Annotated in this window: 221 protein-coding genes and 4 pseudogenes (1 of these 225 cut by a window edge); 72 read left to right on the forward strand and 153 right to left on the reverse strand. The window is 71.1% G+C overall.

Features of this window, described 5'->3' with window-relative positions:
- Positions 1–53: 53 nt before the first annotated feature.
- From glmM to rplM, 3 genes are all read right to left on the reverse strand, one after another.
- Positions 54–1,388, reverse strand: coding sequence for a phosphoglucosamine mutase (gene glmM / locus Q5425_RS00005; RefSeq protein ID WP_308669946.1), 1,335 nt, complete (start codon positions 1,386–1,388; stop codon positions 54–56).
- A 189-nt stretch (positions 1,389–1,577) separates the two neighbouring features.
- The gene (rpsI, locus tag Q5425_RS00010) at positions 1,578–2,183 is read right to left on the reverse strand and encodes a 30S ribosomal protein S9 (protein WP_308669947.1); all 606 of its coding nucleotides are present in this window, start codon (positions 2,181–2,183) and stop codon (positions 1,578–1,580) included.
- 14 nt (positions 2,184–2,197) lie between these two features.
- Entirely contained in the window at positions 2,198–2,650 is a 453-nt protein-coding gene (gene rplM, locus Q5425_RS00015; protein WP_308669948.1) for a 50S ribosomal protein L13, read from the reverse strand.
- Between the two features lie 262 nt (positions 2,651–2,912).
- Here rplM and Q5425_RS00020 point away from each other — a divergent pair, with 262 nt between their 5' ends.
- Together Q5425_RS00020 and Q5425_RS00025 are read left to right on the forward strand one after the other, a co-directional pair.
- Entirely contained in the window at positions 2,913–3,806 is an 894-nt protein-coding gene (locus Q5425_RS00020; RefSeq protein WP_308669949.1) for a hypothetical protein, read from the forward strand.
- Positions 3,807–3,835: 29 nt separating this feature from the next.
- Positions 3,836–4,543, forward strand: coding sequence for a DUF4333 domain-containing protein (locus Q5425_RS00025; RefSeq protein WP_308669950.1), 708 nt, complete (start codon positions 3,836–3,838; stop codon positions 4,541–4,543).
- Between the two features lie 109 nt (positions 4,544–4,652).
- On the opposite strand, the gene Q5425_RS00030 is transcribed toward Q5425_RS00025, so the two are convergent.
- The 4 genes from Q5425_RS00030 to eccCa all read right to left on the reverse strand — a co-directional run bounded on the left by Q5425_RS00030 (position 4,653) and on the right by eccCa (position 12,077).
- Positions 4,653–4,946: a WXG100 family type VII secretion target gene (locus tag Q5425_RS00030; RefSeq protein WP_308669951.1), complete on the reverse strand. Its 294-nt coding sequence runs from the start codon at positions 4,944–4,946 to the stop codon at positions 4,653–4,655.
- Between the two features lie 60 nt (positions 4,947–5,006).
- Positions 5,007–5,333: a WXG100 family type VII secretion target gene (locus tag Q5425_RS00035; protein WP_308669952.1), complete on the reverse strand. Its 327-nt coding sequence runs from the start codon at positions 5,331–5,333 to the stop codon at positions 5,007–5,009.
- Positions 5,334–5,953: 620 nt separating this feature from the next.
- Positions 5,954–7,954: a type VII secretion-associated protein gene (locus Q5425_RS00045; RefSeq protein ID WP_308669954.1), complete on the reverse strand. Its 2,001-nt coding sequence runs from the start codon at positions 7,952–7,954 to the stop codon at positions 5,954–5,956.
- A gap of 109 nt (positions 7,955–8,063) precedes the next feature.
- Positions 8,064–12,077, reverse strand: a complete 4,014-nt coding sequence (eccCa, locus tag Q5425_RS00050) for a type VII secretion protein EccCa (protein WP_308669955.1) — start codon at positions 12,075–12,077, stop codon at positions 8,064–8,066.
- A 316-nt stretch (positions 12,078–12,393) separates the two neighbouring features.
- Between eccCa and eccD the strand changes: the two genes are divergently transcribed.
- Both eccD and Q5425_RS00060 read left to right on the forward strand, forming a co-directional pair.
- Positions 12,394–13,758: a type VII secretion integral membrane protein EccD gene (gene eccD, locus Q5425_RS00055; RefSeq protein ID WP_308669956.1), complete on the forward strand. Its 1,365-nt coding sequence runs from the start codon at positions 12,394–12,396 to the stop codon at positions 13,756–13,758.
- A gap of 20 nt (positions 13,759–13,778) precedes the next feature.
- Entirely contained in the window at positions 13,779–15,398 is a 1,620-nt protein-coding gene (locus tag Q5425_RS00060) for a S8 family serine peptidase (protein ID WP_308669957.1), read from the forward strand.
- 138 nt (positions 15,399–15,536) lie between these two features.
- Here the strand turns inward: Q5425_RS00060 and Q5425_RS00065 are convergent, their stop codons facing one another.
- From Q5425_RS00065 to eccB, 3 genes are all read right to left on the reverse strand, one after another.
- Positions 15,537–16,568 carry a WXG100 family type VII secretion target gene (locus tag Q5425_RS00065; RefSeq protein ID WP_308669958.1) on the reverse strand — a complete coding sequence of 344 codons (1,032 nt, stop codon included), beginning with the start codon at positions 16,566–16,568 and terminating at the stop codon, positions 15,537–15,539.
- Complete coding sequence (locus tag Q5425_RS00070) at positions 16,568–16,900, reverse strand: hypothetical protein (protein WP_308669959.1); 333 nt, start codon at positions 16,898–16,900, stop codon at positions 16,568–16,570. Before Q5425_RS00070 ends, Q5425_RS00065 begins: the two co-directional genes overlap by 1 nt.
- A gap of 173 nt (positions 16,901–17,073) precedes the next feature.
- Positions 17,074–18,705, reverse strand: a complete 1,632-nt coding sequence (gene eccB / locus Q5425_RS00075; protein ID WP_308669960.1) for a type VII secretion protein EccB — start codon at positions 18,703–18,705, stop codon at positions 17,074–17,076.
- 600 nt (positions 18,706–19,305) lie between these two features.
- Here eccB and eccE point away from each other — a divergent pair.
- Both eccE and Q5425_RS00085 read left to right on the forward strand, forming a co-directional pair.
- The gene (gene eccE, locus Q5425_RS00080) at positions 19,306–20,541 is read left to right on the forward strand and encodes a type VII secretion protein EccE (protein ID WP_396135111.1); all 1,236 of its coding nucleotides are present in this window, start codon (positions 19,306–19,308) and stop codon (positions 20,539–20,541) included.
- Entirely contained in the window at positions 20,538–21,257 is a 720-nt protein-coding gene (locus tag Q5425_RS00085; protein ID WP_308669961.1) for a hypothetical protein, read from the forward strand. The genes eccE and Q5425_RS00085 overlap by 4 nt, the downstream gene beginning before the upstream one ends.
- A gap of 53 nt (positions 21,258–21,310) precedes the next feature.
- Here the strand turns inward: Q5425_RS00085 and truA are convergent, their stop codons facing one another.
- The 14 genes from truA to Q5425_RS00155 all read right to left on the reverse strand — a co-directional run bounded on the left by truA (position 21,311) and on the right by Q5425_RS00155 (position 30,577).
- On the reverse strand, positions 21,311–22,141 hold the full coding sequence (gene truA / locus Q5425_RS00090; RefSeq protein ID WP_308670277.1) for a tRNA pseudouridine(38-40) synthase TruA: 831 nt from the start codon (positions 22,139–22,141) through the stop codon (positions 21,311–21,313).
- A gap of 73 nt (positions 22,142–22,214) precedes the next feature.
- A complete protein-coding gene (rplQ, locus tag Q5425_RS00095) occupies positions 22,215–22,769 on the reverse strand; it encodes a 50S ribosomal protein L17 (protein WP_308669962.1) in 555 nt (184 codons plus the stop codon).
- Positions 22,770–22,813: 44 nt separating this feature from the next.
- Positions 22,814–23,887 (reverse strand): DNA-directed RNA polymerase subunit alpha, encoded by a 1,074-nt coding sequence (locus Q5425_RS00100; protein WP_308669963.1) that lies wholly within the window; start codon positions 23,885–23,887, stop codon positions 22,814–22,816.
- Between the two features lie 106 nt (positions 23,888–23,993).
- Complete coding sequence (gene rpsD, locus Q5425_RS00105) at positions 23,994–24,599, reverse strand: 30S ribosomal protein S4 (RefSeq protein ID WP_308669964.1); 606 nt, start codon at positions 24,597–24,599, stop codon at positions 23,994–23,996.
- A 23-nt stretch (positions 24,600–24,622) separates the two neighbouring features.
- Entirely contained in the window at positions 24,623–25,030 is a 408-nt protein-coding gene (gene rpsK / locus Q5425_RS00110) for a 30S ribosomal protein S11 (RefSeq protein WP_004558885.1), read from the reverse strand.
- An 18-nt stretch (positions 25,031–25,048) separates the two neighbouring features.
- Positions 25,049–25,234, reverse strand: a complete 186-nt coding sequence (locus Q5425_RS00115) for a hypothetical protein (RefSeq protein WP_004558884.1) — start codon at positions 25,232–25,234, stop codon at positions 25,049–25,051.
- Positions 25,231–25,611 carry a 30S ribosomal protein S13 gene (rpsM, locus tag Q5425_RS00120; RefSeq protein WP_034285908.1) on the reverse strand — a complete coding sequence of 127 codons (381 nt, stop codon included), beginning with the start codon at positions 25,609–25,611 and terminating at the stop codon, positions 25,231–25,233. Before rpsM ends, Q5425_RS00115 begins: the two co-directional genes overlap by 4 nt.
- A 205-nt stretch (positions 25,612–25,816) precedes the next feature.
- Entirely contained in the window at positions 25,817–25,930 is a 114-nt protein-coding gene (gene rpmJ / locus Q5425_RS00125; RefSeq protein WP_004558882.1) for a 50S ribosomal protein L36, read from the reverse strand.
- A gap of 37 nt (positions 25,931–25,967) precedes the next feature.
- Complete coding sequence (gene infA, locus Q5425_RS00130; protein ID WP_004558881.1) at positions 25,968–26,189, reverse strand: translation initiation factor IF-1; 222 nt, start codon at positions 26,187–26,189, stop codon at positions 25,968–25,970.
- 267 nt (positions 26,190–26,456) lie between these two features.
- The gene (gene map, locus Q5425_RS00135; protein WP_308669965.1) at positions 26,457–27,233 is read right to left on the reverse strand and encodes a type I methionyl aminopeptidase; all 777 of its coding nucleotides are present in this window, start codon (positions 27,231–27,233) and stop codon (positions 26,457–26,459) included.
- A gap of 44 nt (positions 27,234–27,277) precedes the next feature.
- Positions 27,278–27,832, reverse strand: coding sequence for an adenylate kinase (locus Q5425_RS00140; RefSeq protein WP_308669966.1), 555 nt, complete (start codon positions 27,830–27,832; stop codon positions 27,278–27,280).
- On the reverse strand, positions 27,829–29,133 hold the full coding sequence (secY, locus tag Q5425_RS00145; protein ID WP_308670278.1) for a preprotein translocase subunit SecY: 1,305 nt from the start codon (positions 29,131–29,133) through the stop codon (positions 27,829–27,831). Before secY ends, Q5425_RS00140 begins: the two co-directional genes overlap by 4 nt.
- 252 nt (positions 29,134–29,385) lie before the next feature.
- Complete coding sequence (locus tag Q5425_RS00150; RefSeq protein ID WP_308669967.1) at positions 29,386–30,009, reverse strand: LysE family translocator; 624 nt, start codon at positions 30,007–30,009, stop codon at positions 29,386–29,388.
- Between the two features lie 4 nt (positions 30,010–30,013).
- Positions 30,014–30,577 carry a hypothetical protein gene (locus tag Q5425_RS00155; protein ID WP_308669968.1) on the reverse strand — a complete coding sequence of 188 codons (564 nt, stop codon included), beginning with the start codon at positions 30,575–30,577 and terminating at the stop codon, positions 30,014–30,016.
- Between the two features lie 39 nt (positions 30,578–30,616).
- Here Q5425_RS00155 and Q5425_RS00160 point away from each other — a divergent pair, with 39 nt between their 5' ends.
- Entirely contained in the window at positions 30,617–30,784 is a 168-nt protein-coding gene (locus Q5425_RS00160) for a hypothetical protein (RefSeq protein WP_308669969.1), read from the forward strand.
- Between the two features lie 512 nt (positions 30,785–31,296).
- On the opposite strand, the gene rplO is transcribed toward Q5425_RS00160, so the two are convergent.
- The 26 genes from rplO to Q5425_RS00290 form a co-directional block, all read right to left on the reverse strand.
- A complete protein-coding gene (gene rplO, locus Q5425_RS00165; protein ID WP_308669970.1) occupies positions 31,297–31,743 on the reverse strand; it encodes a 50S ribosomal protein L15 in 447 nt (148 codons plus the stop codon).
- Complete coding sequence (rpmD, locus tag Q5425_RS00170) at positions 31,740–31,925, reverse strand: 50S ribosomal protein L30 (protein WP_020662785.1); 186 nt, start codon at positions 31,923–31,925, stop codon at positions 31,740–31,742. Before rpmD ends, rplO begins: the two co-directional genes overlap by 4 nt.
- Position 31,926: 1 nt before the next feature.
- Positions 31,927–32,574, reverse strand: coding sequence for a 30S ribosomal protein S5 (gene rpsE / locus Q5425_RS00175; protein WP_093949028.1), 648 nt, complete (start codon positions 32,572–32,574; stop codon positions 31,927–31,929).
- A 37-nt stretch (positions 32,575–32,611) separates the two neighbouring features.
- The gene (gene rplR / locus Q5425_RS00180; RefSeq protein WP_308669971.1) at positions 32,612–33,010 is read right to left on the reverse strand and encodes a 50S ribosomal protein L18; all 399 of its coding nucleotides are present in this window, start codon (positions 33,008–33,010) and stop codon (positions 32,612–32,614) included.
- 2 nt (positions 33,011–33,012) lie between these two features.
- A complete protein-coding gene (gene rplF / locus Q5425_RS00185) occupies positions 33,013–33,552 on the reverse strand; it encodes a 50S ribosomal protein L6 (RefSeq protein WP_013222612.1) in 540 nt (179 codons plus the stop codon).
- A 16-nt stretch (positions 33,553–33,568) separates the two neighbouring features.
- Positions 33,569–33,967, reverse strand: a complete 399-nt coding sequence (rpsH, locus tag Q5425_RS00190) for a 30S ribosomal protein S8 (protein WP_004558871.1) — start codon at positions 33,965–33,967, stop codon at positions 33,569–33,571.
- Positions 33,968–34,161: 194 nt separating this feature from the next.
- Positions 34,162–34,347 (reverse strand): type Z 30S ribosomal protein S14, encoded by a 186-nt coding sequence (locus tag Q5425_RS00195; protein WP_285988108.1) that lies wholly within the window; start codon positions 34,345–34,347, stop codon positions 34,162–34,164.
- A 4-nt stretch (positions 34,348–34,351) separates the two neighbouring features.
- Positions 34,352–34,915, reverse strand: coding sequence for a 50S ribosomal protein L5 (rplE, locus tag Q5425_RS00200; protein ID WP_308669972.1), 564 nt, complete (start codon positions 34,913–34,915; stop codon positions 34,352–34,354).
- Positions 34,915–35,229: a 50S ribosomal protein L24 gene (gene rplX / locus Q5425_RS00205; RefSeq protein WP_013222610.1), complete on the reverse strand. Its 315-nt coding sequence runs from the start codon at positions 35,227–35,229 to the stop codon at positions 34,915–34,917. Before rplX ends, rplE begins: the two co-directional genes overlap by 1 nt.
- Complete coding sequence (rplN, locus tag Q5425_RS00210) at positions 35,229–35,597, reverse strand: 50S ribosomal protein L14 (protein ID WP_004558867.1); 369 nt, start codon at positions 35,595–35,597, stop codon at positions 35,229–35,231. Before rplN ends, rplX begins: the two co-directional genes overlap by 1 nt.
- 90 nt (positions 35,598–35,687) lie before the next feature.
- The gene (rpsQ, locus tag Q5425_RS00215; RefSeq protein ID WP_043781942.1) at positions 35,688–35,966 is read right to left on the reverse strand and encodes a 30S ribosomal protein S17; all 279 of its coding nucleotides are present in this window, start codon (positions 35,964–35,966) and stop codon (positions 35,688–35,690) included.
- A complete protein-coding gene (rpmC, locus tag Q5425_RS00220) occupies positions 35,963–36,211 on the reverse strand; it encodes a 50S ribosomal protein L29 (RefSeq protein WP_013222608.1) in 249 nt (82 codons plus the stop codon). The genes rpsQ and rpmC overlap by 4 nt, the downstream gene beginning before the upstream one ends.
- Entirely contained in the window at positions 36,211–36,630 is a 420-nt protein-coding gene (gene rplP, locus Q5425_RS00225; protein ID WP_004558864.1) for a 50S ribosomal protein L16, read from the reverse strand. The genes rpmC and rplP overlap by 1 nt, the downstream gene beginning before the upstream one ends.
- A 3-nt stretch (positions 36,631–36,633) precedes the next feature.
- Positions 36,634–37,467 carry a 30S ribosomal protein S3 gene (gene rpsC / locus Q5425_RS00230; RefSeq protein ID WP_308669973.1) on the reverse strand — a complete coding sequence of 278 codons (834 nt, stop codon included), beginning with the start codon at positions 37,465–37,467 and terminating at the stop codon, positions 36,634–36,636.
- Positions 37,467–37,886, reverse strand: a complete 420-nt coding sequence (gene rplV, locus Q5425_RS00235; RefSeq protein WP_308669974.1) for a 50S ribosomal protein L22 — start codon at positions 37,884–37,886, stop codon at positions 37,467–37,469. The genes rpsC and rplV overlap by 1 nt, the downstream gene beginning before the upstream one ends.
- A 31-nt stretch (positions 37,887–37,917) precedes the next feature.
- On the reverse strand, positions 37,918–38,199 hold the full coding sequence (gene rpsS, locus Q5425_RS00240) for a 30S ribosomal protein S19 (RefSeq protein WP_003102083.1): 282 nt from the start codon (positions 38,197–38,199) through the stop codon (positions 37,918–37,920).
- Positions 38,200–38,217: 18 nt separating this feature from the next.
- Complete coding sequence (rplB, locus tag Q5425_RS00245) at positions 38,218–39,054, reverse strand: 50S ribosomal protein L2 (protein WP_308669975.1); 837 nt, start codon at positions 39,052–39,054, stop codon at positions 38,218–38,220.
- A 15-nt stretch (positions 39,055–39,069) separates the two neighbouring features.
- Positions 39,070–39,381, reverse strand: coding sequence for a 50S ribosomal protein L23 (gene rplW / locus Q5425_RS00250; protein WP_003102087.1), 312 nt, complete (start codon positions 39,379–39,381; stop codon positions 39,070–39,072).
- Entirely contained in the window at positions 39,378–40,067 is a 690-nt protein-coding gene (rplD, locus tag Q5425_RS00255; protein WP_308669976.1) for a 50S ribosomal protein L4, read from the reverse strand. The genes rplW and rplD overlap by 4 nt, the downstream gene beginning before the upstream one ends.
- Positions 40,064–40,720 carry a 50S ribosomal protein L3 gene (rplC, locus tag Q5425_RS00260; protein WP_013222604.1) on the reverse strand — a complete coding sequence of 219 codons (657 nt, stop codon included), beginning with the start codon at positions 40,718–40,720 and terminating at the stop codon, positions 40,064–40,066. Before rplC ends, rplD begins: the two co-directional genes overlap by 4 nt.
- 34 nt (positions 40,721–40,754) lie before the next feature.
- On the reverse strand, positions 40,755–41,060 hold the full coding sequence (rpsJ, locus tag Q5425_RS00265; protein WP_003102098.1) for a 30S ribosomal protein S10: 306 nt from the start codon (positions 41,058–41,060) through the stop codon (positions 40,755–40,757).
- A 401-nt stretch (positions 41,061–41,461) separates the two neighbouring features.
- Entirely contained in the window at positions 41,462–42,655 is a 1,194-nt protein-coding gene (gene tuf, locus Q5425_RS00270) for an elongation factor Tu (RefSeq protein ID WP_093949034.1), read from the reverse strand.
- A 130-nt stretch (positions 42,656–42,785) separates the two neighbouring features.
- Complete coding sequence (gene fusA, locus Q5425_RS00275; RefSeq protein ID WP_308669977.1) at positions 42,786–44,885, reverse strand: elongation factor G; 2,100 nt, start codon at positions 44,883–44,885, stop codon at positions 42,786–42,788.
- 63 nt (positions 44,886–44,948) lie between these two features.
- Positions 44,949–45,419, reverse strand: coding sequence for a 30S ribosomal protein S7 (gene rpsG / locus Q5425_RS00280; RefSeq protein WP_003102106.1), 471 nt, complete (start codon positions 45,417–45,419; stop codon positions 44,949–44,951).
- Positions 45,419–45,793, reverse strand: coding sequence for a 30S ribosomal protein S12 (gene rpsL / locus Q5425_RS00285; protein WP_003102113.1), 375 nt, complete (start codon positions 45,791–45,793; stop codon positions 45,419–45,421). The genes rpsG and rpsL overlap by 1 nt, the downstream gene beginning before the upstream one ends.
- Before the next feature lie 462 nt (positions 45,794–46,255).
- Positions 46,256–46,411, reverse strand: coding sequence for a hypothetical protein (locus Q5425_RS00290; protein WP_308669978.1), 156 nt, complete (start codon positions 46,409–46,411; stop codon positions 46,256–46,258).
- A 154-nt stretch (positions 46,412–46,565) separates the two neighbouring features.
- Here Q5425_RS00290 and Q5425_RS00295 point away from each other — a divergent pair, with 154 nt between their 5' ends.
- Genes Q5425_RS00295 through Q5425_RS00310 form a run of 4 tightly spaced genes read left to right on the forward strand, consistent with a single transcriptional unit; the run spans position 46,566 to position 49,291 of the window.
- Positions 46,566–47,105, forward strand: a complete 540-nt coding sequence (locus tag Q5425_RS00295) for a YbaB/EbfC family nucleoid-associated protein (RefSeq protein WP_308669979.1) — start codon at positions 46,566–46,568, stop codon at positions 47,103–47,105.
- Entirely contained in the window at positions 47,105–47,452 is a 348-nt protein-coding gene (locus tag Q5425_RS00300) for a hypothetical protein (protein ID WP_308669980.1), read from the forward strand. The genes Q5425_RS00295 and Q5425_RS00300 overlap by 1 nt, the downstream gene beginning before the upstream one ends.
- Before the next feature lie 10 nt (positions 47,453–47,462).
- Complete coding sequence (locus Q5425_RS00305; RefSeq protein WP_308669981.1) at positions 47,463–48,689, forward strand: hypothetical protein; 1,227 nt, start codon at positions 47,463–47,465, stop codon at positions 48,687–48,689.
- Positions 48,690–48,691: 2 nt separating this feature from the next.
- A complete protein-coding gene (locus Q5425_RS00310; RefSeq protein ID WP_308669982.1) occupies positions 48,692–49,291 on the forward strand; it encodes a hypothetical protein in 600 nt (199 codons plus the stop codon).
- A 26-nt stretch (positions 49,292–49,317) separates the two neighbouring features.
- Here the strand turns inward: Q5425_RS00310 and Q5425_RS00315 are convergent, their stop codons facing one another.
- Together Q5425_RS00315 and Q5425_RS00320 are read right to left on the reverse strand one after the other, a co-directional pair.
- Complete coding sequence (locus Q5425_RS00315) at positions 49,318–49,542, reverse strand: hypothetical protein (RefSeq protein WP_308669983.1); 225 nt, start codon at positions 49,540–49,542, stop codon at positions 49,318–49,320.
- A gap of 132 nt (positions 49,543–49,674) precedes the next feature.
- Positions 49,675–50,856, reverse strand: coding sequence for an MFS transporter (locus tag Q5425_RS00320; RefSeq protein ID WP_308669984.1), 1,182 nt, complete (start codon positions 50,854–50,856; stop codon positions 49,675–49,677).
- Between the two features lie 95 nt (positions 50,857–50,951).
- On the opposite strand from Q5425_RS00320, the gene Q5425_RS00325 reads away from it, so the two are divergent.
- A complete protein-coding gene (locus Q5425_RS00325; RefSeq protein ID WP_308669985.1) occupies positions 50,952–51,452 on the forward strand; it encodes an Lrp/AsnC family transcriptional regulator in 501 nt (166 codons plus the stop codon).
- A gap of 47 nt (positions 51,453–51,499) precedes the next feature.
- Positions 51,500–52,285, forward strand: a complete 786-nt coding sequence (locus Q5425_RS00330; protein ID WP_308669986.1) for a M15 family metallopeptidase — start codon at positions 51,500–51,502, stop codon at positions 52,283–52,285.
- 51 nt (positions 52,286–52,336) lie between these two features.
- On the opposite strand, the gene Q5425_RS00335 is transcribed toward Q5425_RS00330, so the two are convergent.
- From Q5425_RS00335 to Q5425_RS00355, 5 genes are all read right to left on the reverse strand, one after another.
- Positions 52,337–54,079 carry a hypothetical protein gene (locus Q5425_RS00335; RefSeq protein ID WP_308669988.1) on the reverse strand — a complete coding sequence of 581 codons (1,743 nt, stop codon included), beginning with the start codon at positions 54,077–54,079 and terminating at the stop codon, positions 52,337–52,339.
- A 171-nt stretch (positions 54,080–54,250) separates the two neighbouring features.
- The gene (locus Q5425_RS00340; RefSeq protein ID WP_308669989.1) at positions 54,251–58,162 is read right to left on the reverse strand and encodes a DNA-directed RNA polymerase subunit beta'; all 3,912 of its coding nucleotides are present in this window, start codon (positions 58,160–58,162) and stop codon (positions 54,251–54,253) included.
- Between the two features lie 88 nt (positions 58,163–58,250).
- Entirely contained in the window at positions 58,251–61,754 is a 3,504-nt protein-coding gene (locus Q5425_RS00345) for a DNA-directed RNA polymerase subunit beta (RefSeq protein ID WP_308669990.1), read from the reverse strand.
- 1,241 nt (positions 61,755–62,995) lie between these two features.
- Positions 62,996–64,249, reverse strand: coding sequence for a helix-turn-helix transcriptional regulator (locus Q5425_RS00350; RefSeq protein WP_308669991.1), 1,254 nt, complete (start codon positions 64,247–64,249; stop codon positions 62,996–62,998).
- Positions 64,250–64,831: 582 nt separating this feature from the next.
- Positions 64,832–65,287, reverse strand: a complete 456-nt coding sequence (locus Q5425_RS00355) for a type II 3-dehydroquinate dehydratase (protein WP_308669992.1) — start codon at positions 65,285–65,287, stop codon at positions 64,832–64,834.
- A 188-nt stretch (positions 65,288–65,475) separates the two neighbouring features.
- Here Q5425_RS00355 and Q5425_RS00360 point away from each other — a divergent pair, with 188 nt between their 5' ends.
- Positions 65,476–66,738 (forward strand): cytochrome P450, encoded by a 1,263-nt coding sequence (locus Q5425_RS00360; RefSeq protein WP_308669993.1) that lies wholly within the window; start codon positions 65,476–65,478, stop codon positions 66,736–66,738.
- A gap of 264 nt (positions 66,739–67,002) precedes the next feature.
- Here the strand turns inward: Q5425_RS00360 and Q5425_RS00365 are convergent, their stop codons facing one another.
- The 3 genes from Q5425_RS00365 to Q5425_RS00375 are packed head-to-tail and all read right to left on the reverse strand — an operon-like array spanning position 67,003 to position 69,436.
- Positions 67,003–67,914 carry a transketolase gene (locus tag Q5425_RS00365; RefSeq protein WP_308669994.1) on the reverse strand — a complete coding sequence of 304 codons (912 nt, stop codon included), beginning with the start codon at positions 67,912–67,914 and terminating at the stop codon, positions 67,003–67,005.
- The gene (locus Q5425_RS00370) at positions 67,911–68,603 is read right to left on the reverse strand and encodes a thiamine pyrophosphate-dependent enzyme (protein ID WP_308669995.1); all 693 of its coding nucleotides are present in this window, start codon (positions 68,601–68,603) and stop codon (positions 67,911–67,913) included. The genes Q5425_RS00365 and Q5425_RS00370 overlap by 4 nt, the downstream gene beginning before the upstream one ends.
- A gap of 14 nt (positions 68,604–68,617) precedes the next feature.
- Positions 68,618–69,436, reverse strand: coding sequence for a 27-O-demethylrifamycin SV methyltransferase (locus Q5425_RS00375; protein WP_308669996.1), 819 nt, complete (start codon positions 69,434–69,436; stop codon positions 68,618–68,620).
- 257 nt (positions 69,437–69,693) lie between these two features.
- On the opposite strand from Q5425_RS00375, the gene Q5425_RS00380 reads away from it, so the two are divergent.
- From Q5425_RS00380 to Q5425_RS00395, 4 genes are all read left to right on the forward strand, one after another.
- On the forward strand, positions 69,694–70,968 hold the full coding sequence (locus tag Q5425_RS00380; RefSeq protein WP_308669997.1) for a cytochrome P450: 1,275 nt from the start codon (positions 69,694–69,696) through the stop codon (positions 70,966–70,968).
- A 121-nt stretch (positions 70,969–71,089) separates the two neighbouring features.
- Entirely contained in the window at positions 71,090–71,836 is a 747-nt protein-coding gene (locus Q5425_RS00385; protein ID WP_308670279.1) for an alpha/beta fold hydrolase, read from the forward strand.
- Positions 71,833–73,029: a phthiocerol/phthiodiolone dimycocerosyl transferase family protein gene (locus Q5425_RS00390; protein WP_308669998.1), complete on the forward strand. Its 1,197-nt coding sequence runs from the start codon at positions 71,833–71,835 to the stop codon at positions 73,027–73,029. The genes Q5425_RS00385 and Q5425_RS00390 overlap by 4 nt, the downstream gene beginning before the upstream one ends.
- Positions 73,030–73,036: 7 nt before the next feature.
- Positions 73,037–74,542: a bifunctional 3-(3-hydroxy-phenyl)propionate/3-hydroxycinnamic acid hydroxylase gene (locus tag Q5425_RS00395; RefSeq protein WP_308669999.1), complete on the forward strand. Its 1,506-nt coding sequence runs from the start codon at positions 73,037–73,039 to the stop codon at positions 74,540–74,542.
- 77 nt (positions 74,543–74,619) lie between these two features.
- Here Q5425_RS00395 and Q5425_RS00400 read toward each other — a convergent pair whose 3' ends face one another.
- From Q5425_RS00400 to Q5425_RS00425, 6 genes are all read right to left on the reverse strand, one after another.
- A complete protein-coding gene (locus Q5425_RS00400; RefSeq protein ID WP_308670000.1) occupies positions 74,620–75,801 on the reverse strand; it encodes a sn-glycerol-3-phosphate ABC transporter ATP-binding protein UgpC in 1,182 nt (393 codons plus the stop codon).
- Between the two features lie 4 nt (positions 75,802–75,805).
- Positions 75,806–76,645, reverse strand: a complete 840-nt coding sequence (locus Q5425_RS00405; protein WP_308670001.1) for a carbohydrate ABC transporter permease — start codon at positions 76,643–76,645, stop codon at positions 75,806–75,808.
- On the reverse strand, positions 76,645–77,616 hold the full coding sequence (locus Q5425_RS00410; RefSeq protein WP_308670002.1) for a sugar ABC transporter permease: 972 nt from the start codon (positions 77,614–77,616) through the stop codon (positions 76,645–76,647). Before Q5425_RS00410 ends, Q5425_RS00405 begins: the two co-directional genes overlap by 1 nt.
- A complete protein-coding gene (locus Q5425_RS00415) occupies positions 77,613–78,935 on the reverse strand; it encodes an ABC transporter substrate-binding protein (RefSeq protein ID WP_308670003.1) in 1,323 nt (440 codons plus the stop codon). The genes Q5425_RS00410 and Q5425_RS00415 overlap by 4 nt, the downstream gene beginning before the upstream one ends.
- Before the next feature lie 242 nt (positions 78,936–79,177).
- Positions 79,178–79,732, reverse strand: coding sequence for a general stress protein (locus tag Q5425_RS00420; protein ID WP_396135112.1), 555 nt, complete (start codon positions 79,730–79,732; stop codon positions 79,178–79,180).
- Positions 79,733–79,876: 144 nt separating this feature from the next.
- Positions 79,877–81,079, reverse strand: coding sequence for an acyl-CoA dehydrogenase family protein (locus Q5425_RS00425; RefSeq protein WP_308670005.1), 1,203 nt, complete (start codon positions 81,077–81,079; stop codon positions 79,877–79,879).
- A gap of 141 nt (positions 81,080–81,220) precedes the next feature.
- Here Q5425_RS00425 and Q5425_RS00430 point away from each other — a divergent pair, with 141 nt between their 5' ends.
- Both Q5425_RS00430 and Q5425_RS00435 read left to right on the forward strand, forming a co-directional pair.
- Entirely contained in the window at positions 81,221–81,622 is a 402-nt protein-coding gene (locus Q5425_RS00430; RefSeq protein ID WP_308670006.1) for a DUF4190 domain-containing protein, read from the forward strand.
- A 47-nt stretch (positions 81,623–81,669) separates the two neighbouring features.
- Positions 81,670–82,458, forward strand: coding sequence for a DUF4190 domain-containing protein (locus tag Q5425_RS00435; RefSeq protein WP_308670007.1), 789 nt, complete (start codon positions 81,670–81,672; stop codon positions 82,456–82,458).
- Here Q5425_RS00435 and Q5425_RS00440 read toward each other — a convergent pair.
- The gene (locus Q5425_RS00440) at positions 82,455–83,351 is read right to left on the reverse strand and encodes an SPFH domain-containing protein (protein ID WP_308670008.1); all 897 of its coding nucleotides are present in this window, start codon (positions 83,349–83,351) and stop codon (positions 82,455–82,457) included. The two genes, Q5425_RS00435 and Q5425_RS00440, sit on opposite strands and share 4 nt — an antisense overlap.
- 96 nt (positions 83,352–83,447) lie before the next feature.
- On the opposite strand from Q5425_RS00440, the gene Q5425_RS00445 reads away from it, so the two are divergent.
- The 4 genes from Q5425_RS00445 to Q5425_RS00460 are packed head-to-tail and all read left to right on the forward strand — an operon-like array spanning position 83,448 to position 87,293.
- Positions 83,448–84,356, forward strand: coding sequence for an aminoglycoside phosphotransferase family protein (locus Q5425_RS00445; RefSeq protein WP_308670009.1), 909 nt, complete (start codon positions 83,448–83,450; stop codon positions 84,354–84,356).
- Between the two features lie 10 nt (positions 84,357–84,366).
- Positions 84,367–85,644, forward strand: coding sequence for a magnesium transporter MgtE N-terminal domain-containing protein (locus tag Q5425_RS00450; RefSeq protein ID WP_308670010.1), 1,278 nt, complete (start codon positions 84,367–84,369; stop codon positions 85,642–85,644).
- Entirely contained in the window at positions 85,637–86,137 is a 501-nt protein-coding gene (locus Q5425_RS00455) for a DUF1003 domain-containing protein (RefSeq protein ID WP_308670011.1), read from the forward strand. The genes Q5425_RS00450 and Q5425_RS00455 overlap by 8 nt, the downstream gene beginning before the upstream one ends.
- Before the next feature lie 10 nt (positions 86,138–86,147).
- Positions 86,148–87,293 carry an Mrp/NBP35 family ATP-binding protein gene (locus Q5425_RS00460; protein WP_308670012.1) on the forward strand — a complete coding sequence of 382 codons (1,146 nt, stop codon included), beginning with the start codon at positions 86,148–86,150 and terminating at the stop codon, positions 87,291–87,293.
- 495 nt (positions 87,294–87,788) lie between these two features.
- On the opposite strand, the gene tatB is transcribed toward Q5425_RS00460, so the two are convergent.
- The 4 genes from tatB to sigE all read right to left on the reverse strand — a co-directional run bounded on the left by tatB (position 87,789) and on the right by sigE (position 91,485).
- Complete coding sequence (tatB, locus tag Q5425_RS00465; protein ID WP_308670013.1) at positions 87,789–88,202, reverse strand: Sec-independent protein translocase protein TatB; 414 nt, start codon at positions 88,200–88,202, stop codon at positions 87,789–87,791.
- Positions 88,203–88,279: 77 nt separating this feature from the next.
- Positions 88,280–89,797 carry a trypsin-like peptidase domain-containing protein gene (locus tag Q5425_RS00470; protein ID WP_308670014.1) on the reverse strand — a complete coding sequence of 506 codons (1,518 nt, stop codon included), beginning with the start codon at positions 89,795–89,797 and terminating at the stop codon, positions 88,280–88,282.
- A gap of 429 nt (positions 89,798–90,226) precedes the next feature.
- Positions 90,227–90,877 carry a zf-HC2 domain-containing protein gene (locus tag Q5425_RS00475; RefSeq protein ID WP_308670015.1) on the reverse strand — a complete coding sequence of 217 codons (651 nt, stop codon included), beginning with the start codon at positions 90,875–90,877 and terminating at the stop codon, positions 90,227–90,229.
- The gene (gene sigE, locus Q5425_RS00480) at positions 90,874–91,485 is read right to left on the reverse strand and encodes an RNA polymerase sigma factor SigE (RefSeq protein WP_396135113.1); all 612 of its coding nucleotides are present in this window, start codon (positions 91,483–91,485) and stop codon (positions 90,874–90,876) included. Before sigE ends, Q5425_RS00475 begins: the two co-directional genes overlap by 4 nt.
- A gap of 190 nt (positions 91,486–91,675) precedes the next feature.
- Here sigE and Q5425_RS00485 point away from each other — a divergent pair, with 190 nt between their 5' ends.
- Positions 91,676–92,320, forward strand: coding sequence for an O-methyltransferase (locus tag Q5425_RS00485; RefSeq protein WP_308670016.1), 645 nt, complete (start codon positions 91,676–91,678; stop codon positions 92,318–92,320).
- A 169-nt stretch (positions 92,321–92,489) separates the two neighbouring features.
- On the opposite strand, the gene Q5425_RS00490 is transcribed toward Q5425_RS00485, so the two are convergent.
- Positions 92,490–93,434, reverse strand: coding sequence for a LysR family transcriptional regulator (locus Q5425_RS00490; protein ID WP_308670017.1), 945 nt, complete (start codon positions 93,432–93,434; stop codon positions 92,490–92,492).
- A 50-nt stretch (positions 93,435–93,484) separates the two neighbouring features.
- Here Q5425_RS00490 and Q5425_RS00495 point away from each other — a divergent pair, with 50 nt between their 5' ends.
- On the forward strand, positions 93,485–94,738 hold the full coding sequence (locus Q5425_RS00495; protein WP_308670018.1) for an MFS transporter: 1,254 nt from the start codon (positions 93,485–93,487) through the stop codon (positions 94,736–94,738).
- On the opposite strand, the gene Q5425_RS00500 is transcribed toward Q5425_RS00495, so the two are convergent.
- Positions 94,663–96,114 carry a leucyl aminopeptidase family protein gene (locus Q5425_RS00500; protein WP_308670019.1) on the reverse strand — a complete coding sequence of 484 codons (1,452 nt, stop codon included), beginning with the start codon at positions 96,112–96,114 and terminating at the stop codon, positions 94,663–94,665. The two genes, Q5425_RS00495 and Q5425_RS00500, sit on opposite strands and share 76 nt — an antisense overlap.
- A 90-nt stretch (positions 96,115–96,204) precedes the next feature.
- Positions 96,205–96,372, reverse strand: a complete 168-nt coding sequence (locus Q5425_RS00505) for a DUF3117 domain-containing protein (RefSeq protein WP_013222969.1) — start codon at positions 96,370–96,372, stop codon at positions 96,205–96,207.
- A 199-nt stretch (positions 96,373–96,571) separates the two neighbouring features.
- Here Q5425_RS00505 and Q5425_RS00510 point away from each other — a divergent pair, with 199 nt between their 5' ends.
- The 4 genes from Q5425_RS00510 to Q5425_RS00525 all read left to right on the forward strand — a co-directional run bounded on the left by Q5425_RS00510 (position 96,572) and on the right by Q5425_RS00525 (position 99,889).
- Positions 96,572–97,366, forward strand: coding sequence for an enoyl-CoA hydratase-related protein (locus Q5425_RS00510; protein WP_308670020.1), 795 nt, complete (start codon positions 96,572–96,574; stop codon positions 97,364–97,366).
- 184 nt (positions 97,367–97,550) lie between these two features.
- Complete coding sequence (locus tag Q5425_RS00515) at positions 97,551–98,567, forward strand: acyl-CoA desaturase (protein ID WP_308670021.1); 1,017 nt, start codon at positions 97,551–97,553, stop codon at positions 98,565–98,567.
- A gap of 9 nt (positions 98,568–98,576) precedes the next feature.
- Positions 98,577–99,638 (forward strand): MBL fold metallo-hydrolase, encoded by a 1,062-nt coding sequence (locus tag Q5425_RS00520; RefSeq protein WP_308670022.1) that lies wholly within the window; start codon positions 98,577–98,579, stop codon positions 99,636–99,638.
- Positions 99,635–99,889, forward strand: a complete 255-nt coding sequence (locus Q5425_RS00525) for a Smr/MutS family protein (RefSeq protein WP_308670023.1) — start codon at positions 99,635–99,637, stop codon at positions 99,887–99,889. Before Q5425_RS00520 ends, Q5425_RS00525 begins: the two co-directional genes overlap by 4 nt.
- Before the next feature lies 1 nt (position 99,890).
- On the opposite strand, the gene Q5425_RS00530 is transcribed toward Q5425_RS00525, so the two are convergent.
- From Q5425_RS00530 to Q5425_RS00555, 6 genes are all read right to left on the reverse strand, one after another.
- A complete protein-coding gene (locus Q5425_RS00530) occupies positions 99,891–100,490 on the reverse strand; it encodes a hypothetical protein (protein ID WP_308670024.1) in 600 nt (199 codons plus the stop codon).
- A 141-nt stretch (positions 100,491–100,631) separates the two neighbouring features.
- Positions 100,632–101,171, reverse strand: coding sequence for a 3-hydroxy-9,10-secoandrosta-1,3,5(10)-triene-9,17-dione monooxygenase reductase subunit (gene hsaB / locus Q5425_RS00535; protein ID WP_308670025.1), 540 nt, complete (start codon positions 101,169–101,171; stop codon positions 100,632–100,634).
- The gene (hsaC, locus tag Q5425_RS00540; protein ID WP_308670026.1) at positions 101,168–102,082 is read right to left on the reverse strand and encodes an iron-dependent extradiol dioxygenase HsaC; all 915 of its coding nucleotides are present in this window, start codon (positions 102,080–102,082) and stop codon (positions 101,168–101,170) included. Before hsaC ends, hsaB begins: the two co-directional genes overlap by 4 nt.
- Positions 102,082–102,927 (reverse strand): 4,5:9,10-diseco-3-hydroxy-5,9,17-trioxoandrosta-1(10),2-diene-4-oate hydrolase, encoded by an 846-nt coding sequence (gene hsaD / locus Q5425_RS00545; RefSeq protein WP_308670027.1) that lies wholly within the window; start codon positions 102,925–102,927, stop codon positions 102,082–102,084. Before hsaD ends, hsaC begins: the two co-directional genes overlap by 1 nt.
- Positions 102,927–104,090, reverse strand: coding sequence for a 3-hydroxy-9,10-secoandrosta-1,3,5(10)-triene-9,17-dione monooxygenase oxygenase subunit (hsaA, locus tag Q5425_RS00550; protein ID WP_308670028.1), 1,164 nt, complete (start codon positions 104,088–104,090; stop codon positions 102,927–102,929). The genes hsaD and hsaA overlap by 1 nt, the downstream gene beginning before the upstream one ends.
- 36 nt (positions 104,091–104,126) lie before the next feature.
- Positions 104,127–105,728 carry an FAD-binding protein gene (locus tag Q5425_RS00555; protein ID WP_308670029.1) on the reverse strand — a complete coding sequence of 534 codons (1,602 nt, stop codon included), beginning with the start codon at positions 105,726–105,728 and terminating at the stop codon, positions 104,127–104,129.
- Between the two features lie 100 nt (positions 105,729–105,828).
- On the opposite strand from Q5425_RS00555, the gene kstD reads away from it, so the two are divergent.
- The 6 genes from kstD to Q5425_RS00585 are packed head-to-tail and all read left to right on the forward strand — an operon-like array spanning position 105,829 to position 111,263.
- Positions 105,829–107,493: a 3-oxosteroid 1-dehydrogenase gene (gene kstD, locus Q5425_RS00560; protein WP_308670030.1), complete on the forward strand. Its 1,665-nt coding sequence runs from the start codon at positions 105,829–105,831 to the stop codon at positions 107,491–107,493.
- Positions 107,490–108,626 carry a Rieske 2Fe-2S domain-containing protein gene (locus tag Q5425_RS00565; protein WP_308670031.1) on the forward strand — a complete coding sequence of 379 codons (1,137 nt, stop codon included), beginning with the start codon at positions 107,490–107,492 and terminating at the stop codon, positions 108,624–108,626. The genes kstD and Q5425_RS00565 overlap by 4 nt, the downstream gene beginning before the upstream one ends.
- Positions 108,623–108,880 (forward strand): hypothetical protein, encoded by a 258-nt coding sequence (locus Q5425_RS00570; protein ID WP_308670032.1) that lies wholly within the window; start codon positions 108,623–108,625, stop codon positions 108,878–108,880. Before Q5425_RS00565 ends, Q5425_RS00570 begins: the two co-directional genes overlap by 4 nt.
- Positions 108,873–109,904 carry a ferredoxin--NADP reductase gene (locus Q5425_RS00575; RefSeq protein ID WP_308670033.1) on the forward strand — a complete coding sequence of 344 codons (1,032 nt, stop codon included), beginning with the start codon at positions 108,873–108,875 and terminating at the stop codon, positions 109,902–109,904. Before Q5425_RS00570 ends, Q5425_RS00575 begins: the two co-directional genes overlap by 8 nt.
- Positions 109,905–109,912: 8 nt before the next feature.
- On the forward strand, positions 109,913–110,761 hold the full coding sequence (locus tag Q5425_RS00580; protein ID WP_308670034.1) for a MaoC/PaaZ C-terminal domain-containing protein: 849 nt from the start codon (positions 109,913–109,915) through the stop codon (positions 110,759–110,761).
- A 49-nt stretch (positions 110,762–110,810) separates the two neighbouring features.
- The gene (locus tag Q5425_RS00585) at positions 110,811–111,263 is read left to right on the forward strand and encodes a riboflavin kinase (protein WP_308670035.1); all 453 of its coding nucleotides are present in this window, start codon (positions 110,811–110,813) and stop codon (positions 111,261–111,263) included.
- 199 nt (positions 111,264–111,462) lie between these two features.
- On the opposite strand, the gene Q5425_RS00590 is transcribed toward Q5425_RS00585, so the two are convergent.
- From Q5425_RS00590 to Q5425_RS00615, 6 genes are all read right to left on the reverse strand, one after another.
- The gene (locus Q5425_RS00590) at positions 111,463–112,023 is read right to left on the reverse strand and encodes a DUF5134 domain-containing protein (RefSeq protein ID WP_308670036.1); all 561 of its coding nucleotides are present in this window, start codon (positions 112,021–112,023) and stop codon (positions 111,463–111,465) included.
- Between the two features lie 80 nt (positions 112,024–112,103).
- Positions 112,104–113,273 (reverse strand): lipid-transfer protein, encoded by a 1,170-nt coding sequence (locus Q5425_RS00595; RefSeq protein ID WP_308670037.1) that lies wholly within the window; start codon positions 113,271–113,273, stop codon positions 112,104–112,106.
- Complete coding sequence (locus tag Q5425_RS00600) at positions 113,270–113,656, reverse strand: MaoC family dehydratase (RefSeq protein ID WP_308670038.1); 387 nt, start codon at positions 113,654–113,656, stop codon at positions 113,270–113,272. The genes Q5425_RS00595 and Q5425_RS00600 overlap by 4 nt, the downstream gene beginning before the upstream one ends.
- Complete coding sequence (locus tag Q5425_RS00605) at positions 113,653–114,570, reverse strand: OB-fold domain-containing protein (protein WP_308670039.1); 918 nt, start codon at positions 114,568–114,570, stop codon at positions 113,653–113,655. The genes Q5425_RS00600 and Q5425_RS00605 overlap by 4 nt, the downstream gene beginning before the upstream one ends.
- The gene (locus tag Q5425_RS00610) at positions 114,567–115,721 is read right to left on the reverse strand and encodes an acyl-CoA dehydrogenase family protein (RefSeq protein WP_308670040.1); all 1,155 of its coding nucleotides are present in this window, start codon (positions 115,719–115,721) and stop codon (positions 114,567–114,569) included. Before Q5425_RS00610 ends, Q5425_RS00605 begins: the two co-directional genes overlap by 4 nt.
- A 4-nt stretch (positions 115,722–115,725) precedes the next feature.
- A complete protein-coding gene (locus tag Q5425_RS00615) occupies positions 115,726–116,775 on the reverse strand; it encodes an acyl-CoA dehydrogenase family protein (protein ID WP_308670041.1) in 1,050 nt (349 codons plus the stop codon).
- Between the two features lie 169 nt (positions 116,776–116,944).
- Here Q5425_RS00615 and Q5425_RS00620 point away from each other — a divergent pair, with 169 nt between their 5' ends.
- Positions 116,945–117,439 (forward strand): nitroreductase family deazaflavin-dependent oxidoreductase, encoded by a 495-nt coding sequence (locus tag Q5425_RS00620; RefSeq protein WP_308670042.1) that lies wholly within the window; start codon positions 116,945–116,947, stop codon positions 117,437–117,439.
- On the opposite strand, the pseudogene Q5425_RS00625 reads toward Q5425_RS00620, so the two are convergent.
- A pseudogene (locus Q5425_RS00625) lies at positions 117,426–118,819 on the reverse strand (wax ester/triacylglycerol synthase family O-acyltransferase). The gene Q5425_RS00620 and the pseudogene Q5425_RS00625 sit on opposite strands and share 14 nt — an antisense overlap.
- Positions 118,820–118,883: 64 nt before the next feature.
- On the opposite strand from Q5425_RS00625, the gene Q5425_RS00630 reads away from it, so the two are divergent.
- Entirely contained in the window at positions 118,884–120,119 is a 1,236-nt protein-coding gene (locus Q5425_RS00630) for an alpha/beta hydrolase (protein ID WP_308670043.1), read from the forward strand.
- A gap of 116 nt (positions 120,120–120,235) precedes the next feature.
- Here the strand turns inward: Q5425_RS00630 and Q5425_RS00635 are convergent, their stop codons facing one another.
- The 3 genes from Q5425_RS00635 to Q5425_RS00645 form a co-directional block, all read right to left on the reverse strand.
- Positions 120,236–121,396, reverse strand: coding sequence for an SWIM zinc finger family protein (locus tag Q5425_RS00635; RefSeq protein ID WP_308670044.1), 1,161 nt, complete (start codon positions 121,394–121,396; stop codon positions 120,236–120,238).
- On the reverse strand, positions 121,396–124,347 hold the full coding sequence (locus tag Q5425_RS00640) for a DEAD/DEAH box helicase (RefSeq protein WP_308670045.1): 2,952 nt from the start codon (positions 124,345–124,347) through the stop codon (positions 121,396–121,398). Before Q5425_RS00640 ends, Q5425_RS00635 begins: the two co-directional genes overlap by 1 nt.
- A 165-nt stretch (positions 124,348–124,512) precedes the next feature.
- Complete coding sequence (locus Q5425_RS00645; protein ID WP_308670046.1) at positions 124,513–126,567, reverse strand: acyl-CoA dehydrogenase family protein; 2,055 nt, start codon at positions 126,565–126,567, stop codon at positions 124,513–124,515.
- A gap of 140 nt (positions 126,568–126,707) precedes the next feature.
- Between Q5425_RS00645 and kstR the strand changes: the two genes are divergently transcribed.
- On the forward strand, positions 126,708–127,334 hold the full coding sequence (gene kstR / locus Q5425_RS00650) for a cholesterol catabolism transcriptional regulator KstR (protein WP_308670047.1): 627 nt from the start codon (positions 126,708–126,710) through the stop codon (positions 127,332–127,334).
- Positions 127,331–128,026, forward strand: a complete 696-nt coding sequence (locus tag Q5425_RS00655; RefSeq protein ID WP_308670048.1) for a maleylpyruvate isomerase family mycothiol-dependent enzyme — start codon at positions 127,331–127,333, stop codon at positions 128,024–128,026. The genes kstR and Q5425_RS00655 overlap by 4 nt, the downstream gene beginning before the upstream one ends.
- Here Q5425_RS00655 and Q5425_RS00660 read toward each other — a convergent pair.
- Positions 127,980–128,810 (reverse strand): LLM class F420-dependent oxidoreductase, encoded by an 831-nt coding sequence (locus Q5425_RS00660; RefSeq protein ID WP_308670049.1) that lies wholly within the window; start codon positions 128,808–128,810, stop codon positions 127,980–127,982. The genes Q5425_RS00655 and Q5425_RS00660 overlap by 47 nt on opposite strands.
- Positions 128,811–128,872: 62 nt before the next feature.
- On the opposite strand from Q5425_RS00660, the gene Q5425_RS00665 reads away from it, so the two are divergent.
- The gene (locus Q5425_RS00665) at positions 128,873–129,118 is read left to right on the forward strand and encodes a class I SAM-dependent methyltransferase (protein WP_308670281.1); all 246 of its coding nucleotides are present in this window, start codon (positions 128,873–128,875) and stop codon (positions 129,116–129,118) included.
- On the opposite strand, the gene icmF is transcribed toward Q5425_RS00665, so the two are convergent.
- A complete protein-coding gene (icmF, locus tag Q5425_RS00670; RefSeq protein ID WP_308670050.1) occupies positions 129,115–132,348 on the reverse strand; it encodes a fused isobutyryl-CoA mutase/GTPase IcmF in 3,234 nt (1,077 codons plus the stop codon). The genes Q5425_RS00665 and icmF overlap by 4 nt on opposite strands.
- A gap of 137 nt (positions 132,349–132,485) precedes the next feature.
- Between icmF and Q5425_RS00675 the strand changes: the two genes are divergently transcribed.
- From Q5425_RS00675 to Q5425_RS00685, 3 genes and pseudogenes are all read left to right on the forward strand, one after another.
- Entirely contained in the window at positions 132,486–132,821 is a 336-nt protein-coding gene (locus tag Q5425_RS00675; protein WP_308670052.1) for a metalloregulator ArsR/SmtB family transcription factor, read from the forward strand.
- Positions 132,814–133,215: pseudogene (locus Q5425_RS00680) on the forward strand (SRPBCC domain-containing protein); the annotation flags it as partial. The gene Q5425_RS00675 and the pseudogene Q5425_RS00680, both read left to right, overlap by 8 nt.
- A 42-nt stretch (positions 133,216–133,257) precedes the next feature.
- Positions 133,258–133,917, forward strand: a complete 660-nt coding sequence (locus Q5425_RS00685; RefSeq protein WP_308670282.1) for a DUF899 domain-containing protein — start codon at positions 133,258–133,260, stop codon at positions 133,915–133,917.
- 325 nt (positions 133,918–134,242) lie between these two features.
- Here the strand turns inward: Q5425_RS00685 and Q5425_RS00690 are convergent, their stop codons facing one another.
- Genes Q5425_RS00690 through Q5425_RS00705 form a run of 4 tightly spaced genes read right to left on the reverse strand, consistent with a single transcriptional unit; the run spans position 134,243 to position 139,868 of the window.
- Positions 134,243–134,806 (reverse strand): ATP/GTP-binding protein, encoded by a 564-nt coding sequence (locus Q5425_RS00690; protein WP_013224365.1) that lies wholly within the window; start codon positions 134,804–134,806, stop codon positions 134,243–134,245.
- Positions 134,807–134,834: 28 nt separating this feature from the next.
- On the reverse strand, positions 134,835–135,551 hold the full coding sequence (locus Q5425_RS00695; protein ID WP_308670053.1) for a DUF742 domain-containing protein: 717 nt from the start codon (positions 135,549–135,551) through the stop codon (positions 134,835–134,837).
- A 7-nt stretch (positions 135,552–135,558) separates the two neighbouring features.
- Positions 135,559–136,011, reverse strand: a complete 453-nt coding sequence (locus Q5425_RS00700; protein ID WP_004561253.1) for a roadblock/LC7 domain-containing protein — start codon at positions 136,009–136,011, stop codon at positions 135,559–135,561.
- A complete protein-coding gene (locus Q5425_RS00705; protein ID WP_308670283.1) occupies positions 136,008–139,868 on the reverse strand; it encodes a nitrate- and nitrite sensing domain-containing protein in 3,861 nt (1,286 codons plus the stop codon). The genes Q5425_RS00700 and Q5425_RS00705 overlap by 4 nt, the downstream gene beginning before the upstream one ends.
- Positions 139,869–140,875: 1,007 nt before the next feature.
- On the opposite strand from Q5425_RS00705, the gene Q5425_RS00710 reads away from it, so the two are divergent.
- Together Q5425_RS00710 and Q5425_RS00715 are read left to right on the forward strand one after the other, a co-directional pair.
- Positions 140,876–141,313, forward strand: coding sequence for a DUF485 domain-containing protein (locus Q5425_RS00710; RefSeq protein WP_308670054.1), 438 nt, complete (start codon positions 140,876–140,878; stop codon positions 141,311–141,313).
- Positions 141,310–142,902, forward strand: coding sequence for a cation acetate symporter (locus tag Q5425_RS00715; protein ID WP_308670055.1), 1,593 nt, complete (start codon positions 141,310–141,312; stop codon positions 142,900–142,902). Before Q5425_RS00710 ends, Q5425_RS00715 begins: the two co-directional genes overlap by 4 nt.
- An 18-nt stretch (positions 142,903–142,920) precedes the next feature.
- Here Q5425_RS00715 and Q5425_RS00720 read toward each other — a convergent pair whose 3' ends face one another.
- A complete protein-coding gene (locus tag Q5425_RS00720; RefSeq protein WP_308670056.1) occupies positions 142,921–143,487 on the reverse strand; it encodes a TetR/AcrR family transcriptional regulator in 567 nt (188 codons plus the stop codon).
- 134 nt (positions 143,488–143,621) lie between these two features.
- On the opposite strand from Q5425_RS00720, the gene Q5425_RS00725 reads away from it, so the two are divergent.
- A complete protein-coding gene (locus Q5425_RS00725) occupies positions 143,622–145,064 on the forward strand; it encodes an MFS transporter (protein ID WP_308670057.1) in 1,443 nt (480 codons plus the stop codon).
- On the opposite strand, the gene Q5425_RS00730 is transcribed toward Q5425_RS00725, so the two are convergent.
- The 5 genes from Q5425_RS00730 to Q5425_RS00750 all read right to left on the reverse strand — a co-directional run bounded on the left by Q5425_RS00730 (position 145,042) and on the right by Q5425_RS00750 (position 147,912).
- Complete coding sequence (locus Q5425_RS00730) at positions 145,042–145,383, reverse strand: DUF3817 domain-containing protein (protein ID WP_308670058.1); 342 nt, start codon at positions 145,381–145,383, stop codon at positions 145,042–145,044. The two genes, Q5425_RS00725 and Q5425_RS00730, sit on opposite strands and share 23 nt — an antisense overlap.
- Positions 145,384–145,396: 13 nt before the next feature.
- Positions 145,397–145,798: a hypothetical protein gene (locus Q5425_RS00735; RefSeq protein WP_396135114.1), complete on the reverse strand. Its 402-nt coding sequence runs from the start codon at positions 145,796–145,798 to the stop codon at positions 145,397–145,399.
- A gap of 65 nt (positions 145,799–145,863) precedes the next feature.
- Positions 145,864–146,778: a lytic murein transglycosylase gene (locus tag Q5425_RS00740; protein ID WP_308670059.1), complete on the reverse strand. Its 915-nt coding sequence runs from the start codon at positions 146,776–146,778 to the stop codon at positions 145,864–145,866.
- Between the two features lie 124 nt (positions 146,779–146,902).
- Positions 146,903–147,385, reverse strand: a complete 483-nt coding sequence (locus Q5425_RS00745; RefSeq protein ID WP_308670060.1) for a helix-turn-helix transcriptional regulator — start codon at positions 147,383–147,385, stop codon at positions 146,903–146,905.
- 359 nt (positions 147,386–147,744) lie between these two features.
- Positions 147,745–147,912, reverse strand: a complete 168-nt coding sequence (locus tag Q5425_RS00750) for a hypothetical protein (protein WP_014466828.1) — start codon at positions 147,910–147,912, stop codon at positions 147,745–147,747.
- A 116-nt stretch (positions 147,913–148,028) separates the two neighbouring features.
- On the opposite strand from Q5425_RS00750, the gene Q5425_RS00755 reads away from it, so the two are divergent.
- Together Q5425_RS00755 and Q5425_RS00760 are read left to right on the forward strand one after the other, a co-directional pair.
- Positions 148,029–148,802 carry a crotonase/enoyl-CoA hydratase family protein gene (locus tag Q5425_RS00755; RefSeq protein ID WP_308670061.1) on the forward strand — a complete coding sequence of 258 codons (774 nt, stop codon included), beginning with the start codon at positions 148,029–148,031 and terminating at the stop codon, positions 148,800–148,802.
- 232 nt (positions 148,803–149,034) lie between these two features.
- Positions 149,035–149,565 (forward strand): GNAT family protein, encoded by a 531-nt coding sequence (locus Q5425_RS00760; RefSeq protein ID WP_308670062.1) that lies wholly within the window; start codon positions 149,035–149,037, stop codon positions 149,563–149,565.
- On the opposite strand, the gene Q5425_RS00765 is transcribed toward Q5425_RS00760, so the two are convergent.
- Positions 149,562–150,698 (reverse strand): CaiB/BaiF CoA-transferase family protein, encoded by a 1,137-nt coding sequence (locus Q5425_RS00765; protein WP_308670063.1) that lies wholly within the window; start codon positions 150,696–150,698, stop codon positions 149,562–149,564. The two genes, Q5425_RS00760 and Q5425_RS00765, sit on opposite strands and share 4 nt — an antisense overlap.
- A gap of 13 nt (positions 150,699–150,711) precedes the next feature.
- Complete coding sequence (locus Q5425_RS00770; RefSeq protein WP_308670064.1) at positions 150,712–151,863, reverse strand: acyl-CoA dehydrogenase family protein; 1,152 nt, start codon at positions 151,861–151,863, stop codon at positions 150,712–150,714.
- A gap of 93 nt (positions 151,864–151,956) precedes the next feature.
- On the opposite strand from Q5425_RS00770, the gene Q5425_RS00775 reads away from it, so the two are divergent.
- From Q5425_RS00775 to Q5425_RS00785, 3 genes are all read left to right on the forward strand, one after another.
- Entirely contained in the window at positions 151,957–152,574 is a 618-nt protein-coding gene (locus Q5425_RS00775; RefSeq protein WP_308670065.1) for a TetR/AcrR family transcriptional regulator, read from the forward strand.
- 85 nt (positions 152,575–152,659) lie between these two features.
- Complete coding sequence (locus Q5425_RS00780; protein WP_308670066.1) at positions 152,660–153,556, forward strand: hypothetical protein; 897 nt, start codon at positions 152,660–152,662, stop codon at positions 153,554–153,556.
- A 103-nt stretch (positions 153,557–153,659) separates the two neighbouring features.
- Complete coding sequence (locus Q5425_RS00785) at positions 153,660–155,270, forward strand: succinic semialdehyde dehydrogenase (protein WP_308670067.1); 1,611 nt, start codon at positions 153,660–153,662, stop codon at positions 155,268–155,270.
- A gap of 126 nt (positions 155,271–155,396) precedes the next feature.
- Here the strand turns inward: Q5425_RS00785 and Q5425_RS00790 are convergent, their stop codons facing one another.
- The 8 genes from Q5425_RS00790 to Q5425_RS00825 form a co-directional block, all read right to left on the reverse strand.
- A complete protein-coding gene (locus tag Q5425_RS00790; protein WP_308670068.1) occupies positions 155,397–158,420 on the reverse strand; it encodes an AAA family ATPase in 3,024 nt (1,007 codons plus the stop codon).
- Positions 158,421–158,481: 61 nt separating this feature from the next.
- A complete protein-coding gene (locus Q5425_RS00795; protein ID WP_308670069.1) occupies positions 158,482–158,691 on the reverse strand; it encodes a hypothetical protein in 210 nt (69 codons plus the stop codon).
- Between the two features lie 157 nt (positions 158,692–158,848).
- Complete coding sequence (locus Q5425_RS00800) at positions 158,849–159,052, reverse strand: DUF397 domain-containing protein (RefSeq protein ID WP_308670070.1); 204 nt, start codon at positions 159,050–159,052, stop codon at positions 158,849–158,851.
- Between the two features lie 13 nt (positions 159,053–159,065).
- The gene (locus Q5425_RS00805; RefSeq protein WP_308670071.1) at positions 159,066–159,968 is read right to left on the reverse strand and encodes a helix-turn-helix transcriptional regulator; all 903 of its coding nucleotides are present in this window, start codon (positions 159,966–159,968) and stop codon (positions 159,066–159,068) included.
- Positions 159,969–160,319: 351 nt separating this feature from the next.
- A complete protein-coding gene (locus Q5425_RS00810; RefSeq protein WP_308670072.1) occupies positions 160,320–161,216 on the reverse strand; it encodes an acyl-CoA thioesterase II in 897 nt (298 codons plus the stop codon).
- A gap of 36 nt (positions 161,217–161,252) precedes the next feature.
- Entirely contained in the window at positions 161,253–162,677 is a 1,425-nt protein-coding gene (gene pyk, locus Q5425_RS00815; protein ID WP_308670073.1) for a pyruvate kinase, read from the reverse strand.
- Positions 162,678–162,768: 91 nt separating this feature from the next.
- Positions 162,769–163,434, reverse strand: a complete 666-nt coding sequence (locus Q5425_RS00820; RefSeq protein WP_308670074.1) for a DUF2461 domain-containing protein — start codon at positions 163,432–163,434, stop codon at positions 162,769–162,771.
- A 54-nt stretch (positions 163,435–163,488) separates the two neighbouring features.
- On the reverse strand, positions 163,489–164,712 hold the full coding sequence (locus Q5425_RS00825) for a glycoside hydrolase family 18 protein (RefSeq protein ID WP_308670075.1): 1,224 nt from the start codon (positions 164,710–164,712) through the stop codon (positions 163,489–163,491).
- Between the two features lie 158 nt (positions 164,713–164,870).
- Between Q5425_RS00825 and Q5425_RS00830 the strand changes: the two genes are divergently transcribed.
- Entirely contained in the window at positions 164,871–165,179 is a 309-nt protein-coding gene (locus Q5425_RS00830) for a metalloregulator ArsR/SmtB family transcription factor (protein WP_308670285.1), read from the forward strand.
- Between the two features lie 126 nt (positions 165,180–165,305).
- Here the strand turns inward: Q5425_RS00830 and Q5425_RS00835 are convergent, their stop codons facing one another.
- The gene (locus tag Q5425_RS00835; protein ID WP_308670076.1) at positions 165,306–165,638 is read right to left on the reverse strand and encodes a helix-turn-helix domain-containing protein; all 333 of its coding nucleotides are present in this window, start codon (positions 165,636–165,638) and stop codon (positions 165,306–165,308) included.
- Between the two features lie 68 nt (positions 165,639–165,706).
- Between Q5425_RS00835 and Q5425_RS00840 the strand changes: the two genes are divergently transcribed.
- The 4 genes and pseudogenes from Q5425_RS00840 to Q5425_RS00855 all read left to right on the forward strand — a co-directional run bounded on the left by Q5425_RS00840 (position 165,707) and on the right by Q5425_RS00855 (position 169,176).
- On the forward strand, positions 165,707–166,189 hold the full coding sequence (locus Q5425_RS00840) for a group II truncated hemoglobin (RefSeq protein WP_308670077.1): 483 nt from the start codon (positions 165,707–165,709) through the stop codon (positions 166,187–166,189).
- Positions 166,190–166,224: 35 nt separating this feature from the next.
- Entirely contained in the window at positions 166,225–167,661 is a 1,437-nt protein-coding gene (locus Q5425_RS00845; protein WP_308670078.1) for an aromatic amino acid ammonia-lyase, read from the forward strand.
- Between the two features lie 64 nt (positions 167,662–167,725).
- Positions 167,726–168,302, forward strand: a pseudogene (locus tag Q5425_RS00850) (RNA polymerase sigma factor).
- Positions 168,295–169,176: a CU044_5270 family protein gene (locus Q5425_RS00855; protein ID WP_308670079.1), complete on the forward strand. Its 882-nt coding sequence runs from the start codon at positions 168,295–168,297 to the stop codon at positions 169,174–169,176. The pseudogene Q5425_RS00850 and the gene Q5425_RS00855 overlap by 8 nt, the downstream one beginning before the upstream one ends.
- 51 nt (positions 169,177–169,227) lie before the next feature.
- On the opposite strand, the gene Q5425_RS00860 is transcribed toward Q5425_RS00855, so the two are convergent.
- Positions 169,228–170,253 carry a 6-phosphofructokinase gene (locus Q5425_RS00860; protein WP_308670080.1) on the reverse strand — a complete coding sequence of 342 codons (1,026 nt, stop codon included), beginning with the start codon at positions 170,251–170,253 and terminating at the stop codon, positions 169,228–169,230.
- 283 nt (positions 170,254–170,536) lie between these two features.
- On the opposite strand from Q5425_RS00860, the gene Q5425_RS00865 reads away from it, so the two are divergent.
- The gene (locus Q5425_RS00865; protein ID WP_308670081.1) at positions 170,537–171,619 is read left to right on the forward strand and encodes a 3-deoxy-7-phosphoheptulonate synthase; all 1,083 of its coding nucleotides are present in this window, start codon (positions 170,537–170,539) and stop codon (positions 171,617–171,619) included.
- Between the two features lie 838 nt (positions 171,620–172,457).
- Here the strand turns inward: Q5425_RS00865 and Q5425_RS00870 are convergent.
- The gene (locus Q5425_RS00870; protein ID WP_308670083.1) at positions 172,458–172,946 is read right to left on the reverse strand and encodes a polyadenylate-specific 3'-exoribonuclease AS; all 489 of its coding nucleotides are present in this window, start codon (positions 172,944–172,946) and stop codon (positions 172,458–172,460) included.
- 17 nt (positions 172,947–172,963) lie between these two features.
- A complete protein-coding gene (locus Q5425_RS00875) occupies positions 172,964–173,725 on the reverse strand; it encodes a lysophospholipid acyltransferase family protein (RefSeq protein WP_308670084.1) in 762 nt (253 codons plus the stop codon).
- A gap of 213 nt (positions 173,726–173,938) precedes the next feature.
- On the opposite strand from Q5425_RS00875, the gene Q5425_RS00880 reads away from it, so the two are divergent.
- From Q5425_RS00880 to Q5425_RS00890, 3 genes are read left to right on the forward strand one after another with little or no spacing between them, the layout of a single operon-like run.
- Positions 173,939–174,706, forward strand: a complete 768-nt coding sequence (locus tag Q5425_RS00880) for an alpha/beta fold hydrolase (protein WP_308670085.1) — start codon at positions 173,939–173,941, stop codon at positions 174,704–174,706.
- Positions 174,703–175,239: a hypothetical protein gene (locus Q5425_RS00885; protein WP_308670086.1), complete on the forward strand. Its 537-nt coding sequence runs from the start codon at positions 174,703–174,705 to the stop codon at positions 175,237–175,239. The genes Q5425_RS00880 and Q5425_RS00885 overlap by 4 nt, the downstream gene beginning before the upstream one ends.
- Before the next feature lie 11 nt (positions 175,240–175,250).
- The gene (locus tag Q5425_RS00890; protein WP_308670087.1) at positions 175,251–176,390 is read left to right on the forward strand and encodes a glutamate--cysteine ligase; all 1,140 of its coding nucleotides are present in this window, start codon (positions 175,251–175,253) and stop codon (positions 176,388–176,390) included.
- Here Q5425_RS00890 and Q5425_RS00895 read toward each other — a convergent pair.
- The 8 genes from Q5425_RS00895 to Q5425_RS00930 form a co-directional block, all read right to left on the reverse strand.
- Positions 176,387–177,229 carry an NUDIX domain-containing protein gene (locus Q5425_RS00895; protein ID WP_308670088.1) on the reverse strand — a complete coding sequence of 281 codons (843 nt, stop codon included), beginning with the start codon at positions 177,227–177,229 and terminating at the stop codon, positions 176,387–176,389. The two genes, Q5425_RS00890 and Q5425_RS00895, sit on opposite strands and share 4 nt — an antisense overlap.
- A complete protein-coding gene (locus Q5425_RS00900) occupies positions 177,226–177,522 on the reverse strand; it encodes a hypothetical protein (RefSeq protein WP_308670089.1) in 297 nt (98 codons plus the stop codon). Before Q5425_RS00900 ends, Q5425_RS00895 begins: the two co-directional genes overlap by 4 nt.
- Before the next feature lie 362 nt (positions 177,523–177,884).
- A complete protein-coding gene (locus Q5425_RS00905; RefSeq protein WP_308670286.1) occupies positions 177,885–178,823 on the reverse strand; it encodes an ROK family protein in 939 nt (312 codons plus the stop codon).
- 15 nt (positions 178,824–178,838) lie between these two features.
- Positions 178,839–179,363 (reverse strand): hypothetical protein, encoded by a 525-nt coding sequence (locus tag Q5425_RS00910; RefSeq protein ID WP_308670090.1) that lies wholly within the window; start codon positions 179,361–179,363, stop codon positions 178,839–178,841.
- A complete protein-coding gene (locus Q5425_RS00915) occupies positions 179,360–180,493 on the reverse strand; it encodes an ArsA family ATPase (RefSeq protein ID WP_308670091.1) in 1,134 nt (377 codons plus the stop codon). The genes Q5425_RS00910 and Q5425_RS00915 overlap by 4 nt, the downstream gene beginning before the upstream one ends.
- A 4-nt stretch (positions 180,494–180,497) precedes the next feature.
- Positions 180,498–180,932: an SRPBCC family protein gene (locus Q5425_RS00920; protein ID WP_308670092.1), complete on the reverse strand. Its 435-nt coding sequence runs from the start codon at positions 180,930–180,932 to the stop codon at positions 180,498–180,500.
- Positions 180,933–180,958: 26 nt separating this feature from the next.
- Entirely contained in the window at positions 180,959–181,753 is a 795-nt protein-coding gene (locus Q5425_RS00925) for a metallophosphoesterase (protein ID WP_308670093.1), read from the reverse strand.
- Positions 181,754–181,778: 25 nt separating this feature from the next.
- A complete protein-coding gene (locus Q5425_RS00930; protein WP_308670094.1) occupies positions 181,779–182,189 on the reverse strand; it encodes a polyketide cyclase / dehydrase and lipid transport in 411 nt (136 codons plus the stop codon).
- 127 nt (positions 182,190–182,316) lie between these two features.
- On the opposite strand from Q5425_RS00930, the gene Q5425_RS00935 reads away from it, so the two are divergent.
- Positions 182,317–184,113: a long-chain fatty acid--CoA ligase gene (locus Q5425_RS00935; protein WP_308670095.1), complete on the forward strand. Its 1,797-nt coding sequence runs from the start codon at positions 182,317–182,319 to the stop codon at positions 184,111–184,113.
- Between the two features lie 56 nt (positions 184,114–184,169).
- On the opposite strand, the gene Q5425_RS00940 is transcribed toward Q5425_RS00935, so the two are convergent.
- From Q5425_RS00940 to Q5425_RS00960, 5 genes are read right to left on the reverse strand one after another with little or no spacing between them, the layout of a single operon-like run.
- Entirely contained in the window at positions 184,170–184,514 is a 345-nt protein-coding gene (locus Q5425_RS00940; RefSeq protein ID WP_308670096.1) for an antibiotic biosynthesis monooxygenase, read from the reverse strand.
- Between the two features lie 44 nt (positions 184,515–184,558).
- On the reverse strand, positions 184,559–185,923 hold the full coding sequence (locus Q5425_RS00945; RefSeq protein WP_308670097.1) for a GH1 family beta-glucosidase: 1,365 nt from the start codon (positions 185,921–185,923) through the stop codon (positions 184,559–184,561).
- A gap of 18 nt (positions 185,924–185,941) precedes the next feature.
- Complete coding sequence (locus tag Q5425_RS00950; RefSeq protein WP_308670098.1) at positions 185,942–186,829, reverse strand: carbohydrate ABC transporter permease; 888 nt, start codon at positions 186,827–186,829, stop codon at positions 185,942–185,944.
- 9 nt (positions 186,830–186,838) lie between these two features.
- Positions 186,839–187,759, reverse strand: a complete 921-nt coding sequence (locus Q5425_RS00955; RefSeq protein WP_308670099.1) for a sugar ABC transporter permease — start codon at positions 187,757–187,759, stop codon at positions 186,839–186,841.
- Positions 187,759–189,039 carry an extracellular solute-binding protein gene (locus tag Q5425_RS00960; RefSeq protein ID WP_308670100.1) on the reverse strand — a complete coding sequence of 427 codons (1,281 nt, stop codon included), beginning with the start codon at positions 189,037–189,039 and terminating at the stop codon, positions 187,759–187,761. The genes Q5425_RS00955 and Q5425_RS00960 overlap by 1 nt, the downstream gene beginning before the upstream one ends.
- Positions 189,040–189,200: 161 nt before the next feature.
- On the opposite strand from Q5425_RS00960, the gene Q5425_RS00965 reads away from it, so the two are divergent.
- Complete coding sequence (locus tag Q5425_RS00965; RefSeq protein WP_308670101.1) at positions 189,201–190,244, forward strand: LacI family DNA-binding transcriptional regulator; 1,044 nt, start codon at positions 189,201–189,203, stop codon at positions 190,242–190,244.
- Between the two features lie 67 nt (positions 190,245–190,311).
- On the opposite strand, the gene Q5425_RS00970 is transcribed toward Q5425_RS00965, so the two are convergent.
- The 3 genes from Q5425_RS00970 to Q5425_RS00980 all read right to left on the reverse strand — a co-directional run bounded on the left by Q5425_RS00970 (position 190,312) and on the right by Q5425_RS00980 (position 193,826).
- A complete protein-coding gene (locus Q5425_RS00970) occupies positions 190,312–191,418 on the reverse strand; it encodes an FAD-dependent monooxygenase (RefSeq protein ID WP_308670102.1) in 1,107 nt (368 codons plus the stop codon).
- Between the two features lie 75 nt (positions 191,419–191,493).
- A complete protein-coding gene (locus tag Q5425_RS00975) occupies positions 191,494–192,468 on the reverse strand; it encodes a ferritin-like domain-containing protein (RefSeq protein ID WP_308670103.1) in 975 nt (324 codons plus the stop codon).
- A gap of 116 nt (positions 192,469–192,584) precedes the next feature.
- Positions 192,585–193,826: an aminotransferase class I/II-fold pyridoxal phosphate-dependent enzyme gene (locus Q5425_RS00980; protein WP_308670104.1), complete on the reverse strand. Its 1,242-nt coding sequence runs from the start codon at positions 193,824–193,826 to the stop codon at positions 192,585–192,587.
- Between the two features lie 63 nt (positions 193,827–193,889).
- On the opposite strand from Q5425_RS00980, the gene Q5425_RS00985 reads away from it, so the two are divergent.
- On the forward strand, positions 193,890–194,369 hold the full coding sequence (locus tag Q5425_RS00985) for a hypothetical protein (protein WP_308670105.1): 480 nt from the start codon (positions 193,890–193,892) through the stop codon (positions 194,367–194,369).
- On the opposite strand, the gene Q5425_RS00990 is transcribed toward Q5425_RS00985, so the two are convergent.
- The 13 genes from Q5425_RS00990 to Q5425_RS01050 all read right to left on the reverse strand — a co-directional run bounded on the left by Q5425_RS00990 (position 194,366) and on the right by Q5425_RS01050 (position 205,915).
- A complete protein-coding gene (locus tag Q5425_RS00990; RefSeq protein ID WP_308670106.1) occupies positions 194,366–194,848 on the reverse strand; it encodes a hypothetical protein in 483 nt (160 codons plus the stop codon). The genes Q5425_RS00985 and Q5425_RS00990 overlap by 4 nt on opposite strands.
- Positions 194,845–195,327, reverse strand: a complete 483-nt coding sequence (locus Q5425_RS00995) for a hypothetical protein (RefSeq protein WP_308670107.1) — start codon at positions 195,325–195,327, stop codon at positions 194,845–194,847. Before Q5425_RS00995 ends, Q5425_RS00990 begins: the two co-directional genes overlap by 4 nt.
- Positions 195,324–196,556, reverse strand: a complete 1,233-nt coding sequence (locus tag Q5425_RS01000; RefSeq protein WP_308670108.1) for an MCE family protein — start codon at positions 196,554–196,556, stop codon at positions 195,324–195,326. The genes Q5425_RS00995 and Q5425_RS01000 overlap by 4 nt, the downstream gene beginning before the upstream one ends.
- Positions 196,553–197,707 carry an MCE family protein gene (locus Q5425_RS01005; RefSeq protein WP_308670109.1) on the reverse strand — a complete coding sequence of 385 codons (1,155 nt, stop codon included), beginning with the start codon at positions 197,705–197,707 and terminating at the stop codon, positions 196,553–196,555. Before Q5425_RS01005 ends, Q5425_RS01000 begins: the two co-directional genes overlap by 4 nt.
- A complete protein-coding gene (locus Q5425_RS01010; protein ID WP_308670110.1) occupies positions 197,704–198,897 on the reverse strand; it encodes an MCE family protein in 1,194 nt (397 codons plus the stop codon). Before Q5425_RS01010 ends, Q5425_RS01005 begins: the two co-directional genes overlap by 4 nt.
- The gene (locus tag Q5425_RS01015; protein WP_308670111.1) at positions 198,894–199,925 is read right to left on the reverse strand and encodes an MCE family protein; all 1,032 of its coding nucleotides are present in this window, start codon (positions 199,923–199,925) and stop codon (positions 198,894–198,896) included. Before Q5425_RS01015 ends, Q5425_RS01010 begins: the two co-directional genes overlap by 4 nt.
- Positions 199,922–200,971: an MlaD family protein gene (locus Q5425_RS01020; RefSeq protein WP_308670112.1), complete on the reverse strand. Its 1,050-nt coding sequence runs from the start codon at positions 200,969–200,971 to the stop codon at positions 199,922–199,924. The genes Q5425_RS01015 and Q5425_RS01020 overlap by 4 nt, the downstream gene beginning before the upstream one ends.
- Positions 200,968–202,290: an MCE family protein gene (locus tag Q5425_RS01025; RefSeq protein WP_308670113.1), complete on the reverse strand. Its 1,323-nt coding sequence runs from the start codon at positions 202,288–202,290 to the stop codon at positions 200,968–200,970. The genes Q5425_RS01020 and Q5425_RS01025 overlap by 4 nt, the downstream gene beginning before the upstream one ends.
- Positions 202,287–203,135: an ABC transporter permease gene (locus Q5425_RS01030; RefSeq protein WP_308670114.1), complete on the reverse strand. Its 849-nt coding sequence runs from the start codon at positions 203,133–203,135 to the stop codon at positions 202,287–202,289. The genes Q5425_RS01025 and Q5425_RS01030 overlap by 4 nt, the downstream gene beginning before the upstream one ends.
- Positions 203,135–203,923, reverse strand: coding sequence for an ABC transporter permease (locus tag Q5425_RS01035; RefSeq protein ID WP_308670115.1), 789 nt, complete (start codon positions 203,921–203,923; stop codon positions 203,135–203,137). Before Q5425_RS01035 ends, Q5425_RS01030 begins: the two co-directional genes overlap by 1 nt.
- A gap of 96 nt (positions 203,924–204,019) precedes the next feature.
- The gene (locus tag Q5425_RS01040) at positions 204,020–204,778 is read right to left on the reverse strand and encodes a glucose 1-dehydrogenase (RefSeq protein WP_308670116.1); all 759 of its coding nucleotides are present in this window, start codon (positions 204,776–204,778) and stop codon (positions 204,020–204,022) included.
- Positions 204,775–205,641: a 3-oxoacyl-ACP reductase gene (locus Q5425_RS01045; RefSeq protein ID WP_308670117.1), complete on the reverse strand. Its 867-nt coding sequence runs from the start codon at positions 205,639–205,641 to the stop codon at positions 204,775–204,777. Before Q5425_RS01045 ends, Q5425_RS01040 begins: the two co-directional genes overlap by 4 nt.
- An 82-nt stretch (positions 205,642–205,723) precedes the next feature.
- Complete coding sequence (locus Q5425_RS01050; protein ID WP_308670118.1) at positions 205,724–205,915, reverse strand: ferredoxin; 192 nt, start codon at positions 205,913–205,915, stop codon at positions 205,724–205,726.
- A 70-nt stretch (positions 205,916–205,985) separates the two neighbouring features.
- Here Q5425_RS01050 and Q5425_RS01055 point away from each other — a divergent pair, with 70 nt between their 5' ends.
- Both Q5425_RS01055 and Q5425_RS01060 read left to right on the forward strand, forming a co-directional pair.
- A complete protein-coding gene (locus Q5425_RS01055) occupies positions 205,986–207,146 on the forward strand; it encodes an acyl-CoA dehydrogenase family protein (protein ID WP_308670119.1) in 1,161 nt (386 codons plus the stop codon).
- A gap of 22 nt (positions 207,147–207,168) precedes the next feature.
- Positions 207,169–208,212, forward strand: coding sequence for an acyl-CoA dehydrogenase family protein (locus Q5425_RS01060; protein WP_308670120.1), 1,044 nt, complete (start codon positions 207,169–207,171; stop codon positions 208,210–208,212).
- On the opposite strand, the gene Q5425_RS01065 is transcribed toward Q5425_RS01060, so the two are convergent.
- From Q5425_RS01065 to Q5425_RS01075, 3 genes are read right to left on the reverse strand one after another with little or no spacing between them, the layout of a single operon-like run.
- Positions 208,188–209,330 carry a serine hydrolase domain-containing protein gene (locus Q5425_RS01065; RefSeq protein WP_308670121.1) on the reverse strand — a complete coding sequence of 381 codons (1,143 nt, stop codon included), beginning with the start codon at positions 209,328–209,330 and terminating at the stop codon, positions 208,188–208,190. The two genes, Q5425_RS01060 and Q5425_RS01065, sit on opposite strands and share 25 nt — an antisense overlap.
- 2 nt (positions 209,331–209,332) lie before the next feature.
- On the reverse strand, positions 209,333–212,014 hold the full coding sequence (locus tag Q5425_RS01070; RefSeq protein WP_308670122.1) for a GNAT family N-acetyltransferase: 2,682 nt from the start codon (positions 212,012–212,014) through the stop codon (positions 209,333–209,335).
- A 2-nt stretch (positions 212,015–212,016) separates the two neighbouring features.
- Positions 212,017–213,186, reverse strand: coding sequence for an acetoin utilization protein AcuC (locus Q5425_RS01075; protein ID WP_308670123.1), 1,170 nt, complete (start codon positions 213,184–213,186; stop codon positions 212,017–212,019).
- Positions 213,187–213,219: 33 nt separating this feature from the next.
- Here Q5425_RS01075 and Q5425_RS01080 point away from each other — a divergent pair, with 33 nt between their 5' ends.
- On the forward strand, positions 213,220–213,960 hold the full coding sequence (locus Q5425_RS01080) for an alpha/beta hydrolase (protein ID WP_308670124.1): 741 nt from the start codon (positions 213,220–213,222) through the stop codon (positions 213,958–213,960).
- A gap of 142 nt (positions 213,961–214,102) precedes the next feature.
- Here the strand turns inward: Q5425_RS01080 and Q5425_RS01085 are convergent, their stop codons facing one another.
- Complete coding sequence (locus Q5425_RS01085) at positions 214,103–214,948, reverse strand: sulfurtransferase (protein ID WP_308670125.1); 846 nt, start codon at positions 214,946–214,948, stop codon at positions 214,103–214,105.
- A gap of 213 nt (positions 214,949–215,161) precedes the next feature.
- Between Q5425_RS01085 and Q5425_RS01090 the strand changes: the two genes are divergently transcribed.
- The 3 genes from Q5425_RS01090 to galE all read left to right on the forward strand — a co-directional run bounded on the left by Q5425_RS01090 (position 215,162) and on the right by galE (position 218,139).
- On the forward strand, positions 215,162–215,878 hold the full coding sequence (locus Q5425_RS01090; protein WP_084093602.1) for a metal-dependent transcriptional regulator: 717 nt from the start codon (positions 215,162–215,164) through the stop codon (positions 215,876–215,878).
- On the forward strand, positions 215,875–217,059 hold the full coding sequence (gene galK, locus Q5425_RS01095) for a galactokinase (protein WP_308670126.1): 1,185 nt from the start codon (positions 215,875–215,877) through the stop codon (positions 217,057–217,059). The genes Q5425_RS01090 and galK overlap by 4 nt, the downstream gene beginning before the upstream one ends.
- A 99-nt stretch (positions 217,060–217,158) precedes the next feature.
- Complete coding sequence (gene galE, locus Q5425_RS01100) at positions 217,159–218,139, forward strand: UDP-glucose 4-epimerase GalE (RefSeq protein ID WP_308670128.1); 981 nt, start codon at positions 217,159–217,161, stop codon at positions 218,137–218,139.
- 94 nt (positions 218,140–218,233) lie between these two features.
- On the opposite strand, the gene Q5425_RS01105 is transcribed toward galE, so the two are convergent.
- Positions 218,234–219,298 carry a DUF4192 domain-containing protein gene (locus Q5425_RS01105; protein ID WP_308670129.1) on the reverse strand — a complete coding sequence of 355 codons (1,065 nt, stop codon included), beginning with the start codon at positions 219,296–219,298 and terminating at the stop codon, positions 218,234–218,236.
- 158 nt (positions 219,299–219,456) lie between these two features.
- Positions 219,457–220,311 (reverse strand): M23 family metallopeptidase, encoded by an 855-nt coding sequence (locus Q5425_RS01110; RefSeq protein ID WP_308670130.1) that lies wholly within the window; start codon positions 220,309–220,311, stop codon positions 219,457–219,459.
- Between the two features lie 128 nt (positions 220,312–220,439).
- Between Q5425_RS01110 and Q5425_RS01115 the strand changes: the two are divergent.
- Positions 220,440–220,737 (forward strand): annotated as a pseudogene (locus Q5425_RS01115) (response regulator transcription factor); the annotation flags it as partial.
- Here Q5425_RS01115 and Q5425_RS01120 read toward each other — a convergent pair.
- Positions 220,697–222,496 (reverse strand): Xaa-Pro dipeptidyl-peptidase, encoded by a 1,800-nt coding sequence (locus tag Q5425_RS01120; RefSeq protein WP_308670131.1) that lies wholly within the window; start codon positions 222,494–222,496, stop codon positions 220,697–220,699. The pseudogene Q5425_RS01115 and the gene Q5425_RS01120 overlap by 41 nt on opposite strands.
- An 84-nt stretch (positions 222,497–222,580) precedes the next feature.
- Here Q5425_RS01120 and Q5425_RS01125 point away from each other — a divergent pair, with 84 nt between their 5' ends.
- Positions 222,581–224,137 (forward strand): DUF4139 domain-containing protein, encoded by a 1,557-nt coding sequence (locus Q5425_RS01125; RefSeq protein WP_308670132.1) that lies wholly within the window; start codon positions 222,581–222,583, stop codon positions 224,135–224,137.
- A gap of 67 nt (positions 224,138–224,204) precedes the next feature.
- On the opposite strand, the gene Q5425_RS01130 is transcribed toward Q5425_RS01125, so the two are convergent.
- A protein-coding gene (locus Q5425_RS01130; protein ID WP_308670133.1) for a CBS domain-containing protein crosses the window boundary here: on the reverse strand, positions 224,205–224,521 show its 3' portion. The gene runs 115 nt beyond the window's last position; only the last 317 of its 432 coding nucleotides appear in the window; its start codon lies off the right edge, out of view; it ends in the stop codon at positions 224,205–224,207.

Raw genomic sequence — 224,521 nt, forward strand, 5'->3', positions numbered from 1 at the left:
GTGGTAACGCGGGTTAGAACCCGCGTTACCACTCACGACGGGCTGCGGGAGGATCAGGAAGCCGCGGAAACGACTCCGGCCAGCCGGTCGGCCGCGGCCTGGGCCGTCGACTGGGCCGGCGCCTCGACCATCACCCGGACCAGCTGCTCGGTGCCGGACGGGCGCAGCAGCACCCGGCCCTCTTCACCCAGCTCGGCCTCGACCTGGCCGACGGCGTCGCGGACCTCGGCGGAGCCGGCGACCGCCGCCTTGTCCGCGACCGGGACGTTGACCAGCACCTGCGGCAGCCGGTTCATCACGGCGGCCAGGTCGGCCAGGGACTTGCCCGTCTCGGCCATGCGGCTCATCAGGCGCAGCGCGGTCAGCAGGCCGTCGCCGGTGGTGGCGTGGGCCGGCAGCACGACGTGGCCGGACTGCTCGCCGCCCAGCGCGAACCCGCCGGCGCGCAGCTCCTCCAGGACGTACCGGTCGCCCACCGCGGTCGTGACGACGGTGATGCCGTGCGCCTTCATCGCCAGGTGCAGGCCGAGGTTGCTCATCACGGTCGCGACCAGCGTGTCCTTGGCCAGCTCGCCGGACTCGGCCAGCGCGAGCGCCAGCACCGCCATGATCTGGTCGCCGTCCACCAGCTCGCCGGCGGAGTCGACGGCCACGCAGCGGTCGGCGTCGCCGTCGTGCGCGATGCCGAGGTCGGCGCCGTGGGCGACGACCGCCTCGCGCAGCTTCGCCGGGTGGTTGGAGCCGCAGTGGTCGTTGATGTTGATGCCGTCCGGGTCGGCGTGCAGCGCCACGACCTCGGCGCCGGCCCGGCGGTAGACCTCGGGCGCGGCGGCCGCCGAGGCGCCGTTCGCGCAGTCGACGACCACCTTGAGCCCGGCGAGCGGGTGCGGCGTGGCGTCGAGCAGGTGGGCGGCGTAGCGGTCGAGGGCGTCTTCGACGTCCGTGACGCGGCCCACACCGGCGCCCGTCGGGCGGACGGCGTCGGCGGACAGGCCGGCTTCGATCTCGTCCTCGATGCCGTCGGGGAGCTTGTGCCCGCCCGCGGCGAAGAGCTTGATGCCGTTGTCGGGCATCGGGTTGTGCGACGCGGAGATCATCACGCCGAGGTCGGCCTCGAGCGCACCGACCAGGTAGGCGACGGCCGGCGTGGGCAGGACCCCGACGCGGCGCACGTCGGCCCCGGCGGACGTGAGGCCCGCCACGACCGCGGCTTCCAGCATCTCGCCGCTGGCGCGCGGGTCACGGCCGACGACCGCGACCGGCCGGTGCGAGCGGTCGTGCGCGGCGAGCACCCGGGCGGCGCTGGCCGCCAGCGCCATCGCCAGCTCCGGCGTCAGCTCGGCGTTGGCCAGGCCACGAACCCCGTCGGTCCCGAACAGGCGTGCCATCGATCGACCTCCTCTGCGCGGTCACACCGGTGCGACCACCACGACAACCTAGCGACCCTGACGGACCGCATTCCCCCACCCCGGTGAAGTCGCTCCACACTTTGGAGACAACACAAGTCCCGGGAAAACGCCGGAGCGCCCATCCGATGGACGGATGGGCGCTCCGGTGGTTCGCGCCTCGGGGCGCGATCAGCGCTTGCTGTACTGCGGGGCCTTGCGGGCCTTCTTGAGGCCGTACTTCTTCCGCTCCGTGGCGCGCGCGTCACGGGTCAGGAAGCCGGCCTTCTTGAGGGCCGGGCGGTCGTCGGCGTCGACCTCGATGAGCGCACGGGCGATCGCCAGGCGCAGCGCGCCCGCCTGACCCGAGACGCCGCCACCGTGGAGGTTGGCGAAGATGTCGAACGAGTCCGGCTTCTCGACCAGGACCAGCGGGTCCTTGATGAGCTGCTGGTGCACCTTGTTCGGGAAGTACTCCTCGAGGGTGCGGCCGTTGAGCTTGAACTCACCGGTGCCCGGCACGACTCGCACGCGGACGACGGCTTCCTTGCGGCGGCCGACGGTCTGCGCGTTGCCACCGGCGGCCCGCGACGGGCGCGGCGCGGCGGCGGTCTCGCTGGTCGCAACCGGCGTCTCGCTGGTCGCAGCAGGCGTCTCGCTGGTCGCAGCGGGGGTTTCGCTGGTCGCAGCCGGGGTTTCGCTGGTCTCAGCCGGAGTCTCGCTGGTCGCGACGGCGCCGGTCTCGGTCGCCTCGGGGGCCTCGACGACCTCGGGGGTCTCGTTCTCGGTGCTGGTCACAGACTGTTCCTCACTCACTGCGCGACCTGCGCGATCTTGGTGATCTCGCGCGCCTGCGGCTGCTGCGCGGCGTGCGGGTGCTGCGGGCCGGCGTACACCTTCAGCTTCTTCGCCTGGGCGCGGCCGAGCTTGTTCTTCGGCAGCATGCCCTTGACGACCTTCTCGAGCAGGTGCTCGGGCTTGGTGTCCAGCAGCTCGCCGAACGAGCGCTTCCGCAGACCGCCCGGGTAACCGCTGTGCCGGTACGCGAACTTCTGCTCGCGCTTGTTACCGGTGAGCGCGACCTTCTCGGCGTTGACGATGATGACGAAGTCACCGGTGTCCACGTGCGGGGCGTAGGTCGGCTTGTGCTTGCCGCGCAGCAGCGTGGCGACCTCGGTCGCCAGCCGTCCGAGCACGACATCCTCGGCGTCGATCACGTGCCAGGCACGAGTGACGTCGCCGGGCTTGGGGCTGTACGTGGGCAAGGGTCTACCTCGTCGTCAACATTGCGTGTGGGTTCTGTGCGGGCCTAGCGCTTACGCGCCGCAGCGCACAACGACATATGAAGATACCCCCACGGTCACCGCACCCGCGCATGGGGGGTGGTGGAAGCGCCCATACTAGGCTCCGGGCGGCCCGGGCGCAGCCGGGACCCTACCGGAGTTTTCCCGCCGAAGCGCCTACGCGCGCCGCCGCGACACGCGAGGATGGGGCCATCCGGAGGGCAGCAGGCGAGCAGGGGACGGCATGAGGAAACGACCGACGGCGATCTTCGTCCTGGGCGCCCTGCTGGCCCTGGTCAGCGCCTGCGGCCAGGCGAAGGCGGGCACCGCGCTGCCGAAGGGCGACGACGCGGCGGACTACGTCGGGGCCAAGTTCGAACAGGTGATCGGCAAGCTCGGCGACGCCATCACCGACACGCGCGACGTCACCAACTCGCTGGACGCCTACTTCAAGTTCGACGACAAGTGGATCCACAGCACGGTGACGTCGGCGCGCACCGGCAGCCCGGAGAGCCGCGCGGTGCGGCACCGCTCGCAGAAGAACCCGGACGAGATCATCGACACGTACACGCCGGCGGACGGCGCGGTCGAGTACACCTACCTCGGGCCGGTCTACGTGCAGAAGGGCGTCTCGCCGACGGCGTGGGTGTCGATGCCGAAGCCGGAGGGCGGCCTGGTCCTGCCGTGCGCCTGGGGCGGGGTGCTGACCCCGTGCCGGATGGCGGACTCGGCCGTGCAGGCGTACGAGGCCGACAAGCGCGCGGTCCGCGGCGCGAAGAGCCTCGGCGACGGCAAGACCGCGCTGACCGTGAACGTGCCGTTCGAGATCTTCGTCAAGAACAAGGTCGAGATCCTGCCGCCGAGCATCACCGGCCAGGTCGGGCCGGAGCTGAAGAAGGCCGCGGTCCCGGCCACGATCACGCTGAACCCGGACGGCAGCCTCGTCTCCTTCGCGATGGAGGCCAAGTTCGCCGGCGACGGCCACCAGGTCGAGCTCAAGTACGAATTCCGGTTCACCGGCAAGGCGAGCCTGCAGGACATGCCCAAGCTGCCGGACGCGGGCCAGATCACGGTCCTGCCGGACCGGGCGGCGATGGACGAGTTCTACCGGCGGCTCGGCGAAGCGCAGGGCAGCTGAGACGTGACCATGACCCGAGGTGATCTCCGATGAAGCCACCGTCACCACCGTCCCAGCCACCCGACCCGCAGCAGCCGCAGCAGTGGTGGCAGCCGCCGTCGAACCCGCCCGGCGCCCCGGCGGGGTGGCAGCCCGAGCAGCAGGCGACCGGCCCGCACGCCGGGCAGTGGCAGCAGCACGCGGACCCGGCCACCGGGTCCTACACCGGCCCGTGGAACCCGGGGCAGCCGTCGGGCTCGTTCTCCGGGCCGTGGCAGCCGGGACAGCCGGGCAGCGGGCCCTGGCAGCCGCCGTCCGGGCCGGCACCGCAGCAGCAGCCGCCGGTGACGCCCGGCCACGGGCAGCAGCAACCGCAGCAGTACGGCGGCGGGTTCCAGCCGGCGCAGTACGGGGGTCTCGGTGCGTTCGCCGCGGAGCCGGGGAAGAAGCCGAAGAAGCCGTTGCTGATCGCCGTCGCCGCGGTCCTGGTGCTCGCCGTCGGCGGCGGGGCCGCGTGGCTGCTGGGCGCGTTCCGCGGGGACGTCCTGGAGCGACAGTCCCTTCAGGACGGTGTGGTGAAGGTCCTGAACGAGCACTACGGCGAGCCCGACGTGAAGAACGCGCAGTGCCCGGCGAACGAAGCCGCGCAGAACGGGACGACGTTCGACTGCACGGTGACCATCGGCGGGCAGCCGAAGAAGGTGACGGTGCGGGTGCTCAACGACCGGCCCGAGTACGAGGTCGGCGCCCCGCACTGAGCTTTTCCTTGCCGGGTTTTTCCTTGCCGGGTAACAGCCGAGCCGTCAACAGAAAACGGCGGGCCCCGCACCGGAGTGCGGGCCCGCCGTGGTTTCCGGGGCTACCGGCTCAGAACAGGCCTTCGACGGCGCTGTCGGTCTGCTGGTAACCGTCGGCGATCTGCGGCAGGGCGGCGGCGATCTGCGCCAGAACCTGCTTCAGGTCCTCGAACTTCTCGTTCCACTTCCGCTGGGCCTGGTCGTACTGCTCCTTCGCGGAACCGGTCCAGGTGGTGACCAGCGGACGGAGGTCGTCCTGCAGGCGGTCGAACGCCTGCTGCAGCTCGTTACCGGTCGACGTGCAGTCGTCCGCTGCCGCGCGGATGGTGGCGTAATTGACGACAATGCCGGCGCCATCAGGCATGACGTGCTCCTTTTGTGCTGAGGAAGATTTGGTGGGTGAAGAGAAAGTTCAGGGTGGAGATCAGCCGAGGGCGTCGAAGCCGCGGTTCACGGCCCCGAGGATCTCCTGCTGCTGCTGCTCGGAGCGCTCGTACTTGGAGCCGGCCTCGCGCAGCAGTTCACCGATGCGCTGAAGCGCCTGGTTCATACCACGGGCGTCTTCGTCGAAGCGCAGCATCACGTGGTCGAACGCCTTCTGCGCGTCACCCTGCCAGCCGGCACGGGTGGCCTCGATGCGGTCGCGCAGCGTCGAGAGGTTCTGGTCCATCTGCGCCCGAACCTCGGTCACCTTGCCTTCGGCATCGGTGAACTGGGCAACTGTCCCTTGAAAACCAGGCCCGCCGCTCATGCCGGGACCCCCTTCTGTGAAGTGATGATTGGCCGTAACCAAGCTCGTTCGTTCGTACGGCCCTACGACGCAGACATTGCCACGTCCGGTTCCCCCTTGTCGTGGTTTGCCCGGAAGTAGTTGCTTGCGTTAACGCCCGCACCGGGAACCGGTCGCCGCAGGTGTCCCGCGGCCGCACCGAACTGACGGCGCAGCACCCGGAAAAACGTTCTCCACCAGCAGGATTAGCACGCGCACACAGCCATCGGCCGCGCGAACTCACCGATCGCGGTTCATGATTCGCATCTGGGAAAAGTCTTCGTCGTCGTCACCCGATCGAGGGGCCCGGGCCGGAGGTTGCGAACGCGAAGGAACCGGATCGTGAACAACCGGAACCGAGAGCCCCCGAGCCCGGCGGAACCGTTCGGCGGCCGCGCGCAGGGTGCCCGGTGTCGGATCACCGGACTTCGCGCCGCGCCCGCTTCGCTTCAGGAGATCGGCGTTTTCGCTGTGGTGCCGCTGGTTGCGCGCCTTCGCGGTGCCGGCGACGCGACGCGCGTGCGTCACCGCGTCCTGCCCGATCCGCCTGAAGGACGCCGCGGCGCTTTCGAATTCTTCGGACGGCACCGCGTGCCCTCCTCTCAGTTGAGGATTTCGACCGTGCGCACGGCCTGCACGCAGGCGGCACCGACCCGGTCGCGCAGCGGGGCCGTGGCGTACTGGCAGCCGATGTGGACGCGGACCCGGCCCTTCGCCACGACGTACCAGTCGACCTGGAGATCGGCCCGGCCCGGCTTGACTTCGTGGTACCCGATCACGGTCTTGCCGGCGTAGGACAGGTTCGGGGTGAACGCGCTCCAGCGGTCCGGCTTCTCTTCCGCGATGCGCTTGAGCTCGTCGACCAGCTTCTGCGGCTCCGCGGTCGCGTCGTAGTCCATCACGATCTCCTGCGCGACCAGGAGGTCGTTGCCGTCGCGGGATTCCTGCGGGTGGATGACGACCTGCCGGTCGGCCACCCGGTCGTCGGTCTGGACCCAGTCCTCCGGCGCGATGAACTTGAAGTCGTACTGCGAAAGTGTCCGGCCGGTCTCCCCCGACTGGAACACGAAGATCCCGGTGACGACGAGCGCGGCCACCAGGGCCACCCCCCCGCCGGCGATCCACCAGCGCTTTCCGCGGCTCTTCCGTTCCGGCTGCGCGGCGGGGCGGTTGCCGGCCGGGCCGCCCTGCGCCGGACGGCCGGCGGGCGGGGTCCACGGCCGGGCCGCCGGCTGCCCGTGGGGCGGCGACGGCGGCGGGGCCGCGCGGTTCGGGAACCCGGCAGGACCGGACGGGGCCGGCGTCCGCGGCGGTGCCGGGCGACGGCCCGCGTCACCGGGACGCGGGGCGATGTCGCCGGGCCGGACGACCTCGGTGCGCTGCGCCGCCGGACCGACGGCACCGCCCGGTGACGCCCCCAGCCGCGCCATCGCTTCGCCGGGCAGCGCGCCGGTGCGGTCCGGGTCCACCAGCACCGCCCGCAGCGCCCCGCGCGCGACGACCGTCTCGGGCTGGTCGAGGCTCGTCGGCACCACACCGGTGCGTTCGTGCACCAGCCGCGAAATCATCGGGATCCGGCTCGACCCGCCGACCAGGAAGATGGCCGTGAGCTGCTTCGGCCGCAGACCGGCGTCGCCGATCGCCGCGACCGTCAGCTCGACGGCGCGGCCCAGCGGGGCCGCGATCAGCCGCTCGAGGTCCTCGCGCGTGACGTGCGCGTCGGCGAACGGCGGCGGCATCGGCACATCGGTGTAGGCGTGCCGCGACAACGTTTCCTTCGCGCCCCGCACGTCCTGGCGCAGCACGCGGCGGCGGCGGCGGTCGGCCAGCTCGCGGCCTTCGACGAGCTCGCGCCAGGCGTCCGGATCGGCCGCGGACACCAGGGAACCGACGTGCTCCAGCAGCGCCTGGTCGATGTCCGCGCCGCCGAAGCCCGGATCGCCCCGGGCGGCGAGCACCTGGAAACCACCGCGCTGCGGACGGCCGGCCCGGTCCCGCGCGGTGTCCGGCGGCAGCCGCCGGACCACGCTGACGTCGACCGTGCCGCCGCCGAGGTCCAGCACCGCGAGCGCGTCGCCGGGGCGGCCGCTGAACTCGACGGTGCGGTCGTTCGTCACGTCCTGCGGCGCGAACGTCGCCGCGTGGTACACCGCCGCCGCAACCGGCTCGGGCACCAGCGCAACCTCGCGCGCCAGCCCGCCGGCGGCCTGCCGCAGCAGCCGGGTGCGGATCGCGCCCCAGTCCGCCGGGTGGGTCAGGACCAGCAGGTCGACCTCGGCGTCACCGGCCAGGCGGCGCGCCTCGGACACCGCGCGGTCCAGCACGGCGTGCACGACGTCGGTCACCCGCAGGACGTTCTCGCCGAGCAGCAGTTCGCCCTCGTCGATCCGCCGCTTCGGGTGCGGCTCGTACCGCGACGGGTCGACCGCCGCCTGCCGCTCGGCCTCCTGGCCGACGAACAGCGTGCCGTCCGCCGCCGCGTACACCGCCGAGGACATCAGCGGCTGGCCGTCGATCACCACGACCTGCGGTTCGCGCCCGTTCACCGAGGCGACGACACAGGTGCTCGATGTCCCGAAGTCCACCGCAACCCGGACCGTCACCAGCAGCTCCCAAGAACGACGCAGTGTGCGTTTCCCGCGCCCGGCCGACGGGACGCGCCCTCGGGGAGGAACCTACCCACCCCGCCGGGAGCACGCCCCGCCGCCGTCGTCAGTCGGGCTGGATCCACGACACCTGGATGAGCTGCTTGCCGTTCTTCCGGGTCAGCATGTTGCCCCGGCCCGGCGGCATCGCGCTCGCCTTGATGTTGCCGACCAGCGCACCCTCGTCGCGGGAACCGTTCATCACCAGGCCCGGGGCCGCGATCTCCTTGAGCTTGCCGATGATCGGGTCGTACATCGCCTTGCTCGCGCCACCGGTGCGCCGCACGACGATCAGGTGCAGGCCGACGTCCTTGGCTTGGGGCAGGAAGTCGGAGATCTTCCGCAGCGGGTTGTTCGTCGACGTGGCCACCAGGTCGTAGTCGTCGACGAGGATGAACAGCTCCGGGCCCTTCCACCAGGACCGCGTCTTCAGCTGCTCCTGGGTGACGTCGGGGCCCGGCAGGCGCCGCGTCATCGAGTTGAAGACGTCGCCGACCATGCTCTCCAGCTGCGCGGCCGAGACCGCGTACCCCAGCAGCGAGTCGCCCTGGACGAAGCCGAGCATCGTGCGCCGGTAGTCGACCAGCAGGATGAGCGCTTCCTTGGCGGTGTAGCGCTCCGAGATGCCCCGGGCGATCTGCCGCAGCAGGTTCGTTTTGCCCGACTCGCCGTCGGCGAAGGCGTAGAAGTGCGGTTCGGCGTTGAAGTCGAGGTAGATCGGCTGCAGGTCCTCTTCGTTGACGCCGATCGGGATGAGCTTGGAATTCCGCGCGGTGTCGAGGGCGAGCACGTCCTCGTAGGTGATCATCTCCGGCAGCAGGCGGACCTGCGGCGCGACCCGGCCGCGCCACGCGCCCTTGATCTTCGCCACCGCGTCGGCCACGCCGGCCGCGATCGTCTCCGGGTCGCTGGAGCCGTCGATCCGCGGGAGGCCGCCCAGCATGTGCAGCTTCTCCCGGGTCAGGCCCCGGCCCGGCCGCCCGGCGGGGACGTTCACCGCGACGCGCCGGTCGATGTCGGACTCGGTCGGGTCACCGAGGCGCAGCTCGAACCGGGTGCCCAGCATGTCCTTGATTGCCGGGCGGATGTCGGCCCACCGGTTGGCGGCGATGATCACGTGCACGCCGTAGGACAGACCCTGCGTGGCGAGCCGGGTGATCGTGGTCTCGAGCTCTTCGAAGTCGTCGCGCAGGGCGCGCCAGTTGTCGACGACCAGGAACGCGTCGCCGAACGCGTCCTGCTCCGGCCGGATCTCCCCGCGGCGCCTGCGGTTGCGGAACTCGGTCATCGAGTCGATGCCCATCGCCCCGAACCGGCCTTCCCGCTCGGTGAGCAGGGTGGTCAGCTCGGCCACGATCCGCCGCGCCTTGTCCGGCTCGCGCCGCGCGACCGCGACGCCACCCACGTGCGGCAGGTCGGCAAGCCCCGCCAGGGTGCCACCACCGAGGTCGAGGCAGTAGAACTGCGCCTCTTCCGGCGTGTGCGTCAGCGCCATCGACATGATCAGCGTCCGCAGCATCGTCGACTTGCCGGTCTGCGGGCCGCCGACGATCACGCCGTGGCCCGCCGCACCGGAGAAGTCGGCCCAGAGCGGGTCGCGGCGCTGCTCGTACGGCCGGTCGATGATGCCCAGCGGCACCTGCAGCCGCCCGTTGCCGAAGAAGCCCACCGGGGACAGGCCGCGGTCGTCGGTCGGGTTCAGGTTGGGCAGCAGGGTGTCGAGCGAGTTCGGGTCCTTCAGCGGCGGCAGCCACACCTCGTGCGCCGGCGGGCCCTGGCCGACCAGGCGCGACACGATGACGTCGAGCTCGCTGGGTTCGACCGCCTCTTCGGGCTGGCGCTGCTCTTCCTTCGGTGCCGCCTCGACGAACTGCGGCTCCGGTTCCTTCGGCAGCTCGACGAAGTCCGGGACGAACAGCTGCGGCCGCTTGTCCGCGCGGACCACGGTCGCCGCCGGGCCCGCCGCCTTGAGCCCGGCCGGCCGGTACGGGCCCGAGACGTAGGACGCCTTGAACCGCACCAGGGTCGACGTGTCGTACTTGAGGTAGCCGCCACCGGGGACCGACGGCAGCTCGAACGCGTCCGGCACGCCGATCGCGGCGCGGGACTCCGCCGCCGAGAACGTCTTCAGGCCGATCCGGTACGACAGGTGCGAGTCCAGGCCGCGCAGCTTGCCTTCCTCCAGGCGCTGCGAAGCCAGCAGCATGTGCATCTGCAGCGACCGGCCCAGCCGGCCGATGGCGACGAACAGGTCGATGAAGTCCGGCTTCGCCGACAACAGCTCGGAAAACTCGTCGCAGACGATGAACAGCGCGGGCAGCGGGTCGAGGTCGGCGCCGTTTTCGCGCGCTTTCTCGTACTCCCAGACGTTCTTGAAGTTGCCGCCGTTCTTCAGCGCTTCCTGGCGGCGGTTCATCTCGCCGGCCAGCGCGTCCTTCATGCGGTCGACCAGCGTGACCTCGTCCGCGAGGTTGGTGATCACCGCGGAGACGTGCGGGGCCTTGTCCAGGCCCATGAACGTCGCGCCACCCTTGAAGTCGACGAGGACGAAGTTCAGCGTGCTCGACGAGTGCGTGGACAGCAGGCCCAGCACCAGGGTGCGGAGGAACTCCGACTTACCGGAACCGGTCGCGCCGATGCAGAGGCCGTGCGGGCCCATGCCTTCGGCGGCGGCTTCCTTGATGTCCAGCTCGACCGGCTGGCCGTATTCGCCGACGCCGAACGGGACGCGGTAGCGGTCGCGGATCGGCCGCGGCCGCCACGCCTGCTGGACGTCGAAGGTCATCGGGTCGCCCGGGATGCCGAGCAGCTCCAGCAGCGACGGGTTCGACAGCAGCGGCTCTTCGTCGCCGACGTCCTGGCCCGCGGCACCGCCGACGCGGTACGGCGCGATGAGCCGGGCCAGCGACTCGGTCTCGACCAGGCTGAGCGTGTCCGGGCGGCCGAACCACTCGACGCCGCCGGCGCTGCGGGCACCCAGCCGGTCGGCCTCGACGACCAGCCGGAGGCCGCGGCGGGCGGCGAGGTTGCCGAGGGAGTCGGACAGGTCGATCAGCGTGACGCCGACCAAGCCTTCCTCGAGCACGATCTGCTCTTCCCGGGTGACCTCGGCGTCGTCGATGATGATCACGACGTGCGGCTGGTCGGGGGCCGGGGTGGCGTTGCGGGAGAAGCGCTGGCGGTCACGCAGCTCTTCGTCGAGCCAGTCTTCGATCTGGGCCAGCGAACCGGCCATCATGCGGAGCTGGCCGATGCCGTCGGACAGCGTGGGGTGCTGGGCGTGCGGCAGCCACTTCGCCCACTCCCACTCCTCCTTCGCCCGGCCCGCGGTGGCCACCGCGATCAGCACGTCGTCGGGGCTGTGGAAGGAAACCAGCTGCGCGAGCATCGCGCGGGTGAGGCCGCGGGTCAGCGCGCGGTCGCCCTGCATGCTGACCGCGGCGAACCCGCGGAGGGTGATCTGGGTCGGCAGGTCCGGCACGATCGAGTGCGCGCGCACGAACCGGCGCAGCGCGAGGGTGGCGATCGGCTCGAGCTCGTCGACCGGCCCGGTCTGCGGCGGGACCAGCCGCGTCGCGAGGCGGTGCGAGCTGCGCCCGACGCGCAGGTGCAGGAAGTCCTGGTCGTTCTGGCGGCGTTCCCACATGCGGCGGCTGGCGGCCAGCGACCAGAGGGACTGGGGGTCGGGGTGCACCCATTCCAGAGCGGCGCGCTGGTCGACCATCGCCTCGCGGGCGCGGTCGCGCATCTGGCCCAGGTAACGCAGGTAGTCCTTGCGGTCCTCGTCCATCTCGGCGCGCTTGGCGCCGCCGCCCTTGCCGCCACCGCCCGCCATCATCCCGAGCGTCCCGACGACCATCATGCCGCCCATGGCCATCATCATCGGGTTCCGCCCGCTGGCGGTGAACATGAAGACCATCATCCCGATCGACGCGAAGATCATGACGATCGGCAGCGCCTTCATGACGATGTTGCCGGGGATGACCCGGGGCACCTCGGGCGGCGGCTCGAGGTGCACCTCGCCGCCCGGCGGGCGCGGTGCCGCCAGCCGCGGCGACTTCTTGAACTGCAGCGTGCTCATCGAAGGACCCCTCTTCAAACTCGACGATGGCGGCCACCGCTTTGGTGCGCAAGGTGCGCGGAACAACCTATCGAACGCCGCGGTGGAATTCCGGCGGATGCCGTAACGCCCTCGTGAACCCGGTCCTGACCTCGCCTGGCGAGTGTACGGCGGTCCACCGACAGTAATCGCGGCGTGTGGTCCGCGAGCGGCGATTGGCGGTGATTTTCGGACGTTCGATGATGCCCGCGCCGGGGTTCGGTATAAGTTCCCCCGGGAGCAGTATCAACCGAGCGGGGGCAGTGCAGTGGCTACGGGCACGACAGTATTCAGCAGGGTGACGGTCGTCGCGCCGTCCACCCGGATCGACGTGGCGCTGCCCGCCGACGTCGCGGTGGCCGACCTGCTGCCGATGCTGCTGGACATGGCCAAGGAGACCTCGCCGGACGGCGGGGCCCGCCACGGCGGCTGGGCGCTGGCGAAGCTCGGGGACGCCCCGCTCGACCCGAGCCGCACGCTGGCTTCGCTCGGTGTGGTCGACGGCGAGCTGCTCCAGCTGCGCAAGCGCAACGAAAATCCGCCGCCGCCGCTGTACGACGACGTCGTCGACGCGATCGCGGAGTCGTCCCCGGACAGCTTCCGCCCGTGGACCAAGGAGACGGCGAACCGCTTCGGGCACGTCGCGGGCGGGCTGGCGCTGTTCGCCGCCGCCGTCGCGCTGTTCATGAGCGGCTCGTTCTACGGCGGGAGCGCGCTGGGCGCGGCCATCGCCGGCGGCATCGGCGCGATCGCCTGCGTCGCGATCGGCGCGACGCTCGCCAAGGGCTACCAGGCCGAGCCGACCGGCGTGCTGATCGCCGCGGCCGGCGGCCTGCCGCTCGCCTTCGTCAGCGGCTTCTACATCGTGCCCGGCCTGTCCCTGCGGGCGAACCTGCTCCTCGGCGCGGTCCTGGTGATCATCGTCGCCTCGGTCTGCATCATGGTCATCGGCGCCGGCATCACGACGTTCATCGCGGCGGCCACCGCGGGCACCTTCGGCGCGCTGGCCTTCCTGTTCGGCACGCTCGTCGCGCACCCGGCGGCCGGGATCGCGGCCGGCACGGTCGCGGTCGCCCTCGCCTGCATCTCGATCCTGCCGCGCGCCACGATCTGGCTCGCGAAGCTGCCGCTGCCGCACGTCCCGAGCAACGCCGAAGAGCTGAAGGAAGACTCCGGCTTCCCCGACTACCGCGCGATCGAGCGCCGCACGGCGGTCGCGCACAACTACATGACCGGCCTGATGGTCGGCTGCGGTGCCACGGTGGCGATCTCCGCGATCATCGCCGCCACCGCGCCCGGGTCGTTCGGGATCATCCTCGGCGTCGTCGCGACGCTCGTCCTGCTGCTGCGCGCCCGCGCGTACGCCAACGGCAGCCAGGCGATCGCGCTGCTCACCACCGGCCTGGTCTCGGCCACCGGGATCGCCGTCGGCTGGCTGGTCTCGGCGAGCGCCCAGAACCGCCTGCTCTACGTCTTCGGCCTGCTGCTCCTGCTCGCCGCGGGCGCGCTCGTCGTCGGCGTGATCTTCCCGAACCAGCGGTTCTCGCCGCCGCTGCGGCGGACCGTGGAGATCATCGAAGCGATCTGCATCGCCTCCGTGCTCCCCCTCGCCCTCGGTGTGATGGACCTCTACACCACCCTGCGGCACCTGAACTTCAAGTGACCGGATCGGGTGGATCTCCGATGGCAGCAGCACGGCGTTCCGGCGCCCCGCGACGCACCACCACGGCCCTGCTGGCCGGCACGATCGGCCTCCTGTCGCCGCTGACGCTCGCGGTGCCGGCGTGGGCGCAGGCCACCCCGGCCGACGGTTACTTCGCGACCCCGCCGCCGGTCGACGACAGCAAGCTGATCCCGGACTCGCGCCAGCCCGACAAGAGGTACAAGCAGACGAAGGGCTGCGTGCAGCGCAGCACCCTCGGCCAGAACATCGAGATCAAGAACCGGCCGTGGGGCCAGGAGTACCTGCAGATCTCCAAGGCCCAGGACATCGTCAAGGCGGCAACGGGCAGCGCCGGCGGCGGCGTCCGGGTCGCGGTGATCGACACCGGCGTCACGCGGCACCCGTGGTTCCAGGACCGGATCAAGTCCGGCGGCGACTACGTGGCCACGCCGACCAAGGGCCAGCCCCCGGGGCTCGAGGACTGCGACGGCCACGGCACCGAGGTCGCCGGGATCATCGGGGCGAAGCCGGACAACCCGGAAGTCGGGTTCGTCGGCGTCGCGCCCGACGCGACGATCGTGTCCTACCGCCAGCTCAGCGAGAACTACGAGCCCGACACGTCGACCGCGACCCCGCCGGCGAGCAGCACCGGCGGAGGCGCGCCGTCGTCGAGCACGAACCCGCCGAGCGGGTCCAGCACGGAGCTGCCGCCGGGCGGTGGCGGCAGCGGTGAAGGCGACCGGACCTCGCCCGGGCAGTCCAACGGCGGCCGTCAGCTGGAGAAGGCGGGCACCGCGGGCACGCTGAAGACGCTGGCCGAGATCATCCGCGGCATCGCCGACCGGCACGAGGCCGACGTCATCAACATGTCGGTGGACAACTGCCGCCCGGCCACCGGGTCGATCACCGAAGGCGAGCAGCAGGTCCAGGCGGCGGTGCACTTCGCGGCGAAGGCCGGCATCGTGATCGTCGCCGCCGCCGGCAACGCGACGGACACGTGCCCGCAGAACGACCAGCCGGACGCGCGGAAGCCCAAGACGATCGTCACGCCCCCGTGGTTCGCCGACGACGTGCTGTCGGTCGGGGCGATCGACGAGTTCGGCAGCGTGGCGCCGTTCAGCGTGCACGGCCCGTGGGTCGGCGTCGCCGCGCCCGGCACGAGGATCATCTCGCTCGACCCCGCCGAGGGCTCCAGCAGCCTGGCGAACCTGACGTTCGAGAACGGCGACAAGGCCAGCGAAATCCAGGGCACGAGCTTCGCGGCACCGTACGTGGCGGGCCTGGCGGCGCTGGTCAAGGCGAAGTACCCGCAGCTCGACGCCAAGGGCATCATCAACCGGATCAAGGAGACGGCCCAGCACCCGGCGGCCCCGGGCGGGCGCGACAACTTCGTCGGCTACGGCGTCATCGACCCGGTGGCGGCGCTGACCCAGGTCCTGCCGTCGGAGGTGGGCAACCAGGCCCCGATCCCGGCCCCGCAGATGGCCCAGCTCCCCCCGGCCAACAACCACAGCTCGACCCCGATGATCGTGGCACTGGCCGGCACGGCGGGCGGCGTGCTGGCGCTGCTGATCACGTTGTTCGTCGTGCACACGATCCGCCGCAACCGCCCCGCCGAAACCGACACTTCGCGCCGCTGACACGGGCATCACCCGTGTCTGGAGGGGCATCACGCGTGTCTGGACGGGCATCACCCGTGATTGGAGGGGCATCGGCGTAATGCCCCTTCAATCACGCGTGATTCCTCTCTGATCACGGGTGATGCCCCTTGGGACACGTCACTTCGCGGGTGGTTTTTTCTGCTGCGGGTCCTCGTCCTCGCCGATCACCGGCGGGGCCACCAGGCCGGGCTCGCCGAGCAGGTCCGACGACTTCGTCATCGGGCGCGTTTTCGACGGGCGGCGGGCCTGGCCGCCCGTGCCGAAGGCGCCGAAACCCATCATCGGCATCATCGGGACGCCGCCCGATGAGCTGTGGTCCTGCTCCGCGGGCGGCTCTGGGTCGACGGTGCCGGCGCCGGTGTGCTTGCCCTCCGCCGGGCCGTCGGCCGACGACGGTGTCATGACCTCGTCGGCCGGAGCCGAAGACGGAGCCGTGGCGTCGGTGGCGGTCTGCTCGCCCGCTTCGTTGAGGGCGTCGTCGTGCAGCTTGAAGCCGTCCTGCGGGTACCGGTGCCGGATCTCGATGGTGCGGGCGGCCGCGTCGGGCTCGTCGACGCCGGCGCACAGCCGGTCGAACGCCTCCATGACGTCGCGCGCGGTCTCGTACAGCGCCTTCGCCGAGTCCTGCGTCTCCTGCAGCTGCGCCCGCGCGCGTTTGGTGCCGCCGCTCGGGAGCAGCATCGTCTCCGACGTCAGCTCCGCCGCGTCCACCAGCACCTCGACGAGGTCGACGACCACGTGGCGGAGCGTCGTCACCATCTCGTCCAGCGCGCCGGCGAGGGTGTCGAGCGCTTCACGGAGGTCGCCGCCCGCCGCGCCGATCTCGCGGATGTAGACGACGAACGAGTCCGCGTCCTTGCCCTCCCAGCCCGCGTCGAGCCGGCCGAGCTGGTCGTCCAGGCGCGCCGAAACCCCGGCCGCGACCGAGGCGGCCTGGCGCAGGCGGTCCGCTTCGGCACCGAGGTCGGCCCAGCGGCCGATCAGCGGGCGGAAGTACGTCTCGACGGGGTCGATCACGCCGAGCTGCCGCGCGAGGTCCGTGAGGTACGCCAGGTACGGCTCGGCCGCCGCGGTGATGTCCTCGCCCGCGGGCACGGGCACCGCGGCCGCGAGCGGGTGCGGAATCGACTCGGTCGAGCTCTCGGCCATCACCGGTCGAGCCTCCCGGCCCGCTTGATCAGCTCCGCGGCTTCCGCGTCCTGCCCGCCGTGGCGGACCGTCACCTGCCGCAGCGCCTCCGCGGCCGAGCGCAGCGCCTCGGCGCCGTCGGCCAGCTGCCGCCGCAACGCCCCGGCCGCGCGGCCGTACGACTCCCCGAGGCCGATCTGCGCCCCCAACGCCCCGTAGGACTCCGCGGTGACGTCGCCACCGACCTCGGCCGCCGCCGCGTCCAGGTCGTCCGCGGCGGCGTCGGCCGTCTCGGCGTACCGGGCGACGACGACGCCGTCCATCCTCAAGCCGGCCACGGCACCTCCGCTCACGAGAAAGACCTTCGAGCGTGGGACGCCCGCCGCGCGCCGGCGGTTCCGCTCAGTGTTCAACCGAGGCTTCGCCTCGGGCCGGGGGCTGCGCCACCCGGACCCCCGGAAGCGTCAGTGTTCAACCGAGGCTTCGCCTCGGGCCGGGGGCTGCGCCACCCGGACCCCCGGAAGCGTCAGTTCCCCGGCGGCGGGGTCGGGTACGTGCCGGCGTTCGGGTCGATCGGCACCGCGTCGAACTGCCGCAGCACGTCCTGGGTGTTCAGCGACGCCCCGGTCGGCAGCAACCCGATGATCGACTCGGGCGCGGGCTGGCGGTTGTTCAGGCCGATCGCGTCCGCGGTCTGCGCGTCCGGGACGCTGTAGCGGACACCCCGGTCGGAGATCAGCTGGATCTGGCCCTTGCCGAAGCTGGCCTTGCCGGTGGCGGACTGGACCACCGCGGCGAACCCGGGCTTGAGGTAAAAACCGTTGAGCGGCACCCGGTTCGGGCCCGGCGTGGTCACCGTCATCGGGGTGAACTTGTCGCCGGTGCTCTTCTGGCCGGGCAGCTGCGTGTCGACGTACACCGACGTGTGCGCGTCCTGGTCCGGGCCGGACCCGACCAGCGACCAGCCCAGGCACGCGACCGACGAGTTCTTCGTCGCGTCGAGGACCGTCGGGACCGAGCGCGGGAAGTCGTCGACCGGGATGTAGTCGGGGTCGGTGGGCTGCAGCGTGTGCACGCCGGCGAGCTTGTCGAGGCCCAGCGTCTGGATCTTGCCGGAGCTGCCGTTCTTCGCGACGCGGATGATGTCGGCGACGGCGTTGGACACCCGCTGGATGCCGCCCGTGGTGATCGCCCAGTAGTTCAGCGTCGTCTCGCCGGCCTGCTGCGTGGCGAAGACGTCGCCCGCGGTGAGGCCGTCGAAGTCCGCCGGGGCCGGGCCGTTCGCGATCTTCGGCGGGCTCAGCTTGGCGACCTCGGGGATCGCGTTCAGCAGCCCCTGCGTGATCTTCCGCGGCGCCGGCGGCAGCTGCAGCGCCGTCCGGACGGCGTCGTTCGGGTTGTCGACGTCGATCTCGGCGCGCACGGTGTTCGCGTTCGGCCGGTTCCGGGAACTCGGGAGCCGGTAGACCAGGTAGGTCTTCCCGTTGTCGGCCTTCGCCAGCAGCGCCTCGTTCTCGCCCAGCTCGGTACCGAGGCCACCGGGCGCGATCCCGCCGAAAACGTAGGTGTTCGTCCGGCCCGTGTCGGGGTTCGGCAACGACGGTTCGAGCTGAACCTGGTCGCAGACCGCCCAATTGGGGGAAATGCGCTGCGAATCCGACGGGATCAGCTGCGGGCCGTCCGGAATTCCGGTGAGTTTGTCGCGCGGAATGTCCTTCAGCTGCTCATCGGAAACGACCGTGGGATTCTTCACACTCGCCGGGCTCGCCGGGGCGGCGGCGGGCGCCGCGGTCGCGCCGCCGGCGCCCGCGCTCGGCTGCTTCTGCTGCGCCAGCAGCAAAAGGCGCGCGGAGGCGAGGTTGAAGGTCGGGATCAGCTTCTTCGGGTTGCCCGTCACGACGTAGACGGTGCCGGACTGCTCGCCGATCACGATGTTCCCGGCCTCGGGCACGGACGGCGCCGGGCTGAGCAGCCCCCAGACGACGAAGACGATCATGCCGAGCGCGCCCAGCACGACCCCCACGATGGTGGCCCTCGTGTGGGTGCGCATCGGGTCGTGCAGCATCACGGCGTCCCGCCGGACCAGCGCCGACTGCATCCGCCGTAGGACGAACTGATACGCCTGGACCTGAGACTTAGTCGTGGGTGTTGATGGCATTCTCGACCTACAGCTCTCCCCGTCGCGGTACGGTTCCGCAGGATAGCCGTACGGGGACCGTCTGGTGTGGGGTTTCTACCAACTCAAGCTAGTCTCGGGCACCCCGGGACCCGGCTTCCGGGTACGCAGCAAGCACGAGGGGAAGAGAAAGCGCGGATGTCCGTCACCACTCCTCCACGTCCGCCTGGCCCGCCCGGGCCCCCGCCCCCCGGTGGCCGTCCGCCGGGCCCGCCGCCGCGGCCGGGCAGACCCGGTGGTCCCGGTGGCCCTGGTGGCGTTCCCGGCGGCCCTGGCGGGCCCGGTGGCGTTCCCGGCGGCCCGGGTGGTCCCGGCGGACCCGGTGGCGGTCCCGGTGGACCCGGCGGCCCTGGGATGCCTCCGCGCGGTCCTGGCGGTCCGGGTCCCGGTGGACCCGGCGGGCGGCCTGGTGGTCCCAGCGGCCCGGGTGGTCCTGGCGGACCCGGTGGTCCCGGCGGCGGTGGTCCTGGTGGTCCTGGTGGACCCGGTGGCGGTGGCCCGGGTGGTCCCGGTAGTGGCCCCGGCGGTCCCCAGGGGCCGGACGACAGCGGTTCCGCCACTCCCCCGCCCGGCCCGGCCCGGGTGGCTCCGCCCGCGCGCCGGCGCTCCTCCGGCGTCACCCTCGGCCCGCTGCCCGTGGCCAACCTCGTCGTGCTCGAAGTCGGCCTCGCGATCGGCCTGGTGCTGCTCGCGATCGACATGTCGCTGAAGTACGTCGCGATCGGCATCGTCGGCTTCGCCCTCATCGTCGCGCTGCTGCGCTGGCGCGGCCGCTGGTTCACCCAGTGGGTCGGCCTGACGCTGCGCTACACCTTCCGCTCGCACGACCGGGTCGCGACCCCGCTACCGCCGAGCACCGTCGAAGCCATGGCCGCCGAAGAAACCACGGTCACCGGCCCCGACGACGCCCGCGTCAACCTGCTGCGCATCGCCGTGCCGGACCTCGTCGTGGCGCACGGCGTCGACCACGAGCGCCAGCAGGTCGGGCTCGCGTGGAACGACGGCACGTGGACGGCGGTGCTGCTCGTCGAGCCGGCCCCGGCGCTGATCACCCAGGCCGACGGGGCGCCGAGCCTGCCGCTGTCGGCGCTCGCGCCCTGCCTCGAGGACCGCGGGGTGGTCCTCGACTCGATCCAGATGATCTGGCATTGCTACCCGGGCAGCGCGGCGCTGCCGTCGGACTCGCCGGCGCTCAGCTCCTACATGGAGGTGCTCGGACCGCTGCCGGCGGCGGCGCGGCGGACGACGTGGGTGGCGATCCGGCTCGACCCGAAGCGGTGCCCGGCGGCGATCCGGGAGCGCGGCGGCGGCGTTGTCGGCGCCCACCGCGCGTTGATCGGCGCGCTGTCGCGGGTGCGCAACGCGCTGGAGTCCCAGGGCGTGCCGACCCGGCCGCTCGACCCGGACGAGCTGCTGCGCGCGAGCATTTCGGCCGCGGAGCTGACCTCCGTCGCCGGCTCGCCGAGCAAGGTGACGCTGCAGGAACGCTGGTCCGGCGTGACCGCGGCCGGGATCGGGCACGCGAGCTACGCGATCACCGGCTGGCCGAAGGGCAAGGTCACCAGCAGCTTGAACGCGCTGACGAGCGTCCGCGCGCTGTCGGCGACGCTCGCGATGTCGATTTCCCCGGCGTCCGACGAAGGCAAGATCGGGCTGCGCGGCGTGGTCCGGGTGAGCGCGCGGAACCCGCGTGAGCTCGACGCCGCCGACCAGCGGCTGCACGGGCTGTCCGAGCGGCTGGGCGTCGACCTGACGCCGCTGCGCGGCCTGCAGGTTTCCGCGTTCGCCGCGACGCTGCCGATCGGAGGAACAGCATGAGTTCGCGCGTCCGCGACGCCGGGCAGAACAGCGGTGTCGCACCGGAGTTCACGGTGGATCCGGCGATGCTCGACGCGATCAGCCCCTCGGGTGACCGCGGCGGCATCGTGCTCGGCTCGGGCCTGAAGGGCGAGCCGCTGACGATCTCGGCGCTGCGCTCGACCCCCACCCGCATCGTGCTGGTGGGCGGACTCTACCTGGCCCGCCAGGTGGCCATGCGCGCGATGGCGGTCGGCGCGTGGGTTGTGGTCGCAACCGGGCGCCCGACGGAGTGGCAGGTGCTTGCCCGGGCGGCCGGCAGCCGCGACGGGCGGCCGTCACCGCTGGTGCAGATCCGCCGCCTGTCCCCGGTCGAGCTGCCCCGGCCGTCGGAGGACGCGCCGCTGCTGGTGGTCACCGACGGCGGCCCGACCCCGCAGGACCTGTTCCCGCCCCGATCGCCCTGGCAGACGACGGTGTACGTGCTCCCGTACCTGCACCCGCAGGCGGGCGCGACGGCCAACGCGGCGGACCTGGTGCTGATGCAGCGCCTCCCGGCCGGCCAGGCCGAACTGGCGGCCCGCATCTGGCGCCTGCCGCCCCAGATGATGCGCCAGCTGACGACGTTGAAGGACGACCAGGTGGTGGCCTTGGGCCGGAACCTGTGGCGGCCGCTTCGCTTGGTCACGACGGGCAAGGAGCAGCAGCTCCTCGGCCCGGTCCGCCGCGGCGACTGAGTCTGCCGCGGCTTGTCGTGAGTGGTAAGGCGGGTTCTAACCCGCTTTACCACTCACGACGGTGAGGTGCGGACGTTGCGGGTTTGCTCCGCACGGGCGGCCAGGTCCGCGTCCGGCGGGTAGTCCACGCCGAGCAGGGTAAGGCCGTGGGCCGGGGCGACCGCGCTGTCGCGGATGCCGCTCTCCAGCACCTTCGACGGCCACCCGTCGGTGCGGCGGCCGTCGCCCACCAGGAGCAGGACGCCGACCAGGCTGCGGACCATCGAGTGGCAGAACGCGTCGGCCGAGACCCGGACCTCCAGCAGGTGATCGTCCACCCGCTCCCACTCCAGGCGCTGCAGCTCGCGGATCGTCGTGCCCGTCTCGCGCTGCTTGCAGTACGCCGCGAAGTCGTGCAGGCCGAGCAGCTCGGCCGCCGCCGCGTTCATCGCGTCCGTCGACAGTGGACGGTTCCACGCCAGCGTGTCGTGGCGGCGCAGCGGGTCCACGCCCCACGGGGCGTCCGAGACCCGGTAGCGGTAGTGACGGCGGATCGCCGAGAACCGCGCGTCGAACCCCTCCGGGGCGACCCGCGCACCCAGCACGCGCACATCGCCCGGCAGGAGACGGTTCCAGCGGCCCGCCATCCGGCCCAGGTCCGGGATGCCCTCCGGAGAGACCGGGATCCGGCCCGAAGGTGCCGAAAGGGGCACGACGTCGACGTGGACGACCTGGCCAGTCGCGTGCACCCCGGCGTCCGTGCGGCCCGCCACGACCACGGACTTCGGCACCGAAGCTCCCGGTGGCTGCCGCTGCAGGGCCTCCTCCAGGACGCCCTGGACCGTCCGGCGGCCCGGCTGCCGGGCCCAGCCCGAGAAGTCCGTGCCGTCGTAGGAGACGTCCAGGCGCAGACGGACGAGCCCGCCCTCCCCGAGGGGAGTGGCGGGCTCGTCCGGTGTCGAATCGGCCGTCAGGACGTCAGTCCTTCTTGGCGTCGGCGTCGGTCTCCTCCGAAGCCGGAGCCTCGGTGGTCTCCTCGGCCTTGGCCTCCTCGGCAGCGGGAGCCTCCTCCTCGGCCGGAGCCTCGGTGGTGGTCTCCTCGGCAACCGGAGCGGCGGCCTTCTCGTCCTTGGCGAACTTCGTCTTGCGAGCCCGCTCGGCCTCGGACGTCACGGTCTTCTCGGCCACCAGCTCGATGACGGCCATGGCGGCGTTGTCGCCCTTGCGCGCCATCGTCTTGGTGATCCGGGTGTAGCCACCAGCGCGCTCCGCGAAGTGCGGACCGATCTCGGCGAACAGCTTGTGCACGACGTCCTTGTCACGGACGACCTTCTGCACCTGACGGCGGTTGTGCAGGTCGCCCCGCTTCGCCTTCGTGATCAGCTTCTCGGCCAGCGGGCGGACCCGGCGGGCCTTCGCCTCGGTGGTCGTGATCTTGCCGTGCTCGAACAGCTGCGTGGCCAAGTTGGCCAGGATCAGCCGCTCGTGCGCGGACGACCCGCCGAGCCGGGCTCCCTTGGTAGGGGTGGGCATTGGTTCTCCTACTAGTTCAGCTCGCAGCGTCCAGGCACAGAGCCCTAGAGCTGCTCGGTCTCTGCGTAGTCCTGGCCATCGTCGTGGTGGCCGTCCGAAATCCCGTCGGCGATGCCACCGACACCCTCCGACCAGCCTTCACCGTCGTAGCTGGCGGCCGCCGCGGTCGGGTCGAACCCGGGCGGGCTGTCCTTCAGCGCGAGACCGAGGCCGACGAGCTTGAGCTTGACCTCGTCGATCGACTTGGCGCCGAAGTTGCGGATGTCGAGCAGGTCCGCCTCGCTGCGCGAGACGAGCTCGCCCACCGTGTGGATGCCTTCGCGCTTGAGGCAGTTGTACGACCGGACGGTGAGGTCCAGGTCCTCGATCGGCATCGCGTAGGCGGCGATGGTGTCCGCCTCCTGCGGCGACGGGCCGATCTCGATGCCCTCGGCGTCGACGTTCAGCTCGCGAGCGAGACCGAACAGCTCCACCAGCGTCTTACCGGCCGACGCGACCGCGTCGCGCGGCGTGATCGACGGCTTGGTCTCGACGTCCAGGATCAGCTTGTCGAAGTCGGTGCGCTGCTCGACACGGGTGGCCTCGACCTTGTAGGTCACCTTGAGCACCGGCGAGTAGATCGAGTCGACCGGGATCCGGCCGATCTCCGCGCCCGCCTGCTTGTTCTGCAGGGCCGGAACGTAACCGCGGCCGCGCTCGACGACGAGCTCGATCTCGAGCTTGCCCTTGCCGTTCAGCGACGCGATGTGCAGGTCCGGGTTGTGCACGGTGACACCCGCCGGCGGCACGATGTCGGCCGCCGTGACCTCACCGGGGCCCTGCTTGCGCAGGTACATGGTGACCGGCTCGTCCTCTTCCGAGGACACCACGAGCTCCTTGAGGTTCAGGATGACGTCGGTGACGTCTTCCTTCACCCCGGGAACGGTGGTGAATTCGTGCAGCACGCCGTCGATGCGGATGCTCGTCACGGCCGCGCCCGGGATGGACGACAGCAGCGTACGACGCAGCGAGTTGCCGAGCGTGTAGCCGAAGCCGGGCTCCAGCGGTTCGATGGTGAACCGGGAGCGGGTCTCGTTGACCGTCTCTTCGCCGAGAGCCGGCCGCTGGGAAATCAGCATTTCTTCCTAATTCCTTTCCAGACGACGCCCGCCATATGACGTCGAAGGGATGGCGCGGCGGCGGCGCACCTGTTGCGCCGCCGCCCGTATTCCGACCGGGGCCGGACTACTTCGAGTAGAGCTCGACGATCAGCTGTTCCTGAACCGGAACGTCGATCTGCGCACGCTCCGGGAGCTGGTGGACCAGCACGCGGAGGTTGGACTGGACGACCTGCAGCCACGCCGGGATCGGGCGGTCGCCGAAGGACTCCTTGGCCACGACGAAGGGCAGCATCGAGAACGACTTCGGCCGCACGTCGATGATGTCCCACTTGGTGACCTGGAACGACGGGACGTTCACCTTCTGGCCGTTGACCAGGAAGTGGCCGTGGCTCACCAGCTGACGCGCCTGACGGCGGGTGCGGGCGATGCCGGCGCGGTAGATCACGTTGTCCAGGCGGGACTCGAGGATCTGCAGCAGGTTCTCACCGGTCTTGCCGGGACGCCGGACGGCTTCCTTGTAGTACCGGACGAACTGACGCTCGAGAACGCCGTAGGTGTAGCGAGCCTTCTGCTTCTCCTGCGACTGCAGGAGGTACTCGGACTCCTTGATGCGCCCGCGGCCGTGCTGGCCCGGCGGGTAGGGGCGACGCTCGAAAGCCTGGTCGCCGCCGATGAGGTCAACCTTGAGGCGACGCGAAATACGCGTCGCGGGGCCGGTGTAACGAGCCATTTCTTCTTACTCCTCCCCGTTCCTCAGACCCGGCGCCGCTTGGGCGGGCGGCAGCCGTTGTGAGGCTGCGGGGTCACGTCCTGGATGGTGCCGACCTCGAGGCCGGCCGCCTGCAGCGAGCGGATCGCCGTCTCGCGGCCCGAACCCGGGCCCTTCACGAAGACGTCGACCTTCTTCATGCCGTGTTCGGCGGCCTTGCGAGCAGCGTTCTCGGCGGCCATCTGCGCGGCGAACGGGGTGGACTTGCGCGAGCCCTTGAAGCCCACGTGCCCACTCGACGCCCACGCGATCACGGCACCGGTCGGGTCCGTGATCGAGACGATGGTGTTGTTGAAGGTGCTCTTGATGTGCGCGTGACCGTGCGCAACATTCTTCTTTTCCTTGCGGCGGACCTTCTTGGCCCCGGCCGCAGTACGAGACTTCGGTGGCATGTTGTGAGGGATCTCCTGTTAGCGCGCGTTCTCTTGGTGAGCGGCGACCGCTTCGGCCTGTCCGCGCCGGATGATCGAACCGGCGTCGGTGTACAGGTTGCGGAGCGCCATCGGGCGGGCGTAGAGCGCCTTGGGCGAGACACAAGCCGAGCCGCGGCGGTGAACGCCACCCATCTGCACGACCTTCTTGCCCTGGACGCTCACTTCTTGCCAGCCTTCTTCTTGCCGGCGACCGTCTTCTTCGGACCCTTGCGGGTACGGGCGTTGGTCTTCGTGCGCTGACCACGGACGGGAAGTCCGCGGCGCCAGCGAAGGCCCTCGTAGCACCCGATCTCGATCTTCCGACGGATGTCGGCGTTCACCTCACGGCGAAGGTCACCCTCGACCTTGAAGTTCTCTTCGATGTACACACGCAGCTTCGCGAGGTCGTCATCGCTGAGGTCCTTGACGCGGGTGTCCGCGTTGAGCTCGGCAGCCTTGATGAGCTGCTTCGAGCGGGTACGGCCGATGCCGTAGATGTAGGTAAGCGCGATCTCCAGCCGCTTTTCGCGGGGGAGGTCTACGCCAGCGAGTCGTGCCATTGGCGTTGATGCTCCTTCTTCGGTTTCATCTTCAGGTCTGCTCCCCGTCCGGTTCCGGGACCGACTCGCCTGTCGTGCCCTCGGCTTGCGCTTCGGGTGTCCCGGCCCCGGCCTGAAGCCCGGGGGTGAACCGGCTCACTCGCGTGACCCGGCAGGTGCGGGGAGGTTGTGTAGCCGTCAATCCGCTCTGCTCGAGTGCGGGTGATCAGCCCTGCCGCTGCTTGTGCCGCAGGTTCTCGCAGATCACCATGATCCGGCCGTGACGGCGGATCACCTTGCACTTGTCGCAGATCTTCTTGACGCTCGGCTGGACCTTCACGTCTTCTGCTCTCCTGCTGTTGAGCCGCTCTTCGTGATCACTTGTAGCGGTAGACGATGCGACCACGAGAGAGGTCGTAGGGCGAAAGCTCCACGACAACCCTGTCCTCCGGCAGGATGCGGATGTAGTGCTGCCGCATCTTGCCGCTGATGTGAGCCAGGACCTTGTGGCCGTTCTCCAACTCGACGCGGAACATCGCGTTGGGGAGCGGCTCGACTACGCGGCCTTCGACCTCGATGGCCCCGTCTTTCTTCGCCATGTCCTCCGCATTTCCTTGTCAGCAAGCGTCTGTCGCCACACCATGATCAATCCGAGCACTAGTGCCGGGGTTGGGGTGTTGCGTGGCACACCGGTGCCCGGCTCCCAAGACCGTGAATTCACGAGCGCGCAGGATCCGGGCGCGATAAGTGCGCCGACTTGACAGTGTACGCAGGTCGTGTCGCGACCCCCAAACCGGGGGTGACCATGCTAAAGGAACGTGCAGGTGGACGTGATGGCGATCACCGCTTGTGGGTGAATGCGCAGGTCAGGCGTCTTCGGCCGCGGTGAGCACCCAGGGACCGTCTTCGGTGATCGCCACCGTGTGCTCCCAGTGGGCCGCGCGGGAACCGTCGGCCGTGACGACCGTCCAGCCGTCGTCCAGCTCGCGGGTCTCGCCGCCGCCGCCGGTCAGCATCGGCTCGATCGCCAGCGCCATGCCGGGCTTCAGCCGCGGGCCCTTGCCCGGCTTGCCGACGTTCGGCAGGAAGGGGTCCATGTGCATCTGGCGGCCGATGCCGTGGCCGCCGTACTCGACGATCATCCCGTACTCGACGCCGTCGTCGCGGCCCGCGCGTTCGGCGGCGGACTGGACGGCGTAGGAGATGTCGGTGAGCCGGCCGCCGGCGCTGACCGCCTCGATGCCGGCCCACATCGCCGCCTCGGTCGCCGCGGACAGCGCGAGGTCGGCGTCGGAGACCTTGCCGATGGCCAGCGTCACGGCGGAGTCGCCGTGCCAGCCGTCGAGGATGGCGCCGCAGTCGACGGAGATGATGTCGCCGTCGGCCAGCACCTGGGTCGTCGCCGGGATGCCGTGCACGATCTGCTCGTTGACCGACGCGCAGATCGAGGCCGGGAAACCGTGGTAGCCCTTGAACGACGGCACCGCGCCGGCGTCCCGGATCGTCTGCTCCGCCAGCTCGTCGAGCTCGGCGGTGCTGACGCCCGGCTTCGCCGCGGCGCGGACCGCGGCGAGCGTGCGGGCGACGACGAGGCCCGCGGCCCGCATCGCCTGCAGCTCGTCAGGGGTCTTGACTTCGATCATGCGCCCACGGCGGAGCACTTGCAGAACACGCAATCCTCCGAGGTTCACGTGCGGTCGCGCAGCGCTTTCAGCACCCGGCCGGAGATCTCCTCGACACTGCCGACGCCGTCGACGGTCACCAGGATGTCGGCGTAGTACTCCAGCAGCGGCGCGGTGTCCGACACGTAGATCTGCTGACGGCGGCGGATGACGTCTTCGGTGTCGTCCGCGCGGCCGCGCGACATGAGCCGCCCGACGACGATGTCCTCCGGGACCTGCAGCTGGATCACGGCGTCGAGCGTGACGTCCGCGTCGCCCAGGATCTCGCCGAGGACCTCGGCCTGCTTGGTGTTGCGGGGAAAGCCGTCGAGCAGGAAACCGACCTTCGCGTCCGGCTCGGCGAGCCGCTCGCGGACCATTTCGTTGGTCACCGAGTCGGGCACGAGCTCGCCCGAGTCCAGGTAGCGCTTCGCCTCCTGGCCCAGCGGGGTCTCCTGGCCGACGTGCGCGCGGAACAGGTCACCGGTGGAGATGTGCGGGACGCGCAGCTGCTCGGACAGGGCCACCGCCTGGGTGCCCTTGCCCGCACCTGGCGGGCCCACCAGAACCAGGCGCGTCACTTCAAGAACCCTTCGTAGTTGCGCTGCATCAGCTGGCTTTCGATCTGCTTCACGGTGTCGAGGCCGACACCGACCATGATCAGCACAGACGTACCGCCGAACGGGAAGTTCTGGTTGTTCCCGCTACCGGTGAGCGACAGGAAGAAGTTCGGGAGGATGGCCACGATGCCCAGGTACAGCGAGCCCGGCAGGGTGATGCGGCCGAGCACGAAGCTCAGGTATTCGGCGGTCGGGCGGCCGGGGCGGATGCCCGGGATGAAGCCGCCGAACTTCTTCATCTCTTCCGCACGCTCGTCCACGTTGAACGTGATCGTGATGTAGAAGTACGTGAAGAAGATGATCAGGCCGAAGTACAGCGCGATGTGGACCCAGTTGCCCTGGTTCACCACGTAGTTCTGGATGAAGGACTTCCACCAGGAGTTTTCGTTCTGGTTGCCGATCAGCCGGCTGATCAGGTCCGGCAGGTAGAGCAGGGACGACGCGAAGATGACCGGGATGACACCGGCCTGGTTGACCTTGATCGGCAGGTAGGTCGACGTGCCGCCGTACATCCGGCGGCCGATCATGCGCTTGGCGTACTGCACCGGGATCCGGCGCTGGCCCTGCTCGACGAAGATGACGCTCGCGATGATCACGAGGCCGAACACGCAGATCATCGTCAGCGCGAGGCCACCGCCGTTGCTGAGGATGTTGCCGCCCTCGGCCGGGATGCGCGCCGCGATGTTCAGGAAGATCAGGACGGACATGCCGTTGCCGATACCGCGCTCGGTGATCAGCTCGCCCAGCCACATCATGACGGCGGTACCCGCGGTCATCGTGATCACGATGAGCGACAGCGAGTAGATGCTGTTGTCCGGGATGATCGCCGAGTCGCAGTCGGGGAAGAGCTGCTTGCGGTCCGCGAGCGCGACGACCCCGGTGGCCTGCAGGATCGCCAGCGCGATCGTCAGGTACCGGGTGTACTGCGTCAGCTTGCTCTGACCGGACTGCCCTTCCTTCTTCAGCTCCTCGAACCGTGGGATGACCACGGTGAGCAGCTGGACGATGATGCTCGCCGTGATGTACGGCATGATGCCGGTCGAGAAGAGCGACAGCTGCAGGAACGCGCCACCGCTCAACAGGCTCAGCAGCGCGTAGACGCCTTCCGGAGACTGGGTGCTGCACGCCTGGACGGCAGAATACGAGATCCCGGGGGCCGGGATCGTCGCACCGATTCGGTACACCGCGACGATGGCTAGCGTGAACAGGATCTTCTTGCGTAGATCCGGCGTCGCGAGAGCCGAGCGGAAGGCGCTGAACACGCGGGGAACCTCCTCGGCGTCGTCGGCTGTCCTACCGACGATCGGCTTGGCCGGCACGAAGCCGGCGGGAACACACATCACCACTGGCACGCAAGCCAGGAACGCTTCGGGGCACACTCGTCCCGAAGCGTGTCGCCGACTCTAACAGCTTCACAGGGCGTGTCCGCAGTCCGTGTGCGTTTTCCGTACCAAGGTTGCTCCGGCGGGTTGATCGACATCGCCGTCTTGGCCGAATTCCTTGACAGATGTGGATCAAGCGTTCGACGCGGCGAGCACTCCGGCCAAGCCGACGAGGACCGCGCCGGTGCCGCGGTCGACGTTGCGCCGGGTCCGCCGGGACAGCTTGACCGACTGCACCGCGGCGCCGAGACCGACGTAGACCGAACCGGCCAGGAACTCGGCCAGCAGGTAGACCGCGCCCAGCAGCGCGATCTGCGCCGGAAAGGGCCCGTGAGCTGCGTCGATGAACTGCGGGACGAAGGCGGTGAAGATCAGGATCGCCTTCGGGTTGGTGATCGCGACACCGAACTCCTTGCGCGTCACACGCCAAGCGGAGGCCGGTTCGGTGGGCAGTTCGACGGCGTCCGCGTTACCCCGGAAGGTGGACCGGAGCAGGCGTAGCCCGAGGTAGAGCAGGTAGCCGGCACCGGCCCACTTGATGATCGTGAGCGCGGTCTCGGACGCGGCCAGCAGCTGCCCCAGCCCGGCCGCGACGGCGGCGATCAACAGGGTGAAAGCGGCCAGCCTGCCGCCCAGCCCGGCGAGGCCGCGGCGAACACCGTGCGTCATCCCGTGGTGGAGGCCGAGCAGGTTGTTCGCCCCTGGCGTAAGCGCGATCAACACGGACGCCCCGAAGAAGACCAGCAGCCACGACACACGTCTACGGTAGCGGCGGCCGCGGGGTTTCGTCGTCCGGCGGCAGGACGGTGATGGCGACCCCGGAGGGCGGCGTCGGGGTGTCGGCGTAGGCGAGGGCCGGATCGGCCCAGGGTTTCCGGAACGGCAGGTGCGCCACGACGGCCGCGGCCGCGGCCAGCAGCGCGCCGGCGATCAGGAGCCACATGCCCGGCGCGATGGTGACCTCCAGGTCGAGGCCGTCACCCACGGCGGAAAGCCCGATGCCGCTCATGCCCACGGTGGCGACGACCCCGGCGGTGAAGACGGCCCCACCGGCGATCAGCCACCGGCCGGCCCCGCGCCCCGCCCGGGAGAAGCCGGCCAGGGCGGCAACGACCAGCACGACGACGGCGATGAGCACCGGCACCCCCACGGGCGAGCCCGCCTGGTCGACGGGCGCCTGCCCGGGCAGCTCCATGGTGCTGCCCCAAGCCGTTTCGGTGAGGGACAGGCTCGACTCGAAGGGGTAGCCCCGCGCGACGCCGAGGTGCTGCTGGAGCCGGAACAGGGGGAGGAAAGAGCCGGTGAGAGCCATCAGAGCGGCCACGGCGGTGAGGCTGGGCGGGAGGAAGCGCAGGAGGGCGGGATGGGCTGCAGGGGGTGGCTCGGGAGCCGGGTTCTGGGGCGGGCCGGGCTGGTGGGGTTGGCCGGGCTGGTGTGGCGGCCCGGCGGTTATGCCCGGCAGTTCGGCGACGGGGTACGGCAGCGGCGCTGCGTCCTCGGACCGGCGCGCTTCGGCGGGGAAGGGCTCTGAGGTGGGAGGCGTCCCGGCGCCGGCCGGTCGGAAGCCCTCCGACGAGAAGGGCTCCGCAGTCGGAGGCGTCCCCGCGCCGGCCGGTCGGAAGCCCTCCGACGAGAAGGGCTCCACGGTGGGCGGTGTCCCCAAGCCGATGGGCCGGAAATCTTCCGCCGTGAAGGATTCCGCGACGGAAGGCGGCCCGATGTCCGGGTGCCGCGGAGCTTCGACCGGGAAGTCGAGGGGCGACTCCCCCGAGCCGGCGTCCGCCGCCCGAGGCGCCTCCACCGGGAAGCTGAACGGCGACGCCACCCGATCTTCCGCGGGCCGGGGGGCCTCCACCGGGAAGTTCAGCGGTGACTCCGCACCGCCGGGTGGGGGTGCTGGCTCCTGCGACGGTCTGTCCACCCTGTGATCCTCCGTCCGGATTCGCGTCCCGGCAAGGAACCATCCGGTCAGTCCGGCGGCAGCCCCGCAACGCCGAAGGCCCGCCTGGCGGAGCCAGACGGGCCTTCGAACGTAGAACGAGCTCAGTTGGTGGTGGCGGAGCCACCGGCCGCTTCGAGCTTCTCCTTGGCCGAACCGGAGAACGCGTCGGCGGTGACGTTCAGCTTGACGCCGTTCACGTCGCCGTTGCCGAGGACCTTCACCAGCTTGCCCTTGCGGACCAGACCGCCCTTGACGAGTTCCTCGGCGCCGATCGTGCCGCCGTCCGGGAAGACGCGGGCGATGTCGCCCACGTTCACCGGCTGGTACTCGGTGCGGAAGCGGTTCTTGAAGCCGCGCAGCTTCGGGAGCCGCATCTGGATGGGCATCTGCCCACCCTCGAACCGGGCCGGCACGTTCTTCCGGGCCTTGGTGCCCTTCGTACCGCGACCGGCCGTCTTGCCCTTCGAACCTTCACCACGGCCCACGCGCATCTTGTCGCGCTTGGCGCCCGGAGCCGGGCGCAGGTGGTGGATCTTGATGGCCGTCATGCCTTGACCTCCTCGACCTCCACCAGGTGGCGGACGGTGTGGATCAGGCCGCGCACCTGGGGGCTGTCTTCACGCACGACGCTCTGGCGGATCTTGCGCAGCCCGAGGGTGCGCAGCGACTCGCGGTGAGCGTGCTTCGTGCCGATCTTGCTCTTGACCTGGGTGACCTTGAGCTGTGCCATGTCAGACCACCTGGCCCGCGCGCTGGCGCATCATCCGAGCCGGCGCGACGTCCTCGAGCGGCAGGCCACGGCGGGCCGCCACCTCTTCGGGACGCTGCAGGCCCTTCAGGGCCGCCACGGTCGCGTGCACGATGTTGATCGCGTTGTCGGAGCCGAGCGACTTCGACAGCACGTCGTGGACACCCGCGCACTCCAGCACCGCGCGCACCGGGCCACCGGCGATGACGCCGGTACCGGCGGACGCCGGGCGGAGCAGCACGACACCGGCGGACGCCTCACCCGTGATCGGGTGGGGGATGGTGCCACCGATGCGCGGGACGCGGAAGAAGTTCTTCTTCGCTTCCTCGACGCCCTTGGCGATCGCCGCGGGAACTTCCTTGGCCTTGCCGTAGCCGACGCCGACCTGACCGTCGCCGTCGCCGACGACCACCAGGGCGGTGAAGCTGAAGCGACGACCACCCTTGACGACCTTGGCGACGCGGTTGATCGTCACGACCTTCTCGAGGTGCGGGGTCTTGTCCTGGCCGGCCCCGCCACGGCCGCTGTCGCGCCGGTCCCGGCCGCCACCGCGACGTTCATTGCGGTCGTTGCCGCCCTGCCCGCCGGGTCCGCCCTGTCCGCCGCCGAATTGCCGTGTACGTCCCGGCATCAGGCTTCCTCTCCGTGCTTCTGCAACTCCGTCATACTCAGAACTCCAACCCCGCCTCACGGGCGGCGTCGGCGAGCGCGGCGATGCGGCCGTGGTAGGCGTTGCCCCCACGGTCGAACACCACAGCCGAGATCCCGGCACTCTTGGCCCGCGCGGCGACGAGTTCCCCGACCTTGGCGGCCTTGGCCTTCTTGTCGCCGTCGACCGACCGGACGTCCGCCTCGAGGGTGGACGCCGACGCCAGCGTGTGGCCGGCGAGGTCGTCGATCACCTGCACGGCGATGTGCCGCGAGGACCGCTTGACAACCAGGCGCGGACGCTGTTCGGTGCCCGAGACCTTCTTGCGGAGCCGGAAGTGCCGACGGGCCTTCGCGACGCGGCGGCGGGTCGAGATGTCCGTGCCCACCGGCTTGCGCTTCGTAGTCGTGTCGCTCATGATCACTTACCCGTCTTTCCGACCTTGCGGCGGATCTTCTCACCCTCGTAGCGCAGGCCCTTGCCCTTGTACGGGTCCGGACGACGCAGCTTGCGGATGACGGCCGAGATCTGGCCGACCTTCTGCTTGTCGATGCCCGAGACCGAGAACCGGGTCGGGGTCTCCACCTTGAAGGTGATGCCCTCCGGGGCCTCGATCTTGACCGGGTGCGAGTAGCCGAGAGCGAACTCGAGGTCCGACCCCTTGGCCTGCACGCGGTAACCCACGCCGTGGATTTCCATCTTCTTCTCGTAGCCGGCGGTGACGCCGACGACGAGGTTGTTCACCAGCGTGCGGGTGAGCCCGTGCAGCGCCTTGCTGGTGCGCTCGTCGTCCGGGCGCTTGACCAGCAGCGTGCCGTCCTCGTCGCGCTCGACGGTGATCGGCTCGGCGACGGTGTGCTCCAGGGTGCCCTTGGGGCCCTTGACCTTGATCTGCTGACCGTCGATGGTCACCTCGACCCCGGAAGGGACGGCGACCGGCAGCTTTCCGATGCGTGACATGCCTGTTCCCCTTCCCTTACCAGACGTAGGCGAGGACTTCGCCGCCCACGCTGTTGCGCTTGGCCTGCCGGTCGGTCTGCAGACCACCGGAGGTCGAAATGATCGCGATGCCCAGACCGCCGAGCACGGACGGCAGTTCGGTCGATTTTGCGTAGACCCGCAGACCGGGCTTGGAGACGCGCCGCAGGCCGGCGATGCTCCGCTCACGGTTGGGGCCGTACTTGAGCTCGACGACGAGGTTCTTGTGCTTCTCGCCCGGCTCGTCGTGGTAACCCGCGATGTAACCCTCGCGCTTGAGGATCTCGGCGATGTTCGCCTTGAGCTTCGAGTGCGGGAGCTTGACCTCGTCGTGGTACGCCGAGTTCGCGTTACGCAGACGCGTCAAGAAGTCTGCGATGGGGTCGGTCATCGTCATGGTGACCTGTCAACCTTTCTCGCCCTGGTTCCCCGCCGTCCGGAACACGGACGGCGGGGCCTGTGGCGAAGTGGGAGTTCTGCATCTAATGTTTGCCAATCCGGCCGGCAGTCACGGCGGAAGCTGCCGGTGAGCTCGCTGGCTTCCGGAAACGTTCCGCCTTCTTCCGCGGCCGAATTGGCAACTGGAAGCTCTTACCAGCTGGACTTGCGGACGCCGGGCAGCTCGCCCGCGTGCGCCATCTCGCGAAGGCAGATCCGGCAGAGCCCGAACTTGCGGAACACGGCGTGCGGACGGCCGCACCGCTGGCAGCGGGTGTAGGCGCGCACGGCGAACTTCGGCTTCTTCGAGGCCTTGTGGACCAGGGCTTTCTTGGCCATGGGCTCAGTTCTCCTTGAACGGGAAGCCGAGCTTGCGCAGCAGCGCCCGGCCCTCGTCGTCGTTCGTGGCGGTGGTGACGACGGTGACGTCCATGCCGCGCGGGCGGTCGATGGAGTCGGGGTCGATCTCGTGGAACATCGACTGCTCGTTGAGACCGAAGGTGTAGTTGCCGTGGCCGTCGAACTGCTTCGGCGAAAGCCCGCGGAAGTCGCGGATACGCGGCAGCGCGATGGTCAGCAGCCGGTCGAGGAACTCCCACATCCGGTCGCCGCGCAGCGTGACGCGCGCGCCGATCGGCTGCCCCTCGCGCAGCTTGAACTGCGCGATGGACTTGCGGGCCTTCCGGACCTCCGGCTTCTGGCCGGTGATCAGGGCGAGGTCCTTGACCGCGCCGTCGATCAGCTTGCTGTCGCGGGCGGCGTCGCCGACGCCCATGTTCACGACGACCTTCGTCACGCCCGGGATCTGGTGGACGTTGGCGAAGGAGAACTCAGCCTGCAGCTGGCCCTTGATTTCCTCGCGGTACCGCACCTTGAGGCGCGGAGAGGTCTTCTCTGCGGTGGTCATCAGATGTCCTTACCGTTCCGGCGCGAGATCCGGACCTTCTTGCCGTCCTCGCCGATGCGGTAACCCACCCGGGCCGGCTTGCCGTCCGAGTCGACGACCATCACGTTCGAGACGTGGATGGGCGCCTCCTGCGTGACGATGCCGCCGGACTGCGCACCGCGCTGGGTCTGGCTGATCCGCGTGTGCTTCTTGATCCGGTTCACGCCTTCGACCAGCACGCGCTCGCGCTCGGGGTAAGCCTGGATGACCTTGCCCTTGGCGCCCTTGTCCTTGCCGGCGATGACGACGACCGTGTCGCCCTTCTTCACCTTCATCACAGCACCTCCGGCGCGAGCGAAATGATCTTCATGAACTTTCGGTCGCGCAGCTCGCGGCCCACCGGACCGAAGATGCGGGTGCCGCGGGGCTCGTTGTCGTTCTTGATGAGCACGGCGGCGTTCTCGTCGAACCGGATGTAGGAACCGTCCGGACGACGGCGCTCCTTGACCGTGCGGACGATGACAGCCTTGACGACGTCGCCCTTCTTCACCCCGGCAGCCGGGATGGCGTCCTTCACGGTGGCGACGATGATGTCGCCGATGCCGGCGTAGCGCCGCCCGGAGCCACCGAGAACGCGGATGCAGAGGATTTCCTTCGCACCCGTGTTGTCGGCTACCCGAAGCCGCGACTCCTGCTGGATCACGTCAACTCCTGTATGTCGCGCCGGTTCTCGCCCGCTTGTGAGGTCCACATTGGCGAGCCTTGCGGAACTAAAGACTCCGAAGAGCCCTGCTTACTTGGCCTTCTCCACGATCTGCACCAGGCGCCACCGCTTCGTCGCCGACAGCGGGCGGGTCTCCATCAGGGTGACCCGGTCGCCCACGCCCGCCTCGTTGTTCTCGTCGTGCACCTTCACCTTGGAGGTGCTGCGGACGACCTTCGAGTAGCGGGGGTGCTTCTTGCGGTCCTCGAGCTCGACCACGATCGTCTTGTTCATCTTGTCCGAGACGACGTAGCCCTCGCGGACCTTGCGGTCGTTCCGGGCCGGCGTCTCGGTGGTGGGCTCGCTCATGCGGCACCTTCACTCTCGGCGTCGGGGGCAACGGACAGGCCGAGTTCGCGCTCGCGCATGACCGTGTAGATCCGCGCGATGTCCGTGCGGACGGTGCGCAGACGGCGGTTGTTGTCGAGCTGCCCGGTCGCCATCTGGAAGCGGAGGTTGAACAGCTCCTCCTTGTATTCCTTCAGACGCAGGACGAGCTCTTCCGCGGTGAGCTCACGCAGCTCCGATGCCTGTGCGGCACCTGCGTTAGCCATCAGAACTCACCACCTTCACGGGTCACGATGCGGCACTTCATGGGCAGCTTGTGGATCGCGCGGCGCAGCGCCTCGCGAGCCGTCTCCTCGTTCGGGAACGAGATCTCGAACATCACGCGGCCCGGCTTCACGTTGGCGATCCACCACTCGGGCGAACCCTTACCGGAACCCATGCGGGTCTCGGCCGGCTTCTTGGTCAGCGGGCGGTCCGGGTAGATGGTCGTCCACACCTTGCCACCACGCTTGATGTGACGGGTCATGGCGATACGAGCGGACTCGATCTGCCGGTTCGTCACGTAGCTGTGCTCAAGCGCCTGGATGCCGTACTCGCCGAAGCTGACCTTCGTGCCACCCTTGGCGGCGCCGTGGCGCTTCGGGGAGTGCTGCTTCCGGTGCTTGACCCTGCGCGGGATGAGCACGTCTCAGCCCTCCGTCTTTTCTGCGGTCTCGGTGGCCGGGGCCGCCTCGGTCGTGGCGGCAGCGGCGGCGCGACCGGCTTCGGTCGAGGTGGCGGTCGTGCCCGAGGCGCCCGAACGACGCGGACGGGACGGCCGGTCGCTGCGGTCACGGTCGCGACCGCCGCGCGGCGCGCGCTCGGCGGCGTCGCGAGCCTCGCGAGCCTTCAGGCCACCGACGAGCTCACCCTTGTAGATCCACACCTTGACGCCGATGCGCCCGAACGTCGTCTTGGCCTCGAAGAAGCCGTAGTCGATGTCGGCGCGCAGCGTGTGCAGCGGGACCCGGCCATCGCGGTAGTGCTCGGAGCGGGACATCTCGGCACCGCCGAGACGACCGCCGCACTGCACGCGGATGCCCTTGACCTGCGGCGAGCGCATGGAGGTCTGGATCGCCTTCCGCATCGCGCGGCGGAACGCCACGCGGTTGGAGAGCTGCTCCGCGACCGCCTGGGCGACGAGCTGGGCGTCGGCCTCGGGGTTCTTGACCTCGAGGATGTTCAGCTGGACCTGCTTCTTGGTCAGCTTCTCCAGCGCGCCGCGGATCCGGTCGGCCTCCGCGCCGCGGCGGCCGATGACGATGCCCGGCCGGGCGGTGTGGATGTCCACGCGGACGCGGTCACGGGTGCGCTCGATCTCGACCTTGGAGATGCCGGCGCGCTCCATGCCCGTCGCCAGCAGCTTGCGGATCTTGACGTCCTCGGCCACGTACTCGGCGTACTGCTTGTCGGCGTACCAGCGCGACTTCCAGTCCGTGGTGATACCCAGGCGGAAACCGTGCGGGTTGATTTTCTGGCCCACTACCGGCCACCTGCCTTCTTCTTGCTCTGAGCCTTCTGCGCGACGGCCGGACGCGACTCCACCTCGACGGTGATGTGGCTGGTCCGCTTGCGGATCCGGTACGCGCGGCCCTGGGCCCGCGGGCGGATGCGCTTGAGGGTGGGGCCCTCGTCGGCGTACGCGTTCTTGACCCAGAGGGTGTCCGGGTCCAGCTGAAGGTTGTTCTCGGCGTTGGCCACAGCGCTGGCGAGCACCTTCGCGACCGGCTCACTGGCCGCCTGCGGGGCGAACCGGAGCACGGCCAAAGCGTCGGCGGCGCTACGTCCCTTGATGAGCTCGATCACCCGGCGCACCTTGGTCGGCGAGTCCCGGACGAAGCGAGCCCGCGCGTACGCCGTAGGCAGTTCAGCCTCGGTCGTCGCGTCGTTCTGGGCGTTCATCGCTACTTCCTCTGTCTGGTTTCGTGCCCGCTCAGCGGCGGCGCGACTTGCGGTCGTCCTTGATGTGGCCCTTGAAGGTCCGCGTCGGGGCGAACTCGCCCAGCTTGTGACCCACCATCGCCTCGGTGACGAACACCGGGACGTGCTTGCGGCCGTCGTGCACCGCGATCGTGTGACCCAGGAAATCCGGGATGATCGTGGACCGCCGCGACCAAGTCTTGATCACGGTCTTCTTGCCCGATTCGTTCAGCGCGTCCACCTTCTTGAGCAGGTGGTCGTCCACGAACGGGCCCTTTTTGAGGCTACGTGGCATTTGGTTCTACCTCCCTGCTCAGCGCTTGTTCTTGCCGGTACGCCGGCGGCGGACGATGAGGGCGTCGGACGCCTTGCGGCGACGCGTGCGGCCCTCGGGCTTACCGTTCGGGTTGACCGGGTGGCGACCACCGGAGGTCTTACCCTCACCACCACCGTGCGGGTGGTCGACCGGGTTCATGACGACACCACGGACCGTGGGGCGCTTGCCGCGCCAGCGGTTGCGGCCGGCCTTGCCCCAGTTGATGTTGGCGTGCTCGGAGTTGCCGACCTCGCCGACCGTGGCGCGGTTGCGCACGTCCACGTTGCGGATCTCGCCCGAGGGGAGACGCAGCTGGGCGTACGGACCGTCCTTGGCGACGAGCTGCACCTTCGCGCCCGCGGACCGCGCCATCTTCGCGCCGCCGCCGGGGCGGAGCTCGATCGCGTGGATCACGGTGCCGACCGGGATGTTGCGCAGCGGCAGGTTGTTGCCCGGCTTGATGTCGGCCCGGGGGCCGTTCTCGATGGTGTCGCCCTGCTTCAGCTTCTCCGGCGCGATGATGTAGCGCTTCTCGCCGTCGGCGTAGTGCAGCAGCGCGATGCGAGCGGACCGGTTGGGGTCGTACTCGATGTGCGCGACCTTGGCGGGGATGCCGTCCTTGTCGTTGCGACGGAAGTCGATGACGCGGTAAGCGCGCTTGTGGCCGCCACCCTTGTGCCGGGTGGTGATCTTGCCGGACGAGTTGCGACCGCCCGAACCGCTCAGCGGACGAAGCAGCGACTTCTCCGGAGTGGAGCGGGTGATCTCGGCGAAGTCCGAGACGCTCGAACCGCGACGACCCGGGGTCGTCGGCTTGTACTTGCGGATGCCCATTGTCAGCTCAGTCCTTTACGCGGTGGGTCCGCCGAAGATCTCAATCGCCTTGCTCTCGGGCGAAAGAGTCACGATGGCGCGCTTGGTGTCCTTGCGCTTGCCGAAGCCGGCGCGAGTCCGCTTCCGCTTGCCCTGGCGGTTGGCCGTGTTGACGCTGACCACCTTGACGCCGAACACCTTTTCGACCGCGATCTTGATCTGGGTCTTGTTGGCGTCCGGGCGGACGATGAACGTGTACTTGTGGTCCTCGAGCAGCCCGTAGGACTTCTCGGAGATGACCGGCGCGAGCAGGATGTCGCGGGGGTCCGGAATGGCGACCGAACTCACTTCTCGTCACTCCCTTCCGTGACCTCGCCCGACCGCGCGGAAGCCTTGACGGACTTGCCACGGACGGGGCCGGCGACGAACGCGTCGTACGCGGCCTTGGTGAACACGACGTCGTCGTTGACCAGCACGTCGTAGGTATTGAGCTGGTCGGCCCAGAGGATGTGCACCTCGGGCAGGTTCCGCAGGGAAACCCAGCTCAGCTCGTCGGCCCGGTGCAGCACCACGAGCACGCGCTTCGCGGCCGTCACGGCGGCGAGGGCGGTCTTGGCGGCCTTGGTCGACGGCTTCTCGCCGGTCACCAGTTCGGTGACGACGTGCAGCTGGCCGGCGCGGGCCCGGTCGGAGAGGGCGCCACGCAGAGCGGCGGCCTTCATCTTCTTCGGGGTCCGCTGCGAGTAGTCACGCGGCGTGGGGCCGTGGACGACGCCACCACCGACGAACTGCGGCGCGCGGGTCGAACCCTGGCGGGCACGGCCGGTGCCCTTCTGCCGGTACGGCTTCTTGCCGCCACCGCGAACTTCGCCACGGGTCTTCGTGTCGTGCGTGCCCTGGCGCGCGGCGGCCTGCTGGGCCACCACGACCTGGTGCATCAGCGCGACATTGGCCTGCACGTCGAAGATCTCCTCGGGGAGGTCCACGGTGCCGTCGGCTTTACCGGCCGGGGTCTTCAGCTCGACGCTTGTCATTCGGAGTTACCACCCTTCGCGGCGCTGCGAACGAACAGCACGCCGCCCTTGGGACCGGGCACGGCGCCCTTGATCAGCAGCAGGCCGTCGTCGGCACGCACGGCGTGCACGGTCAGGTTCTGCGTGGTGACCCGGTCGTTGCCCATCCGGCCCGCCATGCGCAGGCCCTTGAAGACGCGGCCGGGGGTGGCGCAGCCACCGATGGAACCCGGCTTGCGGTGCACGGCCTGGGCACCGTGGCTCGCGCCCTGGCCCTTGAAGCCGTGGCGCTTCATGACGCCCGCGTAGCCCTTGCCCTTGCTGGTACCGGTCACGTCGACCTCGACGCCGGCGGCGAACACCTCGGCGGTGATCTCCTGGCCGACCTCGTAGGTCTCGGCGTCGGTGGTGCGCAGCTCGGCGAGGAACCGGCGCGGGGTCACGCCCGCCTTGTCGAAGTGGCCGGTGCGCGGCTTGTTCACCTTGCGCGGGTCGACCGCGCCGAACGCCAGCTGCACGGCCGTGTAGCCGTCCTTGTCCTGGGTCCGAACCTGGGTGACCACGTTCGGACCGGCCTTGACGACGGTGACCGGGACAACCCGGTTCTGTTCGTCGAAGACCTGGGTCATGCCGAGCTTGGTGCCCAGGATGCCCTTCATCTGCCTGTCAGACATGAGTCTCTTACTCTCCGCCGCTCGCCCGCCGCTACTACTGGATGTTGACGTCGACGCTCGCCGGGAGGTCGATGCGCATGAGCGCGTCGACCGTCTTCGGCGTCGGGTCGAGGATGTCGATCAGACGCTTGTGCGTGCGCATCTCGAAGTGCTCGCGCGAGTCCTTGTACTTGTGCGGCGAGCGGATGACGCAGTAAACGTTCTTCTCGGTGGGCAGCGGCACCGGCCCGACAACACGGGCGCCGGTGCGCGTGACCGTCTCCACGATCTTGCGCGCCGAGGTGTCGATCGCCTCGTGGTCGTAGGCCTTGAGCCGGATGCGGATCTTCTGTCCCGCCATGGTGGCTGCTCGTTCCTTGTCGTCTCGTGCCGCTATCTCACAAAACCCCGGCCGGTGTCCCCACCAGACCTTGAGTTTCCGCAGTTCAACGGCCCTGTCCCCGGTCCACGCGGTCGGGCGTGTCGCGCCCGACGCACAGACGGATCCCGCGGGATCGTCGTCTTGCCTGGTCTTCCTCAACGTGAGGAGGCCATGAGCCGGCTGACCGTCTCGCCGTCTCACTGCCCTTGCCCGCTCGCCTCACCCGAAGGAAAGAGCTCCGCGGACCGTGGCCACTCGCACCGGAGCGGCCGGACCCCAAAGGGATCGGCCGCCCCAGGACGAGCAACCTGAATAGTGTTGCACACGTGATTTGACGCCCCTGAGCCGGGGGTGTATTACCCCCGGCCGGGGCGCCTAAATCACTTGATGATCTTGGTGACCTGGCCGGCGCCGACGGTCCGGCCACCCTCGCGGATGGCGAAGCGCAGACCCTCGTCCATCGCGACCGGCTGGATCAGCTGGACCGAGATGTCGGTGTTGTCGCCCGGCATGACCATCTCGGTGCCCTCGGGGAGGGTCACGACGCCGGTCACGTCGGTGGTGCGGAAGTAGAACTGCGGGCGGTAGTTGTTGAAGAACGGGGTGTGACGGCCACCCTCGTCCTTCGACAGGATGTAGACCCGGCCCTCGAAGTCGGTGTGCGGGGTGGTGGTACCCGGCTTCACGACGACCTGGCCGCGCTCGACGTCCTCGCGCTTGATACCGCGGACCAGCAGGCCCACGTTGTCGCCCGCCTGGCCCGAGTCGAGCAGCTTGCGGAACATCTCGACACCGGTGACGGTGGTCTTGGTCGACTTCTCGCGGATACCCACGATCTCGACCTCTTCGTTGACGTTGATCTGGCCGCGCTCGACGCGACCGGTCACCACGGTGCCACGACCGGTGATGGTGAAGACGTCTTCGATCGGCATCAGGAACGGCTTGTCGAGCTCGCGCACCGGGTCCGGCACGCTGTCGTCGACGGCCGCCATGAGCTCGAGAACGGCCTCGGCCCACTTCTCGTCGCCCTCGAGGGCCTTGAGACCGGACACGCGCACGACCGGCGCGTCGTCGCCCGGGAACTCCTGCGAGGACAGCAGCTCGCGGACCTCCAGCTCGACGAGCTCGAGGATCTCCTCGTCGTCGACCATGTCGGCCTTGTTCAGCGCGACCACGATGTAGGGCACGCCGACCTGGCGGGCGAGCAGCACGTGCTCACGGGTCTGCGGCATCGGGCCGTCGGTGGCGGCCACGACCAGGATCGCGCCGTCCATCTGGGCGGCACCGGTGATCATGTTCTTGATGTAGTCCGCGTGACCGGGGGCGTCGACGTGGGCGTAGTGACGCTTCTCGGTCTGGTACTCGACGTGCGAGATGTTGATCGTGATGCCGCGCTGCTTCTCTTCCGGCGCGTTGTCGATCTGGTCGAACGCCCGCGACTCGTTCAGCTCCGGGTACTTGTCGTGCAGCACCTTGGTGATAGCCGCGGTCAGAGTCGTCTTGCCGTGGTCAACGTGACCGATGGTGCCGATGTTGACGTGCGGCTTGGTCCGCTCGAATTTCGCCTTCGCCACTGGAATGTCCTCCTGGACTGATTTCGCTTTGTGCTCGTGGGGCGGCGTGGCTGCCGCCCCACGATTGTTCCTTCGTCGGTGCTGCGGACGTTCAGGAGAGTCCCTTAATGCCCGCGAGCGCTGGGGGGAGTTACTCCCCCGTCGCCTTCGCGATGATTTCCTTCGCGACGTTCGCGGGAACCTCGGCGTAGGAGTCGAACAACATGGAGTAGTTCGCCCGGCCCTGGGTGCGGGACCGCAGGTCGCCGACGTAGCCGAACATCTCCGACAGCGGGACCAGCGCCTTCACGACGCGGATGCCCGCCCGCTCCTCCATGGCCTGGATCTGACCACGGCGGGAGTTGAGGTCACCGATGACGTCACCCATGTAGTCCTCGGGCGTGGTCACCTCGACCGCCATCATCGGCTCCAGGATCACCGGGCCGGCCTTCTTCGCGGCTTCCTTCATCGCCATGGAACCGGCGATCTTGAACGCCATCTCCGAAGAGTCGACCTCGTGGTACGCACCATCCAACAGGGTGAACTTCAACCCGACGAGCGGGTAGCCGGCCAGCACGCCGTACTGCATCGCGTCCTGCGCGCCCGCGTCCACCGACGGGATGTACTCCCGCGGCACGCGACCACCGGTCACCTTGTTGTCGAACTCGTAGAGCGCGCCGTCGGTGCGCTCGAGCGGCTCCAGCTTCACGATGACCTTCGCGAACTGGCCGGAACCACCGGTCTGCTTCTTGTGGACGTAGTCGAGCTTGTCGACCGTCTTCTTGATCGTCTCGCGGTAAGCGACCTGCGGCTTGCCGATGTTCGCCTCGACCTTGTAGTCGGACTTCATCCGGTTCACCAGCACCTCGAGGTGCAGCTCGCCCATGCCCGCGATGATCGTCTGGCCGGTGTCCTCGTCCAGCTTGACCTGGAACGTCGGGTCCTCTTCGGCCAGCTTCTGGATCGCCAGGGACAGCTTCTCCTGGTCGGCCTTCGTCTTCGGTTCGATCGCGACCCGGATGACCGGCTCGGGGAACGTCATCGACTCCAGCACGATCGGGTTCTGCGGGTCCGCCAGGGTGTCACCCGTGGTGGTGTCCTTCAGGCCGATGACCGCGTAGATGTGGCCGACCTGGGCGTCGTCGACCGGGTTCTCCTTGTTGGAGTGCATCTGGAAGATCTTCCCGATGCGCTCCTTGCGCTCCTTGGTCGCGTTGATGACCTGTGCGCCGGCGGCGACCTTGCCCGAGTACACCCGGATGTAGGTCAGCTTGCCGAAGAACGGGTGCGCGGCGATCTTGAACGCGAGCGCGGCGAACGGCTCGTCGACCGACGCCTTGCGGGAAGCCACGGTCTCGCCGTCGGGCAGCAGGCCCTCGACGGCCGGGACGTCCAGCGGGGTCGGCAGGTAGTCGATGACCGCGTCGAGCATGGGCTGCACGCCCTTGTTCTTGAACGCGGAACCGGCGAGCACCGGGAAGACCTGGCTGGTGATGGTGAGCTTCCGGATGCCGGCCTTGATCTCGGCCTCCGTCAGCTCCTCACCCTCGAGGAACTTCTCCATCAGCGCGTCGTCCGCCTCGGCGACGGTCTCGACGAGCTTCTCGCGGTACTCGGCGGCCTTCTCGGCCAGGTCGGCCGGGATTTCCTCGATCGAGTAGTCCTCGCCCTTCTGGACCTCGCCGCGCCAGGTCAGCGCCTTCATGCGGACCAGGTCGACGACGCCTTCGAAGTCGTTCTCGGCGCCGATCGGCAGCTGGATGACCAGCGGGCGGACGCCGAGGCGGTCCACGATGGTCTTCACGGTGTAGTAGAAGTCCGCGCCCAGCTTGTCCATCTTGTTGACGAAGCAGATGCGCGGGACGTCGTACTTGTCCGCCTGCCGCCAGACCTGCTCGGACTGCGGCTCGACGCCTTCCTTGCCGTCGAAGACGGCGACCGCACCGTCGAGCACCCGGAGGTTGCGCTCCACCTCGACGGTGAAGTCGACGTGCCCGGGGGTGTCGATGATGTTGATCTGGTGGTCGTCCCAGAAGGTGGTGGTGGCAGCCGAGGTGATGGTGATACCCCGCTTCTGCTCCTCCTCCATCCAGTCCATGGTGGCGGCGCCGTCGTGGACTTCACCGATCTTGTAGTTGACCCCGGTGTAGAACAGGATCCGCTCGGTGGTGGTCGTCTTGCCGGCGTCGATGTGGGCCATGATGCCGATGTTGCGGACCTTGTTCAGGTCGGTCAGCACTTCACGTGCCACGAGAGTGTTCCCCTGTTCTCAAGCTTGGGGCCCGGCATGGCTTGGTCGACAGCCGGGCGGTCATCACCAGCGGTAGTGCGCGAAGGCCCGGTTGGACTCGGCCATCTTGTGCGTGTCCTCGCGACGCTTCACCGAGGCACCGAGGCCGTTCGAAGCGTCCAGGAGCTCGTTCTGCAGGCGCTCGATCATCGTCTTCTCGCGGCGAGCCTGCGAGAAGGAGACCAGCCAGCGCAGCGCCAGCGTCGTGGAGCGGCCCGGCTTGACCTCGATCGGCACCTGGTAGGTGGCGCCACCGACGCGGCGGCTCTTCACCTCGATGGTGGGCTTCACGTTGTCGAGGGCGCGCTTCAGCGTGACGACCGGGTCGGTGCCCGTCTTCTCGCGAGCGCCTTCGAGCGCGCCGTACACGATGCGCTCGGCCAGGGACCGCTTCCCGTCCTTCAGCACCTTGTTCACCAGCTGGGTGACCAGCGGGGAGGCGTAGACGGGGTCGGAGATCAGCGGCCGCTTCGGGGCCGGACCCTTGCGGGGCATTAGCTCTTCTCCTTCTTCGCGCCGTACCGGCTGCGCGCCTGCTTGCGGTTCTTGACACCCTGGGTGTCGAGCGAACCGCGGATGATCTTGTAACGGACACCCGGAAGGTCCTTCACACGACCACCACGCACGAGCACCATCGAGTGCTCCTGCAGGTTGTGGCCCTCACCGGGGATGTAAGCGGTGACCTCGATGCCGCTGGTCAGCTTCACACGCGCGACCTTGCGAAGCGCCGAGTTCGGCTTCTTGGGGGTCGTGGTGTACACGCGAGTGCACACGCCACGCCGCTGCGGGCTCCCCTTGAGGGCCGCGGTCTTCTGCTTGGCAGCCTTGTCCTGGCGGCCCTTGCGGACCAGCTGCTGGATCGTGGGCAATGGACCAGCTTCCTGTCGTGATCTGCTTCTTCGTGTCTTCACCGGCCCCCGCGGTCGGGCGTGTCGGCCCGCGTCACGGTCTCGCGACCGGTAACTTCCCGGAGGGATTTCCGTCGGAACCCCGACCTGCCGAAGCCGGTGACCGGGTGCCTGAGCACCCCGCCCATGCGCACGGCACGCGGAGCGGCCCGACGCATGCCGGGCACGGTCTCCAAAGATACCCGCCCGGGTCCGGGAGGAACGCGGCGGGGGGTCTGTAGGTCGGCGAACCTCCAGCGTACCTCTCAACGCCCGCCGACCGCGGCACATTCCACGCCTCGGGTCGCGGGGCCGATCACCCGGCGCCGGCGCGACCGGCGCGGCGCGGTTTCACCGTCGCGAACGGCTCGTCCGGGACGCCAGAGGCCCCCGATGACTCGTTCGCGGCACCGGAACCTGCCGCCGGTAGCCGGCGAACCGGGCTCAGTCCTCGTCCGGCTTCGCGTGGTCCGGCTTGCCCGGGTTGGGGTCGCGGGACAGGTCGATCAGCGGGTGCACGCCGGCGCCCTCCGGGGCGGCGTGGCTGCCCGTCGGCTTCGGTTCGTCGACGGGCCGTCCGGCCCCTTCGGTGCTGGTCATCACACACTCCTCGCGCGTTGTCCCCGGCTTCCCTCTCCGCCGAAACCTACCCATTACCCGGTCAGGTGACGCAGTGGGATCGGATCGGCCGTTCCGTGCGTCACAGTGCGGTCGAAGCGTCACGATGGGTGGACGAGCACAGGGAGGGGCAGGCATGTCGGCCGAGTTCGAGCACCTGGTGGCCGAGTTCGAGCGGTTCCAGGCGGGCGTCCGCAGCGCCGACGACCGGTTCGCCGGGCTGGGCGCGATGCAGCAGCAGCTGACCGAGCTGCGCGCGAGCGCGGCGTCGCCGGACGGGGGCGTCACCGTGGTCACCGGGCCGGGCGGGGCCGTCCTGGACGTCAAGTTCACCGAGGCCGCGCTGGCCAAGGGCCCGCACGCCCTCTCGGCCACGCTGCTGGCGACGCTGCGGGAGGCCGTCGGCGAGGCGGCGCGGCGGCAGGCCGTCATCGTCGAGGAGAACATGGGCGACGACCTCGGCCTGGTCGACCAGGTCCTCGAGACGCAGGCCGTGGCGTTCGGAACCACCGTCGAAGAACTGCGGTCGAAGCTGGCGGAAGAGCGGCCGCGCGCGGCCGAGGACTTCTCGGAGCAGCGGGTGCTGCGCCCGGCCGACCCGCCGGCGGCACCACCCGCGCCGAGCCCCTCGGCGGGCGACCGCTTCCTGCGGAACCTGTTCGACGAGGAGGACTGATGCCCGACGGAGCCGGCGGTTACCGGGTTCGGGTGGATGCGCTGCACGAGTACGCCGGCGACCTGGGCAAGTACCGGGAGCAGGGCGCGAAGATCACGGAAAAGGTGGCCCAGGCCGACGTCGGCGACAAGTCGTGGGGCGTGGTCGGCGTCTTCACCAAGGGCGGCTACGACGACACCCTGCGCGAGCTGCACTCCCTGCTGGCGTCGATCGCGGACGGGCTGGCTTCGGCGCAGGCCAAGCTGACCGACGCGGCGAACGTCTACCAAGGCGTCGAGGACGACCACAAGACCTTCTTCGGCCAGGTCGAGCTTCTGCTCGACGGCCCGGGCGAGCAGAAGCACTGAGGGGGCCGCCATGGCAGAGGTCGAAGACGTCGCGAGCGGGATCACCGTCAAGCCGGACGACCCGGAGACGGTGCTCGGGGTCAACGTCGGCAACGCGGTCAAGGCGACGCCGTTCGCCGGAGGCGCCGTCACCGCCGGCAAGGACGCGGTCTCGGTGACGAAGGCGGTGTTCGCGCCGCAGCCCGACGGCGCGGACATCACGCTCGCGCTCGGTTCGCTCGCGACCGACACGGCGAGCTTCATCCAGTCGAGCGCGAGCACCTTGACCGACATCGCCACCGACCCGCTCGGCTGGCTGGTCGGGCAGGGGCTGAACTTCCTGGTCAACGCCGTCCAGCCGATCCAGGACGCGATCCACTTCGTCAGCGGCGACGGACCGGCGCTGGGCATCGCCGCGGAAAACTTCGGGGCGATCGCCACCGGGCTGGACCAGCTGGCGAAGAACTTCGCCGAGGTCGCCGACGAGTCGTTGAAGGACTGGGAGGGCGACGCGAGCAACGCGGCGAAAACCGCGCTGGGCGAGTTCGCGCACGGCATCGAGGGCGTCGCCGGCCGGTCCGGCGACCTGGCGCGGATGCTGCAGCTCAACAGCATGCTGATGAGCTTCGCCGAGGACCTGATCAAGGCCATCCTGACCGAGTTCGTGACCTGGCTGATCCTGCTGTGGGTGCCGGCCCTGGCCGCCGCGGTGCCGACGTGCGGCGCTTCGCTCTCGGCCGCCGCCCCGGTGACCGAGGTCAAGGCGGCCCAGACGACCGCGAAGACCACGCAGAAGGTGAACAAGCTGCGCGAGCTCCTGCAGAAGGTCCTCGACTGGCTCCGGAAGCTGCAGCAGAAGTTCGCCTCGACGACGCTCGGCAAGTCGCTCACGAAGATCGCGAAGGAGAACGAGGGCAAGGACCTCCTCCAGAAAGCCGTCGGCGACAAGGGCATGATCGGCAAGCGCTGGGCGAAGGCCTTCGAGAACCCGGTGCTCGACGCCGCGGGCAAGATCGACTACCGGAAGACGATGCTGAAGGCCGGCGCCGTCGAAGCCCTGAAGAAGGGCGGCGAAGCGGCGGTCAAGGGCGTGCTGGGCTACCACCCGGCCAACCCCGGCGACAACCCGGCCAAGACGGTGAACGACCACCTCGGCAAGCTCAACAGCCACGTCAAGAACGCGAAGAAGGCGAGCGGCTACGACGGGACGGGCCGCGACCAGTCCGTCGAAGAGACCCGCGAAGACCTGGACTTCTGACGATGCAGACGCTCTTCACGATCGGCCTGCTCGTGGTCGTCGCCGCGGTGGCCGGCGCGATCTGGTGGCGGTCGCAGCGGAAGTCCGCGGCGAGCCGCGCAGGGCACTGGTTCAAGGCGTTCGCGGCGGAGCGGGGCGGCACGTTCGGCAGCGGCGACGGCGGCCCGGCTCCTTCCTTCGGCGTGTTTCACCCGACCGGGCGGCCGCTGGCGGGCGCGCCGGACGACCCGTGGGTCGAGTTCCGCCTCGGCGACCGGCCGGTGCTCGGGATCGACACGCGGGAGTCCTACCGGCACTTCGACGACCACACGTACTTCCGCGACCTCCACGTCACCCAGGTGCGCGTGCCGCCGGGCCCGGAGCTGCGGATCGTCCCGGGCCGTCCGGTGATGATGCCGACGCTCCCGCCGGACGCCACGCTCGACGCCGAGCTGGCCCGCTGGCTGGCGGCGAACCCGCGGTTCGGGCAGCGGGAAGTCGTGGTCGAGAACGGCGCCGCCCGCACGTGGGGCCCGGGCTGCGCGACGCGGCAGAACCTCACGGCCGAAGCGCGGTACCTGGCCGACCTGGCCGACCACCTCCCCGCGGCGCTGTGGGATTGACGCTGTGGAATTGACGCTGTGGAACCTCAGCGGCGGCGCGTCGTGAGGTGGGTCAAGCCCGCCGAAAGCGCGAAGACGAGCCCGAGACCGACGACGTAGGGCCCGGCGAGCAGGGCGAACCCCGCGCCGATGTTGGCGTCGGGCTGATCGGAGGTGGCCCGGAAGCCGATCGCACCCACCGACAGCAGGACGGCCCCCGCCGTGATCAGCACGACGGCGACCACGGTGAGGCGCTTGGTGACGGGCGTCATACCTTCATGGTGCCCGGGGCGGCGGGGATCCGCTGAACGGCCGCCCGCGGTCGGAACGAGGGCAGGAGCTTGCCCGGCGCCCATCAGCAACGCGCGGCCGCGGCGCCGGGAGATTTGCCGGCAACGACCCGGCTACCTGCCGTTACGGGGCACCAGCAGCGCCAGCGGGAGCAGGGCCAGCACCCCGCCGACCACCGCGACCAGCGCGTACCCGCCGCCCGCGAACAGGGCCCCCGAGCCCAGCCCGGCCAGTGCGGACGCCGACCAGACGACCGCGTCGACGGTGCCCTGCACCCGGCTGCGCGTCTCCGGGGCGAGGTCCCGGCTGAGCTGCGCGCTGCCGCCGACGAACACCAGGTTCCAGCCGTACCCCAGCAGGAACAACGCCACCGGCAGGCCGGACGTGTGCGCCGTCGGGGCCGCGAGCGCGGTCGCCGTCGCCAGTGCCAGTACCCCGAGCCCCGCGTTGACCGTCACGGCCGGGCCCCAGCGGTCGGCGATCCGGCCGGACAGCGGCGCCAGCGCGAACATGCCGATCATGTGCGCGCTCAGCACCCACCCGACCGCATCGAGGCCGTGCCCGTGGCTCTGCAGCTGCAACGGCGTCATGGTCATCACCGCGACCATCGCCAGCTGCGCGGCGACCATCGTGGCCAGCGGCCGCACGACGGCGGGCGAGCGGACCGGGCCGCGCACCGCCGCGGTCACCGGCGGCCGCGGCGGCGGGATGTCCCGCGGCAGGACGGCCGCCGCCGCCACCGCCCCCGCCGTGGCCAGCACCGCGATCGCGATCGGCCCCGACAGCGGCGGCCAGCCGAAGCCGGTCACGACGTGCGCCGCCGGTGCCATGAGCGCCGGGCCGGCGAGCGCGCCGACCGTCCCGGCCCAGACGACGGTGGCCAGCGCGCGGCCCCGGCGTTCCTGCGGGTACAGGTCCGCGGCGAGGTAGCGGGACAGCTGGGCACCGCCGTTGCCGACGCCGACCAGCAGGATGCCCAGCAGCAGCGGCACGATCGACGTCGCCAGCGCGCCCGCGAACGCGACCAGCGCGCCGGCCGCCGCGACGCCGTACCCGGTCACCAGGACGCGGCGGCTGCCGTGGACCGGCAGCAGCAGTCCCGCGGCGAGCGCGCCGCCCGCGGTGCCGAGCACGCTCGCGACGCTCGGCAGCCCGCTCCAGGCCGCCCCGCTGCCCGCGGCGACGATCAGCGTGGCCGCGGTGGTCAACCCGACCATGGCCGTGTTGAGCAGTGCGACGCCGGCGAACAACGCCCCCATGGACCGGGTCCGGCCGGTCACCGTCGAAGTCCCCATGACCAGCAACTTTAGGGAGCTCCGGGCCCGATCCGAAGGGACGATGAACGGGATTTCGCTCGCCCGGCCTGCGCTTCGGAAGGAAGATGGGGCCCATGACCTTCCGTTCGGAAAAGGCGCTGGACGACGTCGACTGGCGGCTGCTGGAGCTGCTGCAGGCCGACGGGCGGCTCTCGTTCAAAGAGCTCGGCCGCCGCATCAACCTGTCGGCGCCCGCGGTGGCCGAGCGGGTGCGGCGGCTCGAAGAGACCGGCGTGATCACCGGGTACCGCGCCCAGGTCGACGCGCGGCGCGCGGGCCAGCCGCTGCAGGCGTTCGTCGAGATGCGGTGCGCGCTCAGCAGCTGCCTGCTGAAGACGTCGAAGTCCGAGGACTACCCGGAGGTCGTGGAGATCCACCGGCTGAGCGGCGACCACTGCACGATGCTGAAGATCCGGGCAGCCTCGCTCGAGCACTTCGAAGGCCTGCTGGAGCGGCTGGGCAAGCACGGCGAGCTGCGGTCGTCGGTGGTGCTTTCGACGCAGTTCGAAGGGCGGCCGGTGCAGCCGCCGTCCGACGACTTCCTGCGCGCGACGACCCCGGAAGGCTGGTCGTGACCCGAAGGGCGGCTGAGTTCCGGGCGCCCGGCTGCTAGACGAGAGGGATGCCGATCTTCCCTCGCCGGGTGCGCGCGCTCGCCGTCACCCTCACCGCCATGGCCGGCCTCGCCGTCCCCGCCACGGCGGAGGCCGGCACCCCCGCCGGCTTCGTCGCGCTCTCCGATGTCGCACCGTCGATCCTGCAGGACATCCGCTACGACACGCGGCACAACTTCGTCGGCCGCCGCATCGACGGGTACCGCCGTCCCCTGTGCCTCCTGACCCGGCCGGCCGCCGAAGGCCTGCGGAAGGCGCAGGGGCAGCTGGTCAAGCTCGGGTACACGCTCAAGGTCTACGACTGCTACCGGCCGCAGCGCGCCGTCGACCACTTCGTGCGGTGGGCGAAGGACCTCGCGGACGAGAAGATGAAGGCGGAGTTCTACCCGAACGTCGCCAAGGACCGGCTCTTCGCCGACGGGTACATCGCCGAGAAGTCCGGGCACAGCCGCGGCAGCACCATGGACCTCACCCTCGTCCGCATCCCGCCGCCGTTCCAGCGGTCCTACGTCCCGGGCGAGCCGCTCGAGCCGTGCTTCGCGCCGCGGGACCAGCGCTTCCCCGACAACACCGTCGACATGGGCACCGGCTACGACTGCTTCGACCCGCTCGCCCACACCGACAACCCGGCGATCACCGGCGTCGCCCGGCAGAACCGCGACCTGCTGCGCTCGACGATGAGCGCGGCGGGCTTCCGCAACCTGCCCGAGGAGTGGTGGCACTTCACGCTGAACGGCGAACCCTTCCCGGACACCTACTTCGACTTCCCGGTGTCGCGCCGCAGCGTCCGCTGAAACCGGAAAGCGCCCCGGTCCACTGTGGACCGGGGCGCTTCGCTGCGAGCGTCAGGCGGAGCGACGGCGACGGCGGGCGCCGAACACCAGGCCACCGCCGAGGGCCAGTGCGGTCAGCGCGAGCGCGCCCAGCCCGAGCGCCTCGACGCCGGTGCTGGCCAGCCCGGAGCCGCTGCTCTGGCCGCCGCCGGTGCCACCGGCCGCGCCGGTCGTCGACGTCGGAGCGCCCGCGGTGCAGTCCGCGGGGTTGACCGGCACGACCGGGAGCGGTGCTTCGCCCTCTTCGGCGTCGATCCGCCACACGCGGTGGTTCTCCGGCGGGCCCCAGACGTCGATCCGCACCGGGTTCTCGTACTTGATCTTCCAGCCCGTGGCCGGCAGCAGGACCAGCCGGTAGTCCGGTCCCGGCGCGACGTCGCGGAACTCGAAGTGGCCCTGGGCGTCGGTGGTCCGCTCCCCGGCGACCGGGCAGTGCCGATCGGACACCAGCACGACCTTGACCCCGGCGAGGCCCTGCTTCACCTGGCCCTGGTCGTCGAAGACGCCGATGTTGCCCTCGACGACGGCCTTGGCGCCCGGGACCGACGCCTGGGCGCGGGCCTGCGCGTGGTTGTCGATGTCGACCTCGGGGTAGCCGAAGTCGCAGGAGGCCACCACGATCCCGCGGTTGAACGCGGCCTGCGGGACAGCCTCCGACACGTCGAACACGCGGGTCTCCCCCGGGGCGATCGTCACGCCGTTGCCGGCGAGGTCACCCCAGCCCGGGGTCCGGCCGCTCAGGATGTACGCGTCGCCGATGCGGTTGCACTCGGCCACGATGCCGGTGAGCGGGAGCTTGCCGGAGTTGGTCAGCGTCACGGTGACGTGCGCGAGTTCGCCGACCTGGTAGCTGTCCTTCGCGAACACCATCGACGCCTTGAGCGCGCCGTTCAGCGGTGCCGCGCCGCGCAGGTCCAGCGGCGTGTTCTCCCCGATCCGGACGGTTCGCCACGGGAACAGCCAGCCGTCGACCACTTCGCCGCCGAGGTAGTACTCCGCGGCCGGGACCTTGAAGGTCAGGTTGCCCTTGTCGTCGCTCGTCGCGGTGTACGTGACGTCGCCGTGGACGTACCGGAGAGTGAGTTTGATCCCGGCCAGCTCTTCGCCGCGGTCGCGAACGCCGTTGCCGTTCTTGTCGCCGTAGACGATGCCCGACGCCTCGCCGGAGGCCGGCGTGACCTTCGCCGGCTCGTCGAACTGGCCGATGCCGAAGTGGGAATCGTCGAACACGACACCCCGGACGTGCACGGTGTCCTTGCTGATGTCCCGGATGTGCCCGGTCATCGCCAGCTCGAACGTCTGCCCCGGCTCGAGTTCGATCCCCCGCCCGTAGGTCAGGTCACCCCAGCCCGGCTCGTACGCGACCTGCAGGTCGGTCGGCTGGTCGATGTGCTGGGAGACCCAGACCCCGGTCGCGGTGACGTCGCCGGTGTTCTTCAGCTGGAACGTGAAGCGGACGTCCTCGTTGGACGCGTACTCGCCCTTCAGACCAACGATCGAGACGGTGACCTGCGCGCGTTGCGCGGAATCGGTCTGCGGCTGCGCCGCGGGCTTGCTTTCGGGCGCGCTCGAAACCGGCGCGGACGATGTCGGCGCAGCGGAACTGGCCGGCGCCTCCGATGTGGACGGCGCGGCTGAGGCCGGCGTCGGCTCTTCCGCTCCAGCCGGGACGGTGAACGCGCTGGTCAGCGCGGCCGCGGCCGCGAGCACGGCGAAACACCGCGCGATGGGTCTCGCGCTTCTGGATTTGTTCACGAACAGTCACCCCTGAATACCCGTTGGAAACGCGCAAAGCCCCCGAACCGCGTGAACCGGGATGCTCTAGCGAGATTCAGGAGGGGTGAATACCCGATTGAGTGAAATTTGGGAAACGGGAAAGGCCCCCGCCGGACACCCGGCGAGGGCCTTTCCCGTAGTTCGGCTTCGTCAGCGGAAGTCGCGGCCGAAGTCGTAGTCGTCCAGCGGAACCGCGGCACCGGTACCCGTACCGAACACGTCCGGGGTGTAGTAACCGTCGTCGTAGGACGGGATCGCGTACGCCGCGACCCGGGCCTCCTCGGTCGGCTGCACCTGGATGTTGCGGTACTTGTTGATGCCCGTACCGGCCGGGATCAGCTTACCGATGATCACGTTCTCCTTGAGGCCCACGAGCTTGTCCGAGCGGCCGTTGATCGCCGCGTCGGTCAGGACTCGCGTGGTCTCCTGGAACGACGCCGCCGACAGCCACGAGTCCGTGGTGAGCGACGCCTTCGTGATCCCCATCAGCACCGGACGGCCCGAAGCCGGCTCGCCGCCCTCGGCGACCGAGGCCCGGTTCGTCGCCTCGAACTTCGTCCGCTCGGGCAGCTCGCCCGGCAGGAAGTCCGTGCCACCGGAGTCGATGACCGTCACCCGGCGCAGCATCTGCCGGACGATGACCTCGATGTGCTTGTCGTGGATCGACACACCCTGCGCCCGGTACACCTTCTGGACCTCGTCCACCAGGTGGATCTGCGCCTCGCGCGGCCCCATGACCCGCAGGACCTCGTGCGGGTCCGGCGTGCCCTCGAGCAGCTGCTGACCGACGTGGACGTGGTCACCGTCGCCCAGCGGGCCGTTCGGGGTGTTCGCGAGCCGCTGCCGCTTGGACAGCTTGTCGAAGACGATCTCCTCGCCCCCGTCGTCCGGGATGAGGGTGATCTTCCAGAACCGCTCGCTCTCCTCGATCCGCACGCGGCCGTCGACGTCGGCGATGGGCGCCTTGCCCTTCGGGACGCGGGCCTCGAACAGCTCCTGGACACGCGGCAGACCGGTCGTGATGTCGTCACCGGCCACACCACCCTGGTGGAACGTACGCATCGTCAGCTGCGTACCCGGCTCACCGATCGACTGGGCCGCGACGATACCCACGGCCTCGCCGACGTCGACGAGCAGACCGGTCGCCATCGAGCGGCCGTAGCAGGTCGCGCAGATACCGACGACCGACTCGCAGGTCAGCACCGAGCGGACCTTGACCTTCGCGATGCCGCTGGAGATCAGCTTGTCGATGGCCGGGTCGCCGATGTCGTCACCGGCGTTCAGCACGACGTTGCCCTTGGCGTCCACCGCGTCCGTCGCGAGGTTCCGCGCGTACACGGAGGTCTCGACGTGCTGGTCGCGCAGGACCTTGCCGTCGCCGATGTCCTCGCCGATCGGCATCATGATGCCGCGGGTGGTGCCGCAGTCGGTCTCGCGGACGATGACGTCCTGCGAGACGTCCACCAGACGCCGGGTCAGGTAACCCGAGTCGGCGGTACGGAGCGCCGTGTCCGCCAGGCCCTTCCGGGCACCGTGCGTCGCGATGAAGTACTCCGCCACCGACAGGCCCTCACGGAAGTTGGCCTTGATCGGACGCGGGATGTACTCACCCTTCGGGTTCGACACCAGGCCACGCATCCCGGCCAGCGACCGGACCTGCGTCATGTTGCCCGCCGCACCCGACTTCACGATCACCGCGATCGGGTTGTCGTCCGGCAGCGCCGTCTCCATGATCTTGTGGACCTCTTCGGTGGCCTGCGTCCACACCTTGACGAGCTCGTTGTTCCGCTCGGCGTGCGACAGCTGACCACGCTGGTAGCGCTTCTCCACCTGGGAGGCCTTGCCCTCGTACTCGTCGAGGATGGCCTTCTTGCCCACCGGGGTGAGCACGTCCGAGATGGCGATGGTGACACCCGACCGGGTCGCCCAGTAGAAGCCGGCGTCCTTGAGCCGGTCCAGGGTCTGCGCGACCTGGGTCATCGAGTACCGCTCGGCGAGGTCGTTCACGATCGCGGCCTGCCGCTTCTTCGGCATCGGCTCGTTGATGAACGGGTAGTCCGCCGGCAGCAGCTCGTTGAACAGCACGCGGCCCAGGGTGGTCTCGGCCAGCCACGCCTTGCCCGGCTCCCAGCCCTTCTCCGCGAGCCGCGCCTCGTCGGCCTTCGCCGGCTGACGGTCGGTGATGCGGATCTTGACCGGCGCGTGCAGGCTCAGCGCCTTGCGGTCGTACGCCATGATGGCCTCGGCCGGCGACGAGTACGCGTTGCCCGCGCCCTCGGCCGTCTCGGTGAGGCGGGTCAGGTGGAACAGACCCGTCACCATGTCCAGCCGCGGCATGGCGAGCGGACGGCCCGACGCCGGCGACAGGATGTTGTTCGCCGACAGCATCAGGATCCGGGCCTCGGCCTGCGCCTCGGCCGACAGCGGCAGGTGCACCGCCATCTGGTCACCGTCGAAGTCCGCGTTGAACGCTTCGCAGACCAGCGGGTGCAGCTGGATGGCCTTGCCCTCGACCAGCTGCGGCTCGAAGGCCTGGATGCCGAGGCGGTGCAGGGTCGGCGCGCGGTTCAGCATCACCGGGTGACCGGTGATGACCTCTTCCAGCACGTCCCACACCTGCGGCCGCGAGCGCTCCACCATCCGCTTGGCGGACTTGATGTTCTGCGCGTGGTTCAGGTCGACCAGCCGCTTCATGACGAACGGCTTGAACAGCTCGAGCGCCATGTCCTTCGGCAGACCGCACTGGTGCAGCTTCAGCTGCGGGCCGACGATGATGACCGAACGGCCCGAGTAGTCGACGCGCTTGCCGAGCAGGTTCTGGCGGAACCGGCCCTGCTTGCCCTTGAGCAGGTCGGACAGCGACTTCAGCGGCCGGTTGCCCGGGCCGGTGACCGGACGCCCGCGGCGGCCGTTGTCGAACAGCGCGTCGACGGCCTCCTGCAGCATCCGCTTCTCGTTGTTGACGATGATCTCGGGCGCGCCGAGGTCGATCAGCCGCTTGAGGCGGTTGTTCCGGTTGATGACCCGGCGGTACAGGTCGTTCAGGTCCGACGTCGCGAACCGGCCACCGTCGAGCTGCACCATCGGGCGCAGGTCCGGCGGGATCACCGGGACGGCGTCGAGCACCATGCCGCGCGGGTCGTTGCCGGTGGCCTGGAAGGCCGCGACGACCTTGAGCCGCTTCAGCGCGCGGAGCTTCTTCTGCCCCTTGCCGTTGCGGATGGTGTCGCGCAGGTTGTCGGCCTCCGCGGCGACGTCGAACTCGGCGGCCAGCTTCTGGATGGCCTCCGCGCCCATGCCGCCGGTGAAGTACTCGCCGTAGCGGTCGACGAGCTCGCGGTAGAGCAGCTCGTCGGCGATCAGCTGGCGGGTGTCGAGCTTCGTGAAGGTCGTCCAGACCTCCTCGAGGCGGTCCAGCTCGCGGCCGGCGCGGTCGCGCAGCTGGCGCATCTCGCGCTCGCCGCCCTCCTTGACCTTGCGGCGGACGTCGGACTTGGCGCCCTCCGCCTCCAGCGCGGCCAGGTCGGCTTCGAGCTTCTGCGCGCGGGCTTCGATGTCCGCGTCCCGCTTGGTCTCGAGGTTCTTGCGCTCGACGCCGATCTCGTTCTCGAGGGTCGGCAGGTCGTTGTGGCGCAGCTCCGTGTTCACGCCCGTGATGACGTAAGCAGCGAAGTAGATGATCTTCTCGAGGTCCTTCGGCGCCAGGTCCAGCAGGTAGCCCAGGCGGGACGGAACACCCTTGAAGTACCAGATGTGGGTGACCGGGGCGGCCAGCTCGATGTGGCCCATCCGCTCGCGGCGCACCTTGGCGCGGGTCACCTCGACGCCGCAGCGCTCACAGATGATGCCCTTGAAGCGGACGCGCTTGTACTTGCCGCAGTAGCACTCCCAGTCCCGGGTCGGACCGAAGATCTTCTCGCAGAAGAGGCCGTCCTTCTCGGGCTTGAGCGTCCGGTAGTTGATGGTCTCCGGCTTCTTGACCTCGCCGTACGACCACTGACGGATGTCGTCGGCCGTGGCGAGACCAATGCGGAGCTCATCGAAGAAGTTGACGTCCAGCACGTCTAGATCCCCTTGGGGTTGTTTCGGCTAGAGGGGGTTGGCGGGCGAGCCGGGACCCACGGGAGGCAGGTCCCGGCTCAGCTCGCGATCAGTGCACGACGTCGTCCACCGAGGGCGACTCGTTGCGGGACAGGTTGATGCCGAGGTTGGCCGCGGCGCGCTCGAGGTCCTCGTCGTCGGAGTCGCGCATCTCGATCGAGGAGCCGTCGCTCGAAAGCACCTCGACGTTGAGGCACAGCGACTGAAGCTCCTTGAGGAGCACCTTGAACGACTCCGGGATGCCCGGCTCGGGGATGTTCTCGCCCTTGACGATGGCCTCGTACACCTTGACGCGGCCGACCACGTCGTCCGACTTGATCGTCAGCAGCTCCTGCAGCGTGTAGGCGGCGCCGTACGCCTGCATCGCCCAGCACTCCATCTCACCGAAGCGCTGGCCACCGAACTGCGCCTTACCACCCAGCGGCTGCTGCGTGATCATCGAGTACGGACCGGTGGAGCGGGCGTGGATCTTGTCGTCGACCAGGTGGTGCAGCTTCAGGATGTACATGTAGCCGACCGCGACCGGGTACGGGTACGGCTCGCCGGAGCGGCCGTCGAACAGGTTGGCCTTGCCGTTCTCCTTGACCATCCGCTCGCCGTCGCGGTTCGGCTTGGTCGCGCTGAGCAGCCCGGTGAGCTCCTCCTCCTTCGCGCCGTCGAACACCGGGGTGGCGGTGTTCGTGCCCGGCGCGACGTCGCGGAGCTCGGGCGAAAGGTTCTTCGCCCAGTCCGGGTCGCCCTCGATCGTCCAGCCCTGCGACGCCAGCCAGCCCAGGTGCAGCTCGAGGATCTGGCCGATGTTCATCCGTCGCGGCACACCGTGGGTGTTCAGGATGATGTCGACGGGCGTGCCGTCCTCCATGAACGGCATGTCCTCGACCGGCAGGATCTTGCCGATGACACCCTTGTTCCCGTGCCGGCCGGCGAGCTTGTCGCCCGGCTGGATCTTGCGCTTCTGGGCCACGTAGACGCGGACCAGCTCGTTGACGCCCGGGGGCAGCTCGTCGTCGTCCTCGCGCGAGAACACGCGGATGCCGATGACCTTGCCGGTCTCGCCGTGCGGCACCTTCAGGGAGGTGTCGCGGACCTCGCGGGCCTTCTCGCCGAAGATCGCGCGGAGCAGGCGCTCCTCCGGGGTCAGCTCGGTCTCGCCCTTCGGCGTGACCTTGCCGACCAGGATGTCGCCGTCGCGGACCTCGGCACCGATCCGGATGATGCCGCGCTCGTCGAGGTCGGCCAGCACCTCCTCGGAGACGTTCGGGATGTCCCGGGTGATCTCCTCGGCGCCCAGCTTCGTGTCGCGGGCGTCGATCTCGTGCTCCTCGATGTGGATCGACGTCAGCACGTCGTCCTGCACCAGGCGCTCCGAGAGGATGATCGCGTCCTCGTAGTTGTGGCCCTCCCACGGCATGACCGCGACCAGCAGGTTCTTGCCGAGCGCCACCTCACCGTTTTCGGTGGACGGGCCGTCGGCGATGACCTGGCCGGCTTCGATCCGGTCGCCCTCGTTGACGATCGGGCGGTGGTTGAAGCACGTGCCGTGGTTCGAGCGGCGGAACTTGTAGAGGCTGTAGCTCTTCCGCGTCCCGTCGTCGTGCATGACCGTGATCAGGTCGGCGGAGAGCTCCTCCACCACGCCCGACTGCTCGGCCACCAGCATGTCGCCGGAGTCGATCGCGGCCCGCAGCTCCACACCGGTGCCGACGTACGGCGCCTGGCTGCGCAGCAGCGGCACGGCCTGACGCTGCATGTTCGCGCCCATCAGCGCGCGGTTCGCGTCGTCGTGCTCGAGGAACGGGATCATCGCCGTCGCGATCGAGACCATCTGCCGCGGCGAGACGTCCATGTAGTCGACGTCGAGCGGGTCGATCAGCTCGACCTCGCCGCCCTTCCGGCGGACCAGGACACGGTCCTCGACGAAGGTGCCGTCGTCGGAGATCGGCGCGTTGGCCTGGGCCTTGACGAACCGGTCTTCCTCGTCCGCGGTCAGGTAGTCGACCTGGTCGGTGACCCGGCCCTCGACGACCTTGCGGTACGGCGTCTCGATGAAGCCGAACGGGTTGACCCGCGCGTACGAGCACAGCGAGCCGATCAGGCCGATGTTCGGGCCTTCCGGCGTCTCGATCGGGCACATCCGGCCGTAGTGCGACGGGTGGACGTCGCGGACCTCCATGCCGGCGCGCTCACGCGACAGACCACCCGGGCCCAGCGCGTTGAGGCGGCGCTTGTGGGTCAGGCCGTCGATCGGGTTCGTCTGCTGCATGAACTGCGACAGCTGCGAGGTGCCGAAGAACTCCTTGATCGCCGCGCCGATCGGGCGGATGTTGATCAGGGTCTGCGGGGTGATCGCCTCGACGTCCTGCGTGGTCATGCGCTCGCGGACGACGCGCTCGGTGCGGGACAGGCCGACCCGGATCTGGTTCTGGATCAGCTCGCCGACGGTGCGGATGCGACGGTTGCCGAAGTGGTCGATGTCGTCGGTCTCGACCGGGATCTCGGTGCCGTTCGCCGCGGTCATCTTGTCCTCGCCGGCGTGCAGCCGGACCAGGTACTCGATGATCGTGACGATGTCCTCTTCGGTCAGCGTCCCGTTCGGGACCGGCGTCGACAGGCCGAGCTTCTTGTTGACCTTGTACCGGCCGACCTTCGCCAGGTCGTAGCGCTTCGCCTTGAAGAACAGGTTCTCCAGCAGGGTCTGCGCGCTCTCCTTCGTGGGCGGTTCGCCCGGGCGGAGCTTGCGGTAGATGTCGAGCAGCGCCTCGTCGGTGCCGGCGGTGTGGTCCTTCTCGAGGGTGGCGAGCAGCGTCTCCGAGAAGGAGAAGCGCTCGCGGATCGCCTCGGTGGTCCAGCCGAGCGCCTTCAGCAGCACGGTGACGGGCTGGCGGCGCTTGCGGTCGATGCGGACGCCGACGGTGTCGCGCTTGTCGACGTCGAACTCCAGCCAGGCACCCCGGCTCGGGATGACCCGGACGCTGAAGACGTCCTTGTCGCTGGTCTTGTCGATGTCCTTGGAGTAGTAGACGCCCGGCGAGCGGACCAGCTGGGACACCACGACACGCTCGGTGCCGTTGATGACGAAGGTGCCCTTGTCGGTCATCACCGGGAAGTCGCCCAGGAAGACCGTCTGGCTCTTGATCTCGCCCGTGTTGTTGTTGACGAACTCCGCCGTGACGAACAGCGGGGCCGCGTACGTCATGTCCTTGTCCTTGCACTCCTCGATCGAGGCCTTGACCTCGTCGAAGCGCGGAGCGGAGAAGGACAGGGACATCGAACCGGAGAAGTCTTCGATCGGGGAGATCTCGTTGAGGACCTCTTCGAGGCCGCCGACCGGGTTCTCTTCACCTTCCTCGACACGGCGCTGGAACCACGCTTCGTCCCCGGTGAACCACTGGAACGACTGGATCTGGACGTCGAGCAGGTTGGGGGTGTTCAGGGGTTCGCGAATCTTTGCGAAGGAAACCCGCTTGGGCGCGCCGGGGATTCCCGTGGCCTCCGAGCGAGATTCAGCCGAGGTGGTCGCAGCAGTGGCCTGGTTCGCGGGAGAGACTGCCAAGATGCGTCCTTCCGGGGACAATGAGCGGTGACGGCCGCCATAGCAACAGCTATGAGCGACTGTCAAGGGTGCCGTGTGCCCACTATCCTAACTACCGGCTCCGGGCAGCCTGAAAGAGGGCAGCGCAAAGAGACAGTCTAGCCCGAACGTCGCGGCTTGTCCAGGGGGCGCTCCCGATGGGGCCCAGCCTGCCTCGCAACGTCTTCAGGTATGCCTCCAGGCGACCCGGTGGGTCCCTCCCGCAAGGGCCCCGGTTTCGCCGTCGGGAGTAAGCGTGACCCCACCGGCGCTTCCAGTCAAGATGCCACACGGGGGTCCCGCCGGTTGGCGCAGCGTGGAAGAGGTTCAGCGGAGCGTGAGCGGCCGGATATCATTCCAGCTACCAGCCGGTAACGCCACTCTCAGGGGTTCTACCTGGGGTTTCTCGGCCGCGGTGGGGTATGGCGAGGGCCACGGCGGGCGGGTGGTTTTTTCCGGAACCGGGGTCGTTGGGGGGTGGGTCGGAGAGCGCTTACGGAGCCGGGGACGGGCCTGGCGGTGAGGATGGTGGCCGGCCTGGCGGAGCCGCGCCAGGCGGCACGAGAGCGCCGATGGGGGCCGCACTGGGAGACACCGCCGCCGCGGCACCAGGGTGGCACGAAGCCGGCGGCGGTGGCCGCACGCGCTCGCTCACTGCATCCCGCGAGGCACCCGGCCGCCGGCCAGCAGGAGGCCGGCGGCAGTAGCCGCACCCGCTCGCTCGCCACATCCCGCGACGCACCCGGCCGCCAGCCGGCACGAGACCGGCAGCAGTAACCGCACGCGCTCGCTTGCCGCATCCCGGCGAGGCACCCGGCCGCCAGCCGGCAGGAGGCCGGCGGCAGTAGCCGCACGCGCTCGCTTGCCGCATCCCGGCGAGGCACCCGGCCGCCAGCCAGCAGGAGGCCGGCGGCAGTAACCGCACCCGCTCGCTCCCCGGCGTCCCGCGAGGCACCCGGCCGCCACGGCACAGCGCGGCGGAAGCAGCGAGGCGGACGGCACCCCCGCCCGGCAACTCCGCTCACCCGCCAGTCACCCAGCCGGGCACGTCCAACACCGGGGCGCCACCCAACGACGCCACGGCGGTCCGGGCCCGTCGTGCCGCGCCGCCCTCCACTGCGGCGGGACCACGCTTCGTGCCCGCTTCGTCACACGAGACCCGTCATCGATCGGCCACGGCACCCAACCGCCCGGCGATCACCGGTCCCACGCACTGCACCGTCCTACGAGAACACCTTCCACGCCGCCGCCAGCTCGACCCGGGAGGTGATGTTCATCTTCTGGAACACCTTCTTCAGGTGGAACGCCACCGTGTGCCGGGAGATGAACAGCTGCCTGCCCACCTCGTTGTTGGTGTGACCTTGACTCACCAGCTCCGCGACCGCGAACTCCGTGTTCGTCAGCCCGTGCGGCACGGTGCCTTCGCACTCGACCGTCCGGGTCGTGCCGCGGCGGACGCCGTACTCGCGGAGCTTGTTCACCACCCGGGCGGAGTCGCGCGTGGCGCCCACCGCCGCGTACGTGTCCAAGACCGACTCGAGGATGCGGATCGTCCGGTCGCGCTCGGAGCACCGGACGGCCAGCAGGCTCGCCAGGTCCTCGCGCGCCGAGGCCGCGCACCACCGGTCGGGGTGGATGTCGGCCGCCTCGTGCAGCTTGGCGGCGTCCTGCTCCAGCAGGCCCGCCGCGTGCAGGGCCGATCCGCGGATCACGCTGAACTCCGGCTGCTCGGCCGCCATGGCCGCCGACTCCTCCGCCGAAACCTTCGCCAGGTCGTGCGCGCCCAGTTTGACGCAGGCGCGGACCAGCCAGGAGGCCGCTGCCGGTTCCGAAACCAGCAGCTGGCGCAGGACCACCGGGTTCGTGACGATGCCGGCGATGAGGCTCGCCGCGCTGTCCACCCCGCTGCGGGCCTCCACCGCCTGCGCGGCCACCCACGCTCCCGGGGCCTGCCCGAAATACCCCAGCAGCGCCTCGTCCGACAGTTTGTCGACGAAATGGCGGCACGCCCGCATATCCGCCCGGCGCAGCGCACCGAGGGCCAGCACGACGTAACTGGGCGGCCGGAGGCTCCGGTCACCACACCGCTCGGCGATGCGGAGCCCCGTGCTGATTTCGTCCATCGCGTCGTCGACGCTGCCCATGGCGAACAGCAGGCTGCCCCGCACGTTGTGCTTCACGGCGGTCATGCGGTCGGAGGCTGCCCCGCCCCGGCCCGCTTCGACCGCGTCGAGCACCCGGCGGCCCGCATCGAGGTCCCGGGCCTTGATGAGCAGCCCGACGTACCAGAATTGGGCCAGCTGGCCGAGTTCGTCGGGCTGCTGCCGGTTACTCGCGGCCGCCGCCCTGGCGCAGTGCAACCCCGCGTCGAGCCGCCCGTTGAACCACGACGAGGCGGAGCGGCGGAGAAAACCAGCGGTATCGCACGACCGCTGCATCAAATCGTCACCGAATCCGGCGAACGGATTCTGGGGCATTTGCAAGTTTGGTACGTCCAACATCGATCGACTATCCCCCAGGCATAGACGAAGCGGAATCGATTTCTCGGCGCGCCGAAACCCAGCGGATTTCTCCAACACTGGACGTGAACGGCGCATCCCCGCAGGGGACTTTTCCCTAAGGTAGTGCGCGCCGCGTTAAATAAGTGTTCGCGCGGAGCGCGGAATAATCGGTCAACGCGTGGCGACACCCCAGCAGGCGCGAAAGGAGCGCGCCACCACAACCTCCCCAGGTTGACATGTGAAAGATTCACAGCTTGCTCCCCCACAGTAGCTCCGACCCCACCCTTCGTCATCGGTCATGTGATGCCGATCACACCCGGCAAAGTGCGCAAAACGCGGCGATAACCTTGTCTGACAAGGGAATTCGATGCTACGCCCAGGTTCGAATCATCCGGCTGGCCTAGCGGGGCAAACGGTTAGTAGTCAACAAACCATACGGTCGGTGGATGTTCACGGTAACGGCGGCCGGAAAATTTCGCAGACCAGCAGGTCCACCGGTGATTACCCGGAAACCGCCGCTGCCGATCCCGCCGGCCGCAAAGGAGAACGGTCGCGCATTCAGCCCAGCCCGTTCGGCGCTTCGGCGGACAAGTGCAGCAACGCCCGCGCGGCCAGGCGGTAACCGAAGGCGCCGAGGCCGATCACCAGCCCGCTCGCCAGCGGGGCGATGACCGACTCGTGCCGGAACTGCTCGCGCGCCCACACGTTGCTGAGGTGCACCTCGATCCACGGCGGTTCGTAGCTGGCGAGCGCGTCGCGCAGGCTCCAGCCGGCGATCATCAGCGCGCCGGGGTTGACGATGGCGCCGACCGTGCTGTCTCGGTGCTCGTGGATCGCGCCGACCAGCTCACCTTCGCCGTCGCGCTGGATCGACACGACCTCCCACCCGCGGGGACGCACCTCATCGGCGACCGCCTTCTCGATGTCGGCGAGCGTGTCGGTGCCGTAGATCTCCGGCTCGCGCCGGCCCAGCACACCCAGGTTGGGACCGTTCAGGAGAAGGACGTCGGGCACGGGGAACACCTCAATCAGCAGGGGGGCCGGACCACCTCATGCTGTCGACGCCGTCCGCGGCGCACCACCCCAACGTTGATAGTTGCGCCCGCCAGACCTATCAGACCGAGGGATGCCTGCCCGGCCGCGCGGAACCTAGGCTCCGCGCTGAGGCTTATCCGGCGACTCGGGAATGGAGTTCCTCCGCAGTGACGACCAACGTGACCGAGAACGCACCCAGCAACGAATCGCTGCGCTCGCCGCTCCCCCCGGAGTTCGTCCGGCGCGAAGACCCCTTCCACGTGCCGCCCGCACTGGTGGCCGTGGCGCAGCGGGGCCCCGTCGCCCGGGCGACGCTGGCCGCCGGCGACCCGTTCTGGCTCGTGTCCGGGTACGAGGAGGCGCGCGCGGTGCTGTCGGACCCGCGGTTCTCCTCCGACCGGTTCCAGTACCACCCCCGGTTCAAGGAGCTGTCGCCCGAGTTCCGGGAGCGCCTGCGCGACGACAAGGCGCGCGCCGGCTCGTTCATCAACATGGACCCGCCGGAGCACACGCGGTACCGCAAGCTGCTCACCGGGCAGTTCACCGTCCGCCGGATCCGCGAGCTCGGCGCCCGGATCGACAAGATCGTCGCCGGGCGGGTGGACGCCATGCTGGCCGGCGGGACCACCGCCGACCTGATGACCGAGTTCGCGTTTCCCGCGCCCTCGCTGATGATCTGCGAGCTGCTCGGGGTGCGCTACGAGGACCGGGCGGAGTTCCAGCAACGCGCGTCGGCCCTGCTGCAGATGAACGCACCGGTCGCGGAGGCGGTGAAGAACGCCGACGCCCTGCGCGCGTTCATGCAGGAGCTGGTCACGGACAAGCGAAAGCACCCGGCAGGCGACATCATCTCCGGCCTGATCCACCACGCCGACGCCGATCCGGCGCTCACCGACGACGAGCTGATCAACATCGCCAACCTGCTGCTCATCGCCGGCTACGACACCACCGCGAGCATGCTGGGGCTGGGCATCTTCGTGCTGCTGCAGCGCCCGGAGCAGCTCGCCATCCTGCGCGACAACCCGGACCGCATCGCCGACGCCGTCGAGGAGATGCTGCGCTACCTGTCGGTCGTGAACCCGGGGATCTTCCGGTTCGCCAAAGAAGATCTGGAGTTCGGCGGCGAGCACATCCCGGCCGGCTCGACGGTGGTGGTCTCCGTGGTGGCCACCAACCGCGACGAGCGGCAATGGCCCGACCCCGACCTGGACCTGACCCGCCCCCGCGGTCCCCACCTGGCCTTCGGCCACGGCGTGCACCAGTGCCTCGGCCAGCAGCTGGCCCGGATGGAGATGCAGGCGGGCTACGCGGAGCTGCTGCGCCGCCTGCCCGGCCTCCGGCTCGCCGTACCGCCGGAGGAGGTGCCCCTGCGCAACGACATGCTGACCTACGGGGTGCACTCGCTGCCGGTGGCCTGGGACGCCCCCTAGAGGTATTTCGCCAGACGCAGGAGGCCCGGACTGTCCCGAGACGGTCCGGGCCTTTCGCGTGTCCGGAGGGTGCGGCCTCGGGAGCGGCGGCGCCAAGCGCCCCAATGTGGCGTTGGGTGCGTTGAACGCACCGAACGCCACATTGGGTGCGTTGGACGCACCGAACGCCACATCGGGTGCATCACGGGCACGACAAAAACCGGCTCCACGCACACCGCCTGGGGGCAAACGGTGCAGCGTGGAGCCGGTGGGTTCTGCCCGGGGTCAGCCGACGAAGCGGGCGATCGAGTCCGCCAGCGTCTCGGCGTCCACCCCGAACAGGCGGTCGTGTTCCTCCGCCGTCCCGTACACCCGGGCCTCGCGGTCGCGCCACGTTCCGAACGACCGCAAGCGGTGCGGTACGTCGGCCAGTGCCTCGGTCACCTCGAACGCCGAGGTACCCCGCAGGTACGGCTCCACCAGCACGACGTTCGGCCGCGCGGCACTCACCGCGGCGCGCAGGCCAGCGTGGTCGAACGGGCGGATCGTCGAGGCGTACAGCACCGTCACGTCCGCCGTGGCCGTGGCCGCCAGCACCTGGTCCAGGACCGGACCGACCGCGATCACCACGCCGGCGGTGCCCTGGCGCAGCACGGTGAACTTGTCGGACACCGGCACCGGCTCGCTGTTGGCGCGCTCGGACAGCCGGACGTAGACCCGGTTGTCGCCCGCGATCGCCTGGCTCAGCAGCGGGGCCACCTCGTCCTCGTGGCCCGGGACGTGCACCGTCCAGCCCGGCAGCGTGTCCAGCAGCGCCACGTCACCCGGGGCCTGGTGCGTCCGGCCCCACGACGGGTCGTCGTAGGACGCGCCCACGCTGACCAGCACCGCGCCGACGTCCTGGTGGCCGAGGCCGATCTTGATCTGCTCGAACGGGCGCTCGATCAGGAACGGCGCGTAGGTGTGCACCACCGGCCGCTGGCCGGCCAGCGCGAAGCCGCCGGCGATGTCGATCATCGCCTGCTCGCGGATGCCGAAGTTGTGCACGCGCTCCGGGAACTCCTTCTTCACGTCCCAGAAGAACCACGACGAGATGTCGGCGGTCAGCATGACCACCCGCGGATCCGTGGCCAGCGACTCGACCACCGTCTCGGCGAAGACGGTCCGCATCTGCTTCCTGGTCACCTGGGCGGTCATCGGGTGCTCCCTTCCTCGAGCGGGAGGATCTCCGCGATGACGGCCCGCGGCCGCCCGTCGGTCTCCCCGGTCAGCGCCTTCTCCAGCGCGTCGTGGTCGCGGCCGTCGACCGTGGTCGCGTCCCAGCCCTCCATTTCGAAGCGCCCGGCGATGCCGCCCGGCCAGCCGAGGCTCGCCGTCTTGTTGTCGATGACGATCGCGGTGAGGCGGTCGAGCCCGAGCCGTCCGGCGATCGCCATCGTCTCGTGGTTGCTGCCCTCGTCGAACTCGCCGTCGCCCATCAGGACGAACACGCGGGCGTCCCGGCCCTGGGCGCGCAGCCCGAGCGCGGTGCCCACGCCGAGCGGGAGCCCGTGGCCAAGCGAGCCGCTGCTGATCTCCACGCCGGGCGCCAGGTTGCGGTCCGGGTGCATGCCCAGCGGCGAACCCCACTGCCGCCACGTGTCCAGCGTCTCCGGCTCCATGAAGCCCTTCGCGGCGAGCACCGCGTAGTAGGCCATCGGGCCGTGACCCTTGGACAGGTAGAACCGGTCCCGGTCGGGGTCGTCGATGTTCGACGGCGACACGTTGAGCACGCGTTCGTAGAGCACCCAGATCGCGTGCAGCGTCGAAGCCGCGGCCCAGCCGTGCTTCTCGTCCCCCGTCATCCGGCCGAACAGGCCGCGGAGGTTCTCTTCGGTCATCTGCATGGTTTCGGGTTTCCTCACTCGGGCTTGCGCGCGGTCAGGAGGACGTACCCCAGCGACGGTTCCTCGCTGAACGCGCGGAACCGGCCGAGCGTGACGTCGAACTGCGCGGCCTCGATGTGCTGCAGCGCCTGCTCCCGCAGGGCCTCGAACCGCTCCGCCGCCTTGGTCCACGACGGCTGGGTGTACCGGCTGACGTCCTCCGCGTTCTCGGGCTCCAGCCCGGCCTCGCGCAGCTGGGCCTGATACTCCTCGAGCGAGACCACCGCCACCACGCCCTTGCCGACTTCGCGGACGCGCTCGGCGTCGGCCTCCAGCCCGGCGGGGCTGGGGCTGAGCAGGAAGTCGCCGAGCGCCAGGCGGCCACCCGGCCGCAGCACGCGGGCCGCCTGCCGGATCACGTGCCAGCGGTCCGGCATGTGGTGCAGGGACTCCAGCGCCCAGACGACGTCGAACGACTCGTCCGGGTACGGCAGTTCCATCGCGTCGGCGTACTCGAAGACCACCCGGTCGTCGACGTCGGCCTTGTACGCGCGGTCGTTCGCGCGCTCCACCTGCTTCTCGCTGATCGAGATGCCGGTGACCATGACGTCGTTCGCGGTGGCCATCCGGATCGCCGGCTCGCCGTTTCCGCAGCCGATGTCGAGCAATCGATCGCCCGCCCGCAGCGGCAGCATCCCGGCCAGCCGGTCGGTCAGCCGCGTGGTGGCCTCTTCGAGCGTCACGGACGGGTCGTCCCAGTACCCGTGGTGCAGGTTTTCACCCCAGAGCTGGTCGAGCAGGTCCGCGAAAGCGTCGTAGCCCTTACCAATCTCGTTCGGAGTCGGCTTCGTCACCAGTACCCCTAAGCATCGTTTCGCGTGACCGCGTGTCGATCAACGCCTGGCCTGCAAGGTCTTTCGGAGACTAGGTCAGGCCCGCCCGGCCGGGCATCCCTCGTTCTGATAGCGCCGGGCCGGCCGCAACCGTCCACAAAGGACGTGAAGGCGAGCACTGCCAGGTTGGGGGATGCCCGGCCGGGCGCCCCTTCCCTACCGTCCGAAGCCGGGCCCGCTTCACGCGAGCGGACTGCCCGCGTCGGCACCAGGAAGGGATGGCCATGACCGCCACCGCCAAGCCTTCGGCCAAGCCGGTCGACCTGTTCTCACCGGAAGTGGTCGCCGACCCGTTCGGCTGGTATGCGCGGCTGCGCGAAGAGCCTTCACCGGGCACCGGGACGCTGAACATCGGCACCATGATGGGCGGCCCCGACATGTGGCTGGCCACCCGCTACGAAGACGTGCTCACGGTCCTCACCGACCCGCGGTTCCTCACCAACCCGCCGTCGGACTCGCCGCTGGCGGACATCCGCGACGGCGTCTTCAAGGCGATGGACTTCCCCGAGGACCTGATCCCGTGGATGGCCAACAAGCTCAACACCGCCGACGGCGAGGACCACACGCGGCTGCGCAAGCTGGTCTCCTACGCGCTGACCGCGCGCCGCGTCAACGCGCTGCGGCCCCGCGTCGAGAAGATCACCGAAGACCTGCTCGACCGGATGGCGGAGCTGGGCGCGGACGGGTCGCCGGTCGACATCGTCGAGGAGTTCTGCTTCCCGCTGCCGGTCACGGTCATCTGCGAACTGGTCGGCATCGACGAGCCCGACCGCGCGGCCTGGCACGCCTGGGGCAACGCGATGGCGACGATGGACGGGCCGAAGATCCCGCCCGCCCTGCGCGAGTGCATCGCCCTTTCCCGCGAGCTCATGGCCCGGCGGCGCGTCGAGCCGAAGGACGACCTGGTCACCGCCCTGGTGCAAGCCCAGGCGGAGGACCCGAGCCGGGTGTCCGACGACGAAATCGTCGGCATCCTGTTCAGCCTCGTCACGGCCGGCCACCAGACGACGACGTACCTGATCGGGAACTCGGTGCTCTTCCTGCTCGAGCAGCCGGAGCAGCTCGCGCGGCTGAAGGCCGAGCCGGCGCTGTGGACGCAGGCTGTGCGCGAGCTGCAGCGCCTGGGCCCGCTCCAGTTCACGCAGGCGCGGTTTCCGTCGGAGGACGTCGAACTGGGCGGCGTCACGATCCCGCGGGGGACGCCGGTCGCGCCGCTGCTGCTGGCCGCCAACACCGACCCGCGCAAGTTCGACGAGCCGGACAAGCTGATCGTCGACCGGCTGTCCGTGGCCAACGAGATGCACCTGTCCTTCGGCAAGGGCATCCACCGCTGCCTGGGCCAGCACCTCGCCTACCAGGAGGCCGAGGTGGCGCTGCACGGGCTGTTCACCCGGTTCCCGGATCTCGCCCTCGCCGTGCCGCGCGAGGAGATCCCGTGGATTCTGCGGCCGGCGTTCACCCGGACCAAGACGCTCCCCCTGAAGCTCGCCTGAGCGCAGGGCCCTCTCGAAAGGCAGTCCGCACGTGCACCGACCTGTGTCATCCGGGGCTTCGCCCCGAGCCGGGGGCTCCGCCACCCGGACCCCCGGAACGATGGCGGATGCCGAGAAGTGGTTGCGCCGTTTCGAAAGGGCGCCGGACGCGCGCGCCCGCCTGGTGTGCCTGCCGCACGCCGGCGGCTCGGCCAGCTTCTTCTTCCCGCTGGCCAAGGCCCTCGCGCCCGCGGTGGAGGTCTTGGCGGTCCAGTACCCGGGCCGTCAGGACCGGCGCCACGAGCCGCCCGTCGACAGCATCCGCGGGCTGGCGAACCGGCTCGTGGAGGTGCTGCGCCCCTTTGACGACCGGCCGCTGGCCCTGTTCGGGCACAGCATGGGCGCGATCATCGGCTACGAAATGGCGTTGCGGATGCCCGAAGCCGGGCTGCCGGCCCCCGTGCACCTGTTCGCGTCCGGGCGGCGGGCGCCGTCGCGCTACCGCGACGACGACGTGCACGGCGTGTCGGACGAGCGGCTCGTCTCCGAACTGCGCAAGCTCGGCGGTTCCGACGCGGCCATGCTCGCCGACCCCGAACTGCTGGCGATGATCCTGCCCGCCATCCGCAGCGACTACCGCGCGGTCGAGACCTACCGGCACGAACCCGGACGGCAGCTGGACTGCCCGGTCACGGTGTTCACCGGCGACCGCGATCCGCGCGTGTCGGTCGAGGAGGCCCGCGCCTGGGCCGAGCACACCACCGGGCCGTCCGACCTGCGGGTGCTGCCCGGCGGCCACTTCTTCCTGGCCGAGCAGGCCGCCCCGATGATCGCGGCCATGACGGAGAAACTGGCCGGCGCCGCGCTGGCCACGGGAGGGAACTCGTGACGCGAGCCGCGGTCCGGCGGGCGCTGGCGCCCAGCGAGAGCATCCACGCCGCCAAAGAGGCCTACATCGGGTACACCGTGCGTGCCGAGGGCCGGCTCGCCCCGGACGCGCTGGCCACGGCGTTCGAGGCGGTCTGCCGGGCCTACCCCCAGCTCTCGGCCCGGGTCGAGTTCACCGGCGAAGGCGCCGTGCTCACCGAGTCCGATGCGACGCCGGGAATTCGGTTCGCCGACGGCGATCCTTCCCGGCCCCTGGCCGGGCTGGACCTCGACCAGAGCCGGTCGTTGAGCGCGCTCAACGTCGTCCGCGACGGCGACGAAGCCGCCGTCTGTCTGGCGATCCAGCACAGCGTCGCCGACGCCCACCACGCCATGGCGATCCTCTCGGCGCTGTGGTCCTGCTACACCGACGTCGTCGAGGGGGTGCCGCTCGACCTGGGCCGGCACCCGTACCCGCGATCGCTGGAAGACCTGCTGGCCGAGCGCGGCATTCACGCGAGCGGCCCGGCGACGGCGCCACCGGCACCGGCCGAACGGCCGGATCCGGTCGTCCGCCACGTCGTCCAGCTCCGGCTGACCGAGGCCGAGACGACGGCGCTGGCGGAACTCGGGCACCGCGAGAAGGTGACGATCAACGGCCTGGTGTCGGGCGCGGTCCTGCTCGCCGAGGCCGAGATCCGCGACATGCCGCTGACCGACCTGATCTACCGGTACTCGGTGAACCTGCGCGGCCGGCTGACGCCGCCGGTCGAGGCGACCGAGGGCACGAACGTGCTCGGCGGCGTGGGGTTCAAGGTGACGGACGGGATCGCGCCCGACGCCGTCGCGATCGGCCGGGCGATCGGCGAACAGCTGCGCGCCGGCCTGGCCGACGGCTCGGTGCAGCGCAGCATCCTCGACATGTTCTCGAGGCCCGCGGCCGCGAAGCCGTGGGACCCGAAGCTCGCGCTCGCCGTGGTCAGCATCATGAACTGGGGCGTGGCCCCGCCGATGCGCACCCCGGACGGCCTGCGGCTGACCAACCTGCACTCGGCGTCCCGGATGCGGGAGACCATCGCGCTCGGCGGCTACGTGATGAGCAGCTTCGGCGGCCGGGTCGGCATCGACCTTGGCTGGCCCGAAGGCGATCCGTCGCTGCCGGACCGCATCGGCAGCGTGGGCGAACGGCTGACCCGCCTGACTCGTGAGCTGTGAGGTTCTCTTGACGGACGCAGACGTCGTCATCGTCGGCAACGGCCCCATCGGCGCCACCCTGTCGGTGCTGCTGGCCCAGCGCGGCCGGCGGGTGACCGTGCTCGAACGCCGGCCCCGGCCGTACAAGCTGCCGCGGGCGACGAGCTTCGACGGCGAGACCGCCCGGCTGCTGGCCGCCACCGGCGTCGGCCCGGACCTCGGGCGGATCACCGCGCCCGCCAACGGCTACCAGTGGCAGACCGCCGACGGGCAGCCGCTGCTGGACATCGCCTTCACCACGCAGGGCCCGTACGGCTGGCCGGACGCGAACACCATGCACCAGCCGGCGCTGGAGGAGCTCATCGCGGCCCGGGTGCGGGAACTGCCCGGGATCACCGTGCTGCGCGGGCACGAGGTCGTGGCCATCGAGGACGGCGACGAGCACGTCCAGGTGACCGCGACCGACGAAGACGACGTTTCGCGGACCATCTCGGCGCGGTGGGTCGTGGGCTGCGACGGCGCCAACAGCTTCGTGCGCGAGCACCTCGACGTGCCGGTGACCGACCTCGGCTTCTCCTACGAATGGCTGCTCTGCGACGTCCAGCTGAACGAGCCGCGCGAATTCGTGCCGACGAACGTGCAGATCTGCGACCCCGCCCGGCCCACGACGCTCGTGGGCAGCGGCCCCGGGCGCCGTCGCTGGGAGTTCATGCGGCTGCCGGGCGAGAACGCCGCCGAGCTGAACAAGGACGAGACGGCGTGGCGGCTGATGGCGCCGTTCGGCGTCACCCCGGAAACCGCCACCCTGCTGCGCAGCACCACCTACATCTTCCAGGCCCGGTGGGCCGACCGGTGGCGGGTGGGGCACGTCCTGCTCGCCGGCGACGCGGCGCACCTCATGCCGCCCTTCGCCGGCCAGGGCATGTGCTCCGGCATCCGCGACGTCACCAACCTGGCGTGGAAGCTGGACCTCACGCTCCGCGGCTTGGCCCCGGAGTCTCTTTTGGACAGTTACGGCGAAGAACGCCGGGCGCAGGCGAAGGAAGCGATCCTCGCGTCGGTCCAGCTGGGCCGGGTGATCTGCGTGACGGACCCGGCGGCCGCCGCCGAGCGGGACGCCACCGTGCTCGCCAACCGGCGCGGCAAGCCGGCGGGCCGGCCCGAACCGGCGAAACCGCTGACGACGGGGCTGCTCCACGAAAGCCCGGGAGCGGGCGTGGTCGTGCCGCAGGGACGCGTGCGCGTGGCCGGCACCACCGGGCTGTTCGACGACGTCGTCGGCCGGGGTTTCGTCCTGCTGACCACCGAAGAAGCCCGCTCGGAGTTCCTCGCCGAGCTCGGGACGCACGTCGTCCGGCTGGACGACGACGTGGACGTCGACAACGTCTACCGGCCGTTCCTGGCGCGGTACGGGGCGGCTTCGCTGCTGGTCCGCCCGGACTACCACGTCTTCGGCACCGCCGGCCCGGGCGGCCTCGACGCCCTCGCGGACGACCTGCGCGACCGCCTGCGCACCCCGGTCTCCACCGCCTGAACCCCCGGTCACCAAACGGTCGTGAGTGGTAAGGCGGGTTCTAACCCGCCTTACCACTCACGACCGCTGCGGCAGACCTAGTCCTCGTAGGTCAGGTTCTTGCCGTTCGACGGGTCGAACAGCTTGACCTTGTCGGCGTCGTACCAGACCTCGAGGTCGGCGTTTTCCGCCGCCGACGACTCCGCCGACAACCGCGCCACGATCTGGGACTCCGCGCCCGGCACGTCCGCGGACCCGCTGTCCGCGGCGAGCTCGGCCAGCTCGGCGGCGGTGGCGGCCTCGCCCTCCACCGTGAAGTGGGCGAACTTCTCCGAGCCCATCGACTCGAGCACGTCGATGTGCGCGGTGAAGGTGGCGCCGCCGGTCTTCTGGCCGGCTTCCACCACCGCCGCGTCCTCGAAGTGCTCCGGCCGGATGCCGACGATGACGTCGCGGGGCGCGTTCGCCCGCTCCACCAGCTGCCGGACGCGGTCGGTCAGCGGCGTCGTGCCCAGCGCGCTGTGCAGCTCGTTGTTCTCCAGCGTCGCCGGGACGAAGTTCATCGACGGCGAGCCGATGAACCCGGCCACGAACAGGTTCGCCGGGTTGTCGTAGAGGAACTGCGGCGCCCCGATCTGCTGCACGTACCCGCCGCGCAGCACCACGACCCGGTCGCCCAGGGTCATGGCCTCGGTCTGGTCGTGCGTCACGTACAGCGTCGTCGTGCCGAGCTGCTTCTGGATCTTCGACACCGACGTCCGCATCTGGCCGCGCAGCTTGGCGTCCAGGTTGGACAGCGGCTCGTCCATCAGGAACGCCTTCGGGCTCCGGACGATCGCCCGGCCCATCGCGACGCGCTGGCGCTGGCCACCGGAGAGGTTGGCCGGCTTGCGGTCCAGGTGCGCGGTCAGGTCGAGGATCTTCGCCGCTTCCTCGACCTTCGCCCGCACCGTCTTGTCGTCGACCTTGGCCAGCCGCAGCGGGAAGGCCATGTTCTCCCGGACGCTCATGTGCGGGTAGAGCGCGTAGGACTGGAACACCATCGCGATGTCCCGGTCCTTCGGGGCCTTCTCGTTGACGCGCTGCCCGTCGATCCGCAGTTCGCCGGAGGAGATGTCCTCCAGGCCCGCCACCATGTTCAGCGTCGTCGACTTCCCGCAGCCGGACGGGCCGACCAGGATGATGAACTCGCCGTCGCCGATGGTGATGTCCACTTCGGACACGGCGAGGGCGCCGTCGGGGTACTTCTTCGACACCTTGTCGAGCACGATCTCTGCCATAGCGCTACCCCTTCACCGCACCGGAGGTCAGCCCCGCCACGATGCGACGCTGGAAGAACAACACGAACACAATGATCGGGACGGTGATCACGACCGCGGCCGCGCACACCTGCCCCGTCGGGTCCTCGAACTGCGAGGACCCGGTGAAGAACGACAGCGCCGCCGGCACCGTGCGCGACGCCGTGGTCGACGTCAGCGAGATGGCGAACAGGAAGTCGTTCCAGCAGAAGATGAACACCAGGATCGCCGTGGTGAACACGCCCGGCGCGGCCAGCGGCGCGATCACCCTGCGGAACGCCTGGGCCGGCGTCGCGCCGTCCATCTTCGCCGCCTTTTCCAGCTCCCACGGGATTTCCCGGAAGAACGCCGACAGCGTGTAGATCGACAGCGGCAGCGCGAACGTGATGTAGGGCAGGATCAGCCCCGGCCACGTGTCGAACAGCGCCAGGTTCCGCTCGATGTTGAACAGCGGCGTCACCAGCGACACCTGCGGGAACATCGCGATCAGCAGCGACAGCCCGACGAGCAGCTGCTTGCCGGGGAAGTCCAGCCGCGCGATCGCGTACGCGGCCATCGTGCCCAGCACCACCGCGATCACCGTCGAGATGATCGCGATGCCGATCGAGTTCACCAGCGCCAGCAGGAATTCCGACGTCTGGAAGATGTCCGCGTAGTTCTGCCACGTCCACGAGACCGGGATGAAGTTCCCGTCGGTCAGCGTGTCCTTGGTCTTGAACGACAGCGACACCACCCAGAGCACCGGCACCAGCGCGAACACGAGCACGAGGATGTCGACCAGGCCCCACCTGACTTTGCGGCCCGTCGTGACGGTTCCCATCACCATCAGCGCTTACCCCCGTTGTCCGAACCCGGTGCGGCCGTGCCGAACACCTTGATGAAGAGGAACGCGATGATCGCCACCGTGATGAAGATCAGCACGGCCATCGTCGAGCCGATCCCCAGGTTGAGGCCCTTGACCAGGTTGTTGTAGGTCTGCATGGACACCGACCCGGTGTCCTGCGCGCCGCTGGTGAGCACGTAGATGTTGTCGAAGATCCGGAACGCGTCGAGCGTGCGGAACAGCAGGGCCACCAGGATCGCCGGCTTCATCACCGGCAGCATCACCTTCGTGAACCGCTGCCACGCGCTCGCGCCGTCCATCGCCGCGGCCTTGAGCAGGTCGTCCGGCACCAGCGCCAGCCCCGCCATCAGCAGCAGCGCCATGAACGGCGTGGTCTTCCACACCTCCGCGCCGATGATGATGAACAGCGACGGCCACTGTTCGGTCAGCGGCGCCGCGTCGGCGGTGAGCATGTTCGCCAGGTACCCGGTCTTCGGCGTCCACGCGTAGTACCACGAGAACGCCGCCACGACCGTGACGATGCCGTACGGGATCAGCGCGACGGTGCGGACCAGGCCGCGCCCGACCAGCGTCCGGTGCATCACCAGCGCCAGCGCCATGCCGAGGACGAACTCGATCGCCACCGACACCACGGTGAGGAACATCGTGGTGCCGAACGCCGTCCACCAGTACGAATTGGACAGCACGGCCGCGTAATTGTCGAAGCCGACGAACTCCTGCTGCGCCGGGAACCGCAGGTCGTACCGCTGCAGCGACAGCCAGATCGAGTAGAGGATCGGGTAGCCGGTGACGGCGATCATCACGATGAACGCCGGCGCGCACAGCCAGAGCCCGAGCCGTCTTTCCGCCTTCTTGCCTTCGGAGAGAACGGGTTTGGCCTTCTTGCGCGGTGTCGCCTCCCCGGCGACGGTGGCCCCGGTGGTGTCGGCCGGGGTCGAGTCCTGGACGGTCACGGGATCACTCCCTTCGACTGGAGCGCGTCGCCGAGCTGCTCGCGCAGCTTGGCCGCGGTCGCCTGCGGATCGATTTCGGCCGGTGGCGAGAGGATCTTCGACATCACCGTCGACATGTTCTGGTACGCCGGGGTCAGCGGCCGCACGGCGGCGTCCTTCAGCGCGTCCAGGATGGCGTCGCGCATCGGGTACTTGATCGCCATGTTCGGGTTGTCGTCACCCGCCGGCTTCGCCGGGTCGAGCGGCGAGTCGTTGTGGTACACCGACTCGATGGTCGGCGGCACGCCGTCGTTGATCGCCGAGAACTTCTGGTTCTCCGCGCTCCGCAGGCACAGTGCCGCCTCGTACGCCTCGGGCTTGTGCGCCGACAACGAGCTGACCGCGAGGTCGTAGCCGCCGATCGTGGTCTTGGCCGGCGTGCCCGGCTTCGCCTCGGGGTAGACCGCCCACTTCATGTGCGAGACGTCCTGCGGCTTGTCCTTCGCGTAGGAGGCGTAGACGAACGGCCAGTTCAGTTCGAACGCGGCGTCACCGCGCTGGAACGTCTGCCGGACGTCGTCCTCCTTCGAGTTGGTCAGCGACGGGTCGGTGATCCCCGACGAAGCGATCTGCTTCAGCAGGGCCAATGCCTTGACGGCGCCGTCGTCCATCACCACGGACTTGCCGTCGTCGGACAGGATGTGCCCGCCCATCGACTCGACCAGCGTGTTGTAGAAGACGACCAGGCCTTCGTACTGCGCGCCGGTGAAGACGACGCTGTACGGCTTGTTCTGCTGCTTGAGGTCCTTGGCTTCGGTGATCAGCTCGTCCCACGTCTTCGGGGGCGTGGGCGTGATCCGGTCGTCGTACCAGAGCAGCTGGACGTTCGTGTTCTTCGGTGCCGCGTAGAGCTTCCCGTTGTAGGTCGCGGTTTCCAGCGGGCCCTGCAGGACTCCGGCGGAGGCCGCGGCCTTGTTCTGGTCTTTCCATTCGTCGATCCACCCGGCTTCGGCGAACTCCGAAACCCAGGTGACGTCGAGCCCCAGGACGTCCATCGCGGTGTCTCCCGCCGCCAGCCGCCGCGCCATCTGGAGCCGCTGGTCGTCGGAGCCGCGCTGCAGCTTGTTGTAGACGATTTCGTAGCGCCCGCCCGCCGCCTTGTTGCAGTTGTCGACGACTTTCTGGAAGCTGTCCTCGGGCGCGTAGTAGACGTTGATCTTCAGTCCGCCGCCCGAACCGCAACCGGCCAGCATGCCGGTCACCAATGCCCCTGCCCCCAGCAGGACGGCGGTGCGGCCGGGCGAACGTCCCCGTTTGCCCGCGCCGATCCTCTTCCCCATAAGGCCTCCTCACCCGCGTGCACGCCGGTTACCGCGGTACCCGGTGGCACCGCGACGCGATGAGGCGAAACCGCGCCAGCACCCCGACGTGCTAGTGCTCGGGCCGCCGCGCTGGTGGGGCGAGGCCGCCCGACTGGTGTCGGCCAACTTATGCCGGGCGATCACACCCCGCAAGCAGTATCGGTAACGATTCAGCCCACCGCGCGTCGAATCGTGATTTTTCCCTGCTAGGGGTGGGGTTCTTAGGGGTTGGCCGATGGCGGCTTGAGGGCCAGCTTCGCGAGCAGTTCGCGACCCTGTTCGGCCGAGCGCGGCTGGCACAGGACGTCGTACCGGCCGGCGACGAGCTGGCTCGCCGAGGAGAAGTCCCGGCGGCCCCGCGACATGCTGTACCCGATCGCGGCGAACATCAGGCCGGACAGGACTCCGAGCACGAGCCCGGTGAGCACCTGCAACGCGAACCCCTGGTTGACGAACAACCCGAGCAGCAGCCCCGCGAACAGGCCGAACCAGGCGCCGGACACCGCGCCGGTGCCGAGCACGCGGCCCCAGCTGAGCTTGCCGATCACGCGCTCGACGAGCATCAGGTCGACCCCGACGATCGTGACGTCGCCGACGGCGAACTCGCTGTCCGCGAGGAAGTCGACCGCCTTCTGCGCCTCGCCGTAGGTCGCGTACGACCCGATCGGCCAGCCGGTCGGCGGGGTCGGCAGCCGCGGGAGGCCACCGGGCGCCCGCCCCCCGCCAAAGGGACTACTCACATCATCACCTGCGCACTCGTGGGTCCGGGTGTCCATCTTGTCAAGAACACCCGGGTGGTGCGAGCCGCTTACCCCGAAAGGCCCGAGCGCTTGTCGCCCTGTCGACAAGTCGCTTCCCACTTTCCCTACGAAAGCTCAACCCCGGGTCCCCGGGGCGGAGCTTTCACGTGAAAGCTCCGGTCAGGAGCGGGACTTGTACTCGCGCAGGAGGCCGCGGCTGATGATGGTCTTCTGGATCTCGCTGGTGCCCTCGCCGATCAGCAGGAACGGCGCCTCGCGCATGAGCCGCTCGATCTCGTACTCCTTCGAGTACCCGTAACCGCCGTGGATGCGGAACGCGTCCTGCGTGACTTCCGCGCAGTACTCGGAGGCGATCAGCTTGGCCATCCCGGCCTCGACGTCGTTGCGGGCACCGGAGTCCTTGAGGCGGGCCGCGTTCACCATCATCAGGTGCGCGGCCTCGACCTTGGTCGCCATCTCGGCCAGCTTGAACGCCACGGCCTGGTGCTCGGCGATCGCCTTGCCGAACGTCTTGCGCTGCTGCGCGTACTCCACCGCCAGCTCGAACGCCCGGATCGCGATGCCGCACGCGCGCGCCGCGACGTTCACGCGGCCGACCTCGACACCGTCCATCATGTACGCGAAGCCCTTGCCCGGCGCTTCGCCGAGGACCATGTCGGCGCCGATCTCGTAGCCGTCGAAGACCGCTTCGGTCGTGTCGACGCCCTTGTAGCCCATCTTGTCGATCTTGCCGGGGATGGTCAGCCCGGGCGCGACCTCGCCGAAGCCCTCCGGCTTCTCGACGAGGAACGTCGTCAGGTTCTGGTGGGGCTTCTCGGCGCCCTCGTCGGTCTTCACCAGCAGTGCGATCAGGTTGGACGATCCGCCGTTCGTCAGCCACATCTTCGAGCCGTCGATGACGTAGTGAGCACCATCGTCGCTACGCCTCGCCTTGGTCTTGATCGCGGCGACGTCGGACCCGAGGTCGGGCTCCGACATCGAGAAGGAGCCGCGGACCTCGCCGGTGGCCATCCGCGGCAGGAAGTGCTGCTTCTGCGCTTCCGTGCCGTGGCGGGAGATCATGTGCGCCACGATGAAGTGGGTGTTGATGACGCCGGAGACGCTCATCCAGCCCCGCGCGATCTCCTCGACGACCAGCGCGTAGGTGAGCAGCGACTCGCCGAGCCCGCCGTACTCCTCCGGGATGGTGATCCCGAACAGGCCCATCTCCTTCATGCCCGCGACGATGTCGGCGGGGTAGGCGTCGGCGTGCTCGAGCTCCTGCGCGTGCGGGATGACCTCCTTGTCCACGAACTGGCGGACGGTCGCGAGGATCTCCGACTGCACGTCGGTCAGGCCGGCGGTCTGGGCGAGACGGGCCATCACGGCTCCCTTTCCGGAATACGACGCCGCTCCCGGCGCTGGGTTACCGGTGAGTATGACCCGAAAGCCGCAACCCTGCTATGAGGGCGCTCACGCTCGGCGTGATCGGCCCCGTAAAGTGCGGCGGGGAGGGGAGAGATCGTGACTTATCCGCAGGACCCGAACAACCCGTACGGCCAGCAGCCGCCCTCGGGTGGCTACCAGCAGCCCGGATACGGCCAGCAGTACCCGAGCGGTGGTTACCAGCAGCCGGGCTACCCGCAGTACCCCGGCTACCCGGGGATGCAGGGGCCGCCGCGGGAAGGTTCCGGGCTCGCGGTCGGCGCACTGGTCTGCTCGATCGCCGGCATCTTCCTGTGCGTGCTCGTGACCATCGCCGGCATCGTGATGGGCCACATCGCCTACGGCAAGGCCAAACGCGGCGAAGCCGAGGGCCAGGGCGTCGCGCTCGCGGCGATCATCGTGGGGTACGCGGGGATCGTGCTCGGCATCGCGCTCGTCGCCCTCGCGATCGCCTTCGGCTTCTTCAGCTCCGTGCACTGACCCGGGGCACCGACGTTGGCTTCCCACCCGCACCGAGGGGATCCGTCATGACCGACCCGTCCGGGGACAAGGACCGTCCGGCCGCCGACCCGACCGTGGCGTACGACCCGCCGCCGCCGGCGGGCCCCGCGTCGTACGAGCCGGAGAACTACGACCCGCCGTCGCCCGACGCCACGATCAGCGCGACGACGCCGGCCGGCGACGCCTCGACCCCAGCGGACACCACCGCGGCGGCGCCGACGCAGGCGGCCGAGTCCCCGGCCACCGGCGCCTCGACCCCAGCGGCCGGGTCCCCGGCCACCGAGGCCCCGGCTCAAGCTGCCGAGTTCCCGTCCCCGGCCCCTGAGGCCCAAACCGCCGGCGACCGGACCCCCGCCACCGGGTTCCCGGCCCAAGCCGCCGCGGACCAGCCCGGCCACCTGCCGCCCGGCGCCTACGAAACCCCCGCGGCGTACATCCCCGGCACGCCCTACGCACCTCCGGGGCAGCCGATCCCCCAGGCCTACCCGCAGCAGCCGTACCCGCCGGCGTACGGCCGTGCGTACACCGGGCCGGCGCCGTACAGCCAGCCCTACGGGACGCCCCCGCGCGGGCAGGACAACGCCCTCGCCATCGGCGCGCTGGTGTGCTCGATCCTCGGCTTTTGCTCCGGGATCACCGCCATTGCCGGGCTGGTCATGGGCCACATCGCGCTCAGCAAGACCAACCGCGGCGAAGCGGGCGGCCGCGGGCTGGCCACGGCCGCCGTGATCGTCGGCTACGTCGTGCTCGCGCTCTGGGCCGGCTTCTTGACCACCTTGATCATCCTGGGCTCGAACGGCTACCTCAGCAGCTAGTCCGCGGCCGGCAGCACCGCGTCGCCGGGGCTGCGCGGCGACGGCGTCGCGTGGCCGTTCACCTCCGGTTTCGCCTCGACCGCGGCGGGCTCCGGTGCGGGCTCCGGGGCCGGGGCGGCCTGCGCGGCCGGGGCCGCCGGCCTCGGCGTCTGCGCGTCGAGGAACCGCAGCAGCTCCACCGGGAACGGCAGCACCAGCGTCGAATTCTTCTCCGACGACACCTGCACGACCGTCTCCAGCAGCCGCAGCTGCAGCGCCGCCGGGGTGTCGGCCATCTGCGCGGCGGCCTGCGACAGCTTGTACGACGCCTGCAGCTCACCGTCGGCGGAGATGACGCGCGCGCGTCGTTCCCGCTCCGCCTCGGCCTGCCGCGACATCGAACGCTTCATCGCCTCCGGCAGCGCGACGTCCTTGATCTCCACGCGGTCGATGTGGATGCCCCAGTCCAGTGCCGGGCTGTCGATCATCAGCTCCAGGCCCTCGTTGAGGCGCTCGCGGTTGGACAGCAGGTCGTCGAGTTCGCTCTTGCCGATGATCGAGCGCAGCGACGTCTGCGCGACCTGGCCGACCGCCGAGCGGTAGTCCTGCACGTTGACCGCCGCCACGACCGGGTCGATGACCTTGAAGTAGACGACCGCGTCGACGCGGACCGTGACGTTGTCGCGGGTGATGCCGTCCTGGGCGGGCACCGGCATGGTCACGATCTGCATGTTGACCTTCTGGAGCCGGTCCGCGAACGGCACCAGCACCATCAGGCCGGGTTCCGCGACCCGCGATCGCACCCGGCCGAACCGGTAGACCAGACCGCGTTCGTACTGCTTCACGACCCGCACGCTCGACGCGAGCCAGGCGCCGCCCGCGAGGACGACGGCGCTGAGGATCTCCACCACCATGACTGCTCCCGGGGTTGCGTTTTCCCCTTGAAAGCCCAGCGTACGCCCGCTGGAGAGCCGACGAAATGCATTGGACGCGGCTGCCAGGCTGGGGCGGTGACCGATCTTCGGATTCCCCCGCTGTTCGCCGCCCGCGCGCCGCGGGTGCTCGGCGACGGCGCCGTCCCCTGGCTGGCGGCCCTGCCCGGGCTCGCCGCGGAGTACGCGCGGAAGTGGGGGTGTGCGTTCGAGGGCGAGGCGATGCACGGCTACGTCGGTGTGGTGCAGCCCGCGCGGCTCGCCGACGGCACGCCGGTGGTGCTGAAACTGGGCTGGCGGGACGCCGAGTCCGCCGACGAGCCGCTCGCACTGTCCACATGGGCCGGTCGCGGTGCGGTGCTGCTGCTGGATTCCGCGCCCGACGACGGCGTGCTGCTGCTCGAACGGCTCGACGCCGGGCGCACCCTCGACGACCTCCCGCTGCGTTCGGCGATCCCGCTCATCGGCGGCCTGGCGCGGCGGCTGGCCGTCCCGGCGCCGGCGTCGATGGGGCGACGGCTGCGGGCCGAAGCCGGGTCCCTCGTCGAGGAACTCCCCCGCCGCTGGGCCGAACTCGGCGAGCCGTTCGAGAAGCGGCTGGTCGACGCCGCCGTCGCGATCTGCCGCGAGCTCGGGCCGTCGGCGGGTGAAGAGCTGGTGAACGAGGACCTGCACTTCCAGAACGTCCTGGCCGGCACGCGGGAGCCGTGGCTGGTCATCGACCCGAAGCCGCTGGCCGGCGACCTCGAGTGGGGCGTCATCCCGCTGTTCTGGAACCGCTTCACCGAGTCCACACTGGACGAACGGTTCGCGCTGATCGTCGCGTCGCAGGAGCTGGACGCCGCGAAGGCGCGGGCTTGGACGCTGGTGCGGGCCGTGCAGAACTGGATCTGGATGATCGAGGAGTACGAGGAGACCGGCGAGGACAGCGACGACCCGGCGTTCATCACAGTGCCGGAAATCGCTACCTGGGCAGCCAGCCGATAGTGTCAGCGGCATGGCCGCGGTCAACAGGGTTTTCGCAGCTCAGCTGTCCGGGTTGCCGGTATTCGGCCCGGATGGGGAGTCGATCGGCCGCGTCCGCGACCTGGTCGCCGGGCTGCGTCTCGACGCGCAGCCGCCGCGGATCCTCGGCCTGGTCGTCGAACTGACCACCCGGCGGCGCGTCTTCGTCCCGATGCTGCGGGTCACCTCGATCGAGCCGACCGCCGTGACGCTGGCCACCGGCTCGGTCAACATGCGCCAGTTCAACCAGCGGCCCAACGAGGTCCTGGTGCTCGGCCAGCTGCTCGACGCGCACGCCACGCTGGCCGGGCCGGGCACCCGGATCACCGTCGTCGACGCCGGGATGGAGCCGACCCGCACCCGTGACTGGGTGCTGGCCAAGCTGGCCATCCGGGAGCGGCGGGTCGGGCTGGGCCGGCGCCGCGCGCCCATGCAGGTGCTGCCGTGGCCGGAGGTGGCCGGGCTCGGCCTGACCGACCTCACCGGCCAGCCCCAGGGCGCGGGCCAGCTGCTGATGCTGTTCGACACCATGCGGGCGGCCGACATCGCCGCGACCGTGCGCGACCTGCCGCTCAAGCGGCGCCACGAGGTCGCCGACGCGATGGACGACGAGCGCCTCGCCGACGTCATCGAGGAACTGCCGGACGACGACCAGAAGGAACTGCTGGCCTACCTGGCCGAGGAGCGCGCCGCCGACGTCCTGGAGGCGATGAACCCCGACGACGCGGCCGACCTGCTGGCCGAGCTGGCGCCGGCCGACCAGAGCCGGTTGCTGGAGCTGATGGAGCCGGAGGAGTCCGCGCCGGTCCGGCGGCTGCTGGAGTACTCGTCGGACACCGCGGGCGGCCTGATGACGCCGGAGCCGGTGGTGCTGACCCCGGACACGACGATCGCGGAGGCGCTGGCGCACATCCGCAACGCCGATCTGCCGCCGGCGCTGGCCAGCATGGTGTTCGTCTGCCGCCCGCCGACCGCGACGCCGACCGGGCGCTACGTCGGCGTCGTCCACTTCCAGCGGCTGCTGCGGGAGCCGCCGGCGGAGCTGGTCGCGAGCGCCGTCGACACCGGGCTGCCGCCGCTGAAGCCGGGGGCGTCGCTCGCCGAGGTCACGCGGTACTTCGCGGCCTACAACCTGACCTGCGGACCGGTCATCGACGCCGAAGACCACCTGATCGGCGCGGTGACCGTCGACGACGTCCTCGACCACCTGCTGCCCGAGGACTGGCGCGAGACCGGGCTGCACGACACCTTGGAGGAAGACCGTGCCTGAGCTGACTCCGGGACGGCGGCTCGACCAGCCCCGCGGCCAGAACCGGTTCAGGTTGAACATCGACCCGGACACCTTCGGGCGGCTGTCGGAGCGGCTGGCGCGGTTCCTCGGCACCGGGAAGTACCTGTTCTGGCAGACGCTGCTCGTGATCGTCTGGGTGGTGCTGAACATCACGGCGGTGTCGCTGCAGTGGGACCCGTACCCGTTCATCCTGCTCAACCTGGCGTTTTCGACGCAGGCGGCGTACGCGGCACCGCTGATCCTGCTCGCGCAGAACCGGCAGGACGACCGCGACCGCGTCTCCCTGGATGAGGACCGGAACCGGGCCCTGCAGACGAAGGCCGACACGGAGTACCTGGCGCGGGAGCTGGCGGCGCTGCGGCTGGCGGTCGGCGAAGTGGCGACGCGCGACTACCTCCGCAGCGAGCTCGACCGGCTCCGGGAGGACCTGTCCGTCCAGCCCAGGAAGTCCCGCACCCCTACCGGCTCGTAACATGGGTGGGGTGACCAGCACCCAGCAGCTCCCCAGCGTCGACGACGTCCGCAGCGCGCTGAAGAGCGTGCAAGACCCCGAGATCCGCAAACCCATCACGGACCTGGGGATGGTCAAGGACGTGGCGGTGGCGTCCGACGGTGTTGTCACCGTCGGGATCTACCTGACGGTGGCGGGCTGCCCCCTGAAGGCGACGCTGACCAACGACACCAAGGCCGCGGTTTCGAAGCTGCCCGGCGTGGTGGACGTGCGCGTCGAACTGGACGTGATGAGCGACGAGCAGCGCTCCGAGCTGCGGAAGTCCCTGCGCGGTGACGCGGCGGAGCCGGTGATCCCGTTCGCGCAGCCGGGCTCGATGACGCGGGTGTACTGCGTGGCCTCGGGCAAGGGCGGCGTGGGCAAGTCGTCGGTGACGGTGAACCTGGCGGCGGCGATGGCCGCGCGCGGGCTGTCGGTGGGGGTGGTGGACGCGGACATCTACGGCCACTCGATCCCCCGCATGCTGGGCGCGCGCGAGAAGCCGACAAAGGTCGACACGATGATCATGCCGCCGCAGTCCCACGGCGTGAAGGTGATCTCGATCGGCATGTTCACCCCGGGCAACACCCCGGTGGTCTGGCGCGGCCCGATGCTCCACCGCGCGCTCCAGCAGTTCCTGGCGGACGTGTTCTGGGGCGACCTGGACATCCTGCTGCTGGACCTCCCGCCGGGCACGGGCGACATCGCGATTTCGGTGGCCCAGCTGATCCCGAACGCGGAGATCCTGGTGGTGACCACACCCCAGCAGGCAGCGGCCGAGGTGGCCGAGCGAGCGGGCGCGATCGCCCTGCAGACGCGCCAGCGCGTGGCGGGGGTCATCGAGAACATGTCGTGGCTGGAGACGCCGTCCGGCGAGCGCATGGAGCTGTTCGGCTCGGGCGGCGGCGCGACGGTGGCTTCGTCGTTGTCGAAGTCGATCGGCTCCGAGGTCCCCCTGCTCGGCCAGGTCCCGATGGACCCGCGGGTCGTCGCCCAGGGTGATGCGGGCACGCCGATCGTGCTGTCCGAGCCGGAGGCACCGGCCTCACTGGTGCTGAGCGACGTGGCGAAGAAGCTCTCGGTCCGGGCGCGGGGCTTGGCGGGGATGATGCTGAACGTGACGCCGGCGGGTCGCTGAGGGTCGCCGGTCACGGCTGGCGGATCGCGGTCGCGGCTGGCGGATCGCGGTCACGGCTGGCGGATCGGGGCCGCCGCTGCCGGCTCTGGCTCCCTGCCGCTTCAGCGGCAAGGGCCCAATGCGCCCCCATCCGGCCACCAAGCGCAGCCCCCGCCCTCTCCGGGGGGTCGGTCCCACGTCCAGTTTATCGGGCCTGTCCGACACAAGGCCGAAAAACGGCCCGCACGCCCCCCGTTGTCCACATCACGGCCGGGCTGTGGAGGGCCGGTCGCGTCGCGCCGGTAGGCGTAGTGGATCAGTCCCGGTAGTGCGCGGCGCCCACCATCTCGCCGTCCAGCCAGGCGGCGATCCCGCGGATGCGGTCGTCGTCGAGCAGGCGGCGCCAGGTTCGCTCGTAGGCGTCGTCGCTGCGTTCGACCTCGAAGTACGTGTCCTTGCCGCGGGCCAGGACTTCCCAGCGGGCGCGGTCGGACTCGGTGAGGAAACCGATGTCCGTTATGTCGCGTCCGGGTCGATCGGCGGGCGCTCGCCCGGCTTGAGCGGCTCGGGCGCCGACTGGGTCTGGCCGGCCAGGTAGCCGTTGCTCCCGTTCGCCGGCGTGCTGCTGCCGTTCGTGATGCCCTTCAAGCCCAGCGGATCCGCGTCGCCGTCGAAGAGGTGCTGCGTCACGACCCGTTTCGGGTCGAAGTTGCGCAGTCCGCGAAGGTCTTCCAGCGGCTTGCGCAGCTGGTCGAACTCCGGGCCCATCTCCTCGCGCAGCTGCTCCTTCGCGCCGGTCGCGAAGTCGCGGACCTTGCGCACGCTCTTCGCGAGCCAGGACGCCGCCTCCGGCAGCCGTTCCGGGCCGAGGATGAAGAGACCGGCGATGATGAGGACGAGGATTTCCCCCCATCCGACACTGTCGAACACCCGTCTACCTCCGCTCGGAACCTACCCGCCCAGGGTACCCGCAGCCCGCCGCGCTCCGGCAGGCCGAACACGGGAACTCAGTCGGAAGCCAGGGTTACGTCGACGACGAAGCTGGCGCCGTCGCGGGCCAGCGACACCGGGACCACTTCGCCGACGTCGTGCGCACGGACCGCGACCGTCAGTTCCGAGGAGTCGCGGACGAGCCGGTTGCCGATCTTCGTGATCACGTCGCCCTCCTTGATGCCGGCGTTCGCGGCCGGGCCACCGGGCGCGACGTTCTTCACCTGGGCGCCCATCGTGGACGAGCCCGCGACCGTCGACGACGCGTTGATGCCGATGTCGGCGTGCTTCACCTTGCCGTCCTTGATCAGCGCCTTCGCGATCTTGATCGCGTAGTCGCTCGGGATGGCGAAGCCGATGCCGATGCTGCCGCCGTCCGCGCCGGCGGAGCGGATCGAGGAGTTGATCCCGACCAGCGCGCCGGTGGAGTCGACGAGCGCGCCGCCCGAGTTGCCGTGGTTGATCGCGGCGTCGGTCTGGATGGCCTCGTAGGTGACCGGCGGGGCGCCGTTGTCACCGCCCGCGGTGATCGGCCGGTTCAGCGCGCTGACGATGCCGGCGGTCACCGAGTTCTGCAGCGCCAGCGGCGAGCCGATCGCCATCACGGTGTCGCCGACCTGCAGGTCGGCGGACTTGCCGACCTGCAGCACGGTCGGGTTGGTGACGTTGACCTTCACGACGGCGAGGTCGGTCTTCTGGTCGGCGCCGACGAGCTTGGCTTCGGTGCGGGTGCCGTCGATGAAGACGGCCGTGACCTTGACACCGGGGTCCGCGGCGGCGGAGGCGATGACGTGTTCGTTGGTGAGGATGTAGCCCTGGGGGTCGATCATGACGCCGGAGCCCTGCTCACCGGATTCGGCGCCGGGCTTGAAGACCTCGAGCGAGACGACGGCGGGCGCGACGCGCTTGGCGATTTCGGCGACGGAACCGGCCGGGCGTTCCTTGCCGGCCTCGGCTTCGGAGATGGTGGCGGAGCCGGTGAGCTCGGTGCCGGTGTCGCCGACCCACCAGCCGACGAAGCCGCCGACGGCGCCGACGAGCAGCGCGACGACGCCGAGCAGGACGAGCGCCTTCGGCTGCACGCGCCGTCCGAAAAGCACTTCGGGCAGGCTGAGCAGGGCGCCGGGTGGCCGGTTGGCCGGTTTTTCCTCGTCTTCGGCGGGCATGGCGGGCCCGGCGAGCACCGCGGCGGCCCCGGGATCGCGCCACGGATCACGGGTGCCGGCCCACAGGGGCGGTTCGGGTTCCCGCGGGTCACCGGTGGCTTCGCGCGGCCGTTCGAGCAGCACACCTTCGGCCCCGGGCGGCCGCCGGAAGGCCTCGGCGAGCGACTCGGGAGCGGGCGGGGCGAGGTTGACGCCGTTGGTCTTTTGCGGGGTGTAGAGCTTGTCGAACGCACCATCAACGCCCTGCGGCCTGCCGAAGACGGCGGCCTGCGCCGGATCGACGGCCGGCCGCGCGAGCGGCCGCGGGCCCAGCCGGTCGGCTTCACGCGCGCCGGGCTGCTCGGGATTCACGTTCGGCTCGGTCATCATTCCCCGGTGCAGAAGATCAGGTGGCTGGGCGTGACGATACCCAAGCCCGGTGCTCCGAGTCTGCCGGTCCGAGGGTGAAGTGGCTGTTTCTTGGGCGGGTTGTCCACAGGGCCGGCGTGATGTGGACAAAACGGCTCGACGGGGCCTTGAACGGGGGTTTCCGTCGGAGGGCGGCGATAGGCTGGACATGGGCACGCCCCCCTAGGGAGGGCGGGGGCAGCGTCGGCGGGGGCAGCGTCCGGCGAGGGCAGCGTCGGCGAGGGCAGCGTCGGCGAGGGCAGCGTCGGCGAGGGCAGCGTCGGCGAGGGCAGCGTCGGCGGGGGCAGCTCCCAGCCCAAGCCGCTTCAGACGAAGAGCCGCTCCCGACGAAGACCGGACACACCGAAGGCCGCCGCGAAGGAATGCCTCGCAGCGGCCTTCAAAGTCTGCTCAGCGGATGCCGGCCGGTACCGCCACCGGAGTCGTGCTCGCCGGGGTCGAAACCGGAGCCGGCTGCTGGGGCACCGCCATCTGGGCCGGCAGCAGGCCCGCCTGCTGGGGCGCTCCGCCGCCCGTCTCGGGGGCTCCGTCACCGTCCGCCGACGTCCCCACCAGGGCCAGCGCGCTCAGCACCAGGCCCGATACCACCACGCCCGCCCCCTGTGCGGCGCGGCGCTTGAAACGGCCGCCGCCGAGGACGTTCGGGGACTGGCCCAGCGGGGCGGATGATCCCAACGGCGCCACTCCGCCCAGCACGCCCGCGTCGCGCAGGCCCGCGACCCGGTCCGGGCGCTGGACCGCGACCAGCTGGCCGTCCGCCGTGATCGCCAGGTTGTCCGGGGCGCTCGGCAGCTCCGTGTGCTGCGGGATCGACTGGAGGCTCGCGAGGAACCCGGCCGACATCGACGGGGCTCCCGCGCCGCGGATGGCGTCGACCGCCTGGCGCTGGGCGCGCACCTCCGCTGCGCACGCCGCGCAGCGGGTGATGTGCGACGCCGCTCGGTCGCGGGCGCCGTGGGTCAGCTCGCCGTCGACGAACGCCACCACGACGTCCGGCAGCAGGTGCGACTCGGGGAGTGCCCAGCCTCGCGGTGCGGTCATACCGTCACCTTCGCAGACTGCGGTGCGTAAGTGCGGCGACGCTCGAGCGAAGCGCGCAGCGCCTGACGCCCACGGTGGATGCGGCTGCGGACGGTGCCCAGCTTGACACCGAGCGTCGCGCCGATCTCTTCGTACGAGAGCCCTTCGACGTCACACAGCACCACGGCGGCGCGGAACTCCGGGGGCAGCTCGTCGAGCGCCGCCTGCAGGTCCGGGTCCAGGTGGGTGTCCGAGTAGACCTGCTCGGGGCTCGGGTCGTCGCCCACGATGCGGTCGGTGTCGTCGGGCAGGCCTTCCATCCGCACGCGCGAGCGGCGGCGGGCCATGTCCAGGAACAGGTTGGTGGTGATCCGGTGCAGCCAGCCCTCGAATGTGCCGGGCTTGTAGGACGCGAGCGAGCGGAAGACCCGGATGAAAGTCTCCTGCGTCAGGTCCTCGGCGTCGTGGGTGTTGCCGGTCAGGCGGTAGGCGAGGCGGTAGACCCGGTCGCCGTGTTCGCGCACGACCTCGTCCCAGGACGGCGGCGTCCAGGCCGCTTCGTCCAGGGTCACCGGCTCGGCCCCGGTGTCGGCAACGGCGTTCTGCATCGCGGGAGCAGGCACCTCCATCTGTGTTTCTCCTGTCTGCTCCACCCAACGCGGGCCCTTGGCACGGTGTTCCCGTGTGTTCGGATTTCAGTCTCTCCGGGTTCCTTATGGTTCTAGTGAGACTGGACTGAGAGCAGGCTGAGAAGTTCTTCCCGGGTGCTTACCAGGGAGCCTGCGCGGATTTATCGACAACCAACGCTAACCTCCGTGCGTGAACACGCCCACCCCTGCGGCCGCACCGGCCGATTCCGGGTTCGTCGACGGGTACCTGCCCGACGACGAGGTGCTGTCTTCGGCCCGGGCGCGGGCCGAGGACCTGGGCTGCACCCCGCTCAGCGCGGGTGCGGGCGCGACGCTGCGTTTCCTGGCAGCGACGCTGTGTGCCAAAGCTGTCGTCGAGGTCGGCACCGGCGCGGGGGTCAGCGGGCTGAGCCTGCTGCGCGGGATGGCGCCCGACGGGGTGCTGACGTCGATCGACGTGGAGCCGGAGTACCAGCGGGCCGCGCGCGCGACGTTCCGCGAGGCCGGCTTCGCGCCGGGCCGCACGCGGCTGATCATCGGCCGGGCGCTCGACGTGCTGCAGCGGCTCACGCCGGGCGGGTACGACCTGGTGTTCGTCGATTCGGCGCACATCGAGTACCCGGGCTGCTACGAGCTGGGCGTGTCGCTGCTGCGCCGGGGCGGGATCATCGCGTTCCACAACGTGCTGGCCGGCGGCCGGGTGATCGACCCGGCCCACCGCGACCCGGAGACCTTGGCCCTGCGCGAGGTGGCCCGCGCGTTCCGGGAGGACGAACGCCTGGTCCCGGCGCTGCTCCCGGTGGGCGGCGGGTTGCTCGTGGGCGCCGCTACCTGAGTTGTCCACAGGGTTGCGGGGCTGTGGACAACTAGGTGTTCTCGGGCGGGTTGGCCGGGGGTCGCCGGTAGACTGGGCTTGGGGACGCCCCCCGGGAAGGGCGGGGGTGTTTTTCCTGGCGGGCGGCCCGGCAAGGGCCCAGCACGCAGCCCGTACCGCTCTGGCGAAGTCAGCCTTGACCTGCAAGAACGAGCTTGCCCGGATCCCTACCCGCGGCCTCCAGGACGTGCTCCCGAAACCCCGCCACAGCCGGAGTCATCGGCTCCTCGGCCCGCCAAACCAGCCCGATCGTCCGGTACGGCCGCGGGGCCAACGGCACCTCCGCCACCCCCGCCGGTGTCCCCGGCCCGAACCGCGGCAGCAACGCCACCCCCAGCCCCGCCGCCACCAACCCGCGCACCGTGTCCGACTCCTGGCCCTCGAACGCGATCCGCGGGGCGAAGCCCGCCGCCGCGCAGAGCTTGTCCGTCAGCGTTCTCACCCCGTACCCCTGCTCCAGTAGCACGAACTCCTCGTCCGCCAGCTCCGCCACCCGCACCGATCGCCGGCCCGCCAAGCGGTGGCCCGAGGGGACCGACAGCAGGATCTCTTCGTCCACCAAGCCCGCGCACGCCAACGACGGCACCTCGGGCAGCGGCGCGACCAACGCCAGGTCCAGCTCGCCGCCCGCCAGCCGGTCGACCATTTCCTGGCGCGAGCCCTGGACCAGCGTGAACCGGACCCCCGGGTAGCTCGCCCGGTACCCGCGCAGCAGCGAGGGCACCAACGACCGCCCGAGCAGGTGCAGGAACCCCAGCACGACGTGCCCCGACTCCGGGGACACCTCCTCGCGCGCCAGCCGGACGCCCGTGTCGAGCGCCGCCAAACCTCGCTCGGCCGCCTCGGCCAGGAGCTCGGCCGCGCGCGTCAAGCGGATGCCGCGGCCGTCCGGGATCGTCAACGGGGCTCCCAGTGCCTCCGCCAGTGCCGCGAGGCGGCGGCTCACCGTCGGCTGCGGCACGCCCAGCAGTTCGGCCGCGCGTGTGATGTTCCTCGTCTCCCTCAGCGCGGCGAGCAGAGGCAAGTGCGGTGCGACCTGCGCGGACAGCGAATCATACGTCACCGCATTGATCATGCCAGGTAAGTGCATTAGACGTATTGGTTAGCGCTGCTTACGTTCAGGACGTGACTTCCACCCGCCGAGTCAAGACCGCCGTTGCCGCGGCGGGGATCTCCTCCTTCGCCCTGCTCTACGCGCCGCAGCCGGTGCTGCCGCAGCTGGCCGCCCAATTCCACCTCGACCCCGGTGGTGCGGCCCTCGCCGTCAGCGTCGCCACCGGCGCGCTCGCCGTGGCGGTCCTGCCCATTGCGGCGCTGTCCGAGGTGGTGGGGCGGCGGCCGGTGATCCTGACGTCCGTCGTCGCGTCGGTCGTTTTCGGGCTGCTGTTGCCGCTGATGCCGACCTACCCGGCGCTGCTCGTCCTGCGCGCGCTGCAGGGCGTCGCGATCGCCGGGTTCCCCGGGGTCGCGGCCGCCTACCTGGCCGAACGGCTGGGCCGCGCGGGCGTCGCCGCGGCCGTCGCCGCGGCCGTCGGCGCGATGATCGCGGGCAACACCGTCGGCGGCATGCTCGGCCGGCTGGCCAGCGGGTTCACCGCCGGTCCGCTCGGCTGGCGGGGTGCGCTGTTCGTCGTCGCGGGCGTGGGAGCGGTGTGCTCGGCCGTCACCGTCGTGGCGCTGCCGCCGGGCACGCGGCCCCGCGGTGACGCCCAGCTGCGCAGCGTCGCCCGCGGGCTGGTGACGGCGCTGAGCAAGCCGGTGCTGCTGGCCCAGTACGCCGTCGCGCTGCTGGCGATGGGCTCGTTCGTCGCGCTCTACAACGCCGCCGGCTTCCGGCTGACCGGCGATCCGCTGCACCTGTCGCCGGCGATCGCGTCGCTGGTTTTCCTCGCCTACGCGACGGGCTCGGTCTCCTCGGCCGCGGCCGGACGGCTGGTGGCGCGGGTGGGCCGCCGCCGGGCGCTGGTCGGCGCGCTGCTGCTGACGGCGCTGGGCGCGGCGCTGACGCTGCCGGACTCGCTGCCCGTGGTCATCGCCGGGTTCTTGGTGCTGACGTGCGCGTTCTTCGCGGCGCACGCGGTCGCGAACGGCTGGGCGGCCGCGGACGCGCCGGAAACCGCCCGCGGTCAGGTGGGCGGGATGTACACGGCGACGTACTACCTGGGCAGCAGCGTGGGCGGCGCCGCGGGAGCGTGGGTGTACGGGCACGCGGGCTGGGGGTGGCTGATCGCGGTGGTGGCGGTGTGGCTGCTGCTCGCCGTGGCCGCGGTCGGCGCCGGAACGCGGCTCCGGCCCGGGCGGTCTCAGCCCAGCGAAGCCGCCAGCTCCACCAAGGTCCGCGCGGCGAACCCCGTCGCGCCCGGCACCACCTCGTCGTAGTTCTTCTCCGACCGCGCCGGGCCCGCGATGTCCAGGTGCGCCCACGGCAGGCCCGCCGTGAACTCCCGCAGGAACAGCGCCGCCGTGATGCCGCCCGGCCCGCCCGGTGTCTGGCGCACGTCGCCGAACTCGCCGCGGACGTTCTCCGCGTAGTCCTCCACCAGCGGCATGCGCCACCACGCCTCGCCGACCCGCGAGCCCGCTTCGGACACCAGCGCCGCCAGCGAGTCGTCGGAGGCGAACAGGCCACCCGTGCGCAGGCCCAGCGAGACCTTCATCGCGCCCGTCAGCGTGGCCGCGTCGACGACGTAGTCCGGCGAGAACCGGCGGATGCCGTACACCAGCGCGTCGGCCAGGACCATCCGGCCCTCCGCGTCCGTGTTCCCCACTTCGGTCGTCTTGCCGCCGTAGTGGCGGACGATGTCGCCCGGCCGGTACGACGATCCGGAGACGTGGTTTTCCGCGCACGGGACCAGCGCCGTCACCCGGACCGGCAGGCCCAGGGCCGCGATGCCGCGGACCGCCGCGATCACCGCCGCGCCGCCCGCCATGTCCGTGCGCATCAGGTGCATCCCGTCGGCCGGCTTGATCGACAGGCCGCCGGTGTCGAACGTGATGCCCTTGCCGACCAGGAGCAGGTGCGGGGAAGCGCCCGACGGCTTGTACGCCATCTCGATCAGCCGCGGCGGCCGCGCGGAACCGCCGCCGACGGCCAGGACGCCGCCGAAGCCCTCCGCCGCGAGCCACTTCTCGTCCCGCACCGTCACCTCGACGCGCGGACCGGCCACGCGAGCGGCCGTGTCGGCCAGCCAGGCCGGGGTCTTCACGTTGGACGGCGTGTTCGCCAGATCACGCGTCAACGCCGTCGCCGCGGCCAGCACCGAAGCGCGGGCGACCAGCTCGGGCAACGCGGGGTCCGCACCCACGAGCCGCACCGTCCGCACCGACGGCTTCGGGTCCGCTCCGGACACCTTGTACCGGTAGCCGCCGAGCAGCAGCCCCAGCGCGAGCTCCGTGACGTGCTCGCCGGAAGCCTCTTCGGGCAGCGCCAGCTGCACCGCGCGGAACGCCTTGCCGCCGTTTTCGACGTCCTCGGCCAGCGTCGCGTTCACCGCGCGGACCAGCGCCGCACCGGTCTTGCGGTACTCCTTCGGCTCCCCGCCGCCGAGTCCCGCGATCCAGCGGGGCCCGCCACCGGGGACCGTTTGCACATCGCCCGCCTTGCCCGTGATCCGGACGCCCTCGATTTCCAAGGGCTCGACGTCATCGTTGTCGGGCGCGGCCACCAGCCGGGCCGCCGGGACGCCGCGGCGGAGCTCCGCCGTGACCTCGATGTCGAGCAGGGTAGCCGGAACGGGCGGTAGCGGATTACGCACAGTGAGCAACCTTCGGGCGCAGAGGAACCGCGACCCCGGCCTCCGAAGGGAGACCGGGGTGCGACGGAAGGACGGATCGGGGGAGCCGGGTCAGCCGGTGACCTCCGCCAGTGCGGCGCCGAGGTCCTTCGCTTCTTCCGCGGAGAGTTCGACGACGAGTCGCCCACCACCCTCGAGTGGTACGCGCATCACGAGGCCCCGCCCCTCCTTAGTCACTTCGAGGGGACCATCTCCGGTCCGGGGCTTCATGGCCGCCATAGCGTGCTCCCTCCGTCTCAACCGGCGCGCCCGGGTCGCGCTCGCGTGAAAGCCAGCCGGGTCTGGTGTCCATTGTCCCTCATCAGCGGCCGGGCGCATCAGCGGAGGGGATCTTTTGCCGCCGTATCGGTGCTGGTATGCGGCCCGCGCGAGGTGAAAGACTCTCGGCCGACCGAAGTTTTCCGCGCAAGGAGAAGACGTGACCACATCCGACGTCCTGTTGACCGCCGACGCCGACGGGGTGCGCACCCTCACCCTCAACCGGCCGCAGGCGTACAACTCGCTGACCGTGGAGCTGAAGGAAGCACTGCTCGCGGCGCTGCGCGAGGCGGCGGACGACAAGGGAGTCCGCGCGGTCGTGCTGACCGGTTCCGGCAAGGCGTTCTGCGCCGGTCAGGACCTGAAGGAGCACGTGGGGCTGCTGCAAGCGGGTGACCCCGCCCCGCTACAGACCGTGAAGGAGCACTACAACCCGATCGTCCGGACCATCGTGGCGATGCCGAAGCCGGTCATCGCGGCCGTCAACGGGACCGCCGCCGGCGCCGGGGCCGCCTTCGCCTACGCCAGCGACCTGCGGATCGCCGCCGAGTCGTCGTCGTTCCTGATGGCCTTCGCCAACGTCGGGCTGGGCCCGGACTCGGGCGCGTCCTGGACGCTGCAGCGGCTGGTCGGCTACGGCCGCGCCGCCGAGCTGATGCTGCTGGCCCGGACCGTCGACGCGGCCGAGGCGCTGCGGCTCGGCCTGGTCGGCGAGGTGGTGCCGGACGAGGAACTCGCCGCCCGCGCCCAGAAGGTGGCGGCGAAGCTCGCGGCCGGCCCGACCGTCGCCTACGCGAAGATCAAGGGCGTGCTCAACCTGGCCGCGCAGTCGACGTTCGAGGAGGCCCTCGAGGCCGAGGACGCCGCCCAGTCCGCGCTCGGCGGGACCGCCGACCACACCGAAGCCGTCGAAGCCTTCGTCGGCAAGCGCAAGCCGGACTTCCAGGGCAAGTAAGCAGTCTGCCGCGGCCGGTCGTGAGTGGTAAAGCGGGTTAGAACCCGCTTTACCACTCACGACAGCTGCGGCAGACCCGGGAAGCCGGACGCCCCTACCAGCGTGCGCGGTAGGGCTGGCCCCCCGAAACCCCCGGAGGTGCACCGGCTTCCCGCAGGAGCCGCCGTCGCGGAGACTCGGGGGCGTGACCACCACTGAGAACGTCGTCGGCAGCGATTTCGCCCGGCTGAGCCACCGCATCTCCGCCGCCGGGCTGATGGCACGCCGTCCCGGCTACTACACCGCCCGGATCGCCGTCGTGACGGGACTCTTCGCCGCCGGCTGGGTGGCCTTCGCGCTGCTCGGGAACTCCTGGTGGCAGCTCGCCGTCGCCGCCTTCCTGGCCGTGATGTTCGGGCAGATCGCCTTGCTTTCCCACGATCTCGCGCACAAGCAGGTCTTCCGCCGCCGCCGGCCCACCGAAATCGCCGGGATGCTCGCGGGCAACCTCGGCATCGGGATGAGCTACGGCTGGTGGATGGACAAGCACACCCGCCACCACGCCAACCCGAACCACGAAGAGCTCGACCCCGACGTCGATCCGGACATCCTGGTGTGGTCGAAGGACCAGGCCCGCGCCAGCCGGGGCGTCCCGCGCTTCATCGGCCGGTACCAGGCGTTCCTCTTCTTCCCGCTGCTCACCCTCGAAGGCCTGAACCTGCACTGGTCCGGCGTCCGCGCGGTCCGCAAGCCGGGACTGCGCCGCCGCGGAACCGAAGCCGCGCTGCTCGCCGCGCACTTCGTCCTCTACTTCGGCGCGCTGTTCACCGTGCTCTCCCCCGGCATGGCGCTGCTGTTCTTCGCCGTCCACCAGGGACTGTGGGGGATCTACATGGGATCGATCTTCGCACCCAACCACAAGGGCATGCCGACGCTGACCGGGCGCACCGAGCTCGACTTCCTCCGCAAGCAGGTGCTCACCTCGCGCAACGTCCGCGGCGGTGTCGTCACCGACGTCGCTCTCGGCGGCCTCAACTACCAGATCGAGCACCACCTGTTCCCGAGCATGCCCTCGCCGCACCTGCGGCGCGCGCAGCCGATCGTCCAGGCCTACTGCGCCGAGGTGGGCATCCCGTACCTGCAGACGAGCCTCGTCGAGTCCTACCGGCAGGCGCTCACCCACCTGCATGAAGCTGGGGCCCCTCTCAGGAACCGTTCGTAGACTCGGGTCATGAGGAACACGATCGCGGCCTTGCGTGACCTGCCGGCGGCGTTCGGCGCGAAGGCCGCCGGCCCGCGGGCCGAGCGGGTCCGCTCCTCGCCGCAGTTCGACGGCAAGGTGTTCCGCAACGCGGCGCCGCGGCACCCGATGACCGCGACGTCGATGCGCACCATCTTCCGCGAGATGTTTTTCGGCGAACACCGCGAGCTGCGCAAACCCGCTCGCCCGGTGCCACTGGTCGCGTCGGCGCCGGTCGAGGCGGCCGATGGCCTGCACCTGACCTGGTACGGCCACGCGTCCACGCTGGTCGAGCTCGACGGCGCCCGGGTGCTGCTCGACCCGGTGTGGAGCGAGCGGGTCTCCCCCGCGGCGTTCGCCGGGCCGCGGCGGCTGCACGAACCGCCGGTGCCGCTGTCCGGGCTCGGCCGGATCGACGCCGTGGTGATCTCGCACGACCACTACGACCACCTGGACCTGGCCACGGTCCGCGCGCTGGTGACGTCGTCCGAGGCGCCCTTCCTCGTCCCGCTCGGGGTCGGCGCGCACCTGGAACGCTGGCACGTCCCGGCCGCGCGGATCATCGAGCTCGACTGGCACGAAGAGGCGGCGGTCGCGGGCGTCCGGTTCGTCGCGACGCCGGCCCAGCACTTCTCCGGCCGCGGCCTCACCAACGACGGCACGCTGTGGACGTCGTGGGCGCTGCTGGGTCCGGAGCACCGGGTGTTCTACAGCGGCGACACGGGCTATTTCGACGGTTTCGCGGCGATCGGCGCGCAGCACGGCCCGTTCGACGCGGCCCTGATCCAGATCGGCGCGTACGCCCCGCAGTGGCCGGACATCCACATGACCCCGGAGGAAGGCGTCGCGGCCGGCCTCGACGTGCGGGCGAAGCTGCTGGTCCCGGTGCACTGGGCGACGTTCCAGCTGGCGATGCACCCGTGGGGCGAACCGGCGGACCGCGTGTGGAGCGAGGCGAAGGAGGCCGACCTCCCGCTGGCGATCCCCCGCCCCGGCGAGCGCATCGACGCCGCCGCTCCCCCGCCGGTGGACGGCTGGTGGCAGGCGCTGTGAAGCTCAAACTGGACCTGCACGACCTCTACAACCGCGGTGGCGAGATCGACCGGGCCCTGCGGGCGGTCATCGACGAGGCCGTCGCCAAGAAGGCCCCGCTCGTCGAGATCATCCCGGGCAAGGGGTCGGGTCAGCTGAAGAAGCACGTCCTGCGGTTCCTCGAGCGCAAGGACGTCAAAGCGCTGTACCACCGGGTCGAGAAGGACAAGGACAACTTCGGCCGGGTGTTCGTGCACTTCCGGTGGAAGTGACTCAGAACCGGCTGTCGTGCCGGGCTTCGGCCCAGGCGCGGTCCCACGCCGCCGCGTGGAGGCGGGTCAGGATAAACCGGACGGTGACGTACAAACCCGCCAGCGCTCCGGTGATCGCCGCCCACAGCAGGACTGCCGCGAACACGCCGTCCGCCGCCGAGGTCGATGCCGAGCGCGGCTGGCCGGCCAGCTCGCCGCGGGAGTCCAGCCAGATCGGGATGCGGGCGCCCGCCGGGCTGCCGGGGTCGGTGAGGACGTCGCCCGTGTGGCGGGTTCCGCGGGCGTCGAACCAGGCCGCCGGGACCGTTGTCTCGGCGGCCGGGGCGCCGGCTCCGTCCGTGCTGTAGGGCTGGCCGGACGCCGCCGCGAGGGAAACCGCCGTCGCCGGGTGGCGCGTGGCGCGTTCCTGCGCGGCGCGAGTGTTCTGGGCCGCGTACGTCTCCGAACCGATCGCCGCCGCGAACGGGATCGCGAGGAACGCGCCGACGACGGCCAGGAGCAGCAGGAGCGCTTCGACGCGGTCGCCCGCTCGCGCGAGGGGGTTGCGGCCGGGGTGCACCAGCCGCCCGAACCGGGCGATCCGTCCGCTGGGCCCACGCATGCGCGACTCACTCCTCCCGGAAGGTGTCTTCTCGGTAACAGTGTGCGCGCCGGGAGTCGGCTTTCTCTCGTGAATGGGATGCGGCCCACCTGTGAATCCCTGCACAACCACCCGGTCGAGCTAACCCACCGCGATCGCCGGTCACAGCCAGTCGTCGGGGCGGGGCCAGGGCATCAGGGCCGCGAGCGCGTCCCGGGCCGGTTCGGTGACCGCGTACCGGCCGCGGTGGAACAGCAGCGGACGGGCGTCCGACGGCGCGCCGAGCGCGGTGACCCGGCCGATCACGACGTAGTGGTCGCCCGCCTCGTGCACGGCTTCCAGCGCACAGTCGATCCAGGTCAGCGCGCCGTCGAGCAGGGGCGCGCCGGACGGCGCGGGCGTCCAGCCGAACCGGGCGAACTTGTCCTCGCCGCGGGCGCCGAACACGGCGCTGACCTCCTGCTGGTCCTCGGCCAGCACGTTGACCGCGAACCGGCCCGCCGCGGCCAGCACCGGCCACGTTCGCGACGTGCGGGCCGGGCAGAACAGCACCAGCGGCGGGTCGAGCGACAACGCGGCGAACGACTGGCAGGCGAACCCGGCGAGCGTGTCGCCGTCGCGGCCGGTGACCACGGTGACGCCCGTGCAGAAGTGCCCGAGCACGCTGCGGAACTCGGTCTGGTCGACCGCCACCGACGTCATGGCGCGCCGGGCGGCCGCGCGCCGACCGAGAAGTCGTGCCCCCACAGCGAAACCGCGGTGCTCTCGCGCGCGATCCAGTTGCCGTCGTCGACCTGACGGCCTTCGCAGCCGAACTCGACGTCGAAGCCGCCGGGGGTCTTCATGTAGAACGACAGCATCAGGTCGTTGACGTGCCGGCCGAGCGTGGCCGACATCGGCACCTTCCGCCGGATCGCCCGGTCGAGGCACAGGCCGACGTCGTCGGTGTTCTCCACCTCGACCATCAGGTGCACGATCCCGCTCGGCGTCGGCATCGGCAGGAACGCCAGGCTGTGGTGCCGCGGGTTGCAGCCGAAGAACCGCAGCCACGCGGGCGGCCCGACGGCGGGCCGCCCGACCAGTTGCGGCGGCAGGCGCATCGAGTCGCGCAGCCGGAAGCCGAGGACGTCCCGGTAGAACCGCAGCGACGCTTCGTCGTCCTTTGTGGACAACACGACGTGGCCGAGGCCCTGCTCGCCGGTGACGAACTTGTGCCCGTACGGGCTGACCACCCGCCGGTGCTGCAGCGCGACGCCGTGGAACACCTCCTGGGTGTTGCCGGACGGGTCGTCGAAGCTGATCAGCTCGTCGACGCGTCGGTCGGCCAGCTCGTCGGGCGTGCCCTCCTTGTACGGCACCGACGCACCGTCCAACCGGGACCGCAGCTCGGCCAGCTCGCCCGCGTGAGCGACCTCCCAGCCGGTGACGGCCAGCCGGTCCGCGTCACCCGGGGAGATGACCAGCCGCGCGGGGAAGTCGTCCATGCGCAGGTACAGCGCGTCCGGGTGGGTGCCGCTGCCTTCGACCATGCCGAGCACCTTGAGCCCGTACTCGCGCCAGGCCGCCATGTCGGTGGCTTCGATGCGGAGGTAGCCCAGCGACCGGATGCCCATCAGGAACTCCCGAGGAAGTCGAGGGCCAGCCGGTTGAACTCGTCGAACTTCTCCAGCTGGGCCCAGTGCCCGCAGCCGCCGAACACGTGCAGCTGCGCGCGCGGAATCGTCTTGAGTGCGAGCAACGCGCCGTCCAAGGGGTTCACGCGGTCCTCGCGGCCCCAGATCAAGAGTACGCGCTGGCGGAGGCGGTGGGCTTCGCGCCAGAGCATGCCTTCTTCGTAGGTGCCGGGCTGCGCGAACGACTTGCCCATGGCGCGCATCGCGGCCAGGGACTCCGGGGTGTTGGCGGCGGCGAAGCGTTCGTCGATCAGCTCGTCGGTGACCAGCGCCTGGTCGTGGACCATGATGCGCAGGAAGGCTTCCATGCGTTCGCGCGACGGCTTGGCCGCGAACTTCCCGAGGTTCTTGACGCCTTCGGTCGGGTCGGGCGCGAACAGGTTGACGCTCAGCCCGCCCGGCCCCATCAGGACCAGGCGCCCGGCCCGCTTCCCGTGGTTCAACGCGAACCGCACCGCCGCTCCCCCGCCCAGGGAGTTGCCGACGAAGTGGGCGCGTTCGACGCCGAGCGTGTCCATCAGGCCGGCGACGGCGTCCGCGCTGTGCCGGAAGTACTGCGGGTGCTCGGTCGGCTTGTCGGAGCGTCCGAAGCCGGGCTGGTCGACGGCGATCGTCCGGTAGCGCTTGGCGAACTCCGGCAGGTTGCGCCCGAAGTTGCTCCACGCCGACGCGCCGGGCCCGCCGCCGTGCAGCAGGATGACCGTCTCGGCGTGCTCGGCGCCGGCTTCGTGGTAGTGCAGTTTCAGCGAGCCCGCCTGCCCGTACTTGCCTTCGGGAGCGGCCATCAGTACATCGCGTTCTCGACGGGGAGCCCGAAGACGCCGGTGCCGTACATGACGTAGGCGCGCTCGGCGTCGTTGGCCGCGTGGACGCGGCCGGCGTGCGCGTCGCGCCAGAAGCGCTGGATCGGGGTGCCGCGCTGGATCGCGCGGCCGCCGGAGTTCTCGAAGAGCCGGTCGATCGCGGTGATCGCGCGTTCGGTGCCGCGCACCTGGTCGCGCCGCACGCGCAGCCGCAGGTCCGCGGGCAGCCGTTCCTCGCGCTTGGCCAGTTCGTACAGCTCCTCGATGTTGCGGGTCAGCTGCAGCCAGGCGGCGTCGATCTCGCTGGCCGCCTCGGCGATCCGCACCTTGGCGAACGGGTCCTCTTTGGACTGTTCACCGGCGTACGCGGCTCGCACGCGCTTGCGCTGGTGCTCCACGTGGGCGTCGTAAGCACCCTGCGCCATGCCGATGATCGGCGCGGTGATCGTGGTCGGGTGCACCGAACCGTACGGGAGCCGGTACAGCGGGCCGGGGTTGACGGCCTGACCGGGGACCTTGCACTTCGACGTCGCGATGAAGCTCAGCGCCCGGTGCTGCGGCACGAAGACGTCCTCGACGACGATGTCGTTCGAGCCGGTGCCGCGCAGGCCGATCGTGTCCCAGACGTCCACGATCGCGTAGTCGGCGATGGGCAGCAGGTAGGTGCAGAAGTCGACCGGCTTGCCGTCTTTGAACGCGGGCCCCCCGAGTAGCACCCACGTGCAGTGGTCGCAGCCGGAGGAGAAGCTCCACCGGCCCGACAGCCGGTAGCCGCCCTCGACGACCTCGGCCTTGCCCATCGGCGCGTACGAGGAGGAGATCCGCACGTCCTGGTCCTCGCCCCAGACCTCCTGCTGCGCCTGCGCGTCGAACAGGGCCACGTGCCACGGGTGGACGCCGAGGATGGAGGCGACCCAGCCGGTGGACCCGCACGCGCTCGCGATCAGCTTGACCGCGGTGTAGAAGCTCACCGGGTCGGTTTCGAAGCCCCCGTGGAGCTTCGGCTGCAGCAGCTTGAAGAACCCGGTTTCCTGCAGGGCCTTGACGGACTCCTCGGGGACGCGGCGCGCGTCCTCGGTGTCCTGGGCCCGTTCCCGCAGGACCGGCAGGAGGTCCCGGACCCCGGCGATCACCTGCTCGCTCATGCGCAAGTTCCTCTCTCTGTTCACTCCCTCCAGAGACTAGAACACGTTCTCGTTTTTGTCGAGAACGCCCTGCGCCAAGGCACTGTTGATCCCCGCTCTGCGGCCGGAAAACACGCAGTCGGCCAGGGAGAGACCACTGACGTACGACCTGGAACAGATTCCCACGGCGGTGCGGCCGGCCGCGTACAGGCCGGGGATCGGCTCCCCCGCCGCGCTCCGCACCGCGCCGGTGTCCTCGTCGACGACCAGGCCGCCGAGGGTCAGCATCGGCGTCGGGTACCCGAGGTTGGGCCGCACCGAGATGTCGATGAGCGAGTACGGCGGGTTGTCCAGCCGCCGCGCGAACTCCACGGGCTTGCCCACGGGATCCTGGTCGCCGTGGTAGGCCTCGACGCTCGCGCGCAGGCCCGCCGCGTCGATCCCGGCCTTGCGCGCCACCTCGTCCAGGGTCTTCCCGACCACGCGGCCGCGGCGCAGCAGGTACCGCAGCTGGAGCCACTGGAACCACTGGCTCTGCTTGCGGCCGTCCCGGCGCGCCTCGGCCACGATCGGCGCGTCGACGAGCAGCCAGCCCTTGCTCCCGTGCTCCTCGATCAGCTTCTCGCCGACCGCGGCGCCGTAGCGGGACTCGTCGATGACCCGCCCGCCACCGGCGTCGACGATGATCCCGCCGAGGAACGCGCTGGGCGGGGTGACGAACCGCCACGCGGAGATCCGGCCCAGCTCGCCGGTCGCGCCGCCGGCCTCGGTACCCAGGCGGATCCCCGAGCCGTCGTCGGCGGACGTGCCGAGCGGCAGCCCGCCGCGGTAGGCCGGCGCGTGCTCCCGCACCATTTTGCGGTCGGCGATGAACCCGCCGGCCGCCAGCACGACCCCGCGCCGGGCGGTGATCCGCAGCTCACGGCCGTGCGCGCGCTCGAAGCGCTCGACCCGGCGGTGCAGTGACTTGCGCAGCGACGGCACGTAGATGCCGGGCTTCGCCGCGTACTGCGCGAAGCGCTGGTGGCGCGCCCGCACCGCGGCGGAGGCCCCGCTCAGGGTGTCGGCGACGAGCCCGGTGACGCGGCCGGCGTCGTCGCGGATCAGGCTCCGGGCGGTGGTCTGCGTCAGCACGCGGATGCCGCGGGCGCGCACGGCCGCCTTGAGCCGGGCCATCAGCATCTTCCCCGAGGTCCCCGGCCCCTTGACGCGGTGACCGCGCGGAGCCGGTTTCGCCGCGTCGCGGAACCCGCCGGCGGCCTCGCTGCCGGAGTAGTAGAGGTAGTGCCGGTCGCTCGGGTACGACGTCTTGTACGGGCAGAGGCTGCCTTCGAACGGCACGCCGTTGCCCTCCAGCCAGGTGATCATCTCGCGGCTGCCCTCGCAGAACCGCCGCAGCGTCCGTTCCGAGACGACGTCCCCGGTTTCCAGCCGCAGGTAGGCGTACATCGCGTCGACGGAGTCGTCGACGCCCGCGTCGAGCTGCTGACCGGTCCCGCCGCCGGCGTAGACCACGCCACCGCTGACCGCGCTGGCCCCTCCTCCGGCGAAGCGCTCGACGATGACGACGTCGGCGCCCGCGTCGGCCGCTTCGAGGGCGGCACAGGCGCCGGCCGCCCCGAATCCCACGATGACCACGTCCGCGACGAGTGCGTCCATGGTCGCTACCCTAGAACTGAAACACGTTCTCGTCTATCGTGACCGAAAGCGGCTCTCAACTGGATAATCTTCCCATGGAACACGTTACAGGTGAGGTGGCATGACGGAGCAGTTCGACGTCGTCGTCGTCGGCAGTGGCGCCGCCGGGATGACCGCCGCGCTGACTGCGGCCCACAACGGCTTGAGCGTCGTCGTCCTCGAGAAGGCGGCCTGCTTCGGCGGCTCGACCGCCCGCTCCGGCGGCGGCGTCTGGATACCCGGCAACCACGCGCTGCGCGCCGCCGGCATCGAAGAGCCGCCCGAGCGAGCCCGCGAATACCTGGCTTCGATCGTCGGCGACGTCGTCCCGGCCGTCCGGCGCGAGACCTTCCTCGCGCACGGCCCCGAAGTCCTGAAGTTCGTCTGCGACCACACGCCCCTGAAGTTCCGCTGGGTCCGCGACTACAGCGACTACCACCCGGAAGCGCCGGGCGGGCGTCCCGGCGGCCGGTCGGTCGAACCGGTCGCCCTCGACGGCAAGCTCCTGGGCGACGAGCTGGCCCACCTCGAACCGCCGTACAGCGCTCCCCCGCTCGGCGTGCCGATCACCCAAGCCGACTACCGCTGGCTGAGCCTCCTCGCCAGGCACCCGCGCGGGGCACTCCGGCTGCTGTCGCTGGGCCGGCAGTGGCTGGCCGGAAAACTCCGCGGTCAGCAGCTGCTGAGCATGGGGCAAGCGCTTGCGGCCGGCCTGCGGGTCGGCCTGGCCAGGGCCGGCGTCGAGGTCCGGCTGCACACCCCGCTGATCGACCTGCAGGTCGAAGGCGACCGCGTCACCGGGGTCGTCACCGCGCACGGCGCCGTCGAAGCCCGGCGCGGCGTGATCCTCGCCAGCGGCGGCTTCGAGCGGAACCTCGAGATGCGCGAGAAGTACCAGCGCGCGCCGATCGGCGTCGACTGGACCGTCGGCGCGGCCGCCAACACCGGCGACGGCATCACCGCCGGGCTCAAGCTGGGCGCCGCACTCGACCTGATGGACGACGCCTGGTGGGGGCCGACGCTGCCGCTCACCGGCGGCCCGTGGTTCGCGCTGGCCGAGCGGTCCCGGCCGCGCAGCATCATGGTCGACGCGCGCGGCGAGCGGTTCGTCAACGAGTCGGCGCCCTACGTCGAAGCCGTGCACGCCATGTACGGCGAAGGGGACGGGCCAGGCGAGCACATCCCGACCTGGCTGGTGTTCGACCAGGGCTACAAGGACCGGTACATGTTCACCGGCATCGGGCCGCGCCGGCCGCTGCCCGGCCGCTGGTTCAAGGCCGGGATCGCGGCGAAGTCGTCGACGCCGGCCGGGCTGGCGGCGAAGATCGACGTCCCGGCTCAGTCGCTGGAAGCGACGATCGAGCGCTTCAACGGCTTCGCCCGCAAGGGCGTCGACGAGGACTTCCACCGCGGAGTCAGCAAGTACGACCACTACTACGGCGACCCGCGCAACAAACCCAACCCCAGCCTCGGCCCGCTCGACAAAGCGCCGTTCTACGCGGTGAAGATCGTGCCGGGCGACCTGGGCACCAAGGGCGGGCTGCGCACCGACGAGCACGCGCAGGTGCTGCGCGAAGACGGCTCGGCGGTGCCCGGGCTGTTCGCCGCGGGCAACACCGGCGCGGCCGTGATGGGCCGGACGTACGCCGGGCCCGGCGCGACCATCGGCCCCGCCATGGTGTTCGGCTACCTTGCGGCGACGCGGCTGGCGCACGAAGATCAACCGACCACGGGAGGGCAGCGATGACGCAGGATTCGGTACGCACCATCTACGCCGGTGAGCCGCCGACCCGGTTCGCCCGCGGCTGGCACTGCCTGGGCCTGGCGCAGCACTTCCGCGACGGGAAACCGCACGCCATCACCGCGTTCGGCACGAAGCTCGTGGTGTGGGCGGACTCGGCGGGCGAGCTGCACGTCCTCGACGGCTACTGCCGGCACATGGGCGGCGACCTCACCCAGGGCAGCGTCAAGGGCGACGAGGTGGCCTGCCCGTTCCACGACTGGCGCTGGAACGGCAAGGGCAAGTGCGTCTCGATCCCCTACGCCAAGCGGGTTCCGCTGCGCGCGCGGACGCGGTCGTGGACGACGGCCGAGCAGAACGGGCAGCTGCTCGTGTGGCACGACCCGGAGGGCAACCCGCCGCCGGACGAGCTGGCCATCCCGCGGATCGAAGCGGACGGCAGCGACGAGTGGAGCAACTGGACGTGGGACTCGATCTTCATCGAGGGTTCCAACTGCCGGGAGATCATCGACAACGTAGTCGACATGGCGCACTTCTTCTACATCCACTACGCCTACCCGACGTACTTCAAGAACGTGTTCGAAGGCCACATCGCCACCCAGTACCTCAACACCAAGGGCCGCCCGGACATGGGCATGGCCTCGAACTACGGCGGCGAGGACAACCTGCTGCGGTCGGAGGCGTCGTACTTCGGGCCGTCGTACATGATCAACAAGCTGGTGAACTCGTTCCAGGGCTACGAGATCGAGAGCGTGCTGATCAACTGCCACTACCCCGTCACGCCGACGTCGTTTGTGCTGCAGTACGGCATGAAGGTCAAGAAGCTGCCGGGGATCTCGGACGAGCACGCGGACAAGATCGCGGCGAAACTGGCCCGCGGCATCGGGGCCGGGTTCCTGCAGGACGTCGAGATCTGGAAGCACAAGACGCAGATCGACAACCCGCTGTTGTGCGAAGAGGACGGTCCGGTCTACCAGCTTCGCCGGTGGTACCAGCAGTTCTACGTCGACGCCGCCGACGTCACCGAGGACATGACCCGGCGGTTCGAGTTCGAAGTGGACACTTCGAAGGCGAACGAGGCCTGGGCGGCGGAGGTCGCGGAGAACCTGGCGCGGCAGAAGACCGAGGCGGAAGTGTGACGACCGCCGAGCAGGCCGAGTTCCTCTCCGGCGGGCTGCGGCCGCACGAGTGCCGCAGCTGCGGAACGTGCGTGCTGGTGAAGAAGAACAGCATCCAGCACACCAGCATCCAGTGGACCACGGCGCCGGCGCGGACCTGCCCGGTGTTCGCGGACGCGGACGGCCCGACGGCGTTGCTCGACACCTGCCCGAAGCTGGCCGACAGCATTTCCGACGCCGTGCGCGAAGGCACGCTGGCGGTGGCCGATGGCTGAGCGGGTCTACACGCTGACCGTCGCCGACGTCGTCGTCGAGACACCGGACGCGCGGTCGGTGGTCTTCGAGATCCCGCCCGAGCACGCACCGGCGTTCGCCTACCGGGCGGGACAGTTTCTCACCCTGCGCATCCCCAGCGACCGCACCGGTTCGGTGGCGCGGTGCTATTCGCTCTCGAGCGCGCCGCACGAGGACCGCGTGCAGGTGACGGTCAAGCGGACCGACAGCGGCTACGGGTCCAGCTGGATCTGCTCGTCCCTGAAACCGGGGATGCAGGTCGAGGTGCTGGCGCCGGCCGGGGTGTTCTGCCCGGCGTCGGTGGACGAGGACTTCCTGCTGTTCGCCGGCGGCAGCGGCATCACGCCGGTGATCGCGATCCTCAAAACGGCCCTGGAAACCGGCTCCGGCCGGGTGGTGCTGGTCTACGCGAACCGCGACGAGCGTTCGGTGATCTTCGCGGGCGAACTGGCGTCGCTGGCGAAGCGGTACGGCGACCGCCTTGTTGTCGTCCACTGGCTGGAGAGCGTCCAAGGCCTTCCCGACGTCTCGCAGCTCCGCGGGCTGGCTTCCGCGTACACGTCGTTCGAGGCGTTCCTGTGCGGACCGGCGCCGTTCATGGCGGCCGTGCGGGAAGCGCTCGGGCAGCTCGGCGTGCCCCGGGACCGGGTGCACGTCGAAAAGTTCACTTCGCTGACCGGGAACCCGTTCGAGCCCACCGATCCGGAGCCGGTGGCCGAGTCCGGCGAAGCCCCGGCGGCGCTGACGGTGTCGCTGGACGGCTCGACGCGGACGTTGTCGTGGCCGCGGCAGCGGAAGCTCCTCGACCGGCTGCTGGACGAGGGCATGGACGCGCCGTACTCGTGCCGCGAGGGACAATGCAGCGCGTGTGCGTGCCGGGTCGTGTCGGGTGAGGTGAAGATGCTGCACAACGAAGTCCTCGACGCCGAGGACATGGCGGACGGCATCGTGCTGGCCTGCCAGTCGCTCCCGGTCACCGACGACGTCTCGATCAGCTACGAATAGGAGGCCGCGTGCCCATCGACGCGGGCGTCGCCATCGGCGCCGAGATCGGCGAGGTGAGCTTCGCCTGGACGTCGTCGGACGTGCTGCTGTACCACCTGGCGCTCGGTGCGGGCCCGGACGAGCTGCGGTACACCTACGAGCAGGACCTGGTGGTGCTCCCGACGTTCGCGACGGTCGCGGCGAACCTGCGCGTGTTCGACCCGCCGTCGGTGTCGTTCCCGGGCGTGGAGATCGACCTGGCGAGGGTGCTGCACGGCAAGCAGGAGATCACCCTGCACCGCCCGATCCCGGCGTCGGGGAAGGCGGTGGCGCGGTCGCGGATCGCGGACGTGTACGACAAGGGCAAGGCCGCGGTGGTGATTCAGGAAGTTTCGGTCACGTCGTCCTCGGGTGCTCCACTGTGGACGGCCCGGTCCAGCATCTTCGCGCGCGGTGAGGGCGGTTTCGGCGGCTCGCGCGGGCCTTCGGACCGGATCGACTGGCCCTCGCGTGCGCCGGACTTCGTGCTGGAGGTTCCGACGCTGCCGCAGCAGGCGCTGCTGTACCGGCTGTGCGGCGACCGGAACCCGCTGCACGCGGACCCGGCGTTCGCCCGGGCGGCGGGCTTCGAGCGGCCGATCCTGCACGGGCTGTGCACGTACGGGATCGTGGCCCGGGTGCTGGTGAACGAGTTCCTGGACGGCGACCCGGCGCGGGTGGCGTCGTTCGCGGCGAAGTTCGCCGGCGTGGTGTTCCCGGGCGAGACGCTGCGGATCCGGGTGTGGCGCGCAGACGACCGGCTGCTGGTGACGACGTCGGCGACCGAGCGCGACGACGCGCCGGTGCTGGCGGACACGGTGCTGGTGTCCACTTCCTGAGCAGTTCCGCCGGGGCCGCTACCGTGGTGGGGAGACTTCGGGAGGACGAATGCCGGAATACTTCGTGGTGCGGGGAACGGTCGAGTCGGGCGACAAACGGGGCCGTGAGCTGGGCTTTCCGACGGCGAACATCGCCCTCCGGGACCAGGCGGGCTCACTCGGCGACGGCGTCTGGGCCGGCTGGGTCGGCCGGGCGGCCGGAGCCCGCATCCCGGCGGCGATCTCGGTGGGCCGCCGCCCGACGTACTACGGCGCGGACGGCTACCGCCTGCTGGAGGCCCACCTCCTGGACTTCTCGGGTGACCTGTACGGCGAGACGCTCGTGGTGTGGCTGGGCTCCCACCTGCGGGAGCAGGAGAAGTACGCCTCGGCGGAGGACCTGATCACGGCGTTGAAGAGCGACATCGCGGCGGCGGCCCAGTGGACGGCGGCGCACCCGGCGGCTTCGCTCCCGGAGCCGGGCGAGAGCGCGCTGGGCGAAGTGCGGCGGATCGCGGGCTGAGGTCTGCCGCGGCCCGTCGTGAGTGTTTAGGCGGGTTCTAACCCGCCTAAACACTCACGACCAGTGCGGCAGGAGCAGCTGGGTTCGCGACCGCTGCTCTGCCCCCACCCCACCGGCCGGCGAATCCGAGGGTCGCGAATGACTCATTCGGGACCGCCGAGGTCCCGAATGAGTCATTCGCGACCTTCGGACTGACCCCTCACAGGGCCGAGGCCAGCAGCATGTAGCCCATCCCGGCGCCCATCACCGTCCGGCACACCGCCCGCGAAGCGTGCCCGGAGCCGGCGACCGCTCGGGAGCCGGCGACCGCCGAGCCCCGCACCGCCAGCACCCCCGACCAAGCCGCGTCCGCCACGAAGTACCCCGCCGCCACCACGGCCACCAGCGGCAACGCCACCCGCGCCTCCATCGCCGACATCGTCAGCCACGGCCCGTGGTCCATTCCGCCGTGGGGCATCGCCGTGACCATGTACAACATCGCCGCCGCCGAGAGTGCGTGGTGGGCACACGTCCTGCTTCGCCACCACGCCACCGCGAACCAGCCCGTCGTCAGGACCAGCACCGCCTGCCAGCCCGCCGCCGGGATCGGGCCGCCGACCGGCGAAAACATCGCCACCATCGCCACCACCAGCAGGAGCTCCGCCAGGTCGCCGTGGCGGACGCCGTGGCCGAGCTGCGTGTAGTCGAGGCGGGCGAGCCGCAGCACGCACGGCAGCACCAGCACCGCGAACACCGCCGTGAGCGCCCAGTCGACCGCCATCGGCCTCACTCTCCGTCGTGGGTGGTGTCTCCACCGTGACACCCACGTCGGCCGGGCACCAGCCGTCATTGAGGTGACACTCAGTCACCCGTCAGGATGAGTCCGCTGGTGGGCACGCCCGTGCCCGCCGTGACCAGCACCCGCGACGCGCCCGCCACCTGGTTGACGGCCGTCCCGCGGACCTGGCGGACACCTTCCGCGATGCCGTTCATGCCGTGGATGTAGGCCTCGCCGAGCTGGCCGCCGTGCGGGTTGAGCGGCAACGCGCCGTCGAGCTCCAGCGCTCCGCCGGCGATGAAGTCCTTCGCCTCGCCACGGCCGCAGAAACCCAGTTCCTCCAGCTGCATCAGCACGTACGGCGTGAAGTGGTCGTAGAGCACCGCGACGTCCACATCGGACGGTCCGAGGCCGGACTGCGCCCACAGCTGCCTGCCCACGACGCCCATCTCCGGCAGGGCCGCCAGGTCGTCGCGGTAGTAGCTGGTCATCACGTACTGGCCCGGCCCGCTCCCCTGCGCCGCCGCCGCGATCACCGCCGGCGGACGGGCCAGGTCGCGCGCCCGCTCGACACTGGTGACCACCAGCGCGACCCCGCCGTCGCTCTCCTGGCAGCAGTCGAGCAGGTGCAGCGGCTCGGCCACCCAGCGTGACGCCTGATGCTCTTCCAGGGTGATGGGCCGCTCGTGGAACCACGCGTTCGGGTTGCTCGCCGCGTGCTTGCGGTCAACCACCGCGATGCGCCCGAAGTCCTCGCTCGTCGCGCCGTAGTCGTGCAAGTACCGCTGCGCGACCATGGCCACCGTCGCGGCCGGGGTCGCGATGCCCATCGGGTAGTGGAACGCGTTGTCCACGCCCGAAGAGTTGACCTGACCGGCCGCCGCGGACGACACCTGGCCGAAGCGGTGCCCGGACCGCTCGTTGAACGCCCGGTACGCGACGACGACGTCCGCGACGCCGGTCGCCACCGCCATCGCGGCCTGCTGCACGGTCGCCGCCGCGGCACCGCCGCCGTAGTGGATCCGGCTGAAGAACTTCAGTTCGGGGATCCCCAGTTCGCGGGCCACCGCGATCTCGGCGTTGCCGTCCATCGTGAACGACACCAGGCCGTCCACATCGGACGCCGTCAGCCCCGCATCGGCCAGCGCGTGCGAGATGCATTCGGCCGCCAGCCGCAGTTCACTGCGCCCGGAGTCCTTCGAAAACTCCGTCGCGCCGATCCCGGCGATGGCCGCCTTGCCCGGGAGCGTCACGGCAGGGTCACCTCCACGGTGCCGGCGACGTGCTCGCCGAGACTGTCCACACCGGACACCGAGACGACGGCATCGCGGCCCGTGCAGGAGACCACGCGCCCGGTGAACGTCAGCGTGTCGTAGGCGTAGCACGGCACGCCGAGCCGGATCTTGATCGACCGGATCAGCGCCTCCGGCCCGGCCCACTCCGAGACGAACCGCTGAACGAGGCCGGTGTCGGTGAGGATGTTGAGGAAGATGTCCTTCGAGCCGCGGGCCACGGCCGAGTCGCGGTCGTGGTGGACGTCCTGGAAGTCGCGGGTGGCCAGCGCCGTGCTGACGACGAACGTCGGCGTCGCCTCGATCGTCAGCGGCGGCAGCTCGGTCCCTTCGGCGACGGTCATCGGGCCACCTTCCACGCGGGCAGGGTCAGGTCGTCGTCCACCTCGACGAACGCCGCGACCACCGGCAGTCCGATGTGGACCTCGTCCGGGGACGCGTCCAGCAGCTCGGCCATGACGCGGACCCCTTCTTCCAGCTCCACCAGGGCCACCACGACCGGGAGCTCCTTGCCCGGCACCGGCGGGTGGTGGTGCACGACGTAGGAGTACACGGTCCCCCGGCCGCTGGCGACGACGTAGTCGGGCTTGGTGTCCAGCGAGCCGTCGGGCGGCATCGGCCCCGGCGGGTGCCGCAGCGTCTCGCCCCACCGCTGGATCCGCAGCTCGCCCTCGCGAAGACCGTCCCAGAAGAACTCGGTGTCCCGGCTGATCACCGGCCGGAGCACCGGTGACGGCGGTGCCGTCGTTGGCTTCGGGGCCGGCGGCCGGAACTTGAGCACCCGGAACATCATCTCCGCCACGGCTTCGTCCCCGACGTACCAGGTCATCCGCGTGGTGACGAACCACCCCTCGCCGAGCGCGGTCCGTTTCGGACCGGCGACGTCCTCCAGCCGCGTCCGCGCCTCGACCTGTTCACCGGGCCGCAGGTAGCGGTGGTAGGTCTGCTCGGAGTTCGTCGCGACGACCGAGGTGAACCCGGCATCGTCGAGCAGCTCCATCATCAGGCCGAGCGGGTCGTCGGAGCCGCGCGGGACGTTCAGGCCGCCCATCGTCCACACCTGCGCCATCGCGGGCGGCGCGACCAGTCCCCTGTGGACGCTCGCCGCGGCGAACTCCGGGTCGGTGTAGACGGGGTTGCGGTCCCCGATCGCCTCGACCCAGTTGTTGACCATGGCCTGGTTGACGGGGTCGCGCGCCGGGCGCGGCGCGCATTCCCCGCGCGCGGCGATCTCCGCGGCCGCCTCTTTGATGGTCATCGTGGCACCCTCGGCAGGCCCAGGCCGATCGACGCGATCAGCTCCCGTTGGATTTCGCTGACGCCTCCGCCGAACGTCAGCACGATGTTGCGCTTCGCCGAGACGTCCAGCCATCCGGCCAGCTCGGCGGTGTCCGGATCGGCCAGGTCGCCGTGGCGGGCGACGATCTCCTCGAGGTTCCGGCCGATCCGCTGGATGGCCTCGGAGCTGAACACCTTGGTCGCCGACGCGTCGGCCACGCCCACCGGCGCGCTCGCCGACGAGACCGCGACCTGCCAGTTCAGCAGTTCGTTAACGCGCGTCACGGCCAGCGCTTCGGCGAGCACGGCCCGCACGTCGGCGAGGTCCAGCAGGCCGTGGGCGGCCGCCCAGGCGCGCACGCGGTCGTACAGCCCGCCGATCCGCCCGGCCGGCCCGAGCATGACACGCTCGTGGTTGAGTTGCGTGGTGATCAGCCGCCAGCCCGCGTTTTCCTGTCCCACCAAGCGGTTCGCCGGAACGCGGACGTCCGAATAGTACGTCGCATTGACGTGGTGGGCGCCGTCGCAGGTGATGATCGGCGTCCACGAGTAGCCGGGGTCGCTCGTGTCGACGACGAGAATCGAGATGCCCTTGTGCTTCGGTGCGTCGGGCGCGGTCCGCACGGCCAGCCAGATGTAGTCGGCGTCGTGCCCGCCGGTGGTGAAGATCTTCTGGCCGTTGACGACGTAGGAGTCGCCGTCGCGCACCGCGGTCGTCCGCAGCGACGCGAGGTCCGTGCCCGCTTCCGGTTCGGTGTAGCCGATCGCGAAGTGGATCTCGCCGGCCAGGATCTTCGGGAGGAAGAAGGCTTTCTGCTCGTCCGTGCCGAATTCCTGCAGTGTCGGCCCGACCGTCTGCAGCGTGACCGACGGCAGCTGGACGTCGGCGCGCGCGGCCTCGTCGACGAACAGGTGCTGTTCGACCCCGCCGAACCCCTGCCCGCCGTACTCGGCCGGCCAGCCGACGCCGAGCCGGCCGTCGCGGCCCATCCGGCAGACGATCTCGCGGAACACCGGCCCGTGCCGCTCGCGCCGCATCGCCCGGCGTTCTTCGGGACTGATCAGCCCCGCGAAGTACTCGCGCAGCTCGGCACGCAGCTCCCGTTGCGCCGCGGTCAGTTCGACGTGCATCCGCTCACCCCGCCACTCGTTCGCCGAGCCGGCCGAGCCGGTGCGCGGCCCCGCCGAGCGTCCGGCCCAGATCCTTGACCGCCGACGAATACCGGTGCAGCGGGTAGGTTTCGTCGACGCCGACGCCGCCGTGCAGGTGGTGGCAGGTCGCCAGCGCTTCCGGTGCCTGCGAGGCGAACCAGTAGGCGGCGACGTCCAGTTCGGCGTCCGCGTCGCGCCCCGAAGCCAGCCGCCACACCGCGGACGTCACGGCGAGGTGCACGGTCCGCGCGGCCACGTAGACGTCGGCGATCTGGCCCGCCACCGCCTGGAACGTCGCCAGCGGCCGGCCGAACTGGGTGCGCTCGCCGACGTGCTGCACGGTCAGCGCCAGCGCGCCGGCCAGGAGCCCGTCGCCCAGCGCCAGTGCGCCGGCGAGGGCGAACCGGTGCAGCGCCGCGACCGCGCCGCGGTCGAACAGGAGGTCCGTTTCCCCGACGGCGACGTCGTCGAGCCGGACGGTGTACTCCGGTGTCCCGGCCGAGGTGGGCGTCGGGACGAGCGTGACGCCGTCGGCGTGCGGGTCGACCAGGTAGACGGCGGTGCCCTGCGCGGTGGTCACCGGCGTGAGGATCCGGGTGGCTTCGGCGGCGTACGGGACCGCGGTCTTGACGCCGCTGAGCAGCCACTTCCCGTCCCCGGCCCGTGCGATCGCGGCGGGCGCGGCGGCCAGCGGCGCGGACGGCTCGTGCAGGGCCGCCGTGAGCAGCGCTTCCCCGGCCGCGATCGGCGGCAGGTACCGCGCGCGCTGGGCGGGGGTGCCGAGCGACTCGATCGGCAGGACGCCGAGAGCGAGCGCGGCGTACGCGGGCACCGGCGCGGCGGCCCGGCCGGCCTCGGTCAGGACCTGCGCGACCTCGGCGACGCCCAGGCCGTCGCCTTCCAGCTCCGGGGGCAGCGCCAGGGCGAGCAGGCCCGCCGAGGCGAGCGCGCGCCAGGGATCGCCGGGCGATCCGAGCACTTTCGCGGCGAGGGCGGCGATCTCGGTCTGCGTATCGTCAAGGGCGAAGTCCACGCCTGTCCTCCGGATCGGGCGCAATAGTGAAACCTGTTCTAGTCTTATCCGGAAAGGGGCGGCACGGCAACCCCGGAAGGGGTATCGCCCGGGTGACCGGTGCCGCACGTCGAACCAGAACGTGTTACTGGCCTCGTGGCGCGCTCTCTCTCCGAGGAAGGACCCCGCGATGGGACGCTTCAGCCTGCCCGAGCAGAAGCCCGGCGGCCTGGATTCGCCGGTGACCGCCCAGGTCATAAAGTACGCGGCGAAGGCGCAGGTGGCGGTCTTCCGGCTGACCGGCGGCCGCGTCGGCAGCACGTGGCGGATCGGGGCCGGGTTCCGCAAGCCGGTGCCGACGCTGCTGCTGGACCACCGCGGCCGCAAGTCCGGACGGCTGTTCACCACCCCGCTGCTGTACCTGCGCTCCGGTGAGGACGTCGTCATCGTCGGATCCCAGGGCGGGCTGCCCCGGCACCCGCAGTGGTACCGCAACCTGCTGGCGCACCCCGAAACCCGCATCCACCTGAAGGGCCGTCGCGGCGTCCCGGTCACGGCGCGGGTCGCCGGGCCCTCGGAGCGCGCCGAACTGTGGCCGCGGCTGGTCGAGCTGTACGCGGACTTCGCGAAGTACCAGGCCTGGACCGAGCGCGAGATCCCGGTCGTGGTGCTCAGCCCCCGCTAGGCGCGGCTTTCAGCAGCTCGGCGAGGGCGTCCGGGAGCGCGTCGGCGAGCGGCCACAGGTCCTTGACCAGTTCCCGCGCGCCGAGCAGCCCGACGTGCACCTTGCCCGCGTTGGACAGCACCGTGACGTTCAGCCCGGCGCCGTGGAAGACCGGGCCGAGCGGGTAGAAGCCGGTGATCCGCGCGCCCAGGAAGTACAGCGGCATCGGCGGGCCGGGCACGTTGGAGACGACCAGGTTGTGCACCACCGGGTGCTTTTCGGCCAGCCGCAGCGCCGAATACGCGCGCACGGCGAGCCCGAACGCCGTCGCGGCCGAGAACTGCGCCCAGTCTTGGAGCATGTCGGCGTCGATGTCGTGGTGGTGGTCCTTCGAGCGCCGGTTGGCCTCGGCGAGGAAGAACACCCGCGCGGCCGGGTCGGCCAGGTGCGTCGGCAGGGAGGCGAAGAACGCCGAAACCTTGTTGCTGCCGTGCTCCCGTCCGGTCCGGTCGTGCACCGAGACGGGGACGGTCGCCACCAGCGGATCGTCCGGCAGCTCGCCGCGCGCGGCGAGGAATTCCCGCAGCGCGCCGGCGACGAGGGCGAGCACGACGTCGTTCACCGTGACCGCGAAGGCGTTCTTGACGTCCTTGACGCCGGCGAGGTCGAGCTGGGCGAAGGCGACGCTGCGGTGCCCGGTGATCGTGCCGTTCAGCGACGTCCTCGGCGCGGTGAACGGGACCGGCATCCCCTGGCCGCGCACCGCCCGGCCGAGCCAGCGCGGCACCAGCCCCAGCAGGTCCGGCAGCAGCCGCGCGACCTCGGCGGGGCGCCTCACGACGCTCTCGACCCCGGAGCGGAGCAGGTCCAGCGGCGCCGGCGTCCCGGCGTTGCGCGGCTCGCCGGCCTCGGGCATCGGCCCGTCCGGCTCGAGCCCGGCCAGGTGGGTGATCAGGCCGGCGGCGCTCACGCCGTCGACGCTCGCGTGGTGCATCTTGAGCAGCACCGCGAATTGGCCGTCGCCAGGCCTTCGATGACGTACAGCTGCCACAGCGGGCGCGCGCGGTCGAGCTGCTGCCCGGCGATGTGCGCACACAGCGCGGCCAGCTCCGCGCGGTCGCCGGGGGCGGGCACGCCGATGCGGTGCACGTGCTGGTCGAGGTCGAAGTCTTCGTCCTCGATCCACACGGGGTGGCCGAGGTTCCAGAGCGGGTTGTGCAGTTTGCGGCGGAACGCCGGGATCAGCCGGACGCGCTCTTCGAGTTTTTCTTCCAGCTTCGCGAAGGTGTAGCCGCCGGGAACGGTCGAGCCGTCGAGGACGAGCAGCCCGCAGACGTGCAGGACCTGCGACGACGTCTCGAGGTAGAGAAAACTCGCGTCGAGGCCGCTCAGTCTCTGCATGGCGCCAGGGTAGGCCACCCGCGGTGAGCGGCGCGTCACCCTACTCGCCGGTATCATCGGGCTGGTGCAGCCGAATTTCCTGATCCGTCGCGCGGTCCAGCTCGGTCTCGCCGCCAACGCGCTCCGCCCGCTGCGGGCGCGGTCCACGACGATCCCGGTGTTCTTCGCCGGCTGGCTGACCGGCGAGCTGGCGCCGCAGCTGCTGGCGCTGACGGCGGCGGATTCCCTGGCCCACGTGGCCCGCCACGGCACCGGCGACCGGTCGACGAAGGCGGGCCTGGCGATGGCGGCCGCGTCCGCCGCCGGGCTGGCCGCGCTGATCCGCACCGGGCACGGCGCCCGCGAGGAGATCGAGAAGGCGCTGACTTCGGCGTTGGGCGAGGACTACGCGTCGGAGCTGGGCCGCTCGGACCTGGGGTTGCCGTGGGGCGAGCTGGCGCTGCCGTTCCGGATGGGCGCACCGGACGTCCGGGTCGACCGCAACATCGCGTACGCCCCGGGCGGCAAGCGGTTCCTCTTGGACGTGTACCGGCCGTCGTCGCCGGTTTCGGGTGCCCCGGTGCTGCTGCAGGTCCACGGCGGCGCGTGGGTGATCGGCAACAAGGAGGAGCAGGGCCGGCCGCTGATGCGCTACCTGGCCCGCCGCGGCTGGGTGTGCGTCGCGATCAACTACCCGCTGTCGCCGGCGCACCGCTGGCCGGCGCACATCGTCGCGGCGAAGCAGGCACTGGCGTGGATCCGTTCTTCGATCGCTTCGTACGGCGGCGACCCCCGGTTCGTGGCGGTGACGGGCGGATCGGCGGGCGGGCACCTGTCGGCGTTGCTGGCGTTGTCGCAGAACGACCCGGCGTTGCAGCCGTCGTTCGAAGACGCGGACACGAGCATCCAGGCGTGCGCGCCGCACTACGGGGTGTACGACTTCGCGGCGACTTCGGGAGCCCCGGCGAGCAAGTACCGGCTGGAGAGCCTGATCGCCCGCCGCGTGTTCGCACCCGACCGGGATCCGGTGCAGCACCTGGACGACTACGTCGCGGCGTCCCCGCTGGACCGGATCACTTCGGACGCCCCGCCGTTCTTCGTGATCCACGGCCGGGATGATTCACTGGTCCCGGTGCGGGAGGCGCGCGAGTTCGTCTCGCGGCTGCGGGAGAAGTCCCGGCAGCCGGTGGCGTATGCGGAGCTGGCGGGGGCGCAGCACGCGTTCGACGTGTTCACGTCGGTGCGTTCGGCGCATGTGGTTCGCGGGGTGGCGCGGTTCCTGGATCACACCTATAACGCCTGGAAGGCCGAGCACCGGTAGCGGCTGTTCCGCCCCAATGTGGCGTTGGTTGCGCTCAACGCACCGAACGCCACATTGGGTGCGCCCAACGCACCGAACGCCGCATTGGGGCGTTCGGGGCGGTCGGTCCGGCGGGTTCAGTAGGCGAGGTCCACGGGGCTTGCCGAAGGCGGGCCGTCGAGGCGCCACTCCGTTCCTTCGCGGACGAAGCGGTACCAGCGTGCGTCGCGGCCGTAGCGCAGCTGCAGCTCTCCGTGGGTCAAGCGGTTGCGCCAGGTCTTCGGCTTGCCCGGCAGGCCCGTGTCCGCCAGGACCGCCCCCGCCTCCGCCAGGGGGCCCGGTCCCGGCTGCCAGCTCTCCCGCAGGGCGGCCAAGCCGCCGCGGCCTGCTTCGCGCCAGGCTTCGGCCCAGCGGGTCAAGTCGCGGGGGGATATCGCCGCCGCCGTGGCCAGGGTGGTGATCTCCGCTCCCGTGCGGCCGGCCGCACGGCGGGCGAGGTCTTCCTCGAACGTGAGGTCCGCCGCCGCCGGTCCGGTGGTCAGCAGGTCGCGCGCCAGGGAGGCCGCGTCCGCCGCGAGGGCGGACAGCGCCGCCGCCGTCCAGCCCGTGGCCGGGGGCGGGTCGAGGTCCAGGACCGCCGGCGGGCCGGGGATCCGTGGCGGGGGCGGCAAAGCCGGGATCGCCCCGGGCCGGCGCGCGTAGGCGGCGCGGGGTGCCAGTCCTTCGTCGACGGGCTTCGGGAGCTTCGGTTGCTCCCCGCGCGCCGGCGACCGGCGGACCCGCAGTTCGGCCAGGACGTCCGCCCGCGGGCGCCCGCGCAGCAGGAACAGCGTGAACGGGTCGCGGTCCACCTCGTCGGCGACCAGGTAGTACACCGCGGCGACGTGCTTGCACGGGTTCGCCGAGTCCGGGCACGAGCACCGCGGCCGCAGGTCGCCCGGCCCCGGCAGCAGGTCGACGCCCGCCTCGCGCGCCTGTTCGGTGAGCGCGCCGGGCAGCTCGCCGTCGAGCAGCGCCGCCGCGTGGCCGAGCTGCGTGCCGACCACGCCGAGGAGCGTGTCCCACTCGCCGTCGGTGAAGGTGCGCATCGTGATCGACACCCGGTACGGCTGCGGCCGGCTGCCCCGCACCCGGGCGCTCACGGCTCCCGCGCCGACGTGCAGTTCGCCGACCGTGCCCTTCCGCGCGTACGTCCGCCCGCGGGGCAGCCGGTTCGGGTCGAGCTTCGCGCGCTGCTCCAGCGCGTCGACCCAGGCGCGGCCCCACCACGTCGTGCCGAAGTTCCGCCTCGGCGGCATCACCCGCCCCCGAGCCGGACGAGGTCGGCGAGCTCGTCGTCGGACAGTTCGGTGATCCAGTCCTCCCCCGCCCCGACGATCGACTCGGCGAGGCCCCGTTTCTTTTCGAGCACTTGCGCGATCCGCTCCTCGAGGGTGCCCTCGGCGATCAGCCGGTGCACCTGGACCGGCCGGTCCTGCCCGATCCGGTACGCGCGGTCGGTCGCCTGGTCCTCCACCGCCGGGTTCCACCAGCGGTCGTAGTGGATCACGTGGGTGGCCCGGGTCAGGTTGAGCCCGACCCCGCCCGCCTTGAGCGAGAGCAGGAAGACGGGGATTTCGCCGGCCTGGAACCGGTCGACCATGTCCTGCCGCTTCGACGGCGAGCTCTCGCCCGAGAGCAGTTCGGTCGGCAGCCCCCGGTCCTTGAGACGCCGCTCGAGCAGCCGGCAGAGCTGGACGTACTGGCTGAACACGAGCACGCTTTCACCCTCGTCGAGGATGACGTCCAGCAGTTCCTCGAACGCCGCGAGCTTGCCGGAGCGCCCGGTGAGCGCGCCGTGCGGTTCCTTGAGGAATTGCGCGGGGTGGTTGCAGATCTGCTTGAGCTCGGTGAGCAGCTGCAGCACCTGCCCGCGCCGCTTGATGCCCTGCGTCTCCCGGATTTCGGCGAGGTTCTCCCGCACCACGGCTTCGTAGAGCGTGGTCTGCTCGGCGGTGAGCGGGACGAACCGGTCGGTCTCGGTCTTGCGCGGCAGTTCCGGGGCGATGTCCGGGTCGGACTTGCGCCGCCGCAGCAGGAACGGCCGGACGGTGGCGGCCAGCCGTTCGGTGACCGCCTTGTCGCGGTCGCGTTCGATCGGCCGCGCCACGGTGCGGCGGAAGCGATCGAGCGGGCCGAGCAGGCCGGGCGTGGTCCAGTCCACAATGGACCAAAGCTCGGTGAGCCGGTTCTCGACCGGGGTGCCGGTGAGGGCGACTTTCGCTTGGGCGGGGATCTTGCGCAGTTCCTTGGCGGTGGCGGAGAGGGGGTTCTTGACGTGCTGGGCCTCGTCCGCGGCGATGAGTCCCCAGTCCACTTCGGACAGCGTTTCGCGGTCGCGGCGGAGGACGCCGTAGGTGGCGAGGACGACCTCGTCGGAGGCGAGGTCGTCGAGGTGGCGGCCGCCGCCGTGGAACCGGCGGACGGGGATTTCGGGGGCGAAGCGGGCGAACTCGCGCTCCCAGTTGCCGAGGAGGGAGGTCGGGCAGAGGACCAGGGTGGGGCCACCACCTCGTCGGGGTGCAGGGTCGGTGAGGGAACGCTCGGCACCGGCCGAGGGAAGCCCGCCGCCGGCCGCCGGATGCTCACCGAGCGGCGGCGGCTCGACTGCCGATCGAGCGCCGGACTCCGCTGAACTCGGTTGCGGCGGCTCGACCGCCCCCGTCCGCGGGGGTTCGCCGGAGCTCGCTGAGCCGGCGTGTGACCGCGACTCGCCGGATCTCGCCAGGTCCCGCCGGTGGAGGTGGAGGGCGATCAGCTGGATCGTCTTGCCCAGCCCCATGTCGTCGGCCAAGCACGCGCCCAGTCCCAGCTCCGTCATCGTCGCCAGCCAGGACAAGCCCGCCTGCTGGTACGGCCGCAGCGTGGCCCGCAACCCCGGCGGTGGGGCCACCGAAGCCTCCGCCCGGTCGCGGAGGCGCGAAGCCAGGCCGCCCAGTGCCGGGGGTGCCGCGAACTCGACGCGTTCGCCGTCCAGTTCCAGCTCGCCCGTCAACGCTGCCGCCAGCGCCTCGCCCGCGTCCAGCTTGCGGGTGCGGCCGCGGACCCGGGCCAGCAGCTGCGGGTCGACGCGGACCCACTGGCCGCGCAGCCGGACCAGGGGACGCTTGGCTTCGGCGAGCGCGGCGACCTCCGCCTCGGTCAGCTGCTCGCCGCCCAGGCTGAGCTGCCAGCGGAACTCCAGCAGCGTCTTCAGGGCGAACTCCGCGTCCGTGACGCTCGCCGGGGCCTGGGTCGCGCTCGCCTTCGCCTTCACCTCCGCGGCGAACAGCCCCTTCGCCCACAGCACCTCGATCCCGGCGCCGCCCAGCTCGCGGGCGCCATCGGTGAGCAGGTCGACGACCTCGTCGTCGGACAACGCCAGCGAAGCGGGCGCGGGCTGGGCCAGCACCCGGCCGAGCGGGGCCCAGGCCCGTGCCCCGCGACGCAAACCCAGCAGCAGCTGCGTCTCGACCTGGTCGCCGAGCCGGTTCAGCACCGCGTCCGGGGCGTCCCACAGCGTCGCCGCCTCCACCACCAGGCTCGGCTCCGCCATGCTGCGCACCGCCAGCACCCCGGCGAACGAGTCTTCGCCGTGGCCCTCCACCCGCAGGAGCACCTGCACCCCGCGCGGCTCGCGGGCCTCCAGCTCGGCGAGCCACGCGGCGCCGTCCGGGCCGAGCAACGCCGGTTCGCGCGCCGCGAACGCGGGGTCGCCCGCACCGACGGGGGCCGCCGGGCTGCGCACCAGCAGGTCGGCGGTCGCGTCCCAGAGCGCGCGGACCAGGGAGTCCGGCGAGTGCAGGCGGATCTTCTTCAGGCCGGTCAGCGGCAGCGCGTACGCCTCCGGTGGCAGGGCGCCGGCCAGCCCCCGCAGCAGTTCCTCGTCGGCGGCGTCCAGCGGGCCGATCCGCCAGGCCGCCGCCCCGGCCGGCGAGACGGCGGGCCGCAGCCGCCCCCGCGCGACGAGGTTCACCCCCGCGTTGACGGCCGCCGACCACGCCGCGACGGCCGGGCTGGCCTCCTCCCCCACGGACAGGAGCCGGGGCAGCGCCCGCTCCAGGGGAACCAGCTCCGCGTCGACCTTCGTCCGCGCGAACTTGGCTCCCCGGGGCAGCACGAGCTCGATCGTGGTCCCGCCGGCCACGTCGTCGCCCCACAGGGCCAGCACCCCGTCCCGCGGGGGATCCGCGGGGAGGTAGGTGGCCTGGGTGTCTGCGCTGAACTCCACGACCGCAACGCTAGAACACGACACCGACAGTTTTGCCCTCGGCGGCGCGAACGGTCCTTTCGCACCGTTGCCCAACGCAACCCACCCGGGCGCCGAGAGGCATCACGCGTGACCCGAGGGGCATCACGCGTGATTGGCGGGGCATCACGCGTGATTGGCGGGGCATCAGCCGCGGGGCAGGCCCAGCAGGCGTTCGGCGGTGAGGGAACGCAGGACCTGCGTCGTGCCGCCGGCGATGGAAAGGCAGCGGGTCAGGAGGAATTCGTGCTGGGCCGGGCCGCCGGCGAGCAGTGCGGCCGAGCCGGCCAGCTCCAGCGCGAACTCCGCCACGTCCTGCCGGTGCTGCACGCCGAGCAGCTTGCGGACGCTCGACTCCGCACCGGGGTCCTGCCCCTCCAGCCGGCGAAGGGCCGCCCGCAGGTCCAGCACGGAGCCCGCCACCCCGTCGGCCACCAGCGCGCCGAGCCGGTCCAAAGCCACGTCGTCCAGTGCCGATGCGTCCACTGTGGACATCAACGTCTGCACGCTCTCGCCGACCGCCGAACCGCTGCCGATGGCCACCCGCTCGTTGGCCAGGGTCGTCCGCGCCAGCCGCCAGCCGCCTCCCGGCGGGCCGACGACGTCGGCGTCGGGCACGAACACGTCGTCAAGGAACACCTCGTTGAACACCGCTTCCCCGGTGATCTCCCGCAACGGCCGTGTGGTGATGCCCGGAGCGCGCATGTCGACCAGGAAGTACGTGATGCCCTGGTGCTTGGGCACGGCCGGGTCGGTGCGGGCGAGGCAGATGCCCCAGTCCGCTTCGCGGGCCAGCGACGTCCACACCTTCTGCCCGGTCAGCCGCCAGCCGCCGTCGACGCGCCGGGCCGCCGTCCGCAACGCCGCCAGGTCGGAGCCGGCGCCGGGCTCGCTGAACAGCTGGCACCACGTGATCTCGCCGCGCAGGGTCGGCCGGGCGAACCGGGCGCGCTGCTCGTCGTTGCCGTGCTCGAGGATGGTCGGGACGGCCCAGGCGCCGATCACCAGGTCGGGACGACGGACACCGGCAGCCCCCAGGACGGAGTCGATCCGCAGCTGCTCCGCGGCGTCGGCGCCCCGGCCGTGGGGCTCGGGCCAGTGCGGGGTCAGCAGCCCGGCGTCGGCCAGGACGACCCGCTGGTCGCCGGGGGGCAGTGCGGCGATCCGCGCGACCTCGTCCCGCAGCGTCGGATCGTCCCCGACGTCGACGGCGAGGGTGCGCTCGGTTCCGGAGAGCGCCAGCGAAGCCGCCCGCCGCCGCCACGACCCGCCGAGCCACTGCCGCAGGGCCACGGCCCGGCGCAGGTACAGGTGCGCGTCGTGCTCCCAGGTGAACCCGATCCCGCCGAGGACCTGGATGCAGTCCTTGGCGTTGGCGACGGCCGCGTCGAGGGCGACGACGGCCGCGCTCGCCACCGAGAGCGGGTGCTGCCCGGAGGCCGCGTCCCAGGCCAGTGCCTCGGCGGCTTCCGCGCGGCACAGCATTTCGGCGCACAGGTGCTTGATCGCCTGGAACGCCCCGATGGGCTTGCCGAACTGCTCGCGGACCTGGGCGTACTCGACGGCGATCGTCAGGCACCGCCGCGCCACGCCCGCCGCTTCGGCCGCCGTCAGGGTCGCGGCCGGCGGCGCGACCGGCGGCAGGGTGAGCGGATCGGCGCGGACGCCGGCGAAGCGGATGCGCGCCAGCGGGCGCGAGAAGTCGAACGCTTCCAGTGGCTCGACGCTCACCCCGGGCGTGCCGGGCGCGAGCAGGACGTGGCCGCCCTCGGCCGGCACCAGCAGCCAGGTCCCGGCATCCGCGCCGGGCACCGGTCCGGTGACGCCGCCGTCGAGCGACGGCGCGTCCAGCAGCACGGCGACCGTGGCTTCCCCCTCGGCCAGGGCCGGGAGCAGCTCCTTCGCTTCGGGGACCTCGGCGAGCAGGAGCCCGGCGAGCGCGGTGCCGAGCACCGGCCCGGGCACGAGGTCTTCCGCCGCCGCGGCGAGCCCGGCGGCGAGGTCGGCGACACTGCCGCCGGCACCGCCGGCCGCCGCGGGCAGCGCGACGCCGAACAGGCCGAGCCCGGCGAACCCGGCGGGGATGGCCGCGGCGGCGCCGGTTTCCGCCGCGCGCACCGCCTCTCGCGGGTGGTGCGCCGCGGACCAGGCGTGGATCGCCTCGGCCAGCGCGGCCTGTTCCTCGGTGAGCGCGACCGGCATCGAGCCTCCTTGCGGGACGAGACACTACTCGCGAGTGTAGAACGTGTTATAGTTTTTCGGCCAGCGGGTCGGTTGTTGAACGTTTCGCCAGGACCGGTAATCTACGTCGTGAACTGGAACAAGTTCCGAAGGACGGGGGAATGCCGATGCCCGGCAAGACCAAGGCCCGCGGCAACGGCCTGAGCGCGATCGGCGCGGACGAGCTCGGCTCGGCCGCCCAGCGCGACCGCCGCCGCCGGATCATCGACGCCACCCTCGCGCTCGCCTCGAAGGGCGGTTACGACGCCGTCCAGATGCGCGCCGTCGCCGAGAAGGCCGACGTCGCCCTCGGCACGCTGTACCGCTACTTCCCCTCGAAGATCCACCTGCTCGTCTCCGGGCTGGCCCGCGAGTTCGAGCGCGCGCAGGAGAAGCTGGAGCGCCAGGCCATCCCGGGCGACACCCCCGCCGAGCGGCTGATGTTCGTGCTCGGCCGCAACACGCGCCTGATGCAGCGCGACCCGCACCTGACCGAGGCGATGGTGCGCGCGTTCATGTTCGCCGACACCTCCGCCGCCGCCGAGGTCGAGCAGGTCGGACGGCTGATGGAGAACATGTTCGCCAAGGCGATGGGCATCGCCGAGCCGGCCGAGGCCGACCGCGACATCTTCCACGTGGTCGCCGACGTCTGGATGGCGAACCTGGTGGCCTGGGTGACCCGCCGAGCCTCGGCCGCCGACGTCGCGAACCGCCTCGAACTGTCGGTGCACCTGCTGCTGGACAAATGATCCCGGTCGCGGCGGTCGCCGAAGCGCACCGCCGACTGCACCGCGCACTGGACGGCCTGACCGACCAGCAGGTCCGCGAGCCCTCTCCCCTGCCCGGCTGGACGCGCGGTCACGTGCTGGCCCACGTCACCGACGCCGGCCGCGCACTGGCCGACCTGGTCGAGCACGCCCTGCTCGGCGTGCTCGTCCCGCTCTACGACCCGGCGACGCACGACCGGGACGGCATCATCGAAGCGACCGCCGGCCGGACCGCGGAGGAGCACCGGCGGGCCCTGCTCCAGCAGTCCGTCCGCCTGGAAGACGCCTGGGCCCGCGTGCGCGACTGGGACCAGCACGTCGACTACCGCGACGGCAAGCTGTCCAGCACGGTCTTCGCGCGCTGGCGCGAGGTGTGGATCCACGCCGTCGACCTCGACGTCGGCATCGGGGTGATCGACTGGCCCGAAGACTTCGCCGTCCACGCGGTGGACTTCCTCGCCGCCCGCCTGCCCTCCGGTGTCACGGCCCGCGCCGGCGACCGTCGCTGGGGCTCCGGCGGCGCCGAGGTCACCGGGTCCGCGCGGGACCTGGCCGCCTGGCTGTCCGGGCGGGCGGCCGGCGACGGCCTCACCGGCAACCTCCCCGAACTGGGTCCCTGGCCGGGCGTCAGCGGTGCGCGGCGGCCACCTCGGCCAGTTCGTCGAGCGCCTTGAGCGTCTCCGCTTCCGGCAGCGTGTCCAGCAGGAACGTGTACCGCTCGACACCGGCCTCGCGGAACCCGTCGATCACCTTCGGCGTCGTCGGGCCGCCGAAGACCGCGAACTGGACGTCTTCGCGGCCCTGCTCGGCCAGCCAGCGGCGGACGCGCTGTGCCTCCTGGTACTTCGTGTAGCCCCGGAGCAGCCAGCCGTCGCCGTACTTGGCCAGGCGGTTCAGGGCGGCCTCGCTCTCGCCGCCGATGTAGATCGGGACGTGCGGCTTCTGCACCGGCTTCGGCCAGCTGAAGATCGGGTCGAGGTCGATGTGCTCGCCGTGGAACTCGGCCTCGTCCTTCGTCCAGATCTCCTTCAGCGCGGCCAGCTGCTCGTCCATCAGCGCGCCGCGCGTCTTCGGGTCGGTGCCGTGGTTGCGCATTTCCTCCCGGTTCCAGCCGACACCGACGCCGAACAGGGCGCGCCCGTCGGAGATCAGGTCGAGGGACGCGACCTCCTTGGCGGTGTGGATCAGATCGCGCTGGATCAGCAGCGCGATCCCGGTGCCGAGCAGCAGCTCCGACGTCGCGGTGGCCGCGGCGGTGAGCGCCACGAACGGGTCGAGCGTGCGGTAGTACACGCGGGGCAGGTCGCCGCCGCCCGGGTACGGGGTTTCCCGGCTCACCGGGATGTGCGAGTGCTCGGCGAGGAACAGCGAGTCGAAGCCGCGTTCCTCCAGGGCCGCACCCAGCACGTCCGGGCGGATGCCCTCGTCGGTCACGAACGTCGAAATGCCGAATTTCATGGTCAAGGAGTACCACCGGGTTGACAGGGCGTGCAGGATGGAGCCATCTCATCATACGTTGAATAAGGGGACCTCGGCGCGCCGCAGCCTCGCGCGGCCTGCGGGTCACCGGCCTGGACGGTGCCCCGTCGGCGGTTGAGCAGGCCCGGACGCGCGCGCCGGGCGTCACCTTCGCGGTGGCCGACGCGACCGAGCTCGAAGGCTACGAAGGGCGTTTCGACACGGTCGCCGCCATGACCGGACTGGACACCGACGCGGACGGCCGGGTCCTGGTCCCGGTCTGGCAGCTGAAGGCCGTGCGCTCCTAGACGTTGCGGCGGTACTGCCCGCCGACCTCGAAGAAGGCCTCCGTGATCTGGCCCAGCGAGCACACCCGGGCGGCATCCATCAGCACCCCGAACAGGTTGCCGCCGCGGGTGGCCGCTTCGCGCAGGGCCTTCAGGGCCTGCTGGGACTCCTCGTGGTGGCGGTGCTGGAAGTCCGCGAGCCGGTCCAGCTGCGACTTCTTCTCGTCCTCCGTGGCCCGCGCCAGCTCGACCTCGGCGTCCTCTTCACCGGCATGCGGGTTGCGGAACGTGTTGACGCCGATGATCGGCAGCGAGCCGTCGTGCTTCTTGCGCTCGTACAGGATCGATTCGTCCTGGATCTTGCCGCGCTGGTAGCCCGTCTCCATCGCGCCGAGCACGCCGCCGCGCTCGGAGATGCGGTCGAACTCGGTCAGCACGGCCTCCTCGACCAGGTCGGTCAGCTCGTCGATGACGAACGAACCCTGCAGCGGGTTCTCGTTCTTCGACAGGCCCCACTCCTTGTTGATGATCATCTGGATGGCCATCGCGCGGCGCACCGACGACTCCGACGGCGTGGTGATCGCCTCGTCGAACGCGTTGGTGTGCAACGAGTTTGCGTTGTCGTACAGCGCGCAGAGCGCCTGCAGCGTGGTGCGGATGTCGTTGAAGCTCATCTCCTGCGCGTGCAGCGACCGGCCGGACGTCTGCACGTGGTACTTCAGCTTCTGCGACCGCTCGTTGGCGCCGTAGCGCTCGCGCATCGCCACCGCCCAGATCCGCCGCGCCACCCGGCCGAGCACCGAGTACTCCGCGTCCATGCCGTTGGAGAAGAAGAACGACAGGTTCGGCGCGAAGTCGTTGATGTCCATGCCGCGGGCCAGGTACGACTCGACGTAGGTGAAGCCGTTGGACAGCGTGAACGCCAGCTGCGAGATCGGGTTCGCCCCGGCCTCGGCGATGTGGTAGCCCGAAATGGACACCGAGTAGAAGTTCCGCACGCCGTGCTCGATGAACCACTCCTGGATGTCGGCCATCATCCGGAGGCTGAACTCGGTGGAGAAGATGCAGGTGTTCTGGCCCTGGTCCTCCTTGAGGATGTCGGCCTGCACCGTGCCGCGGACGGTGCGGAGCACCCACTCGCGCAGCTCGGCGGCTTCGGCGTCCGACGGCTCGCGGCCGTGTTCGGCCCGGAACGCCTCGACCTTCTGGTCGATCGCCGTGTTGAGGAAGAACGCGAGGATCGTCGGCGCCGGGCCGTTGATGGTCATCGACACCGACGTGTTCGGCGCGGTCAGGTCGAAGCCGTCGTAGAGGGCCTTCATGTCGTCGAGCGTCGCGATGGACACGCCCGACGTGCCGACCTTGCCGTAGATGTCGGGGCGCGTGTCGGGGTCGTGACCGTAGAGCGTCACCGAGTCGAACGCCGTCGAGAGCCGCTTGGCCTCCGAGTCGGCCGAGAGCAGCTTGAAGCGCCGGTTGGTGCGGAACGCGTCGCCCTCGCCGGCGAACATCCGCGCCGGGTCCTCCCCGTCGCGCTTGAACGGGAAAACACCCGCGGTGTACGGGAAGTAGCCCGGCAGGTTCTCACGGCGCAGGAACGACAGCAGCTCACCGGATTCGGCGTACCGCGGCAGGGCGACGCGCGGGATCCGGTTGCCGGACAGCGTGTCGCGCCACAGCTGCGTGCGCAGTTCCTTGTCGCGGATCTTCACGACCAGCTCGTCCTGGCGGTATTCCTCGGCGAGCGAACGGAACCGCTCGAGAAGCTGCGTCGACTCGCCGTCCACATCGGACTCGGCCGCCGCGAGGAGACCGTCGAGCGCGTCGGTCGAGGCGTCCACCTCGGCCAGTTCCGCGCGCGCAACAGCCAGCGCCTCGTGCTTGCGGATCGCGGCGACCTGCTGCTCGGTCTTCGCGTGGTAGCCGCGCACGGTCTCGGAGATCTCGGCCAGGTACCGCGACCGGTTGCCCGGGATGATCGTCGAGGCGTCGGTCGAAACCTTGCCCTCGACCTGCGGCAGCGTTCCCGTGGACACGCCGAGGCCCCGCTCGGCGAGCAGGCCGCGCAGGTGCTGGTACAGCGCGGTGACACCGTCGTCGTTGAACTTCGCCGCGCTCGTGCCGTACACCGGCATGTCGTCCGGGCCTTCCGAGAAGGCCTCGCGGTTGCGCACCAGCTGGCGCGCGACGTCGCGGCGGGCGTCCTCGGCGCCGCGGCGCTCGAACTTGTTGATCGCGACGACGTCGGCGAAGTCGAGCATGTCGATCTTCTCCAGCTGCGACGCGGCGCCGAACTCCGGCGTCATCACGTACAGCGACTCGTCCACGAAGTCGACGATCCCGGCGTCGCCCTGGCCGATGCCCGGCGTCTCGACGATCACCAGGTCGTAGCCGGCGGCCTTGCAGGCCAGGATCGATTCGCTCAGCCCCGCCGGGATCTCGCCGGACGTCGTCCGGGTGGCCAGGGAGCGGAAGTACACCGGCGAGCCGTCGAGGCAGTTCATCCGGATGCGGTCGCCGAGCAGCGCGCCGCCGCCCTTGCGCCGCGTCGGGTCGACGGCGAGCACGGCGATCCGCAGCTTGTCCTCCTGGTCGAGGCGGAAGCGGCGGATCAGCTCGTCGGTGAGCGACGACTTGCCCGAGCCGCCGGTGCCGGTGATGCCGAGCACCGGGACCTCGCGCTTGCCGGCGGCCTCGGTGAGGCCGCTCAGCAGGTCGTCGGAGAGCCGTTCGGCCTGCAGCTGCGTGATGACCCGCGAGAGCGCGGCAATGTCGCCGGAGAGCACTTTGTCCAGGGCCGGGGCCTCGGCCGCGAGGTCGACGTCGCAGGCCTTGATCATGAAGTTGATCATGCCCGGCAGGCCCATCTCGTAGCCGTCCTCGGGCGAGAAGATCCGGGTGACACCGCGCGAGTGCAGCAGCTCGATCTCCTCGCGCACGATCACCCCGCCCCCGCCGCCGAAGACCTTGATGTGGTCCGCGCCGCGCTCGCGCAGCAGCTCGACCAGGTAGGAGAAGTACTCGACGTGGCCGCCCTGGTAGGCAGAGATGGCGACACCCTGGACGTCCTCGGCGATGGCCGCGGTGGCGACCTCGTCGACCGACCGGTTGTGGCCGAGGTGGACGACCTCCGCGCCCTGCGACTGCAGGATCCGCCGCATGATGTTGATCGATGCGTCGTGGCCGTCGAAGAGGCTCGACGCGGTGACGAACCGGACGGGGTGCACGGGGCGGTACAGCTCACTGCTCATCCTCCCAAAATACTTTGGCTTCCTACTATTGGAAACCCGAGGACCAGTGACGCGGCTCTCACGGCAGTCCGGGAGAACTTGACAACCACCAGCTCGGGCCTATATTTAACGAGTACGTTAATTAACAGGATGGTGAAATGACGGACACGCTGAGCCGGACGTTCTCGGCCCTCGCCGACCCGACCCGGCGCGCCATCCTCGCGCGCCTGGCGGCGGGCGAAGCGACGGTGAACGAGCTCGCCGAGCCGTTCCCGATGAGCCTGCCCGCGGTCTCCCGGCACCTGAAGGTGCTCGAAGAGGCCGGGTTGATCACCCGCGGCCGCACCCGCCAGTGGCGGCCCTGCCGGCTGGAGGCGAAACCCCTGGAAGACGTCGCGGACTGGGTGGCGGCCTACCGCCGCTTCTGGGACGACGGGTTCGACCGCCTCGAGGAGCACCTGCGGACCCTGACCGGAGGCCCCGGCGATGCCTGACCTCACCATCACCCGCGTGTTCGACGCCCCGCGCGAACTCGTCTTCGCCGCGTGGACCGATCCCGACCAGCTGGCGAGCTGGCTGGGGCCGCGCGGCTACACCGGCTCCGCCGTCACCCTCGCCACCCGCCCCGGCGGCGCCTGGCGGGCGTGCATCCGCTCCCCCGGAGGCGACGAGCACTGGATGCACGGCGTCTACCGCGAGGTCGACGCCCCCGGGCGGCTGGTGTTCACCTTCGCCTGGGACACCGAAGGCGACCTGCGCACCGAGACCCTCGTGACGATCGATTTCGCCGACCTCGACGGCAAGACCGAGATGACCTTCGTCCAGACCGGCTTCCCGGCCGCCGCCGACCGCGACGACCACCACGGCGGCTGGAGCTCCTGCTTCGACGACCTGGCCGGCTTCATCCACCCCCCGACGAGAGGACACCCGATGACCGCGACCCGCCACGCCCTGCCCGAAATCGTCTCCGCCGAAGAGTGGCAGGCCGCGCGCGACGCGCTGCTCGTCAAGGAGAAGGAGCACATGAAGGCGGCCGACCACCTGGCCGCCGAACGCCGCCGGCTGCCGATGGTGCCCTTCACGAAGGCGTACGGGTTCGACGCGGCCGACGGGAAGAAGAGCCTGCTCGACCTGTTCGACGGCCGCCGCCAGCTGATCGTCTACCACTTCATGCTGCACCCGGGCGACGAAGCGGGCTGCCCCGGCTGTTCGCTGCTCGTGGACAACATGCCGCACCTGGCGCACCTGCACGCCCGGGACGTCACGCTCACGGTCGTCGCGCCCGCCACCCTCGCCGAGATCGAGCGGTACAAGACGCGGATGGGCTGGGACGTGCCGTGGGTGTCCGCGCACGGCAGCGACTTCACCGAGGACTGCGGTGTCGGCGCGGGCTTCGGGGTCAGCGTCTTCCTCCGCGACGGCGACGACGTCTACCGGACCTACTTCACCTCCGGCCGGGGCGGCGAGACGTTCCTGGCGTCGCACCGGTACCTCGACATCACGCCGCTGGGGCGCCAGGAGGCCTGGGAAGAGGAGAGCCGCGGCGACGACGCTCCCGGCTCGTGGTGGCGCCGTCACGACGAGTACTGATCGTCCACCTGGTCCACACTTCGCTGGACGGCTGCGTCGAGGGTCCGAGCGGTGAGCTCGACTGGCCGGCCATGGGCCCGGAGCTGTCCGGTTACTCGCAGGCGCGGAGCTGGCCGCCGAGCTGACCGCGCGGCCTGATCGACGAGTACCCGGTGTTCGTGCACCCGGTCGTCCTCGGCGGCGGCAAGCGCCGTTCGCCGAGGGCACCGCGCGGCTCGGCCTGGAACCGGCGGAGTCGCGCACGTTCGACGGCCGGGTCGTGCTGCTGCGCTTCCGGCGCGCGTGAGCGGCGGCGGGCCCGGGCGTGCCCCGGGCCCCGACGGCGTCAGCGCGCGTTGGCCGCCCGCAGCGCGATCCACTGCCGCATGGCGTACTCGACCAGCGTGATCAGCGTCTGCTTGGTCGACTCGCGGTCCCGCGCGTCACAGCGGACGATCGGGATGTTCGGGTCGATCGACAGCGCCTCGCGGACGTCGTTGATGTCGTGCTCCAGCACGCCGTCGAACGTGTTGACGCCGACGATGTACGGCAGCCCGCGGTCCTCGAAGAAGTCGATCGGGGCGAACGAGTCGGCCAGCCGGCGCGTGTCGGCCAGCACCACCGCGCCGATGGCGCCGCGGACCAGGTCGTCCCACATGAACCAGAACCGCTGCTGCCCGGGCGTGCCGAACAGGTACAGGATCAGGTCCGCGTCCAGCGACACCCGGCCGAAGTCCATCGCCACCGTGGTCGTCGACTTGTTCGGGGTGTGATCGAGGTTGTCGACGCCGACGCTGGCGTCGGTCATCATCGCCTCGGTGGTCAGCGGCACGATCTCCGACACCGACCCGACGAACGTCGTCTTCCCCGCGCCGAATCCGCCGGCCACCACGATCTTGGCGGAGGTCATGGTCGGGGGCGCGGTGTCCCGCGGTGCCTTAAAGCCGACGGAGTCCACTCAAAACCCTTTCCATCAACACCAGATGTGCCTCGGCGCCGTCATTGCCCGTTATCGTCTTGTGCACCGTGACCAGCCCGGCGTCCGCCGCGTCGCTGATCAGCACCCGGGCCACGCCCAAAGGCACCCGCAGCGCCGAAACGATCTCGGCGACCGAACGGGGGGTCCGGCACTCTTCCATGATCGAAATGCACTCGATCTGCTCCGCGGCCACTTCGGGGAAGCCACCGGTGGCAGCGTAGTCCTTCGCGGAGATCAGTGTCTCCAGCTCCAGGGCGTAGTTCGCCCGGGTGCGGCCGCCGGTCAGCGCGTAGGGCCGGACGATCGCCGTCAGCTCCTCGGGCGCGGGCGGCTGCTCGAACACCGCGGGCATGATGAACTCGCCGCTGGGCGGGCCCGGGTCGAACAGCCCGCCCGGTCTGGGGCTGTCCCCGTCGGTACTGCCGGGTGGCGAGACTAAAGAGGTCACACGATCTCCTTGGTCGGCCGACGGCGCGGGCGCCGGCGGATCCGCGGCCGCGTGCGCACCGGCGGCCGGGGGTTGCGGGGACTCCTTGCTCTTCTTGCGCTTCCGGCGGGCACGGGCGGAATCCAGCGTGAACCCGTTGAGGACGTCGGCGAACGTGCCGTCGTCCCCTCGCCCCGCGGGGTTGCGCCCCTCGGGTGGTTCGCCGTCGAATCCGGACCCCGTGCTCATCGCGCCATCATCCCACCGGTTCGCCGATCAGCGACCCCCCGGAGCCCTGAAGCTGAGCACGCAGCTCCGGGGTGAGGATCTGACCGACGCGGTCGACGAGCATCGTCATCTCGTAGGCGACCTGCCCGATGTCGCAGTTGGGGGCGGCGAGCACGGCGAGGCAGGACCCGTCGCTGATCGACATCAGCACCATGATCCCGAGCTCCATCTCGACGACGGTCTCGTTGACCGCGCCGGCTTCGAAGCAGCGGGCCGCGCCCTGCGTGAGGCTGACCAGGCCCGAAGCGACCGCGGCGAGCTGGTCGGCCCGGTCGAGCGGGAGCCGGTTCGACGCGGTCAGCAGCAACCCGTCCGCCGAGACGACCACGGCGTGGGCCACCCCGGGCACCCGCTCCGCGAAGTCGTTCACCAGCCAGCCGAACTGGTTCTGCGTCGGCTGAGCGCTACTCGGCGAGGTCATTCACCCTCCAAGGTCTCGTGGTTGGTCTCGGCCGCCTGCGCGGTGCGGTGGCGCCCGCGCTCGATGCCCTGCTGGAAACTCCGCAGGCGGCCGCGCACGTCGTGTGCGTCCCGTTGTGGTCGGGGGGCCGTGGCCCCGGTGGACGGTCCGACGCTGCCCGGAAGCAGCTGCTCCCCGCGACGGCGCCGGGGCAATCCTGCCGAAGTGAATGTGGAGGGTGTCGACTGGGACACCGCTTGCACCGCGCGCCAGCCGTCGTCGGTCCCGAAGTTCCACTCGGTGGTGGCCTCCACCGCGGTTTCTTCCCGCCGCGGAGCCGGGGTGCCGGGCGCCTTCCGGCTGGGCAGCGAAGCCGGCGGAGCGGCGGGACGGCCGTTGGCGATCGGCAGCTGCCCGGACTCCTGGAAGACGGCCGGCTCGGGCTCCGGGCGGCTCGGCTGCGGCGAGGGCACGGAACGCTTCGGGAGAGCGTTCGGCTTGGCGGCGGGCCGGCTGGGCAAGGTGCCCCGGTCCGCTGCCGGCGCGGCCGGCGGCGAGTCTTCGGCGGGCGGCTCGTGGTCCGGCTGCGAACCGGCGGCGAAGATGTCACCCTGCAGCTTCGGCTGTGAGGGGTCGTCGGACAGCTCGGGCTGCGGATCGGCCACGGGCGCAGGTTCCTGCTGGGCCGCCGCGGGCTGTGCGCCGCTCGGCTGCTGCGCTGTCCCGGGCTGCCCGAACAGCTCCGGCGTGGCCTGCGCCGCATCCGCACCCTGCCCGGCAGCATCCTGCGAACCGGCCTGCTGAGCCCCACCCGGCTGCCCGAACATCTCCGACGCGGCCTGCGCCGAATCCGCACCCTGCCCGGCCGGCCTTTGCGAACCGGCCTCCCGAGCCCCACCCGGCTGCCCGGTCGCCTCCGGCGTGCCTTGCGCCGGACCGGAACTCTGCCCGGCCGCCTCCGCCCCCTGCCGTGCCTCCGCGGCCTGCGCCGCCGCAGCAGCCTGCGCCGCCGCCGCGTCCTGGGCCGTGCCCAGGCCCTGCACCGCCGGCGTCCCCTGAGCCTGCTGCGCCGCGCGCTGCTGGGCCGCTCGGGGCCGCTGGGCTGCGGCCTGGCGGCGACCGCGGGTCACGCCCTGCTGGAAGCTGCTCAACCGCCCGCGGACCTCCGCCGGGTCGCGGACCGGGAGGTCCGGGGCCGGGGCGGGCTTCGGCAAGGCCGCGGGCGGGGTTGCGCTGCCCGGCAGCAGCTGCTCGCCGCGGCGGCGGCGCGGGAGGCCCGCCTCCGTGAACGCCGTCGGCTCCGCCTTCGTCCGCTCCTGGACCGTGCGGAAGTTCTCGTCGCTCGCGAAATCCCAGCTGCGGCGCTCCTCCGGCGGGACCTCCTGGGCCGCGGCCGGTTCCTCCTCGGCCGCCGGCTTGTCCTCGCGGAACCACGCCGACAGCATCTCGTCGAAGATCGGCGTCGTCTCGGAACGGTCCGGTGCGGCCGCCGGCGGGGGCGGCTCCGAGCCCGCCGTGGCCTCCTGCCACCAGTCGCTGAGCGTCGTCTCGTTGGCCGTGAACAGGTCCTTGCCCGCCGGCAGGTCGTCGCCCCGCGACGGCGGCTGCGGCAACGGCAGCACCGCCGGCACCTGCGGCAGGGCCGGGCGCTGCGGCGGGACGTCGTCGTCCTTCGCGATCGGGGCGAACAGCGCCGTGCCGGAAATCTCCAGGTCCGACGGCGGGCGCACGCCGGACAGCCCGGCGAGGTCGCTCGCCGACGGCCACCGCTCCTCGCCCATCGCCGGCTGCGGCGGCACCACCGGCCGCGGGCGGGCGTGGCCGTTGACCGGGCGGCGCGGCAGCCGGTTGCCCGCCGCCGGGCTCGCCGGGTGCTGCTGCAGGGCGCCGATCGGCCCGGTCGCCGGGCCGTCGGTCACCGGCATCACCAGGTCCGGCGGGACCACGACCGTGGCGCGGACGCCGACGATGTCCTTGCCACCGTGCAGCGACACCCCGATCCGGTGCCTGCTGGCCAGCCGCCCGACGACGAACAGGCCCATCCGGCGCGACGTCACCAGGTCGACCGACCCGGCCTCGGTCAGCCGGGTGTTCGCCTCGGCGACCTCGGCCTCGTTCATGCCGATGCCCTTGTCGAGGATGTCGATGTTGAGCGAGCCGTCCTCACCCATCCGCGAGGCCACGGTCACCGTGGTCTCCGGCGCGGAGAACGCCGTGGCGTTGTCCAGCAGCTCGGCGACCAGGCGCATCAGGTCGCTCGCGGCGTAGCCGACGATCCGGGCCGGAGGCGGCGGCTGCACCTGGACCCGCTGGTACTGCTCGATCTCCGACACCGCGGCCCGGAGCATGTCGGTGGTGCCGACCGGCTTCCCGGACCGGCGGCCCGGTTCGGCGCCCGAAAGCACCATCAGGTTCTCGTTGTTGCGCCGCATCCGGGTGGCGAGGTGGTCGAGCTGGAACAGCGTCGCCAGCTGGTCGGCGTCCTCCTCGTCCCGCTCGAGCTGCTCGATCAGCTGCAGCTGCCGCTGCACCAGGCTCTGGCTGCGCCGCGACAGGTTGACGAAGACGCTGCCGTAGCCGGTGCGCATCGCGGCCTGCTCGGTCGCCAGCCGCAGCGCCTGGTGGTGCACCTTGTCGAAGGCCCGCGCGACCTCGCCGACCTCGTCGTCGGTGTGCACCGGGACCGGCCGGACGTCGGTGCCCTGCGCACGGCCCTCCTGGATGTTGCGGACGGCCTCCGGCAACGCGGTCTCGGCGACGTCGAGCGCGCTGCGGCGCAGCACCTTCAGCGAGCGCAGCAGCTGGCGGGTGATGAGGAAGACGACCGCGACGGCCAGCACCATCGCGGCGAACAGCAGCACCGCGAGCAGGCCGGCGCCGCTGCTGGACTCGTCGACCAGCTCCGCCGACGTCTGCGCCGCCGACGCGCCGAGCCGTCCGGCGATCTGGCCGATCTGCGTGCGCATCGCCGCGGAGGCGGCGGCCCAGTCCGCGGCCGGCAGCGCGCGCAGGGCGTCGTCCACCGCGCCGCTCTGCGCGTTCAGCACCGTCTCGACCATCCGGGCCCGGCTCTGCGCCTGCGTGCCTTCGGCGATCGCCGCGAAGTCGCGCTGCAGCGTGTCGCCCGCCGCGGAACGGAAGTCGACGAGCCGGTCGGCGAGCCGCAGCTCGGCGGCGCGCAGGGTGGCCAGCTCGCTCGGCGTCAGCGACGCACGGCCGATGCCGTAGGAGACCATGGCCTGGCTGAGCGACACCTGCTCGCCGGCGACCAGCAGTTCGTGCAGCCCGGCGGGCGTGCCGCCGAGGGTGCCGTCGCCGGCGCCCGCGGTGGCCGCGGTGTCGAGGCTGATGAGCGACCCGGTGAGGGCGGAGTACGCCGTGATGGCCTGGCCCGGGTCGAGCTGACCGCCGTCGACCTGGCGGCGCAGGAAAGCGAGGTTGCCGACCTGCGCGGAGGCCGCACCCGCGGCCCCGGACACGCCGGGCTCGGCTTCGCCGGCGCGCGCCTGCTCCGCGGTGAACGGGCCGGTCGCGGCGTCGGTGGCCGTGCGCGCCGCAGCCAGCTCGGGAGTGCCGCCGACGGTGCCCTCCGTCAGCATCGCCGCGGTGACCGTGCGCTCCTGCTGGAGCGCGCCGGCGAGCTCGCGGATCCCGCCGCCGAGCGCGACGAGCCGGTCGAGCCGCTGGTACTCGTCCGAGCGGCCGACCTGCGCGGCGATCGTCGCGATGCCCAGCACCAGCGCGAGGACGATGGGCACGACCGTGACGGCCGACAGCTTGACGGGCAGGCTCCAGTCGCGCCACTGCACCAGCGCGCGCCACACGGCCTTCCCCTTTGACCGCCGGGGCGCTCGGCCGAGCAGTTCCCCGACGGGCACCTGACCTTCTCCTGCAACGGTCACGTGAGTGACTCCCTGTCCGGCGTCATGGATCCGCGTCGGCGGCGCGGCGTCCCGGCTCGCGGCGGGCCGCCGGACGGCCGTGCCGTCCCCGCCCTGCCGCTTCCCCGGCGCCCTCGCCCGGCCCCGGCTGCCCCGCCGTCCGCACGCCCGGCGCCGGGCAGGCACCGCGTCGCCGTCCCGTGCCCGGGTATCTGCACGTGCACGGCGCAAGTTGCGTTGTGCACGGTGATCGAGATCAACTTTATCGGTGCCAATCGATCGCTGCGGTCAGCTGGGCCAAAGAATCGTACCCCCGCCGCCTTCCGGGTCAATTGTGTTCCGGGTTCGGGCGCTGACCTGCGAAAAGTGCTTTCGCGATCGGGTGCGGGCCAGGACATTCCGCCTCATCGCCCCCTAAGAGGGAATTCCGGTTACCGGACGCGTGGGCCAGGAGCGTCCGGCGGTCACCCGATTAGCCCATGCAGCGTAGCAGCGTCCCTCGGACGATCTACACTGCGTACCACCAACGAGTGGGTCAAGCCTCAAGGTGTGCCCGATGTTGTGGCGTTGCCGGGCGCCAGTCCCCGACCTGGTGATTTCTTTCGGATCACCGCGCTGACCAGTGGATCTTCGTCGCCTTCCGGCCATCCGGGGGTCACCGCGCGCACTATCGCACCGCTCATTTTGCTACTTTCCGTGACTCTTCAGCGGAAGCGCGCTGATCCGTTAACCCGTTTGTCGCAGCTGACACCGGCCTCGACAACGTGCTGTCACAATTCTTTCGACATTACGGACGTTCCTCTCCGGCCCTTGTCACGGCCCCATTCGACGTGTTCGACGGGAAAACGAATACCGTCCGTGCGGACCGGCCGGAGCGTCCGGCCGCCTTCGGGTGCGGCCGGACGGCGTAGTTACGATGTGCCCTCGCAGTCCGCAAGGGCGGTCCGGCACCCTGCCCGCAGGCGGCCGGAGCCCGCCGCCACGGAGGCACCGCCGGAGGCACCATGTACGACGTAGCGCGGCCCGGTCCGGGCAACGCCCTCGAGGAGACGAGCCGGATACCGGCTCTGCCCGCCGGGGACCCCCCGGGCGCGACCCCGGCCCGCCGGCCCGCCGCCCCCACCGGCCCCGACTACCCCGCGATCCAGGCCAGCCCCGAGTTCGTCTCGCTGCGCCGCCGGTTCCGGGGGTTCGTCTTCCCGATGAGCTTCGCCTTCTTCGCCTGGTACATGACTTACGTGCTGCTGGCCGCCTACGCGCACGACTTCATGAGCCGCAAGGTGTTCGGCCAGGTCAACGTCGGCATCCTGCTCGGCCTCGGCCAGTTCGTCAGCACCGCGCTGGTCACCTGGCTCTACCTGCGCTACGCGCGCCGCCGGCTCGACCCCCGGGTCGCCGAGCTGCGCGCCCGTGCGGGCCTCGGGGAAGAGCAGCGCCGATGACCGCCCTCGCCGCGGACGGGCTGCCCGCCAGCGACCCGATCGTCAACACCGTGGTGTTCGGCCTGTTCGTGGCGATCACGCTGTACGTCGTCTACCGGGCGGGCAGCCGGAACTCCTCGACGTCGGACTACTACGCCGCGGGCAGCGCCTTCACCGGCCGCCAGAACGGCATCGCGCTCTCCGGGGACTTCCTGTCGGCCGCGTCGTTCCTCGGCATCGCCGGCGCGATCGCCGTCCACGGGTACGACGGCTTCCTCTACTCGATCGGCTTCCTGGTCGCGTGGCTGGTGGACCTGCTGCTCATCGCCGAGCTGATGCGCAACACCGGCCGGTTCACGATGGGCGACGTCGTCAGCTTCCGGATGAAGCAGCGCCCGGTCCGCGCCGCGGCGGCGACGTCGACCCTGGTGATCTCGCTGTTCTACATGCTGGCGCAGATGGCGGGCGCCGGCGGCCTGGTCGCCCTGCTGCTCGACATCCACACCCGGCTCGGGCAGGCGCTGGTGATCGGCGTGGTCGGCCTGGTCATGGTGCTGTACGTCCTGGTCGGCGGGATGAAGGGCACCACGTGGGTGCAGATCATCAAGGCCGCCGTGCTGATGCTGGCCGTGGTGCTGATGGCGGTCTTCCTGTTCGGCAAGTTCGGCTTCGACTTCTCGAACCTGCTTTCGGCCGCGACCGAGAAGAGCCCGCTGGGCGAGCACCTGCTGGAACCGGGCGGGTCCTACGGCAAGGACGACACCACCAAGCTCGACTTCGTGTCGCTCGCACTGGCCCTGGTGCTCGGCCTGTCTTCGCTGCCCCACCTGCTGATGCGGTTCTACACGGTGCCGAACTCGCTGGAAGCGCGCCGCTCGGTGGTCTGGGCGACGGTCTGCATGCTCATCTTCTACGTGTGCACGCTGGTGATCGGCTTCGGCGCGGCCGCGCTGGTCGGCGCGGACGAGATCAAGGGCGCCCCGGGCGGGGAGAACTCGGCGGCGCCGCTGCTGGCGCTGCACATCGGCGGGACGCTGCTGCTGGGCATCATCGCCGCGGTGGCGTTCGCGACGATCCTCGCGGTGGTGGCCGGGCTGACGATCACCGCGTCGGCGTCGTTCGCCCACGACGTGTACGCGAACATCTTCAAGCGCGGCAAGGCCGAACCGGCGGACGAGGTCCGGGTGGCGCGGCTGACCGCGATCGTGGTGGGCGCGCTGGCGATCGTCGGCGGGGTGCTGGTGAACGGGCAGAACGTCGCGTTCCTGGTGGCGCTGGCCTTCGCGGTCGCGGCGTCGGCGAACCTGTCCACGCTGCTGTACTCGTTGTTCTGGAAGCGGTTCAACACCACCGGCACGCTGTGGGGCATGTACGGCGGCCTGATCGCGTGCCTGCTCCTGGTGCTCTTCTCCCCGGTCGTCTCGGGGGCACCGGACGCGATCTTCCGGGGCGTCGACTTCGCCTGGTTCCCGCTGAAGAACCCGGGCCTGGTGTCGATCCCGTTCTCGTTCCTGTGCGGGTTCGCCGGAACGCTGCTGGGCCGGCCGAAGGCGGACGCCCGGAAGCAGGCGGAGATGGAAGTCCGCTCGATGACCGGCATCGGTAGCTGATCCCCCGGGCGGCCTGCGTCAGGCGCGCAGGCCGTCCAGGATCACGTCCAGCACGCGCTTGCCGTCTTCCGGGCTGCAGTTGCGCACGGCCATCCCGGCGCCGTGGCCGAGCCGGAGGACGTCCGCGCCGATGACGTCCGGCCGGACCAGCCCGGCCTCCTGCGCCGCATCGACGAGCACACCCGTCGCTTCGCGCAGCCGCTTCTGGCAGTACTGGAAGGTCTCCGAGCCGGAATCGATCGACTCCTTGAGGATCGTCGCCAGCTTGTGCCGCTCGACGACCCAGGTGACCTGGGCGCGCAGCCACGCTTCGAGGGCCTCCCACGGCGGCAGCTGCTCGTGCAGGACGAACGCGCGGTCGGCGAGCACCGCGATCTCTTCGCGGTAGACCGCTTCGAACAGCTTTTCCCGTGTCGGGAAGTGCCGGTACAGGGTGCCCGCGCCGACGCCGGCCTTCTTGGCGACGTCGTCCAGCGGTACGTCGGCGCCTTGCGCGGTGAAGAGGTCCTTCGCCGTCGCGACGATGCGTTCGTAGTTGCGCCGCGCGTCCGCGCGCATCGGGCGCTCCGAGCCCGCGTCGGGCATCCCGGCCTCCTCGCCACTAACCGGAGAGATTCTCCGAATTCACTTGCGCATCCGGAGACGCTCTCCATATTATCGGATCACAGCCAAGCGGAGAACATCTCCGCTTCTTCTTCCACTCCTCGGGGGAGTATCCCTTGTCCCAGCAAACGGTCGACCGTGCGCCCGCACCGGCTCGGCGCAGACGCAGCGGGCTGGTCCTCGCGATCATCCTGACCTGCCAGCTCATGCTCATCCTCGACGCCACCGTCATGAACGTCGCGCTCCCGCGCATCCAGTCCGACCTGGGCTTTTCCGCCACCGGCCTGGCCTGGGTGATGACGGCCTACAGCCTCGTCTTCGGCGGCCTGCTGCTGCTCGGCGGCCGGGCGGGCGACCTGTTCGGACGGCGGCGCATGTTCGTCGCGGGCACCGTCGTGTTCACGCTCGCGTCGCTGGCCGGCGGCCTCGCCGACTCGGCCGCGCTGCTCATCACCGCCCGCGTCGTGCAGGGGGTCGGCGCCGCCATGGCGGGCCCGAGCACCCTGGCGCTGGTCACGACGACCTTCACCGAGCCCAAGGCCCGCGTCCGGGCACTGGCGCTGTTCTCCGCGATGTCCAGCGGCGGCTTCGCGATCGGCCTGATCGTGGGCGGCCTGCTCACCGAATGGATCTCGTGGCGCGCCGCGCTGTTCATCAACGTCCCGTTCGGGCTGGCGATCGCCCTGCTCGCCCCGCGGTTCGTGGCCGAACCCGAACGCCGCCGGGCGCACCTGGACCTGCCCGGCGCGGTCACCGGCACCTTCGGCGTCGGCGCGCTCGTGTTCGCCTTCACCCACGCCGCGTCCGACGGCTGGGGCAACGCGGTGACGCTCGGTTCGCTCACCGCCGGCCTGGTGCTGCTCGCCGGGTTCGTCGCCATCGAAGCCCGCACCGCGCTGCCGCTGGTCCCGCTGCGGCTGTTCGCCGACCGCAACCGCAGCGCGGCCTACGTCAACTTCTTCCTCGGGCCGATGGCGATGATGTCGATGTTCTTCTTCCTCACCCAGTTCATGCAGGACATCCGGCACTTCGCCGCGCTCGCGACCGGGTTCGCCTTCCTCCCGATGGCGGCGCTGATCTTCACGATGAGCCGGCTCGTGCCGCGGCTGCTCCCCCGCTACGGGCCGAAGCCGCTGGCCGTCACCGGCTCGGTCCTGATGGTCACCGGCGTCGGCTGGCTCGCGCTGCTCACCACCGACAGCACGTACTTCCCGGCGCTTCTCGGGCCGCTGCTGCTGATGGGGCTCGGCGGCGGGCTGGCGTTCGCGCCGCTCAACGTGATCGTCATGGCCACCGTGCCGAGCGAGGACGCGGGCGCCGCGGGCGGGGTGCTGCAGACCATGCAGCAGGTCGGCAGCACCCTCGGGCTGGGCATCCTGGTCACGGTCTTCGGCTCGACGACCCGCACGGCGGCCGCGGCCGGCACCACCGGACCGCAGCTGACGGTCGACGGCATGACCGCGGCGTTCGCGACGGCCGCGGTGCTCGCGGCCTGCACGGTGCTGGTGGCGCTGACCTTCCGGCGTCAGGCCGCGGTCACAGCTTCTGCCCGGCCTTGACCTTGTGGGTCACCCGGCGCTCGACGAGGAACGAGACGAACGGGACGCAGCCGGCCAGCAGCACGAGGACGGTGCCCTTGATCGACCAGCGGGCCTTGATGGCCAGGTCGATGGTCAGCACCAGGTAAATCATGTAGAGGACGCCGTGGATCGGCGAGTAGACCGCGGACGGCGCCGGGTTGTCGAAGCCGTACCGGAGCACCATCACGAAGCAGAGGCCGAGCAGGCCGACACCGGTGACGTAGGCGGCGGTGCGGAACCGGACCAGCGGGCCGGCGAGCGGAACCGCGGTCTGGGCGCCTTCGGTGCTGGTGGTCATCGGGTCGTGGTCCTCACTCTGCGGCCTGCTCGTCGCGGGCGTTCAGCTCGCGCAGGTAACGGTTGTAGGCGGCCAGCTCCTCGTCCTCCTCCGTCGGCGCCGGCCCGGCGTCGGGGCGGGGACGGGGACGAGGGGCGGGCACGTCGGGCTGCACGTCGACGGGCGTTTCGGCGCCGGCTTCGGCGGCCTTCTGCCGGAGCTGGCGGATCCGCCAGAACATGAAGGCCGGGAAGAGCCCGAACAACGGCCACTGCAGGACGTAGCCGAGGTTCTGGAAGGTGCCGTTCGCCGACGTGAAGCGGTCCCACTGCCACCAGGCGAGCCCGCAGCAGACGAGCAAGCTCGCCAGGCAGGTCGCGACGATCGCGATCCGGCGTCCCCAGGGGGAAGCGGCCGGCGGGTGGGGGTCTGGCACGAAGTCGACGCTAGCACTGGCGAGCTGAAGGACGACGCGCGGTCGCGGACGGGGTGGCCGGGCTCTCAGCCCTGCTTCCGCACCGACTGGGCCGCCTTGGCGTACCCGTCCGCCAGGCCGAACACCTTCTGCGCGTACTCCGTCGAGTTGTTGTACGACAGGATCCCGGCCCACCACCCCGGCGGGCTCGCCATGTCGCGCCCGCCCGCGCACAGGTAACGGGCCGCGGCGAGGGCGGCGTCGTCGATCTGCTGGGGGTCGCCGAGGCCGTCACCGTTGCCGTCGGAAGCCCACTTGCGCCACGTGCCCGGGATGAACTGCATCGGGCCCACCGCGCGGTCCAGCCCGGCGTCGCCGTCGTAGCGGCCGCCGTCGGTGTCGCCGATCGCCTGGACGCCCGCGGAACCGTCGAGCGGGACGCCGATGATCGGCTTGGACGGCCGCCCGTCCGCACCGAGCACCGCGCCGGCGTACTGGCCGTGGTTGGACTCGATGCGGCCGATCCCGGCCAGGGTCGCCCACGAAACCTTGCAGCCCGGCTGGTTCGCCCGCATCGCCAGCTCGGCGTTGCCGTACGCCTGCAGCGCCCGCGCCGGGACGCCGGTGACCGCCGCGACCTGGCTCGCCCACTGCGAGAGCGTCGCCGGGCCCGTGTTCTGCGGGCGGGCCTGCTGGGGAGACGTCTGCTGCTCGGCCCCGCCCGCCACGGCGCCGCCGGCCGGGGCGACCGACCCCGGGCGGACGTCGGCCGCCTTGACCTGCAAGGCGGGGATTTCGGTGGTCGTCGGGCTCGCCTCCGGCGTCGCGGCGCGGGTGACGAGCCAGATCCCGCCGCCGGCCACGGCCAGCACGGCGAGGACCACGAGCAGCCAGGTGAGCACGGCGATACCCGGAGAGCGCGGTACCGGTGGGGCCGGGACGGCTTCCTCGGCGCTCGGGCCGATCGGGTCGTCCTCGGTCTTTCCGGTTCTGGTGCGCACGAAACTCCGGTCCTCCGGTGTGATGTCGACGAAGTGTCAACGAGCCCGCGCGGGTTGGCGTTACGCGGGTCGTCTCGATCGTCTCACCACACCGGGTCACCCGGCCGAGTGGAAAACGCTCTCGTCAGGCGGATTTCTGCTGCCGCGCGAGCCGCGCGACGCACCAGGCCGGGGCGCTGCCGCGGCGCAGGTGCTGCAGGACGGTCATCGGCCCGAGCCGCCGGCTCAGGTCGGACGGCGCGAGCCCGGCCGCCCGGTAGTCGAGGGCCCGCTGGTCGAGCGGGCTGAGGCCGGCGTCCCACCACTCCTCGGCCTCGGCGACGCCGCCGACCATCTGCCACCAGCCCGCGGCGGCCGTGAGGAGTTCTTCGGGCACCTCCGGCAGCCGGCGGCGCATCGCGTCGAGGTAGCCGGGATCGGCCGACTCGACGGGCACGAACCGCGACTGCCCGGTCCGGGCGCGCTGGCCGGGGATGCCCGGGGCCTGCGCGGGAGCGTCGGCCAGCCACGCGGAAGCGATGCGGTCGACCTCCTGCTCCTCCGGGGTCCGCTCGCGCTCGGCAGCCCACTGCCGGATCAGCGCGTCCACTCCGGGATCTCCGGTCATCCCTGCCTCCTTGTAGGTCCCCGACGGACAGGCCCTAACGCCTGTCCCAGCGGTGGTGCCGCACGCACCAACCTGCACCTTGCTGAGTGGAAATTGCCTGCGTACCGGGGTTCTCCGGGGGGATGGCGAACCACCCGATCACGCAATGTGAGCACCGTAGGGCCGGGGTGGTCGTCTTCGCCAGACCCCGGATGCCACGAATTCGCCGACCTGCGTGTTTTCGGCCGCAATCCACCCGGATGGTCGAGTGTCGAAGTCCGAAATCCGAGATTGGTGACACTGCGTGATTTACCGTCCGTTAACACGCACGGTAGTCACCGGCACCGCCCGTGGCGGCGCCGGTACGGAGGAGCACGAGATCACGAGAAGAGCGCCCGGAAGAACGTGACGATCGCTTCGGCGCCGTCCTTCAGCCAGCCGAGCACGCGGTGCACGAAGTCGGCGGACTGGGTGGGCTGGGTGATCAGGAGGAAGAGCACGAGCGCGACCACGCCCACGATGAGAATCTTCTTGACGCCGCCCGACATGCGTTTCCTCCCCGGCTCGCCGTCCCCGTCCCGGGAGTGGCCATCCCAATACTCTAGGGAAGGCGTGCGCGGAAGACACCTCGATCAACCCCACCCGATCGACCCGAGGAGCGGCGATGTCCGGGAACGTGCTGGTGCAGCGGGACGGCGCGGTGACGACGATCACTATCGACCGGCCGTCGGCGCGCAACGCCGTCGACGGGCCGACGGCGGTGGAGCTGGCCGATACCTTCCGCGCCTTCGACGCGGACCCGGACGCGGCCGTCGCGGTGCTGACCGGGTCCGGCGGCGCGTTCTGCGCGGGCGCCGACCTCAAAGCCGTCGGCACCGGCCGGATGAACCGGACTCACCCGGACGGGGACGGCCCGATGGGCCCCACCCGGATGACCCTCGGCAAACCGGTGATCGCGGCGGTCCACGGGCCGGCCGTCGCGGGCGGGCTCGAACTGGCGCTGTGGTGCGACCTGCGCGTCGCGGACACGACGGCGGTGTTCGGCGTCTTCTGCCGCCGCTGGGGCGTCCCGCTGATCGACGGCGGGACGGTGCGCCTGCCGCGCCTGATCGGCCAGTCGCGGGCGATGGACCTGATCCTGACGGGCCGGCCGGTCGACGCCGAGGAGGCGTTCTCGATCGGCTTGGCCAACCGGCTGGTGCCGGCGGGCGAGGCGGCGCCGGCGGCGCAGGAGCTGGCCCGGCAGCTCGCGGCGTTCCCGCAGGCGTGCCTGCGCGGCGACCGCCGTTCGGCACTGGCCCAGTGGGGCGAGTCCGAAGCGGACGCGCTGACGGCGGAGTTCGCCGCAGCGATGGGCACGGGCGTCCTGGCGGCCGAAGCGGTCGACGGCGCGGCCCGCTTCACGAGCGGCGAAGGCCGCCACGGCACGTTCACGTGACCCGCGGGGCATCACCCGTGTCCGGAGAGGCATCTCGCGTTACTGGAGAGGCATCTCGCGTGACTGGAGGGGCATCACGCTGATGCCCGCCTGATCACGCGAGATGCCCGCTCAGTCACGCGTGATGCCTCTTTGCGCACGTGATGGCTCGGGGTTACCGGGGGTGCTTCGACCGGGGGATGCGGTTCGCGGGCCGTCCCGGTTCCGGTCAAGCGGCCGATAAGGTCTCCGGATGCACGACGACGGCTCCGGAGTGGAGCTCCGGCCGGTGGCCGAGGGCGATCTCGACCTCCTGGAACGGCTGACCAACGATCCCGTCGCCGCCGGCGAACACCAGTGGTTCGGCTGGCACGACCCCGGTTACCTGCGCCGCCGCTGGCACGAGACCGGGATGCTCACCACCGACGGCGGCATGCTGGTGCCGACGCTCGGCGGGCGCGTGCTCGGCCTCGTCTCCTGGCACCGCACCCGCACCGGGCCGGCCTCCTTCTGCTGGAACATGGGCCTCGTGCTGGTCCCGGAAGCGCGCGGCCACGGCTACGGCACCGAGGCCCAGCGCCTGCTCGTCGAGTACCTCTTCGCCCACACCCAGCTCAACCGGGTCGAAGCGACGACCGAGGTCGGCAACCGCGCCGAACAGCGCGCCCTCGAGAAAGCCGGCTTCACCCGCGAAGGCGTCCTTCGCGGCTACGACTTCCGGGACGGCGAATGGCGCGACCACGTCGGCTATTCGGTCGTGCGCTCCGACCTGGCGAAAAGCTAGGCGATCGCGCCCGCCGAACGCAGGGCGCCGAGGTCCGTGACGCCCAGCTCGGCCAGCACGGCCTCGGTGTCGGAACCCTTGGCGTGCGGGGCTTCCGGCGTCTCCGGCGGGGTCCGGCCGAACCGCGGTGCCGGGGCCGGCTGGACCATGCCGCCGATGTCGACGAACGTGCCGCGCGCCGCGTTGTGCGGGTGCGACGCCGCTTCGGTGGGCGAGAGCACCGGCGTCAGGCACGCGTCGGTGCCTTCGGCGCGCGCCACGAGCTCGTCGCGGGTGTGCTTGGCGATCGCCCCCGCCACGATCTCGCGGAGCCGGGGCCACTGCGTCTTGTCGATGTGCAGCGGCAGCTCCGCCGGGTCCAGTTCGAGGACCTTGACCAGGTCGCCCCAGAACCGCATCTCGATCGCGCCGACGGCGACGTACTTGCCGTCCGCGGTTTCGTAGGTGTCGTAGAACGGGGCGCCGCCGTCGAGCATGTTGTCGCCGCGGTCGCCGCCCCAGAGCCCGGCCGCCGCCATGCCGTGCAGGCTGGTGGTGAGCAGGGCGGCGCCGTCGACCATCGACGCGTCGACGACCTGGCCGCGGCCCGAGGTGTTCCGTTCGTACAGCGCGGCCAGGATGCCCATCGCCAGCAGCAGCCCGCCGCCGCCGAAGTCGCCGACGAGGTTCAGCGGCGGCACCGGCCGCTCGCCCGCGCGTCCGATCGGCTCCAGCGCACCGGCGATGCCGATGTAGTTGATGTCGTGCCCGGCCGCCTTGGCCAGCGGCCCGTCCTGGCCCCAGCCGGTCATCCGGCCGTAGACCAGGCGCGGGTTGCGGGCGTGCACGACGTCGGGGCCGAGCCCGATCCGCTCGGCGACGCCCGGGCGGAAGCCCTCGATGAGGACGTCCGCGGTGTCGCACAGCTTCAGCACCAGCTCGACGCCTTCGGGCGTCTTCGTGTTGATGCCGACCGACCGGCGGCCGCGGGCCAGTGGGTCGGTCTGGATGCCGAGGACGTCCTCCCCCGGCTGCGCGCGGTCGACGCGGACGACGTCGGCGCCGAGGTCGGCGAGGACCATCGCGGCGAACGGCCCCGGCGCGAGACCGGCGAGTTCGACCACCTTCAGGCCGCTGAGCGGACCTGCTTTCATGACCGAGGTCCTTTCAGAGCGAGCGGGAGATGATTTCCTTCATGATCTCGCTGGTGCCGCCGAAGATCCGGGAGATCCGGACGTCGGCCCAGGCCCGCGCGATCGGGTACTCGGTCATGTAGCCGTAGCCGCCGAACAGCTGCACGCAGTCGTCGACCACCTTGTTGACGCGCTCGGTGGTCCACAGCTTCGCCATCGCCGCGCCCTGGACGTCGAGCTCGCCCTTGAGGTGCCGTTCGATGCACTGGTCGAGGAACGCCCGCGCCACCGCGGCTTCGGTCGCCGCCTCGGCGAGGGTGAACTTGGTGTTCTGGAACGAGAAGATCGGCCGGCCGAACGCCGTGCGCTCCTTGGTGTACTGCAGGGTGAGGTCGACCGCCGCCTCCAGCCCGGCCACCGCGGTGACGGCGATGATCAGCCGTTCCTGCGGCAGCTGCAGCATCAGCTGGACGAACCCCTGCCCTTCGGCGTCGCCGAGCAGGTTGCCGACGGGCACGCGGACGTCGTCGAAGAACAGCTCGGCGGTGTCCTGCCCCTTCATCCCGACCTTGTCGAGGACGCGCCCGCGGCGGAAACCCGGCGTGTCCGTCTCGACCACGACCAGCGAGACGCCCTGCGCACCGGCGTCCGGATCGGTCTTCACCGCGACGACGACGAGGTCGGCGTGGAACCCGTTGGTGATGAAGGTCTTCGCGCCGTTGATCACGTAGTGGTCGCCGTCGCGGACCGCGCGCGTCTTGATGCCCTGCAGGTCGGAGCCGGTGCCGGGTTCGGTCATCGCGATCGCGCCGACCATCTCCCCGCTGGCCAGCTTCGGCAGCCACTCGCGCTTCTTCTCTTCCGAGGCGTAGGCGAGCAGGTAGTGCGCAACAATTCCATTGTGGACGGTGACACCCCACGCGCTGTCGCCGGCGCGCGCCTGCTCCTCGTAGAGGACGGCTTCGTGGGCGAAGGTGCCGCCGCCCCCGCCGTACTCCTCGGGGATGGACAGGCACAGCAGGCCGACTTCGCCCGCCTTCGTCCACAGCTCGCGGTCGGCCTTCTTCTCCGCCGCCCAGCGTTCCTGGTGCGGGACGGCTTCCTTCTGCAGGAACGAGCGCGCGAGCTCGCGGAGGTCATCGAGCTCGGTCGTGCTCCACGAGCTCTTCGGCAGTTGCAGTGGCACGGGACCCTCCTGCTGGAAAACATTCCGATCAGCATGTAAGTTCTGATCGGAATGTACATCCGTCCCGCCTGTAGGTAAAGCAGGGAGGCCGCGGTGACCGAGGCGACGCACCGGACCCAGGCGCAGCGGCGCGAACAGACCCGCACGGCGCTGCTCGACGCCACCATCGACTGCCTGGTCGAGGTGGGCTACGCGCGCACGTCGGTCCAGGAGATCTGCGCTCGCGCGGGCGTGTCGAAGGGCGCGGTGCAGCACCACTTCACCGCGAAGGCCGAGCTGATGGCGGCCGCGGTCGAGCACCTGACGACAAAGCTGCGGCGACGGCTCGCGCAGTCACTGGACGAGCTGCCCAGCGGCGGCACCGGCGTCGCTGCGGCGATCGACCTGCTGTGGGCCGGCTACTCCGGCACGCTCTCCACCGCCGTCACCGAGCTCTGGGTCGCCGCCCGTACCGACCCCGAGCTGCGCGCGGCCATCCGCCCGGTCGACCGCGCGCTCGGCCGCGCCACGCTCGAGCACGTCACCCAGGTCGCCGGCGAGCTCCCGCCGGAACGCGCGGAAATGCTGTTCTGGCTCACCGTGAACCTCACCCGCGGGCTGGCGCTGGACGCCGAGCTCGGCGGCGACCCGAACCGGCGGCGGCAGCTGCTGGAAGAGTGGAAGCGCATCGCCGTCCTGCTCTACCAGGACGCCACCACTGCGCCGAGCTGACCAGCGCGGCCCCGCCAGGGCGCTTTGCCCCTTATCCCGCAGGCGGATTTCGTGGTCCAATCCCCTCCGAACGAGGGGAGTACCGATGACCGCCGCCCCGTACCCGTACCCCTACGGCCCGCCTCCCGCACAGCCGCCCGCCGACCCGGGCGCCGTCTTCCGGCTGTTCGCCGGCATCCTCGGCGTCCTCGCCGCGGTGCTGGTGATCGCCGGGTCGTTCCTGCCGCAGACGTCGTTCGAGCAGGTGGTGAACGGCAAGACCGAGGGCAGCCAGACGATCAGCGCCTGGTCGCGCTCGTTCGCCGTCGAGCCCGGCGAGGAGGCGAAGAAGTTCTACGAGCAGACCCACGTCGCCCGGTACGGCATCCCGCTCACGGCCGGCGCGGTCGTGCTGCTGGCCGGGGCCGGGCTGGCGTTCGCCGGCGCGCGCCGGTCGGCGGGTCCCGGCCTGCGCTCGGGCGCGCGGACGGCCTTGGTGGCGGGAGCCGCCGGGGTGACCGCGGCGGTGTGGATGCTCGGCATGGACGTCTCGGCGACCTTGAGCTACGAGTCCGACGAGGGGACGGTCAAGTCGCACTACGCGACCGGGATCGGGTTCTGGTTGCTGGTCGGGGGCGGGATCGTCGCCCTGCTGGCACTGGTGTCCGCGGCGCTGGCCGGCCGAGAGGCCCGCGCGGCGGCTCCGGCCGGGCCACCACCCGGGCCGTACCAGCAGCAGCCGCGGCCGTACCCGGTGCCGCCGCAGCAGTTCGCGCAGCCTCATCCGGGATATCCGGCGTCGCAGCCGTTCCCCGCGCAGGCCCCACCGCCGCAGACCGGCCCGCAGCCGCCCTCGTACGGCGGTCCGGCGTCGCAGCCGTTCCCGGCGCAGCAGCCCGACGATCCCTACGGCGGCGTCACGCAGGCCCAGCCGCACCCGACCCAGCAGGAACCGACCGAGCCGAACTACCAGCTCCCGCCCCTGCGGCCACCCAATACGTGAAACTTATTCATATCAAGCTGGACATCTGACGTACCGACGGTATGGTTGTACTCGTCGGTAACCTCTGCGCGCCGTCGCGCGGACTCCGCGGAACGGAGACGTCATGACCAGCACGACCCCCGCGAACGCGATCGAAGACACGCCCTTGCCGCCGACTGTCGGCGGCATCGCCGGGGCGCCGGGCTCGGCGCGGGCCGCCCAGCTCGTCACCCGGGTGACCGGCGGCGCGGACTCCGCGCCGATCCGGATGCGCGCGCCCTTCACCGGGCAGCCGATCGCGACCCTGCCCCAGGCCACCGACGCCGACGTCCGCGCGGTGTTCGCCGGCGCGCGGACGGCCCAGCGGGCCTGGGCGGACCGCTCCCCCGCCGAGCGCGCCCGCGTCCTCACCCGGCTGCACGACCTGGTGCTCGCCCGGCAGGACGAGGTGCTCGACCTGGTCCAGGTCGAAGCCGGGAAGGCCCGGCTGGACGCGTTCGACGAGGTCAGCGCGACCGCGCTGGTCGCGGCCTACTACGGCAGGCACGCGGCGAAGATCCTCGCCCCGCGGCGCATCGCCGGCGTCATCCCCGGCCTGACCCGCGCGGGCGAAATCCGCCACCCCAAGGGTGTCGTCGGAATCATCTCGCCGTGGAACTACCCCCTGGCCCTGACCGCGATGGACGTCCTGCCGGCCCTGGCCGCGGGCAACGCCGTCGTGCAGAAGCCGGACAACCAGACCGCGCTTTCGGCGCTGTGGCTGCACGAACTCGCCGAGGAGGCCGGGCTGCCCGCCGGGACCTGGCAGATCGTGCTCGGGCGCGGCTCGAAGATCGGCACCGCGCTGGTCGAGGAGTCGGACTACCTCTGCTTCACCGGGTCGACGCCGACGGGCAAAGAGCTGGCCGGCCAGGTCGCGAAGCGGCTGACGTCGTACTCGCTCGAGCTCGGCGGCAAGAACCCGATGGTCGTGCTGCCCGACGCCGACGTCGCGAAGGCCGCGACGGGCGCGGTGACGGCCTGCTTCTCCTCGGCCGGGCAGCTGTGCGTGTCGGTCGAGCGGATCTACGTCCACGAGGACATCCGCGAGGAGTTCACCCGCGCGTTCGTCGCCCGGACCGCGGCTTTGCGGCTCGGCGGCGCGCTCGACTACCACGCCCAGATGGGGTCGCTGACGTCGGAAGACCAGCTCGCGACGGTGTCGGCGCACGTCGAGGACGCCCGCGCGAAGGGCGCGTCGGTGCTCACCGGCGGCCGCGCCCGGCCCGACCTCGGCCCGTTGTTCTACGAGCCGACGGTGCTCTCCGGCGTCACCCCGGACATGCTGCCGTTCGCGGAGGAGACGTTCGGGCCGGTCGTGTCGATCTACGGCTACACCGACGTCACCGACGCCATCGAGCGGGCCAACGACACGCCGTTCGGGCTCAACGCCAGCGTCTGGTCCCGCAACGGCCGCGCGGGCTGGGAGGTCGCGGCCCGCCTCAAGGCCGGCACGGTCAACGTCAACGAGGGTTACGCGGCGACGTTCGGCAGCGTCGGCGTCCCGATGGGCGGGATGAAGGACTCCGGCGTCGGCCGCCGCAACGGCGCCGAAGGCCTGCTGAAGTACACGGAGTCCCAGTCGATCGCGCTCCAGCGCGGCCTCGCCCTGCGCCCGCCCCGCGTGGTCCCGGGTTCCCTGTGGTCCCGCGGCATGACGCTGGGCCTCAAAGCCCTCCGCCGCCTCCCCCGCTGACGCAACCCGTAACTCGCGTGATCCGGGTCGGAACTCGCGTGATTGAAGCCGTAACGGCTCGAATCACGCGAGTTCCGGCTTCAATCACACGAGTTACGGGTGTGATCACGCGAGTTACGGGTCTGGTCACGCGTGTTCGGCGGTGGGGGCCGTCAGGAGGCCTCGGTCGTAGGCGATCGCCACCGCTTCCGCGCGTCGGCTCGCGCCCAGTTTCGCCATCACGCGGGAAAGGTGGACGCTCACCGTTTTTTCGCTGATGTACAGCTCTTCGCCGACCTGGCGGTTCGTGCGGCCCAGCGCGACGCGCTCCAGGACGTCGCGCTCGCGGTCGGTCAGCGGGTCGGTGACCGTGCGGGCCGGGGCCGCCGGTTCGACGCCGGCCAGCTCGACGCGGGCGCGGTGGGCCAGGTCGCGGACGGCGTCGCGCAGCGGGATCGCGCCGAGGCGGACCGCGGTCGCGTGCGCCGCTTCGAGCGCCGCTCCCGCGTCGGCGTCCGCGGCCAGCAGGGCTTCGGCCTCGTGCCAGCGGCAGATCGCCTGCTCGTACACGGCGCCGTAGCCGAACGCCTCCGCCGCGGCCGCCCACTTCCCCGCGTCGCCCTTGCCGGACAGGCAGGTCGCGGCCGCCTCCAGGCGGGCCAGCCACGCCCGGCCCTCCGGCCCGAGCTCCCCCGACCGCGGCTGCCCGACGACCGAGCACATCCGGCCGTGCGTCAGCAGCCGTTCGCCGGTCGCCACCGCGGCTCCGGCCGCGGCCTGATCACCGTGGACGCGGGCGTCGGCGGCGACCGCGGCCGCGGCGGTGACGCCGAGCGCCGCCACCCGGATGCCGGCCAGCAGCCCGGACTCGATGCGTTCGAGCCAGCCGACGAGGTCTTCGGTCCGGCGCACGGCCTCGGCGTGATCGCCCCGCCAGTACGCCAGCTCGATGCCCGCGGCCCCGGCCGACAGCGGGATCTGCATGTCCGCCGTCCAGTGCTGCCGCAGCCCGCCGAGCAGTTTTGCGGCCTCGTCGAACCGGCCGCGCGCGACGACGAACAGCGACCAGATGGCCAGGATCCGCGCGGCGACCGCGCTGGACACCCCGCGCCCGGCACGGCCGGTGCTCTCCTCCGGCCAGTCGCCCATCAGGTAGCGCAGCATCAGCTGCCGCGCCCGCAATTCCAGCCCGTAGACGCTCCAGCTCAGCCCGGCTTCCTCGGCCCGGGCGACGCCCCGGGTGGCGTGCTCCAGCGCTTCGGCGAACTCACCGTGGTCGTCGTGGCTCAACGCGAGGAAGTAGGTCGCGCGGATCTCGGTGTTGTACGCGCCCACGTCCCGCGCCTTGCGCTGGGCCTGACGCAGCCGCTCCCGCGCCTCGGCGGCGTCGCCTCGCGAATCGGCCAGCGTGCCCAGGGTGACCAGCGCCGACGCCTCCGCCCCCGTCGCGCCGACGGCCTGGGCGTCGGCGACCGAGGTGAGGGCGCTTTCCAGCGCGGCCTCGGGCTGGTCGAGGATCCGCAGGAACCCGGCCCGGCTGGCCAGCACCCAGGCGCGTGCCGAGCTGGGTTCGGTGTCCTTCACCAGGTCCCAGGCCCGGTCGATGGCGGCGACCGCCTCGTCCAGGGTGCCCTCCAGCGCGAGCAGCGCGTCCGCCAGCCGCCGCCACACCTTCGCGGCCCGGTCGTTCGGGATGTCCGGGGACAGCGCCTGCGTCGCCGAGCGGGCGAACGCGGCGGCCCGCTCGGGCTCGCCGGAGGTCCCCGCGAAGTACGACGCTTCGTACAGCAGCTTCAGCTCGTCGAACCCGTCGGGCCGATCCGCCGCCGGAACGGCGTCCCAGATGGACAGTGCCTGCTCGACGTGCTGCAGCGCCGACCCGGGCGCGCCCAGCTTCTCGGCCTCGTCCATCGCGCGCAGCAACGCCGGCAACGCGGTCACCAGGTCGCTGCTCTGCATCGAGTGGTAGGCCAGCTTCGCGTCGTGCCCGCGGCCTTGCGGCCGCGCCTTGATCCGCGCCGCGTACGCCGCGTGCGTGCGCGACCGCTCCCCCGGCAGCAGGTCGCCGTACACCGCTTCCTGCAGCAACGCGTGCCGGAACGTGTAGGAGCCGTCGGAGAGCACCACCAGCACGTGGTGCTGGACGGCTTCGCGCAGCGCCTCGTCGAGCTCCAGCTCCCCCAGCCCGGAGACGTCGGCGAGCGCGGCGTGCATGACGGGCTCGTTCGCCACCGAGATCACCCGCGCCACCCGGCGGGCGTCCGGCGAGAGCCGCTCGAGCCGGGACAGCAGCACCTCGGCCAGCCCGGCGGGCAGGTCGTTGCACTCGGTCTTGGTGGCGAGCAGTTCCTCGGCGAAGAACGGGTTGCCCTCGGAACGGGCGACGATGTCGGCCACGACGTCGGCCGGCAGCGGCTCGTCGGCCAGGGCCTCGACGAACTTGCGGGCGTCGACGGCGCCGAAGGGGTGCAGGTCGACGCGCTCGACCGTGGCCAGCCGGACCAGCTCGGCGAGGAGACCGCGGAGCGGATGCCGCCGGTGGACGTCCTCCTCGCGGTAGCTGCCCACGACCAGCAGCCGCTGCGCCCGCAACCGGCTGAGCAGGAAGGACAGCAGGTTGCGGGTCGACGCGTCGGCCCAGTGGAGATCCTCCAGGAGGATCACCACCGGGCGCGACTCGGCGATCTCGGTCAGCACCCCCAGTACCGCGTCGAACAACTGCAGCTGACCGAGATCCTGCTCCGGCCGGGGACGCACCATCGTTTCCCGGTCGTTGGAGGTCATCGGCGGGTGTTCGGCCGCCCGGGGCTCCTCGAAGCCCGGGCCCTGCGGCAGCAGCCGCCCGAGCGCGGGCCGGGCCCGCACCGCGGCGGCGACCGCCGGATCCGTCGCGCTGCCCAGCGGGGCGAGCGCCTCGGCGAACGGAAGATAAGGAAGACCGCCCTCGCGGACGTCGATGCAGCGGCCGGTGAGCACCAGCCCACCGCACGCCGCGACGTGCTCGCCGAGCGCGGTCAGCAGCCGGGTCTTGCCGACCCCGGCGTCCCCCGAGAGCAGCACCGCGCCGGCTTCGCCCCGTTCGGCCCGGGCGAAGGCGGCGCGGAGCCGCCGCATCTCGTGGGTACGGGCGACGAGCGGGATTCCGGAGCCGAGTCGGGGCACGATGAGCATTCTGGCCTACCCCACCGACAGTTTCCGACCGCTTATCGCCTTCGACACCATCACCCGCCCCCTACCGGGCGGTCTTGCCGGCGCCGGCGGTCTCCCGCGCGGCTTCCCGGCGCTCCTGCGCCGGTACGTCGACGTCGGTGTGCGCGGCCCGCAGGTGGCGGACGGCGCGGCGGGCGCGGGCGGCCCAGGCGCTGCGCCCGGCCTTCCGCAGTTCCTCGGCCCGGTACGCCGCTTCGGCCCGGACCGCGTCGAGCATCAGATCGCTGTGCATCGTGTTCCCCTGTCCCTGGGTTCTCCGTTGGTGACACTCAGATTCGTCCTGAGGGGACACCCCGGGCATCGGGTGATCACGTGGGCCTGGCCGTGAAAAGACCCCTTACTCCCGGCCGAGCCCAGCTCGGCGGGGGTAAGGGGTCTTCCCGAGTGCCTCAGTCGTGCGCCGGGCCACCGGTCCGCACCGCGGCCAGCAGCCCCTGCCAGCCGGACGCGGGCAGGCGGAACGCACCCCCGTCGGGGTCCTTCGAGTCGCGCACCGCGGCACCGCCGTCGACGAACGCGACCTCGACGCAGTCGTTGCCGCCGCCGCTGTGGCTGCTCTTGCGCCACCGCGCCCCGGAGAGTTCTGCTTCCATCGTCCCCACTCCCTTACTGTGTCCTCGGTTCCGGATGGTGCACCGGAGCCGCTGCGGCCGCCTGTTCGGCGAACCGCCCGGCCGCCTCGGCGATCAGGTCCACCGAGTCGTCCGGTTTCAGTGCGGCCGCGCGCAGATGGTCGAACATCAGCCCGTAGCGCCGCACGTCTGTGGGTTCCTCCAGGTAGAGGCCGCTGGACGTGCTGTCGTCGACGTAGACGACGTCCGGGTCGGCCTGCTCGGGGAAGCCCATGATGAGGAAGGGACCTTCCATGCCGGGGTGCGCGCCGGCCCCGAACGGGACGACCTGGACGGTCACGTTCGGCTTCTCGGCGAGGGCGACCATCCGGTAGAGCTGCTCGGCCATCACTTCGGGGCCGTCGACCACGCGGCGCAGCACGGCTTCGTCCATCACCGCCCAGTACTCCGGCGGCGGTGTTTCGGACAGCAGTTCCTGGCGGGCCATCCGGGCGGCGACGCGGCGGCGGATCTCGGCGTCTTCGGCGTCGGGCCGCAGCGCGCGGATCACCGCGCGGGCGTACCGCTCGGTCTGCAGCAGGCCGGGCACCAGCAGGGCCTGGAACGCGCGCAGGGAGCTGGCGTCGGCCTCGAGCCCGACGAAGGTGCCGGTGAAGACCTCGTTGTACGCGTGCCACCAGCCGCGCTTGCGGGCTTCCCTGGCCAGCTGGACGAGCGCTTCCTGCTCGTCGCCGGTGATCCCGTAGAGGGCCAGCATGTCCCGGGCGTCACGCGGGGTGACGCCGACGTGGCCGGTCTCGATGCGGCTGATCTTCGAAGCGGAGCACTCGAGCTTCTCGCCCACCTCGTCGATGGTCAGGTCCGCGGCCTCGCGGAGCCGGCGCAGCTCGCCCGCGAGTCTCCGACGGCGAACCGTGGGGCTCTGTCCCCTTGCCATCGCGGCACCTCCGGATGTCCACGTGCTTCCTGATATCTAACCAGCCGGGCGCGGAGTTGGTGGAGCATTAACACCGAAGTGATTCCGGCACCGGATCTGCAATTTGCAGAATGCTCTTGTATCCTCGCACCCTGCACTGCTCCGGGCGCCTGACAGTCGGCCGGCGATGGCTTCGACCGGCCTCTGAGCAGGGTAGACGATGACCGCGCGAAGTGCCGCGCGATCATCGGGCGAAGGGGTCCGGGGCCGTCCCCCGATCGGTCCCGGCCCCCTCATCGGGGCCGGTTGCCCTTTTCCGGCGACGGATATTCGAGCCATTCATCGCCCGTGAGGGTGATTTCCCGGCGAACTTCACAACACGCGCAGGAGTCCTTCTTGGACGACCGTCGCGATCAGCGTGCCGTCCTCGGCAAAGAACCGGCCGGTGGCCAGACCGCGGGCACCGGACGCCGTCGGCGAGGCGCTGTCGTAGAGGAACCACTCGTCCGCGCGGAACGGCCGGTGGAACCACAGCGCGTGGTCGAGGCTGGCCCCGAGCACCTTGTCGGTGTCCCAGTAGACGCCGTGGCGGGCGAGCACCGAGTCCAGCAGCGTCATGTCCGAGGCGTAGGTCAGCACGCAGACGTGCAGCAGCTGCTGGTCGGGCAGCTTCCCGTCGGCGCGCATCCACACCTGGTTGCGCGCCGGCGGCTCGCCGGTCTGCCGGGTGACCCACGGCGGCTCGTTGACGTACCGCAGGTCGATCGGCCGCGGCCGGGCGTGCGCGCCGATCGCGTAGCCCTCGGCGCGCTCCATCAGCGTCGGCAGCGTCTCCGGCGCCGGCACGCCCGCCGGCATGACTTCGGCGTGCTCGATGCCCGGTTCGTCCTTCTGGAACGACGCCGAGAGCGAGAAGATCGCCTTGCCGTGCTGGATCGCCACGACCCGGCGCGTGGTGAACGACCGGCCGTCGCGGATCCGGTCGACCTCGTACACGATCGGGACGCTGGGGTCACCGCCGCGGATGAAGTACGCGTGCAGCGAGTGGACCCGGCGGTCCTCCGCGACCGTGCGCCCGGCCGCGACCAGCGCCTGGCCGGCGACCTGCCCGCCGAACACCCGCACCGGCGAGTGGGCGGGCGAGACGCCGCGGAAGATGTTCTCTTCGATCTTTTCCAGGTCGAGCAGCGCGATCAGGCGGTCGAGCACCGGCTGGCCGCCACCGGCGATCTCCGGTTCGGTGGCGGCCGTCCTGGCCATTTCAGTCATGCCCGGACTTTACGTGCATACTGAGCGGTCGGTCTCTCAAGCGTGGTCGTCTTCACCGAGGCGGTGCACGTGGATCAGGTTCGTCGAGCCCACGGTGCCCGGCGGCGAACCGGCGACGATGACGACCAGGTCGCCCTTCTGGTACTTGCCCATGTCGAGCATCGCGTGGTCGACCTGCTGGATCATCTGGTCGGTGGACTCCACCCGCGGCACGATGTGGGTGTTGGTGCCCCAGGTCATCGACAGCTGGCTGCGCACGCACTCCTCGGGCGTGAACGCCAGCAGCGGCAGCCGGGTGTGCAGCCGCGCGAGGCGGCGCACGGTGTCACCGGACTGCGTGAAGGCGACCAGGGCCTTTGCGTTCAGCCGCTCGCCGATGTCGCGGGCGGCGTAGGAGATGACGCCGCGCTTGGTGCGCGGGACGTGCGACAACGGCGGCACGATCGGGGAGTCGGTCTCGACCGCCTCGATGATCCGGCCCATCGTCTCGACGACCTCGATCGCGTACCGGCCGACGCTGGTCTCGCCGGAGAGCATCAGCGCGTCGGCGCCGTCGAGGACGGCGTTCGCGACGTCGGAGGCCTCGGCCCGGGTCGGCCGGGAGTTGTTGATCATCGACTCGAGCATCTGCGTCGCGACGATGACCGGCTTCGCGTTCTCGCGGCAGATCTGGATGGCGCGCTTCTGCACCAGCGGGACCTGCTCCAGCGGCAGCTCGACGCCGAGGTCGCCGCGGGCGACCATCACCGCGTCGAAGGCGAGCACGATGGCCTCGAGGTTGTAGACGGCTTCGGGCTTCTCGATCTTGGCGACGACCGGCAGCCTGCCCTTGCCGACGCGGTCCATCACCTGGTGGACCAGGTCGATGTCGGCCGGCGAGCGGACGAAGGACAGGGCGATGAAGTCGACACCCAGCTCGAGCGCGAACTCGAGGTCCTCGATGTCCTTCTCGGACATCGCCGGCACGGAGACGTCCATGCCGGGCAGCGAGACGCCCTTGTTGTTGCTGACCGGGCCGCCTTCGGTGACCTCGCAGACCACGTCCGGGCCCTCGACCTTGCGGACCACCAGGCCGACCTTGCCGTCGTCGACGAGCAGCCGGTCGCCGGGCTTGGCGTCCTTCGCCAAGCCCTTGTAGGTGGTCGAGACCCGGTCGTGGGTGCCGGCGACGTCCTCGACGGTGATCCGGACGATGTCGCCGTTGTGCCACTCGACCGGACCGCCGGCGAAGGTGCCCAGGCGGATCTTCGGGCCCTGCAGGTCGGCGAGGATGCCGACCGCCCGGCCGCTGGCGGCGGCCGCGTCCCGGATCAGGTCGTAGACCTGCTTGTGGTCACTGTGGCTGCCGTGGCTGAAGTTCATTCTGGCCACGTCCATGCCGGCATCCACCAGGGCCCGCATCTTCTCCGGTGTAGCGGTGGCAGGTCCCAGGGTACAAACGATCTTCGCGCGTCGGCTCACGTCCACATAGCGTAGACCCTCTTCGCGCGTTCGTCTGTACCGATCCCGAATGTTCAAGAAAGTGTTCAGAAACCTGCGTGCTCAGGTCACGCTAGCGACGCGGCCGGTCACTGGGACCGACCCGGTCACGGGCCCACTCGTTGAACTCGCGCAGCTGCCGCCAGGCCTTCTTCACCCGATCGAGGGCCCCCCGCTCGTGCAGGACGTCGTCCGGCTCCCACGCCCGGACCGCGTACACCGAGCGGTAACGCAGCAGGTCGAGCCGGGGGTGGTCGGCGTCGAACCCGCGCGGCTTCGACTTCAGCCGGTCGCCCTTGACCTCCCAGCCGGCGCGCTCCAGCTTGGCGAGGATCTTCCGCAGCGCCTCGCCGTGCAGCTCGGTGCCGACGGCCTGGCGGAACCGCGCGAGCTGGTCGGACGCCAAGTGGAAGCAGCCGCCGCCGACGCGCAGGCCGTCCGGCCCGACCTCGACGTAGTAGGCGCCGCCCCCGCGGCCCTGTTCGATCACCGCGCCGCAGTGGGTCTTGTACGGCGTCTTGTCCTTGGCGAAGCGGACGTCGCGGTAGGGGCGGAACACCTTGGGCTCGCCGAAGCCGTCGGAGAACTCGGGCGCCAGCTCGGCCAGCAGCGCTTCCATCGGGGCTCGGACGTCGGACTTGTAGGTCTCGACGTGGTCGTCCCAGTAGGGCTTGGAGTTGTCCTCCACGAGGCCGTCGAAGAAGTCGACGGCGTACTCGCCGAATCCGCTGAACTTCACGCCCGCGACAGTAAACGGGGGCACCGACAAGATCCGCCGGTGCCCCCGTGCGCGCTACTTCGCGACGGCGGTGATCAGCTCGCCGTTCGTGGTGTCACCGGAGAGCTCCCAGAACATCGCGCCGCCCAGGCCCTGGGTCTTGGCGTAGGAGACCTTGCCGGCGATCGTCGCCGGGGTGTCGTAGCTCCACCAGTTGCTGCCGCACTTGGCGTACGCGGTGCCGGCGACCGTGCCGGTCGACGGGCACGACGTCTTGAGCACCTTGTAGTCCTCGATGCCCTGCTCGTACTTGCCGGGCGCCGGGCCGGTCGCGGTGCCGCCCGGGGCGCTCTGCGTGACGCCGGTCCAGCCACGGCCGTAGAAGCCGATCCCCAGCAGGAGCTTGCTCGACGGGACGCCCTTGCTCTTAAGCTTCTGGATCGCGGCGTCGGAGTAGAACCCGGCGGTCGGGATGCCGGCGTAGCTGGTCAGCGGCGAGTGCGGGGCCGTCGGGCCCTGCGCGGCCCAGGCGCCGAAGTAGTCGTAGGTCATCACGTTGTACCAGTTCACGTACTGCGCGGCGCCGCCGTAGTCGGCCGCGTCGATCTTGCCGCCGCTGGTGCCGTCGGCGGTGATCGCCGCGGTGACCAGCTTCGAGCCGAACTTGGCCCGCAACGCCTGGAGGAGGTTCTTGAACGCCGCCGCGCCGCTGGTGTCGCACGACAGGCCGCAGGCGTTGGGGTACTCCCAGTCGATGTCGATGCCGTCGAAAACGCCGGCCCAGCGCGGGTCGTTGACCAGGTTGTAGCAGGAGTTCGCGAACGCCGCGGGGTTCTTGGCGGCCTGGGCGTACCCGCCCGACCAGGTCCAGCCGCCGAAGGACCAGATGACCTTCAGCCCGGGGTGCTTGGCCTTGAGCTTCTTGAGCTGGTTGAAGCTGCCCGCCAGGGGCTGGTCCCAGGTGTCGGCGACGCCGTCGACGCTGCCCGCGGCGTCGTAGGTCTTCTGGTAGTCGGCGTAGGCGTCGCCGATCGCGCAGCCGCCGTTGGTCACGTTGCCGAAGGCGTAGTTGATGTGGGTCAGCTTGCCCGCCGAGCCCGACGTCTCGATGTTCTTGACGTGGTAGTTGCGGTCGTAGACCCCCCATTCGGTGAAGTAGCCGACGACCTTCCCGACGGAGGCTTGCGCGGTCTCGGTCGCGGCGGCGGCCACCGGGGCGGTCGCGCCGCCCGCGACGAGGCCCGCGGCGGCGGCCACGGCCAGCAGCGCCGAGAAGCTCTTCCTGCGGAAACGGGACATGCGTTCTCCCTTCCGAGAATGACTCACGGCGACGGTGCCGGAGTGATAGGGACCACACTCACCGTAAGTGGACTAGACCACTAGGTCAATGGTTCAGACCACGAGGGGATCCACATTCCTTGACAGGAATATGCCCGGCAGAGCACATTTCGGGGGTGATGCAGACTTTCGACGTCCTCGCCGAACCCCGGCGCCGGACCATCCTCGACCTGCTGCGCGACGGCGAGCGCTCGGTCGGCGAGCTGGTCGACGAGCTGGCGCTGAGCCAGCCCGCGGTGTCCAAGCACCTGCGGGTGCTGCGCGAGGCCGGGCTGGTGACGGTGCGGGTCGCGGCCCAGCGACGGTGCTATGCGCTGCGCCCCGAGCCCCTGGCCGAGGTGGACGCCTGGCTGGCGCCCTACCGCCGCTTCTGGACGGACCGGCTCGACGCGCTGGAGCGCCGCCTGGACGAGACCGACCCGGCCTGACCGGTGCCCCGAACGCCCCAATGTGGCGTTGGGTGCGTTGAATCAGCACTGCGGCGCGGAGCGCCTCCGTTGAGGGTGGTGGCGGGGGCATGGATGGAGCACCGAACGCCACATTGGGGCGCTTGGTCAGGCGTGGTCGAAGGTGATCCCGCGGTCGGCCGCGCGGCGCTCGCCCCATTCGTACAGGGCCGTCAGCGCCGGGCGGAGCTCCTCCCCCACCTCCGTCAGGTGGTACTCGACGTGCGGGACCCGGCCGTCGAACTCCTCGCGGCGGACGATCCCCTCCGCGGCCAGCTCGCGCAGCTGCTGGGTCAGCATCTTCTCGCTCACCCCCGGCATCCGGCGCCGCAGCTCGCCGTAGCGGTGGGCGCCCTCCTTGAGGTGGGCCAGGATCACCGGCTTCCACTTGCCGCCGATCAGGTCGACGGCCAGTTCCGTCGCGCAGTGGTACCGCTTCATCCCGCTCTCCCCTACGCACCGGAAAGTACGTGGTTGCCCGGCCGGGGCACCACTGGTTGCCTGACCGGGTGATCGTGCCAGAAACCCCGCCGACGCCGACCCTCTACGACTGGGCCGGCGGCCACGAAGCCCTCGTGAAGCTCCTGACCATCTTCTACGGCCACGTCCTCGAAGACCCGTTGCTCGAACCCGTCTTCCGCGGCATGGACCCGGCGCACCCGCAGCACGTCGCGGTGTGGCTCGGCGAGGTCTTCGGCGGTCCGGCCGAGTACTCCGCGAGCCACGGCGGGCACGCCCACATGATCGGCCGCCACCTCGGCCGCGGGATCACCGAGGCGCAGCGGCGCCGCTGGGTCACCCTGCTGCTCGACGCCGCCGACGAGGCCGGCCTGCCCGGCGACCCGGAGTTCCGGGCCTCGTTCGCCGGCTACCTCGAGTGGGGCAGCCGCCTGGCCGTGGTGTTCTCCGCGCCCGGCGCCGAACCGAACCGGCACGAGCCGGTCCCGCACTGGGACTGGGCGCGGCCGCCCTGGCCGCCACCGGCGTCCTAGCCGCATAGTGAGGGCAGCCGGAAGGAGGGCTGCCGTTGATCCGGGTGGACGGCCGGACCCTGCGGTGCGCGGACGTCGTCACGGCGGCGCACACGGCGGGACCGCTGGGCATCGACGTCTCGATCGCCGCGCTGCGGGGCGCCGAGCACGCGTGGAAGCTCGCCGAGGAACTGAGCACGCGGCGGGTGGTCTACGGCCGGACCACCGGCGTCGGGGCCAACAAGGACGACACCGTCGCCAGCTCCACGGAGCACGGCCTGCGCCTGCTGCGCAGCCACGCCGGCGGCAGCGGCGACGAGATGCCGGCCGGCCAGGTGCGGGCGATGCTGCTGATCCGGCTCAACCAGCTCCTCGCCGGCCGGTCCGGGATCAGCCCCGAGCTGATCGGCGCACTGGCCGGCGCGGTCCGCGCCGGCGCGTTGCCGCTGGTGCACCGGCTCGGCGCGATCGGCACCGGCGACCTGGCGCCGCTGGCCGAGGCGGCGCTGGCGCTCACCGGCGAGCGGCCGTGGGTGTCCGGGCACGTGCCGCCGGTGCCGGTGCGGGCGGGCGACGCGCTGGCGTTCATGAGCAGCAACGCCGCCACCCTCGCCGAAGCGACCCTCGCGGCGATGCGGCTGGACACGCTGACCCGCGCCAGCCACGCCGTCGCGGCGCTGACGTACGTCGCGCTCGACGGCAACCCCGAGGCGTACGCGACGCCGGTGCACGAAGCGCGTCCGCACGCGGGGCAGGTCGCCTGCGCGGCCGAGATGCGCCGGCTGCTGGGCATGCACCAGACGCCGAAGCCGGGACGACGGATCCAGGACCCGTTCGGTCTGCGGGCGTTCCCGCAGGTCCAGGGCCCGGCGCTGGACGCGATCCACTACCTGCGGGACGTGCTCGCCGTCGAGATCAACGCCAGCACGGAGAACCCGATGATCTCGACGGTGCACGGAGACGCCTACCACCACGCGCACTTCCACACCGCGTACGTGTCGACGGCGCTGGACCAGGCCAGGGCGACCGTCCACCAGGTGGCGGAGCTGTCGGTGGCGCGCCTCGGCGACCTGGTGGAGCCGGAGTTCACCGGGCTGCGGCCGTTCCTGGCGGCGGGGCCGCCGGGCAGCTCGGGCGTGATGATCCTGGAGTACGTGGCGCACGACGCGCTGACGGAGCTGCGCCAGGCGGCGCTCCCGGCCACGCTCGGCACGGCGGTGGTGTCACGCGGCATCGAGGACCACGCGAGCTTCTCGACGCAGGCGGCCCGCGCGGCGACGGCGGCGTGCGCGGCCTACCAGCAGGTGCTGGCCTGCGAGCTGGTGGCGGCGGTCCGCGCCCTGCGGATGCGGGACGCGGACCTGGTGGACCTCCCGGTCCGCGACGCCTACGACACGGCGGCCGCCGTGCTGGCCGAAAGCGTCGACGACCGCCCGCTCACCGGCGACATCGCCGCCGCCGTCGGCGTCCTGGACCGGCTCGCCCGCATCTAGCGTGAACTCGATCCGCCCGTTCTGCCAACAACGGACAGATGGCCTCACGACAGGCAGGCGGTACCTGAGTTCACCAGGTGAAGCCGGGGACGACGCGGACGTCATCACCGCGTCGCTCCGGTACCCCGAGCGGTTCGCGGTGGTCTTCGACCGCCACGCCCCGCACATCCATCGTTACCTCGCCCGGCGGCTCGGCGGCCACACCGCCGACGACCTGATGGGCGAGACGTTCCTGATCGCGTTCGGCGGACGCGCCCGCTACGACCCGGCGTTCCCGAGCGCGCGGCCGTGGCTGTACGGGATCGCGACCAACCTCGTCGGCCGGCGCCGTCGCGAAGAAGCCCGTGAGTACCGGCTGCGAGCCGCTCTCGGACCACCCGCCGACCAGGCCGGCCACGCGGACCGCGTCGCCGAGCGGGTGACGGCGCAGGCGATGACCGGACGGCTGGCCGGGGCCCTGGCCCGGCGGGACCGGGACGTGCTGGTGCTGATCGCCTGGGAAGGCCTGGCCTACGAGGAGGTCGCGGCCGCGCTGGGGATCCGCGGTCGGGACGGTCCGGTCGCGCTTGAACCGGGCCCGCAGGAAGGTTCGCGCGGAACTGGGGCAGGCGCCCGCCGAGGAGGTCTCGAACCATGGATGAGATGCAGCTGCTGCGCGACTTCGCCGGCCCGGCCGGGCTTCCGGCTGCCGGTGACCTGGCCCGGAAGCGGGCCGAGCTGATCACCGCCGCGACCGCGCGACGGCCGGCTCGCCGCCGCTGGGTGTGGGGCTCGGCCGCCGCGGCCGGGCTCGCCGCGGCCGTCACCGCCGTCGTCGCGCTCTCGCCCGGCGCAACCATCGTGCCGCCGGGCCCCGCGCCCCGGCCGGTGACCGACCCGGTGTCGATCCTGTACACCGCGGCCGCCAAGGCCCGCGCCCTGCCCGACGTCGAGCCGCGGCCGGACCAGTTCCTCTACACCAGGACCCGCCTCGCGGACGGCCGGGAGAACGAGTTCTGGGCGTCGGCGGACGGGACCCACGACGGGTTCCAGGTCCTCTTCGGCCACGAATCGGACATCGCGGGCTGCCGCAACGGCCGGCGCGTGCAGCAGGAGGGCCGCGGGCGAACGGTGACGCACCGGTGCACGCCTCATCCCGCCGCCCACCCGGAGCTGCCCACGGACGCCGACGCCATGCTCGCCTACCTGCACAAGAGCACCTACGGCGAAGGAGACACCCTGCACGACCTCGGCAACGAGGTCGTCGCGCTGGCCGGCGGCTACCTGCGCCCGGCGGCGCGGGCCGCGCTCTACGAGGCGGTGGCAAAGGTGCCCGGGCTGGTCGCCCGGGCGGACGCGCAGGGCGCCGCCGGCCGGCCGGTCCTCGGGATCACCTGGAACAGCACGACCGAGCACGCGATCAGCAACCAGGATGAGTTCCTGTTCGATCCGGCGACCTTCGCCTACCTCGGCAGCGGGACGACCGGGGTCGTGGTGCGCCAGGGCATCGTCGGCTCGGTGCGGCAACGGCCCTGAACGCGCGAAGGGCCGCCCCGGGATCCCCGGGGCGGCCCTTCGGCGGAGAACTCAGCCGAAGAAGACTTCGGCTTCCTGGTAACGCTCGACCGGGACGGTCTTCAGCTCGGCCGTCGCCTCGGACAGCTTCACGCGGACGATGTCCGTGCCCTTGAGGGCGACCATGACGCCGAAGTCGCCGTCCGCGACCGCGTCGACCGCGTTGAGGCCGAAGCGCGTCGCCAGGACGCGGTCGTAGGCCGTCGGGGTGCCGCCGCGCTGGACGTGGCCCAGGACCACCGCGCGGGACTCCTTGCCGGTGCGGTTCGCGATCTCGTCGGCCAGCCAGGTGCCGATGCCGCCGAGGCGGACGTGCCCGAAGGCGTCCTTCTCACCGGTCAGCAGCTTCTCCTCGCCACCCTCGGGCAGTGCGCCCTCGGCGACGACGATGATCGGCGCGAACTCCTTTTCGAAGCGGCGCTCGACCCAGGAGACGACCTGGTCGACGTTGAAGTGCCGCTCGGGCACCAGGATGACGCTCGCGCCGCCGGCGAGGCCGGAGTGCAGCGCGATCCAGCCGGCGTGGCGGCCCATGACCTCGACCACGAGGGCGCGGTGGTGCGACTCGGCCGTGGTGTGCAGCCGGTCGATCGCCTCGGTCGCGATGGAGACCGCGGTGTCGAAGCCGAAGGTGTAGTCGGTGGCGCCCAGGTCGTTGTCGATCGTCTTGGGCACGCCCACGACGCCGATGCCGTCGTCGGTCAGCCGCTTCGCGACGCCGAGGGTGTCCTCGCCGCCGATCGCGATCAGCGCGTCGACGCCCTGGTCCGCGAGGACCTGCCTGATCTTCTCGACACCGCCGTCGACCTTGTACGGGTTGGTGCGCGAGGACCGCAGGATGGTGCCGCCGCGGGTGAGGATGTCCTCGACGTCGTTCAAGCCCAGCGGGCGGCTGTCGCCGGTCAGCGGGCCGTTCCAGCCGTTGCGGAAGCCCACGAAGTCCCAGCCGTGCACCTCGACGCCCTTGCGCACCACCGCGCGGATCACCGCGTTGAGCCCCGGGCAGTCGCCGCCGCCGGTCAGCACACCGACACGCATGAGAAGCCTCCGTCTGTTCTCGGGAGATGACAGTCACATTTCGTCAGACGCCAGCGTAGCGGCTCTCGTCTTGATCGGTGCAGCCCGTACCACCTGCCGGATCGGTCCACGTGAAGCCTTGTGCTACGTTGATCTCGTGCAGCGCTATTTCTGGTTTACGAAGCCGGCCCCGGGTGGGCACGGCGGCGTGAACCTGCGCTGACTCCCACCCCCGAGCCGGATTTCCAACCGGCTCGGCGAGTCCCCCGCGGGTCGGTGTCCACCAGGAAGGAACACCCCCGCGATGACGCTCTCCGCCGGACCGGCCACCATCGGTGACCTCGACGCCGCGCGCACCACGTCGATCAGTCCGCTCATTTCGCCCGCGCTGCTGCGCGAGGACCATCCGGTCGACGCCGCCGTCGCCAAGGTCGTGCGGCAGGGCCGCGCCGAGACGGTCGACATCCTCGAAGGCCGCGACCACCGGCTGCTCGTCGTGGTCGGCCCGTGCTCGGTGCACGACCCCGAAGCCGCCCTCGACTACGCCCGCCGTCTGGCCGCGAAGGCCGAGGAACTGCGCGGCGAGCTGCACATCGTGATGCGCGTGTACTTCGAGAAGCCGCGCACCACACTGGGCTGGAAGGGCCTGATCAACGACCCGGACCTCGACGGCACCTTCGCCGTCAACAAGGGCCTGCGGATGGCGCGCAAGCTGCTGCTCGACGTCTCCGCGCTCGGCCTGCCGGTCGGCTGCGAGTTCCTCGACCCGATCACGCCGCAGTTCATTTCGGACGTGGTGACTTGGGGGTCGATCGGCGCCCGGACGGCGGCCAGCCAGGTGCACCGCCAGCTGTGCAGCGCGCTGTCGATGCCGGTGGGCATCAAGAACTCGACCGAGGGCGACGTCCAGGTGGCGATCGACGCGACCCGCGCGGCCGCGGCGAGCCACGTGTTCCCCGGCATCAACACCGACGGCTTGGCGGCGCTGCTGACGACGTCGGGCAACCCGGACTGCCACGTGATCCTGCGCGGCCACAACGGCGGCCCGAACTACGACGCTGAGACGGTCACCGACACCCTGGCGCGGCTGGCGAAGGCGAGGTTGCCGGAGCGGGTGATCATCGACGCTTCGCACGGAAACAGCGGCAAGGACGAGGTCCGGCAGGGCGCGGTGGTGTCCGAGCTGGCGGCGCGTCTTGCTGCTGGTGAGCGCGGGATTTCGGGGCTGATGATGGAGAGCTTCCTGGCGGGCGGGCGGCAGGACCTGTCGCTGGGGCACGCAGCGGAGCTGACGTACGGGCAGTCGATCACGGACGCGTGCTTGGCTTGGGACGACACGGCGCCGCTGCTGGACGAGCTGGCCTCGGCGGTGCGGGCGCGCCGCTGAACTGCGGTTTCGACGCGGGCGACCGGTCGAGGGCGCTCACGCCCACGACCGGTCGCGCCGGCCTTCACGGCCTGCGCCGGAGGAATGCCCGGATGACCTCGGCGAAGTCCCGGAGACCTTCGGCGCTACCGGTCTTCCGGACGATGTACACGCACACAGCCATGGCTGCGATGAAGCACAGGGTGAAGACGGCGCCAACCGCCGTCAGGGAGCTCCCCAGCATGAGGCGTGACTCCTAGTCAGTACGCGGCGAGCGCCCTCTCGGCGCTCGCGTAGAACCCGGGTGGTGCTGGTCATGAGCCCCTTCATCGACCTGTCCGGGTCTGGTGCGTTGCTGACGAGCAAAGCCTAGCTGTGGCGCACGCCCATCGCCCGGAACGACACGGCGCCACCCGGCCGAGTCACTGCGGGCCTCGATGCGGCGTTTCGGTGCTTCGGAACTGCTGAAAACACCACGTCGGGCGGGTTGCTGGCCGGAGGGGTACGAGCGGTCACACAGACGACACGGCTACGCCGCCGATGCGCGGCTCGGGACGGCCCAGCGCGGCACCTTGCCGGACCGGGCGGCTTCCTGCGAATGCGTTGCCAAGCAATCTCCGGCCTCGACGGTGCAGGCGCGCCGCTGAGAGGTCCCCGGCCTGGGGGTCCCCCGGTTTTCACGTTACCGGGGACCCCCGACGATTCCGGGCCCGTGGCAGAGCGTGAACAGTCCGTTTGCGCCCCTCCGCGCCGACCCGGGCGCCGCGCTGAGGCCGCGCGGGGGCCTCGAAACGTCGCGAATGACTCATTCGGGACCTCGGACGTCCCGAATGAGTCATTCGGGACGTCCGGACCAGGCTCAGCGGCGGGGGAAGTAGTTCTCGATGACTTCCCACCGCGCCAAATTGTGCTTCGCGTCCGCCAGAGCGTCGTGCTGGTCGGTCGGCGCCGCCGGCAGCTTCGGCTTCCCGGCGTCTTCCCACCGCTGACGCAGATCCCGCGTGAACCGCGGCAGCTGCCGGGGCAACGCCGGCATCGGGCCCCACAGCTGGGCCAGCGCCACGTGGTCGTACGCCGCGAACCAGGCCCACAGCTCGATCCCGCCCGGGGGCTTGCCGAAGAACTCCAGCAGGTCGGTGCGGATCTTCTCCCTGCTCCGCCACGCCCGGTCGGCCGGGGACGGGAGCTTGTCCAGGACGTTGTCCCGGACCCACGGTCCCGCCTTCGAAGGGTCGAACTCGGTCGAGACCGCGTAGAATTCGCGGCCCCGCTCGTCCACCACCCCGATCGACACCAAATCGATGGTCACGCCGTCTTCGATGAACTCGGTGTCGTAGAAAAAACGCACTGGTGAACAGTAGTGGGTCAGCCGACCTTGGAGTCGGGCACCCGGGCCGCGTCACGTGCGCCGGGCTGAGCGGGCACCGCGGGCTTGACCCCGGCCGCCTCCGCCGCGAGGAGTTCCTTCGCCTTCGCCGCGTAGATGTCGACGTACTCCTGGCTCGACAGCTCCATCAGGGCGTACATGATCTCGTCGGTGATCGACCGCTCGATGAACCGGTCGCCGGCGAGGCCCTCGTAGCGGGAGAAGTCCAGGGGCTTGCCGAAGCGGACCTCGAGACGCCGCGGCCGCCACATCTTGGAGCCGATCGGGTTGACCTTGTCCGTGCCGATCATCGCCACCGGGACCACGACGCCGCCGGACTCCAGGGCGATCCGGGCGACGCCGGTCTTGCCCTTGTACAGCCGTCCGTCCGGGGAGCGGGTGCCCTCGGGGTAGATGCCGAGGAGGTGGCCTTCGCGCACCAGGCGGGTCGCCGTGTCGAGCGCGGCCTGGGCGGCGTTGCCGCCGGAGCGGTCGATCGGGAACTGGCCGACGCCGGTGAAGAACCACTTCTTGAGCTTGCCCTTGAACCCGGGCTCGGTGAAGTACTCGGACTTGGCCGGGAAGGTCACCTTGCGCTTGACCCGCAGCGGCATGAAGAACGAATCGGCGACCGCCAGGTGGTTGCCGGCCAGGATCGCGCCCCCCGTCTCGGGGATGTTCTCCGCGCCGACGACCTTGGTCGGCCAGAGCGTCTTGAGCAGCGGTCCGAGGAACACCCACTTCATGAGCCAGTACAGCACCGGTGCCTCAGTCCTCCATCGCAGCCGCAGCCCCTGTTCACCCGCGTCGGACAGCCTACGAACCCGGGTGGTCCCCGCACAACGCGGACCACCCGGTTAGCACGCCGGCAGCGATCGATCTCACAGGGAATTCCGGGCCCGGGCGGAGCCCCACAAGGTCCGCCGGGCGTGAGAGCATGGAACGACTCCACCGCTCACACGGAAGGCGATCGCATGGGCGTGCTCGCCGGCGCGGAACCGTTCGGCCACACCGGTTCGGCCGAAACCGGGTTCCTGCTCTGCCACGGGTTCACCGGTACCCCGGCGAGCATGCGGGCCTGGGGCGACCACCTGGCCGGGGCCGGGTTCACGGTGCGCTGCCCGCTGCTGCCGGGCCACGGGACCCGCTGGCCGGACCTCAACCGCACGACGTGGGAGGACTGGTACGGCGCCGTCCGCGAAGCGCTGCTCGCGCTGCTGGCGACGTGCCGGACCGTGTTCGTCGGCGGCCTGTCCATGGGCGGCACGCTCACCCTGCGCCTGGCCGAGGAGTTCGGTGCCCGGATCGCCGGGATCGTGCTGGTCAACCCGTCGGTGACGCGGCTGAAGTGGGACACGCGGCTGCTGCCGGTGCTGGGGCGGATCGTGCCGTCGGTGCCCGCGATCGCGAACGACATCAAGAAGCCGGGCGAGACGGAGCTGGCCTACCCGCGGACGCCGGTGCGCGCGGCGGCGAGCCTCGCGAAGCTGTGGGCGGTCGTGCGCGCCGACCTGGCGAAGGTGACGCAGCCGGTGCTGCTGCTGCACTCGTCGGTCGACCACGTCGTCGAGCCGGTGAACTCGCAGCTGGTGCTCGAGGGCGTCTCGAGCACCGACGTCACCGAGGTCGTGCTGGAGAACAGCTACCACGTGGCGACGCAGGACAACGACGCCGAAGTGATCTTCACCCGCAGCGTCGAGTTCGCGAAGGCGCACGCCGCCCAGCCCGAGGAGACGGCATGAGCCGGGGGAAGGACGGGCCGGAGGACGTCGACGCGACGTTCGCCGAGATCGTCGCCGACCTGCGGGCCGGCGGGTTCGGGCTCACCGAAAAGGACACCGTGGACACCGCCGGCACCGCCGAGGCGGCCGGCACCGCCGGGTCCGAAGCCGGCGCGGAGAGCAAGCCGCGCAAAACGCCGGACCGGCCCGCCGAGCCGCCGGCCGTGGAGTCCCCGCCGGAGCCCGGCTGGCGCTCCGGGGGCACGTCGTGGGACACCACGATGTTCTCCGACGACCCGGCGGGCGACGACGAGCACTACGTCCCGCCGGAGCCGCCGCCGCTGCCCCGGCCGAAGATGGGGGCGTTCCTCATCCTGCTGCTGTTCCTGGCCGGGCTGTTCCTGCTGATCCTGCCGGGCGTGATCGGCGTCGGCCCGACGGTGGCGACGCCGCTGGGCATCCTCGCGCTCGCGACGGCGATCGCGTTGCTGCTGCTGCGCGTGCGCCAGGGGCCGCCGCCCGGCGCCGATCCGAGCAACGGCGCCCAGGTCTGACGCGGACGGCGATGCACATCGAGTTCAGTCCTTCGCGGCGATCGACCGTCGGCGCGGAATGGGAGCTCGGCCTGGTGGACCGGCGCAGCGGCGAGCTGTCCTCGGTGGCCGAGCAGATCCTCGAGGCGGTGCGCCCGGACGGCGCGGCCGAGCACCCGAAGATCAAGCAGGAGCTGCTGCTCAACACCATCGAGATCATCACCGGCGTCTGCGGGACGATCGCCGAGGTCAAGGCCGACCTGAACGAGTCGCTCGACGTCGTGCACGGCGTCGCCGACCCGCTCGGCGTCGAGATGTTCTCCGCCGGGACGCACCCGTTTTCGAACTGGTACCAGCAGAAGGTCACCGACAAGGAGCGCTACGCCAAGCTCATCGACCGGACCCAGTGGTGGGGACGGCAGATGCTGATCTACGGCGTCCACGTCCACGTCGGGGTCGACCACCGCGAGAAGGTGCTGCCGATCCTCGACGCGCTGCTCAACTACGCGCCGCACCTGCAGGCGCTGTCGGCGTCGTCGCCGTACTGGGGTGCCGAGGACACCGGGTACGCGTCGAACCGGGCGCTGATGTTCCAGCAGCTGCCGACGGCCGGGCTGCCGTTCCAGTTCCGGAAGTGGGCGGAGCTGGAGAGCTACGTCGAGGACATGTTCACCACCGGCGTGATCGACAGTTTCTCGGAGATCCGCTGGGACATCCGGCCGTCGCCGAAGCTCGGCACGATCGAGATGCGCGTCTGCGACGGGCTGCCGACGCTGGAGGAGGTCGGCGCGATCGCGGCGCTGACGCAGTGCCTGGTCGACGACTTCAGCGAGCGCCTCGACGACGGCGAGATCCTGCCGTCGCTGCCGCCGTGGCACGTCCAGGAGAACAAGTGGCGCGCGGCCCGCTACGGCACGGACGCGATCGTCATCCTGGACGCGGCCGGGCGCGAGCGGCTGGTCACCGACGACGTGGCGGACCTGCTGGACCGGCTCGAGCCGGTGGCGCGGCGGCTGGACTGCGTGGCGGAGCTGCGCGACGTCGAGACGATCCTCCGCCACGGGCCGAGCTACCGGCGGCAGCGCGCGGTCGCGGACCGGCACAAGGGCAGCCTCAAGGCCGTCGTGGCGTCGCTGGTGGCCGAGATGCGGGACGGGATCGCGAAGGACTAGAGCTCGTCCAGCTGCGTGCGGAGGGTGCCGGGGCCGAGGATCGACGCCCCGAGCGCTTCGACCCGACGGCGCAGCTCCCGGTCGGCGGTCGCCACCAGCACCTCGGCCTTTTGCTGCGCGACGACTTCGACGATCTTCGAGTCGCCGTCGGTGTCCGCGGCGACGACCTCGACACCGGGTACACCGCCGACGTTGCTCGCCTTGCCTTCGACGACGAGGACGATCCGCGGCCACCAGGTGACCGCCGGGTCGTCCGGATCCGGTACCCCGGCGGCGGCGAGCCGGGCGAGCTGGTCGCGCAGGCGCTCGGCGGCCCCGTGCCGATCGTGCCACCAGCCGTCCGGGCGCGAGCCGACGACGTTGGCCCCGTCGACGACCAGGACGAGTTCGCGGCCGACGCGGCCGCGCAGGTCCGGCCAGGCGGCGGCGAAGTCGCGGTGGAGGGGGTAACCGGGGACGTCGTCGGGGTCCACCCAGCGCACCTCCGCACTTTCGGTGTTGGCGACGCGCGCCTCGGCGCCGTCGGCGAGGGCGAGCACGGTGGTGTAGCTCCAGTCGCCGTGGTCGACCACGGAGGCCGAGACGGCGCGGAAGGCATCGGCGGGGACGGAGGCCTCTTCGAAGGCTTCCCGGGCGGCCGCGCCGACGGCGGTCTCCCCGGCTTCGATGGCCCCGCCGGGCAGCGCCCAGGTGCGGCCGTGGTGCACCCACCAGGCGCGGCGCTGCAGGAGGACCCCGCGCGCCGGGTCCACGAGGAGCAGGCCGGCGGCGCCGTAGCGGCCCCAGTGCAGGTGCCCGCAGGAACACTTGACAAAGACGCTCGCGGACGGGTGACTCACCGGTCCAGCCTGTCACAGGTCGATCGCGGCTCGCTGGTCCGGCCGTGGTGCCCGCGGCCGCCGACGACCGCGGTCAGCAGGATGCCGAACGTGAGGCCGGCGAGCAGGACGACGGCCAGCACGGGCCCGGGCACCAGCGGCTTGAGCAGGAACTGCGCCACGAGGGCCCAGCCCACCGCCACGACGAGGGACGCGGCCACCACCACCGGCCGGCTCCGCGACTTCCACCGCAGGACGGCCGCGGCGACCACCAGGCAGGCCCCGCCCACCCCGATCCACACGTCGGCCCCCATCCCCGCTCCCTCCCGCTGCAGATCGGGTACCCCGAGCGGCGGACGGTGACACCGCACCGATCGCGAAAGGCCGCGGCAGTAGACGGACGGAACGAACACGGAGCCCACACCCCCGCAACCCCGATCCGAAGCCAGAACACGGCCGGCGGGGCCGGGTCAAGGCACGCTTTCCCGCCTTGACGCGGTGCCGCCGGCCGTAGTCACAATCGAGCTTCGGGGATGCGGGAAAACGAGCAGCCCCCGTTTTCCACGCTACCGGCGACCACCGACAGTTCCGGGCGGATCGGCGTCGGAAGGTCGCGAATGACTCATTCGGGACGCCAGAGGTCGCGAATGAGTCATTCGCGACGTCCGGGGCCGGGTCAGACCGGGGTTTTCGCCGCCTCCAGGGCCAGCGCCGCCGCGCCCACGATCGCCGTGTCGTCCCCCAGGTGGGCGGTGCGGATCCGGGCCAGCGGCCGGTGCCTGGCCCCCGTGATCGCGCCCGCGTAGTGCTCGCGGGCCTCGTCCAGGAACAGGGGCGCCGACTCCGACACCCCGCCGCCGATCACGATGATCTCCGGGTCGAACACGTCCGCCACCAGCGCCAGGCCTTCACCCAGCCACTTGGCCAGCTCGGCCATCGCCAGCTGGGCGATCGGATCTCCGTCGCGCGCCGCGCCGGCCACGCGGCGGCCCGTCACCGAGCCGGGGTCGCCCGCGACCTGGGGGGCCAGCACCGTCGAGCGGCCCGGGTGGCGCGCCAGCAGCTCCACCGCCGTCGCCGCCAGCGCCGTTCCGCTGCAGTAGCGCTCCCAGCAGCCGTACTTGCCGCACGGGCAGGGCCGCCCGCCGCGGACCACCGTCAGGTGGCCCAGCTCGGGGGCGACACCGTACGCGCCGCGGAACAGCTTGCCCTCCAGCAGCAGCCCCGCGCCGATGCCGGTGCCCAGCGCGACCAGCGCCGCCACGTGGGCGCCGCGGGCCGCGCCGAAGCGGTGCTCGCCCACCATCGCCGCGTTGACGTCGTGCTCCAGCAGCACCGGGAGGCCGACGCGCTTTTCGATCCGGTCGGCGACCGGGGCGCCGCGCCACGCCAGGTGCGGGGCGAACATCACCGACCGGCGGTCGCGCGCCACGAACCCCGCCACCGCGAGCCCGACGCCGGCCACCTCGTGCCGGTTGCGCAGGTCCTCGACGACGCCGGCGATGGCGTCCTCGAGCGCGCCTTCCTCGGTCGGCGTCGCGACGCGGGCCGTGTCGAGCAGGGAGCCGCGTTCGTCCACCACGCCGGCCCGGATGCTCGTCCCGCCGACGTCCACCCCTATCGTCCGCACTCAGCTCTCCCACTCGTCGCGCCTGCGGACCGCGATGTGCTGCACCCGCGGCGAAGTCCGCGAGTCCGCGGGCCGGGGCGCGGGCCGGAACCCGGGCATGTGCACGCCCTCGTCCGGTTCCCAGCGGTCCGCGAGCACCGCGCGCAGCAGGGCGACCAGCTGCGCGAGCTGCTCGACCAGCCGCGCGACCAGTTCGGGCCGCTCACCTCGCACCACGGCGACGATCGCACACAGCGGACACCAGCCGCACGCCGAACCGTCGGCTTCCGCCTCGTCCGAGGGGCCGTAACCACCGGGGCTTCGCCCCGTGCCGGGGGCTTCGCCACCCGGAACCCCCGAAAAGAAGCTGTAACCACCGGGGCTTCGCCCCGGGCCGGGGGCTTCGCCACCCGGAACCCCCGAAAAGAAGCTGCCGTGCCCGGCCGCGAGCACGCCTTCGAGCCACGGCGCCGCCTTGTCGGCGACCAGCTCGGCGAGCAGGCGGATCTCCTCCGCCAGGCGCGGCCCGTGTTCCTCTTCGCTCACCCGCGTCCCCGGTTCCCGGCCAGGTGCACGACCAGGCCGTCGGCGTCGGATTCCGCCCCGGTGATCCGGCACGGCCGCAGCGGCCCCGGCAGGGCGATCAGCCTGCGGAAGCCGTCCACGGTGATCGCCAGGTCGTCGTCGACGCGGGCGAGGTCGACTTCGGCGTCCCGCGCGAGCGGGATCGCGACGCGCAGGGTGTACCCGTCCGTCGTGGGCCGCACCCGCAGCAGCGGGGTGACGGGCCGGCCGTGGCCGTCCAGGGGGTCTTCGCCGTGGTAGAGCTCGGCGGCGATCTCCAGCAGGGCGGGCAGCCCGACCGGCTCGACGGCCCGGTGCTCCACCGGGGCGACCGGCGCGATCCCGGCCGCGGCGAGTCCGGCCAGCACGGCGTCCTGCTGCGTCCGCCGCGTGCGCAGCCAGGCCGCGGCGCTCCCGCGCCAGAACCCGGGCGCGGGCATCAGCCGGTTCGCGATCAGGCCGTCGACGGCGATGCCGCGCAGGGCCAGGGAGCTGAGCGTGCGCCGCGCCTCGGCGACGACCACCCGCTCGGGCGTCAGGACCAGCCGGACCGTCGTCACCGACGGCTCGGTGAGCAGGGTGCGCAGGCCGTCGAGGTGGGTGCCGAGGCGGCGCACCGAGTCCGTGACGCGGCCGCGCGGGCCGTACACGCGGGTCAGGTAACCGGAGACGGCCTCGGGCAAGGCCAGCAGCCGCAGCGTCTCGGCCGTCGGCCCGCAGTCGACGACGACGGTCTCCCACGCGCCGTCCTCGGCCAGCCGGCGGACCTCGGTGAGGGCGAGCAGCTCGTCGACGCCGGGCAGCACGGTGAGCTCTTCGGCGTCGAGGGTGTCCAGGCCCGCGCCGGCCAGCACCGCCCGCAGTTCGGCGCGCAGCCGCTGCCAGGTGGAGTCCACCAGGGAGCGCGCGTCGATCTGCACGCCGGCGAGCAGGGCGTCCACTTCGGACGGTTCGGCGCCGAGGGGGTGCCCGAAAGCGTCGCCGAGCGAGTGCGCCGGGTCGGTGGACACGACGAGGGTCTTCCTGCCGCGGGCGGCCAGGGCGGCGCCGGTGGCGGCGGCCAGCGTCGTCTTCCCGACACCCCCCTTGCCGGTGAACAGCAGGATCCGCACGCGGCTACCCCTCGGCCCGCTTCTTGAGCTCCTTCAGCGCGGTGTCCATGACCATCTTCTCGGCCTTGCGGCGCAGCAGGCCGATCATCGGGAGCGCCAGCTCGACCGACAGCGTGTAGGTGACCCGGGTCCGGCCACCGAGGTCCTCGAGCGCGTACCGGCCGTTCTGCGCCTTCTGCATCTGGCCCTTGACCAGGTGCCAGCTGACGCCGAGGCCGTCGGCGTCCCAGTCGTACTCGAGCGTGTAGACGTCCTTGATCGGGCCCGCGTCGAGGGTGAGCTTGACCTGCTTGGCCCGCCCGCCGTCGTCGGTGTCGAGGACCTCGGTCTGCCGGACGGCCTTGGCCCATTCCGGGTACGCGGGGAAGTCGGCGATCACGGCCATCACCCGGCTGGGCTCGGCGTCGACCTCGATGGACTGTGTGGACTGCTCGGCCATGGTCGAAGCGTAGCCGCCGCGGTTGGTCACCAGCGCAGCACGTAGGGCTGCCCGGTCTCCTTGAAGTGACCCACGTTGCGGCACTCGGTCAGGCCGACCCGGGCGCGGGCGGACAGGGGCTGGTGCACGTGCCCGAACACCGACCAGCGCGGCCGCTGGGTGCGGATCAGCTCCAGCAGCGCCGTCGAGCCGATCTCGCTGCGGCGCGCGACGACGTCGTAGGTCAGCTCGGGCAGGGCGGGCGGGCCGTGGGTGCAGAGGACGTCGACGTCGGTGAGCGCGGCCACGCTGCGGTCGTAGTCCGCGCGATCCCGCAGGTAGGGACGCCAGGCGGCGCCCTGGCGGGGCCGCGGGACGACGCCGTCGGGCAGCAGCGCGCCGCCGACGAACCCGAACCGCAGGCCGCCGAGCTCGGCCACCTCGCCGTCGAGCACCCGGACGCCTTCGCCGGTGAACTCCGGCCACAGCGCCGGGGTGTCGACGTTGCCGGGGGTGGCGTAGGTGGGCGCGGTCATCGCCGCGAACAGCGTCGCGTACTGGGCGCGGATGGCCTCGTCGACCGCGGCGCCCGGGTCGTCGAGGCTCGCCCAGAGCGTGCGCGAGTAGGCAACGGTTTCGTCACGGGTGCCCTCGCGGCGCAGGCGCGCGAACTCGCCGACCTTCTCCCCGCCGAACAGGGCGCCCATGATGCCCTTGTCGTGGTCGCGGTAGTCGACGAAGTCGATCAGGTCGCCGAGCACGACCAGCGCGTCGGCCCCGTCACCCGCCCGCTTCAGCGCGTCCGCGTTGCCGTGCACGTCCGAGACGACGTGTACCCGCACCCGTGCTCTCCCCTGCTTTTCGAAGTCACTGCTCGCCGCGCGGAGGCACTCCGGGCTCGCGCCCGTCCTCCAGGATCTCCTTCAGCCCGAGGGCGATCGCCTTCGCCGCGCGGGCCCGCCGGTCGAATTCCCGGCGCAGGTCGCGCGGCGCCAGCGCACGGGGCGTCCCGGCCGCGTCGGCGGGGGTCGCCCGCAGGAAGTAGTGCAGCAGGGTGCCGTCGAGCACCGGCTCGAGCCAGACCTCCATCGTACCGACGAGCGCACCCGTCACGGTCCAGCGCAGGCCCTTGTCCCCCCGGTCGGTGTAGACCTCCAGGACCAAGTCGGGCCAGTAGCGCCGCCAGGAGGCGGGCTCGGCGAAGACCGCGGCCACGGTGGCGGGCGGAACGGCGAGGAACGTCTCGTCGACGATGTCGAGTGAGGGTGGCGCGTTCACGTGCGAAGAATGTCACGCCCTCGCCGTACGAGGTCGGTCAGCATGGTCTTAAGGTGCTCACCACGCTAAGTTGACTGGCGGGTAACAGCGGTGTCACCTGCCGCACGCGTTGAACACGGAGGTCCACGTGCGCGAATACAGCGCTCCCGCCGGGAAGCCGGTGGCCGACGACGAGAACATGTCCGACGTCGTCTGGGCGAATGCCGAGCGGTTCTCCGACGTGGTGAGCTTCCGCCGCCAGGTCGAGGGCAGCTGGCTGGACGTGACCGCCAAGGAGTTCGCGGCCGAGGTGCTGGCCGTGGCCAAGGGCATGGCCAAGGCCGGGATCGGCCGCGGCGACCGCGTCGCGATCATGTCGAAGACCCGCTACGAGTGGACGCTGATCGACTTCGCGATCTGGGCGGCCGGCGCGGTGACCGTCCCGATCTACGACACCTCCTCCGCCGAGCAGGTGCACTGGATCCTCTCCGACTCGGCCGCCAAAGGCGTGTTCGTCGAGACGAACGCCCACGCCGCGACGGTCGGCCAGATCCGGGACCGGCTCACGGACCTGGCCAGCGTCTGGCAGTTCGAAGGCGACTCCCCCGCCGTCGAGGAACTGTCCGCGCTGGGCGCTTCGCTCTCGGACGACGAGCTGCACGACCGGCGCCGCGAGGTGACCGCGGACGAGCTCGCCACGATCGTCTACACCTCGGGCACCACCGGCCGCCCCAAGGGCGTCGAGCTGACCCACCGCAACCTGCTGGCCGAGATCCGCGCCGACATCGAGGCGTTCCCGCAGCTGATGGAGCAGGGCAACTCGCTGCTGGTGTTCCTGCCGCTCGCGCACGTGCTGGCCCGCGCGATCGCCGTGACGGCGCTCACCGCCCGGGTCACCCTCGGGCACACCCCCGACGTCAAGAACCTGGTCGCCGACCTCGGCACGTTCCGGCCGACGTTCGTGGTCGCCGTGCCGCGCGTGTTCGAGAAGGTCTACAACTCGGCGAAGCAGAAGGCGCACAGCGAGGGCAAGGGCAAGATCTTCGACGCCGCCGAGGCCACCGCCGTCGCCTACAGCGAGGCGCAGGACCACGGCGGGGCCGGGCTCGGGCTGAAGCTCAAGCACCTGGCGTTCGACAAGCTCGTCTACGGCAAGCTGCGCGCGGCCCTCGGCGGCCGCTGCGTCGCGGCGGTGTCGGGCGGTGCCCCGCTCGGTGCGCGGCTGGCGCACTTCTTCCGCGGCATCGGCGTCCCGGTGTTCGAGGGTTACGGCCTGACCGAGACGTCCGCGGCGGCGAACGTCAACACGCAGACGGCGTTCCGCGTCGGCACGGTCGGCAAGCCGGTCAACGGCACGTCGGTCCGCATCGCCGGCGACGGCGAAGTCCTGCTCAAGGGCGACGTCGTGTTCCGGGCGTACTACAACAACCCGCAGGCGACGGAGGAAGCGCTCACCGACGGCTGGTTCCACACCGGCGACCTCGGCGAGCTCGACTCCGACGGCTTCCTCAAGATCACCGGCCGCAAGAAGGAGATCATCGTGACCGCGGGCGGCAAGAACGTCGCCCCGTCCGGCCTCGAGGACACGATCAAGGCGTCGCCGCTGGTCAGCCAGGCGATGGTGGTCGGCGACCAGCGGCCGTTCATCGCGGCGCTGGTGACGGTGGACGAGGAGTACTTCCCGTCCTGGAAGTCCCAGCACGGCAAGTCGGCCTCGGCCACGGTCGCGGACCTGGCCACCGACCCCGACCTGGTCGCGGAGATCCAGGCCGCGGTCGACGAGGCGAACAAGTCGGTGTCGAAGGCCGAGGCGATCAAGAAGTTCACGGTGCTGGCCAACGACTTCACCGAGGCCGGCGGAGAGATCACGCCGAGCCTGAAGCTGAAGCGCAACGTGGTCTCGAAGAACTACGCGAACGACATCGAGGGTCTCTACAAGAAGTAAGCGGCCCAAGGTGGCCTTCGGTGTGTCCAACGCACCGAAGGCCACCTTGAGGCCCTTCAGTCTCGCGTGAAGCCGTGACTGCGCTCCACCTTCGCCACGTGCAGCGTGTAGCTCTCGTACCACTCGCCCCGGCCGCGCTGCTGCGCCGCGCGGTGCTCGGCGTTGCTCCGCCACTCCCGTAGGGCGTCGGCGTCGCGGAAGTACCCGACGGTGATGCCGAGCCCGCCCGGGGTCTGGGCGTGGTCCATCCCCAGGTACCCGGGAATCTGTTGGACCAGCTCTTCCATCCGGGCGTTGGTTTCGGCGTAGCCGCTCTGCTCGGAGGTGCGCACGGTGGTGAAGACCGCCAGGTAGTACGGCGGCTCGAACGCCCCGACGGGCGCTTCCGGATGATCGCTCATGGCGCCACCGTAGGGGTGGCCCGCCCGGGCGGGCCACCGCTTTCTCACCGCGTGCGCCGAGCCGCCACGAAGTCGCGGTACCAGCGGTAACTCGCCCTCGGGGTGCGCTGCTGGGTCTCGTAGTCCACGTGCACCAGGCCGAAGCGGTGCTTGTACCCGTGCGCCCACTCGAAGTTGTCCAGCAGCGACCAGCAGAAGTACCCCCGCAGGTCGACCCCCGCCGCCGCGGCCGTGCGCGCCGCTTCGATGTGCTCGCTGAGGAACGAGATGCGCTCGTAGTCGGCGAAGTCGCTGCGGTCCGGGTACACGCAGCCGTTCTCGGTCACGTACACCGGCGGCAGCCCGGGGTAGCGGTTGTGCAGGCCGACCAGGGCTTCGGTCAGGCCCTCCGGCTCCACCGGCCAGCCCATGCCCGTGCGCGGCACGTCCGGCACCCGCGAAGTGTCCACCCCGATGTCGGCCACCGTCCGCTGCGCCGGGTCCGGCTCGTGGTGCGGCGCGTCCGCGACGTGCAGGCGGTAGTAGTAGTTGACCCCCAGGTAGTCCAGCGGCACCCCGATGGTCTCGAGGTCGCCGTCCTGGCGGAACGAGAAGTCCGAGACGCCGTCGAACATCGCCGACAGCCCCGGCGCGTACCGGCCGCCGAACAGCGGGTCGGTGAACTGGCGGCGCAGCAGCGTGTCCTGCCGGGCCGCCGCCGCGGCGTCCGCGGCCGAGTCCGTCACCGGGACCGCCGGCGACTGGTTGAGCACGATCCCGAACTGGTGCTGCGGCGTCGACTGGGCCCGCATCGCGCCCACGGCCAGCCCGTGGCCCAGCAGCAGGTGGTGGGCCACGGCCAGGGCGCCGTGCCCCTCCCGGGCGCCCGGCGCGTGCCGTCCTTCGCCGTAGCCCGCGACCGTGCACGGGTACGGCTCGTTCAGCGTCGTCCAGTGCTCGACCAGGTCGCCCAGCTCCGCGTGGACCACGGCGGCGTAGTCGGCGAACCGGTGGGCGGTGTCGCGCGACCGCCAGCCGCCGTCGTCCTCCAGCGCCTGGGGCAGGTCCCAGTGGTAGAGCGTCAGGAACGGCTCGATCCCCTTCTCCCGCAGTCCTTCCACGAGCCGCCGGTAGAAGTCGAGACCCCGGCGTTCGACGCGGCCGCGGCCGGAGGGCTGCACCCGGGGCCACGACACCGAGAACCGGTAGGCGTCCACGCCGAGCCCGGTGAGCAGGGCGAGGTCCTGCGGCCACCGGTGGTAGTGGTCGGCCGCCGGTTCCCCGGTGTGGCCGCCGGCCACCGCGCCGGGGACCGCCGCGAAGGTGTCCCAGATGGACGGTCCGCGGCCGTCGGCCGTGGTGGCGCCCTCGATCTGGAAGGCCGAGGTGGCGACGCCCCAGCGGAAGCCGGGCGGGAAACTGGAAGTCACGGTGAGCTCCGGGAGGGGTCAGCCCTTGAGCGCGCCCTGCATGATGCCGCCGACGATCTGGCGGCCGAACAGCAGGAACACGATCAGGACGGGGACGGTGCCGATGGTGGCGGCGGTGAGCACGAGCGTGTAGTCGGTGGTGTAGCCGCTGGCCAGGGTGGACAGTGCGGTTTGGACGGTCGGGTTCTCCGGCACCAGCACCACCAGCGGCCAGAAGAAGTCGTTCCAGGCCTGCATGAAGGTGAACAGCCCGAGCACCGCCGCGGCCGGGCGGGCCGCGGGCAGTGCCACGTGCCAGAACAGCCGCAGCGAGCCGCAGCCGTCCATCCGGCCGGCTTCCAGCAGCTCCAGCGGCAGCGCCCGCTCGAAGTACTGGCGCATGAAGAACACGCCGAACGCGGTGACCAGGCCGGGCACGATCACCGCCTGCAGCTGCCCGGCCCACCCGAAGTCGGCCATCATCATGTACAGCGGCACCACGCCCAGCTCGGTCGGGATCGCCTGGGTGGCGACCACGACGAGCAGCAACGCCGTCCGCCCCCGGAACCGCATCTTGGCGAAGGCGAACCCCGCCAGCGTCGAGAACAGCACCACCGACACGGTGATCGTGCCCGCGACGATCAGCGAGTTCCCCAGCGCCAGCGCGAAGTCCGTCTGGTCGAAGACGCGGGCGATGTTCTCGAACAGGTGCCCGCCCGGCACCAGGACCGGCGGCACGCTCCCGACCGCCTCCGTCGTCTGCGAGGAGACGACGAACGACCAGTACACCGGGAACGCCGAGCCGGCCAGGATCGCGATCAGCGCGGCGTAGGTCCACGGGCTCGCGATCCGCTTCCCGATCCGCCGGATCCGCCCCGGCGAGGCGGCCGGCGGCGCGGGCGCGGCCGGGGTCAGCACGGTGGTCATGTCCGCTCCTCAGTCCGTTTGGATGCGCCGGGTCACCAGGTACGACAGGGCCGCGACGAGGATCGTGGCCACGGCCAGGATCAGCGCGATCGCCGAGCTGTAGCCGAAGTCGTACTTGGTGAAGCCCTGTTCGTAGAGGTAGAGCGCGGCGGTCTGGAACTGCCGGTCCGATCCACCGGTCGCGGCCGCGGTGCCGGGGTTGAACAGCAGCGGCTCGGCGAGCAGCCGCATGTTCCCGGTCGTCGCGATCACCGTGGAGAAGATGATCTGCGGCCGCAGCAGCGGGACGGTGATCCGCCAGAACTGCTGCCACCCCTTGGCGCCGTCGAGGGTGGCGGCCTCGTACATGGCCGACGGGATGGCCTGCATCGACGCCAGGAAGATCAGCGCGTGGTAGCCGGTCCAGCGCCACACCACCATCGCCGCGATGGCGGTGTGCGAGCTGGCCGTGCCCGCCTGCCAGTCGACCTGCCCGGCGCCGAACCAGCTCAGCACCCAGTTGACCAGCCCGAAGTCCCGGCCGAACAGCTGCGCGAAGATGATCGTCACCGCCGCCACCGAGGTGATGTTCGGCAGGATCATCCCCATCCGGAAGAACATCCGACCGCGCAGCCGCCGGTTGAGCAGGTGCGCGATGCCGAGCGCGAACAGGATCTGCGGGATCGTGGTCAGCAGCCACAGGCTGACCGTGTTCCCCATCGAGTTCCAGAAGTACGGGTCGTGGAACAGCAGCTGCTCGTAGTTGCCGAACCCGATGAACTGCGCGCCTTCGGCGTCGATGAGGTTCCGCTTCTGCAGCGACACGAACGCCGTGTAGAGCAGCGGGAACAGCCCGAAGACGCCGAAGATGAGGAAGTACGGGCTGATGAAGCCGAACGGCGACAGCTTGACGTCCCACTTCTGCCGCCGCTCGGCGAAGGTGAGTGCCATTACTTGATCTTCGCGAGGTCACCGACCAGCTGCTGCCACGCCGCCGCGCCGTCCTGCTTGCCCTGCTCGACGCGCTGCATCGCGTTGCCGAACTCGGTCTGCACGTCGCCGGCCTTCGGGCCCTGGTACTGCGGGTTCAGCTTCTTCGCCGCGTCGGTGAACACCTTGCCCACGGGCGCATTGTTGAAGAACGGGTTCGTGTAACCGGTGATCTTCGGGTCGTCGTAGAGCGACGGCACGGAAGGCAGCAGACCCTTGCTGGTGAAGACCTTCGCCTGCTGCTCGGGCGCGGTCAGCCACGCGGCGAGCTCCGCGGCTTCCTTGGTGTGCTTGCCCGACTTCGGCACGGTCAGGTACGAGCCGCCCCAGTTGCCGCCCCCACCGGGCACGCTCGCGATGTCCCACTTGCCCGCGGTGTCCGGCGCCTGGTCCTTGATCTTGGTCATCATCCACGCCGGGCAGGTGACGGTCGCGAACTGGCCCTGGGTGAAGCCGGTGTTCCACTGCGGGGTGCTGTAGAGCAGCCCGGCGCTCAGGTTCGCCTTGACCGCGTCGGCCACGAGGTCCCAGCCCTGGCGCAGCGCCGGGTTGCTGCCCACGATGATCTGGTCGTTCTGGTCGTAGTAGCCCTGCGGGGCCTGGCCGACGATCGCGTTGAGCACGGTCGGGCCGCCGTCCATCCACTTGACACCGTTCGGCGCCTGGGCCTGGAACCGCTTGCCCGCGTCGAAGAACGCCTGCCAGGTCGGCCAGAGCGCGGAGACGGCGTCCCGGTCCTCAGGCAGCCCGGCGGTCTTGAACATGTCGCGGCGGTAGCAGATGGCCAGGCCGCCGACGTCGGTGCCGTAGCCGATCTGCTGCCCGCCCTTGGCCAGCGACGCGGCCCACTTCCAGCCGAGCCAGCGGTCCTTGAGCTTGTCGCCGCCGACGGTGTTGAGGTCGACGAACTTGTCCGGCGTCGCCTTGAACTGGGCGACGTACCCGGTGTCGATGGCCTCGACGTCCGCGGCACCGGCGCCGGTGGCCAGGTGCGCGGCGAGGTTCTTGTGGTGGTCGGAGTAGGCGGCGGTCCGCTCGGTGATCTCGATGTCCGGGTGCGCCGCCTGGTACTCCTTGATCAGGTCGGTGTAACCGAAGTTGCCGAAGAGGCCGAGGCTCAGCTTGACCTTGCCGCCGGCGGCTCCGCTGTCCCCGCAGGCGCTCAGCGCGGTGATCGCGACGAGGGTGGTGCACACCCCGGCGATCAGGCGGATCCGGCGGTTTCTCGTTTTCGGGCGCATGAGATCTCCGTTGTTCTACGGGCCGGTCGGGAAAACGCGGGTCCCATGAGAGCGCTCCCAGCACCTCGCCGTCAAGTAACGAAATGATAACCTACCGCTGCGTTTACGCAGCCAGAGATCGTGTGCTACAGATGTAACCGGTTACAAGAACGGAGGTCGCCATGGTCACCGCCCGCGAGGTCGCGCAGCTCTGCGGGGTTTCCGTCGCCACCGTGTCGCGGGTGTTCAACCGCCCGGCCACGGTCAGCGCGACGACGCGCGAACGCGTCGAGCGCGTGGCGCGGGACCTCGATTTTTCGCCGAACGAGTCGGCGCGGGCCCTGTCCCGGCAGCAGTCGGCGATGGTCGGGCTGGTCTGGGACACCGACCACCGGCGCCCCGGCTGGCGACACCCGTTCCTCCAGGACCTGTTGCTGGGCCTCAAATCCGCGTTGAGCTCGCACGGCTACCACCTGCTGCTGCTCGCGACGAGCGACGACGCCCGCGACCGCCACCCGGGCGTGTCGCTGGCGGACCCGATCGCCTACGTCGGCATGACCCGGCGCCACCACCTGGCCGGGCTGGTGCTCATCGACAGCGGGACCGACGCCGAGGCGTTCACCGCGTTCGCCCAGTCCGGCTTGCCGTGCGTCGCCGTGGACGTCGCCCTCTCCGGACCGCGCGCGACTCACGTGACCTCGGACAACGCCGGAGGCGCGGCGGAAGCCGTCCGGCACCTGGCCGCACTCGGGCACCGCCGGATCGCGACGATCACCGGCCCCCGCGGCAACGGCCCCGCGGCCGCCCGCACCGAGGGCTACCGGCGCGGGCTGGCCGAAGCCGGGCTGCCGGTGAGCGAGGACCTCGTGATCGGCGGCGACTTCTACCGGGAGAGCGGATTCGTCGGCATGCGGCGGCTCCTGGCCCGCAAGGACCCGCCGACGGCGGTGTTCGCGGCCAGCGACGAGATGGCGGTCGGCGCCCTGCTCGCGGCCCGCGCGGCCGGCCTGCGGGTGCCGGCGGACCTGGCCGTGGTGGGCTTCGACGACATCGAGGTGGCGTCCCTGGTGGACCCGGCGTTGACGACGGTGGCCCAGGACAAGCCGGGCTTCGGCACGGCCGCGGCGGGGGCACTGCTGGCGATGATCGAGAACGCGACGTCCCCGGAACCGGTGCTGCTGCCGACGAAACTGGTGGTCCGCGACTCCTGCGGCTCCCGGTCGTGAGTGGTAACGCGGGTTAGAACCCGCCTTACCACTCACGACAAGCCGCGGCAGACTGATGACCGGCGCGCTAGGCGGTGATCTTCGTGTCCCAGTCGATGTGGTGCGCGTACACCCAGCCGCGGTCTTCGCCGACGTCCTGGCCCGCGCTCGCCTTCACCAGCTTCTCGACGCGCTCGCGGCGAAGTCCTTCGTACGCCGCGAAAGCCGACGCCGGGTCCGGGAGGTCGCGCAGGCACTGCGCCAGCACGACGCTGTCCTCCAACGCCATCGAAGCGCCCTGGCCGGCGGCCGGGGACGCGGCGTGGGCGGCGTCGCCGACGAGGACCATCTCGGGCGTCGACCAGACCCGCGTTTCCGGGACGTCGTACGAGTGGCCGCCGAAGACCTCGTCCCCCGTGGCGGCGATGATGTCAGCGCAGGGCAACGGATCGCCGTCGAACGCCGCGTGTGCGAACTCGCGCCAGCCCGCCGGGGTGACCGCGGCGATCTCCTCGCGGGACCGCTCGGCGTCCGGGATGCGGGCGAACCAGAAGGTCGCGCCGCCGGGGTCGGTGGTGAACCCGAAGGCCGCCCGGCTGCCGCGGACCATCCGGTAGATCCCGGGCGCGGCGGGCAGCCCGCCCGCTCGCGTGTAGCCGTACACGACGGTCAGCCCGGTGTACCGGGGGTCGTCCGCGGCCGGGTCGATGAGCTGCCGGACCACCGAGTGCAGGCCGTCCGCGCCGACGAGGACGTCGCCGGTCGCGGTGGTGCCGTCGGCGAACTCCGCCGTGATCCCGCCCGGGCCGGGCTGCGCGCGCACCAGGCGGCGACCGCGTTCCAGCGGGACACCGCGGCGCGCGGCCTCGTCCTGCAGGACGCGGTAGAGCGTCGCGCGGGTCAGGGTGCGCGGCACGTCGAGGCCTTCGGTGTCGAACTCCTGCCGCCCCACCGTCTCCCCCGTCGGGGCGACGAGCTCGACGCCGTACGCGGCGAACGAACTGTCGATCACCGGCCGGTCGGCGCCGATCGCGCGCAGGGCGTCCATGCCGTTGTGCATGATCGTCAGGAACGCGCCGATGTCGTCGCCACCTGCGGGATAGGCCTCGTACACGACCGGTTCGTGCCCGGCGAGCTTCAGCGCCATCGCCGTCACCGTGCCCGAGATCCCGCCACCCGCGACCAGTACCCGCATCTCGCGCCCCCCGTTAACTCCGCGTGCTCCGCGTGCCGCCGCCTGTGACGTTACCGTGGCGGCGGCACGCGGTGCCTACTCCTTCGCACCGCTGGTGGCGATGTCGCCGTTGAGGCCGCGCGGGTAGAAGCCGCCGGAGGACACCTTGTCCGGGTTCAGGTAGGCGATGTTGAGCACGCGCTCGGCGGAGCGTCCGAACGCGATGCCGTTGGCGTCGGTCGGGACGAGGTTCGCCTTGCCGTCCTTGAGGACGCCTTCGTCGTCGTCGGCCTTGCCGTCGAGGCTGTCGCGGGCGTCGGACATCTTGTTCGTGATGTCGCCGAGGCCGCGCTCGAACAGCGCCGACCGCACGATGCCCGCGTGGTACGCCTCGACCGCGAGGATGCCCGCCGCCGCGTCGAGGAACGTCTTGTTGTTCACCAGCGGCGCCGCGCCCTTGTAGGCCGACACGCCGACGTCCTCGAACAGGTACGCGGCGAGCAGGAAGTTGTTCTCGCTCCCGAACGGGTCGAACGTCTGGCCCTGCTTGATCACCCCCGCGGCCTGCATGGCCGCGGTGAAGCTGTTCTGGAAGTCGATCTCCGGCTGCGCGACGGCCGCCTTGTCGAGCGCCTTGCGCAGGAAGGCCACGTGCGCGACCTCGTCGCCGGCGATCTCCTGGACGATCTGCTTGGTGTGTTCGCTCTTGAACTTCACCGCGTGCCCGCCGTTGACCCGGCCGAGGTTGCCGACGCCGTTGACGTACTTCTCGTTCAGCCCGTAGCCGTAGACGGCGAACGAGTACAGGTTCGCCTCGAGGTACTCGAGGTTCAGCGCGAAGTTCAGCACGGCGGCGTCGCTCGCCGCCTCCTTCGCCGCGTCACCTCCCTGCTGCCCGTACTGCGACGTGGCACCGGCCGAGCCGAGGCCCAGCGACAGCGCCGTGCCGAGCGCACCGGCACCCGCGACGCCGAGCCCCGCCGCTCCCGCAGCCTTGAGGAAGCGGCGGCGGTCGGTCGCGTTCTCCGCGCTGCGCTCGATCAGCTGCTCTGTGTAGCGTTTTCCGAACACCGGGGGACGTCCTCTCGTGACGAGTTCGTCCACCTCACCCACCGGTCATACGTACGGGGGAGGCCCCCGGCTCGGTCAAAACGGGAAAATTTTTGATCGACTTCCGTTTGCCCAGGTCAGCCGCGCTGCGCCACCGCGAGCCGGACGCAGACGGCCAGCGCGCGGACGGCCTCCTCGACCTCGGCGAGCTTCGGGAAGGTCGGCGCGATGCGGATGACCGCGTCGGCCGGGTCGTCGCCGTGCGGGTGGGTCGCCCCGGCGGGGGTCAGCGCGACGCCGGCCTCCTTGGCCAGCCGCACGACCTCCTTCGCGGTGCCCTGCGGGACGGTCAGCGTGATGAAGTAGCCGCCGGTCGGCTTGGTCCAAGACGCCAGGTCGGCCAGCTCCTCGGTGAGGATCCGGTCGACGGCCGCGAACTTCGGGCCGATGATTTCGGCGTGCTTGCGCATGTGGGCGCGGACGCCGTCTTCGTCCTTCAGGAAGCGGGCGTGCCGCAGCTGGTTGACCTTGTCCGGGCCGATGGTGCGCTTGCCGGCGTTGCCGGTCCACCAGGCGAGGTTGGCCTCGGACGCGCCGAAGAAGCCGACGCCGGCCCCGGCGAGGGTGATCTTCGAGGTCGAGCCGAAGACGAACACGCGGTCGGCGTGGCCGGCCTCGGTGGCCAGCGCGAGGACGTCCGCGAGCTCCGGCTCGGCGTCGGTCAGGTGGTGCACGGCGTAGGCGTTGTCCCAGAAGATCCGGAAGTCCGGCGCCGCGGTGCGCATGGAGGCGAGCCGCCGGACGACGTCGTCACTGAACGTGACCCCGGTCGGGTTGCTGTACTTCGGCACGCACCAGATGCCCTTGACGGCCGGGTCTTCGGCGACCAGCGTCTCGACGACGTCCATGTCAGGGCCCTCGTCGGTCATCGCGACTCCGACGAGCTCGATGCCGAAGCGCTCGGTGAGCGCGAAGTGGCGGTCGTAGCCCGGGACGGGGGCGAGGAACTTCACCTGCGGCTCGTCGGCCCAGCGGCGCTCGGCGCCGGGCAGCTTGCTCAGCAGCGCCTGGACGACGGCGTCGTGCATCAGCTCGAGGCTCGAGTTGCCGGCGGCGAGCAGCTGGCCGGCGGGCACCTGCAGCGCGGGGGCGAAGATGCGGCGCAGCTCCGGCAGGCCGTTGAGGCCGCCGTAGTTGCGGACGTCGGTGCCGTCCTCGGCCTTGAAGGTGTCCTCACCCGGGAGGGCGAGCAGGGCGTTCGAAAGATCGAGCTGCTCGGGGGACGGCTTGCCGCGGGTGATGTCCAGGGAGAGGCCTCGGCCGACCAGGGCCGCGTAGTCGCTGCGGGCCGTGTCGACGTCGACGGAAGCAGTGGTCATGCCGTCAACGCTAAACCCGGCGTCGATACCATTTCGGGGCGGGTCCTGGCTAGGGTGGTTGGTGTGTACCTCGTCGTCCACGCCGACCAGCGCCAGTTCTCGTTGCGCGACTCCGCTTCCCGCCTGAACGGCAGCGGCTGGACTTCGACGGCGGTGGAGTTTCACCGGATCGGGGTGGAACCCGGCGGTCTTTCGATCGCGACGGCGCGGTCGGACCTGGTGGAGTCTTCGGTGACGGTCGTGTCTGCGGCGCCTGCGTTGGTGCCGGATGCCGAACACGTGGCGGAAGCGGATCTTCCGGTTCCGAGCGGGAAACTCGTGATTTCCGGGCCTGCGGACTACGCGTCGCAGGAAAAGTTTCTCGCGGTGCGGCCGGGGTTGTACCGGGCTCGGGTTTCGTACGTGCCTGCCGGACCGCCGGAGGCGACGTGGAACGAGCACGAGTTCGGGGAGCACTACCGGTACGTGGTGGAGCTGTGGCCGGCTTTGTCGCCGTCGGGCGTGGAGGTAGTTCGCCAGGGCGCGGCGGTGTGGGACGGCTAAAGGGCCGTCAGGCTCGACAGTTTCCACCTGCCGTCCACTCGCTTCGCCGTCACCGCCAGCTGCGCCACCGAGGACGACGGTGCTCCCCCGCCCTGGGCCACCGTCTGCTGGTCCAAGAACAACAACAGCGAAGCGTCGTCCTCCTGCAACGTCCGGACCCCGATCGCCCGGACCGTGGTCGTGCGGGTCAGCTTCTCCGACGCCGCCCGCGTGCGCGCCGACGCGAACTGGGCCTGGTACTGCCGCACCGCGTCTCCCGTCAGCACCTCCGACGCCGCTCGCTCGGTGCGGGCCAGGTTCGCGTAGTCGTACGAGAACACCGCCTTCACCGCGTCGCTCACCTCCGCGGAGACCGACGCCGTCGCGGCCGGATCCACCAGGGCCAGGTTGTCGCCGGGGTGCAGGGAAGCCGTCTCGATGCCGAACCAGACCGCGCAGCCCAGGGCCAGCGCCACCACCGCCGCCAGCACCCGGGTCATGAGCCCGCCGCCTGGACCCCGGCGATCTTCCAGCCGGCTGGGGATCTGGACACGTCCACCGTCAGCCGGTTCAGGCGCGGCGCGACCGCGCCGCCGCCCGTCGAAACCCGGACGTCGAGCACCGCCAGGAGCCGCGCCTTGCCCGTGTTCACGTCGATCTCCGTCACCGCCGCCTGGACCAGCGACGCCGTGGAGACGGTGCGGGCCGTGGTGGCCCGGTCGATCTGCAGCTGGCGGTCGCCCGCGAGGTCCTTTCCGTACCGGCCCGTCGCCGCCGCGATCCAGCGGTCCACGTCCGCACCCGCCGACCGGTAGTCGATCGTGTTGAGCGTGACCAGCTCCGGGCCCGCCGCCGCCAGCACCGCGTCCCGTTCGCGGCCACGGGCCGCGGAGTCGTCGGCCGCCGCCCGCCACCACGCCCAGCCGGAAAACGCCGCCGCCAGCACGGAAAGCACCGCGGCCACGACCAGCACCCTCACGGCGCGCCCAGCAGCTTGCCCAGCCCGCCCGCCGACGGCCCGGTCAGCAGGCTCAGCATCCCCGGCAACTGCACCGGCGAAGAAGAGGCGGCCTGCTGTTGAGGCGCCGCCGGGATGGCCGGCGGCTTTCCCGCATAAGGCGCGTTCTGCGCCCCGCGCACCCCGGTCGGGCTGCCCGGCGGCTCGGCGCAATAGGCGTTCAGGTTCACCGGCGCCTCGGTCTCGTCGTTCGCCGGACGCTGCTTCGTCCCTTCATAGCCCTTCGTGCACGAAGCCGGGTCGAAGAAGTTGAACACCACGCCGAGGTGACCGGTGCCGTCCGGGGACGTCGACGGCGAAAACGCCGAAATGATCGGGTACGCGACCAGCAGCTCCTCGATCGAGTCCGTGCGGGACGTCGTGATCTGCGCCGTGGTCAGCAGGTTGGCGAACAGGACACCCAAGTCCGTCCCCGACGCGGCGAGCACGTCGCTGATCTGCCGGCTCAGCTGCGGCGCCTGCGCGATCACGCGCCGCAGGTCCGGATCGGACTTCTTGAGCTGACCGGCGATCGTGCGAAGGCCCGAAGCGAAGTCGGTGATGTTCGCCGCCTGCCGCTCCTGGGTGCCGAGGACGATCCGCGAGTTCGCCAGCAGGCCCTGCGTCTGCGGGATGTACTGCGCGGCCACCGCCGTCAACGATCCCGTGCTGTCCAGCAGCTGCTGCAGCTCCGGCCCGGCGCCCGCGAACGCGTTGTAGGTCTCGTCGACGACCGTCCGCAGCGACTCCGGGTGCACGCTCGCGACCAGATCGTCCAGGTGCGAGAGCACCGTGTCCGGCGACGGCGGCAGCGACGTCCGGTCCGCCGTGATCACCGAACCGTCGTGCAGGAACGGGCCGCCGTTGTGCTGAGGCAACAGATCCACGAACTGCTCGCCCACCGCCGACCGGTTCGCCACCTGCGCGTGCGCGTCGGCCGGGATGTCCGGGGCGCCCGCGTCGATGTCGAGGGCGACGTCGACGCCGTGCTCGGTGAGCGTCATCGACGTCACCCGGCCCACCGTGACCCCGCGGTAGGCGACTTCGGAGTTGACGAAGATGCCACCGGAGTCGGTCAGCTGCGCGGTGACGACGTAGCCGCGGTTGCCGAAGAGCCGGTCCAGCCCGGCGTACCGGCCGCCGGCGTAGACGACCGAGACCACCGCGATGACGACGAACGCGAACAGCTGCACGCGGATCTTGCGGGTCACCGGCCGCCCCCGATCAGGCCGAGCAGCCCGCCCAGCAGGTCGGGACCGGCCACCGGCGGGACCGTACCCAGGTCGGGCAGCGGCAGGGGCGGCGCGACGGCGGAAGGCTGCCCGGACGGCAGCGCGATCGGCGGCTGCGACGAGTTCGTGAAGTTCGAGATCAGCGTGTCCAGGTCGAGGTTCACGTTCGCCTCGACGTTCGCGTAGTCGCCCTTGATCACGTTGCCCGCGTAGTCCGGGAACGGGTAGGTGAGCAGGATCTGCAGCGCGTTCGGCAGGTTCTGACCGGCTTCGCCCAGCTTGGCCAGCGTCGGCTGCAGGGCCCGGAGGTTCGCGACGAGCTGGTCGCGGCTCTTCGTCACGGTGTCCACCGCGACCCCGGACAGCGTGTTCAGCGCGTTCAGCATGGCCACGAGCTGGTCGCGCTGGTCGGTGACGACCTTCAGGCCCGGCGCGAGGTTGTCGAGCGCGTTCGTCAGGTTCTGCGTCTGGCCGGTCAAGGTGTGCGACAGCTTCCCGAGGCCGTCGATCGCGCGCAGGATCTCGGTCTTGTGCCCGTCGAGCTGCGTCGCCAGTTCGTCCACTCGCGACAGCAGCGCGCGGATCTCCGGCTCGTTGCCCGACAGGGCGTCGTTGAGCTCGTGGCTGATCTTCTGGATCTGCTCGACGCCGCCGCCGTTGAGCAGCAGCGAAAGCGCGCCGAGCACCTCCTCGACCTCGGGGTTGCGGTTGGTGCGCCCGAGCGGGATCTGCGCGCCGTCGCCGAGTTTCCCCGACGCGGCTTCGGCGGTGGGCACACCCAGCTCGACGAACTTCTCGCCCAGCAGTGAAGACTGCTTGAGCTCGGCGCGGGCGTTGGCGGGCAGCGCGATGTCGCCGTTGACGGTCATCACCACCAGCGCGGACCGCGTGTCCGGGGTCAGGGTGATCTTGTCGACCCGCCCGACGGCGACGTCGTTGACCTTGACGCTGGACTGCGGCACCAGGTCGAGCACGTCGGTGAACAGCGCGGTGACGTGGTAGGGGTGGTCGCCGACGTCGGCGCCGCCCGGCAGCGGCGTGCCGTAGAGGCCGTTGAACCCGCCGTCGCTGCAGCCGGCCAGCACGAGCACCCCGGCGAGCGCGCCGGCGATCCGCTTGCGCCCGTTCACTTCGCACCGCCGGAAAGCTGTTCCATCACGTCGACGAGCGGGAGCGGCAACGGCGGGAGCGTCCCGTTCTGCAGGGAATTGAGCACCTGCGGGATCGTCGGCAGCTTCAGCACGCCGTCGAGGACCGGCGCCAGCTGCTTGCAGATGTTCCCCAGCGCGTCCGGCACTTCCTTCGGCGTGACCGAGCTGATCAGGCGGCACACGGTGAGGATCGGCGGGTTGGTCAGCTCGTTCAGGTTGTCGCGGACGGCGATGGTGCCCGACGCCGCGTCGTAGGAGTTGATGAAGTTCGTGGCGCCGGTGGGCGCGATGTCGAGCACCTCGGCGAGCGCGGCGCGCTGGTCGACGAGGACCTTCGACAGCGACGCCAGCTTGTCCACATTGGACTCCAGGGCCGTCTTGTTGTCGTTGACGAACTGCTGGACGTCGCCGAGCGCCCCGCCGAGGGACTGCAGCGCGGCTCCGACGTCGGCCGAATCCGCGGCCAGGAACCGGCTGACGTCGGCGACGCGCCCGGAGAACTCGTTGAGCTGCTGGTCGCTCTGGGCCAGGGCGCCGGTGAAGGAGTTCAGGTTCTGCACGGTCGAAAACAGGTCGCCCTTCGAGCCGTCGAGGGTCTTGGCGAGCTCGGCCAGCTGCCCGACGGTCGAGTTGAGCGAAGCGCCGTTGCCCTTCAGCGTGTTCGCCGCCGTGTCGAGCACGCCGGACAGCGCGCCGCCGGAGTTGGCGCCGTTCGGGCCGAGCGCCGTCGACAGCTCGTCGAGGCTCGCATACAGGTCGTCCAGTTCCACCGGCGTGGCCGTGCGCTCGCGAGGCAGCACCGTGCCCGAAGCCAGCACCGGCCCGCTGTCGTAGGCCGGGGTCAGCTGGACGTACCGGTCGCTGACCAGGCTCGGCGCGACGACGACGGCACCGACGCCGTCCGGCAGCGGCACGTCGTCGACCCGCATGTCCACGCGGACCGCGTCACCCTCGGGCGTGACGTCGGTGACCTCGCCGACCGGCACGCCGAGCACCCGCACCGACGAACCGGCGTAGAGCCCGACGGTCTTGCCGAAGTACGCGGAAAGCTTGGTGCCGTTCGAAGACCGGAACACCAGGTACAGGCCCGCGGTGACGATCAGCGCGAGGATGCAGCCGAACGCCAGCCACGTCACCAGGCTGCGGCCGCGGGCGGTGCGGATGGTCATCGGCGGCCCACCCCCTGGTTCGGCGCCGCGATCGGCGGGGTGCAGCCTTCGGGGTTGATGTGCAGCCCGCCCACGGTGATCGTCGGCGGCAGCAGCCCGCACAGGTAACCCTCGAACCAGCGGCCGTTGCCGGTGGCGTTGGCGCCGACGCGGGCGAACGGCGCCATCAGCCGCAGGCTCTGGTCGAGGTTGCCCTGGTTGCGCTGCAGGATGTCGGTCACCTTCCCCAGCTTCTCCAGCGTCGGCTTCAGCTGTTCTCGGTTGTCCTGGACGAGCCCGGTCAGCTGCTGCGAGAGCTGCTGGGTGCCGGTGAGCAGGGCGTGGATCGCGGTTTTGCGGTTCTGCAGCTCGGTGAGCAGCAGGTTGCCGTCGCTGATCACCCGCTGCAGCTGCGCGTTGCGGTCGGACAGCGTCTTCGAAACCTGGCTCGTGTTGGCCAAGAGCGTGTGCAGGTCGCCGTCGCGGGACGAGACCGTGCGAGCCAGCGCGGACAGCCCGTTCAGCGTGTCCTTCAGGTACTGCGGGCTGTCCTTGAGGCTGTCCGAAAGCGCGTTGAAGCTGTCCGCGAGCTGTTTCGTGTCGATGTCGCCGACCGTCGTGGACAGCTGGTCGAAGGCGTCCTGCAGCTGGAACGGCGTGCGGGTGCGGGTCTGCGGGATGGTCGAGTTCGGTTCCTGCGCGCCGCTGCCCTTCGGGTCGAGCGCGAGGTACTTCTCCCCCAGCAGCGTCTTGATCTCGATGGACGCCGTCGTCGCGTCGCCGACCCGGACGTCCTTCACCCGGAACTTGACCAGCACCTGCTTGCCGGCCAGCTTCACCGACGACACCGTGCCGACCTTGACGCCGGCGACCTCGACCTCGTTGTCCGGGGCCAGCCCGGCGGACTCGCCGAAGTACGCCGAGTACGTCGTGCCGTTGCCGAAGAACGGGAGCTGGTCGGAGAAGTACGTCGTGGCCGTGACGAGCACGATCAGCACGAGCGCGACCGCGCCGACTCCCGCCTGGTTGCGATCCTTCAGCGGCTTCACGGACCACACCTCTCCGCGCGCTGGGTACCCGGGATGGGGATGATCGGCAGCGTGATGTCGAGCGAGGAAATGCCGATGGTGCCGGTGATCCCGCACAGGTAGTAGTTGAACCAGCTGCCGTAGCTCAGGGTCCGGGTGAACTTCTGCAGGTTGCCCGGCAGCACCTCCAGGAGGTGGTTGAGCAGCACGCCGGAGTCGCCGAGATTCTGCGAGAGCACGCCGAGCTGAGCGACGTCGTCCTTGAGTGCCGGGCGCGCGTCGGCCAGGAGCCCGGTGGTCGACACGGCGAGGTCGCCGAGCGCGCTGACCGCGTCGCCGATCGGCTTGCGCTGCTCGGCCAGCCCGCTGACGAGTTTCTGGGTCTGCTCGATGAGGTCGCCGAGCTGCGCGCCGCGGGAGTTGACCGTGCCGAGCACGGTGTTGAGGTTGGCGATGACCTGGCCGATGACCTGGTCCTTGCTCGCGATCGCCGTCGTCAGCGACGCGGTGTGCTGCAGCAGGCTGGTGATCGTGCCGCCCTCGCCCTGGAAGACGCTGATGATCTCGGCCGAGAGCCGGTTGACGTCCTTCGGGCTGAGCGCCTTGAACAGCGGCTTGAAGCCGTTGAAGAGCACGGTGAGGTTCAGCGCGGGTTTTGTGCGCTCCGGCGGGATCGTGCCGCCTTCGGGCAGTGCCTTGTCGCCGGGGACGTCGGTGCCGAGCGCGAGGTAGCGCTGCCCGACGAGGTTGCGGTACTTGATCGTCGCGGTCACCGTCTCCGGCAGCCGGTAGGCGTGCTCGACGTCGAACCGGACCTCGGCGAGGTTCCGCTCGCCCGCTTTGGCTGCACTGACCACCTCGATGGTGTCGACCTGCCCGACCTTGACCCCGGCGATGCGGACGTCGTCGCCTTCCTTGAGCCCGGACGCATCGGTGAACTTCGCCAGGTAAGCGTGCGTCTCGCCGAAGTTGGTGTTCGCGATGGTGGCCGCGAGGATCCCGGTGAACAGCACGGTGACGACGGCGAAGATCCCCAGCTTGATCAGCGACGGGACGAAACTCCTCACTTGAGCTCCACCTCCGCCCCGCGGTAAAGCGGCCCGACGAGCAGGCCCGCCCAGCCCGGTACCTCACCCGGCGAGGTGCCGAGCGCGGGCGAGGCGAGCAGGTCGATCAGGTCGTTCTCGTAGGCCGAACCGACGATCGTGCCGTCGCCGCCGATGGCGCCACCCCCGGCGGGCAGCTCCTCGGGCGGGTACTTCGGCGGCGGGGGTTTGCTGGAACCGTCCTCGATCGCGCCGTCCGGCGGGTACTGCGGCCACACCCCGGGGTGCGGGACGCTCGGGTAGCAGCGCGGCCCGCGCTTGTCCTCGTACTTGGGCTCGTCGACGCCGGGGAGGTACTTGCCCCGGCTGGCGGCGAACTCGATGGTGACCCGGCTGACCTCGGGGTGCGCGGTGCCCTTGCCGAACGCCAGCTCCGCCCGCGGCACGGACTCGGCGAGCTGCCGCATCAGGCACGGGTACTCGGGCGCGTACTTGGCCAGGACGTCCAGCGTCGGCTGGATGGCCGTGGTGAGCCGGATCAGGTTGTCCTTGTTGACCTGCAGGAAGTTCGTGAGGTCGACCGACGCGGCCGACACCGTGGCGTAGAGGTCGCTCAGCTGCGCGCGCTGGTCGACGATCGTCCGGCTGGTCGTCGTCAGGTCGGACAGCGCCTGCAGCAGGTCCGGCGCCGCCTGGTCGTAGGTGTCCGCGACGTTCGCGAGCCCGGTGATGTCGGCCTTGACGTCCGGCAGTGACGGATTGAGCTTGCCGAGGTAGTCCGACAGCCCGGCCAGGGTCTCGCCGAGCTGCTTGCCGCGGCCGTCGAGCGCGGTCGCCACCGCGGTGAGGGTGCTCGACAGCTTTTCCGGCTGGACCGCCTGCAGCAGCGGCATCACGTCGTCGAGGACCTTCTGCAGCTCGATCGCCGCACTGCTGCGGTCCTGCGGGATGACGTCGCCCGCCGCGATCGGCCGCTCGGCTTTTCCGGGCAGCTGCAGGGCGACGTAACGCTCGCCGAAGAGTGTCTTCGGCAGCAGCCGCGCGGACACGTTCGCCGGGATGACGGGCGTCTTGTCCGGATCGAGGGCCAGCTCCAGCTCGGCGTGGTCACCCTTCGCCAGCACCGACCGGACCTCGCCGACGAGCATGCCGCGGACCTTGACGTCGCCGCCGGTGCGCAGCTGGCTGCCGACGCGGTCGGTCTCGAGCTTCACGAGCGTCACCGGCGTGAACGCCTTGTGGTAGACGGCGAGCGTGAGCGCGATGAAGAGGGCGGCGACGAGCAGGAAGACAAGCCCCAGCACCTGGTACCGGAGCCGCTGCCAGAGCTCTCGCCTCATCCCGAGATCCTCACCGTGGTGTTCGCGCCCCAGATCGCCAGGCTGAGGAAGAAGTCCAGGACCGAGATCAGCACGATCGACGTCCGCACCGCGCGGCCGACCGCGACGCCGACGCCGGCCGGGCCGCCGCCGGCATTGAAGCCGTAGTAACAATGGGACAGGATCACGAGCACGCTGAACACGATCACCTTCCCGAACGACCACAGGACGTCGCCGGGGGGCAAGAAGAGCGTGAAGTAGTGGTCGTAGGTGCCCGCGGACTGGCCGTAGAGCCAGATGGTGATCTGCCGCGACGCGAGGTAGCTCGAGAGCAGGCCGACCGCGTACAGCGGGATCACCGCCGCGACGCCGGCGAGCACGCGGGTCGTCACCAGGTAGGGCATGCTCGGCACGCCCATGACTTCGAGCGCGTCGATTTCCTCGGAGATCCGCATCGCGCCGAGCTGGGCGGTGAAGCCGCAGCCGACGGTCGCGCTCAGTGCGAGCCCGGCGGAAAGCGGCGCGACCTCGCGCGTGTTGAAGTAGGCGGAGATGAACCCGGTGAGCGCGGCCGTGCCGAGCTGGTTCAGCGCCGAGTAGCCCTGCAGGCCCACGATGAGCCCGGTGAAGAGCGTCATCCCGATCATCACGCCGAGCGTGCCGCCGATGACGGCGAGCCCGCCGGTCCCGAAGCAGACCTCGGTCAGCAGCCGCAGCGTTTCGCGGCTGTAGCGGCGGATCGTGCGCGGGGACCAGGCGAGCGCTTTCGCGGCGAACGCCAGCTGCTTGCCCAGGCCCTCCAGGCTCTGGCCCGGGCGCGCGATGTACTCGAGCGTCCGGTCGGCGTCCAGCGGTTCGGCGGTCATCACATCGCCTTCGGCGGGACGATCCGCAGGTAGATCGCGGTGAGCACGACGTTGATCAGGAACAGCAGCAGGAACGTGATCACGACGGCCTGGTTGACGGCGTCGCCGACCCCCTTCGGCCCGCCCGCCGGGTTCAGCCCGCGGAACGCGGCGACGACCCCGGCGACGAAGCCGTACAGCAGCGCCTTGATTTCGCTGACCCACAGGTCCGGCACTTGCGCGAGGGCGTTGAAGCTGGCCAGGTACGCGCCGGGCGTGCCGCCCTGCAGGACCACGTTGAAGAAGTAGCCGCCGAGCACGCCGACCACGCTGACCAAGCCGTTCAGCAGCACCGAAACGACCATCGCCGCGAGCACCCGCGGCACGATGAGCCGCTGGATCGGGTTGACGCCGAGGACCTCCATGGCGTCGATCTCTTCGCGGATCTTGCGGGCGCCGATGTCCGCGCAGACGGCGCTGCCGCCGGCCCCGGCGACGAGCAGCGCGGTGATCAGCGGGCTGGCCTGCTGCACGATGGCCAGTGCGCTGGCCGCGCCGGTGAACGACTGGGCGCCGATCTGCGCGGTGAGCGAGCCGAGCTGCAACGCGATCACCGCGCCGAACGGGATGGCGACCAGGGCCGTCGGGAGGATCGTGACGCTGGCGAAGAACCAGCACTGCTGGATCCACTCCCGGGTCTGGAAGGGGCGTTTGAAGATCGCGCGCAGGACTTCCCAGGACAGCGTCGCCAGCCGGCCGACCTGGGTCAGGGCCGCGGTTCCCGGGAGCGTGCCGGTGTTGCCGCTCATCGCACCTCCCAGTGGTCAGTCGCCCCCGAGTCTTCTCCACACCCGGTTCCCGCTTTTCGTTAGCGGTGTTCACTCAAGCTCTTCGGTCGTTCCCGCCTAGAAGTTGAGGGCGTGCGTCGCCGTGGCTCCGCCGTCCGCGACGAACTCCGCCCCCGTGCAGTACGCGCTCTCGTCGCTGGCCAGGAACAGCACCAGCTTGGCGATGTCCTCCGGCTGCCCGACCCGCTTCAGGGCGACCTTCTTCCCCACGTACGACATGTCGACTTTCTGGCCGCCCGCCGCGGTCTCGACCATCTTGGTGTCGATCGCGCCGGGGTGCACCGAGTTGACGCGGATGTGCTTCTTGCCGAGCTCCATCGCCGCGACCTTGGTCATGCCGCGGATCGCGAACTTGCTCGCGGTGTAGGCGACGAGGTAGGGCATCCCGGCCAGACCCTCCACAGAGGACACGTTGACGATGGAGCCACCGCCGGCGGCGGTCATCGGTTCAACGACCGAACGCATCCCGAGAAACGCCCCGATCTGGTTCACCCGGATCACGCGTTCGTAATCGGCCAGCGTCGTCTTGCCCAGTTCCGAGAAATGGAGGATCCCCGCGTTGTTGACCAGCACGTTCGGGGCACCGAACTCGGTGGTCGCGCGCTCGACCGCGGCGGTCCAGCCGTCCTCGTCGCCGACGTCGAGGTGCTGGTAGACGGCGCTTTCGCCGAGGTCGGCGGCCAGCTGCTTGCCCTCGTCGTCCAGGATGTCGGCGATCACCACCTTCGCGCCTTCGACGACGAACGCGCGTGCGGCGGCCTCGCCCTGCCCGCGCGCGGCGCCGGTGATCAGGGCGATCTTCCCGTCCAGCCTCATGACTCTCCCAGGATCTCGGTGGCGGCGAACATCCGGCCGGGGTCGCGGTCGGCGAAGAAGGCGCTGACGGACGTCTCGAGCTCGTCGAGGCTCCAGCGCTGCTCGATCCTCGGCGCTTCGACCAGCGCGACCGTGCCGCCGTGGACGACGAACACCTGGCCGTTGACGGGCTCGGCCGCGGGCGAAGCGAGGTAGGCGACGAAGGGGGCGACGTGCTCGACCGAAAGAGGGTCGGCGCCGGCTGGAGTGTTCTCAGGAGCGGCGCCGAACACGCCCTCGGTCATCGCCGTCCGCGCCCGCGGGCAGATCGCGTTCGCGCGGACGCCGTACTTGGCCAGGCCGCGAGCGGCCGACATGGTGAGCGCGGTGATGCCCGCCTTGGCCGCCGCGTAGTTGGGCTGGCCCGGCGAGCCGATGAGGAAGGCTTCGGACGCGGTGTTGACCAAGCGCCCGTAGACCGGCTTCCCGTCCGCTTTGGACTTGTCGCGCCAGTGCTTCGCGGCGTTGCGGGACAACAGGAAGTGGCCACGCAGGTGGACGCGCAGCACGGTGTCCCAGTCGTCGTCGGACATCGAGAAGAGCATCTTGTCGCGCAGCACGCCTGCGTTGTTGACCACGATGTCGAGCCCGCCGAGGTCGAGCGCGGCTTCCGTGAGCGCGTCGGCCGTGGCGCGGTCCCCGACGTCGCCGGCGACCGCGACGGCCTTGCCGCCGGCCGCTTCGATCTCGGCGACGACGTCCTTCGGCTCACCGATGTCGTTGACGACGACCGTGGCGCCCCGGGCGGCCAGGGCGAGCGCTTCGGCCCGCCCCAAGCCCGCGGCGGCGCCCGTGACGATCGCCGTCCTGCCGGTCAGGCTCACGCGCGGCCTCCTCGTCGAGTCCTGTGATCGGGCCTACATTAGAATCTGTTCTCGTTCAGAGCAAGCCCTTGAGTGAACAGCGCTAACCAATGGTGAACAGGGCGTTCTTCGGGCAACCCTTGATCGCGTCGGAAACACGTTCCACCTGGTCGGCCGGCACCGCGCCGGGCCGGATGACGAGCTCTTCGTCCTCGTCCAGGTCGAAGACGTCCGGCGCGAGCCCCACGCACACCGCGTTCGCCTCGCAGAGCGAACGGTCGACCCCGATCTCCATGCTTCCTCCGCCACGAGAGTCCTGGTACAACTAGAACAGGTTCTAGTGTAACGCCGGATCGAGGTGACGGGTGCGGATCGACTACACCCCGGAGCAGCGCGCGCTGGCCGCGGAGCTACGGGAGTACTTCGCCGAGCTGATGACGCCCGAGCGGCGGGAAAGCCTCCGCGCGGGCGACGAGTACGGCGACGGGGTGGCGTACAAGGAAATCGTGCGGCAGCTGGGCAAGGACGGCTGGCTCGCGCTCGGCTGGCCGAAGGAGTACGGCGGGCAGGGCCGGCCGATGCTCGACCAGCTCATCTTCACCGACGAAGCGGCCGTCGCCGGGGTGCCGGTCCCGTTCCTCACGGTGAACACCGTCGGGCCGACCATCATGCGCTACGGCACCGAAGAGCAGAAGGCGTTCTACCTGCCGAAGATCGCCGCCGGGGAGCTGCACTTCTCGATCGGCTACTCCGAGCCGGAGGCCGGCACCGACCTGGCGTCGCTGCGGACGCGCGCCGAGCGCGACGGCGACGAGTACGTCGTCACCGGCCAGAAGATGTGGACGAGCCTGATCGAGTACGCCGACTACGTCTGGCTCGCGGTCCGGACCGATCCGGACGCGAAGAAGCACCGCGGGCTGTCGATCCTCATCGTGCCGACATCGGCTCCCGGGTTCTCGTGGACCAAGGTGCACACGGTCGCGGGCGCCGGGACGAGCGCGACCTACTACGACGGCGTGCGCGTGCCGGTGTCGGCGCGGGTCGCCGAGGAGAACGCGGGCTGGCCGCTGATCACCAACCAGCTCAACCACGAGCGCGTCGCGCTGACGTCGTCGGCGCCGATCCGCAAGGCGCTGGCCGACGTGCTGGAATGGGCGAAGGAGACCGGCGCCGTCGACCACGAATGGGTGCGGCTCCACCTGGCGCGGGTGCACGCGGGCGCGGAGTACCTGAAGCTGCGGAACTGGCGGATCGCCTGGGCGGCCGCGGCCAGCGAGCTCGGCCCGGCCGAGGCGTCGGCGACGAAGGTGTTCGGCACGGAGTTCGTGATCGAGGCCTACCGGCTGCTGATGGAGGTGCTCGGCGCGGCCGCCGTCGTCCGCGAAGGCTCGCCGGGCGCGCTGCTGGCCGGGCGGATCGAGCGGCTGCACCGGTCGGCGCTGATCCTCACCTTCGGCGGCGGCACCAACGAGATCCAGCGGGACATGATCGCCGCCACCGCCCTCGGCCTGCCCGTCACGCGCTAGGAGCACCCAGTCAGGAGAAAGCATGGACTTCACCCTTTCCGAAGCGTCGGCCGACCTCGCCGCGCTGACTCGGCGGCTGCTGGCGGACAAGGCCACCCACGACCCGCACGGCACCGGCGGCTTCGACCCGGCCGCGTGGACGGCGCTCGGCCAGGCGGGCGTGCTGGACGCGGCCCTGCCGTCGTCGCTCGGCGGCGGCGGGTTCGGGCTGCTGGAGCAGTGCGCGGTGCTGACCGAGATCGGCCGCGCGGTGGCGGCGGTCCCCTATCTCCCGTCGATCACGATGGCGGCGTCGGCGCTGGCGGAGTTCGGCCCACCCGAGCTGGTGGACCGCTGGGTCCTGCCGGTGCTGCGCGGCGAACGGGTCCTGGCCGTGGCGCTGTCCGGGTTCACGGCTTCGGACGGACGGGTGTCCGGTGCGCAGACGGCGGTGCCGTTCGGCGCCTTCGCGCACGGATTCCTGGTGGCCGCGTCCGGCGAGGTGTTCCTCGTCGACGCGGCGGCTCCGGGCGTCACGGTGCGGCCGCAGCAGACGGTCGACCACGCGGACGCCGGCCTGCTGGAGCTGTCCGACGTGCCGGGGGTGTCGCTGGGCGACATCGGCGAGTGGCTGCGCCTGCGCGGAACGGTCGGCGTGTGCGCGCAGCAGCTCGGCGTGGTCGAGCGGGCGCTGGAGCTGACGGCGGCGTACGCGGCCGAGCGGAAGCAGTTCGACCACGTCATCGGCGGGTTCCAGGCGGTCCGCCAGCGGCTCGCGGACGCCTACGTGGACGTCGAAGCGGTCCGGCTGACGTCGCTGCAGGCGGCGTGGCAGCTGGCCTCGGACGTCCCGGACGCCTCGGCGGCGGTGGCGACGGCGAAGTTCTGGGCCGCGGAAGCGGGCCACCGGGTGGCCCACACGGCGGTCCACGTCCACGGCGGCGTCGGCATCGACGTCGACCACGTGGTGCACCGGTACTTCGTGGCGGCGAAGCGCCTGGAGTTCGAGCTCGGCCCGGCCACCGCGCAGCTCCTGGCGCTGGGCGGCCTCCTCGCCGGGGGTCAGGCGGGGTCCGTGACCGCGTAGGTCCAGAACTCGCGCATCAGCGGGGTGGGCTCGGGGCTGGTCATCTCGACCTGCGTCAGCAGCACCGAGACCGTGCCCCTCGCCGGGGTCAGGTGCAGGGCCGTGCCCGCGCCGCCGACCCAGCCGTAGCGGCCCGGGACCTCCCAGGGTTCCTTCGCGTCGACGTCGACCGAGCCGCCGAAGCCCCAGCCCTGGCCCTGCAGGAACGGCCGCGCGGCCGCCCGCTGGGCCGGGGTCAGGTGGTCGGTCGTCATCCGGTGCACCGACTCCGGTGTCAGCAGGCGGTGGCCGCCCGCCGTGCCCTCGTCGCGCAGGAACCGCGCGAACGCCAGCAGGTCGTCGGCCGTCGAGACGAGCCCGCCGGACCCGGACGGGAACGGCGGCGGGGCGCTCCACCGGCCCTCCGGCGCATCGACCAGCACGAGCCCGTCCTCGCCGGGGCGGTAGGCGCTGGTGAACCGGCCCAGCGCCGCGGTCGGCACGGTGAACCCGGTGTCGGCCATGCCGAGCGGTTCGAACAGCCGCTCCGCCAGGAACTCCGGCAGCGGGCGGCCGGCGACCCGCGCGATCAGCACGCCCTGCAGATCCGAACCGGTGTCGTAGAGCCACGCTTCCCCCGGCTGGTGCAGCAGCGGCACCTGCGCCAGCCCCGCCAGCCACTCGTCCGGCGACAGGGCCCGCGCCGACCCGGCCGGGGAGCCGAGCACCTGGAACAGCAGCTCCACCGCGGGCAGCGTCATGTCCGCCGCGAAGCCGTACCCGCAGCGGAAGGTCAGCAGGTCGGCCACCGTGATCGGGCGGACGGCCGGCACCACGTCGTCGACCGGGCCCGCAGGCGTCCGGACGACCACCGGCGACGCCAGCTCCGGCAGCCACCGCGCGACCGGGTCGTCCAGGGCCAGCTCGCCGTCGTCGGCGAGCAGCAGGACCGCCGCGGCCACGATCGGCTTGGTGAGCGACGCGATGCGGAACAGCGAGTCCCGCGCCATCGGCAGGGTGCCCTCGACGTCGGCCGAGCCGGCGGCCGCGGCTTCGACTTGGTCGCCGCGGGCCACGAGCGCCACCGCGCCCGGCAGGCCGCCGGTGTGCCGGGTCAGCAGCCCGGTCAGCGAAGCCATGCTCAGTCCTGGGGGTTGATCGCGCGCAGCCGTCGCGGACCGGTGTCGGGCCGGGACGGCGGCGCCCCCAGCACCAGGCGGGCGTTGGCGACGAAGGCGCCGTCCGGCGAGGCCAGGATCGGGTCCAGCACCAGCGACCGCACCTCCGGGTTGTCCTCGGCCAGCGCGGCCACCCGCAGCACCATGTCCTGCAGCGCGGCGAGGTCGGCCGGCTCGTCGCCGCGGTAGCCGGTGAGCAGCGGCGCCGTCCGCGGCTCGCGCAGCAGGGTCGCGGCGTCGACGTCGGTGAGCGGCACGGCCCGGTAGGCGCGGTCGCCGAGCAGCGTGCTGACCAGCCCGGACAACCCGAACGACACGAGCGTGCCGAACGACGGGTCGTCCTGCAGCCCGATCACGCACGACAGGCCCTTGGGCGCCATCCGCTGGACGTACACCTCGTCGTCGCCGGAGACGTCCCGCAGCGTCTCGTACGCGGTGCGCACCGCGTCTTCGGAGGCGAGGTCGAGCCGGACGCCGGCCAGGTCGGGCCGGCCGCGCAGCCGCTCGTCGACCGCCTTGAGCGTCACCGGGTAACCCAGCTCGCCCGCCGCCGCGACCGCTTCGTCCACAGTGGACACGGTGCGGAAGGGCACCACGCCGATGCCGTAGCAGTCCAGCAGCCGCACGACTTCGGCGTCCGAGAGCAACGTCGTCTTGCCGCCGTCGGCGTCCAGGAGCTCGCGGACGATCCCCTGCGCCTGTTCGGTGTGGACGCCCGAGGGCCGCACCAGCGTGCCCTGCGGGCGTTGCCGCCACGCCGCGTACCGCACGACCCGGGCCAGGGCGTTCACCGCGCGTTCGGGACTCGGGTACGACGGGATCGAGCCGCGCGTGGGCACGCCGTCGCCCGACAGCACCGCGAGTTCGTCCGGGACGCCTTCGGCGGCGAGGAACGTCGAGACGATCGGCTTGCGCTGCCCCAGTTCGACGACGGTCTCGCGCAGAGCACGCGCGTACGCCGTGCCGGGGATCGCCACCGGCGGCGCGAACACGACGACGAGCGCGTCGGTCTCCGGTGAGGTGAGGGCCTCGCGGACGGCCTTCGCGAACTCCTCCGGCGAGGCCTGCGGGCCGACGTCCACCGGGTCCGACGCCAGCCGCAGCCCCTGCATCCGCGCGGTGTCGGCGGCCAGGAGCCCGATCGCGCTGGAGTTGCCGACGATGCCGACCCGCGGCCCGGCGGGCAGCGGCTGGTGGGCGAACACGAGCGCGGTGTCGAACAGCTGCGCCAGCGACTCGACCCGCACCACCCCGGCGTGCTCGAACAGCGCCTGGACGCTGGCCTCGTCGATCTCCGTCGACGTCGCCGCCAGCTGCGGCCGGACCGCGTGCCGCCCCGACTTGACCGCGACGATCGGCTTCGTCCGGGCGAGCCGCCGGGCCAGCCGCGCGAACTTGCGCGGGTTGCCGAAGGACTCGAGGTACAGCAGCACGAGGTCGGTGTCCGGATCGGTTTCCCAGTACTGGAGCAGGTCGTTGCCCGAGACGTCGGCACGGTTGCCGGCCGAGACGAACGTCGACAGCCCGAGGCCGCGCGACTCGGCGTCGGCGAGGATCGCGGTGCCCAGCGCGCCGGACTGGCAGAAGAAGCCGGTGCGCCCGCGGCCGGGCAGCCGCGGCGCGAGGGTGGCGTTGAGCCGGATCCCGGGCGCGGTGTTCAGCACGCCGAGCGCGTTCGGGCCGACCACGCGCATGCCGTGCGCCCGCGCTTCGCCGACCAGCCGCAGCTCGGCGTGCAGGCCGTGCGGTCCCGACTCGGCGAAGCCGCCGGAGACGATCAGCAGCGTCTTGACGCCCTTCGCCAGGCAAGCGTCCAAAACGGACTCGACGGCTTCGGCGGGCACCGCGACCAGCGCGAGGTCCACCGGGTCCGGGATGTCCAGCACCGACGGGTACGCACGGACGCCGCGGATCGACCGGTGCTCCGGGTTCACCGGGTAGACGGTGCCGGTGAAGGCGGCGGCCAGGAGGTTCACGAAGGCGACGTGGCCGACCTTGCCGGGCTCGGCGGACGCGCCGATCACGGCGATCGAGGACGGGTGCAGGAGGTTGTGCACGCTGCGGGCCTCGGCCGCCTGCTCCCGGGAGCGCGCGACGGCGAGCGACTCCTCGGTCGGGTCGATGTCGAATTCCAGGTGCAGCACGCCTTCTTCGATCTCGCGGCTGACCTGGTACCCGGCGTCGCGGAACACGCGCACCATGGCGGAGTTTTCGGCGAGCACCTCGGCGACGAACCGGCGCAGCCCGCATTCGGACGCGGCCGCGGCGAGGTGTTCGAGCAGGATCGAGCCGAGCCCGCGGCCCTGGTGGGCGTCGCTGACGACAAAGGCGACCTCCGCCGACGGCCCGTGGTCGAGCCGTTCGTACCGGCCGACGGCCACGATGTCGTCGCCCAGGAACGCGGCGAACGCGACCCGGTCGTGGTGGTCGACCGTGGAGAAGCGCTTGAGGTCCTTCTCGGGGATCCGCGGGTAGGCGCCGAAGTAGCGGAAGTAGCGGGTGCGCTCGGAGAGCTTCGCGTGGAAGGCGACGAGGCCGTCGGCGTCGGTGGGCACGACCGGGCGCAGGTGGACGGTGCCGCCGTCGGACAGCACGACGTCGGCCTCCCAGTCGCGGGGGTAGTCGAAGGGGTCCCGTCCGGCCATGGTCAGTCCCTGGGGTCGTCCGGGTCGAGGCCGTGCAGGGGGAAGACGGCACGGCGCGTGTCCCGGACGGCGATGTCGACCGGGTCGTCCTCCCCGTCGCCCCACGGCTTGAACCCGGTGTCGCGGTTGTCGGACATGGTTTGCGGGAGCTCGGCGTGCGGGGCGGCCTTGCCGACGGTGGCGACCCACTCGGCCGGCAGCGGCGTCGCGGGGTCGACGTCCCGGTCGAGGACGGTGGCGATCAGGTGCGTCCAGGACCGGGGAACGACCCGGATCAGCTGGTAACCCCCGCCGCCGACGGCGATCCACTTACCGCCGGCGTAGGTCTCCGCGAGGTCGCGGAGGGTGGTGTAGATGGTGCGGTGCCCGTCGACGGACAGGGAGAGGTCGGCCAGGGGGTCTTCTTCGTGCGAGTCGACCCCGCACTGGGTGAAGAGCAGCTGCGGTTCGAAGTCGGCGAGCAGCGAGGGGACGACGGCGTTGAAGGCGCGCAGCCACCCGGGATCCCGGGTCCGCGGCGGCAGCGGGACGTTGACGGAGGTGCCGTCGGCCTTCCCGCGGCCGGTTTCGGCGGAGTAGCCGGTGCCGGGCCAGAGCGTGAAGGGGTGCTGGTGCAGGGAAATGGTGAGGACGCGCGGGTCGTCGTAGAAGGCGGCCTGGACGCCGTCGCCGTGGTGGACGTCGGTGTCGATGTAGGCGATGCGGTCGAAGCCGTGGTCGAGCAGCCACGAGATGGCGACGGCACAGTCGTTGTAGACGCAGAAGCCGGCGGCCTGGTCCCGCAGGGCGTGGTGCAGTCCCCCGGCGATGTTGACGGCCCGCCGGGCCTCCCCCTCGGCGACCTTCCGGGCGGCGAGCAGCGTCGACCCGACGACGAGCGCGGAGGCGTCGTGCATGTCGGAGAAGACGGGGTTGTCGGCGGTCCCGAGCCCGTGCCCGACGTCCCACCCGACGAGCGGCGCCTCCCGCACGGCGGCGAGGTATTCGGGGGCGTGGACGCGGAGGAGTTCTTCGTCCCCGGCGCCGGTCGGGACGAGGAGCTCGACGTCGTCGAGCACGCCGAGCCCGGTGGCCAGCCGGACGGTGAGCTCCAGCCGGACGGGATTGAAGGGGTGATCCCCACCCAGGTCATAACCGAGCAGAGCACGGTCCCAAACAACGGCCGGCGACATACCGCCCGACTCTAGTGCCGATCGGGTAACTCCGTGGACTGGAAAACCCCGGACCGGTTCGCTGTGCAGGTGCACTTCACCGATCACGGCGGCCCCGGCACCCCGGTGGTCCTGCTCCACGGCGGCGGCCGCGACAGTTCCGACTGGGACCCGGTGGTCGCCCGGCTGCGCGCGCTGGGCGCCCGCCCGGTGACGTTCGACCTGCGCCTTCACGGCGGCGCCTGGACGTGGGAGCGCGCCTTGGCCGACGTCCGCGCGGTGGCGGAGCGGCTGTCGCCGGCCCGGCCGGTGGTCGCGGGTCATTCCCTGGGCGGCATGGTGGCCACGCTCTGGGCCGGCCGCGAGGACTGTCCCCTGGCCCTGAACCTCGACGGCCACGGCAACCCGACCTCCCCGGCCCACTACCTCGGCCTCCCCGACGCGGCGGCCGGGCACCGCGCGGTCCAGGCGGCCTTGGCGCGGATGGCGGAGGGCCTCGACGAGGACTTCCGGGCGGTGATGCGCGCCATCGACGCCTTGGACCTGTTCGCGGCGTACCGGCGGGCCCGCGGCCCGCTGGTGGTGACGCGCGGAACGCGGTCGATGGCGGGCCTGCTGCCCGAGACGGCGCAGGAGCCGTGGCGCGCGTACGAGCGGTGGACGTTGTCCGAGCTGCGCCGGACGGCTGCGGCGGTGGATTCGTTCCGGTTGTGCGAGACGGCCACCGGCCACGACGTCCACCTGGAGGATCCGGACCTGGTGGTGTCGCTGATCGCCCCGGCACTCGGCGGTTGAGGGGCTTTCGTCGCCGATGGGGTGCCGGGACGGGGTCGGCTGGGCCGAATCGTCTCAGGCGCGGAGTTGCGCGGGTCGCAGGCGACCGCCCACGACAACCCGAGACGGCCGCGCCCCGGCCCGGCGCCCCGCTCGCAATGGCTCAGCCGGGCAAGGTGCCCGTCGCCGCGGGGCGCTGGGGGTCTCGGGACCAGTGGGACCACGAGCCCGCGTACAGGCCCGCGCCCGGGTGGCCCGCCAGTTCCAGGGCGAGCACCACCGAACTGGCCGTCACCCCCGAACCGCAGTACGCGCCGACCGGCTCGCCCGGGCGCAGGCCCAGGCTCGCGAACCTCTCCGCCAGCTCCGCCGGGGCGTGCCAGCGGCCGTCCGCGCCTGTGTGGCCGGCGAACGGGGCGTTCACCGCGCCCGGGATGTGGCCCGCGCGGGGATCCACCGGCTCCGTCTCGCCCGCGTAGCGCGCAGCGGCGCGGGCGTCGAGCAGCAGGCCGTCGCGGGCCAGGGCGGCCGCTTCGTCCGCGTCGAGGACCGGCATGGCTCCCGGGCGGACCGTGATGTCGCCCGGCTCCGGGTGCACCTCCTCCGTGCTCACCGGGTGACCCTCGGCCGTCCACGCTGCGTAACCGCCGTCGAGGACCGCCACCTCGTTGTGGCCCGCCCAGCGCAGCAGCCACCACGCTCGCGCCGCCACCGAACCGTCGGCGTCGTCGTACGCCACCACCGGGGTGGCCGTCCGGATGCCGGCCGCGCGCAGGTCGCGCTGCAAATCCTCCGGGTCGGGCAGCGGGTGGCGGCCGCCCTCGCCCGGTTCGCCGGCGAGCACGCGGTCGAGGTCGGCGAACACCGCGCCGGGCACGTGGCCCTCCTGGTAGGACTCCGCGCCGGGCGGGCCGGCGAGCCGCCAGCGGACGTCGAGGACCACGGGGCGGTCCCCGGCCGGGCCCGCCAGCGCGGCGGCGAGGTCGGTGGTGCTGATCAGCGGACGCATGCCCCCATCTTCCAGCGGCCGCCCGCCCGGCCGCGCCGGGGTGCGGACATCTCCCCCACCGGCGAGTTGTCACCGATCCGGCCGAAAGCAGGCCGTCCCCCGCTCGGCACGTGACCATCGCCGCGAAGTCTTCGGCCGTGCCTGTGGTCGGATCGGTAACCATCGGCGCTGTACCCCCGTGGCCCGCCGCCGCTGCCGGGGTCAACGACTACGATGAGCAACGCGGACGAAGGGGACAGCGTGAACGATCTCATCGACACCACCGAGATGTACTTGCGTACCATCTACGAGCTCGAAGAAGAAGGTGTCGTTCCGCTGCGCGCCCGCATCGCCGAGCGCCTGCAGCAGAGCGGCCCGACCGTGAGCCAGACCGTCGCCCGGATGGAGCGCGACGGGCTGGTGGTGGTCGCCGACGACCGGCACCTCCAGCTGACCGACCACGGCCGCGAACTGGCCATCGCCGTGATGCGCAAGCACCGCCTGGCCGAACGCCTGCTCGTCGACGTGATCGGGCTCGAGTGGGAGCACGTGCACAACGAGGCGTGCCGGTGGGAGCACGTGATGAGCGAGGCCGTCGAGCGCAAGCTGGTCAAGCTGCTCGACCACCCGACCACGTCCCCGTACGGCAACCCGATCCCCGGCCTCGACAAGCTGGGCGACGGCGAACCCGCGCCGCCCGCGGAGGCCGACCTGGTCCGGCTCGACGAGTTCGCCCGCACCGGCGGCGGCCGCGTCGAGATCCGGCGCATCGCCGAGCACGTCCAGCTGGACGAGTCGCTGATGACCGAGCTCAAGTCCGTCGGCATCGTGCCGGGCGGCACGGTCACCGTCGGCAAGGCCACCGGCGGCACCATCGAGGTCACCGGCGGGGACACCACCGCCCAGGTCGCCAGCTCCGCCCTGCACGCCGTTCTGGCCCAGGCCCGATGAGCCCCGCTTCGGAGGCCGTGGCCGCGTTCCGCACGGTCCACGGCACCGCGCCGGCCGGCGCCTGGTCGGCGCCCGGCCGCGTCAACCTGATCGGCGAGCACACCGACTACAACGACGGCTTCGTGCTGCCGTTCGCCCTGCCGCACCGGCTGGCCGCGGCGGCGTCGCCCCGTGAGGACGGCGTGCTGTCCGTGGCCACCCTGGGCGACGACGGCCAGGTCCAGCGCTCCGGCGAGCTCAAGATCGCCGACCTGGAGCCGGGCAAGGTCGACGGGTGGGCCGCGTACCCGGCGGGCGTTGCCTGGGTGCTGCGCGACCAGGGCTTCGCGAACGGGGCCGACCTGGTCATCGCCGGGGACGTGCCGTCGGGGGCCGGGCTGTCCTCCTCCCACGCGCTCGAGTGCGCGGTGTCGCTGGCGTTGCTGGGGCTGGCCGGCCTGGAACTGGACGGCAGCCGCACCGACGTCCCGACGCGGCCCCAGATCGCGCGGTGGGTGCAGCGGTCGGAAAACGACTTCGTCGGCGCCCCCACCGGCCTGCTCGACCAGACGGCGTCCCTCTGCTGCACCGAGTCCCACGTGCTGTTCCTCGACGTGCGCTCGGGTGAGCAGGAGCAGGTGCCGTTCGGCCTCGCCGAGGCCGGGCTGCAGGTGCTGATCATGGACACCCGCACCAAGCACTCGCACGCCGAAGGCGGGTACGGCGAGCGCCGCCGCGGCACCGAACGGGCAGCCGAGCTGCTCGGGGTGAAGGCGCTGCGCGACGTCACCGTCGAAGGCCTCTCCGACGCCCTCGACCGGCTGCCGGAAGACCTCGTGCCGCTGGTGCGGCACGTCGTCACCGAAAACCAGCGGGTGCTCGAGACCGTCGAGCTGCTGCGTGCCGGGCGGCTGGCCGGCATCGGGCCGTACCTGGACGCCTCGCACGTCAGCATGCGCGACGACTACCGGATCTCCACGGCCGAACTGGACCTCGCGGTCGACTCGGCGCGCGAAGCCGGCGCCCTCGGCTCGCGGATGACCGGCGGCGGCTTCGGCGGCTCGGCGATCGCGCTGGTCCGCGACGCCGACCTGGAGCGGGTCAAGGCGGCCGTCGAAGCCGCGTACGAAAAGGCCGGCTACCGGCGGCCGCGGATGTTCACGGCGGTGCCCTCGCGCGGCGCCGGCCGCGACGAGCTCTGACGTCGCGCGGGTCCGCCCGGGGCAACCCCCGCGCGGACCCGCGCGCCGGCGAGGGGGAAGACTGTGGAGCACAGTCACCCTCGGCAGGAAGGCCTGGATGTGTCGGAGCAGAACAACGCCCTGAAGCTGGTCGTGACGGGCGGAGCCGGGTACGTCGGCAGTGTCTGCGCCGCCCGGCTGATCGAAGCCGGGCACCGGGTCACCGTCGTCGACGACCTGTCCACCGGGCACGCCGACGCCGTCCACCCGGACGCGCGGTTCATCGAGGGCGACATCGCCGAGGTGGCGGGCAGCCTGCTGCGCGAGGGCTTCGACGGCGTGCTGCACTTCGCGGCCAAGTCGCTGGTCGGCGAGTCGATGACGGAGCCGGCGAAGTACTGGCAAGGCAACGTCGTCACCACGCTGCGGCTGCTCGAGGCCATGCACGAGCACGGCACGCCGCGCCTGGTGTTCTCCTCGACCGCGGCGACCTACGGCGAGCCGGAACAGTCCCCGATCCGGGAGACGGCCCCGACGCGGCCGACCAACACCTACGGCGCCACGAAGCTCGCCATCGACGCCGCGATCACCAGCTTCGCCGGCGCGCACGGCCTGGCCGCGGTGAGCCTGCGGTACTTCAACGTCGCGGGCGCGTACGGCGCCTTCGGTGAGCGCCACACCACGGAAACCCATCTCATCCCCCTCGTTCTCCAGGTCGCCACGGGCGACCGCGAGCGCATCCAGATCTTCGGCGACGACTACCCGACGCCGGACCACACGGCGGTGCGCGACTACATCCACGTCGTGGACCTCGCGGACGCGCACCTGCTGGCGCTGAAGCACGCGACCGCGGGCGAGCACCGCATCTACAACCTGGGCAACGGCACCGGGTTCTCCGTTCTCGAGGTGATCGAAGCCTGCCGCCAGGTCACCGGCCACCCGGTCCCGGCGGCGGTGGCCCCGCGCCGCGCGGGCGACCCGTCGGTGCTCGTGGCGGCCAGCGACCGGGCCCGCGAGGAACTGGGCTGGAAGCCGGAGCGCACCGAGCTGGCGGGGATCGTGCGGGACGCCTGGGAGTTCACCCGGTCGCGGCGAGGCTGACCCGCGCTGATCGCGGCGGGCCGGCTTCGGCGGAAGCTCGGCCCGGCCGCGGATCCACGGCGGCCGCCGATGTCCACAGTGGACGTCCATTCCGTCACACCGCTTGGTCCGCGTCGAAATCCACGGGCTCCGGGCCGAAGGCGGACAACGGGTCTGCCGCCGCCGCCAAGCCGCGCAGGACCTCGGGTGGGGTTCCCCGGTCCAGGACCCGCTTCAGCAGCGTGGCCAGCAAGTGGTCCGGGGCCGCCGCCAACGCGTTCTCCAGTGCCATGCCCGCGAAGGCGCCGTCGCCTCGCATGTACGCCGTGAAACCCAGCAGGGCCGCCGGTTCAGCCCGTTCCGGCGGTGGAAGCTCACGGACCAGCATGAGCCAGAAGCGCTCAGCTTCCCGTGCTGCCGCGGTGTTCGAGGGCACCGCCATCGCCAGGCACACGTCGCGGACCTCGGGCAGCTTCAACGCGCTGGCCAGCAGCACCGCTTCCTCGTCGGTCGGCGGGCCCTCGCCGCGGCAGCAGCGGGCGAAAGCCTGGCGGACCACCGATACCGCGTCGGTGAGGCAGGTGGAATCGGGCCAGGGCGGGGACGGCAGGCGAGCCAAGCCGGCCGCCCGGCGGGCGAGTGCTTCCGGCGAACGCGGGGCGAGCAGCCCCGCGAGCTCGTCGCGGCTGTCGAACGCCACCGTGCCGCGCTCGGTGGCCGTCGCCGCCAGCACCGTGGCGCGGGGGTCCGGCAACGAGCCGCCGCACTCGTCGTCGACGTAACACGCCCATGGTGCGCCGGTGGTGATGCCGGGCGTCCACAACGCGTGCGATACCGGGAGACCGAACTCCCCCAGTGCCTCCACCAGGTCGCCGACGAAACCCGCGTGCGGCAGCGGGCGGCCGGGTCTTCGCCGTCCGCCGACGATCACCAGCGTCACGCCGATGTGCCGGCCCGCCGCCAGCCGCGGGGCGAGTGCCTGGGCCTGGCGGGCCCGGTGTTCGCGGCGGGGCAGGTCACCGCGCAGCACCAGGCCCAGGCGATCGCCGGTGGGCCGGTGGCCGAGCAGGACGACGGACTTCTCGGGGCGGAACCCGATCAGGTACGGGAGCGCGGCCAGCAGCTGCGCGGGGTCTCGGAGGTCGACCGGCGGGCGGCCGGCCGGGGTGGCAGTGGTCATGCCTCCACAGTGGGGCAGGACGGGGCCGGCTGGGGCGGTGGCGGCAAATCTGTGGATCGACGGGGCCGATGTGGACAGAACCCGCCCGGCGGCCGCCGGGCGGGAGGTTCCTGTCGGTGGGGCGGGCTATGCTGCCCGGCCCCACCGGCCGGACAGGCTCAGCCGCAGTGCTCGAACCCGCTCTCGTAGGTGTTGCTGCCCACCGAGCCGCCCCACTTCACGCAGGTCGAGCCGGCGGTCTTCTCGACCGGCCCGGCGTAGTAGGTGAAGCTGCCGGAATCGGTCACCCGGGCCGCCCCTTCGACCTCGAGGAACGCGGCGACCGGGCTGGCCGTGCCGAGCGACGTGGCCTTCATCGTGGTCACGCAGTTCGCCTTGGTGGCCGCGTTGTACAGCAGGTAGGCCGTGCCCGAGGAGTTGGCCAGCGCCTGCTGGTCCACGACGGAGAAGCCGTCGCCGCACACCTCTTCGGCGGAGTACGGGTTGCCACCGCAGCCGTTCTTGCTTGTGAAGTTCGTGTGGCCGTAGTACGGCACGGCGACACCGTTCAGCTTCGCCTTCTGCACCGCACCGTTGAGGATCTCCTCGAAGTGCAGGTGCGGCCCGGTGACGCCGCCGGTCGCGCCGGCCTTGCCGATCTGCTTGCCGGCGGCCACGGACGCCCCGACGGAGACTTCCTGCGCCGACAGGTGCGCGTAGCGGGTCTTCCAGCCGCCGCCGTGGTCGACCTCGATCCACTTGCCGTAGCTGGTGGCACCCTTGTCCTCCACCCGGGTGACGGTGCCGGACGCCGCGGCGAGCACCGGCATGCCGGTGATGCCGTCCTTCTGGAAGTCGACCGAGTACTCCGGGCTGTGCCCGCTGAACGTCGCGGCGGTCACCGTGACGCCGCACTTGAACGGCACCTGGAAGTTGGGCGCGGCCGAGGCGGGCGCCTGACCGGCGAGGGTGAGGCCGAGCGCGGGCAGCGCCGCGGCGGCGGCGAGCAGGGCGAGCCGTCGCAACCTGGACATGGGGAAACCTCCTGACAAACGGGACAACTTGACCCCACGAAGCGAAGTCCGCGCCGGTACATTTTCCGTACAAGCACCCGCGGAGGACCCCCGGAATGACGCCCCGGCCAGCCACGTTCCCCCAGGCCCAGGGCCGGCTTTCGCTGGACCTGCAGGGGCGCGCGGCTCATGCTGGTGCGCGACGGGGCGAGCCCGGACGCCCGTCCCGCAGATCCGCGCGCGAGACCGAGGTGCTGCGGCTGATCGCGGCGGGCCTGTCCAACACCGAGATCGCTGGTGAGCGAGGCGACCGTGAAGACCCACGTGAACCACCTGCTCGCCAAGGCCGCCCTGCGCGATCGCGCGCAGGAGGTCGCCTTCGCCTACCGCACGGGCATCGCCGGCCTCAGCCGAACGCGGCTCGCAGGGCCGGCTTGCCGCCCGTGACCGGGAGCGTGACCGACGTCTTCGTCAGGTCGAGCGCGAGCCCCGCGCCCGGCTTCGGCCGCAGCGTGTAGTCGTGGTCGCTGGACGCCACCAGGAACTCCAGCCGGTGCCCGGCCGCGAGGATGTAGTCCTTCGGCATCAGCTCGACGCCGATCCGGTAGGTCTGCCCCGGCGTGAGCGGCTCGGTGCGGGCGGGTGACGTGCGGTTCTGCGGGTCGGTCCAGCCGCGGCTGATGACGTGGGACGTGCCGTCGGGCGCGCGGTCGAGCAGGATCGCCGTGACGTTCGCCGCGGGCCGGTCGAACGCCAGCGCCAGGTCGGCGCGGGCCGTGCCGGAGAGCCGTACGGCCTGCTTCGCCGCCGAAGTCGCGTAGAGCAGGCGGTTGCCGGACGACGCGAGACCGGCCAGCTGCTCGATCGTCTTCGACGAGTCGTCGGCGAGGGTTTCGGCGGCCGCCGTGCCCGGGACCGGGTTGCGGGTGTCGATCGTGCCCTTCGAGCGGCCGCCGGGCCACGGGTACACGCGGACGTCCGCGGTGCCCGGCGCCGGCCAGTCGGCCTCGTCGGTCCACGACTTGTCCTCGCGCTGGATCGTCGCCTTCGGCTCGTTCTGGATGCCGTTGTCGATGCCGTAGAGGTAGTGCGACATCCACTTGTTCAGCGTCGCGAGCCAGACGTCGCGCCGCAGCGAGTACGGGTCCGCGTGCCCGGACTGGTGCAGCCAGATCTTGTGCTCGACGCCGCGGGCCTTCAACGCCTCGTACCAGGTCGCGACCTGCTCGGTCTTGACGTTCCAGTCGTTGAGGCCGTGCACCGCGAGCACCGACGCGTGCACCTTGCCGACGTCGTTGCGGTAGTTCCGGACGTCCCAGAACGGCGTGTAGTCGCCGGTGACCCGGTCCTGGTCACGCGTGAGCCCGTCGATCACCGGGCGGCAGATCTGCCGGTCTTCGCGGGTGTAGACGTACTCGGCGAGCACGTCGGCGTCCTCGCCCTGGAACCCGCCGGCCGCGACCACCGCGCCGTCGTGGCGGTAGTACTCGTACCAGCTGGAGATGGCCGCGATCGGCACGATCGTCTCGAGGCCTTCGACCCCGGTGCTCGCGACGGCGTTGGGCAGCGTCCCGTTGTACGACACGCCCATCATGCCGGTCTTGCCCGTCGTCCAGTCCGCCTTCGCCGCGGCACCGTTCGTGTCCCGCGCGCTCGTCCGGCCGTTGAGCCAGTCGACGACCGAGCGGGCGCCGATCGTCTCGTTGACGTCACCCGTGGTCGGGCAGCCGGTCGAGAGCCCGGTGCCGAGCGACTCGCCGTAGACGACGGCGAACCCGCGCGCGGTGAAGTAGTCCTGGTAGCGCCAGGTGATCGGGGTGGCCGGGCCGACGCCGTGCGCGGCGACGCGCGGGCCTTCCGGGCCGCGGGCGTGCCCGGGCGCGTACAGCTCGACGTCGACGTTGTGGTTGGCGACGTCGTTGCCGCCGGCGTAGTAGGGGCTGGCCTGGTAGACGACGGGCACCTTCAGGCCCTGCTGCGTGGCGCGCGGGCGCACGACCTGGGCGTGCACGAGGTCGTCGGTGCCGTCGTGGTCGCTGTCGACGGGCGCGGTGACCCAGACGTCTTCGCGGACGACGTCGGCCGGGTCGAACACCGGTTGCGCCTGGCCGCCGGTGAACACCGGCGACGGCGGGGCGGCGGCTTCCGCGGTGACCGCGGTCAGCGGCAGGGCGAGCACGGCGGCGAGCAGGACTGCGGCTTTCACTCAAACCCCCAAGCCGGGCGAAGCGGACGTCTGGAGACACTTCCGGTCCGCCCGCGGGGGTGTCAAGAGACTAACGTCGGAGGCATGCCGACCGTGGAAGCGCCGATCGCCGCCGTGACCGTTTACCCGCAGCAGGCGCGGATCACCCGCCGGGGCCAGGCTCCGCTCGACGGCGGGCCGCGCCTGACGTTCGCCGGGCTGCCTCCCGCGCTCGACCCGGGTTCGGTGCGCGTCACCGGCACCGGGCCCGCGCTGATCACCGGCGTCGACGTGCGCACCGAGCGGCACGCCGCCCCGGCCGACGCGGCGTTGCGGGCGCTCGTCGAGCAGCGTCGGGCGGATCAGGCCACGCTTGACGGCGTCCTGGACGACGAAGCGGCCGAAACGATGAAGGTGGATCTGCTGACTTCGCTGGCGAAGCGCAGCGGCGGCAGCTTCGCGAAGGCCCTCGCGGCCGGGACCGCCGAGCCGTCGCGGGTCGCCGAGGTGACGGACGCGCTGAGTGCGCGGCTGGCGTCGGCGTTGAAGGCGCGCCGGGTGCTGAGCGAGCGGATCGCGCGGCTGCGCGAGGACCTCGCCGCGCTCGACCGGCGGATCGGGACGCACAGCGCGCAGTCCGAAGAAGACAGTATTTCGGTGGTCGTGGAGCTGGAGATCGCGGATCCCGCCGGGTCGGCGGAGCTGGAACTGTCCTATGTGGTCCCCGGCGCGAGCTGGGAACCGGGCTACGACATCCGGGTGCGCGGCACCGACGTCACCGTCATGTCGTACGGGCTGGTCAGCCAGTACACGGGCGAGGACTGGCCGGAGTGCGAGCTGGCGCTGTCGACGGCGCGGCCGGCGGTCTCGGTGGTCGTGCCGGAACTGCAGCCGTGGTACCTCGACCGCGTGCACCCGGCCCCGTACGCGCCCACGGCCGCGTACGGCGGAGCGGGCGGCGGAATGCCCGAAGGCGTGCAGATGGCGCGGTTCGCGGCGGCGGCCCCGGCGATGGCGCCGAAGCTGGCGTCGGTCGAGCAAGGGACGACGGCGGTGACGTACCGGCCGTCGCGTCCGGTGGCGGTGCCGTCCGGGGTCTCCGGCCACCGGACGACCTTGGCGCAGCTTTCGCTGACGGCCGGCTTGGGTTACGTGACGGCGCCGGTGCTGGCCGAAGAGGCGTACCTGCGGGCCACGGTGGTCAACACTTCGGAGCACGCTCTGCGGCCCGGACGGGCTTCGGTGTTCCACGACGCGGAGTTCGTCGGGACGACGGTACTGGAGGCGTGGGCGCCCGGAGAAGAGCTCGAGCTGGCGCTGGGCGTCGACGACCGGATCCGGATCGAGCGGGAGCTGGTGCGGCGCACGGCGTCGAAGGCGACGCTGTCCGGGCAGAAGCGGCGTGAGGCGGAGTACCGCATTTCGGTCGGGAACCACGGGCCGCGGGAAGCCGTGGTGACCGTGCTGGACCAGGCGCCGGTTTCCCGCGACGACACGATCACGGTCCGGGACGTGAAGACGTCGCCGGAGCCGGTGGAGACGTCGGCGCTGGGCGAGTTCACGTGGCGGCTGGCGCTGGCGCCCGGCGAGAGCAAAACGGTGACGTTGTCCTACCGGGTGGATGTCGCGAAGGGCGTGGAACTGTCGGGCTGGCGGGAGTAGCCGTCAAGCGCCCCAATGTGGCGTTGGTTGCGTCCAACGCACCGAACGCCACATTGGGGCGCTCGGCTCAGCCCTGGGAGATGTAGGCCTGCAGCTGTTCCTGGCTCTGTTCCAGCTGTTCCATCCGGTTCTTCACGACGTCCCCGATGGACACGATCCCGGCCAGCCGCCCGTCGGCGAGGACGGGGACGTGGCGGATGCGGCGTTCCGTCATCAAGACCGACAGCTGGTCCACCGAGTCGTCCGGGGTGCAGCTCGCCACCAGTTTTGTCATGATCTCCGACACCGGGCCGTCGAGCAGGGCCGGGCCGTGCTCGTGCAGCCGCCGCACCACGTCGCGTTCCGAGACGATGCCGGCGATCGAACCGTCGGGTGCGACGACCA

This window comes from Amycolatopsis sp. A133 (assembly GCF_031082405.1).
Lineage (GTDB): Bacteria > Actinomycetota > Actinomycetes > Mycobacteriales > Pseudonocardiaceae > Amycolatopsis.

Bases quoted from the DNA above. Each gene is read 5' to 3' on its own strand.
- glmM (WP_308669946.1), bottom strand. From the start codon at position 1,388: ATGGCACGCCTGTTCGGGACCGACGGGGTTCGTGGCCTGGCCAACGCC.
- Q5425_RS00020 (WP_308669949.1), top strand. From the start codon at position 2,913: ATGAGGAAACGACCGACGGCGATCTTCGTCCTGGGCGCCCTGCTGGCC.
- Q5425_RS00025 (WP_308669950.1), top strand. From the start codon at position 3,836: ATGAAGCCACCGTCACCACCGTCCCAGCCACCCGACCCGCAGCAGCCG.
- Q5425_RS00030 (WP_308669951.1), bottom strand. From the start codon at position 4,946: ATGCCTGATGGCGCCGGCATTGTCGTCAATTACGCCACCATCCGCGCG.
- Q5425_RS00035 (WP_308669952.1), bottom strand. From the start codon at position 5,333: ATGAGCGGCGGGCCTGGTTTTCAAGGGACAGTTGCCCAGTTCACCGAT.
- eccCa (WP_308669955.1), bottom strand. From the start codon at position 12,077: ATGAGCACGCTGCAGTTCAAGAAGTCGCCGCGGCTGGCGGCACCGCGC.
- Q5425_RS00060 (WP_308669957.1), top strand. From the start codon at position 13,779: ATGGCAGCAGCACGGCGTTCCGGCGCCCCGCGACGCACCACCACGGCC.
- Q5425_RS00065 (WP_308669958.1), bottom strand. From the start codon at position 16,568: ATGGCCGAGAGCTCGACCGAGTCGATTCCGCACCCGCTCGCGGCCGCG.
- eccB (WP_308669960.1), bottom strand. From the start codon at position 18,705: ATGCCATCAACACCCACGACTAAGTCTCAGGTCCAGGCGTATCAGTTC.
- Q5425_RS00085 (WP_308669961.1), top strand. From the start codon at position 20,538: ATGAGTTCGCGCGTCCGCGACGCCGGGCAGAACAGCGGTGTCGCACCG.
- rplQ (WP_308669962.1), bottom strand. From the start codon at position 22,769: ATGCCCACCCCTACCAAGGGAGCCCGGCTCGGCGGGTCGTCCGCGCAC.
- Q5425_RS00100 (WP_308669963.1), bottom strand. From the start codon at position 23,887: ATGCTGATTTCCCAGCGGCCGGCTCTCGGCGAAGAGACGGTCAACGAG.
- rpsD (WP_308669964.1), bottom strand. From the start codon at position 24,599: ATGGCTCGTTACACCGGCCCCGCGACGCGTATTTCGCGTCGCCTCAAG.
- rpsK (WP_004558885.1), bottom strand. From the start codon at position 25,030: ATGCCACCGAAGTCTCGTACTGCGGCCGGGGCCAAGAAGGTCCGCCGC.
- rpsM (WP_034285908.1), bottom strand. From the start codon at position 25,611: ATGGCACGACTCGCTGGCGTAGACCTCCCCCGCGAAAAGCGGCTGGAG.
- infA (WP_004558881.1), bottom strand. From the start codon at position 26,189: ATGGCGAAGAAAGACGGGGCCATCGAGGTCGAAGGCCGCGTAGTCGAG.
- map (WP_308669965.1), bottom strand. From the start codon at position 27,233: ATGATCGAAGTCAAGACCCCTGACGAGCTGCAGGCGATGCGGGCCGCG.
- Q5425_RS00160 (WP_308669969.1), top strand. From the start codon at position 30,617: ATGGGCTGCAGGGGGTGGCTCGGGAGCCGGGTTCTGGGGCGGGCCGGG.
- rplO (WP_308669970.1), bottom strand. From the start codon at position 31,743: ATGACGGCCATCAAGATCCACCACCTGCGCCCGGCTCCGGGCGCCAAG.
- rpmD (WP_020662785.1), bottom strand. From the start codon at position 31,925: ATGGCACAGCTCAAGGTCACCCAGGTCAAGAGCAAGATCGGCACGAAG.
- rpsE (WP_093949028.1), bottom strand. From the start codon at position 32,574: ATGCCGGGACGTACACGGCAATTCGGCGGCGGACAGGGCGGACCCGGC.
- rplR (WP_308669971.1), bottom strand. From the start codon at position 33,010: ATGAGCGACACGACTACGAAGCGCAAGCCGGTGGGCACGGACATCTCG.
- rplF (WP_013222612.1), bottom strand. From the start codon at position 33,552: ATGTCACGCATCGGAAAGCTGCCGGTCGCCGTCCCTTCCGGGGTCGAG.
- rpsH (WP_004558871.1), bottom strand. From the start codon at position 33,967: ATGACGATGACCGACCCCATCGCAGACTTCTTGACGCGTCTGCGTAAC.
- Q5425_RS00195 (WP_285988108.1), bottom strand. From the start codon at position 34,347: ATGGCCAAGAAAGCCCTGGTCCACAAGGCCTCGAAGAAGCCGAAGTTC.
- rplE (WP_308669972.1), bottom strand. From the start codon at position 34,915: ATGACCACCGCAGAGAAGACCTCTCCGCGCCTCAAGGTGCGGTACCGC.
- rplX (WP_013222610.1), bottom strand. From the start codon at position 35,229: ATGAAGGTGAAGAAGGGCGACACGGTCGTCGTCATCGCCGGCAAGGAC.
- rpsQ (WP_043781942.1), bottom strand. From the start codon at position 35,966: ATGAGCGAGCCCACCACCGAGACGCCGGCCCGGAACGACCGCAAGGTC.
- rpmC (WP_013222608.1), bottom strand. From the start codon at position 36,211: ATGGCTAACGCAGGTGCCGCACAGGCATCGGAGCTGCGTGAGCTCACC.
- rplV (WP_308669974.1), bottom strand. From the start codon at position 37,886: ATGAACGCCCAGAACGACGCGACGACCGAGGCTGAACTGCCTACGGCG.
- rpsS (WP_003102083.1), bottom strand. From the start codon at position 38,199: ATGCCACGTAGCCTCAAAAAGGGCCCGTTCGTGGACGACCACCTGCTC.
- rplB (WP_308669975.1), bottom strand. From the start codon at position 39,054: ATGGGCATCCGCAAGTACAAGCCGACGACCCCGGGTCGTCGCGGTTCG.
- rplD (WP_308669976.1), bottom strand. From the start codon at position 40,067: ATGACAAGCGTCGAGCTGAAGACCCCGGCCGGTAAAGCCGACGGCACC.
- rplC (WP_013222604.1), bottom strand. From the start codon at position 40,720: ATGTCTGACAGGCAGATGAAGGGCATCCTGGGCACCAAGCTCGGCATG.
- rpsJ (WP_003102098.1), bottom strand. From the start codon at position 41,060: ATGGCGGGACAGAAGATCCGCATCCGGCTCAAGGCCTACGACCACGAG.
- rpsG (WP_003102106.1), bottom strand. From the start codon at position 45,419: ATGCCCCGCAAGGGTCCGGCCCCGAAGCGGCCGCTGATCTCCGACCCC.
- Q5425_RS00290 (WP_308669978.1), bottom strand. From the start codon at position 46,411: ATGACCAGCACCGAAGGGGCCGGACGGCCCGTCGACGAACCGAAGCCG.
- Q5425_RS00295 (WP_308669979.1), top strand. From the start codon at position 46,566: ATGTCGGCCGAGTTCGAGCACCTGGTGGCCGAGTTCGAGCGGTTCCAG.
- Q5425_RS00300 (WP_308669980.1), top strand. From the start codon at position 47,105: ATGCCCGACGGAGCCGGCGGTTACCGGGTTCGGGTGGATGCGCTGCAC.
- Q5425_RS00305 (WP_308669981.1), top strand. From the start codon at position 47,463: ATGGCAGAGGTCGAAGACGTCGCGAGCGGGATCACCGTCAAGCCGGAC.
- Q5425_RS00310 (WP_308669982.1), top strand. From the start codon at position 48,692: ATGCAGACGCTCTTCACGATCGGCCTGCTCGTGGTCGTCGCCGCGGTG.
- Q5425_RS00315 (WP_308669983.1), bottom strand. From the start codon at position 49,542: ATGACGCCCGTCACCAAGCGCCTCACCGTGGTCGCCGTCGTGCTGATC.
- Q5425_RS00320 (WP_308669984.1), bottom strand. From the start codon at position 50,856: ATGGGGACTTCGACGGTGACCGGCCGGACCCGGTCCATGGGGGCGTTG.
- Q5425_RS00325 (WP_308669985.1), top strand. From the start codon at position 50,952: ATGACCTTCCGTTCGGAAAAGGCGCTGGACGACGTCGACTGGCGGCTG.
- Q5425_RS00330 (WP_308669986.1), top strand. From the start codon at position 51,500: ATGCCGATCTTCCCTCGCCGGGTGCGCGCGCTCGCCGTCACCCTCACC.
- Q5425_RS00350 (WP_308669991.1), bottom strand. From the start codon at position 64,249: ATGCCCCAGAATCCGTTCGCCGGATTCGGTGACGATTTGATGCAGCGG.
- Q5425_RS00365 (WP_308669994.1), bottom strand. From the start codon at position 67,914: ATGACCGCCCAGGTGACCAGGAAGCAGATGCGGACCGTCTTCGCCGAG.
- Q5425_RS00370 (WP_308669995.1), bottom strand. From the start codon at position 68,603: ATGCAGATGACCGAAGAGAACCTCCGCGGCCTGTTCGGCCGGATGACG.
- Q5425_RS00380 (WP_308669997.1), top strand. From the start codon at position 69,694: ATGGCCATGACCGCCACCGCCAAGCCTTCGGCCAAGCCGGTCGACCTG.
- Q5425_RS00400 (WP_308670000.1), bottom strand. From the start codon at position 75,801: ATGGCAGAGATCGTGCTCGACAAGGTGTCGAAGAAGTACCCCGACGGC.
- Q5425_RS00405 (WP_308670001.1), bottom strand. From the start codon at position 76,645: ATGGTGATGGGAACCGTCACGACGGGCCGCAAAGTCAGGTGGGGCCTG.
- Q5425_RS00415 (WP_308670003.1), bottom strand. From the start codon at position 78,935: ATGGGGAAGAGGATCGGCGCGGGCAAACGGGGACGTTCGCCCGGCCGC.
- Q5425_RS00420 (WP_396135112.1), bottom strand. From the start codon at position 79,732: ATGGACACCCGGACCCACGAGTGCGCAGGTGATGATGTGAGTAGTCCC.
- Q5425_RS00425 (WP_308670005.1), bottom strand. From the start codon at position 81,079: ATGGCCCGTCTCGCCCAGACCGCCGGCCTGACCGACGTGCAGTCGGAG.
- Q5425_RS00435 (WP_308670007.1), top strand. From the start codon at position 81,670: ATGACCGACCCGTCCGGGGACAAGGACCGTCCGGCCGCCGACCCGACC.
- Q5425_RS00440 (WP_308670008.1), bottom strand. From the start codon at position 83,351: ATGGTGGTGGAGATCCTCAGCGCCGTCGTCCTCGCGGGCGGCGCCTGG.
- Q5425_RS00450 (WP_308670010.1), top strand. From the start codon at position 84,367: ATGGCCGCGGTCAACAGGGTTTTCGCAGCTCAGCTGTCCGGGTTGCCG.
- Q5425_RS00470 (WP_308670014.1), bottom strand. From the start codon at position 89,797: ATGATGACCGAGCCGAACGTGAATCCCGAGCAGCCCGGCGCGCGTGAA.
- Q5425_RS00475 (WP_308670015.1), bottom strand. From the start codon at position 90,877: ATGACCGCACCGCGAGGCTGGGCACTCCCCGAGTCGCACCTGCTGCCG.
- sigE (WP_396135113.1), bottom strand. From the start codon at position 91,485: ATGGAGGTGCCTGCTCCCGCGATGCAGAACGCCGTTGCCGACACCGGG.
- Q5425_RS00490 (WP_308670017.1), bottom strand. From the start codon at position 93,434: ATGATCAATGCGGTGACGTATGATTCGCTGTCCGCGCAGGTCGCACCG.
- Q5425_RS00505 (WP_013222969.1), bottom strand. From the start codon at position 96,372: ATGGCGGCCATGAAGCCCCGGACCGGAGATGGTCCCCTCGAAGTGACT.
- Q5425_RS00520 (WP_308670022.1), top strand. From the start codon at position 98,577: ATGAGGAACACGATCGCGGCCTTGCGTGACCTGCCGGCGGCGTTCGGC.
- Q5425_RS00530 (WP_308670024.1), bottom strand. From the start codon at position 100,490: ATGCGTGGGCCCAGCGGACGGATCGCCCGGTTCGGGCGGCTGGTGCAC.
- hsaB (WP_308670025.1), bottom strand. From the start codon at position 101,171: ATGACGTCGGTGGCGGTCGACCAGACCGAGTTCCGCAGCGTGCTCGGG.
- hsaC (WP_308670026.1), bottom strand. From the start codon at position 102,082: ATGGGCATCCGGTCGCTGGGCTACCTCCGCATCGAAGCCACCGACATG.
- hsaD (WP_308670027.1), bottom strand. From the start codon at position 102,927: ATGGCCGCTCCCGAAGGCAAGTACGGGCAGGCGGGCTCGCTGAAACTG.
- hsaA (WP_308670028.1), bottom strand. From the start codon at position 104,090: ATGAGCGAGCAGGTGATCGCCGGGGTCCGGGACCTCCTGCCGGTCCTG.
- Q5425_RS00555 (WP_308670029.1), bottom strand. From the start codon at position 105,728: ATGGACGCACTCGTCGCGGACGTGGTCATCGTGGGATTCGGGGCGGCC.
- kstD (WP_308670030.1), top strand. From the start codon at position 105,829: ATGACGGAGCAGTTCGACGTCGTCGTCGTCGGCAGTGGCGCCGCCGGG.
- Q5425_RS00565 (WP_308670031.1), top strand. From the start codon at position 107,490: ATGACGCAGGATTCGGTACGCACCATCTACGCCGGTGAGCCGCCGACC.
- Q5425_RS00575 (WP_308670033.1), top strand. From the start codon at position 108,873: ATGGCTGAGCGGGTCTACACGCTGACCGTCGCCGACGTCGTCGTCGAG.
- Q5425_RS00585 (WP_308670035.1), top strand. From the start codon at position 110,811: ATGCCGGAATACTTCGTGGTGCGGGGAACGGTCGAGTCGGGCGACAAA.
- Q5425_RS00590 (WP_308670036.1), bottom strand. From the start codon at position 112,023: ATGGCGGTCGACTGGGCGCTCACGGCGGTGTTCGCGGTGCTGGTGCTG.
- Q5425_RS00600 (WP_308670038.1), bottom strand. From the start codon at position 113,656: ATGACCGTCGCCGAAGGGACCGAGCTGCCGCCGCTGACGATCGAGGCG.
- Q5425_RS00605 (WP_308670039.1), bottom strand. From the start codon at position 114,570: ATGACCATCAAAGAGGCGGCCGCGGAGATCGCCGCGCGCGGGGAATGC.
- Q5425_RS00610 (WP_308670040.1), bottom strand. From the start codon at position 115,721: ATGCACGTCGAACTGACCGCGGCGCAACGGGAGCTGCGTGCCGAGCTG.
- Q5425_RS00620 (WP_308670042.1), top strand. From the start codon at position 116,945: ATGGGACGCTTCAGCCTGCCCGAGCAGAAGCCCGGCGGCCTGGATTCG.
- Q5425_RS00635 (WP_308670044.1), bottom strand. From the start codon at position 121,396: ATGCCGCCGAGGCGGAACTTCGGCACGACGTGGTGGGGCCGCGCCTGG.
- Q5425_RS00645 (WP_308670046.1), bottom strand. From the start codon at position 126,567: ATGCCGGTCGCGCTCACCGAGGAACAGGCCGCGCTGGCCGAGGCGATC.
- kstR (WP_308670047.1), top strand. From the start codon at position 126,708: ATGCCGATGCCCGGCAAGACCAAGGCCCGCGGCAACGGCCTGAGCGCG.
- Q5425_RS00655 (WP_308670048.1), top strand. From the start codon at position 127,331: ATGATCCCGGTCGCGGCGGTCGCCGAAGCGCACCGCCGACTGCACCGC.
- Q5425_RS00660 (WP_308670049.1), bottom strand. From the start codon at position 128,810: ATGAAATTCGGCATTTCGACGTTCGTGACCGACGAGGGCATCCGCCCG.
- icmF (WP_308670050.1), bottom strand. From the start codon at position 132,348: ATGAGCAGTGAGCTGTACCGCCCCGTGCACCCCGTCCGGTTCGTCACC.
- Q5425_RS00675 (WP_308670052.1), top strand. From the start codon at position 132,486: ATGACGGACACGCTGAGCCGGACGTTCTCGGCCCTCGCCGACCCGACC.
- Q5425_RS00685 (WP_308670282.1), top strand. From the start codon at position 133,258: ATGACCGCGACCCGCCACGCCCTGCCCGAAATCGTCTCCGCCGAAGAG.
- Q5425_RS00690 (WP_013224365.1), bottom strand. From the start codon at position 134,806: ATGACCTCCGCCAAGATCGTGGTGGCCGGCGGATTCGGCGCGGGGAAG.
- Q5425_RS00695 (WP_308670053.1), bottom strand. From the start codon at position 135,551: ATGAGCACGGGGTCCGGATTCGACGGCGAACCACCCGAGGGGCGCAAC.
- Q5425_RS00700 (WP_004561253.1), bottom strand. From the start codon at position 136,011: ATGACCTCGCCGAGTAGCGCTCAGCCGACGCAGAACCAGTTCGGCTGG.
- Q5425_RS00710 (WP_308670054.1), top strand. From the start codon at position 140,876: ATGTACGACGTAGCGCGGCCCGGTCCGGGCAACGCCCTCGAGGAGACG.
- Q5425_RS00715 (WP_308670055.1), top strand. From the start codon at position 141,310: ATGACCGCCCTCGCCGCGGACGGGCTGCCCGCCAGCGACCCGATCGTC.
- Q5425_RS00720 (WP_308670056.1), bottom strand. From the start codon at position 143,487: ATGCCCGACGCGGGCTCGGAGCGCCCGATGCGCGCGGACGCGCGGCGC.
- Q5425_RS00730 (WP_308670058.1), bottom strand. From the start codon at position 145,383: ATGACCACCAGCACCGAAGGCGCCCAGACCGCGGTTCCGCTCGCCGGC.
- Q5425_RS00745 (WP_308670060.1), bottom strand. From the start codon at position 147,385: ATGACCGGAGATCCCGGAGTGGACGCGCTGATCCGGCAGTGGGCTGCC.
- Q5425_RS00750 (WP_014466828.1), bottom strand. From the start codon at position 147,912: ATGTCGGGCGGCGTCAAGAAGATTCTCATCGTGGGCGTGGTCGCGCTC.
- Q5425_RS00755 (WP_308670061.1), top strand. From the start codon at position 148,029: ATGTCCGGGAACGTGCTGGTGCAGCGGGACGGCGCGGTGACGACGATC.
- Q5425_RS00760 (WP_308670062.1), top strand. From the start codon at position 149,035: ATGCACGACGACGGCTCCGGAGTGGAGCTCCGGCCGGTGGCCGAGGGC.
- Q5425_RS00765 (WP_308670063.1), bottom strand. From the start codon at position 150,698: ATGAAAGCAGGTCCGCTCAGCGGCCTGAAGGTGGTCGAACTCGCCGGT.
- Q5425_RS00780 (WP_308670066.1), top strand. From the start codon at position 152,660: ATGACCGCCGCCCCGTACCCGTACCCCTACGGCCCGCCTCCCGCACAG.
- Q5425_RS00785 (WP_308670067.1), top strand. From the start codon at position 153,660: ATGACCAGCACGACCCCCGCGAACGCGATCGAAGACACGCCCTTGCCG.
- Q5425_RS00790 (WP_308670068.1), bottom strand. From the start codon at position 158,420: ATGCTCATCGTGCCCCGACTCGGCTCCGGAATCCCGCTCGTCGCCCGT.
- Q5425_RS00795 (WP_308670069.1), bottom strand. From the start codon at position 158,691: ATGCACAGCGATCTGATGCTCGACGCGGTCCGGGCCGAAGCGGCGTAC.
- Q5425_RS00800 (WP_308670070.1), bottom strand. From the start codon at position 159,052: ATGGAAGCAGAACTCTCCGGGGCGCGGTGGCGCAAGAGCAGCCACAGC.
- Q5425_RS00805 (WP_308670071.1), bottom strand. From the start codon at position 159,968: ATGGCAAGGGGACAGAGCCCCACGGTTCGCCGTCGGAGACTCGCGGGC.
- Q5425_RS00810 (WP_308670072.1), bottom strand. From the start codon at position 161,216: ATGACTGAAATGGCCAGGACGGCCGCCACCGAACCGGAGATCGCCGGT.
- Q5425_RS00825 (WP_308670075.1), bottom strand. From the start codon at position 164,712: ATGTCCCGTTTCCGCAGGAAGAGCTTCTCGGCGCTGCTGGCCGTGGCC.
- Q5425_RS00830 (WP_308670285.1), top strand. From the start codon at position 164,871: ATGCAGACTTTCGACGTCCTCGCCGAACCCCGGCGCCGGACCATCCTC.
- Q5425_RS00835 (WP_308670076.1), bottom strand. From the start codon at position 165,638: ATGAAGCGGTACCACTGCGCGACGGAACTGGCCGTCGACCTGATCGGC.
- Q5425_RS00855 (WP_308670079.1), top strand. From the start codon at position 168,295: ATGGATGAGATGCAGCTGCTGCGCGACTTCGCCGGCCCGGCCGGGCTT.
- Q5425_RS00860 (WP_308670080.1), bottom strand. From the start codon at position 170,253: ATGCGTGTCGGTGTGCTGACCGGCGGCGGCGACTGCCCGGGGCTCAAC.
- Q5425_RS00865 (WP_308670081.1), top strand. From the start codon at position 170,537: ATGACGCTCTCCGCCGGACCGGCCACCATCGGTGACCTCGACGCCGCG.
- Q5425_RS00880 (WP_308670085.1), top strand. From the start codon at position 173,939: ATGGGCGTGCTCGCCGGCGCGGAACCGTTCGGCCACACCGGTTCGGCC.
- Q5425_RS00885 (WP_308670086.1), top strand. From the start codon at position 174,703: ATGAGCCGGGGGAAGGACGGGCCGGAGGACGTCGACGCGACGTTCGCC.
- Q5425_RS00890 (WP_308670087.1), top strand. From the start codon at position 175,251: ATGCACATCGAGTTCAGTCCTTCGCGGCGATCGACCGTCGGCGCGGAA.
- Q5425_RS00900 (WP_308670089.1), bottom strand. From the start codon at position 177,522: ATGGGGGCCGACGTGTGGATCGGGGTGGGCGGGGCCTGCCTGGTGGTC.
- Q5425_RS00920 (WP_308670092.1), bottom strand. From the start codon at position 180,932: ATGGCCGAGCAGTCCACACAGTCCATCGAGGTCGACGCCGAGCCCAGC.
- Q5425_RS00940 (WP_308670096.1), bottom strand. From the start codon at position 184,514: ATGAGCGATCATCCGGAAGCGCCCGTCGGGGCGTTCGAGCCGCCGTAC.
- Q5425_RS00950 (WP_308670098.1), bottom strand. From the start codon at position 186,829: ATGACCACCGTGCTGACCCCGGCCGCGCCCGCGCCGCCGGCCGCCTCG.
- Q5425_RS00955 (WP_308670099.1), bottom strand. From the start codon at position 187,759: ATGGCACTCACCTTCGCCGAGCGGCGGCAGAAGTGGGACGTCAAGCTG.
- Q5425_RS00960 (WP_308670100.1), bottom strand. From the start codon at position 189,039: ATGCGCCCGAAAACGAGAAACCGCCGGATCCGCCTGATCGCCGGGGTG.
- Q5425_RS00965 (WP_308670101.1), top strand. From the start codon at position 189,201: ATGGTCACCGCCCGCGAGGTCGCGCAGCTCTGCGGGGTTTCCGTCGCC.
- Q5425_RS00970 (WP_308670102.1), bottom strand. From the start codon at position 191,418: ATGCGGGTACTGGTCGCGGGTGGCGGGATCTCGGGCACGGTGACGGCG.
- Q5425_RS00980 (WP_308670104.1), bottom strand. From the start codon at position 193,826: ATGACCACTGCTTCCGTCGACGTCGACACGGCCCGCAGCGACTACGCG.
- Q5425_RS00990 (WP_308670106.1), bottom strand. From the start codon at position 194,848: ATGACCCGGGTGCTGGCGGCGGTGGTGGCGCTGGCCCTGGGCTGCGCG.
- Q5425_RS01010 (WP_308670110.1), bottom strand. From the start codon at position 198,897: ATGACCATCCGCACCGCCCGCGGCCGCAGCCTGGTGACGTGGCTGGCG.
- Q5425_RS01025 (WP_308670113.1), bottom strand. From the start codon at position 202,290: ATGAGGCGAGAGCTCTGGCAGCGGCTCCGGTACCAGGTGCTGGGGCTT.
- Q5425_RS01030 (WP_308670114.1), bottom strand. From the start codon at position 203,135: ATGACCGCCGAACCGCTGGACGCCGACCGGACGCTCGAGTACATCGCG.
- Q5425_RS01035 (WP_308670115.1), bottom strand. From the start codon at position 203,923: ATGAGCGGCAACACCGGCACGCTCCCGGGAACCGCGGCCCTGACCCAG.
- Q5425_RS01040 (WP_308670116.1), bottom strand. From the start codon at position 204,778: ATGAGGCTGGACGGGAAGATCGCCCTGATCACCGGCGCCGCGCGCGGG.
- Q5425_RS01050 (WP_308670118.1), bottom strand. From the start codon at position 205,915: ATGGAGATCGGGGTCGACCGTTCGCTCTGCGAGGCGAACGCGGTGTGC.
- Q5425_RS01060 (WP_308670120.1), top strand. From the start codon at position 207,169: ATGGACTTCACCCTTTCCGAAGCGTCGGCCGACCTCGCCGCGCTGACT.
- Q5425_RS01065 (WP_308670121.1), bottom strand. From the start codon at position 209,330: ATGGCTTCGCTGACCGGGCTGCTGACCCGGCACACCGGCGGCCTGCCG.
- Q5425_RS01070 (WP_308670122.1), bottom strand. From the start codon at position 212,014: ATGGCCGGACGGGACCCCTTCGACTACCCCCGCGACTGGGAGGCCGAC.
- Q5425_RS01075 (WP_308670123.1), bottom strand. From the start codon at position 213,186: ATGTCGCCGGCCGTTGTTTGGGACCGTGCTCTGCTCGGTTATGACCTG.
- Q5425_RS01085 (WP_308670125.1), bottom strand. From the start codon at position 214,948: ATGCGTCCGCTGATCAGCACCACCGACCTCGCCGCCGCGCTGGCGGGC.
- Q5425_RS01090 (WP_084093602.1), top strand. From the start codon at position 215,162: ATGAGCAACGCGGACGAAGGGGACAGCGTGAACGATCTCATCGACACC.
- galK (WP_308670126.1), top strand. From the start codon at position 215,875: ATGAGCCCCGCTTCGGAGGCCGTGGCCGCGTTCCGCACGGTCCACGGC.
- Q5425_RS01105 (WP_308670129.1), bottom strand. From the start codon at position 219,298: ATGACCACTGCCACCCCGGCCGGCCGCCCGCCGGTCGACCTCCGAGAC.
- Q5425_RS01110 (WP_308670130.1), bottom strand. From the start codon at position 220,311: ATGTCCAGGTTGCGACGGCTCGCCCTGCTCGCCGCCGCCGCGGCGCTG.
- Q5425_RS01125 (WP_308670132.1), top strand. From the start codon at position 222,581: ATGCCGACCGTGGAAGCGCCGATCGCCGCCGTGACCGTTTACCCGCAG.